We start from the raw sequence: 230,686 nt of genomic DNA on the forward strand, positions 1-230,686 counted from the left end.
AAAATTAAATAATACTAAAAATCATTAAATTTGTATTAAAAAAAAGTATTTCAATTGACCATATTGATGGTTAGTGCTAATATATATTTTAGTTAGCCGACTAATAGAACAAAGGAGGATAATATGTATAATTATGAAGATGATTCTATTTACAATTTATTTTCTGAAGTAGTAAAGCTTAGATTTTCTCGTATGAGAACTTTATTTGATGAAGTAGGAATTTATCCTGGGCAGCATGCTATGCTCTTTGCTTTAAATAATAATGATGGCCAAAGTCAGAAAGAACTATCAAAAAAGTTAAACATTAAGCCTGCTACTATAACAGTTATGATAAATAGAATGGAAAGAACAAAATTAGTAGAGCGGCGACAGGATAGTAATGATCAGCGGATTTCAAGAGTATATCTTACTGACGCAGGGAAGGATACATGGAGAAAAGTCGATAAAATACTAAAAAGTATAGATGAAGTAAGTTTTTCTAATTTTACTGAAGAGCAGCAGAAGTTATTGAGTCAGTTGTTACTACAAATAAAAGAAAATCTATTATCTATGTGTACAGAGTATTCATTGAAAGATTAAATTTTTAAGAATAGGATGTACTTTTGAAATTTAAATATTTAGAAAAGGAGTAAATAGAACATGGCTAAATTGATAAAATATTTAAAGCCTTTTGTTGCTATGATAGCTATTGCCATAGTTTTGTTATTTATGCAAGCAATGCTAGACCTTGCATTACCAGACTATATGTCTAACATTGTAAATGTAGGTATTCAACAAGGTGGTGTGGAAAATGCTGTCCCAAAGGCTATTCGTGAAAGTCAAATGAATAAACTTGTATTATTTATGGATGACAAAGAAAGAGTTGATGTTACTCAAAATTATATGCTTATTGACAAAGATAGTTCAGATTTTGATAAGTATGTAGAAAAATATCCTGCTCTTGAAAGTGAATCTATCTATGTTTTGAAGGAAGTTGACGAATTAGAAATAAGTAATATGAATATTGTTATGGGTAAATCACTTCTTGCTGTAGCAAGTATTGAAAAAATGAAGGATAATGCTGAAAATGGTGTTATAAATTTTAATGGCATGGAGATCCCTGCAAATACAGATATATTTGCTTTGTTTGAAAAGTTGCCATCTGAACAAAGAATACAAACATCAGAAGAAATGAATAAGACCTTTACAGCATTAGGAGATAGTATGGTTGTTCAAGCTGCAACTTCTGCAGTTAAAAATGAATATAAACTACTAGGAATGGATGTTGATAAAATTCAAAGTAGTTATATTTTCCGTACAGGATTTTTAATGATAATAATCTCTTTGCTAAGTGCAGTTTGTATAGTTATTGTAGGTTTTTTAGCTTCTAAAGTGGCTGCAGGACTTGCACAAAATTTAAGGAAAATGGTGTTTTCAAAAGTAGAAAGTTTTTCAAATGCAGAGCTTGATAAATTTTCAACTGCTTCACTTATAACGAGAACTACAAATGATATTACTCAAATTCAGAATTTGATGGTTATGCTAATTAGAATGGTATTTTATGCACCTATTTTAGGGATTGGAGGTGTAATTAAAGCATTAGAGAAAAACTCATCTATGTCATGGATTATAGCAGTTGCAGTTATTGCTCTTTTGGTTTTAATTGCTTTCATATTTGTAATTGCAATGCCAAAGTTCAAAGCTGTTCAAAAGCTTGTGGACAGATTAAATCTAGTTACTCGTGAAAATCTTTCAGGAATGATGGTAATAAGAGCATTTAATACTCAAAAGTTCGAAGAAGAACGTTTTAATAAGGCTAATAAGGATCTTACAAGTGTTAACTTATTTGTAAATCGTGTGATGGTACTACTATTCCCAGCTATGATGCTTATAATGAATGGAATTACTCTTCTTATTGTTTGGGTAGGTGCAAATCAAATCGCAGAAATGAGCATGCAGGTAGGAGATATGATGGCATTTATGCAATATGCTATTCAAATTATATTTGCTTTTATTATGATGTCATTTATGTTCATAATGATACCAAGAGCATCCGTTTCAGCTCAACGTATTTCAGAAGTTTTAGAAACAGATGCTACAATCATTGATCCAGAGGCTCCTAAGAAATTTAATAATGAATTAGAAGGTGTAGTAGAATTTAAGAATGTATCCTTTAGATACCCAGGTGCTGAAGAAGATGTTCTTAAGAACATAAGTTTTAAAGCATCACCTGGAAAAACTACAGCACTTATTGGCTCTACAGGTTCAGGTAAAACAACTCTAGTTAATTTAATTCCTCGTTTCTATGATGTAACTGATGGGGAAGTTTTACTGAATGGAGTAGATATAAGAAAAGTTAATCAACATGACCTTCGTGACCAAATTGGATATATACCTCAAAAAGGTTTCTTATTTAGTGGTACAATCGAATCGAATCTAAAATATGCTGATAAAAATGCTACTGAAAAAGACCTAATGACCTCCTTAGATATTGCTCAAGCTTCTGAATTCGTTAATGCAGTACCTGAAGGTATAAAAATGGAAATTTCACAAGGTGGAACAAATGTATCTGGAGGACAAAAGCAGAGATTAGCTATTGCAAGAGCATTGATGAAAAAATCCCCTATATACATTTTTGATGATAGTTTTTCCGCTCTTGATTTTAAGACAGATGCTTCTTTAAGAAAAGCAATGAAAAAAGAGATAGGTTCAAGTACTGCAATAATTGTAGCACAGCGTATAGCAACTATCAAAAATGCTGAACAAATTATTGTCCTTGAGGAAGGTGAAATTGTTGGAACAGGTACACACCAAGAACTATTAAATAATTGTGAAACTTATAAAGAAATTGCATCATCACAGTTGTCAAAGGAGGAATTAGCATGAGTGAGAAAAATTTCAAAGTAAAGAACTCACGTCCTGCCATGAGACGAGGTGGTGGACATGGTCCTGGTGGAATGATGCGCGGTGGAGAAAAGGCTCGAGATTTTAAAAATACAATGAAGAAACTTATTAAACACTTAAGTATATACAAAATATCTATCTTCATTGTTTTAATATTTGCAATTGCTAGTGCTACATTCTCAATAGTAGGTCCAAAAATTCTAGGTAAAGTAACTACAGAAATATTTAATGGAGTTATCAAAAAGATTACTGGGACTGGAAGTATAAACTTTGATTATATCCAAAGAATTATTATAATCCTTTTGGCACTATATTTAATAAGTGCACTGTTCAGTTATATTCAAGGATGGATAATGTCAAGTGTAGCTATGAAAGTAAGTTATAACTTTAGAAAAGCTATTTCTGAAAAAATTAACCGTATTCCATTAAAATATTTTGATAATACAAATCAAGGTGAAGTTTTATCTCGTGTTACTAATGACGTTGATACTCTTAGCCAAACACTTAATCAAAGTTTAAGCCAAATTATTACATCTGTCACAACAGTACTTGGTGTTCTGGTTATGATGTTAACAATAAGTTGGCAGTTAACACTAATAGCAATACTTATAATACCATTATCCGGAGTTCTTATTATGGCAATTGTGAAGCGTTCTCAACGATACTTTAAAGAACAACAGGATTACTTGGGGCATTTAAATGGTCATGTTGAAGAAATGTACGGTGGCCATGTAGTAATGAAAGCCTTTAATGGTGAGAAAAAGAGTATTAAAAAATTTGATGGCTTAAATGATCAACTATACGGTGTAGCATGGAAAGCTCAGTTCCTGACTAGTATAATGATGCCACTTATGCAATTCGTAGGTAATTTAGGTTATGTTGGAGTAAGTATTTTTGGTGGATATCTAGCTGCGAAGAGAACTATAGAAGTTGGAGACATTCAAGCATTTATACAATATGTGCGCCAATTTACTCAACCTATTTCTCAAATAGCAAATATATCAAATATACTTCAACAGACAGCAGCATCTGCTGAGCGTGTGTTCGAATTTTTAGAAGTTGATGAAGAAGTAGGAGAAGTTTCTAATCCTGTGAAATTGGAGCAGGTTGAAGGAAAGGTTCAATTTGATAAAGTGCACTTTGGATATAACGATGATAAAATTATAATAAATAATTTTTCAGCTTCAATAGAACCTGGTCAAAGAATAGCAATTGTAGGGCCTACAGGAGCAGGAAAAACTACAATGGTTAAACTTTTAATGCGTTTCTATGACGTTAATGAAGGAGCTATTTTAGTTGATGGTACTGATATAAGAGAGTTTTCACGTGGTGATCTGCGCTCAATGTTTGGTATGGTTTTACAAGACACATGGCTTTATAATGACAGCATAATGGAAAATATCAGGTATGGACGTCTTACTGCTACAGATGATGAAGTTATTAACGCCGCTAAAGCAGCTCACGTTGATAGTTTTGTTCACACTTTACCAGATGGTTATAATATGATATTGAACGAAGAAGCTTCAAATGTATCACTTGGACAAAAACAATTATTAACAATAGCAAGAGCAATTCTTGCAGATCCTAAAATCCTAATTCTTGATGAGGCGACAAGTTCTGTAGATACACGAACTGAAGTACAAATACAAAGAGCTATGGATAATCTTATGAAGAATAGAACTAGTTTTATCATTGCACATCGTTTATCAACTATTCGTGATGCTGATGTAATTCTAGTTATGAATAATGGAGATATTGTAGAACAAGGGAATCATGAAGCGCTTCTTGCAAAAGATGGCTTCTATGCTAATCTTTATAATAGCCAGTTCGAAAATAGTGAAGCAAGTTAAAGTAAAAAAAGCTGAGTAAAATCAGCTTTTTTTTGTTTACAAAATTAAGGTATGATATTTTTAATTTCTTAAAAATTAGTAAAAAAGAAAGTATATATTCGAGTAAGGTAATATTAAATTCTATTAGTGAATACATATTAATGAGTACATAATTGTTATTTAGAATGGGGGAAATATATGCAGGAAGGAGAAAAAATTGATTTAATCGAATGCTTTTATATTTTTCAAAGAAGGTTAAAACTAATTGTAGCAATAACATTAAGTATAACCTTGATAACAGTTATTTTTAGCTATTTTATAATAAAACCGGTTTATGAATCAAGGATGAGTATTATTATAGGAAAGGCAACTAATAATAATGGTAACTCTTCTTATAATATTAATGACGTTACTATGTATATTAAAGCAGTTCAAACTTACGTTGAAATTGCAAAATCAGAGGATGTTGCAGAAAGAGCTCAAGAAATTCTTGAAGGAAAATTTTCAACTGAAGAATTAAAAGACATGTTAAGTGTTATACCTCAATCAGATACACAAATTATGGAAATAGTAGTTAGAACAAATAATAGAGAAGAAGCAAAAGTTATTGTTACTGCTTTTACGCAAGCTTTTAAGGAAAATGCTCAAAAATTAATTCCTAACGGGAGCATAGAAGTATTTCAAAACCCAAAAGTACCAAAAAAACCTGTAAAGCCAAATAAAGAAATGAACACTATCTTAGGATTTATTATAGGAGTAGCTATTTCATTAGCAACAACTTTAATTATGGAATTATTAGATAACACAATTAAATCTAAAGATGAAGTTGAACGATATACAGAACTTTCAGTTATGGGCATCATACCCAAATATTTAGGAATACTTAATAGGAAATCTCTTATAGTAGTTAGAAATAAACCAAATAGTATTGTAGCTGAAGCTTTTAGAACGCTAAGAACTAATATTATTTATTCATCTATAGATCAAGAAATAAATACAATACTAATCACAAGTGCAGGTCCGTCAGAAGGAAAAACTTCAGTAGTGTCTAATTTTGCATATACTATTGCTAATTCAGAAAAAAAAGTACTGGTAATTGATTGTGATTTGAGAAAGCCAAATATACATAAACAATTTAGAGTGTCTAATTCAATAGGTTTATCAGATATATTAGCTGGACAAGTTAATATTGAAGATGCTATACATGAATGTGAAAAAAACCTTTATGTACTTACGTCTGGCAAAATTCCACCTAACCCATCTGAAATTTTAAGTTCGAGAAAAATGAAAGAATTCATTGATAAAATAAAAGGGGATTTTCAATATGTAATATTTGATACCCCTCCAATAATTGCAGTAACTGACGCACAAGCATTAGCCAATAAAGTTGATGGTGTAATTATAGTAGTAGCGGCAAAAGAGACTGAAAAAGATGCACTAATTAGAGCTAACGAATTATTGGTAAAAGTAAGAGCTAATATACTAGGCATAGTTATGAATAAAATTGAATTTAATAGAGGTAAAAATTATGGCTACAAGTACCAAAGCTATTATTCATACGGAAATAAATCTAATAATAAATTTAGTGGATCCAGAAAAAAAAGAAGAATAGAGAGAATGAAAAATTCTAACAAAAGAAAAAGAAGACGAAGATCAAACTGAATAGTAAATGTTATAAAAATTACAGTATGGAATATATTATATTAAAACCTTGTTGAATAAATGTTAAGAAATCTAAGATTATTCTATTGTAAAGTGAAAGGAATTTGATATGAAAATTTATTTAATTATTAAAAGAATTGTTGATTTCATCTTTGCTTTACTTTTGTTAATTATAACTTTACCAATTATTGTAATAGCATCGATAGCCATAAAAGTGGAATCAAAAGGCCCTATTTTATTTAAACAAAAGAGACCAGGAAAGAATTCCAAAATATTTACTATTATTAAATTTAGAACGATGATAATCGAAATAGAAAAAAGCGGCAAACAACTTAGTGATATGCAAAGAATAACAAAGGTCGGCTATTTTTTAAGAAAAACTAGTTTAGATGAATTACCACAACTTTTTAACATCATTAAAGGTGAAATGAGCTTTATTGGTCCAAGACCTCTTCGTATTAGCTATCTAAATTTTTATTCAAGTGAGCAAAATAGAAGACATGAAGTAACTCCTGGCATATCAGGATGGGCACAAGTCCATGGGAGAAATAGTATTAGTTGGAAAGAAAAATTTAAAAATGATATTTGGTACGTAGATCATATTAGTTTATGGGTAGATATAAAAATAGTATTATTAACATTAAAAAATGTTCTTACTTGTAAAGATATTAACCAAAGTAGTAATGATACTATGGAAGATTTTAAGGGAAGTAACTAGATAAAGCATAAACTGTACTATAAATTTTGCTTTATTAATATGCATCCTATCGTTTATGTTAAAAGGAAAATCATTAAGAAAAAGCAAGAGAAGCTTGTCACCCCAAAAACTTTTATGATATTTGTAAATAAATATGCAATAAAAAAGAAAGGAACAAAAAATGAATGAAAACATAAATATTTTATTTACTAGTGTAGGAAGAAGAACAAAGCTACTCCAATATTTCAAAAAAGAACTAAGGGAAATTGGTTCTTTAGTAGCGATAGATTGCAGTGAATTAGCACCAGCATTATATTTTGCAGACAATCACTATATAGTACCTGGAATTAATGAACCTAATTATATAGATACTATTATGCATATATGTAAAAAAGAAAAAATCAGTGCAATTATTTCATTAATTGACCCAGAGTTGTCTTTGTTAGCAAAACACTCAAAAAAGTTTGAAGAGATTGGGGTTACTACAATAGTATCTGATTACTACCCTTGTGAACTGTGCTTAGATAAATTTGCTATGACCATGTTTTGCCAACAAAATAGCTTTAAAGTTCCTAAAACTTACAAATCTTTTTCAGTATTTAATGATGCATTAAAAAATAGTGAATTAGATTTACCAGTATTCATGAAACCACAAAAGGGAAGTGCAAGTATTGATATATATAAAGCTAATAACATTAAAGAAGTCAAAAATATATATGAAAATACTTCAAATATGATAATTCAAGAATATTTAGATGGAAAAGAACTTGGAGTAGATGTTTATGTTGATATTATTAGCAAAAAAATAATTTCAATTTTTATAAAAGAAAAACTAAAGATGAGAGCTGGAGAAACCGATAAAGCAAAATCAATAATAGCAGAAAAGTTATTTAGGATAATTGAAAATTTGGTTAATAAAATTGGTTTAATCGGTCCTATAGATATTGATATATTTAATGTTAATGGTGAATTTTATATCTCAGAAATTAATCCTAGATTTGGGGGTGGATATCCTCTTGCTTATGAATGTGGAGAGAACTACCCTAAATTAATAATAAATAATTTAAGAGGTATTAAGAATGCCCCAAAAATAGGTGATTATGATGAAAATATTTTTATGATGAAACATGATATTTTAACAATAAAGAAATAATTATCAGGTGGTGTTATATGGTAAAAAGAATATATTTATCGGCACCGCATATGGGTGGTAATGAATTAAAATATATAAAAGAAGCATTTGAAACTAATTGGATAGCACCGGTCGGTCCCAATATAGATGCATTTGAAGAAGAGTTATGTGATTATATAGGAATAAATCATGGTCTTGCAGTATCTTCAGCAACTGCTGGTATCCACTTAGCTTTAAAATACTGCGGCGTAAAAAAAGGAGATTATGTTTTTTGTAGTAGTTTTACATTCGCTGGGAGTTGTAATCCAATTATGTATGAAGGGGCTAAACCAGTTTTTATAGATTCTGAACCTGAGACATGGAACATGTCACCGCTAGCACTGCAAAATGCTTTTAATTGGGCTTTGAGACAAAATAAAATGCCTAAAGCTGTAATTATTGTAGATTTATATGGACAAAGTGCTCAGTATGACAAGCTTATTCCAGTATGTAAGAAATATAATGTTCCAGTCATCGAAGATGCTGCTGAGGCTTTAGGCTCATCATACCAAGGTGTAAAATGTGGTACCTTCGGTGATATAAATATCTTTTCGTTTAATGGAAATAAAATAATCACCACATCAGGTGGCGGAATGATAGTTTCTAATAATGAAAAAGCAATTAATAAAGTGAGATTTTGGGCTACACAAGCAAGAGATCAAGCCAGACACTATCAACATAGCGAACTTGGATATAATTATAGACTTAGCAATGTATTAGCTGGTATAGGTAGAGGACAATTAAAAGTCCTAGAAGAAAGAGTTAATCAGAAAAAGAGTATTTATGAAAAGTATGAAAAAGAATTTAATGAAATTGAGGATATAGAAATGATGCCAATTACTGATTTTGGACAATCTAATTATTGGTTATCTGTTATAACACTTAAAGCAAACTCTAGAATTAAACCAATTGACATTATTATTGCTTTAGAAAAAGAAAATATTGAATCACGACCTGCGTGGAAGCCAATGCATTTGCAGCCATTCTATGAAGAATATAAGTTCTTCTCTCACAATGTTGAGATTGGGAGTGTTTCCGAGGATATATTTAATAGAGGGGTTTGCTTGCCTAGTGATACTAAGATGAGTGATGCAGATATGAAGAGAATTCTAATGATAATTAAGCAGTTGTTTTAGCAATAGATTAACGGTAGTTCAATTCAATTGCGATTTTTATAAGGGGGTGTTTGGTGTTTAAAATACTATATGTAACGACGATATCTGATACAATGGATTTCTTTCCATCTCACATAAATATGATACTGGATCAAGGGCACACTGTAGACATGGCTTGTAATGTTATAAAACCAATCAATTTACAACTGTTGAAACGTGGTTGCAAGGTTTTTAATATAGAATTTCAACGTTCTCCATTTAAAAAGGAAAATTACTCTGCTTATAAAAAACTTAAAAAGCTTATACAGGATGAGAAGTATGATTTAGTCCATACACACACACCAGTTGCTTCAGTTTGCGTAAGACTTACATGTAGGAAAATGAAAAATATAAAGGTTTTTTATACAGCCCATGGATTTCATTTTTTTAAAGGCGCTCCCAAAAAAAATTGGTTGATATACTATCCTATAGAGAAATGGTTAGCGAGATATACTGATGTACTTATCACTATCAATAAAGAAGATTATAAAAGAGCACGAAAGTTTAAAGCAAAGAAGGTAGTCTATGTTCCCGGTGTTGGAATAGATGTTACTAATTTTAGTACCTCCTCTGTTGATAGATGGAAAAAAAGAATTGAATTAGGCATTCCAGATGAAACAATTGTACTACTCTCTATTGGGGAACTTAGTAAAAGAAAAAACCATAAATTAATTATTAAGTCATTAAGAAAAATAAATAGACCTGATATTATATACATTATATGTGGGCAAGGTGAGTTAGATGTGTATTTAAAGAAGCTAGCAGAAGAATTGAACGTTAGTGTTAAATTTCTAGGCTACAGAGAAGATATAGCAGAAATCTGTTATGCAGCTGATATATTTGTTTTTCCATCATATCAAGAAGGACTACCTGTAGCATTAATGGAAGCAATGTCCACCGGATTACCTGTTATATGTTCTAGAATAAGGGGAAATACAGATTTGATTGAAGAAAGTAAAGGTGGCTATTTAGTTGATTCTGATGATACTAATGGATTTGCTAAAGCTATTGTTAAATTAATCAATGAGAGTTCAGGGATGGGAAAACATAATATTGAAACCGTTCGTTACTATGATATTCAAAATGTAATAAAGAAAATGAAAGAACTTTACGAAGCTGAATTTAACAAAGAGGGTTAAACATGAATAATATAAGGATTGTATTTTTGCGTTCAAACCCAGTTGATCCGGATTCGAGAGTAGAAAAGGAAGTTAATGGTCTTATAAAAGTAGGATATGATGTGAAAATATTGGCGTGGGATAGAAGTTGTAAATATAAAGTTAGAGAATCCGTCTTAGAGTTAAATAGTGGAAGAGTAAGGATATATAGATTTGGTATTCCAGCATCTTTTGGTGGAGGAAGAAAAAATCTAAAAGCTTTCATCATATTTCAATTACGTATACTAATATGGTTATTTAAGAATAAAAGACAATATGAGTTAATTCATGCATGTGATTTTGATACAGCCTTTACAGCATATTATTGTTCAAAATTGTTAAGGAAAAAATTAATATTTGACATATTTGATTACTTATTCACTTATACGAATGGTAAATTTAGTGTATTCAAGAAATATATCGTATATTTACAGCATAAAATAATTAATTATGCTGATGGAACAATTATTTGTACAGAGAAAAGAAAAAATCAGATAAAGGGCTCTAAACCGAAAAGACTTGTTATTATACATAACAGTCCACCAAATCAGCGCGAAGATTTTACAGTATTAAACTTAAATAAAAATAAAATAAAAATCGTGTATGTAGGTATTCTACAAGATAATAGATTTTTGAAAGAATTAGCGGATATTATTATAAAAATCACTGAATGTGAACTTCATATTGGTGGATTTGGAAAGTACGAAAGTTATTTTGAAAAGCTAGCTTTAGATTCTGATAATATAATTTATTATGGAAAATTGACTTACAATAAAACTTTAGAATTAGAAAAAAGCTGTGATATTATGACTGCTATATATGATCCTTCAATTGGTAATCATTATTATGCTGCCCCTAATAAGTTTTATGAGGCACTAATGATTGGAAAGCCACTCATTATGGTGAAGAATACAGGAATGTCTGCTGTGGTAGAACAAAATAATATTGGTGAATTAATAGAATATGATAAGAATAGTCTTGAAGTTGCAATAAAAAATTTGATTAAACACAAAAATAATTGGCCAGAGATTTCAAAAAAGATGAAGCAACTGTATGAGAAAAATTATAGCTGGGATGAAATGGAGAGAAGATTGATAGAATTATATAGAGATTTGGAGAGTTAACATGAAAAAAATTATGCTTGTATTTGGTACACGACCTGAAGCAATCAAGATGTGTCCATTAGTAAATGAATTAAAGACACGCCCTAATGTTGAGACAGTCGTTTGCGTTACCGGGCAGCACCGACAGATGCTCTATCAAGTATTAGATGTGTTTAATGTTGTACCTGATTATGATCTGTCAATAATGAAGAATAGACAGACATTATTTGAAGTAACTGCGAATATCTTAAATAGAATAAAAGAAGTGCTAGAAAAGGAAACACCTGATGTTGTTCTCGTTCATGGTGATACTTCCTCAACATTTGCAACAGCCTTGGCCTGTTTCTATCTGCAAATACCAGTAGGTCATGTTGAGGCAGGACTTCGTACATATAATATTAAATCGCCGTATCCAGAGGAGTTCAATAGACAAGCTGTTGGTATAGTTTCCGCTTACAATTTTTCTCCCACTGAACTTTCAAAGCAAAATTTAATAAATGAAGGTAAAAAGCCGGAAACTATCTATGTAACAGGAAACACTGCAATAGACGCACTTAAAACAACGGTTAGGTATGAGTATTATCATGAGCAGTTGGAATGGGTATCTGGTAACAGACTAATTATGATAACGGCTCATCGTAGAGAAAACATTGGGGAACCTATGTACAATATGTTTAAAGCTATAAAACGTATAGTAAATGAGCATCAGGATATAAGAGTAATTTATCCAATACATATGAATCCTATTGTACGTGAAGCCGCTAACGAAATTCTTGGTGGCAACGATAGAATCCGTATCATTGAGCCTTTGGATGTAGTTGATTTCCATAATATACTATCAAAATCTTATTTAATATTAACTGATAGTGGTGGCATTCAAGAAGAAGCCCCTTCCCTTGGAAAACCTGTTCTTGTTATGCGTGATACCACAGAGCGGCCGGAAGGAATTAAAGCAGGAACGCTCAAATTAGTTGGTACGGAAGAAAAATATATATATGATACATTTAAGCTATTGTTAGAAGATAAGTCAGAATACGAGAAAATGAGTCATGCTTGCAATCCTTATGGTGATGGATTTGCATGTAAACGAATTGCAGATATTTTGGAGAATAAGCTGTGAAAGGAATAGAAAATGAAACTACTATTTGTTGCTCAAAATTTGCAAATGGGGGGCATTCAAAAAGCGCTTGTTAACACAATAAAGGAGTTGCATAAAGAAAAAAAGTATGATATTGAAGTATTTTTGTTTGGTGATGGAGTACTTTTAAAAGATATACCTGAAAACATTAGTGTTTATAGGGGCTCATTGCTGTTAAGGTTAGTTTCAACACCTTTTTCCGTTATTAAAGGTGAAAAAAATATTTTTTACTTATTCATACGAATTATTTGCATGATATTTGTCAGAATAATTGGTTCCGACAAATTTTATAGCTATCTTTTAAAAAAACAAAAGATATTTAATAAATATGATGTTGCGATTTCATATTTTAATGATGTACAAAATGGCTATTTTAATCGCGGAACTAATCAATTTGTTGATGAATGTGTTGATGCAAGAAAAAAGATTGCTTGGATACACACAGACCCAATAAAAGCAGGGTTTGATTATAGTACTTCTCTAAACTTATATAGAAATTTTGATAGCATTGTGTGTGTTTCGAATGCTTGTAGAGAAAAATTCATTAAACTTTTGCCCGAATTTAAGAACAAAACTAGTGTGGTTTACAATTTTTTTCCATTAGAAGAAATAAAGGCAAAAGCTACTGAATATAATCCTTTTCAGTACAAAGGCATAAGTCTCATTTCCGTTGGTAGAATAGATAACGCAACAAAGCGATTTCATTTGATACCGCAAATATGTAAAATGCTTAAAAATGCTTCGATAACTGGTTTTAAATGGAGAATAGTTGGTGATGGTCCGGATTTAAAATATAATAAGAAGCTTGTGAAAACTTTAGATGTATCAGAATTGGTAGAGTTTGTTGGCGAAAAAGCTAATCCATATCCATATGTTAAAAAAAGTGATCTTTTTGTTTTAACTTCAGCATATGAAGGTTTCCCAATGGTTATAGGAGAAGCATTAATTCTTGGAACACCTGTTGTAACAACTTGTTTTGCTGCCGTTAATGAACAAATAATCAAAAATTATAATGGCCTTATTACAGAAATGAGATTGGATAATATTTATTCAGCGATAAAATATCTGTTAGAAGAACCTATTAAAATCGAAAAGATGAAAGATAATATCAGAAATGATAGTTTATCTAATATGATTGCTATCAAACAGTTTAGGAGAAGGGTTGGCATCGCTTATGAACAGTAAAAAAGAGAAAAATAAAAGTGTTATACTCTGCATTATATCAAGTATTTTTGTTGTTCTAAAAATGTATACTGGTAGCAATACTTTTCTCTGGATTTTTTTGTTCACTATTTGTGTCGGAATAGTATTTGATTCCATTGAACATAAAGTAGAGTATCTACTTTTTTTTATTTCTTGGGTGTATACATTGAAATTTCAATTTACACAGTTCTCATTATTTGTATTCATGTCTGTAATGTATGTAGTTGTATGTTTGACATACATGTTGATATATAAAAGTAAGTTAGAAATAAGATTTTTGGTGAGTTATCTATTATTTGCAATATATGTTATGGCAATACCTTTGATAGGGGGAGGTCCAGTAACACCAATTATGGGATTTTTATTGAATTATACCTCCATATTTTTTGCAGTATTATTTGTAAATGATAAAAAACTATTCGAAAGATATACTCGTATTTATGCTTTGGGACTGCTATTATCTAGTATCGTTAGACTTATAAGTTTTATAATACCAAATCTGAATCAATATTTTTTAACGATGTCAGGGGTATATACTTTGATTGTAGATGGAACATTGAATATTAGATTTGCAGGAGTGGATATAGACCCAAATTATTACGCAGTTCAAATCTTAATAGCAATTTCATGTTTACTAGTATGTATTTATTATGAGAAAGAAAGAAAAAATACATCAATTATATTATGTATTTCGCTATCAATATTAGGATTTTTATCTCTATCGAAAATGTATTTACTTGTTTTTTTGTTTCTAGTTATCATAACCTTAGTATGTTTTTTCAAAAACAATATAAAAGTAGGGATGAAGTTTTTGTTTAGTATATTTGTTTGCGGTGGAGTGTTAGCTCATCACTATTTCGATTATTTTTACAATTCTTACATACTAAGGTTTGGTGGCGTAGATGCTGGTATTTCTGATTTAACAACAGGTCGAAGCAAAATATGGTTGATGTTTTTATCAAAAATTACTAATAATAAAAAAAATTTATTATTGGGAGCTGATTACGAAATAGGCTACTTGAAAGATACTGTTGCTCACAATATGTATTTGACTGCTCTTAACTATATGGGTATTTTTGGGGTAATTATAACTTTAATATACTTTTATAATATACGAAATATGCTTGTGATTAAAATTAAAGATAAAAAATATTTCAAATTAATATCGGTGAATAGTATACCTCTTTATGTATTACTGATAGCAAATTTAGCATTAGATTCTTTTGTTATGGACTATTTTACAATACATTTATTTTTGGTTTTTTTTGCTTTAAGTTGTAATTCTAAATCTAAATTCCCAATGACGAAGAATGCTTAAAAGTAAAGGGGCTAGTTTATAGTGTATTTATTCTATCAAGTGTATTAGTGAGTATAAATTGTAGTACATATAATCATGAAAAATATATAAATTCAGTTAGAAAAAATATTACTTATAATGAGTGTAATATCTCTTGAATACTACAAAACAAAAGAGTGAAAGCAATTACAAAGCATTAAAATAATCAAATAAAAAGGAATGACTTTATGAATATAAGGAACAGTAAATTATCTCTCCCACTTAAAAAAGCTAAACGATATGCCTTGATGAATTGGCATAATTCTAAAGGCTGGTCTACTGAAAAAAAATACATCATCTTTGAATCTGACGACTGGGGCAGTATACGTACTGCATCACCGGAAACGTATCAGGCACTACTGAATTCAGGTGATAACATAAATAAGGATCCTTTTACCAGATACGATGCTTTAGCTAGTGAAGATGATTTGGAACTGCTTTTTAGTGTCCTATACAGATTTAAAGATAAGAATAGAAAACATCCTATTATTACTGCAAATTGTGCAGTTGCCAACCCAGATTTTGATAAAATAAGAGAATCGAATTTTGAAAATTACTATTTTGAACCCTTTACAAAAACTCTAAAGAGGTATAAAAATCACGGAAATAGCTTTGAATTGTGGAAAACTGGAATGGAAAATGGTATATTTTTTCCACAATTGCATTGTAGGGAACATCTTAATATTACCAAATGGCTAGAGGACTTGCAAAAGGGTGATGAAAATCTTCATTTGGCATTTAAACATAATATGATTAGTGGAGGAAGTTCATTTTCTGATAGTAATCTATTTGCATATATGGATGCGTTCAATTATATCGGAACGAGATATGATGAATTATTGCAAAATATTATATCTGATGCTGTATCCCTATTTTTCGATATTTTTGGATATGAATCAAAGTCATTTGTTTCCGCTTGCTATGTATGGCACAAGTCACTTGAATCAATACTTAAAAAACATAATATAGAGTATATTCAAGGTAGTCATTATCAGCTAATACCGACAGTAGAGGGATATGAATGTTTTGACAAGAAGAAACACACAATTGGTGAAAAAAATAAATATAACCAGTTGTACTTAGTTAGAAATTGTAGTTTTGAGCCTTCATTTGGAAACCAAGTAAATGCAGTTGATTTCTGTTTAGCACAAATAAATAATTCATTCAAATGGAAGAAACCAGCTACAATAAGCACTCATCGATTGAATTATGTAGGATATATTGATGAGTTAAACCGTGATACAAATTTACGATTGTTACAACAGTTACTTACAGAAATTCTAAAAAGATGGCCTGATGTAGAATTTCTTACATCTGAGGAGTTTGGAAATAGGATATTAAGTTCTAAGAATAAAGTATGATGAAAGGAAATTTATTATGATTATAAATAAAAATCCCAAAATACTAATAAAATTCAAGTGTAACGAGGTAAGCTGATGAAAAAAACTGCAATACTTATCATGCTAATCACCATGTTATCGAAATTATTTGGTTTGGTGAGAGAGATAACACTAGCATATTTTTATGGAGCTTCAAATGTTAGTGATGCTTACTTAATTTCTATTACTATACCCAGTATGATATTTGGATTTATTGCAATAGGTTTAGTTGTAGAATATATTCCTATGTATAGTAAAATAAATCAGAATGATGGAGAACTTGAAGCTAATAGATATACAAATAACTTGATTAATATATTAATGGTATTATGTACGATTATAATTATAATTAGCTTTTTTTTCACAAATCAAATAATAAAAGCATTTGCTCCAGGTTTTGAAAAGGATACTTTATCTTTCTCAGCTCAACTTACTAAAATCAATTTGTTAGCTATCTATTTTATCGGAATAGTATCAGTATTTAGTGGTTATCTCCAGCTAAAAGGCAATTATTTTATTGTAAGTTTAATGGGGTTACCATTTAATATTTTTGTTATTATATCGATAATTTTAAGTACTATGACAAATATTTTAATATTATCTATAGGGTATGTAATAGCAGTTGCATTTAAAGTAGTTTTAATGGTCCCGTTTATTCATAAAAAAGGATATAGACATAAGTTAGTATTAAATATTAAAGATAAGTATATAATTAAAATGACATATATTAGCTTACCTGTTATACTAGGAATTTCAGTTGATAATATAAATTTATTAATTGATAGAACTTTAGCTTCAAAAATAGCTATAGGAGGAATTTCAGCTCTAAATTACGCTAATATGATTAATGGATTTGTGCAGGGAATATGTGTATTATCTATAGCTACGGTTTTATATCCATTGATGTCAAAGATGGCTGCTGAAAATAATATGATTGGATTAAAGAATTATTTATCTGAAGCAATTATTGGAATTAATCTTTTAGTAATTCCTGCAACAGTTGTAGCTATGGTGTTTTCGGCTCCAATCGTTATGATTTTATTTGGGAGAGGTGCATTTGATTCAGATTCAATATATATGACTTCTCACGCAACATTTTACTACTCCTTAGGAATGGTTGGAGTGGGACTAAGAGAAATATTTGCAAGAGTTTTTTATTCCATGCAAGACACAAAAACTCCTATGATAAATGCATCAATAGGTATGCTTTTAAATATAATCCTAAATATTATTCTATCAAAATATTTTGGAATTGCTGGTTTAGCGTTAGCAACAAGTATTGCAGCAATAATCACGGCGGTACTTATGTTTATAAGTTTAAAGAAGAAAATAGGGCCATTTGGTATGAAACAAATATCCATTTCATTCCTTAAAATCTTATTTGCATCATTAGTTATGGGTGCTATTTCCAAACTCAGCTTTGACTACTTAACTGACAATGTATTATCACAAAATCTATCTTTTATCGTATCTATTATTGTTGGTGCAATCACTTATTTTATAATGATCTGCTATATGAAGATAGGGGATGTGGATGTTATCGTAGATGCAATAAAAAGAAAGATGAAGAAAAGTACAGAGTGAGAGTATAAGTAAATAATCCAATAAAATTTTTATGAAATTTCCAATTGATGTAGTTTTATTGAAGCAAGAAGAATAATTTGACTTATAAAAGGATCGATAAGTAATTGATTTTTAGAGAAAACAAATAAAACTATAGATATTAGCACATAATAATACTACTTGAGTTTGAAAGGAGTATATTTATGGAAAATGAAAATGTAATGACAGTAGTAAATGACCTAGGACAGCCAATGAAAATTAAAATTATTGATGCAATAAAAATAGGTAGTTCAAAATATGTAATAGTATCTGGTGAAGATTCTGATGAAGCTCATGCTTATAAAGAAGTTACTACTCATGGAGAGAGTCAGTACCAATCAATAGGAAGCGGCGCCGAATTCAAAAGGGTTTTAGAAGCTTATAATTCAAAACATGCAAATGAATAAAGAATACTCCATAAGTGAATAACTTGTGGAGTATTAATTTTTTTGTAATAGTATGTAAAATTATAATCTATTTAATAGAATCTTATGATATAATTAACACAGGTTTTCATAAAAATGTAGAAAAAAATGTAGAATTTATATATGAAAAGTCGAGGTGGGTAATATTGTATTGTGTTAATTGTGGAATAGAAAATAGTGATGATAGTCGATTTTGTAGAAGTTGTGGAAATGAACTTAGAAAACTACTGATAAGTGAAATTTCTGAAACAGAACAAGCTTTAAGTATTGATGATACACAGCCTATTCCAAAAATAAATCCTATAAGTTATGAAAATGCTGATTTTGCTGATGAGAAAGATAAGAACAAACCTAAAAAAATATCTAAGATTTATCAGAATTTTAAAGAAAAGTTTCATCTTAAGCATAAACCAAAATTTCATTTCAACTTTAAATCTAAAAAAAAGATGGTTATAGTGGTTTCAGTTTCATTAATAGTTTTAGCTTCAATTACGATATTTTCATTTAGTGATACGGGGATAAAATATAGATTAAAGTATTATGGAGACCATAAAAATGAAGAAAAACTCGTTAGCTTTATTGAAAGAAATAAGACCAATAATGATAAAATTGATTTAGTTCTATTTGGTGTTCATCAAATTGTTGCTAATGATATTGATAAAGGCATCTCATATTTAGATAAAGAAATCTACAGTAAAGAGAATAACTTTAGTATAAATTCGTATATTATTTCGGAAATGAATAAATACAAAATATTGCCTAAAGATCCTGATAAATTTTGTAGTTTTTATATTACTGAATATATTCTTAATCAAAATACAGAAACAGCTCCAGTTATAAACAATGGTAGTTCTAGTGTTGTAGATTCTAGTACGTATTGGGATGGTGTACTAAGTTTAATTAAAATGTATAAAAAAGAGGACGTAGAAAATTCCTTTTATACTAATATTTTAAGCTTATATAGTGATAAAAAACATAATGAAGCAGTTGCAATAATAATGGCATGTAATACATTGAATATTGGAAATAATGAGAATAACCTAATTCTTAAAGGGCTAATAGAAACTTTAATAGAAAATGAACAAAAAATTGAAAACAATACTAATAATATTAATAGCATCAATACTATTATTGAAGAAACAAGATCGGAAATTGAAAATGAAAATACACTTTTAACTGATTCAAATAATAAAATTGTGGAAGTAAACGATGCTATCAAAAAACTTAACAGCGATTTAGCTGTCAAAAAAAATTACGTCAATTTAAGATTTTATTGTTTGATGGAACATGATAAAAATATGTATGAGATAATATTACCTAAAAAGAGTAAGCTTTTTGGAGAAATTCTTTCTAGTACACATGCAATACTTTATGCTACAAATTCAAAGTTATCGGCTAAGACATGGAATAACATTAATGTTTATAAACAAGGCAATAAAGCAGTTGTTTTAAAAGGATATGGGAACATTAAACAGGAAATTACTACTTACAAAGAAGTTTCGAAAAGTGATTATTCAGAAATTGATAAACTTGAGACAGAACTAAAAGATAAAAATACTCTTTTAGATGAATTAAATAAAACAGCAGAAAATCAAAAAGCTACTATTAATGAAATGCAAAGTATAATAAGTGAGAAAGAAATTGAAAGTTCAGAACTTTTAGCAGAAATTGAAACTTTAAAAACAACTAACAATACTAATGATGCAGATATTAAAAAACATTTATCAAATGATTAATAAGTATTTAATATTGATTAGTAATATAAAGACAAAAAGTGCTTAATGAATAATTAAGTACTTTTTTATTATAAAATATTATAATTTTAATTTAAAATTTAATATTTATAAATTTTTGACTAAATATACTGAAAATTAAGATAAAAAATGATATAATATACTTAATTGATGAACTTAGGGAGTGATTTTATGCATAAGAAATTAACGGCCACAGTATTAACAGCAATTATTTTAGTTTCTAGCATTTCTTCTGTCACAGTTTTTGCTGATAAATTGAATCAAACACTCGACCAACAAAAGAATTCATTGAATTCTAATCAAATAAAACTAAGTGACGCAAAAAAAATTGTTGAAGAATTAAATTCTAAAATTGAATTATTAGACTGTGAAATTGAAAATACATTATTTGAAATAGAAGATTTAAATAATCAAATAATAAAAATACAAGATAATATTGATTTAGCTATTAAAGAAATAGGACAAGCAGAAGCGGATATGGAAACAGAAAAGGATTTATATAATAAACGTATGGTTGCTATGTACATAAGCGGTAATACTGGTTTTTTAGAAGTTATTGTTGGTTCTGAAAGCTTAAGCGATTTGTATTCAAAAATTCAAATAGTTAAAAGCATAACTGAGCTAGATGACAAAATCATTTCGACTTTGCTAGAGAAGAAACTAAAAGTTGAAAATTCAAAACAAGTTTTGGAACAAGAAAAATTGAATTTAGCTACCACAATGGAAATTCATGAAACGAAAAAAGCTAAGTTAGAAAATGATAAGGCAGCACAACAGAAATTAATAAATGAAGCAAAAAAACAAGTAACAGCATTTTCAAATGCTATTAAAGAAGATAAAAAGCAAATTTCAAAAACAGAATCATTGATAAAAGAAGCAAAAGCAAAAGCAGCTGCTGAAGCAGCGGCTAAAGCGGCTGCAGAGGCTGCTGCTAGAGAGGCTGCAGAAAATGAAGGGAAACCAACTCCACCATCAAGAGGAGATACAGTTTCATCAAATGCAATTATAGCTTATGCATCAAACTTTTTAGGAGTACCATATCAGTGGGGTGCTACAGGTCCTAAAACTTTTGATTGTTCTGGTTATACTCAATATGTTTTTGCACATTTTGGCATTAAAATACCAAGAGTTTCTAGAGATCAAGCAAGAGCAGGTGTTTATGTGGCAAGAGAAAATTTAAAGCCAGGTGATTTAGTGTTCTTTGCAAAACCTGGAAAACCTGTTCATCATGTCGGAATGTATGTTGGGAATAATTCCTTTATGCATGCACCACAAACAGGAGACGTTATAAAGATATCATCACTTTCTAGTAGATCGGATTATTATACAGGAAGAAGATTCAATTAAAAAATACAAAAGGTTTACATAGTTTTTTCAACCAGTAAACCTTTTGTATTTTTTTTAATTAATATTTTGATACTAAAACTCTGGTAAGTTTTCTAATTTTTCTTCAGCAGGGCATTTTTCAGTTCCTTTAATAATTTCTGTACCATTTCTATTTTTAGTTACTGTTACACATTCCACTTCACCATCTTTTGCTAATGCAACTGCTTTTGTAAGTGAAAGAATCTCGCCAGTATCAGTCATTACATTTGTAAAATCACCTTCATTATTTTTTCTAACTTTGATTATCTTCATAATATAATCACCTTCCTATCTATAATTTTTAGTATTCCCATTTTAATTAAGGTTATTATTTTCTGTTTAATATTTTCTATTTTATTTAATTGTTTATATTATTTGATTATTTTTTATAATAAAGTGTATAATTTAACTATATACCAAATTAATACCAATATATAATAGAAAAGAGGTGAATTATGAAAGAGAAAACATTAGTCTTAATAAAACCTGATGGTGTAAAGAGAAAATTAGTAGGAAAGATTATTTCAATATATGAAGAAAATAATCTAGAAATAATTGAATTAAAAATGGTTATGCCTACTGAAGATATTATAAGGAATCACTATATTGAACATATAGAAAAAGCATTTTTTCCTGAATTGAGAGAATATTTTTTAGAAGGAAGCATATGTTGCTTAATTTTAGGAGGCGAGAATGCAATCCAAAAAGTAAGAAATATTAATGGCAATACAGACCCTAAAGAAGCAGTTGATGGCTCAATTAGAAAACTATACGGAAAGAATAAAACTAGAAATTTAGTCCATTCATCAGATTGTATTGAAAGTGCTAAAAGAGAGATAAATATCTGGTTTAAGTAACATCCACTCATTAAATTGCTATAATATAAATAGCTCTTTCATACTATTTTTACTTATTTATATGAAAGAGCTTAATTTTGTAACTAGAAAGTTTTTCTAACTAAATAGTTAAAAAGAAAATTATAGTTTTTTACTTGGTTTTGGACCGATATACTGATAGTAATAACATCGTATTCTTCCATTGTATAACTTCCTATTTTTTGTAGCCTGTTTACCAAATTTCTTTTCGAAATTTTCATTTGAAGTAATGATGTGATATGACCATGTTTCTAAATTTTTAAAAACTTTACCCATAACTTTATATAAATACTCAACATCTTCTTTTTCGCTTAATCTCTCACCGTAAGGAGGATTTGTTACTATAGTTCCGTATTTATATTGAGTACCAAATTCTTGAACGGGTCTTTCTTGGAAATGAATTATATCATCAACACCAGCCATTTCAGCATTTTCTCTTGCTATCTTTATAGATCTATCATCTATATCATAACCAAATATATTAAAATCTTTATCATAATATATTTTTTCGTAAGCATCTTTTCTTACTTTTTTCCAAACTTCAGGGGAAGTAATCTGTTCCCATTTTTCACAAGCAAATTTCCTGTTTAATCCAGGTGCTATATTTCTTGCAATTAATGCTGCTTCAATAGGTATAGTACCAGATCCACAACACGGATCTATAAATGCAGTAGAATATCTCCAATTACTTAAAATTACAAGAGCAGCCGCTAAAGTTTCTTTTAATGGAGCTTCGTTTCCTCTTTCTCTATATCCACGTTTATGTAATGCTACTCCAGATGTATCTAATAAGACTGTAACAGTATCTTTGAATATTGAAATTAAAATAGGAAACTTACTACCTGATTCCTCGAATAATTCTCGTTTATATGAAAGTTTTAGTTTTTCAATTATTGCTTTTTTACTTATTGATTGAATATCAGATAATGAAAATAATTGAGATTTTACTGATTTTGCATTAACAATAATCTGACCATCTTCTTCTAATATTCCTTGCCAATCAATACCTTTAACTCCTTGAAACAATTCTTCAAAGCTAAATGCTTTAAATTCACCAAGCTTTATAAAAACTCTATCAGCACAACGTAACCATAGATTAGATTTACAAATACCTTCCTCATCAGACCTATATGTTACCTTACCATTTTCAACATTCAAGTTTTCAAAACCTAATCTTTTTAATTCTTTTGATACTAATGATTCAAGTCCAAAAGCTGATGTAGCAATAAGTTCATAATTAGACATAATTAATCTCCTTTATATAAATTTCCTATAATAATATAACACTAGTGATTAAATAATACAACGAGTAATTAATAAATAAATTAATTTTGATATTTTACATTAATATATTATAATATCATTAGAATGAAAGAAGGAGACAATTATGGAAGAAAGATTACAAAAATATATGGCACACTGTGGTGTTGCGTCAAGAAGGAGTTCAGAAATACTAATACTAGACGGTAGAGTAAAAGTGAATTCTCATGTTATAAAAGAATTAGGTTTTAAAGTTAATCCTGAACAAGATATTGTAGAAGTAGATAATAAAAGAATTGCATTAGAGGAAAATAAGTTGTATATAGCCCTCAATAAACCAATAGGGTATGTATCTACAGTAAAAGATGAAAGAGGTAGGAGTACCATTTTAGACTTAGTTAAAGTTAATGAAAGAATTTATCCTATAGGTAGACTGGATTATAATTCTTCCGGACTTCTGCTTATGACTAACGATGGTGAGATATACAATAAAATTATACATCCTAGAAAGAAAATAGGTAAAATATATATCGCTGTTATTCGAGGAATTCCGTCTATGGAAGCAATAGAAAAATTCAAGAACGGTATAGATATTGGTGGATATATTACTCAAAAAGCTAAATTTGAAATATTAAAAAAATTTAGAAATGGTAATACTCAAGTAAAAGTTGAAATAACCGAAGGAAAGAACAGACAAATCAGAAAAATGTGTAAAGAAATTGGTCATCCAGTTATGGAACTCAAAAGAATTTCTATTGGTGATATTAAACTAAACGATTTAAAGGAAGGCAACTATAGAAATCTATCTTCTAATGAAATCAATTATTTAAAGCACTTGTAAATAACGAATAATATAAAAACTAAACTTGCATTTTATTTTAATATTTTCTCTAATTTTAATTGTTTTATAAGACTTTTAATAAATAATTTTTCAAAAAATGAATCTTCTATTGATAAATTATTCAAAAAATGATAAAATGAAATAAAAATTTCATTTAAATTTTACTAATGAGGGGATCATATTTATGAGTGATGATAAAGATTTAATGCGAACCATACAAGTTAAATTTCCTAGGTTAAGCAAAGGGCAGAAGAGGATTGCAGAATATATATTAAAAAATTATGACAAAGCTGCATTTATGACAGCTGCTAAGCTTGGTTCTAGTGTTAAAGTCAGCGAATCCACAGTTGTACGATTTGCTAACGAACTTGGTTTTAGTGGTTATCCAAAACTTCAAAAGGCTTTACAAGAATTAATTAAGACGAAGTTAACAACTGTTCAAAGGATTGAATTAACCAATAATCTTATCAATCAGGAAAATGCTTTAAAAGGTGTTTTAAAAGCAGATATGGATAATATAAGAGCAACACTTGAAAAAATCAATCCAAAAACTTTTGAGAATGTTATAAATTGTATTTTTAACTCTAGAAAGATTTATATAATTGGACTTAGAAGTTCTACTGCATTAGCTGAATTTTTGGGCTTTTATTTAAATCTTATACTAGATAATGTTCAGGTAATCCAACTTGGCATAAGTGATATTTTTGAGCAAATGATTAATATTACTGATAAAGATTTAGTAATAGGTATTGGGTTCCCGAGATATGCTGTAAGAACAATAGAAGCATTATCATATGCAAAAAGTAAAGGAACTCAAATAGTTGCAATTACAGACAGCCTATTATCTCCACTTGCTTCAACTGCAGACTATACTTTAATAGCTCAAAGCAACATGGCATCTTTTGTAGATTCTTTAGTTGCACCATTAAGTATAATAAATGCGTTAATTGTAACAGTTGGTTTAAGAGAAAAAGACAAGATTTCAGCTTCTTTTAAAGAACTTGAAAATATTTGGGAAGTTTATAATATTTATGCTTATAAAAAGGATGAATAGTATATAATAAGTAAGGAGCATATGTTTCTTACTTATTATTTGCGTAAAAACATAGGAATCGTTAAAAAATAACTTCCACTATATTGCCATCAAAAATTGCAGAACCATCAATATTTTGATGACAAGAGTGGGGAATAATTTTTTAGCCGACCCATAATTGAGGTGGATAAATGAGTAAAGTTGTAATTATTGGTGGTGGTCCTGCTGGTATGATTTCAGCAATAAAGGCTGCAGAAAACAACGCTAATAGCGTTTTATTAATTGAAAGTAATGAAAAACTAGGAAAAAAATTATTTATAACTGGTAAGGGACGATGTAATCTTACTAATGATAAAGATATAAGTGAATTTTTTGATTATATACCTGGAAATCCTTCTTTTCTATACAGTAGTCTATATTCTTTTGACAATAAGAGTTTAATTGAATTCTTTGAAAGTAGAGGAGTTCCATTAAAGACAGAAAGAGGAGGAAGAATTTTTCCAGAAAGCAATAAGTCTTCTGATATTATAAGAGCTTTAGAAATCGAGTTAAGAAAAAATAATATTGAAGTGAAATTAAATTCTAAGGTTGAAAAGATTATATGTAATAAAAATAAAATCACAAAAGTTTTACTCAATAGTGGCGAAGAAATTAGAGGAGATAAATTTATCTTAGCCACTGGAGGAAAATCTTATTCCCAAACAGGTTCTACAGGATCAGGGTATAAATGGGCACTTGAATTAGGACATAAAGTGAAGCAAATTGCTCCATCTTTAGTTCCTATAGAAATTAAAGATAAATGGATAAAAGAACTTCAAGGGTTATCATTGAAAAATGTTGAGTTTTCAATAATCAATGCAAAAACAAATAAAAGAATTTTTTCAGAGTTTGGAGAAATGATATTTACTCATTATGGAGTTTCTGGCCCTATAGTGTTAAAAGGTAGCAGATACATAGATTCAAACTCATCTTATAGAGCTATAATTAACTTAAAACCGTACTACACTGTTAAGGAACTAAATGATAAAATACTTCATATATTCGATTCTTATCTTAATAAAAATTTTAAGAACTCATTAAAAGATTTATTACCTAATAAGATTATCAATACTATTATTGAATTATCAAATATTGATCCTGAAAAAAAAGTTAATTCAATAACTAAGAAAGAAAGAGCTTTTTTGGTGAATCTTTTGCAAAATTTAGAGTTGAATGTAAAAGGTCTTAGACCCATTGAAGAAGCTATTATCACTAAAGGTGGTATTTCAACAAATGAAATTGATCCCTCTACAATGAAATCTAAAATTGTTGAAAATTTATACTTTGCTGGAGAACTAATTGATGTTGATGCATTTACAGGAGGCTATAACTTGCAAATAGCATTTTCAACAGGGTATATAGCTGGAACAAATGTATAAATTCAAGAAATAAATATCACTAAATTAGAGGATTTTGTAATTTTATATAGAATATTAGATAATTAGAGAGTTAGATTTTAGAGAGGCGGATACATTTTGAGAATTACTGTAGCAATAGATGGACCTGCAGGGGCAGGGAAAAGTACAATAGCTAAATTAGTAGCAAACAACTTAAATCTTATGTACATAAATACAGGATCAATGTATAGAGCAGTGACTTTAATAGCACTTGAAAATAATATTAAACCAGATGATATTATTTCATTACAAAATTTACTCGATTCCATTGAAATGTATTTCAAAAATGATAGACTTATTTTAAACAATGTTGATGTTAATGATCAATTAACATTGCCAAGGATTAGTAATAATGTTTCTAATTATGCAGCTATCAAGGAAGTTAGAGAGAAGCTAGTGAAATTACAACAAAATATGGCTGCTAAATTTGATGTTATTATGGATGGTCGCGATATAGGTACAGTTGTACTTAAAGATTCAAAATTTAAATATTTCTTAAGTGCTACTCCTGAAGAGAGAGCTTCTAGACGATTTAATGAGTTGAAGTCAAAAGGCATTGATGTTATCTACAATGAGCTTTTAAAAGAAATAAAAAGTAGGGATTATATTGATTCTACAAGAGATTTAAACCCTTTAACAAAAGCAGAAGATGCTGTTGAAATTGATTCAACAAATATGACAATAACAGAAGTTGTTAATTTTATCATTGATGATATAAAGAATTACGATAATATTTAAAAGGTGTTTTGCAAAATGAAGAAAATTGTATTAGCAAAAAATGCTGGGTTTTGTTTTGGTGTAAAAAGAGCAGTTGATAAGGCATTAGATACACAAAACTACTATAATAAAAAAATCTATACTTTAGGACCATTGATACACAATAAAGATGTAGTGGGGTATTTAGAGAAGAATAATATTTTTCCTATAGAACTAAAAGAAATTAACAAATTACTTCCAAATGATGTTATTGTTATTCGATCTCATGGAATAACCCCAGATATATTGAATACATTAAAAGAAAAAAAAATCATCATTGAGGATGCTACATGTCCTCATGTGTCAAAAATTCATAAAAAAGTTAATGAATATAAAGAATTAGGATATAAAATAATTATTGTTGGAGATAAGTTGCATCCAGAAGTAGTTGGAATAAACGGATGGGCTGGAAATAATGCTTTAGTAACAAAAACAGGTGATGAATTATATAAATTAAGTAAGGAAGATAAATTCTGTGTTGTATCTCAAACTACTGAAAGAAAAGAAAATTGGGAAAGAGTACTTAAAACACTTAATGAATTGAAACTTGAGTTTATATCATTCAATACCATTTGTAGTGCTACATCTGTGAGACAAAATTCGGTATCAGAATTAGCTAAAAATGTTGATTTAATGGTTGTTATTGGAGCACGTCACAGTTCAAATACTACTAAACTATATGAAATATGTAAAGTAAATTGTAAGAATACAATTCATGTAGAAAATGCAGGTGAAATCCCTGATAAAATATTAAATTCTAAAAATATCATCAATATAGGTGTTACAGCTGGTGCATCAACACCTGATTGGATTATAAAGGAGGCTATTAATAAAATGAGCGATAATAAAGCACAAGATGTAAATGAACAGTTAAACTTTATGAACCAAAATGATATTAATATTGCTATAGGGGATATTATTTCTGGTGAAATAATATCTATGAGTGGTAAAGAAGCATTTATTAATATCGGTTATAAAAAAGACGGAAAACTTCCAATCAAAGAGGTTACAAGAGATGAAGAAGTAAAAATGACCGAATTATTTAACCTAAATGAAGAGATTACAGCTAAAGTAATTAGTTTGGGTGATTCTGATGGGTATGTTGTTTTATCAAGGATTGAAATAGAAAGAGATAGCGCCTACATTGAATTAGAAGAAGCTTTTAGAAACAAAGATATAGTTAATATTGAGCTTGTTGAAGCAGTTAAAGGTGGAATTATATCTAGATTTAAAGGTATTAGAATTTTCTTACCAGCATCACATGTAGAATTGTTCCATGTTGAAGATCTTGGTGAGTACATTGGAAAGTCTTTTGATGTAAATATAATTGAATATAAGAAAGAAAGAAAAGGAACAAAAATAGTAGCATCTAGAAGAGATATTTTAACTAGAGCAAAAGTAAAAAAAGCAGAAGATTCTTGGAATTCTTTTGAAGTTGGCCAAATACACCAAGGTATTATTAAAAGGATAACAAAATTTGGTGCATTTATAGAAGTAAATGGAGTTGATGGATTATTACACGTTTCAGAGATTTCATGGGGAAGAGTTGAAAATCCATCAGATGTTTTGAAAGTAAATGAAAAGATTAATGTTTATCTATTAAATGTAGATAAAGATGCAAAAAAATTATCTCTTAGTATAAAAAAAATTATGCCAAATCCATGGGATACAGTAGTAGAAAAATATCCAGTAGGAACTATTGCTTTGGGGAAAATAGTAAGATTTTCTAACTTTGGTGCGTTTGTCGAGTTAGAACCAGGGGTAGATGGTTTAGTTCATATTTCTGAAATCAGCCATAAAAGAATCGAAAAACCTTCAGATGAGTTACAAATAGGAGAAGCAGTTAAAGTTAAAATTTTAAATGTGAATAGTGATTCTAAAAAGATCGGTTTAAGTATAAAAGAAGCAGAAGAAATATAAAAGAAGAGAGTAGATAAATTCTACTCTCTTCTTTTATTGTATATTTTAAGTTTAGCATTTCAAACTAATGGGTAATAAGACCTTAATTGATATGTTGAACATAATAGATATATGTTAATAAAAATAAATGAAAATCGTTAAAGAGTTAATATAGTTGTAATAATTTCTCCATTTAACTATATAATTTAGTAGTAAAGTAATTAAGGGGGCAATTTCGTGGCCTTGAATAGATCTATTAAATTAAATGATAATATATCTAAAGACGAGGAAGTTATTTTAAGAAATATATTAGCTCGTTATCCTTATAGTATATTAGATATAAAAAGAGTAAGAAGTGCCTATAAAATACGAACAAATAAAGGTAATTTATGTTTGAAGAAATTTCAACATGGCAAGTTCAAAGCTAAAAATGGTTGGATTTTAGTAAATGAACTTTACAAAAACAAATTCTATAATACCGCAAAATTTTTAAAAACTAAAAATAACAATATATTAATCAAATACAAAAAATATTTTTTCTATGTCACTGAATGGATTGATGGAAATGAGTGTGACTTAAGAGATTTGGAAGAAGCTAAAAATGTAATAAAATTATTAGCTAATTTTCATTTAACAACTAATAAAATAAATACTAAAGGTATGAAAATACCATACAATGTAGAAAAGTGGCCAGAAATATATAATCAAAAACTAAATGATTTTTTAAATTATAAAACTTTAATACAAGGTAAGCGAATCAAAAACGAGTTTGATAAAAAATACTATGATTCAATAGATATTTACTATAATCGAGGAATAAAAACTCTTTCTTTATTAGGGGATTCGAATTATACTAATTATGTAAAGGAAGTTAATGTTGCTAACTCTATATGCCATAATAGTTATTACTATCAAAATATCATCAAGAAAGATGATGTTTATTATATAATTGATTTGGATAGAATTGTAATTGACCTTCAATTGGTAGACTTATGCAAATTTATTTCTAGATTGATGAGTAAAAGTGAATACAATTGGGATTTTCAAAAAGCAAAAGAAATTCTTGAGAGCTATATGAAAATCAAACCCATGTCCAAAGATGAATTAGATATCATGCTAGCAATGATGATTTTCCCACATAAATTTTGGAAATTAGGTAGAAAAAGGTATTATAAACATAAAAATTGGAGTGAAAGAAAATACAACAAAAAATTCAAGAAACTTTTGACTCGATTTGATAAAGAAGATGAATTTATTAAAGAATTTGATAAATATGTAAATGATTCATCTTTATAATAGGAGTAGCTTTATGTATAATTTAAAAAGGTTGAACAATAGAAATATAAAATATTTTAGAGAAATCTATAATAGCTCTCATAATCTAATTAGTGATTTTTTCGCAATTTATGATGATGAATCATTGATAAAAAAATATTTAATAAGAAAAAATGTATTTTTATTATGTTCGAATGGAAAATATGTTGGTTATATTTGGATAGATGAGAATAATGGTTATTATAGCATTATAGATTTGTATATATTAGAAAAATATAATAATGTATATACACTGACAGTTTTGTTAAAAAGTATTCTTAACTATAAAAATATTAGATTTAAAAGCGAAGAAAATAATTTACTTTTGCAAATTATAACAGAATATGGTTTTCAAATTAAAAGTCAAGTAAGAGAAATGGAATACACTATGCAATCCAAAATAAGCTTACCTCTCATAGATGGCTTATACGTTGAGAATTTCAAAAAAGGTGTAGATGAGCCTATTAGATGCAGATTGCAGAACGAAATATTTAATAAAAAAGATAGACTACCAATGCAAATTAAAGATATTTATTATGATGAAATGCAAAAGTATTATTATGACAAAGGAGTATTTTTATTGACCTTTAAAGGTGTTTATATTGGAATAGGACAAATTATCTACGAAGGAAGTACTCCTATATTAGTTAATTTCGGTGTAATCAAAGAGTATAGAAAAAAAGGTTTTGGAGAATATTTTCTAAAATATATATTGAATTTTATGAAAGCGCAAAAAGAAGATATAGTTTTACTAAAGGTATCCAATGAAAATAATGCAGCTAAGATTCTATATAAAAAAGTTGGTTTCATAGAAAAAAAAGTGATTTATACTTTGATAAGACAGGATGATTAAACCTGTCTTTTTTTATTTGTAAATTCCATCATTTGATACATAATTACTTTTTATATTACTTATAACGTTAGAATTAACTCGTGAATAAAAAGATCTATCTAAAACAAATTTACACTTGTTACAGTTTTCATTTTTATCCAAAGTTTTCTCATTATTTTTTGCATCATACATTAAAATCCCTCCTTTAAATTAATTTTTCCAAAAGGATAAGGAATTATGTCATATAAATTCTTTTAAGTACTTTGAAAATATTCAATAATTATATATAATAGATAGAAGGATGAAATTTATCAACGAAGGAGAAGGAAAATGGAAAGAAACGTAATGAAATACTATATTGAAACTTGGGGATGTCAGATGAATGAAGAAGATTCTGAAAAAATATCTGGTATCTTAAAGATAAATAATTACCAAAGGACAGATGATGAAAAAGATGCAGATATAATTATTTTTAATACATGTTGTGTTAGAGAAAATGCTGAACAAAAGGTTCATGGTCACTTAGGCTATTTAAAGGCTCAAAAAAAGAATAATCCAGACTTAATTATTGCGGTTACAGGATGCATGACTCAACAAAAAGGTACAGCTGAAAAACTTTTGAAAAAATTTCCTCATGTTGATATAATAACTGGAAGTTTTAATTCATATAAGCTTCCTGAGTATATTGAGAGAGTTAAGCAATCAGGAAATACAATAGTTGAAGTATGGGATAAAGAAAATAAAATCGTAGAAGGGTTGCCTATAGATAGAAAAAGCGATGTGAAAGCATTTGTAACAATAATGTATGGGTGCAATAATTTTTGTTCTTATTGCATAGTTCCTTATGTTAGAGGTAGAGAAAGAAGTAGAACGCCTGAAGATATCCTAAAAGAAGTTAAAGATTTAGTATCTAGAGGATACAAAGAGATAACTTTATTAGGCCAAAATGTTAATTCATATGGTATAGGGTTAACTCCTTCAATTAATTTTTCTGGTTTGTTAAAAAAAGTTAATGAGGTAGAAGGACTTGAAAGAATAAGATTTATGACTTCACATCCTAAAGATATTCATGAAGAATTAATACAAACAATGCTTGAATGCGATAAAGTATGTGAACATATTCATATGGCACTTCAGTCTGGTTCAAATAGAATGTTGGAGAAAATGAATAGAAAATATACAAAAGAGCATTATTTAGGATTTGCTAATAAAGCTAAAGAAGCTATCCCTGATATTGCAATTACAACAGATATTATTGTTGGATACCCAGGAGAAACTGAAGAAGACTTTGAAGAAACATTAAAATTAGCTGAAGAACTTCAATTTGATTCTGCTTTTACATTCCTTTATTCACCAAGAGAAGGAACTCCTGCTGCAAAATTAAAAGATGAATTTATAGATGAAAAAACAAAGCATGAAAGATTTAATAGATTACTTAAAGTTATAAATAAATCAGTAGAGAGCAGAAATAAATTTTATGAAAATAAAACTGTAGAAGTACTAGTTGAAGGTGAAAGCAAGACTAATGATTCTATATTAATGGGTAGGACTAGAAATTTTAAACTTGTAAATTTTGAAGGATCTAAAGAGTTAATCGGCCAGTTAGTAGATGTTAAAATTGTCCGCGCAAAACCATTTTCACTAGTAGGTGAAATAATAGATTCTAGTATAGTATAGAAGAGGAGTGTTTTTATGTCATTAACTCCTATGATGCAGCAATATATGCAGATAAAAGAAAACTACAAAGATTGTATCCTTTTCTTTAGACTTGGTGATTTTTATGAAATGTTTTTTGACGATGCAAAGGTTGCTGCTAGGGAATTGGAATTAGTTTTAACAGGTAAAAATTGTGGATTATCAGAACGAGCTCCTATGTGTGGTTTACCTTATCACGCTGCTCAATCGTATATAACTAGATTAGTAAATAAAGGTTATAAAATAGCAATATGTGAACAATTAGAAGATGCATCCGCAAAGAAGGGAATTGTAAAGAGGGATGTTATCAAAGTTATAACACCCGGAACATATACTGATTCTTCTTTTTTGGATGAAAAAAGAAATAATTTCATTATGTCTTTATATTTAGACGACAATGATATAGCCATGTGCTTCACAGATATATCAACAGGTGAATTTTATGGAACTGTTTCAAAAAAGAATACCGCTATTATATGGGACGAAATATCAAAATTTTCACCTAATGAAATTATTATTTCTGAAAATATTGAAGATAGTATTCTAGCAGCTATTAGAGAAAGATTTGACACGTTATTGACTAAATTAAGTGCTGAAAAATTTTCTAATACATCACTAGAAAACATAAAAGTTCAATTCAAAAATTTTAAAGATGAAGAATTTAATGAAAGTCTTATAATAAGTACAAATACTATGCTTTCTTATATTGAGGACACTCAAAAGAGTGTTCTTGGACACATAGATTATTTTTCTCATTACGATATAGTAGATTATCTAGGTATAGATATTAATTCTAGGAGAAATTTAGAACTTACTGAATCTTTTAAAGATAAAAGAAAAAAAGGATCTTTACTTTGGGTTTTAGATAAAACTAAAACTGCTATGGGGGCTAGGGCCCTTAGAAAATGGGTAGAACAGCCTCTTATATCTAAAAACATCATAAATGATAGATTAGATGCTATAGACGAATTAACTCAAAATATGCCCTTATTAGATAGTATAAGAGACGAGTTAAATAAAATATACGATATTGAAAGATTAATAGGTAAAATATCAAATAAAAATGTAAATGCAAAAGAATTGGTTTCACTAAAGAATTCAATAGAAAATTTACCTAATATGAAAACTTTACTGTCTAATTGTTATTGTAATATGATTTCTAAGACCTATAACAATTTTGATACCTTAGAAGATGTTTTTTCTATACTGAATTCATCCATACTAGAAAACCCATCTCTTTCTGTAAAAGAGGGCGGTATAATAAAAAATGGATATAGTATAGAGGTAGATGAATTAAGAGAAGCTAAAGCCAATGGCAAAGAGTGGATAGCATCACTTGAAACACAAGAAAGAGAAGTTACTGGAATTAAATCTTTAAAAGTTAGATATAATAAAGTTTTCGGGTATTACATTGAAGTAACTAAAACTAATTTTGATTTGGTGCCTAAAGACAGATATATAAGGAAACAAACACTTGCTAATTCTGAGAGATATATAACTCCTGAATTGAAAGAAATGGAAGAAAAAATATTAGGAGCTGAGGAGAAGTTAGTTTCCCTTGAGTATGAAATATTTGTGGATATTCGAAACAAAATAGAATTTAGTATAGACAGAATGAAGAAAACATCAACACATTTATCAACCTTAGATTGTTTATGCTCACTTTCTTTATGTGCCATTGAAAATAATTATATCAAGCCTGTAATAAAGAATGACAATAAAATTGCTATAAAAGAAGGTAGACACCCAGTAGTTGAAAAGATGATTCAACGCGAATCCTTTATTGCTAATGATTCGAATATTGATACTGATGAAAATAACCTTATTTTAATAACTGGGCCTAATATGGCTGGTAAATCCACGTATATGAGGCAAGTGGCACTAATTACTATAATGGCTCAAATAGGAAGCTTTGTACCCGCAAAAGAAGCAGAAATTGCTATTTGTGATAAAGTATTCACCAGAATAGGTGCATCTGATGATTTAGCAGGTGGTAAGAGTACTTTTATGGTAGAAATGTGGGAAGTTGCAAATATACTAAAAAATTCATCTAATAAGAGTTTGATTTTACTAGATGAGGTCGGAAGAGGAACAAGTACTTACGACGGGCTGAGTATAGCTTGGTCGGTAATTGAACACTTATGCGAAAATGCAAATTTGAAACCAAAAACTTTATTTGCAACGCATTATCACGAATTAACTTCACTTGAAGGTAAAGTTCATGGAGTAAAAAATTATTCTATTGCAGTAAAAAAATTAAAAGATGATATTGTATTTCTTAGAAAAATTATAAGAGGTAGTGCTGACGATTCCTATGGAATAGAAGTAGCAAAATTAGCCGGAATTCCTGAAAAAGTAACTAATAGAGCTAAGGAAATATTAACTGCTTTAGAAAATGAAAATTCTCAAAATAGCGAAGTTTGTGTTTGCGAATCAGCAAAAAGTACAAATGATGCTTCTATAACGGAAGAGACTTTTAAAGAAGCACCAAAGGAAGAACTAAAGCAATTAGGTTTTTCAGACTTTGAAAAAGAAAATTTATTAACTGAAATATCCAATATTGATGTTCTAAATTTAACTCCTATGGATGGTCTGAATAAATTATATGACTTGATAAAAAAAGTTAAAAAACTTTATTAACAAGTGTCATTTACGAATTGTAGATTAAATAATGCGGTTAAACCACGAAAAGTAAGTTCAACTAAATTACTTTTCGTGGAATAACCATCATGTTAGGCATTTAAAATAGAAGGTGTTAATATGACAAAAAGAATAAGTATTTTAAATTTTGAAACCACTAATAAAATAGCTGCTGGGGAAGTTGTTGAAAGGCCTTCTTCGGTAGTTAAAGAGTTAATAGAAAATAGTATTGATGCAAAAGCAAAAAATATTACTATAGAAATTTTAAGCGGTGGAATTGAACAAATAAAAATTATGGATGATGGAGTAGGGATACATAACGAAGATATTCAAAAGGCATTCTTGCCTCATGCTACTAGTAAAATACTTTCAATTGAAGATGTTTATTCTTTATCTACTTTTGGGTTTAGAGGTGAAGCCCTTGCTAGTATCGCTTCTGTCTCAAAAATCATTTTAAAATCAAAAACAAACGAAATAGAGTTTGGAAAAGAATTAAAAAGTGAAGGTGGAAATATTAGTTATATCGAGGATGTAGGCTGTAATAAAGGAACTTCAATAGAAGTAAGAGATTTATTTTTTAACGTTCCTGCAAGAAAAAAATTTTTGAAGTCTTCCAGCAGAGAAAGCGCTATAATTTCAAGTTTGATAGGTAAACTAGCACTAGCAAATCACAAAATATCCTTCAAATATTTTAATAATAACAAAAAGTCTTTAATAACATTTGCAGCGGATGATGTAAAAGAAACTATTAAGTATATTTACGGAAAGAACATATACAATAATCTTATTAAATTCGAAAATCATACCGATGTAATATCTGTTCATGGATATGTTGGAAATCCAGATATAAGTAGAGGAAGTAGGAATAATCAGAGTATTTTCGTCAATAAAAGATTAATCAAAAGCCCACTTATAACAACTGCAGTTGAGAACGCTTTTAAATCTTTTACTACAGTAAACAAACATCCATTTTTTGTACTGTTTATTGATATATATCCGGAATACATTGATGTCAACGTACATCCTACAAAAGCAGAAATAAAATTCAATAATGATAAAGAAATATTTTCTGCAGTTTTCAACACTATACATAATGCTATTAGAAAAAGTGTGGAAGATAATTTTGAAATCAAACCTCATGAAAAAGAATTTAAAATTAATGAAAGTAAAGTATTATATTCTAACGATGAAAAAATTAATGAATTAAAGGATTTAAAAGATAAAATTCAGATTCCAATAGATTTAAAAGCAAATATTATCAAAGAAAAAGAATATATCGATGCTATCGATATTGGAACGTCTGCCAAAGAATTATCTAATAAAAACATGGAATCTAACGTTAACTTAGATAAGGAGATACATATTAAAAAGACTGAAGAAAAACCCAACCAGAATGGTTTTGCTAAGCCTGAAATACCAAATGAACAACAGGAAAAACAAAATGAATCAACAGCAAAATTTCCTAAGTTAAAAATCATTGGACAGTTTAATAAAACGTATATTTTAGCAGAAGCTGATAATGAGTTTTATATGATAGATCAGCATGCTGCTCATGAAATAATTTTAATTGAAAAATTTTCAAAAGAAATGATAAATAGAACGTTGGTATCACAACCATTAATGGTACCTGTAATTTTAGAATTAAGCGCAGATGATTTTTATTATTACTCTGATAATAGAAATGTCTTTGAAGATACGGGATTTAAAATTGGGTTATTTGGAGATAATACTATAAGTATACGGGAAGTTCCTATACTTTTAGGGAAATTAGAAATAAAAGATTTATTCTATGGCATTCTAGATAATTTGAAAAATTACGGCCAAGGAAATTTATTAAAAGTAAGAGCATATATTTTAAACCAAATTTCATGCAAAAAAGCAATCAAAGCTAACCATGCTTTAAATAACCTTGAAATGGAAAGTCTTATTGAAAAATTACGATATATAGAACAACCGTTCCACTGTCCTCACGGCAGGCCAGTGATAATAAAAACCTCATTATATGAGATTGAAAAAAAATTTAAGAGAGTGACATAAAGAAGGTAAAAAAAATGAAAGATTTATTTATTTTAACTGGTCCAACTGCTGTTGGAAAAACAGATATATCAATAAAGTTAGCTGAAAAACTTAATGGCGAAATAATTTCAGCAGATTCAATGCAAATATATAAATATATGGATATTGGTTCTGCCAAAGTTACCAAAGAAGAGATGAAGAGCATTCCACATCATTTAATTGACGTAAAATACCCCTCAGAAGAATTTAGCGTTGCAGAGTATAAGAGTCTAGCAACCAATGCGATAGAATCTATTTATAACTCTAATAAGCTACCTATTCTTACTGGCGGTACAGGTTTTTACATAAATTCCTTGATATTCAATTACGAATTCGCAAATGCCTTTAAATGTGAAAGTTATAGAAATGAACTAAGCGCTTTAGCTGAAGAAAAAGGGAATATCTTCGTTCACTCTATGCTCAAGGATATTGATTCTGAGTCATATAACAAACTCTATCCAAATGATTTAAAAAGAGTAATACGCGCTCTTGAAGTATATAAGCTCACTGGGAAATCGATGAGTGAATTTAAAGCACAACAAAATATTTATGATATTCCATATAATGTTTTTTACTTTGTACTTAATATGGATAGAGCTAAGCTTTACGATAGAATAAACAGAAGAGTAGACATTATGATGGAGAGAGGATTACTTGATGAAGTACAAAAACTGAAAAATATGGGCTATTCTAGCGATTTGCAATCCATGCAAGGTATAGGGTACAAAGAGCTACTCTTTTATTTAAAAGGTGAAATTTCTCTGCAAAAAGCTGTAGACATGATAAAACAAGGTAGTAGAAATTATGCTAAAAGACAGCTCACTTGGTTTAGAAAAGATAAAAGAGCTATTTGGATTGATAAAGATTTATATTCATGTGATAATGAAATAGTTGAAGAAATATCTAACAAATATTATAATTATAGATAAAGAAGTAAATATTATTGTTAGATAATATTTATCTAATTAAGGAGTGGTTTTATGAATAATACTAAGCAAACAGCAAATTTACAAGATATGTTTTTAAATAATGCTAGAAAAAGTTCAATTCCTGTAACAGTATATCTAACAAATGGTTTTCAATTAAAAGGTCTTGTAAAAGGGTTTGACAATTTTATTGTAATGTTGGTTTCAGAAGGTAAAGAGATGATGGTATATAAGCATGCTATATCAACGATAACACCGTTAAAACCAGTTCTTTATGCTAAATAAATGGAATCCAATAAAAATAGGCAATTATTTGCCTATTTTTTATTTTTGTGATAATATAATTTTGGTTTATACGGCTCGATGTAAATATTGGAGGAGATAATAATGATAGAATCTACAAAACAATTTTTGATAAAAAACTATAATATTAATGAAGAAGTAATAGATTTATACGATAGAGCAATGAGTGATTTAGAAGAACAATTCAACAAGATTGATGAAGTTACAGAATTCAACCAATTAAAAGTTTTAAATGCAATGCAAGAAGAAAGAATTAGCGAATCTCACTTTACAAACTCTACAGGTTACGGATACGACGACTTAGGAAGAGACTCTTTGGACAGGGTATACGCTAGGATTTTTAATACAGAAAGTGCTTTAGTAAGACCTCATTTCGTAAACGGAACACACGCTTTAACTTCAGCACTTTTTGGTAATCTGCGTCCTGGCGATACAATGGTTTCCGTTTGTGGAAGTCCTTATGATACATTACATAAAGCTATAGGAATTGATGGCAGTTCTAACACTGGCTCTTTAAAAGATTTTGGAATAAAATATACTCAAGTTGAATTATTAGAAAACGGTAAGCCTGATTTAAATGCAATAAATAGTCTTCTAAAGGATGATAAAAGCATTAAATTAGTACACATACAGCGTTCCACAGGATACGCGTGGAGAAATGCATTAAATCTTGATGATATTAAAAACATTGTTGAAGTTGTAAAAAGCAATAATAAAAATATTATCTGTTTTGTTGATAATTGCTATGGAGAATTCATGGAAACAAAAGAACCTACTGAGTTAGGGGTCGATCTACTTGCTGGTTCACTAATCAAAAATATAGGTGGTGGAATAGCTCCAGCAGGGGGTTATATCGCAGGTAAAGAAGAATATGTAACAAAGGCATCATATAGATTAACTGTTCCAGGAATAGGAGGGGAGTGTGGTGCTACTTTCGGTTTAATGAGAGCAATGTACCAAGGTTTATTTTTAGCACCTCATATCTCTGGAGAAGCACTCAAAGGCGCAGTATTCTGTTCTAGAATTATGGAACTTGCAGGTTTTGAAGTACAACCAAAATATAACGATAAAAGAAGTGACATAATTCAATGCATCAAGTTTAATGATAAAGATAAAGTAATAGAATTTTGCAAAGGCATTCAAGAAGGTTCTCCTGTGGATTCTTTTGTTTCATGTGAACCTTGGGCTATGCCGGGTTATTCTGATGATGTAATTATGGCAGCTGGAGCTTTTATACAAGGTTCATCAATAGAGTTATCTGCTGATGCCCCAATTCGTGAACCTTTTATTGCTTATATGCAAGGTGGTTTAACTTTTGATCATTCCAAAATAGGAATCTTAATTGCGTTATCTAGGATTCTAAAAAATTAAAGTAGAAAGTAATAATAAAAACTACTATTAAAAAAGAAATTAAAAATCAACAGTTTAACTTTAACTGTTGATTTTTAGTTTAATATTTTCTGTATAAACCCACTAATTTTCCGAGAATAGAACAATTTTTCACTATTATTGGTTCCATATTATCATTTTCTGGTTGTAGTCTAATATGATCCTCTTCTTTAAAAAATCTTTTTATAGTTGCTTCATTGTCTATCATAGCCACAACGATATCGCCATTTTGAGCACTATTTACTTTTTCGATTATTGCCATATCTCCGTTGTTAATTCCTGCATTTATCATGCTTTCACCGCGAATATTTAACCCGAATAATGGGTTAGAATTTTTAATATAAGATATTGGAAGAGAAAAAGTATCTTCGATATTTTCCACAGCTAAAATAGGCTCTCCTGCGGTTACTTTCCCTACAATAGGAATATCAATCATCTCAGTTTTGGATCTAGAAGCCCCAACTAACACAATCGCCCTTGGCTTAGATGGATCTCTTTTGATTAATCCTTTTTTCTCAAGTCTAGAGAGGTGTCCATGAACAGTTGATGTTGATTTCAAACCTACATGAGCACCGATTTCTCTTACTGTAGGCGGATAACCTTTGTCAATTAATTGACTCTTAATGAATTCAAAAATTTCTTCTTGTTTATTTGATTTTCCCTTGTGCATTGTAATCCTCCTTCTTTAATTGGATTATACCACAAAAAAAATACAATATCAAACTTATGTTCTAGTATGAATTAATTTAATCAATAATTTGAAAATAATATTATTATCTGTTATAATACCTTATGGTTAAATTGGTTAAAGGAAAGAGGGTAGTATTATGGATGGAAATAAAGATAATCTTAATATTGAAGAAACCGAAGAGAATAGTGATCTAATTAAAGATATTGAAGAAAGAATACAAAAGGGTGAATTTTCAACAAATTCTATTTTTATTGATAGTGTAGTAGATGAAGAAGAACTAAAGGCAAATGAAGAATGTTTGGAAGAAAATTCTTTTAATGAAGAGCATAATTTTGATTTTAAAGATGAATTTGATTTCCAAAACGATATTATAGAAGGTTTTGATATGAAGAAATTCAATGAAGACTTTGATAAGAACTCTAAACAAAGCGAAGTGGAGCTCATTGAAGATATCGAAGGATTGCAGTCAATTATAGATAATATTGAAAAATATAACGACAAAATCCAAGAAACATCTCCTGGGTTATTTGTTTTTAAAAAAAAGTAAACTGATACCTCACAAAGTTATTTATTGCAACTTTGTGAGGTGTTTTAATATCCTTGCGAGGTATTTTATTCTCCTAATGGATTTGAATTTACAGCTTTTCTTAAAGTTTCATCATCTACATGAGTGTATATCTGAGTTGTAGATATATTTTCGTGACCTAGTATCTTTTGCAAACTTCTTATGTCTACCTGACCGTATTTAAACATTAATGTAGCTGCAGTATGCCTTAGTTTGTGTGGAGTATATTTATCATAATCCAATCCTGCTTTTTTTATGTATTTTTTAACTAGTATTTCAACCGTTCTTTTATTTATCCTTGTATTCCGATTACTCAAAAACAAAGCATCTTTATCTTTGATTTTATGGATAAGTTCATTTCTTTTTTTTGCGTGAATTTCAATAGATCTCAAACAAGCGTTATTTAAATAAACAGTACGTTCTTTATTTCCTTTGCCGATGATTGTTAATGTATCGTTTCTGATATTCGAAATATTGATACTACAAAGCTCTGATAAACGCAATCCGCAGTTAAGAAATAGGGTGATTATACAATAATCTCTTTCTTTATTTTGGCCATCAATAGCTGCTAATAAAGATTTGCTTTCATCTAGTGTTAAGTAAATAGGGTTTCTTTTATCTAGTTTAGGTGTTTCTAAATCTGAAGCAGGGTTTTCGTTGATGATTTTTGCTTTACTATGCAAAAATTTAAAAAATGATTTAAGCGAAGAAACTTTTCTTGCTTTTGCATGATTACCATTATTTCTTAGATTTTCAGCAAAGGAGATAAAAGCATATAAATCCATTAATTTAATTTTTTTAATAAAACCAGATTCAATATCATTGATTTGTATAGTATCAAATTCTGAATCTTTAGGAACTAAACCTTTATATAATTTCATAAATTTAAAAAACATAGAAAGATCCCATTTATAAGCATTAATTGTATTGATGGATTTACCTTTGATAGTGCTTAAATAATTCAGAAAACTATTCAAATCTTCGGGTAATTGATCATCTGATAAGTCATACATATTGAAATTCATAGTACTCCCCCTAAAAATAAGTTACTTTTTCGCTAAATATACATTTAGCGAAATAAATTATAGTAATATTATACACTATTTTCACTTAAATTAGAAGATTTTTTAAAAAATTTTTAGAACTTTAGATATATTAATTAATTCAGTTTTAATAAAGATTTCTATTATTTTTACCGTTTTTCTCTTTCGTGATAACAAATGCATTTGTAGAAGAATCTTGATTTCAAAATAATCTTATACTTGATTAGACTCATTGAACAATTTTTGAAATTTAAATTCTCATACAAATCGACATGAGTTTTAATTACATTAATTGAAAATATTTACTATGTTTATTTTTCATATTATAGGATAATTTAACATTGTATATAATTATATATTTTGTTTAATTTTACATATACATTCTTTTGTATTATTGTATATTTAATACATATCAATAATTTTGTATTTATTGATGTTTTTTTATAATGCAATAAGGATTTACAGAACAAAAAGAGGGAGCAATTATTATTTTCATTTTTTTCTTAATAATAGGCCAAATAAAACAAAAACCATTTTAACTGATCAGTTAAAATGGTTTTTGTTTTATAATTTTATATTTAGATATTATTAAACATTCAATTTTACATCTACATTCAATAAATGAGCATTTTCTTCTAAAACAGGTCTTACATATTCATCAACAAACTCTTCAACCTGTTCCGAAGATCTACCAATAAAGTTTTTAGCATTCATTATAGATAAGATTTCTTCTTTAGTAAACTCAAAAGAATCATCATTAATTATTCTTTCTATCAGATCATTCGATTTGCCATATTCCTTGACACCTCTAGCAGCTTCCATAGAATGTTCTCTAATTTTCTCGTGAAGCTCCTGTCTGTCCCCTCCCCTTTTTACAGCCTCCATTAAAATATTTTCTGTAGCCATAAAAGGCAATTCATTTTGAACATGAGAAGCAATAACATTTTTATACACTACCATACTCTCAGTTACATTAATATATAGATTTAAAATACCGTCCAAAGCAAGGAAACCTTCAGAAACAGCAATTCTCTTATTTGCCGAATCATCAAGAGTTCTTTCGAACCATTGAGTAGCTGCAGTCATTGCAGGATTTAATGCATCTATAATAACATAACGACTTAAAGCTCCTATTCTTTCACTTCTCATCGGATTTCTTTTATATGCCATTGCAGAAGAACCAACTTGTTTTTTACCGAAAGGTTCTTCCATTTCTTTCATATTTTGCAGTATTCTTAAATCATTACTGAATTTATAAGCACTCTGAGCTAACTCAGACAATGTATTCAATACTATTGAATCAATCTTCCTAGAATATGTTTGACCTGTAACACTATAAGTTTTATTAAACCCCATTTTGGAAGCCACAATACTATCTAACTCTTTTACTTTACCGTGATTGCCATCAAACAATTCAAGGAAGCTAGCTTGTGTTCCTGTAGTACCTTTAACTCCCCTCATCTTAAGATTACTAATTACGAAATCTAAATTTTCTAAATCTAAAAATAAATCTTGTAACCACAACGTCGCCCTCTTTCCAACTGTAGTCAATTGAGCAGGTTGTAAATGCGTAAATCCTAAAGTAGGTAAATCTTTATATTCTACTGCGAAAGATGCTAAATTATTTATTACATTGAGTATTTTTTTCTTTACTAGCAATAAAGCTTCTTTCATAACTATCAAATCCGTATTGTCACCCACATAACAACTAGTAGCACCTAAATGAATAATACCCTTCGCTGATGGACATTGAACCCCATATGCATATACATGACTCATAACATCATGTCTAATCTCTTTTTCTTTCTCTTCAGCCACTTCATAGTTTATATCATCAATAAATTTTTGCAATTCATTTATTTGCTCATCTTCTATCTTCAAACCAAGTTGTTTTTCCCCTTCAGCAAGAGCTACCCACAATTTTCTCCAAGTTTTAAATTTCATATCAGGAGAAAATAAATAAGACATTTCTTTAGATGCATATCTACTTGTCAAAGGTGTTTCATATGTATTTCTTTCCATTATGTAAAATCATCCTCCAAATCCAAATGTATTTTAGTATTTTGAAATCAACATTCATATTATAACATATATTATCTAAAAATACAGTATATTTATTCGTACTTTATAGAAAAGCCTACTTGAAATTTTATTAAAACCAAACATATTTCTCTCCAAAGCAACTGTTAAATAGTAATAGATGTAGTTCTATTATTATTTAATTTTTATATACTTTATTAAGAAGTATTTTAAGGAGGAATGTTATGTATAAATTAAGTATGTTGGACAAGGTATCAATTATATTAATTATAGTAGGAGCTATCAACTGGGGTTTAGTTGGTTTATTTGGGATCAATGTTGTTTATCTACTCTTTGGATCAGTAGCAATAATCGAAAGACTAATTTACATTCTTATAGGTGCTGCGGGATTAAACGCTATATTATTAATAAATAAAAGTAAATTTAAAAAATGAAAGACTCTCTTTTGAGAGACTTTCATTTTTATTATATATAATTATAACTTTCGAGGCTGAACAATAAGCTTTATCGCAGTTCTTTGTTCTCCTCCAATATTAATTTCCAAAAAAGCAGGCATAAAAACTAATTCTACTCCACCAGGTGCTAAGAAACCTCTTGCAATAGCTATTGATTTTACTGCTTGATTTATTGATGCAGCTCCTACTACTTGAATTTCAGCTCTACCGTGTTCTTTAATTACGCCAGCAATAGCACCAGCAACTGAGTTACAATTTGATTTACTCGATACTTTTAATATATTCATTTCAACCTCCTGTAATTTAACTATATTTAATATTTTATTTTTTTAGTATAATATTACATATTCTATAAAAAAAGAAAAAAACCTCTATTTTTGCTAAAATAGAGGTTTTTTTTATTTTGCATAATCTATATGCCTTGTTTCTCTGATAATATTTACTTTTATTTGCCCAGGATATTCCAATTCTTTTTCAATTATCTTTACAATATTTCTGGTCATTTCTATACAACCTTCATCACTAACTTCATCTGGTTTAACCATTATTCTGATTTCTCTACCCGCTTGTATTGCATAGGATTTTTCAACACCTTCATAAGTGTTGGCAATTTCTTCGAGTTTCTCTAATCTTTTGATGTATGTTTCCAGTGTTTCTCTTCTCGCCCCCGGTCTTGCCGCAGAAATAGCATCAGCAGCCTGAACAAGAATCGCTTCTATTGAATCCATTTCTACATCACCATGATGAGCTTCAACTGAATTAACAATCTTTGCTGATTCATGATATTTTTTAGTAACTTCAGCACCGATAAGCGCATGAGGACCTTCTACTTCGTGATCTACTGCTTTACCAATATCATGTAATAAACCAGCCCTTTTAGCGATAGTAGGATCAATCCCCAATTCTGAGGCCATTAAACCAGCAAGGTAAGAAACTTCAATTGAATGCTTGAGTACATTTTGCCCATAACTTGTTCTATACTTAAGTCTTCCTAAAAGTCTAATTAACTCTTGATGTAGACCATGTACAGAAGTTTCAAAGGTTGCTTGCTCACCTTCATCTTTGATGTCATTTTCAACTTCTTTTTTAGCCTTTTCGACCATTTCTTCAATTCTTGCCGGATGAATTCTTCCGTCAATAATCAATTTTTCTAAAGCTATTCTAGCGACTTCTCTTCTTATTGGGTCAAAACTTGATAATATAACCGCTTCTGGAGTATCATCGATAATCAAATCAACACCTGTAAGCGTCTCAATAGCTCTAATATTTCTACCTTCTCTTCCAATGATTCTACCTTTCATTTCGTCATTAGGGAGAGAAACTACATGAACTGTACTCTCCGCAACGTGATCTGCGGCACATCGTTGAATTGCATATGAAATTATTTCTCTTGCTTTTTTATCTGCCTCTTCTTTGGCTCTCGTTTCAATTTCTTTAATCATTATAGCTGCATCATGTTTTACTTCTTTTCTGACTTCATCAAGCAAAATTTCTTTAGCTTGTTCTGAAGATAATCCAGATACTTTTTCTAGTTCTTTCATCTTTTGACTGTATATACCATCTACTAAAACTTCTTTTTCTTTTAATTCTTGAAGCTTTTTGCTTAAAGATTCATCTCTTTTTTCAACGGCATCAGTTTTTTTGTCAAGAACCTCTTCTCTTTGAATCAATCTTCTTTCAAGTCTTTGAATTTCATTTCGTCTTTCTCTTTGATCTTTCTCTAAATCATTCCTTAATCTGTGTACTTCTTCTTTTGCTTCTAAAACTGCTTCTTTCTTTTTTGATTTTGCAGTCTTTTTAGCATCTTCTAAAATCGATTCAGCTTTTTTCTCAGCTTCTGCTATTTTAGAGAGAGCTATATTCTTTCTAATATATACAATAATTAGAATACACCCTAACACTACAAGTAGAATTAAACCTACAAATAATATTGGGTTAAGTTTATCACTCAAAACAACACCTCCTTGCTTACTTTGGTAAGTGCAAAAATAGGCCTAGAAGCTAAAAAGGTGTTTTTTTAAACAAATTTACCTATGTGAAACCAGAATTTAATAATATTTTACTTTACTTTTAATTTAATGTCAAGTTTATATAAAAAACGTAGGGATTTCCTACGTTTTTCTTTAATTACTTTCATTCTTAACATTCTTAGTATTCTTTGGTTTTGTATCCTTCTTCTCTTTTGGAACCTCATTAACTGGCAAATTATACTTTTCTCTAATTTGTTTATCAATTGTATGTAATAAATCAGGATTTTCAGACAAAAACCTTTTGACATTTTCTCTACCTTGACCAAGTCTGGTTTCATTATAAGAAAACCACGAACCACTTTTTTGAATTATCTCTTCATTAACACCTACATCTAATACATTTCCTTCATAAGATATACCAGTTCCATACATAATATCAAATTCAGCAATTTTAAAAGGTGGAGCTACCTTATTTTTTATAACTCTTACTTTTGTTCTATTCCCTAAGAACTGATCACCTTGTTTAATAGTTTCACTTCTTCTAACATCTAACCTAACAGATGAATAGAATTTCAAAGCTCTTCCACCTGGAGTTGTTTCAGGATTACCAAACATAACTCCTACTTTTTCTCTTAATTGATTTATAAATATGATAGAACAATTTGATTTATTAATAGATCCAGTAAGTTTCCTTAATGCTTGAGACATAAGCCTAGCTTGAAGACCCACGTGAGAATCACCCATTTCGCCCTCTATCTCCGCTTTTGGAACTAATGCAGCTACTGAGTCTACTACTATAATATCAATAGCTCCTGAACGAACTAAGGCCTCACATATTTCCAATGCTTGCTCTCCAGTATCAGGTTGTGAAACAATTAAATTATCAATATCTACACCTAGTGCACTTGCATATATAGGGTCTAATGCATGTTCTGCATCAATAAATGCAGCAGTACCTCCAGATTTTTGTGCTTCAGCTACCATATGTAAGGCTACAGTAGTTTTACCAGAAGATTCCGGACCATATACCTCTACTATTCTACCTCTAGGAACACCACCTATTCCTAATGCTATATCAAGTGATAAACATCCTGACGATATAGCTTCAATATTCATCACGTTGTGTTCCCCTAATTTCATAACTGACCCTTTACCGAATTGTTTTTCGATTTGGCTCATAGCTTTTTGCAAAGCTTGTAATTTATCATTATTTGCAGTTCCCAAATTTGACACCATCCTTCCTCTCGAACAAGTGTTCTTCATTCATTATACAATAAATTTCCCATTAAGTCAACTATTCAAAACACGAAAATAATAGACTTACTCAGTACAGAAACTGTATTTATTCTCAATTATTGACTTTAAAGATTTTTTTAATCATTTATCAACAGAAATTGTCCCTTTATTTTTAAGAAAATAATCTACTCCTGATATTATTGTAATTATTAAAGCTGCAAAAAAAGCGAAATACGTGAAGTTGTGAACAAATGTATTTACTATTATCAAATCTATTAGTGCAGAAATAATAGCAACCATTTGAATAACTGTTTTTGCCTTTCCCCATTGGCTTGCAGCTATTACAATCCCTTCAGAAGCTGCTACAGTTCGTAAGCCTGTTACAGCAAATTCTCTTGATATTATTACCATCGCAAACCAAGCAGGTATAGTTTGTAATTCTACTAGTGATACTAATGCAGAGCAAACTAATAATTTATCTGCTAATGGGTCTAAAAACTTACCAAAACTTGTGACTTGATTTCTACTTCTTGCTATATATCCATCTAGTTTATCCGTTATTGAAGCTACAAGAAATATAACAGTAGCTATTAGTATACCAGTAGTTCCAAGAGAATTTATCGAAATAAATATTAAAAAAAGTGGAACTAAGAAAATTCTTAAAACAGTTAATTTATTAGCAAGATTCATTTTCAACAACTCCTATTAAATCATATTCCTTAGATTCTAAAATATCTATATTAATATAATCTCCTTCTTTGATATTTTTATCAGTTTTGAAGTATACAACACCATCTATTTCAGGTGCCATTTCATAACTTCTTCCATACCAATATTCTTCATTTTTTCCTTCAACTAAAACTTTATAAGACTTACCTTCTTTATTTTTATTATTATTTTGTGCTATCTGTTGTTGCTCTTCCATTATAATACCAAATCTAATTTCTTTCATTTCTTCAGAGATTTGTTCTTTTAATTTAGCAGCAGGAGTGTCTTCCTCTTGAGAATATTTAAAAACACCTAAATTATCAAATTTCACATCTTTAACAAACTGAAGAAGTTCATTGAATTCCTGCTCAGTTTCACCAGGAAATCCTACGATTAAAGAAGTTCTAAGTGTAATACCATTAACTTCTTTTCTCAATTTGTTAATCTTCTCTAATATTTGTTCTTTTGAGGTTCTTCTATTCATTCTTTTCAGAACGTTATTGTTAATATGTTGTATAGGCATATCGATATAGTTACATACTTTATCATTATTTTTTATTTCATATACTAATTCATCATAAATCTCTTCAGGGTAACAATAAAGAATTCTTATCCAATCAATTCCATCAATTGAAGATAACTCATTCAATAACTCATGGAGTACTTTTTTATTATAAATATCTATTCCATAAACAGTTGTATCTTGAGCTACTAAAATTAATTCCTTTACACCTTTTTTAGCTAACTTTGCAGCTTCATCCAAAATATCTTCCTTATGTCTGCTTCTATACTTTCCTCTTATTTTTGGAATAATACAATATGTACAGTTATTATTACAACCTTCAGATATTCTAAGATACGCGTAATAATTAGGGGTAGTCAATATTCTATCACCTGCGTTAATTTTTTCATCACTATATGTACAATTGATATGATGTCCTTTCTCTGCCATAGTAGTGTTAATATACTCATTTATTTTTTCATAATCATTTACACCTAACATTAAATCAATTTCAGGAATAAGTTTACCTAGTTCATCCCCATACCTTTGTGTTAAACACCCTGTTGCAATTAATAATTTACAATTACCTTCTTTATATTTTGCCATTTCTAAAATAGTATCAATAGATTCTTGTTTAGAACTTTCTATAAAGCCACATGTATTAACAATCAAAATATCCGCTATATTCGAATCATTTGTAAACTCATAGTTCTTTGATAGGTTTCCTAAAACAATCTCAGAATCAATTCTATTTTTATCGCAGCCTAGGCTAATAAGCCCTACTTTAAGTTTTGTCACGAAATTTCCTCCTCTTAATTATAATCCATACTATATTCTAATACAAAATGCACAGTAAGACAAATAGTTTAATTTTCTAAATCTTTTGCATCAATTAAAACTTGTCGAGGCTTGCTTCCATTTTTACCAGATATTATACCTCTTTCTTCTAACTGATCAATTATTCTAGCTGCTCTATTGTAGCCTATTCTGAATTTTCTCTGAAGATAAGAAGTAGATGCTTGTCCAGCTTCAACAACTACACTTATGGCTTCTTCTAGCAATTCGTCTTCATCTGATTTATTATTATTAGTTTTTTGATTAATCTGATCTATTATCTTCTCTTCATATTTAATATTTTCATCTTTTACTTTTATATGTTGTACAATTTTCTCTACTTCTTCTTCTGATATAAATGCTCCTTGAATCCTCAACGGTTTTGATGCTCCCACAGGTAAAAATAGCATATCTCCTTTTCCAAGTAGTTTTTCAGCACCTGAAGAATCCAGTATTGTTCTAGAATCTACTTGACTTGATACAGCAAACGATATTCTAGAAGGTATATTAGCTTTTATTACACCTGTAATTACATCTACAGACGGTCTTTGGGTAGCAATTACCAAATGCATGCCTGCAGCCCTAGCCATTTGTGCTAGTCTACCGATATATTCTTCCACCTCTCCAGGGCACACCATCATTAAATCTGCAAGCTCATCTATTACTATAACAATCCAAGGTAATTTTTCTGCTACTTTTTTACGGTTAAATAATTCATTATATCCTTCTACATTTCTAACATTGTTATCTGCAAAAAGTTGATATCGTCTAGTCATTTCTGTTACAGCCCAATGTAAAGCCCCAGCTGCTTTTTTAGGTTGAGTAACAACTGGAATAAGAAGATGAGGAATACCATTGTATACATTTAGTTCTACCATTTTTGGATCAACTAATAACAGTTTTACTTCATCTGGCGAATACTTATATAGTAAACTTATCAGTAAAGTATTTATACATACACTTTTTCCAGAGCCTGTTGCTCCAGCTATAAGCATGTGTGGCATCTTGTTTAAGTCTGAAACCACACAATTCCCTCCAATATCTTTTCCTAATGCAAAAGTGATATTGTTTGATGAATTTTTAAATTCTTCGCTATCTAATACTTCTCTTAAATAAACAGGTGAATTATTAGCATTTGGTATTTCTATACCAATAGCACTTTTACCAGGTATAGGTGCCTCGATTCTAACTGATGCTGCTGCTAAAGATAATGATATATCATCAGAAAGATTTACTATTTTACTAACTTTAACCCCAGAATTTGGTTGTAATTCATATCGTGTTACAGATGGTCCCTTTGTTACTTGAATTACTTTTGCAATTACTCCAAAACTTAGTAAAGTTTCTTCTAATTTTTTTGCACTTTTTAAAAGATCTCTCTTATCATTTTTATTTGATTTTGAAAAAGGATTAAATTTCAATAACTCTAATGGCGGAAAACTATATTCTTCTTCTGGATTATTATAGTTTTCTTTTATTTCATTAGTAACAATTACTTTAATATCTTCATCTAATTTTGCTTTCTTTTTAGATTTAGAAACAGGTTCTCTTGTCAATGGTTGAACAACTTCAATTTCCTTATTCAAATCAACTTCATCATCTATTTCTCTATCATTTACTTTTGGAGTAACAATGTTTTTTTTCATAAAATCAAGAATTTTTATTTTTTTCTTAACCTCTCCAATAAATTCTTCTCCATCATTACTATTTATTAAAATTCTTTCATCTTTTAATTTGATATCTTTTTTATTATCAATATTTTTTCTAGCACTCTTATAAACTGAATTAAATATTTTATGTAAGGAAATTTCAAATATTAAAATTCCTGAGATTACAAATATTGAAGTGAAGATAATATATGATCCTACTTTACCAAATAGACTATAAAGTGGTACATCTATTAAATAACTTATAATTCCTCCATGGAAAATAGATTGAGATTCATAAAGTTTTACTATCCCATTAAACGTATTTTTTTCAACATAAAATTCTAAAAGAGATACCATTTGAACCAATAATAAAGAATTAATTATAAACAATATAATTCCGTAGAACTTTTTATGAAATTTTAATTTACCTTTAGTTAATATAATTGCAAATCCAACAATAATCAGAATAATAGGTACCACATATGCTCCAATTCCAAATAGTGCAAATAATAGTTTGTATGATGTTTCCCCTATCATTCCAGAGGAAGTAGAGAAAAAAATACTCATAATCATTAAGACACCCATAGTTATGAAGATGACTCCTTTAATATCACTATTCCCTTTATTAGTACTGTCATTTTTGCTGTTTTTTTTACTTTTAGTTCTGCTCTTCATTTTTTTTGCCATACAAATCACCTCACTACATTTATTCTACAAAAACATTTTTTTTCCTTTAAATATTAGAAATCCAACTAATACCCTCCATTGGATTCTTTTAAAAAATTAAATAGAATACATAGAATTATTATCTATATATTCTATTTATATAATTCAATTTAAAAAAGCTGGAAAAACATAGCAAGTTAGATTTATTACTGTTTTTAAGATATAAGCTATTTTTCTGTGTTATTATTCACATCTTCTATCATTGAATTTAGCTTAACTATTGCTTGACTTATACCTCCTACTTCGTTAATAAGACCATATTCAACCGCTTGATTTCCAATCAATATAGTACCTGTATCATTTAAGAGTTCATCTGGTTGCATCATTAATTTCATTAAAGTATTCTTATCTATATTTGATGTCCTTTCAATGAAATCAGTTATCCTGTCTTGCATTTTGGTAAAATATTCAAAAGTTTGAGGAACTCCAATTACTAAACCATTCATTCTTATTGGATGAATAATCATGGTAGCCGAAGGCGATATAAAAGAATAATCAGCACACGTAGCTAATGGAACACCTATAGAATGGCCGCCTCCTATTACTAATGAAACCGTTGGTTTACTAAGGCTCCTTATCATTTCTGAAATCGCAAGACCAGCTTCTACATCACCTCCAACAGTATTAAGTATTATTAGCACACCTTTTACACTCTCATTTGTTTCAATTGCTACAAGTTGAGGTATTACATGTTCGTATTTTGTAGCTTTTGATTGAGGCGGTAATACAGAATGTCCTTCAATTTGTCCAATAATTGGCAATACTTGAAAATCAGACTTATCTTTTGGAATTTCATTGACACCAAAATCTTTTACATTTTCACTTTGAATATTTTCCGGATTTTCTTTTTCATTTTTTGAAATCATAAAAAAACCTCCCTTATCGTTAATAGTGTTATCTAAGGAAGGTTCACTTATTCATTTGTAATATTTCCATTGTACTGATTTCAAAGAATTTATTTATATTGATGCAATGAGAATTCATTATGAAGAGCATTTATTGCCTTTTGAGTACTTTCTTCATTCACTAGACACCAAATAGTTGTATGAGAATCTGCAGTTTGTAGGACTTCGATTTTACTCATGGTTAATGCTTTCAATATTCTAGCCATTACACCTGGTATTCCTCTCATTCTTGATCCAATAATAGCAATTTTACTACAATTTAATAAAGCTTTATATTTCAAACCTAATTGTTTCATAATTATTTCGAATTTTTTTATATCAGCTTTATCGATAGTAAATATTTTTTCATTAGGAAAAACATTTATCAAGTCTATACTTATTCCATTATTAGCTAATGTAGGCAAAATCATATGATAATTTTCATTATCCAAATTATCGTTTAATCTAACTTTAACTTGAGTTCTTTTATCCATATGAGTAATTCCAGTAATAATATTCTCACTATTACAATCTCCTGAATTATCTATAGTAGTACCAGAACTGTTTGTAGTAGTATTTTTAATAAGCAACGGAACGTTACCTTTCATTGCTATTTCAACTGCTTTAGGATGTATTACTTTGGCACCTTGATCTGCAAATTGAAAGACTTCATTATAACTGATTTGCTTAATCAATGCTGCAGAATCAACTAATCTTGGATCCGCTGTCATTATACCATCAACATCAGTATATATTTCAATACCTTCTGCCTTTACTGCTGTACCTATCAATGCAGCAGTTACATCGCTTCCTCCTCTTCCTAAAGTAGTAAAGTATCCATCTTCGCTTATACCTTGAAATCCTGCTACAACTGGAACTTTTCCTTCATTGATAATATTTAATAGATTTTCTTTTTTAACATCTAATACAGTAGCATTTGTATATTGAGTATCTGTAATTATACCTGCCTGTCCACCAGTTAACGGTTGGACTTCTATATTGTACTTATTTAATTCATTACACATGACAACAGTGCTAATAATTTCACCACAACACATTAATAAATCTGTTGCTTTTGCATTCTTCTTTTTAAAGTCACTATCTATTAAAGACAGTAAAGTATCCGTTGCATAAGGTTTTCCCTTTCTCCCCATAGCTGAGACTACTACAATAGGGGAAAAACCACTTTCTAAAGCTTCTTGAATTTTTTTTACTACGCAAGAACGAGTGTAATCATCACTAACTGATGTCCCTCCAAATTTTTGTACGATGATTTTCATTATCTTCCTCCAAATAAGTCTTTGAATTATTATATGTTTATTACGCCTATCTTGATATTCTTCGCATTTCATTTTCTTCAACATCTACAATAATGGTACTAGAACCTATTTTTTTTACAAATTCCCAAGGTAATTCAAAAAAATCATTTCCACTAAAGAATCTAAATTTAGATGAATTATTATCTATTATTAATAATCTTAAGTACCCATCATCATCGATGATAATATCATTATTCATTAAATAGTTGTATTTTTCACCATCATTTATATTTATTATTTCGAATCTTTCCATCTCACTATAGTATTTTGTGTTTTCATCCATAATATCTCCTCCTCACTAGATAATTATTAATATGTTTGAAAGAAGGATTTTATCACAAACTATAAAAATACTATTACTAGTTTATTTTATCAATATAAAATAAACTATTCAATAGCATAATAACAATAAACCGTATCAATATATTTTTTATATACTCATTAAATTTTCCCAAAAATAAAAAGGCATCTCTGCCCTTCTAAGCTTTCTTATTATCTTCATCATTTTTAGTCGATTCAGTATCTTGTATAGCGTCTTTCCTTGAAAGATTTATTCTTCCTGTTTTATCTATTTCAACTACTTTTACAAGGATTTCATCACCCACTGAAACTATATCTTCTACTTTGTTAACTCTTTTCTTATCTAGCTTAGATATATGAACTAATCCTTCTTTACCAGGTAATATTTGAACAAAACATCCAAAGTTCGCAATTTTTACAACTTTACCAAGATAAACTTCTCCAATAGCAACTTCTTTAGTGTAGCTCTCAATTAACTCTAAAGCCCTATTACCACCAACATAATCTTCAGCAGTTATGAAAATAGTTCCATCTTCTTGGATATCTATTTTAACACCAGTCTCATCAATAATTTTATTAATTGTTTTTCCACCTGCTCCAATTACATCCTTGATTTTATCAGGATTAATAGAAATTGTGAATACTTTTGGTGCATATTCAGATAATTCACTTCTATGTGATGGAATACAGTCTGTCATTACTTTTAAAATTTGCATTCTTGCATCTTTTGCTTTTACTATTGATGTTTTTATACAATCATCAGAAATTCCAGCAATTTTTGTATCAATTTGAATAGCTGTTATTCCTTTTTCAGTTCCAGCTACTTTAAAGTCCATATCTCCAAAGAAATCTTCTAAACCTTGAATATCAGTAAGAACTTCTTCTTCAGATAAATCATCACTTGTAACTAATCCCATAGCGATTCCTGCTGCAGGTCTTTTTAGAGGTACACCAGCATCTAATAATGCTAACGTACTAGCACATACACTTGCTTGTGAAGTAGAACCATTTGAACTTAGAACTTCTGACACAACTCTTATTGCATAAGGGAAATCTTCTTCACTTGGAATTAATGGTTCTATCGCTTTTTCAGCTAAAGCACCATGACCGATTTCTCTTCTGTTTGGACCTCTCATTGGTCTTGTTTCCCCAACACTGTAAGAAGGGAAATTGTAGTGATGCATATATCGTTTTGATGTTTGTTCATCAAGACCATCAATTATTTGAATTTCACTCATCGCACCTAATGTAGCTACACTCATAACTTGAGTCAATCCTCTTGTAAACATTCCACTACCATGTGTTCTAGATAATAAAGATACGTCAGAACTCAATGGTCTTACCTGGTCAAAATTTCTGCCATCTGGTCTTCTCTTATTCTTTAAAATCATTTCACGAACAGTTTTCTTTTGAAGCTTATAAATTGTTTCATTAATGTCTGCAATATCATCTGGATACTTTTCATAAAATTCATCAGCGACTCTAGCCTTTATTTCTCCTAGAACCTCTTTTCTTTTATCTTTATCTGTAATATACATTGCATCGTAAATATCATCTTTAGCAAATTTCATGATTTCATTCACAACTTCTTCATTTACTTCTGCTATTTCAGGAATTGTTTTCTCTTTTCCGTACTTAGCCATGATTTCTTCTTGGAACAAAGCAAGTTTCTTAGCTTCTTCAGATCCAAACATTATGGCATTATACATAACATCTTCTGATATTTCTTCTCCACCAGCTTCAATCATCATAACTCTTTCTTTAGTAGCACACACAGTCAAGTCAAGAATACTTTCTTCTCTTTGTTTTGAAGTAGGGTTTAAAATAAATTCCCCATCAATATATCCTACTGAAACTGTTCCAACTGGTGTAGTAAACGGAATACTAGACAAACAAAGTGCTAAAGACGCCCCATTCATTGCTAAAATATTTGCTGGGTTATCATGCTCCACAGATAAAACAGTACACACTATTTGAACATCATTTCTATATCCTTTTGGAAATAATGGTCTTAGCGGTCTATCTATAGCTCTAGCATTTAAGATTGACTTATCAGATGGTCTTCCTTCTCTTTTAATAAATCCTCCTGGGATTTTACCTACAGCATAAAGTCTTTCTTGATACTCTATACTTAATGGGAAGAAATCAATGCCATCTCTAGGCTTTTCTGAAGAATTGGCATTAATCATTACTTCAGTCTCGCCATATTTAATTAGCAAGGCACAATCTGAAAGCATTCCGTACTTACCAAATTCGCCTTTCATCTTTCTGCCTGCAATTTCAATTTCAAAAATATTATTCATTTGTGTTCCTCCTTTCAATAATGTTCATATTTAATTATTTCCTAAATATATAAGTTTAATTACAAAACTACTAAAACAATAGAGCGGTTCAAGCCCGCTCCTTTAGATTATTTTCTTAAACCTAATTTTTTAATCAATGTACGATATCTCTCAATATCTTGTTTCTTAACATAGTTTAATAAACCTCTTCTTTTACCAACCATCATTAACAAACCTCTTCTTGAGTGATGATCTTTCTTGTGCATTTTTAAATGCTCATTTAATTGATTGATTCTTGTTGTTAATAATGCAACCTGTACTTCAGCAGAACCAGTATCTCCTTCATGTGTTGCATATTCCTTAATAATTTGATCTTTTAAAACTTTATCCATATTTACACCTCCGTAAAATATCACCTATGCTCCAAGAGATCCGTTGGACCTTCGGATTTCATAGAACATGGCTCATGACTTACATTATAACAAAAGCTTATCTAATTGTAAATTATTTTTGCCATATTTTTGTTGAATTTAATAAAAAACATCGTAATTTAGAGTTTTTTCTCTAGCATAAGACTTATCTTGCCCTAATTGATAGGCTAGTTTTTTTAACGAACCGAATTTTTTCTCATCTCTAATACGTTCTAAAAAGAATATCTTAACTTCTTCACCGTAAATATATTCATTAAAATCTAATAAATGAGTTTCTATACTAAGCTTATTGTTTAAGACAGTTGGATTGTATCCTATATTTGTAATGGCTTTATATATTTTATTTCCATAATTTACAGCAGTAAGGTAAACTCCACCTCTAGGTATTAAAAGATTCTTGTTATAATCCAAGTTAATAGTAGGAAATTCTAACTTTCTACCAAGTTGTTTTCCTTTAATAATATTACCTTCTAATAAAAAAGGTCTTGTCAACATATTATTAGCTTTTTCAACTTTGCCATCGCTTATCAAGCGTCTGATTCTTGAACTACTAACAGCATCATTGTCTACTAAAACTGGTTTAATAATATGAAGGTCTATGTTTTTTTTAGAACATAAATCTTGTAATAATTCGGTATCACCTAAATTTTTATATCCAAATCTATAATTGAATCCAACAATTATTCCTTTTGGATTAAAAAATTCATATATGTTCTCTATAAATTTTTCAGGAGTCATATTCATAAATTCATCATTAAACTCCGCAAAATTTAAAATATCTACACCTAATAAAGAAAGAATGTTACTTTTATTTTTATTACTAGATAATAGCTTTGGTGAGATATCTTTATTAATTATACTTAAAGGATGATTTTTAAATGTGAATACTACACTTTTTGCATTCGCCTCTTTTGCTAATGCTATTGTTTTATTTATCAATCCTAAATGACCTAAGTGAATACCATCAAAACTTCCCAATGTAATATATGTACTTTCTTCAATTTTTTCAATAAAACTATTCTCAATTATAATCATACCAAACCCCTACTGAAATAGTATTTCCATCTTTAATCCTTTATCATTTCTTATTGCTAATCCTAAAAAATCATTATCTAAGTTATATATCATATATCTTTTATGATTTTCAAATTGTTTCAGTAAATAAGCATTTGTAATCCTAACGCCATTTGATAATAAATGTTCAATTTTTTGTGTAACGTTAACTTTCTCATATCCTTCCATAGAAAGAATTTCATCTATAGGAATTAAATTATCAGTAATATATTCGCCATTAATTTCCTCTAAAGATATACTATCTTCAATTTTGAAATGTCCGCTAGCTAACCTTTTTAGATTCCACATTGTACCTCCAACGTTTAGCATTCTTCCAATATCATAACACAAACTTCTTATGTATGTACCTTTTGAACATTCAACATCAAAAGTAACATATGGCAGATTAATATTTATAATATCAATATTACTAATAGATATTTTTCTTCCTTTTCTTTCGATTTCAATACCTTCTCTAGCAAGCTCATATAGTTTTTTGCCGTTTACTTTTAGAGCTGAGTACATTGGAGGTATTTGAATACTATCACCTATAAAAGACTTGATGACTTGTATTACTTCTTCTTCTTTTAAAAAATTGTTACATTCACTAATAATCTTGCCTTCTCTGTCATATGTATCAGTAATAATTCCTAATTTAAGTTCTGCTCTATATTTCTTTTTTTCACTCATTAAATAGTTGGAAAGCTTTGTCGCTTTTCCTATACAAACAGGAAGCACCCCAGATGCCAAAGGATCAAGTGTGCCTGTATGCCCTATTTTTTTTATATTAGTTAGTTTTCGCATGTTTCGTATAACATCAAAAGATGTTATACCTACAGGTTTATCAATTATAATTACTCCGTTCATTTTACCAACTCTTTTTCAATTAATCTTAATAATTCTGGTTTTATTTCATTTATAGAAAGTTCACTTTTGAACCCTGATGCTTTTACGTGTCCGCCACCATCATAAATTTCGGCAATTTTTCTAACATCAACATAAGATTTTGATCTAAGACTAACTTTAGTTCCATTTTCAAATTCTTTAAGTAAAATTGTAACTTCTACAGAACTAATTTTTGTACCTATTGAAATAATATCCGATGTATCTCCACTATCAAGTCCATGCTTCTTTAAATTATCTAGTGTTAAAGTCATTGAACATACTTTTCCATTGAATTGCAAATCGATATTATTAATGATATCACCTTGAAGTTTTAATCTGTTAATTGAGATATTTTCAAAAAGAGTTCTATGAATTTCCGAAAAATCAAAACCAGTTTGGATTAATTCTCCAGCGATATAATGAGTATTCTTTGTAGTGTTGGAATATTTAAAAGATCCAGTATCAGTAAGTAAAGCAGTATATAGACAAGTAGCAATATCTTTATCGATTTCAATACTCATGGTTTTTAATAATTCAAAGACTATTTCTCCAACGGCTGCACATTTTGTGTCAATATAGTTAATATCACCATATCTATCATTTGATATATGGTGGTCCAAATTAATTAATGTGAATTTTTTATTTTCAATACTCAAATCACCATTTAATCTATCTACATTTCCACAATCTAAAGCAATAACTAGGTCAGTTTCTTCATTTGGAAAGTTATTTTTTGTATTCACTTCTTTTGAATACGGTAAAAATTCAAAATCTTTAGGTAACTCTTCTTTTGAAATAATATAAGCCTTTTTTCCAACTTTAAGAAGTCCTTGCAATAATGCAAGGCTACTTCCTAAAGAGTCACCATCTGGACTTTGATGAAAAGTTATACCGATATTTTTAGCTTTTAATATAATATCAATAACTTTTTTCAACATTTATTTTTTCCCCTTCAAATCAGCAAGGATACTATTGATATGCATACCTTGCTTAATGCTCTCATCTAATTCTATTAATATTTCTGGTGTTACTCTAAGTTTTACTCTATGCCCTACTTCTCTTCTGATTAAACCCGAAGCTCTTTTTAATGCTTCAAGAGATTCTTTCATTGATTTATCGTTACCAAAAATACTTACGTAAACTTTAGCATATTTCAAATCATTAGTAACACTTACCTTTGTTACACTAACCATAGCAGTTAGTCTAGGATCATTTATATCATCTCTAATAATGACTGATATTTCCTTTTTAAGTTCTTCATTGATCCTTCCAAGTCTATACTTAGGCATATTATGCTCCTTTCTTATAGCTCTTTAGGTTTGATTTCAACAATTTTAAATGCTTCGAATATATCTCCTTCTTTAACATCATTGAATTTTTCTAAAGTTATTCCACATTCGAATCCTTGAGCTACTTCTTTTGCATCATCTTTAAATCTTTTTAATGATGCCATTTCAGTTTCAAAAATTACAATACCTTCTCTTACAACTCTGATTTTACTTTTTCTAGTTATTTTACCATTAGTAACATAGCATCCGGCAACAGTTCCAATGCTAGAAATCTTATATGTTAATCTAACTTCAGCAGTACCTTCAACTTCTTCTTTAAACTCTGGTTCTAACATACCTATCATAGCAGATTTTATATCTTCAAGAGCATCATATATTACTCTATAAGTTCTAATATCCACATCTTCAGTTTCAGCAAGACTTACTGCATTATTATCAGGTCTTACATTAAATCCAATAATAATAGCATTTGAAGCAGTTGCTAATGTAACATCAGTCTCAGTAATAGCTCCAACAGCGCCATGAATAACTCTTACTTTTACTGAATCAGTTGATAATTTCTCTAAAGAAGCATTGATAGCTTCCACAGACCCTTGCACATCTGCTTTTACAATTACATCTAACTCTTTTACTTTACCTTCTTTAATTTGATTATATAATTCTTCTAAAGATACTCTATTAGTAGAATTTAATCTTTGTTCTCTAATTTTGTCTTTTCTCTTTTCAGCCATGTTTCTTGCCGTTTTTTCATCTTTTACAACGTTAAATCTATCACCAGCAGCAGGTACTTCAGATAATCCTAATATTTCAACTGGAATTGAAGGTCCAGCACTATTTATCTTTTTACCTTTATCGTCGAACATAGCTCTGATTCTTCCATATGTTGATCCTACAAGTATAGAATCTCCAACATTTAAAGTTCCGTTTTGGACAAGCAAAGATGCTACAGAACCTCTACCTTTATCCAATTTTGCTTCTATTACTGTTCCTTTAGCTTTTCGTTTAGAATCTGCTGTCAATTCTTCCATTTCAGCTGTTAAAAGAACCATTTCTAATAAAGTATCAAGACCTTCTTCAGTATGTGCAGATACAGGAACACAAATAACATCTCCACCCCAATCTTCTGGTATAAGATTGTGTTCTGTTAATTCTTGTTTTACTCTATCAGGGTTTGCTCCCTCTTTATCCATTTTGTTTATAGCAACCACCATAGGAACATTAGCCGCTTTACAATGGTTTATTGCTTCTTTAGTTTGAGGCATAATACCATCATCTGCAGCTACAACTAATATAACAATATCAGTAATTTGCGCTCCTCTAGCTCTCATTGTAGTAAACGCAGCATGACCTGGAGTATCTAAAAAGCTGATTTTTTCACCATTTAACTTAACTGTGTAAGCCCCGATATGTTGAGTGATTCCGCCTGCCTCAGATTCCGTAACTTTAGCTTTTCTAATTGCATCAAGTATAGAAGTTTTACCGTGATCAACGTGACCCATAACAGTTACAACAGGAGGTCTCTTTTCTGTTCCGTCTTCTTCAACTTCTTCCTGTTCTTCTACTGCATTTATAACTTCTTCTTTCATTACTATTTCAACATTTAACTTTTCAGCTACTTTCTCAGCTGTAGCGAAGTCTATTTCTTGATTTATCGCAGCCATTACACCACAAAACATTAACTGTTTAATAACTTCAGTTATAGGTTTATGAACTTTTTCAGAAAATTCTTTTACAGTAATAGTTTCTCCGATTTCAATAACATCTTCTATTCCATCGTTGTCTTTTGACATTTCATTTTTTTTGTTTCTACCTTTTTTTGTCTTGTTTCTAAGTTTTTTTTCAGTGATTTTTATTTTTTCATTTACTTCTTCTTCATATTCTTCAACGACACTTGTAACACTTTCATCTTCTGCTGTAACAACTGTTTCAGAAGCGTCAGTTCCATTTTCAGAATATATTTCTTTTATCAATTCCGCGTCTTCGTCATCAAGAGCACTCATGTGATTCTTAACAATAATATTAAACTCTTCTTCAAGGACAGTTATCAATTCTTTACTACTTATATTTAACTCTTTAGCTAACTCGTAAACTCTTATTTTAGCCAAATTATGCACCCCCATATGAGATAATTAATTATCTACTTACTAGAAATAAACAGAATTTCTTTATATGAACTTAAGTTATATATTTTCGAAAGTGAACTTATACACAGTTGAAAAACATTAAAACATTAGGCTCAATTTGAAAAACTATACTATTTTTTCTTTTAATTTTTCTAACACTTCATTATCAATCTTAATTTGTAAATTCTTCTCTAGTCTTCTTGATTTAATAGCCTTTTCAAGACAATCTATACTATTGCAAATATAAGCACCTCTACCCGGCTTTTTACCTGTTAAATCAACAGAAACTTCACCTTCTTTATTTTTAACTATGCGAATCAATTCTTTTTTTGGCTTCATTTCTGTACAACCAGTACACATTCTCATAGGTATTTTACGATTCTTCATACTTAATTTACCACCTTTTCTAAAGAATTATTCTTAGAATAGATTTTATGAAATTTGTGATTCACTAACAATATCAATTTTCCAGCCAGTTAATTTTGCAGCTAATCTTACATTTTGGCCTTCTTTTCCTATTGCCAAGGAAAGTTGATTGTCAGCAACAACAACTTTTGCAGATTTATTTTCTTCATCTATTGTTGTTTTCACTACTTTTGCTGGACTTAGAGAATTTGCAATATATACTTCAGGTAATTTATCATATTTGATGATATCAATTTTTTCATTCTTCAATTCATTAACAATGTTTTGCACTCTAACTCCTTTTGGACCAACACAAGCTCCAGTAGCATCAACATTCTCATCATTTGAATGAACAGAAATCTTTGTTCTAGAGCCGGCTTCTCTAGCTATGCTTTTAATCTCAACAACCCCTGAATATATTTCTGGTACTTCTAATTCAAATAGTCTTTTCACAAGTCCTGGATGAGTTCTTGAAACTACAATTTGAGGTCCTTTTGTTGTCTTTTTCACTTCAACTATATAAAGTTTTAGTTTTTCATTAAAATTATAACTTTCGCCTTTAATTTGCTCATTTGGCCCTAAAATAGCTTCTATTCTTCCTAAATCTACAAATACATTATTTTTTTCTTTTCTAATAATTATACCTGTAATAATGTCATATTCTTTTGCAATAAATTCGTCATAAATTACTTTTCTTTCCGCTTCTTTAATTCTTTGTATTACAACTTGCTTTGCAGTTTGAGCGGCTACTCTACCAAATTTTTTAGGGGTTACTTCAATATCAACTATATCCCCTATCTCAAATCTTGGATTAATATCTTTTGCTGCATCTAAAGCTATTGTATTTAAAGGATCTTCTACTTCTTCAACAACAGTTTTTGAAGTATACACATGTAACTCTCCGTTTTCTCTATCAATAGTTACCTTAACAGATTGAAGATTCCCTCCAGTTTTAGCATAATTCTTTTTATATGCTGAAACTAAAGCGTCCTCAACGGTTTCAAATAACATATCTTCGCTGATTCCTTTTTCAACAACAATATCTTTAAGAGCCTCAATAAATTCAGCGTTCATTTTTATTTACCCTCCTTAAAATTCAACTTTTAATACTATTTTTTTTATCCTTTCCCTAGGAATTGAAACTTTTGATCCTTTACTTTTTATTGATATACTCTCTTCATCAAAAGAAAGTAATTCTCCCTCAAAAGTTTTCTTTCCATTAAATATTTTAGACAATTTAATAGTTACATCATTTCCAGTATACATTTCTAGATGTTTATTATTAAAGAGTACTCTTTCTATTCCTGGTGATGAAACCTCCAGATAATAGCTCTCATTTATAGGATCTAATTCATCTAAAAGTATACTAACTTGTTTGCTAACTTTAGTACAATCATCTAAAGCTATACCATTTTCGTTGTCGATATATACTCTTAGGTAATTATCATTTTGTTCTTTTACATATTCTACGTAATAAAAAAGATAACCTAAATTTAGAACTAAATTTTCAATCTTATCAAATAATTCTTTAGAAATTTTATATCCACTCATAATATCCCTCCATATTCAATTTTTTTATTAATTAAAAACGCAACATTATGTTGCGTATACTTAAATAGAAAGAGCGGGCAAATGCCCACTCTTACGCTAGTAGTTATAAGTAACAAACAAATTTATTGTAACATATAAACAATTTTATTACAAGTTTTTAGTTATTCACCCTAGTTAAAACAAACAAAGTTGATTTGTTTCCGGCATTCCTTTTAAGCATCCATGGATAGATAGCGTCTCAATAACAGATTTTGTTACTTTGGATCTTAACCTTAAATCTTCTTTTGAAATAAATTCTCCTGCTTTTCTTGCTTCTGCAATTGATTTAGCTGCATTTACTCCAACTCCAGCTAGTGCACAAAGAGGTGGCAATATACCATCTTCCATAATTAGAAATTTACTTGCATCTGATTTATACAGATCAACTTTCAAGAAATTAATACCTCTAATATACATTTCATGAGAAAGCTCTAATATTGTTAATAATCCTTTTTCTTTCTGAGATACAGCATTGCCCATGTCTTCAATTTCTTTAATCTTTAGCTTAACTGAATCTATTCCCTTACATATTAAATCAGCATCAAAATCATCTATACCTCTTACTGTAAAATATGCTGAATAATATGCTTCAGGATAATATACTTTATAATAAGCAATCCTCATTGCCATCATTACATATGCCACAGCATGGCCTTTAGGGAACATATATTTTATTCTTTTACATGATTCTATATACCAATCTGGAACTGCATGCTCTCGCATTAACACTTCTTGTTCAGCTGTAAGTCCTTTTCCTTTTCTTACCTTTTCCATAATAGTAAAAGCATCGTGAGGGGGAACATCTTTATAAATAAGATATACCATTATATCATCTCTAGTAGATATACAATCTTTTAGAGTAGTGTACCCTTCCTTTATAAAGTATTGCGCATTGTTCAACCATACATCTGTTCCATGTGAAAGACCAGAAATACGAGCTAAATCAGAAAAAGTTTTAGGTTTTGTGTCAAGTAACATTTGTCTTACAAATTTTGTACCGAACTCAGGCACTCCATATGTACCTACAGGACATCCAAGTTCCTCTTCAGTAACTCCAAGGCCTTCTGTAGATGTAAATAGACTTAGTACTTTTTCATCTGCAATTGGTACTGTTGTTGGATCAATGCCTGTTATGTCTTTTAGCATTCTTAAAACTGTAGGGTCGTCATGACCAAGAATATCAAGTTTTAACAATCTACCACTTATAGAATGATAATCAAAATGGGTTGTGATTATATCTGAATTTGGATCATCTGCTGGGTGTTGTACTGGGCAAAAATTATATATTTCATTATCACTTGGTACAACCATAATTCCGCCTGGATGCTGTCCGGATGTTCTTTTAACTCCAGTACAACCATCAGTAAGTCTATCAATTTCTGCAGATGGAACTTTTATATCATTTTCATCTAAATATTTCCTTACGTAACCATAAGCTGTCTTTTGTGCAATTGTACCAATTGTGCCTGCTTTAAAAGTATGCCCTTTTCCAAATAGTACTTCTGTATATTTGTGAATATCCCCTTGGTTATCTCCAGAAAAGTTTAAATCAATATCAGGCTCTTTATCTCCTTTAAATCCCAAGAATGTTTCAAATGGAATATCAAATCCTTCTTTTTTAAATATAGTCCCACATTTAGGACATTCTTTATCTGGCAAATCAACTCCAGATGATACGGAACCATCAGTAATAAATTCACTGTATTTGCACTCTGGACAAACATAATGAGCTGGTAATCCATTTACTTCTGTTATATCTGTCATAGTAGCAACTAATGAAGAACCAACGGACCCCCTGGATCCTACTAAATATCCGTCACTTAAAGATTTTGCTACTAGTTTATGAGCAATTAAATACAATACAGCATATCCATTACTTATAATAGAATTTAATTCCTTATCCAATCTTTTTTGAACAATCTCTGGTAAAGGATCACCATAAATAGATTTAGCTTTATTCATTGTCATATTTCTTATATCATCATCAGCACCTTCAATTTTAGGTGGAAAAGTTTCTTTAGGTATAGGCAGAACATCCTCTATTAAATTTGCAATTTTATTTGTATTTGTAATAACTACCTCTTTTGCTTTATCTTTTCCTAAATACTCAAACTCCTTTAACATTTCATTTGTAGTTCTAAAATATAGTGGAGGTTGATTTTTTGCATCACTAAAACCTTTCCCAGACATTAATATTTCTCTAAAAATAGCATTTTCCGCATCAATAAAATGAACATCTCCTGTTGCTACGACAGGCAAATTATTTTTTTCTCCTAAATCACATATAGTTTTATTAAGCTCTTGAATTTGTTCATTACTCTTTACAATACCTTTTCGAATCATGAATTCATTGTTTCCTGTAGGTTGAATTTCTAGAAAATCATAAAATTTAATCATTTCTTGCAATTCTTCATCAGTTTTACCTTGTAATACAGCTGTAAATATTTGACCAGCTTCGCATGCAGAGCCAATTATTAAGTCTTCTTTATATTTACTTATCAAGCTTTTTGGCATCCTAGGCCTTCTAAAAAAATACTCAAGATTTGATTGTGAAACTAACTTATATAAGCTTTTGATACCCTTTTGATTTTTTGCAAAAATGATTAAATGATAAGTATTCATTTTTTTTATATCTAAAGTTTGTAAATATTTATTATTCAATTCTTCAATTGTCTCAATTTCCATTTCTTTTAACCGTTTTATGCCCTCTAATAGAATTTCTGAAGTTGCAAAAGCATCGTCAACAGCTCTGTGATGATTTTCTAAAGAAATGCCTAAATATTTGCAAATTGTATTCAATTTAAACCTTTTAAGTTCTGGATATAAAAACTTTGATAATGGAATTGTGTCTAAAACGGGCATATCAAATTCAATATCAAGGTCATTGCAATTTTTTCTTATAAAAGACACATCAAAATTAGCATTATGTGCAACTAAAATAGAATCTTGAACAAAATCAATAAATCCAGGTAAAACATTATCGATAGTATTAGCATTTTTCACAGTTTCATTTGTGATGCCTGTAAGTTTAACTATTTCCATTGGAATATTTGTTTCAGGATTTATAAACTCACTAAATCTATCTATTATCGAACCATTTTTGATTTTTACTGCCCCTATCTCAATAATTTTGTCGTATTTACTAGAAAAACCAGTTGTTTCTATATCAAAAACAACAAAAACATCATTTATAGTTTTTTTATCACATTTTATTGCAATAGGCTCACCATCGTCAACAAGATATGCTTCAACACCATATAATATCTTTATATTATGTTTCTCACCTGCATCCATTGCTTCTGGAAATGCCTGAACAACTCCATGATCTGTGATACCTATAGCCTTATGTCCCCACTTAGCAGCACGCTCTACCAATTTTGAAGTTGGTGTAATAGCATCCATAGAACTCATTTGTGTATGCAAATGGAGTTCAACTCTTTTCTCTTCACATATATCCATCTTCTCTATTTTGGTAGTTTTAATTATATCTCTTCCCATTATTACAACTTCTCTTGAGTATGTGTCAAAAGTTGCTTCCCCTCTTAGCCTGATAGTCATTCCTTTTCGTAATTCCTCTACTAATCTTTCTGTATCTTTGGGCCTAGGAAAACATTTTATTGTTATTGAACTACTATAATCAGTAACATTAAACACAAAAATCTTTCTACCCGCTTTTGTTTCAATAATCTCTAATTTAATAATATCACCACAGATACTAACTACGCCTGATGTTTGATTGATTGTATTTATTTCTACTGAATCGCCACTGAAATCTCTTCCAAAAATAACATTGGGATTATCTGATTTTTTAGCATCTTTCCCTTTATAGAATTTATTGTCACCTTTTGAATTGCCTTTGGATGAAGCCGATTTTTTATTATCTGTTGCCTTTTTATCTGAGTTACCTCTATTCTTAATAATATTTTTAATAATATTTATTTCTTCAGTTTCCCTTTTTCTAAAGAATTCCTCAGAATTATCTTCAGCACCCTCTTTGTACTTAAAAATAATCTTAACCTTCATAGCAAACATTTCCATAATAGTATTTTCAATATGTTTTTCTATTTTTTTTTGATTCAAAAATGTATATAAAAATTCTTCTCCAGTAAATAGTGTTAGAATATTATTTTCAAGTTTTTTTTCTGCATTATACAAACATTCTTTGCATAAAGGTATACTTTGCGCAACTTTAGATATTATATCAATCCAATATTTATTTATAATGTCTTTTACGTTAATTTTAGATATATCTTTAGAAATAATTAAGTCAATATTGCAAAATCCATTAAGATTATTAGAAATTATCTTTTTAATTAAGGTTTCCTTATTAGTATCAATATCGTTCTTGGATTTTAGAAACAATCTAACTTTGCCACTTTTTGATAAAAATTGAACCTTTTGAATTTTTAAATTATCACTCGTTAAATTTTCATTACTATTAAATTCTTCTTTTAGTTTACATACAAGACTTTGATTCATCCTGTACCTCCTCGAATATAGATAATATTAAACAAAAAATTATGTAGGCCTAAGCCTACATTTTTTCAATTTCACTTATTAATTCATTAATCAAATCTGATTCTTTAACTTTTTTAATTATTTTGCCTTGTTTAAAAATAAGTCCTTCGCCTTTTCCACCAGCAATGCCTATATCAGCTTCCTTTGCTTCTCCAGGACCATTTACTATACATCCCATAATAGCCACTTTAATATTTTTTTGACAACTAGACAATCTTTCTTCAGCTTCTTTTGCAAGTTTAATTAAATCTATTTGAGTTCTACCACAAGTAGGACAGGAAATAAATTCTACTCCACTTTTCTGATAACCAATAGATTTAAGTATTTGTTTTCCAACTTTAATTTCCTCTATAGGATCTCCTGTTAAAGAAACTCTAATCGTATCGCCAATTCCTTCACATAAAAGAGTACCTATCCCTATACTTGCTTTAATAGTACCTCTCCATGGAGTTCCAGCCTCAGTAACACCTAAGTGAAGTGGATAATCAACTCTTTCAGAAAGCAACCTGTTACTTTCAACCATCTGAACTGTATTAGATGATTTAATCGATATAATTATATCATGAAAATTAACAGATTCCAAAATATTTACGTGCTCAAGAGCACTTTCCACAAGAGCTTCAGGACATATTTTACCATACTTTTCTATTATTTTTTTATCTACAGAACCAGAATTGACACCAATCCTAATAGGTATATTACGCGCTTTAGCTTCTCTTGCAACCATCTTCACTCTTTCATTAGATCCTATATTTCCTGGATTTAACCTTAATCCATGTACTCCACTTTTTATAGACTCTAACGCTAACTTGTAATCAAAATGGATATCAGCTACAACAGGAATTTTAGTATTATTAACAATAGATTTTAATGCCTTTGCTGCCTCTATATCAAGAACTGCACATCTTGTTATATCACATCCAGCAATCTCTAAATCTTTTATTTGTTTAATCGTAGCTTCAACATTTCTTGTATCAGTATTATTCATGCTCTGTACAGAAACCGGAGAATCCCCCCCTATTAGTACATCGCCCATTTTTATAACTTTCGTTATTCTTCTTTCCAAAAAATCATCTCCTAACATTTAAAACTGTACAGGGAATAAAATATCTTTGATTGTCACTAGAACCATCAAAAATAATAAAAAGGAAAATCCTATAGTATTTATTATTGCCACGTATTTTTGATCTACATCTTTTCTTGTAATTAATTGAATCAAAAATAATGCTATCCATCCACCATCTAAGGCAGGAATAGGAAGAATATTAAAGATAGCAAATGACATTGATATAAAAGCTCCTAGATATAGCAAACTTATAATGCCCGCTTCAGCTGCCTTCCCTGTTACTCTTATTATTGTTACAGGTCCTCCTACTTCATCTTTAGAAGCTTCCCCTTTGAAGATTCTTCCAAGTGAAGAGAATGTTTGGTTTGTAATAGAAACCGCCTGTTTAACACCATATGTAACTGAGCTAAAGAAATTTGGATTTTCTTCATAAACAGGTGTTATACCTATCAAATATCTACCAGCTTCATTTGAAAAGAGAGGAGTTAACTTAAGTGATAATTCTTCATCATCTCTTAATAACATTACTTCCATCTGTTCTCCTTCATTTAATGTTATCGCTGCTGAAATGTCATCCCAAGAAGTAACTTTATTATCATTAATTTTAATAATTTTATCATCATTTTGAATTCCAGCTTCATATGCTGGACTTGATTGTTGTACTTCATTAATTACTGTAGTAGGAAATCCCACTGAGAAACCTATAATTGCAAATAGTATAATTGCAATTACTAAATTCATAAAAGGACCAGCAGCTACTATGCTTAACTTTCTTAATGGACTTTTTGAAGAAAACGATCCTTCTTCAATGGATTGTTCTTCTTCTCCAAGCATTCTTACATATCCACCTATAGGTAGAATTCTAACTGAGTACATAGTTTCTTTACCTTTTATTGAAGCTATTTGTGGTCCCATTCCTACAGCAAATTCCTCAACCTTTACTCCATTAAATTTTGCCATTATAAAATGAGCAAATTCATGTAAAATAACCAATACTCCTAAAAGTAAAATTCCTATTAGTATGTAAATAATATCCACACGCTAGACCTCCTTACTACTTCAAATTATTTAAAATATAATTTGTTACCATTTTTTCTGTTTCTAATATTGTTTCCAAATTAATTGAATTTATATTCTCAAATTTATTCAAACAGTCTTTTATAATATCTGTTATTTGCAAATATGAAATTTTCTTATCTAAAAATAACTGTACCGCTACTTCATTAGACGCATTCAATACTGTTGGAATAATACCACCAACTCTACCAGCTTCATATGCTAAAGCTAAGCATTCAAATGTATTGATATCAGGTTTTTCAAATGTAAGTTTTCCTAATTCATAAAAATTCAAAGTATCAATAACTTTTGATTTTCTCTTAGGGTAATTCATTGCATATTGTATCGGTAATTCCATATTAGGAGTTGAAAGTTGAGCAATAACGCTTCCATCTATATATTGAACCATGGAATGAATAATACTTTGCGGATGTACTAAAACTTGTATTTGATCATAAGACACGTCAAATAACCATTTTGCTTCTATGACTTCTAATCCTTTATTCATTAATGTAGATGAATCAATAGAAATCTTCTTACCCATATTCCACTTAGGATGTTTTATAGCTTTTTCTGGAGTTATATCAATCAACTCTTCTTTTTTCATTCCTCTAAATGGACCTCCAGAAGCAGTAACTATTATCTTATCAACTTCAGAATAAGAATTTCCTTTTAGGCACTGCAATATTGCTGAATGCTCAGAGTCTACAGGTAAAATATTAACATTATTCTTTTTAGCAGCTTCCATTACTATACTTCCACCAGTAACTAATGTTTCCTTATTAGCTAAAGCAATATCCTTTCCTGCTTCAATAGCTTTTAGCGTTGGTTCAAGACCTATCATTCCAACAATTGAAGTAATTACTAAATCAACGTCTTGTAGTTGAACCAAGTGATTTATTCCTTCCATACCCTTAAGAATTGTAGTCTTCTTGAAATTAAGACTACAGTAGTTTTTAACTTTATCATACGTAATTGAATCAGCAATAGCACAGTAATCAGGAGTAAAATCTTCAATAATCTTAATTATTTTATCATAACTTTTATTAGCAGAGAAAGCTAAAAGTTTAAATGATTCATCTTCTTTTTTTATTACATTTAGTGCTTGCGTTCCAACTGAACCAGTAGCACCAATAATACAAATATTTTTCATATAATCACCTAATCCGTAAATATTAATTCTTTTGTAAGAATCACATATAATGGTGCCATAAAAACCCCTATGACACCAAATATTTTCACCCCTAAGTAGACGCTAACTAAAATTATCAATGGATGAATATTAAGTTTGTCACTCATAAATCTATTCTCCATTATTTGTCTTATAACTTGTAATAGTACATAAAGTGTTACTAGTGCTATAGTTGCAAAGTATTCTTTAGCATAAATTTTTAGTAGTATTAAAGGAATAAATATCAGTATTGTTCCAATATAAGGTACTATATCAAATATTCCACAAAGTATACCAAGAAATAATGGGTTACTTACTCCTAAAAATAAAAAGCCTATAATTGTTACTAAAGTTGTAATTAAAACTAAAATTAGTTCTATTTTAATCATATGTTCGAAAATACTAAGTTTATCTTTTAACATCTTTAACTCAATGCTTGGAAAGATCTTCGATAAAATAATTATAATAATTTTTTTATCGATCAATAAAAAATATGTAATAAAATTACTTATCATATAAGCTGAAATACTATCTGTTGTAAAAATTGCTCCTTTTTTCAAAAAATCATTATTAATAAAATTGTTTATTAATGTAGTCATTTCAAAATTTAGCATAAATAGTTTTGTTCTAAAAGTATTTATGTAACTAAAAAGTATTTCTCTAATATTGGAATTAACCTCCGGAAAATTTTTCACTACAATAACATCCAAGTTATTTATTAATACTTTTCCTCCATTAATCAAAAATATGACTGCCAAAAAATTTACAATTATTAAACTCAAAGCTGAATTTATATTCCTGTTAAATAAGCCAACCCTCGTAAAAAAATTATAAATAGGCTTTGTTATAGAGAATAAAATAATTATTATAAAAAAGGGTTCAAAATAGTATTTAATTATTAAAGTAATACAAATAAAAAAACCTAGTAATATCAAACTATATTCAAATTTCTTATTAATTTTAATAGATTTATACAAAAATTACATCCCCAAAATTATTGTTACATAATAGTATACTAAAACAGATGTAAAAAGTATGCTATCAAATCTATCTAAAATTCCTCCGTGCCCTGGAATTATGTTGCTGTAATCTTTTACTCCTACGTACCTTTTAATTGATGAAGCTGCTAAATCTCCAATTTGACAAATTACTCCTCCAAAAAAGCCTAACAGGATAAAATTAAATGTAGCAATATTTATTCCTCTACTCTGCATAAATAAGCCAAAGGCAGTGACTGTAATTATACTTCCCAACAAACCACCTATAGCTCCTTCAACAGTCTTTTTAGGACTTACTCTCGGGCAAAGCTTAGTTTTCCCAAAATATTTCCCTGAATAATATGCCATTGAATCACACATCCAACATGAAATGAAAATTATCCATACGAAATAATTTCCATTATTTTTTTCACTAATTAAAGCTATTAAACTAAAAGGTATCGTTACATACAAACAACCTATTATAGTAAGTGATATATCTACTATATTATATTCTTCTGATAACACCATTATACTCATAGCAATTAATAGTCCCCATATAAATATTGACGAAATCCATATGAGTTCCATCTTATCAATAAAAATTAATAGATAATAGAATATACAAATTGAATATCCTAAATATTTTACTGGATTTATTTTTTTATTATTAAGTATGCTGTAAAATTCATACATTCCCATTAATGCAAATAATGCTGTTAATATTTTTAGATATATTCCTCCTAAGAATAAAACTATTACTAGAGGAGACAAAATAAGTACACCAATATATCTTTTATTCATATTCTCACCTCTATTTTAATCCACCGTAACGTCTATCTCTATTTTGAAAATCGTATATAGCTTTATGTAGTTCAGCTTCATCAAAATCAGGCCATTTTTTGTCTGTATACCAAAATTCTGAGTAAGCGCACTGCCATAATAAAAAATTACTTATCCTTTGTTCTCCACCAGTTCTAATAATAATTTCTGGATCAACTATTCCTCTAGTATATAAATGATCTGATATTATCATTTCATTAACTTCCCAAGAATTTATTTTTGTGGTTTCAGCATGTTCCATTATTCTTTTAACAGCATTTACTATTTCACTTCTGCCTCCATAATTGAGTGCTAAATTCAAAGTTAAACCAGTATTATTTTTTGTCTTTTGGTAACTATTATTTAATTCTCTAACACATTCTTCGGGCAATTCATTTATATCGCCTATACTTTTTATAACTACATTATTTTCATGGAGCTCTTGGAATTCATTTTTTAAGTAATCTACCAATAATTTCATCAAGGCATTTACTTCATCTTTTGGTCGCTTCCAGTTTTCTGTAGAAAAAGTGTAAAGTGTTAAAAACTCAATTCCTAATTTGTTACATTCTTTTACAATTCTTCTGACATTTTCAGCACCAGCTTTATGTCCAGCAACTCTTGGCATCCCTTTTGCTTTTGCCCATCTTCCATTACCATCCATAATGATTGCAATATGTTTAGGTATAGCTTCACGATTGATATTTATTAATGAATTATCTTTTGTTTTTCTTCTTTTTCTAAATAATACCATATGCTCACCTTTTCAACTTATTAAAATTTTAAATACCTGCGTAAACACAGGTATTTAAATCATATAGCCATTACTTCATTTTCTTTTTTCGCTACAATAGAATCTATTTCTTTTATAAATTTATCTGTAACCTTTTGGACTTCTTTTTCGCCCTCTTTTTCATCATCTTCAGTAATTTCTCCATCTTTTCTTAGATGCTTAATTTTATCATTAGCATCTCTTCTTAAAGATCTTATTGCAACTTTTGTTTCTTCACCGTATTTTTTCACTTTTTTTACAATAATCTTTCTTGTTTCTTCTGTAAGTTCAGGAATTATTAATCTTATTGCAGTTCCATCATTTGAAGGATTTATTCCCAAATCAGACATTAGTATAGCTTTTTCAATATCTTTTAAAGCAGTTTTATCCCACGGCTGAATCATAAGGATTCGAGGTTCAGGAACTGATATACCACCAATTTGAGCTATAGGTGTTTCAACTCCGTAATAGTCAATAGATAGTTTGTCAAGCATTGAAGGATTTGCTTTACCTGCTTTAAGGGAAGCTAACTCAGATTTTAAAACTACTACTGATTTCCCCATTTTATCTTCTGCCTTTTTTATTATCTCTTTAATCATAAAAACCTCCTTGTATTACCAATTATTTTGATACTATAGTACCAATATTTTCTCCTTGCATTACTTTTCTAATATTATTGGGAGTATCTAAACCAAATACAATAATAGGTATTCCGTTGTCCATACACAAAGATGTTGCAGTAGAATCCATAACCTGAAGCCCTTTCTCAAGAACTTCAATATAAGTTAATTTGTCAAATTTCTTTGCATCTGAATATTTATGTGGATCTTTATCATAAACCCCATCTACTTTTTTAGCTAAAAGAATTGCATCAGCCTCTATCTCAGCTGCTCTTAATGCTGCTGTTGTATCAGTTGAGAAATATGGGTTTCCCGTTCCTGCTGCAAAAATTACAACTCTGTTTTTTTCTAAATGTCTCATCGCTCTTCTTCTTATAAACGGTTCTGCAACTTCTTTCATTCCAATTGCAGTTTGTACTCTTGTCATGACTCCAATATTTTCAAGAGAATCTTGAAGTGCTAAGGCATTAATACATGTTGCCAGCATCCCCATATAGTCTGCAGTAGTTCTATCCATTTCTTTTCCATTTCTACCACGCCATATGTTTCCACCACCTACGACTGCACCAACTTCTACGCCTAAATCTACTAATTCTTTGATTTCATATGCAATTTTTTTAGCTACATCAAAATCGATGCCATAACCACCTTCTCCAGCTAAAGCTTCTCCAGATAGTTTTAACATAATCCTCTTATATTTTATTGTATCCATATAAATATTATACCTCCAAATTAATTGTTATTACAATCAAAATTTATTTTAAAAAAAGAGAACACTAAGTGTTCTCTATTAACTTTTACAAATACTATTTCAATTGTTTTTGAACTTCTTCTGCAAAGTTTTCTTCTTTCTTTTCTATACCTTCGCCTCTTTCAAATCTAGCATATCTAGTGATTTTGATTTCAGCGCCTGCTTCTTTAGATTTTGCTTCTAATAATTTTTTAATAGTGAAGTCAGAATCTTTTACGAAAATTTGATCAACTAAGCAAACTTCTTTAAGGTATTTTCTTATTCTACCTTCAACCATTTTTTCAACGATTTTTTCAGGCTTACCTTCATTTAAAGCTTGAGCTCTATAAATTTCTCTTTCTTTATTTAATGCTTCGTGATCTACTGAAGACTCATCTAAAAACATTGGGTTAGCAGCAGCTATTTGCATAGCTAAATCTTTACCTAATACCGGTAAAATTTCACTATCATTATCACAAGCTAATTCTACTAAAACACCAATCTTACCGCCACCATGAACGTAGCTAGATACGTTTCCATTTTCTATATTGAATTTTTCGAATCTTCTAACATTCATATTCTCGCCTAATTTAGCGATAAGTGCAGTTAAAGTATCTTTAACTGAAATACCTTCATCTGTTTTAGCTTCTAATAATTCTTCAACAGAAGCATATTCTGATTCTGAAATTTGTTTAGCTACTTTATTAGCAAATCCAACAAAGTCTTCGTTTATTCCAACAAAATCTGTTTCGCAGTTTACTTCTAAAACTACTCCAGTTTTTTTATCTTCAGAAATATAAGTAGTTATAACTCCCTCTGCAGCAACTCTTCCAGCTTTTTTAGCAGCAGCAGCTAATCCTTTTTCTCTTAAAAACTCTACAGCTTTTTCGATATCTCCTTCTGTAGAAGTTAGCGCTTTTTTACAATCCATCATACCTGCGCCTGTCATATCTCTTAATTCTTTAACCATTTTTGCAGTAATTGCCATGAGTATTCCTCCTAACATGATAATTTTTATTCAGCTAATTGTTCACCTTGTTTTCCTTCTAATACTGCATCTGCAATTTTAGAAGCGATTAATTTTACGGCTCTTATAGCATCATCGTTTCCTGGGATAACGTAATCAACATCATCAGGATCACAGTTTGTATCAACTATAGCTACAACTGGAATTCCAAGAATTTTAGCTTCATTTATAGCATTCTTTTCTTTTCTAGGATCTACTACAAACATAGCACCAATATTTTTTGCATTCATATTCTTAATTCCACCAAGATTTCTTTCAAGCTTTTCTCTTTGGTTTCTTAATTGGAAAACTTCTTTCTTTGGAAGTACATCAAAAGTTCCATCGTCTTCCATAGCTTCTAAAGCTTCAAGTCTGTTAATTCTCTTTTTTATTGTATTAAAGTTTGTTAGCATACCACCTAACCATCTATGGTTAACAAAATGCATATTAACTCTTAAACTTTCTTCTTTAATAGCTTCTTGTGCTTGCTTTTTAGTACCTACGAAAATAACTTCTTTGCCCTCAGCAACTACATCTTTAACGAAGTTATATGCTGCATCAACCTTTTTTACAGTTTTTTGTAAGTCAATGATGTAAATACCATTTCTCTCTGTGAAAATATAAGGAGCCATCTTCGGGTTCCATCTTCTTGTTTGATGTCCAAAATGAACACCAGCTTCTAATAATTGTTTCATTGATATTACTGCCATTAATATTCCTCCTTTTGGTTTTACCTCCACTATTCTTTCCATAGACAACCTATCCTTTTAGGCACCAATCTATATACAAATAGTGTGTGTATTTTTTTCTTCCTAGAGTAGTATAGCATAAGGAAAGTGCTGATTCAACAAAATATTAAAAAAAAATGTTAAAATTCCACAGCAAAACAAAAAAAATAGGATGTAATCATCCTATTTTACTTATTTAATCTTTTTTAACTCATCTAATAATTTATCGTTTAAAATTTTAATATGTGTACCTTTCATACCTAATGATCGTGATTCAATTACCCCTGCACTTTCAAATTTTCTTAATGCATTCACTATCACAGATCTTGTAATACCTACTTTGTCCGCAATCTTTGATGCTACTAAAAGTCCTTCAGTCCCATTTAATTCATTAAATACATGTTCTACCGCTTCAAGTTCTGAATAAGATAAAGTACCAAGAGCTAGTTGAACAACAGCCTTTTTACGTGCTTCATCTTCAAGTTGATCATTTTTTGACCTTAAAATTTCAAGCCCTACTATTGTCGCACTATACTCTGCTAAAATTAAATCAGAGTCATCAAATCTCTTTTCAAATCGTGTTAAGTACAAAGTTCCAAGTCTTTCTCTATTGCCTATAATTGGTACAATAGTTGAAAGCTTCCCTTCAATTTCAGCTTCTTTTGTTTCATCAAAAGAAGATTTTCCATGATTTTCAACGTTCACCAAAGTTTCATTAATGGATAATAGTTTATTATTGAAATATTCTGGAAATTTCTTGTCTTGTAACACCTTTTCTTTAATGCTTTCACATTCTACTCCTTTATGGAATGTATGGCCTAATATTTTAGCTCTCTTGCTAATAATATAAACATTACTTTCTAATACATCACTTAAGGTATCACATATATCTTCAAATACTACTGGCTCGGCGCCTTTTTTTTGTAGTATTTTATTCAACAGTCTCATCTTCGTTAATAATTCTGAAGCCATCGTATCTCTCCTTCTCATTAAAATTAATATTTATTTTGAACAGAAAGGAAAATAAATTGTGAAAATTTAAAAAATTCTATCTATTCCTATTTATAATAACATATGATTTTTTTTTATTCAACAAAAATACAAAAATTTCGACTTTATACAAAATTTTTGTATTCTCTTAGTCACTTAATTACTTTTCAGGTTCGACTTTCTTTTCAACTTCAATAATATTTTTGCATTCTTTATTAGAACATTGGTAAAAATCCCCTCTTTTTTTACTATTCTTAATTACCATAAAAGAATCGCAAATAGGACATTTCTTATCAGTAGGTTCATCCCAACTTACAAAATCGCATTGTGGATATTCATTGCACCCATAAAAAGTCCTTCCTTTTTTACTTCGTCTTTGAACTATTTTCCCGCCACATTTTGGACAAGGTACCTCTAATTCTTTAAGAATCGGCTTAGTGTTTTTGCAGTCTGGATATCCAGGACATGCAAGAAAATCGCCAAATCTGCCTTGCTTTATGACCATAAATCTGCCACATTTATCACATTCAATATCAGTAACTTTATCTTCAATAGTTATTTTAGCAAGTTCTTTTTCAGCTACTTCTAACAGATGGCTTAGAGGATCATAGAATTCACCAACTACAGTTTTCCATTCTACACTGCCTATTTCAACTTCATCCAATTTATTTTCCATCTCTGCTGTAAAATCAACATCAACAATTTGTTTGAAATATTGGCTTAGTATATCATCAACAATAATTCCTAATTCAGTAGGTAAAAGTGTTTTTTTCTCTCTTTCGACGTATCTTCGTCCTAATAAAGTAGAAACTATAGGTGCATAAGTACTAGGCCTTCCAATACCATTTTCCTCTAGAGTCTTAATTAACGAAGCTTCTGAATATCTACTTGGTGGCTGTGTGAAATGTTGCTTACCTTTTATACTTGAAGATATCAGTTTCTCTAACTCTTTTAATTCTGGAAGAGCTATGCTATTTGCTTCATCCTCAGTTGTATATTCATACACCTTCATAAACCCTTGAAATTTTGTACTAGATCCACTTGCTTTAAACTTGTAGTCACCATTGTTTACAGTAATTGATATAGTATCAAGTATACAAGTTGCCATTTGGCTCGCCACGTATCTTTTCCAAATCAAATTGTAAATTTTATATTGTTCTGGCTTCAAACTATTTTTAATTTCTTCAGGAGTAAGTTCGATATAAGTTGGTCTAATAGCTTCATGAGCATCTTGGATATTTTTTTTACCTTTATATTGTCTAGGAACTTCTGGATAGTATTCTTTCCCATACTTGTCTCTTATAAATTCTTCAGCACTTGTCTGAGCCTCTTTTGAAATTCTAACTGAATCAGTTCTCATATAAGTTATAAGACCTACAGTCCCTTTTCCTTTAATGTCAACACCTTCATATAATTGTTGTGCAACTGACATAGTCTTTTTAGTTGTGAAATTTAGTTTTCTATATGCATCTTGCTGAAAAGTACTGGTTGTGAACGGTGGTAATGGATTTTTATTTTTAGAAGATTTTTTAACTTTTTGTACTATAAATTCTCCATTATCAAGTTCTTCTATAATATTTTCACTTTCTTCTTCATTATTAATTAAAAGCTTTTTATTATTTTTAGTGGTCAATTTAATTGTAAATGTACTTTTGCTGTTTTCTTTTTTAACCTCAGATTCTATTGACCAGTATTCTTTCGGAATAAATTTTTGAATCTCCATCTCTCTAGTACATATCATATTTAGTGTAACAGATTGTACTCTACCTGCACTTAAACCCCATTTTACCTTTCTCCAAAGTATTGGGCTAATCTTATAACCTACCAATCTATCTAATACTCTTCTAGCTTGTTGAGCATCGACAACATTTTGATTTATCTTTCTTGGTTCCTTTATTGCATTTTTAATTGCGTTTTTTGTTATCTCATTAAAAACTATTCTACATTGATCATCTTCGTTGATTTTCAAAGCTTTTAAAAGGTGCCAAGAAATGGCTTCTCCTTCTCTATCAGGGTCAGTAGCAAGAAATACTTTATCTGATTTCTTAGCTTCTTTTCTCAATTCAGCAAGAAGAGTTCCTTTTCCTCTAATAGTTATATATTTAGGAGTATAATTATTATCAACATCCACTCCTAATTGACTTTTGGGAAGATCTCGAACATGACCCATTGATGCTTTAACTTTATAATTTTTACCTAAGTATTTACCTATTGTTTTTGCTTTAGCTGGTGATTCAACTATTACTAACTTTTGTCCCATTTTATCCCCCTCCGATATACTAGGGCTAAATATATATATATAGCTCATTAACTTTAAAATATGCAAATATTGACTGTAATTAGAATGATACATTATTAATTTAATATATGTCAACAGTAAATTTCAAAATCTTTTACTAAAATATATAATTTTTAGCCAAAATTCTAACATGACTAATGGTATATAATTATAATTTATAATAAAATGTTTCCTAAAGGTATTATATGGTATATAGTGTAGAATAGATTTTCTTTCTAATATTATTATTATCAAATAGAATAAATTTTATAAATTTATTCTATTTGATACAATTGTAGTTTCTAATATAAAAATCACCTGCTAAATGCTTTATTCTTTTTTTTAATTCAAGATCAAATAAGATTTCATAAAGTTTACTTATATTAAAGTTAACTTTTTTTAATAAATCGTCTACATGTATAGGTTTATTTAGAATAGACGAATATACTTTTTTTTCTTCCTCATCTAAATTCATATTTTTAATATCATCTTTTTGAAAGATATCAATTGATAACAATTCATAAATATCTTCTAAAGAAGTAAATACAAAAGCTCCATCTTTTATTAATTTATTGCATCCTTTACTTTGGTTGGAAAAAATATTTCCAGGAACTGCAATGACATCTTTCCCTTGATCCAATGCAGAACCAGCTGTAATTAATGATCCGCTTTTATTAGAAGCTTCAACTACTATTACTAAATCGCTTAATGCACTGATGATTTTGTTTCTAATAGGAAAATTGTACGAATATGGAGGAGTTCCTGGTATAAACTGTGAAATAACGCAACCTTCAGAAATAATATTGTTATATAATTCCTGGTTTTCTTTTGGATAAACAACATTAATCCCAGAGCCCAGAATTGCACATGTTTTACCATGTGAGTTTAATATTTCTTTATGAGCACAGGAGTCAATACCTCTAGCCATGCCGCTTACAACCAAAATGTTATTATTGGACAACGACTTTGCTAAAATTCTAGTTATATTCTCTCCATAATGGGTGCATTTTCTTGAACCAATAATTGCTACTGATTTCATTTTTAAATAATTGATATTTCCTTTATAAAAAAGCATATACGGACAATCATTGTAAATCTTTAATTTATTAGGATATTTACTATCACTAACAATAAGTGTTTTTATATTTTCTTTATCTATGAAATATTTTATATTATCAAATTTTTTAACATTCCATGCTGATTTCAATTTTTCAATTATTAATGACGAATTATTAAATTTTATATCTTCATTAATAAATGCATACCAAATGTTTTCGGCACTTCCGTAAATATTTATTAATTGGTTTTTAACTTTATACGGTAGGATTGCACTAGCAAACCAAAGTTGATAGTCATTCATCTAATCACCTATATTACCTTATTATTTATATATTTTCTATACTGAACTGCTTCAATAACATTATCTTTCGTTATATTCTTCTTATTTTGCAAATCAGCAAGAGTTCTAGAAACTTTTAAGATTCTACTATAAGCTCGCAAACTTAATTTATGCTCTTTGTATATTTTTTTTATCATTTTTCTTGCATCATTGTCTAATACACAGTACTTTCTAATTTGATTTTCATTCATTTCTGCGTTTGAAAATATTTTTTCATTTTTGAATCTATTAATTTGCACTTTTCTGGCTGATATAACCCTTTTTCTAATATCTAAAGATGTCTCACTATTATTTTTCTTATTCAACTCATTATAGGGAACTAGGTTTACCGAAGAATAAATATCTATTCTATCAAGTAATGGACCAGAGATTCTATTTAAATATTTTTTTACTTCATATTCAGTACAGGTACAAATTTTATTAGGAGATTGATAATTACCACATTTACATAAATTACTTGACCCTACTAGCATTATATTCGCTGGATATTCTACTTTCCCACTTGAGCGAGTTATTATAATTTTTCTATCTTCTAGAGGTTGGCGCAATACTTCAAGAGTAGAGTTCTTAAATTCAAGTATTTCATCCAAATATAGTACACCACAATGAGCTAATGAAATCTCGCCAGGGTGCATTCTAGAACCTCCTCCTGCTAATGCAATTTTAGTGGTTGTGTGGTGTGGACTTCTAAATGGTCTTTTATAAATTAGTCCGTTTAAATTTTTATATTCTCTAGAAACGCTGTATAATTTAGTTACTTCTATAGCTTCATCATATGTTAATGGAGGAAGTATAGTTGGTATCCTCCGCGCGAGTAAGCTTTTTCCACTACCTGGTGATCCATAAAGTAAAATATTATGTCCACCAGCTGCAGCAACTTCTATAGCCCGTTTTGCAGCTCTTTGTCCTATTACATCTTTATAATCTATGGAATATGTTTCTTCTTTTAGCTCATTTTTTTTAATGTATGGAAGTAAGTCTTTATATTTCAAAAATCCAATGATTTCTTTTAAGTTTTTAAAAGCATAAACGTTTATATCATTTATAATTGACGATTCCTCTCTATTTTCATAAGGCAAGATAAAGTCTTTAATATTGTTACTTTTTCCCTGAAGTACAGTTGGGAGCACCCCACTGACTTTTTTCAACTCACCAAGTAAAGATAGTTCCCCTACAAATAAATAATTATTTATCTCTTCCGTAGAAATTTGACCAGTAGCAACTAAAATACCAATTGCAATTGGTAAATCAAAAGAAGAGCCTACTTTTCGTACATCTGCTGGAGATAGATTTATAGTTATCCTTCTCATTGGAAATTCAAATCCTGAATTTCTTATTGCTGCTCTAACTCTTTCTTTAGATTCTTTTATTGATGTATCTGCTAACCCTACAATATTAAAACTCGGCAGACCGTTTGAAATATCTACTTCTACATTTATGCTGATACCATCTACTCCATTAAAAGTTGCTGTATTAATTTTAACTGCCATTATTTCACCTCCTTTAAAAATTGTTGACAATAATAAAATTTATAAACACTATCATTGCATATAAATTTTATTTCTTGTAAATAATTAAGAAAATAAATAATGAAAAAGGAGAAAAAATGAAAAAATTAAATAAAGAAATTGGTGATTTAGGCGAAAGATTTGTTTCTGAACTCTTAATAAATAGGAATTATTACATATTTGAAAATAATTTTATTTGTAATATTGGTGAAATTGATATAATTGCAAGAAAAGATGACTATTTATGTTTTATTGAAGTTAAATCAAGGTACAGTTTGAAATATGGAACCCCTTGCGAAGCTATAGATTATTATAAACAAAGAAAAATAAAGAAAATCGCTCAATTTTTCATCATGAAAAATAATCTTCATAATTACATCTATAGATTTGATATAGCAGAAGTGATTTTTAGCGGAAATGGAGATTATATTATAAATTATATTGAAAATGCTTTTTGAAGATATTTTTTTTCAACAAAAAAAGACTGTAACTTTTAAGATTCAACAGTCTTCATAATATCTACTTAACAATGTTTTTTAAAAAACTTTTTCTATGGATTTCTGTTACTCCATATTTTATTATTGAGTCTATATGCTCTTTTGTACCATATCCCACATTTTTTGAGAAAGCATATTCTGGATAGCTCCCATGATACTTTTTCATAAGTCTATCACGATAGACCTTTGCGATAATTGACGCACATGCAATACTAGCACTCTTGCTATCCCCTTTTATTACATGCTCGTTATTTATTGGACAATTTTTAATTTTATATCCATCAGAAAGAACTAAATCAATATTTGTCTTTATACCTGTAACAGCTCTAAGAAGCACTTCATTATTACACCAAGCAATACCCATATGATCAATATCTTTATTATCTAAAGCTACAATATTATAATATAATGCTTTTTCTTTAATAATAGAGTCCAGTTCTTCTCTTGTCTTTTCATTAATTTTTTTAGAATCATTAATCTTCAAAATCAAATCTTTATTTTCTTTAATATCTAAATCTAAAATAACCGCAGCTGATACTATCGGTCCGGCTAAAGGACCTCTACCAACTTCATCCACTCCTGCAATTACCATGTTTTTATCTTGTAAGAAAGCTGTATCAAACTCATACATACTCTTTACTCTAGCAATTTCAGAATTTAAATCATATATGTATTTTTCTACTTTAAAACCTAATTTCTGAACAGCTTTTCTTGAATCACTCTTAAGAGGATTAATTAATTCTTCTATTATAGTAGATTGGTTTTGAATTTCTTTATTAACAATTTCTTTTACTTCATTAACTTTAAGTTTTGAAAACTCATATATCACGAAAATCACGGCCTTTCTAAAGAGATTTTACCTAGTTTTCCTCCTCTAAATTCGTCTAATAGGATTAATGCTATCCTATTATAATCTATATTTTTTCCCGGAAGAATTGCTCCTCTTTTTAATGCCATATTCTCCATATTTGTAAGGGGGTTCTCATCTAATGAATCCAATTTATATCTCTCTTTTAGTCTTTCAGGATAATACTCTTGTAATACTTCAATTAATCTCAAGGCAAGAGTTTCTATATCCATGATTTCATCTTTTATTGCTCCAGTGAATGCTAAATTTAATCCAACAGATTCATCCTCAAATTTTGGCCATAATACTCCAGGGGTATCTAGTAAATCAATTCCTAACTTTGTTTTAATCCATTGATTACTCCTTGTAACCCCAGGTCTATCACCTACCTTTGCCCTAGAATTTTTAGCAATTCTATTAATAAACGATGATTTTCCAACATTAGGTATACCTACAACCATTACACGAATTGTGTAATTGATTAAACCCTTTTTTTTCATCTTATCTAATTTTTCTTTTAATAATTCATTTAATAATGGTTTTATTGAATTCAGTCCCTTACCATTTAAACTATTTCCTGTGGTTACCTTAACATTAGAATTAGATAGTTTTTCAACCCAAAGAGAAGTAACTCTTTCTTCACTAAGGTCAGATTTATTCAAAAGAATAATCCTTGGTTTATCTTTACAAAGATTATCTATATCAGGATTAGCACTAGACTTGGCATTCCTAGCATCTCTAATCTCAATTACTGCATCAACCATTTTTAAACTTTCTTTTATTTTCCTTTTGGTTTTAGCCATATGTCCTGGATACCAATTTATAGACATATAAAACACCCCTCTTTTTTTGTTGTAAGTTATAACTACAAAGCCCTTTGCTCTTTGTACATATTTGTATAAAAAAAAGGACTATTAAGTCCCTTTTTATCTTAATTCTTTAACTTTAGCTGCTTTACCCACTCTATCTCTTAAGTAGAATAATTTAGCTCTTCTTACTTTACCTCTTCTTACAACTTTAACGCCTTCTACTAAAGGTGAGTTGATTGGGAAAGTTCTTTCAACACCTGTACCATAAGCAACTCTTCTTACAGTAAATGTTTCTCTAACTCCACCATTTTGTTTTTTGATAACAGTTCCTTCAAATACTTGAATTCTCTCTTTGTTACCTTCTTTAATTCTTACATCAACTTTAACAGTATCTCCAACATTAAATTGAGGTAATTCTTGCTTTACGTGTTTCTTTTCAATCTCTTTTATTATATCTAACATAGTGCATTCCTCCTTTTAAATATTAACGTTCATTCTCTTCTAAAGGAAGATAGCGGACCGTTCGTACTAGCACAAAGCCTATTATAACACAGTAATCTCGTCTATTCAAGACAATATTTGCTATATATTATTCTTCTTTTAGTAATTTTTTATCTTCTTTAGATAAATGAACTTTTTTGAAAAGATCTATTCTTTTTTCTTTAGTATTTATTAGAGATTTCTTTCTTCTCCACTTTCTAATATTTTCATGATGACCCGATAATAAAACATCCGGCACTCTTTCATTTTCAAATATTTCAGGTCTTGTATATTGAGGATACTCTAGAAGTCCATCATAAAAAGACTCTTCCGTATAACAGTTTTCGTTTTTAAGTACCCCTGGTACAAAACGAAGTATACTGTCTATAACCGGAATACAAGCCATTTCTCCTCCTGTTAATATAAAATCTCCTATAGAAATTTCTAAATCAATATACTTATAAATTCTCTCATCTATACCCTCATAATGACCACATAAAAATACTAATTCTTTTTCATCCGAAAGTTCTTTTGATAAATTTGAATCAAAAGTTTTTCCACGAGGACCCAAAAAAATTATTTTACCCTTATTCCTGGACTTGATGTCTTTAATTGCATCAACTATGGGCTGAGGAGTCAATATCATTCCTGATCCGCCTCCATAAGGATAGTCATCTACTTTGTTATGTTTATTTTTCGAGTAATCTCTTATATTATGCGCATCAATATGTACAAGATTATTTTCCTGAGCTCTTCCGATGATGCTTTTATTAAATATATCAAACATTTCTGGAAACAACGTTAATATATCTATTTTCATTGCCATTTCTCCAAATTTTTAATAATAATTTTCTTTTCTTCAATATTAATATCTAACACAACATCCTTAATTGCTGGTACCATTACTTCTTTTTCGCCTTTTACCCAATACACTTCATTACTTCCAGTGAAAATTACATCAAAAACTTTTCCTAACTGATTTTCATCTTCATCAAATACTTCACACCCAATCAAGTCCGCAACATAAAATGAACCTTCTGGCAATTCTACCGCTTCATCTCTAGAAACTTCAATCATTCGATTTTTGTATTTTTCTGCTTCTTCAATAGAACTTATTCCTTCTATTTTAAGAACAACTCTTCCTGGTTGAATTTTGCAACTTACTACACTCATCATTTTTCCATTAATACGAATTTCTTTAAGCTTTTTGAATCTAGTACTATCATCTGTAAATGGTATTACCTTTACTTCACCTTTCAAACCATGAGTGTTAACAATTTTCCCTATAGTAATGAATTCTTCCATGGCTTATTCTCCTTTTTTAAATGTAATAAAAGAGTTAGGTATCCCTAACTCTTCTTTTAAGTAGTTAAATTATTTCAACAATAACTCTTTTGTTTTCTTTTATTGCTGCCGCTCTAACTACAGTTCTTATAGCTTTCGCAATTCTTCCTTGCTTACCTATAACTTTTCCCATATCATCGGGATCTACTTTTAATTCTAAAATAATGGACTGTTCGCCAACTATTTCATTGACAGCTACCATTTCAGGGTTATCTACTAAAGCTTTAGCAATTACTTCTAGTAAGTCTTTCATTTACTACACCCCCGTAATTTACTTTGCTGTTATTATTCGATTCCTGCTTTTTTGAAAAGCTTTTTAACAACATCAGTTGGTTGTGCACCATTTTTCATCCACTTTGTAGCTTTCTCTTCATCTATTTTAACCTCTTTAGGGTTTGATACTGGATTATAGTACCCAATCTCCTCGATAAATCTACCATCTCTTGGAGATCTTGAATCAGCAACTACTACTCTGTAAAAAGGAGCTTTTTTAGCACCCATTCTTCTTAATCTGATTTTTACTGCCATTTATTTCACCTCCTTCTAAATTAAATATCTATTTACATGAATGGAAGTTTTCCAAACATACCTTTACCAAAACCTTTTTTACTACCACCTTTAAACTGTTTCATCATTTTTTTCATCATTTGATAGTCTTTTAAAAGTTTATTAACATTTTGTACTTTTGTACCAGATCCTTTTGCTATTCTTCTTTTTCTTGAAGCAGAGCTACTAACAATATTCGGATTTCTTCTTTCGGAAATTGTCATTGAATGAATAATCGCTTCAATTTTTTTCATTTCCTTTTCACTTTGACTCAAATCAATACCTTTTAATTGACTCGTATTCATTCCAGGCATCATTTCCAAAAGTTTGTTCATAGGTCCAAGCTTTTTCATTTGAGACATAGAATCAAGAAAATCTTCTAAATCAAACTCAGCTTTCATCATTTTATTACTAAGATTTTTTGCTTTTTCTTCATCAATAGATTCTTGAGCTTTTTCAATAAGGGATAATACATCTCCCATGCCAAGGATTCTTGAAGCCATTCTATCTGGATAGAAAATTTCTAAATCATTCATTTTCTCTCCAATACCTATATATTTTATTGGCTTACCAGTAACAGCTTTAATAGATAGAGCTGCACCACCTCTTGTATCACCATCTAGTTTTGTTAAAACAACACCCGATATATCTAGCAAATTATTAAAACTATCTGAAACATTTACTGCATCTTGCCCTGTCATAGAATCCACAACTAACAGTATTTCATTAGGATTAACCTCACCCTTAATGTTTTTCAATTCATCCATTAAATTTTCATCTATGTGTAATCTACCAGCAGTATCAATAATAACAACATTCAAATTGTTATCTTTAGCATATTGTATAGAAGCCTTTGCAATATTCACAGGATTTTCTTTATCACCCATAGAAAACACAGGAACATCAATTTGCTTACCAACCACTTGCAATTGTTTAATAGCAGCAGGTCTGTATATATCACATGCAACTAGCAATGGATTTTTATTTTGTTTTCTTAGACTTAAAGCAAGTTTACCAGACATTGTTGTCTTTCCAGCCCCTTGAAGTCCCGCCATCATAAAAACAGTAATACCATTATGATTAAATTCAATTTTGCTTTCTGTACTTCCCATCAATTCAGTAAGCTCTTCATTTACAATTTTAACAACTTGCTGTCCAGGCGTTAAGCTTCTCAGAACTTCTTGGCCCATACTCTTTTCGCTTACCTTCTTTATGAAATTTCTTACAATATTATAATTAACATCGGCTTCTAATAATGCCAACTTAACTTCACGCATTGCAGCTTTAATATCTTTTTCAGAAAGCTTTCCTTTTCCTCTTAATTTCTTAAATGTATCTTGAAGTTTCGTAGATAATCCTTCAAATGCCATTTCATGCCTCCTAAAAAAATTCTTTTACAAAATTTTCAATTTCATAGAAAATTTCTTCTCTTTTTATATGAGAATCTATTTTTTTTGCTTTGCAAATTTTATTTAATAAAATTTTCTTATTTTCATTTATACAATTATGTTTCTGCATAAGCTGTAGTTTCTCTTCATAGACATTCAATTGTTTAGTACATCTTTTTATTATATCATATATTGCTTGACGACTAGTTTTTGTTATTTCAGAAATTTCTTTCAAAGAAAGATCTTTATTTATGTACAAGTCCATAACATCATTTTGTTTTTCTGTCAGTAATGTATTGTAGAAATCTAATAAAATTGATATTTCTATTCTTTCATCCATATAATCACCAACCCACGAAGAATATAATACCAAAAACTCAACAGGCTGTCAAGTAAAATTACTTAACACTTATTTTTTTTTCTGATTTAATGAAAATCAACATAAGTTTTTCGAATCTTCATTGTTATTTTTATAATACGCTGTATTAAAATAAAGCTTCCACAAAATCTTTTGCACTAAACTCTTGTAAATCATCAATACTCTCACCTACACCAATCATTTTAACTGGTATATCAAGCAAATGTTTTATTGCTATTACAACTCCACCTTTTGCAGTACCATCAAGTTTTGTAAGTATTATTCCATCAATTAAGCAAACCTCTTTAAACTGTTTCGCCTGCATTAAAGCATTCTGACCAGTTGTACCATCTAAAACAAGATAAGTTTTTTTGTTTGCTTCAGAATACTCTCTCTCAATAATTCTATTAATTTTACCAAGTTCATTCATCAAATTTTTCTTATTATGAAGTCTACCTGCTGTATCACATATCAGAATATCCGCTTTTCTAGCTTTTGCTGATTGAATAGCATCAAATACTACAGCTCCTGGATCTGCTCCCTCGGAATGTTTTATCAGATCAACATTTGCTCTATCTGCCCATACCTGTAATTGATCTATTGCCGCTGCTCTAAATGTATCTGCTGCAGCCAATAGTACTTTGTAGTCTTTCCTCTTCAATTTAGCTGAAATCTTTCCGATAGAAGTTGTTTTTCCAGCACCATTTACGCCTATTATAAATAAAACTTCTGGAGTAGTTTCTGGGTCAATAGAATTTTCCTCTTCTCCAAAAATTTCGACTATAACTTCTTTCAAACAATTATTGATTTGCAAAGGATCTTTTATTCTCTTCTCCCTAACTTTGTTCCTAAGTTTTTCAATTATAAATATTGAAGTATCTACCCCTATATCAGCTGTAATTAAAATTTCTTCCAATTCTTCGTATAAATCTTCGTCTATTGTTACTGCTGAGCTTAGTGCATCAACAACTTTGTTTGTTAGATTATCCTTTGTCTTAGATAACCCACTTTTTAATTTTTCAAAAAACTTACCTATCATCATTTATTCCTCCTTTTAATACTTGTTTAAATCGACTGAAACAATTTTTGATACACCTTTTTCTTCCATAGTAACTCCATAAAGCGCATCACAGGACTCCATGGTCCCTTTTCTATGAGTTATAATTATAAATTGAGTATTATCAGAAAATTTACGTAGAAATTCAGAAAATCTAGCAACATTAGCATCATCTAGTGCAGCTTCTATCTCATCAAGTATACAGAATGGAGATGGTTTCATTTTTTGAATAGCAAATAATAAAGCTATTGCAGAAAGGCCTTTTTCTCCCCCTGACATTAGATTAATATTCTGAAGTTTCTTTCCTGGTGGTTGAACATTAATATCAATATTAGCAGTTAATTCATCACCTTCTCCTAATATCAAGTCTGCATGCCCACCTTTAAACAATTCAACAAAGGTTTCATTAAAGTTATCCCTAAGTTTTCTAAAGTTTTCTCTAAAAACATTTTTCATTTTTTTTGTCATTTCCTCGATAAGTGATTCAATTTCAATTTTTGCATTTAATAAATCTTCCTTTTGATCTTTTAAAAAATTATATTTTTCTAAAAGTTCTTTATATTCTTCAATAGCACCTACATTAACAACACCTAATGCTTTGATTTTAGATTTAAACTCTTTTATCTCTACTCTAAATGATTCTACATTAATATTATCTATTTTATAATCTAATGCTTCAGCAAAAGTCAATCCAATTTCATCATTTAGTTTGCAATATTTTTGCTCTAATTCTATTTCTAATTTTGCACTGTCAACCTTAAGTTTTTGCTCATACTTTATCTTTTGGTTAAGTAAAAGTTGCTTTTCTTCTTTTGCACTTATTAAGGTATTTATTGTGTCTTTTAATTTAATTTTTATAATTTCATTCTTTTTAAATTTATCCTCAAACGTAATTAATTGTTTGTCAATTTCATTAATTTTTATTTGATTTTCAGTAATATCTTTATCGAATACCGTTTTATTATTCATAGAATCATCTATTTCAGTTTTCTTTTTATTCCAATTAGCTGAAATTTCTCTTAAGTCAAATTTAATTCTTGATAATTCATTATTTTTACTTGAAATTATTTCATTGTTTTGCGCTAATTCTATTTTAGAATCCATTAAAAACTCTTTATTTATATCTAATTCAGCTTTCATATTCTTAATTTTTGCTTCAAATTCATTTACTAAAACTTTATCACTGTCAACTTTTAATGAAAGTTCCTCTGCTTTTTCTTCAAAAATCTTAGCATCATCATAGGTTTTTGAAATATTTAAATTGATTGTTGTCATTTCTTTTTTAGCAATAGATAAATCCTTCTTCAATTTATCATTTTCATTTAAGACCGCAATCTTTTTTCCATTAATTTTTGTTATATCAATATTTTTATAATGAATTTTATCTCTTAAATCTAAGCATGAATCATCTAATTCTTTAATAGTATTAATTAATGCCTCTATTTCTTCGTTGAGCTTTGAAACTTTTTCTTTCATTTTATTTTTATTTTCTTTAGTCTCGTCAATTTTTCTTTTTCTTGATATTACATTAAAAGATTTTTTATAAATGCTTCCTCCTGTAAAAGAACCTCCAGCATTAACCACATCACCTTTTAACGTAACAATTTTAAAGGAATACTTATTAATTTTAGCAATACGAGATGCATTTTCTAAGTCATCAACTATAAGAATCCTACCCAATAAATAATCAATTGGAATAGTATATTTTTCATTAAAATTCACAATATCAGATGCAATACCAATAAAGCCTTGGGATTTTTTTGTTTCATTATTTACTATTAATTTTCTTGGTTTAATAGTATTCATAGGTAAAAAAGTTGCTCTTCCAAGTTTCTTACTTTTTAAATATTTAATTAATTCTTTTGCCACATAGTCATTATCAGTAATAATATTAGAAATAGAACTGCCTAAAGCAATTTCAATTGCCGTTTCATATTTTTCATCAGCATCAATAACTTCACCAACTATTTTGCACTTACCAAATGCATCAGGTATTTCATTATTGTCAATAAATTTCATTAATTCTTTAGTTGCTTTATTGTAACCTTCATGATTTTTCTCAAGATCCAACAACATTCTGTAATGAGCTTCCATTTTGTTAAGTTCTTGAGTATATTTTTTGAACTCATTTTGTATATTTGTTAATTCTCTTTTTTTAGAGACAATGTTTTTTTTGTTTTTAGTAATTTCTTCTTCTAATTCTTGTATGGATAAGTTACATTTTTCAACTTCTTTATCTAAAAGTTCTACAGTCTGTATATTAATACTATAGGTGTTTTTATAAGTATCATATGCTTCTTTCATCTCTTCTAACTTAGTTTGATAGTTTGATATATTATTTTTTATTAAATTAATATTATTTTTATATGTAGATATATTTCTTAAATGTTCAATTATTAGATTCTTTTTTTCTTCATATTTTTTTTCACTAGAAGTTATTTCTTCTTCCATACTATATATACTTGAATCATAATTTTTTATAGTATCTTGCATTTTATGTTTTTTGAAGTTTAAATCGTCTATGCTTTTTTCTAATTCAGATTTTGCCTTTGTGCATCTATCTTTTCTATTGATAATTTCTTCAATTTCTACTTTAGTTTTGTTAATAAAACCTTCTAAATTATTTATTTTTTCAGTTTTTAATTTATTATCGTGTACTAATTCTTGTTTTATTTCCTTAATTCTAAAAAAATCTTCTTTATCTGAAACATTTGTATTTTCTATTTCATCTAATTCTTTATTTTTTTCTTTAATTTTTTCCTGTAATTTTTCATTTTCTTTATCAATAATCTCTATTTCATTTTCTTTTTCTGATAATTGATTTTTAGTCTTAATATTCTTTTGTTGGATTTCGTCAATAGTATACACAAGGATATTTATTTCTTTAACCTTAAGTTCTTCAGCTAATTCAAGAAATTTTTGAGCTTTTTCACTTTCTATCTTAAGAGGATCTATTCTTTCCTCATATGTAGTAAAAATATCATCTACTCTTTGCAAATTTTCCATAGTTTTAGTTAATTTCTTTTCAGCATCATTTTTTCTAGTTTTATATTTAACTATACCTGCAGCTTCTTCTACCAGACTTCTTCTCTCTTCAGGTCGTCCGCTTAGAATTGCCTCTATTTTACCTTGTCCTATTATTGAATATCCTTCTTTTCCTACACCTGTATCCATAAACAATTCTTGAATGTCTTTTAATCTACACTTTGTATTATTTATAGAGTACTCACTGTCACCTGATCTATATAGTCTTCTAGAAATTCTTACTTCATTATAGTCAAGTGGTAAACCTTCATCAGCATTATCTAACACTAATGAAACCTGTGCCAATCCTAAAGGCTTTCTAAATTGAGTTCCTGCAAATATAACATCTTCCATTTTCCCACCACGAAGATTTTTTACACTTTGTTCTCCAAGAACCCATTTTACTGAATCTGAAATGTTGCTTTTACCAGAACCGTTTGGTCCTACCACAGCAGTTATTCCTGATTTAAATTCTATATTTGTCTTGTCAGCAAAAGATTTAAAGCCTCTTACTTCAAGTGACTTCAAAAACATATTTCACTCTCCTAAATGCTAATTTAATAAATCAAAAAACTAAATATTGATAATATAAATATTGATAAAATAAATATCAAAGTAAATTGTACAATATTTTTCTTTATTTTACGGTTCATATATATCACCTCATTTTCGTTACTTAATAAGTTTATATTAAAAATAAAAAAATATCAACAAAATAAAAACCGTGCTAAGCACGGTTTTTTTTATCTTGGTTCAACAATAAATTTTATAGCTGTTCTTTCATCACCATTTATATTTATTTGAGAGAATGCCGGAATTGCTATTAAATCTATTCCGTTAGGAGCTACAAATCCTCTTGTGATAGCCAATGCTTTAACTGCTTGATTAACTGCACCTGCACCTACTGCTTGTATTTCAACACTTCCACTTTCTCGTAAAACTGCTGCTAATGCACCTGCTACGGATTTTGGTTGAGATTTTGCTGATACTTTTAATATTTCCATTTTTGTTACCTCCCTACATATTTTACCTTATTTAAAAGAAAATTCTCCATAGGGAATATATTCTATAAATTATGGAAATATCCTTCTTTATATAATTTTTTTATATAATTAATTATCGATATTTTTCTACATATTTTTTCATATTCAAATTTAATATGCCATCTATCTATACAAGTATCTTGTTTTACTATAATTATCTTCTCACTTAGTTTGTTAATAGTATCATAAAAATATTTTTTCTTATTTGAGTATAACTTAGAAATATCTTTATTGTTAACAGTTATAATAACTTCTTCAGCAGCTATTTTATTCACTATATCAATAATAATTCCGTTATATATTTTACTTTCTATAAGTTCACGAATAGATGGATGAAAAGGTCCTGCTATAACTTCCGCATTTTCATTTATTTCTTCCGTTGGTTGTAAACCTATTCTTATGACGTTAATATCATTTGCAATAAGCATTGAATAAACAGTTTTTGTTATTTCTAATGCTTCTTCTAAAGTATATGGAATATACTCTTTTCTTTTAAACATATCTTCCATTGGAGTATTTTTTATTGTAAGAGCCGGATATATTCTACATATATCCGGATTAAGAGAAATAACTTTTTCAGCTGTAGCAATATCCTTAGAATAAGTATCTTTAGGCAACCCTATCATTATTTGAATTCCCAAAGTAAATCCATATTCCTTAATTAATTTAGAAGCATTAGTTACATCACTAACAGAATGTCCTCTCCCAGACTTAAGTAAAACCTCTTCATCCAATGATTGAACTCCAAGTTCAATTACATCTACAGAATAACTTTTCAAGTTGTCTAATATTTCTTTATTTATATAATCTGGTCGTGTAGATAAATGAATTTTGTCTATCATACCCTTTTGCTTATATTTGAATGCTACTTCTAACAACTCGTTTTGTAAATCAAACTCTATCCCAGTAAATGTTCCTCCATAAAAGGAAACTTCAACAATTGCATTTGCTCTTTTTATCGTTTTAAGGTGTTCAATAATAATATTTTCTGCAATGTGAGCATTTATTTTATTTTCTTCTCCAGTTATAGTATCTTGATTACAAAAAACACAATTATGTGGACAACCTTCATGAGCTACAAAAATTGGGATAATATAATGTCTCTTACTCATTTATTTCCTCCAACTTCATTAAAGCTTCTTTAGCTGCATTTTGTTCTGATTCTTTTTTTGAGTATCCTTTTCCTTTACCATAAACAAGTGAATCAACTAAAACTTCAGTAAAAAATATCCTTCTGTGGGGAGGTCCATCATGCTTTACTAAATTATAATTGATGGAAAAATCACCCTTCTTCTGGATAATTTCTTGTAATTTCGTTTTATAATCTGATATGTACTTATCATTATGAACCAAATCGATTATAGTTTGAAAATTTTCTAAAATAAAAGTTCTTGCTTTAGAATATCCTTTATCTATATATACTGCAGCGATTATTGCTTCAACACAATCTGCTAAAATTGAAATTCTAGTTCGTCCACCTGTCATTTCTTCACCTTTAGACATTTGTATATATGATCCTATTCCCCATTCCTTTGAAACATAAAATAATGAATCTCCACAAACAATTAATGCTCTTTTTTTTGTTAAAAATCCTTCTGGCTTATCTTCATACTTTTTAAATAAATATTCTGAAATACATAATTGTAAAACTGAATCACCTAAAAATTCTAATCTTTCATTAAATTGTGTTCCTTTTTTTTCATTTGCATAAGAACTATGTGTTAAAGCAGTGTTTAATAACTCAATGTTCTCAAATTTTAAATTAAGTTTTTTTTCAAGTGCTCTTAAGTGACTTTTTCTCTTTTCATTCATGAACTCACTCCTTATATCATAAATTAAAGTCCCAATAGATATCTCAGCTCAATAATTAATTTATGCATGTACCTTAACTCGTTGGTACATCGAGATTTTGGTACATGCATAAATTAAATTTCGCGGTAGAATCTCTATATATCGGGACTTTAATTATTCTTCTGAATGGTTTGTAATATATTCAACAACATCCTTAATAGTAGACATTTTTTCTGCATTTTCATCAGGGATTTCTACCCCAAACTCATCTTCACAAGCCATTATCAATTCAACGACATCTAAAGAATCTGCTCCCAAGTCTTCTATCAAAGACGTATTCTCTCCTATTGAATCAACACTAATTCCAAGTTGCTCTGCAATCATTTCTGCTACTTTTTCAAATATCATATTTTCACCTCCAATACTAAAAATACTACAATATGATACTATTATATTCCTTTAATTAAGTCAATAATCTTTTAAAAATTATTCCATATTATTTTCTATACTTTTTTTTATTTTATGGACCACATTATTTTCATAGGATATAATTGCTTGCCTTATTGCATTCTTGATAGCTCTAGCATCGGAACTTCCATGAGCCTTTATACATATTCCATCAACACCTAAAAAAGCTGCTCCTCCATATTCTTTATAATCGAAATCTTTTTTAAATTTTTTAAATACTGGTTTTAATAATAGCCCACCAATTTTACCTCTTGTTGTTTTTACAATTTCCTCTTTTAATACGTCAAAAATGTTAAATGCAACACCTTCATAAAGCTTCAAAATTGTATTCCCTGTAAAACCATCACAAACCAAAACGTTAGTCTCTCCTTTAGGGATTTCTCTTGGTTCTACATTTCCTATAAAATTCATTTCACTATTTTTTAATAATTGGTATGTAGCTTTAGTTAATTCATTTCCTTTTTCTTCTTCGGAACCAATATTAACCAAACCTACAGTTGGTTTTTCAATATTTAATACATTTTTAAAATATATTTCTCCCATTCGACCAAATTGCACCAAATTAACTGGTTTGCAATCTGCATTTGCTCCAACATCAATTACCATGAAAGGTGCTTTTTTTGCCGGCATAACTGGCGCTAAAGCCGGTCTTTTTATTCCTTTTATTCTTCCTATTACTAAAGTTGCTCCTGCTAAGAACGCTCCAGTACTACCAGCAGATATTACTGCATCAGCCTCTTTGTTTTTAACCATTGATAATGCTTTATGTATAGAAGACTCTTTTTTTCTTCTAATTGCCATTACAGGGTGTTCATTATTTGTAATAACATCTTTTGCATGGACAATATTTATTCTATCTCTATTATATTCATATTTTGATAATTCTTCTTTCAAAATATCCTCTGGACCAGTAATAGTTATTTCGATATCATTTTCCTTAATTGCTTCAATGCAACCCGCTACTATCTGAACAGGAGCATTATCGCCACCCATTCCATCTACAACAATTTTCATATGCTTACCTCACTTTTTTATTAACTAAATTTTAAATAGTTTTAATAATTACATTAATTACTAATATTAATACATTATCATTAAAAACATAATTTACATATTTATCTTTTTAATGATATTTATATTATAAAATAAAAAATCAAAAATTTAAATAAAAAAAAAGAAAGCCTTCAAGACTTTCCTTTTATTCTTCTACTTTAACAACTTCTTTTCCATTGTAAAAACCACAACTTTTACAGATTCTATGAGCAAGTTTCATTTCATGGCATTGTGGACATTCAACTAATCCAGGAGCACTTAATTTGAAGTTTGAAGCTCTTCTCTGATCTCTTCTAGCTTTTGATGTTTTTCTTTTTGGATGTGCCATCTATTTTCACCTCCTTAGTTATTAGAGAAAAAATCTTTTAATTTTAAAAATCTCGGATCAATGTCATCTTTGATGCAGTTGCATGATGATTTATTAAGATTTTCGCCACATGTTGGGCATAAGCCTAAACAATCAACTTTACATAATTTCTTTATAGGTAAATTGAGAACAATATTATTTTCAACTATACTTGAAAAATCAATTTCATTGTCTTCTAGAATAATAATTTCTTCATTGTCATTTTCTTCGTTTTTAGAAAATTCCTCATGAAAATTAAATTGTAGAAAATAATTAAACTTTTCCAAACATCTTGAACATGTTAATTTTAAATGAGCTTCGATAACTCCTTCAAAAGCAATAATATCGCCAATAACTCTAAATTTCCCAACAAGATTAACTGGCTGTTCATAATCTATAAATTCTTCATCATATGTAAATGCAGTGCAATTAAATGATTTATTGATTGTTTTCTCCATTACTTTCTTAGAAGTCAAATCGGAAATATCAATTATCATATCTACACCTCTATCCGTATAAATGGGCTAATAAATTCCAAGAAAAGAATTCATTAGCCACAACTTATTATAATCAAGATTGGTATGAAAAGTCAAGAATTATTTCAATTATAATTTAGAAACTATTTCTTTTGTGTCTCTAGCAATCATAAGTTCTTCGTTTGTAGGTACAACTAAAACCTTAACTTTTGATTCAGAAGTGGATATTTGAGCCAATTTACCTCTTAAGCCATCGTTTGCTTCTGAATCGAATTCTACTCCTAAGAAAGAAAGTTCGTTAGAGATTGCTTCTCTAGTATCGCAACCATTTTCACCTATACCACCTGTGAATACGATGCAATCTACTCCACCCATAGCAGCAGCATATGATCCTATGTATTTTTTAACTCTATAGTGGAACATATCTAAAGCTAATTGAGCTCTTTCATTTCCATCTGATGCAGCTCCTTCAAGATCTCTAAAGTCAGAACTAATACCAGAAACTCCTAAAACACCAGATTTTTTATTTAAAACAGTATTTGCTTCTTCAGCAGACATACCTAAATCATTTATTAAGAAAGTTACTACAGCTGGGTCAATATCCCCACATCTAGTACCCATAATTAAACCTGCTAATGGAGTGAATCCCATACTCGTATCAACACATTGGCCATTTTTAACTGCAGCTACAGAAGCTCCGTTACCTAAATGACATGTTATGATTTTTAAATCATTAATATCTTTACCTAAAAAGTCTGCAGCTTCTTTTGATACAAACTTGTGAGATGTACCGTGGAATCCATATCCTCTAATCTTATGCTTTTCATACAACTCGTAAGGAATTGCATACATAAATGATTCTTGTGGAATAGTTTGATGGAATGCAGTATCAAAAACACCTACCATTGGTGTTTCTGGCATTAATTCTTTACAAGAATTTATTCCAATTATGTTTGGTGGGTTATGTAATGGAGCTAATTTTACACATTCTTCTAATACATCCATAACATCATTATCAATCAATACAGAACTAGCATATTTTTCGCCGCCATGAACTACTCTATGACCAACTGAAGATATTTCAGACATATCTTTAATTACACCATTATCTGGATCAATTAAAGCTTTCAAAACTAATTCTATAGCTTTTTTATGGTCTTCCATAGGCTCTTGAATTATAAATTTTTCACCGTTTACTTTTTGAGTTAAAATTGATCCCTCAATTCCTATTCTTTCAACAAGACCTACAGCTAATGCTGTTTCATTTGACATATCAATTAACTGATATTTTAAAGATGAACTTCCGCAGTTAATAACTAATACTTTCATAATTTTCCTCCTTAAGGTATTTTATTTTTCTATTTAGCTTGAATAGCAGTAATTGCTACAACATTTACAATATCATCTACACTACAACCTCTAGATAAATCATTTAAAGGTTTTGCAAATCCTTGAGAAACTGGTCCTATTGCTTCAGCATTAGCAAATCTTTGAACAAGCTTATATCCAATATTTCCTGCTTGTAAGTCTGGGAATATTAAAACATTAGCACTTCCTGCAACTTTACTATCAGGAGCTTTTAGAGCTGCCACTTTATTAACTATTGCTGCATCTAATTGTAATTCACCATCTAAATCTAAATCTGGTCTTTGCTCTTTAGCAATTTTTGTAGCTTCCTTAACTTTATCAACTAATTCGTGCTTAGCACTACCCATTGTTGAGAAAGATAACATAGCCACTTTAGGGTCTATTCCACATAAAACTTTTGCTGAATCAGCAGTAGAAGTTGCAATAGAAGCTAATTGCTCAGCATTTGGATTTGGATTAACTGCACAATCACCAAATAGTAATAAACCATTTTCTCCATATTCACAGTTTGGAACTTCCATAACAAAGAAACTAGAAACAATAGATGCTCCAGGAGCTGTTTTTATTATTTGTAATCCTGGTCTTAATAAATCTCCAGTTGAGTGGATTGCTCCAGAAACTAATCCATCTACGTCTCCTACTTTCAACATCATAGTACCGAAGTAAACTGGATCTTTAACAGTACTTAAAGCTTTTTCTTCAGTAACACCTTTGTTTTTTCTCAAGTCATAAAAAAGATTTGCATATTCTTTTGTTTTTTCAGATGTTTCAGGATCAATAATCTTGATTCCATCTAAAACAACATCAAATGCAGCTGCCTTCTCTCTTATTACATTTTCGCTACCTACTAAAACAACATTAGCAATTTTTTCTTCTGTAATAATTCCTGCTGCTTTTAAATTTCTTTCTTCTTCACCTTCAGGTAAAACAATTGTTCTTAAATTTTCTTTTGCTTTTGCTCTAACTAAATCAATAAAACCCATATATATATCTCCTTTCGAAAAACAGTATCATTTATTAAACATAATATAGTATAATTAGTTTGTTACACTATATTATATTTAATACTATATTTAATACTACATAATATAATATACACCGTTTTCATTTATAATTTCAATACATATTTCAATATTTATTCATGAATTAATAATATTTTGAAAATTTAAAATGATCTAGATAATAATTACCAACAGGAGGAACAAAATCATGAAAATTTCTGGTATTATAACAGAATATAACCCAATGCATAATGGTCATCTATATCACATAGAAAAAACAAAAGAAATTACAAATAGCGATGGTATAATTTGCGTTATGAGCGGAAACTTTGTTCAAAGAGGCATACCCGCTATAATGGATAAATGGACTCGAACTAAAATCGCCTTAAACAATGGTGTAGACCTAGTTTTAGAACTACCTGTAATCTACAGTACATCCTCTGCAGAATTTTTCGCATATGGTTCTATTAGTCTTTTAAACAGCTTAAATAATGTTGATAATATAGTTTTCGGAAGTGAATTAGGCTCCGTAGAAACGATTCAAAATATTTCAAATTTATTGACAAATGAGTCTAAGTTATTTAAAGAAAAATTATCAAATTATCTAGTTCAAGGTATTAGTTACCCAAAAGCAAGATCATTAGCTTTTACGGAACTGTACAAAAATCAATTTAAAGAAGATTTATCAAATATAATGAATTCATCAAACAATATTTTAGGAATTGAGTATTGTAAAAGTCTTAATAAATTAAATTCAAAAATTATCCCTCGCACAATAACACGTCAAGGCTCTTCATATAATGAAAAAAGTATAACAGGTTATTATTCAAGTGCAACTTCAATAAGAAATCACCTCTATAATAAAGGTGAAATAGATGATATATCAAACTTTCTTCCTGCCGATACTGTAAAAGAGATGAAAGAATTCCAATTAGAGGGCTGTGATTTTCCATTTGTAGATGATTTTTATAAATATATAAAATATAAATTCCTTTCTTCAAGTGGACGTATTCAAAATTTACCAGATGTATCAGAAGGAATAAATAATAGAATTACAAAAGCACTACATTCAAGCTCTAACTATGAAAATTTAGTAAATAATATAAAATCAAAGCGTTACACACGTACAAGGATCAATAGAATATTATGCCAATATCTTATAGGTTTTGATACCTTTAACACCTCAAAACTTAGAAAAGAAGCTTGTCCTTACGCAAGAATCTTAGGCTTTAATAAAGTAGGAAGAAAAATTCTGAAAAATTTAAAAAATAGTAGTGACATTCCTTTAATAACAAAAGTACCTAGAAAAATTGATAACAATATTTTATCTTTAGATATTCAAGCTACAGGTGTTTATAGCTTGTTTAATAAAAGTATTAAACCTAACTCTGATTATATTAAAAGTCCTATTATTATTGAATAAATCCATACATAATTAAGTCTCCTTCCAATATATTTATATTATTAGACCAAAATAATTATATGTAAAGGAGACTTTCGTGATATATTTATTTATAGTATTAATTTTGCTTATTATATTTTTTCTATTTTGCTTTTTACACTCTTTAGGAATAAAAGTGAATGAAAACATAGTGGTGACATTTATTTGTTCTTTTATAATTCTTTCAATAATAACCAACCCTTCACTTACTTTAACAGCAACATTAGATGGTGCAATACTATTTGTAAAATCAGTTTTTGTGTCAATTTTTCCTTTTTTAGTGATTATCAATATAATGTTTCAGTATGGTGGAATTAATATTTATTCAAAAATTTTCGGTAATTTATTATGCACACCACTAAAGTTTCCTAAAAATTGTTCAGTTGTTTTGATTGTTAGTGCTTTATGTGGTTATCCTCTTGGAGCTAAGTATGCTATAGACTTATATAGTAATAGAAAGATTGATTTTGATACATGTAATAGATTAATTTCTGTAGCGTCAAATCCAAGCCCTTTATTTGTAATAGGTGTTGTGGGTGTAAAAATACTAAACAACAAATTTATAGGCTATATATTGCTAATTTCAATGTATCTTTCTTGTATCTTTATGGCATTAATAATAAGACCACATAACTCCAATTATAGAACCAAAACTTCTACTAAAGTGCCTTTATCACAAAACATTCAAACTAAAAATTTGGGAACTATTCTTAAAAATAGTATAAGTGATGGATTGGTTACAAGTTTAAATATCGGAGGTTTTGTTATCCTTTTTTCAGTAATAATTAACATAATAAAAAACAATACCGTATTCGATATTGTTTTCCATCAACTATCATTAATTTTACATATTTCGGAGAAAATTTCACGTTCTTTTATTTTAGGCTTGATTGAATTAACAAATGGCTGCAATGAAGTAAATTTAATCTCCATAAGTCAAAATAATAAAATTATCATAATAAGTTTTCTATTAGGTTTTAGTGGCTTTTCTATAATTGCTCAAGTAAGCTCTTTTATATCTAAAGAAAATTTTTCTGTTAAAAAGTATACCATCTACAAATTTATTCAAGGAATAATTTGTAGCGTTATTACATTTGCATTATTAAAAATAGATATCTTTTCTTTAAATAAAAAGGTTTTTTTTAATACTAATTCAATTCCTAATGCAAATATAGAAATGAGTATTCTTTCGCTATTTGTTATAATATTATTAATAATACCCTTATTTATCCAAAAGCTATTTGATAGTATCTCTTAATTCTTTAATATTGGTTCGAATAACAGATGAAACAGATGAAAAATCCTTGTTTATTTCCCTAAAATAGACTTCACTCTTAGCTTGAAATTCAGTCATCATTTTTTCACCGTTTTCAGTGATTTCTCTTTCTAAATCACACAAGATTTCATCTGCATAATCTTTTGCGTTTAATCTCATATTTTTCGCTTCTCTTCTAGCTGAAGAAATTATCTCTTCAGCTTTCACTGAAGCCTCTTTTATAATGTCATGACTTTCTATCTCTCTACGAAGAATTTCATATGCTTCCTCTTTGTAATTGTCAACTTCATCTTGTGCTTCTTTTAAAATTCTCTCTTTTTCCGCACATATCCATTGTGCTTTTTTGAATTCATCTGGTAGATGGTTTATTATTTCTTCAATAACCTCAATTAATTCTCTTTTATCAACCATAGCTTTACCCATAATTGGCACATTCTGCGAAGTTTCAATAAGTTCGTGTAAGTATTTTAATAATTTTACAACTTCCATCTAATCACCTTATTTGCTTAAAATTTTATTTCTTACATCATCAATAATTTCTGTTGGAACCAAATCGTTTAAATCTCCTCCAAACATAGCAACTTGTTTAACAGCGCTAGAACTTAAATAAGAATATTTTGCATTAGTCATCATAAAAACTGTTTCAATTGTGGGACTTAGTTTTCTATTCATCAAAGCCATCTGAAACTCATATTCAAAGTCTGTAACAGCCCTTAACCCCTTTGTAATTATGTTCAAGTTTCTTTCTTTCATGTAGTTAACAAGTAATCCATGAAAAGCCTCAACTTTTACGTTGCCAAAACTAGAAGTAACCCTTTCTATTAATTCTTTTCTTTCATCAATATTAAATAATCCTTTTTTTTCAGGATTAACTAAAACCAACACTATTAATTCATCAAAAACTTTAGATGATCTTCTAATTATATCCAAATGACCTTCAGTTATAGGGTCAAAACTCCCTGGATACACTGCTTTGTTCATTTTAATCCTCCTCATATCTGTAAAAACATACTGTTGTATTGCCATATTTTCTATGATTCACAAGTTTTATCCATTCACTTCCTTCATAAAGATTTTCACTTGTATCAATCTTCGTTACTATAAGCCCATCTTTCTTTAATATTTTTCCATCGTGAATTAAATCTATTGCTAACGGAATCATATCTTTTGCATAAGGTGGGTCAATAAATATTAAATCAAAAATAATTTGCTTGTTTCCAAAACTTTTTAGCGCCATATAAGAATCCATATTTAAAGCTGTGCATTCCTTTTCAAACCCTAGATTCTTTATATTTTCAGTTAAAAATTTAAATGTTGTAGGATGTTTATCGACTAAATAACATTGTTTAGCTCCTCTACTTACAGATTCGAGTCCTAAACTTCCTGTACCAGCAAAAACATCAACTGCCACTGCATCTACAACTTCATTTTGAATTATATTAAAAATATTTTCTTTAACTCTATCTAAAGTTGGACGAGTTTGCATACCATCTGGCGGTATTAATTTTTTTCCTTTTGCTCTTCCAGCTATAACTCTCATTTCAAGGTCCTCCTTAATAGCTATGTAATACTTTTTTTTATTTTAACACATATTTCTAACTTATACAAAGGTTATACAGTAAAGATTTTGGAGTGCTTCTTTTATAATTATTAATTGAAACAAATTAGTTTTTTGTCTTCATCAATCCTTTTTACAATGCTTTCTAGAATATAATCATATTTTTTATCTTTATTATTAAAAATATTTCTTGCTTCGTAATTTGCACATTTTAAAATATTTATATCTTCTATAGGATTCGATAGTGTAAAACTTTCATCACCATGTTGTCGAAATCCAAAGACTTCTCCACTTCCTCTTATTTTTAAATCCTGTTCTGAAATGTAAAAACCATCATTACTCTCTACCATTGTTTCCATTCTTTTCTTTGTAACATCACTTTTACTTTCTGCTATTAAATAGCATGAAGATTTATCTACACCTCTACCCACTCTGCCTCTTAATTGATGAAGTTGCGATAAACCAAATCGCTCAGCATCTTCAATAATCATTATTGTTGCATTTGGAACATTCACTCCAACTTCGATAACTGTTGTAGCAACTAAAACATCAATTCTATTATTTTTAAACTCATTCATTATTTCATCTTTATCTTTTTGTTTCATTTTGCCATATAAACTTTTTACTTTAAAGCCTTTCAAATAATCATTTTGCAAATCCTCTGTTAGCTTTTGAACTGAATTTAATTGCATTGAATCATTTTCTTCTACTAAAGGACATACTACATACGCTTGTTTTTTATTTTCTAACTCTTTTCTTAGATAATTATAAACTCGCTTTCTTTGATTTTTACCAAACCAATAAGTATCAATCTTTTTTCTACCTGGTGGTAATTGGTCTATAATTGAAATATCCAAGTCCCCATATAAGCATAAGGATAACGTTCTTGGTATAGGAGTAGCACTCATTACCAACACATCTGAGTTAATACTTTTATTGTATAATTTAGCTCTTTGGTTAACACCAAATCTGTGTTGTTCATCTGTTACAATCATCCCTAATTTTTCAAATTCCACATCATCTTCTATTAGAGAATGTGTGCCAATAACTAAATCGATTTTTCCTGATTTTAAATTATCTTTAATTCTTTGTTTTTCTTTTAATGGTGTACTTCCAACTAAAAATTCTATATTTATTTTAAAATCTTTTAATAATTTATCAAATTCTAGAAAATGTTGTTTTGCTAATATCTCTGTTGGCGCCATTAATGCTGCTTGATATCCATTATATATAACATTAAAAATAGCAATTAATGCTACAATTGTTTTACCTGAACCTACGTCCCCTTGAAGCAACCTGTTCATACATAAAGGCTTTTTTTCATCTATTAAAATTTGTCTAACTGCTTTCTTTTGAGCATCAGTTAATTCAAATGGTAATTTCTCTTTTAATAATGTTAACTCTTTAGCTATTTTCAACGGTATTCCTTTACTACTAGTTTTTCTTTTATCTTTAATTAATAATAATTTAACTGAATACGTAAATAACTCTTGAAATTTTAACCTATCTAATGCTTTATTAAGGCTATTTGAGTCATTAGGATTATGTATATTTTTTATAGCAAAATCTAATGTGCATAGTCTATATTTATCAACTATTTCTTTAGGTAAATTTTCTGCAATTTTTATATTATTAAGTATATTAGAAATATATTTAATAAAAAAACTATTACTAAGACCTTTAGTTAAACTATATTTAGGAATTATACTACCATTGTTTATTTGTTCTTTTACAACTTTAGGACTCATTAAAACTTTCTTTCCATTTTTCTGAATTTGAACTTTTCCAACGAACTTATATTCTTCACCAATTCTAAAGGTCTTCTTTATAAAAGGCTGATTAAACCACTTAGCTGTAAAATCCGAATCTCCATCATTCAATATAATAGACGAAATAACCATGTTTTTTCTAACATATATATCTTTACTAATTTTTAAAACAGAACATTGAATACAAATCTTTTCGCCCTCTTGAGCATCAGAAATTAACTTTCCAGGAAAAAACATTTCATAATCACAAGGGAAATATAAAAGTAAATCCAAAATTGTATCAATATTCAATTTCTCAAGAAGTTCTGTATATTTTTTACCAATCCCTTTTAATGTCGAAATATTATCATTCACGTTCATAATATCACCTCTATTCTGTTGTATAGGTTAAATTCCATAATTTAAAGTTCACAATTGACGGTGTATATTGAAATACATCTGAACAAAAAAAAGCCCATAGGCTTTTTTATTCAGCTGATATTATAAAATAGTATAATGGCTGCTCACCGTTGAAACTTTGAACATCAATGTCTTCATATTTTTCTTCAAATATTTCAATCATTTTGTTTACTCTATCTTCATCACAATCTTCACCATAGAAAATCGTCAACAACTCCGTATCTTCATCAACTATAGATTCAATCAAATCAGAAGCAACTTCGTAAGGTTCTTCTCCTATTTCAGAAATCTTACCTTCAACTAGTCCTAGAATATTACCTTCACTTATTTTTCTTCCATCCATTTCAGTATCTCTAACTGCATATGTTACAGAAGCTGTTTTTACTGTTGAAATTATTTCTTTCATGTTTTCTAGGTTTTCTTCAGCTGTAGCTTCTCCATTAAATGCTGTAATGGCAGTAATTCCTTGTGGTATTGTTTTAGATGGTATAACATATACATTTTTATCTGTTAATTTCGTAGCTTGTTCAGCTGCCATTATTATATTTTTATTATTAGGAAGAATAAAAATATTTCTTGCATTAAGTGATTGAATTCTATCTAAGATATCTTGGGTACTAGGATTCATTGTTTGGCCACCCTCTATTACTGAATCCACTCCAATATCGTTAAATATTGTCTTTAGTCCAGTTCCCATAACAACACTGATAAATCCAAATTCTTTTTCTTCAACTACTTCTTCAATCACTTCTCCAGCAGCGTATTCAGATTCTAGTATTTCTCTATGCTCTTCTCTCATATTATCAATTTTTATTTTAGAAATTTCTCCTATTTTAACTGCCTCAGACAATACAAACCCAGGATCATTTGTATGTATATGTGTTTTTATTACATCATCCATTGCTATTACAATGATAGAGTCTCCCATTGGAGTAATTGTTTTCTTGAAAGATTCCTGATAATTAGTTGCGTCCTTAGCTTTAATAAAGAATTCAGTACAATATCCAAACTTAATTGAGTTAGGATCAATGGTGCTTTGAACTGAAACAAATTGTCCATTGCTTTGTTTCACATCATCTTCAATATCAACATCTAAATCATGAAGCAATGCTTCATACATTCCTTTGAAAATTATTAAAAGACCCATTCCACCAGCATCAACTACTTTTGCTTCTTTTAAAGCTGGTAACATTTCAGGTGTTTGATTCAAAACACGTTCGCTATACTCACAAACTTCTTCTAGAAGCTTTGTAATATCAGCTTCTTCACTTTCTACGGCTTTTTCGCCTGCTGAACGAATAATTGTAAGTATAGTACCTTCTGTAGGTCTCATAACTGCCTTATACGCGTATTTTGAACCCTGCATTATAGCTTCAGCAAATTGAATAGAATCCACTTCATTGTATCCTTCTAATCCTTTTGCAATCCCTCTAAAAATTTGAGAAAGAATAACTCCAGAGTTTCCTCTTGCACCCATCAAAGCACCACGAGATATCAATCTGCTGATTTCTCCTATTGAATTACTTTCACAATCTTTTATTTCTTCTACGGCACTTTTGAATGTCATTGACATATTTGTACCAGTATCACCATCAGGAACAGGAAATACATTTAAAGAATTACAAAATTCCTTTTGTTTTTCTAAGTTATTTGATGCATTTATTACCATGTTTTTAAGTTTAATTCCATCTATTTTGAAATATTCCAATTTACAGTACCTCCTTAAACCCTTACACCTTGAACATTTACTGTGATACTTGAAACCTTTAAGCCAGTATAATTTTCTAAATTATACTTAATTTTTTGAATAATATTATTAGCTATAACAGATATCTTTGTTCCATATTCAACAATTACATACAATTCGATATTCATAACATTATTTTTATTGTGAATCTTAACACCTTTGCTATAATTTTCTCCTTTTATCAACTCCCATAGGCCATCAGTTGCATTTTTAGATGCCATACCAACAACACCATAACATTCCATAGTTGATAATCCTACTATATCTGCTAAAACTTCTTCCGAATAATGAATTGCACCAAAATTATTGGAAAGTTCCGTCATATTATATTCCTCCTTAATAACCATAGATAGTATTTATTGTATATTATAATAAAGATTTTATCAAGAACACACCAAAAAATATAAGTTAAAATTAAAAATTTAATTATTTCTAAAATTTAGTTTGCATTTTTATCCTTGTCTGTGGTAAAATATTAAACGGTACGTGGGTAGGTATTATCTTTATGACAGGAGGTGTCTTTAATGTCTAAAAGTTGTGATATATGCGGAAAAGGTGTTATTTCTGGTGTTCAATATAGCCACTCTCATCGTCAATCAAAGAGGAGATGGGCTCCAAACGTTAGAAAAGTAAAGGCGGTAGTTAACGGAACACCTAAAACTTTAAAAGTTTGTACTAGATGTTTACGTTCTGGAAAAGTCCAAAGAGCTGTTTAGTACTCTAAATAAAAAATGCAATTGAAGTCAATTGCATTTTTTGTTTTTCACAAAGATTTTAAGTACTGCTGAAATGAATTTGGGCAATTTTATTGCAACTATTTTCATATAACCCTCCCAAAAATTCTCATAGGCTTTTTAGTTAGACTATCAATATATACCATTCTAAAAATTGTTAAAATTCCAACTATAAAAAAAATATACGAATCAAGTTTTACTATTATAAACCTATATGTGATTATAAAACTGCACTTATATAGTATGCATCTAGTAGTATATGTGTTACTGTTTTTTAATCTTGAGAATAAAAAACTATTAAAATACCCGAACTAAATGAAATTGTCACAGTATTATCAATAAATTCATTTGAAACAGTAAGTGCATCACCTTTTTTTAAATCATAATCAACCAATTCATATTTAGCTCCAAGTATTGATAGATTGCCAACCATCTCTGAAAATGGCATTACAGAAAAATACTCTCCATAGTTTCCTGATAAACTAACATTCTTGCAAGTTAAAAATATTTTATTGTTATCATCCTTTATTGATGCCTTAATAGAATTTTTCATACACTTATATAGCAATGCAAGGTTGCCAAAAAAATGATCCATTCTAGACCCTGTACATCCTAAAAAAACAATTTCTTTAGCTCCTAACTCTATTGCCTTGCTTAATGCTAATTCAGTGTCTGTAAAATCTTTTTCTGGAGGGAATTTCTCCACAATACATTTTTCATTTTTAAAAAAATCCAAAATGTTCTTTTCAATAGAATCAAAATCTCCTAATAAATAATTTGGAGTTAGTTTATATTCAAAAAAACAATTAGCTCCACTGTCAGCACATATAACAACATCGCTCTTCTTAATCTGATCTTTCAAAAGAAAGCGGGAGGGTTTAAAACCTCCCGATACAATAGTAACTCTCATTATATACCCACTCTTAAATCTTTAATATTCTTTTCTATTTCACCATCTTTAAAAACTGCAGATCCTGCAACAATTAGATTTGCTCCACATGAAACGGCTTCTTTAATATTATGTGCTTTTATCCCACCATCTACTTGAATTAATAAATCTTTATTATACTGTTCTGCTAATTCTTTTACTTCTCTAATTTTGTCTGAACAATAATTTATATACTTTTGACCTCCAAAGCCTGGATTAACACTCATGATTAATACTAAATCAACTTTTTCTATTAAATGTTTAATAAAAGACACAGGCGTTGCTGGATTTAATGAAATTCCTGCTTTAATGCCAAAACTTTTAATGTAGTCAATAGTCCTATCAAGATGTTTTTCAGCTTCATAATGTACAGTTATCAAATCAGCACCTGCGTTAACAAATTCTTCTATAAAACGCGATGGAGTTTCAATCATTAAATGTACATCAAACATCATATTTGTAATAGGTCTTAAAGCTGAAATAACTGGAAAACCAAATGAAATATTAGGCACAAAACTACCATCCATAACATCTATATGGAGCACCTCTATACCATTACGTTCTAATTCCCTAACATCTTTTTCTAAACATTTAAAATCTGCTGATAAAATTGATGGAGCTATTCTTACCATCTTTTGTTTCCCCCTTTTTCATATTCTTCTAATAATTTGACATAAAAATTATATCTCAACTCATTAATTTTTCCTTCTTCTAACGCATTTTTTATACTACATTTTGGCTCTTTATAATGCATACATCTAGAAAATTTACATCCACTTCGATAATCCCAAAATTCTGGAAAATATTCTTGGATTTCACCTTTATCTTGGAATTGAATATCTAAAGTCGAGAATCCAGGAGTATCCACAAGCAATCCCCCTTCAATGGGTACAAGTTCACTGTGCCTAGTAGTATGCTTCCCTCTGCGTAATCTATCACTAATTTTTCCAGTTTCCATCACTTCAGAACCTACAATTTTATTCAAAATTGTAGATTTTCCTACTCCTGAAGGTCCACAAAACACAGAAATATTGCCATTTAAATTTTCTTTTATTTCATCAATTCCAACACCCTCTTTAGCATGTAATAAAATAGTTTTATAACCTGCGTCTTTCACCATTTTTATTGCAACATTATTCAAATACATATTATCTAAATCTACTTTATTAAAACAAACTATTACATGTATCTCATTCATTTCACATTGAATTAAAAATCTATTTAATAAGTCTAAATTTATATCTGGATGTTTTACTGCAAAAACAACAAATGCTTGTGTAATATTAGAAACTAGAGGTCTTTTAAGTATATTCTTCCTTTTAAGTATTTTTTCAACGGATCCTTTATCATTTTTCATAATGGAAATTTCTACTCTATCTCCTACAACGGGCGATTCCCCATTATTTCTAAATTTACCTCTTGCTTTACACTCAATGATTTTATCATCAACTTTTACATAATAAAATCCTGCTATTCCTTTGATTATAATTCCTTCCATAAGTCCTCCTCATTAGGGGTTGCTTGTTTCACCAGTTTCTTGATTATTTGGTTCAGTAGGTCCAGTAGGTCCATTAACTTCAGTAGCATTACCATTATCTATATTATCACCAGGTTGATTAGGTCCATCTGGATTTTCTGGATTATCCGTATTGTCGTCTGGTTCAGAAGAACTAGGTTCAGATTGAATATTGATACTGCTACCTTTTTCAATTTCAGTGCCAGCATTAATATTTTGAGAAACAATTATAAAGTCATCTTCACCATCTACTAAAAGAACTAAATCTAATTTTCCCATAATTTCTTTGGCCTGAAGTATAGTTTTTCCAACTAATTTAGGAGCTTTAACTAATTCAGGCTTGTAAACATAATAAGTTAAACTTATCTTAGTGTTTACCTCAACCTGAAGATCCTGTTCTAAACTCTGAATTATTACTTGAGAATCTAGAGCTTTATCTCCAGTAGTAACTTGATTTACCTCTCCTAATATCAACTTTGCTTTTTCTATTAACAAAACAGCGTCGTTATATTTTTTTTGCACTAATAAAGGTACATATGTTGTTTCAACAGCTTTTCCTTCGCTTATTTTTAAATCTATAACGGAAGTTTCTTTAACTTCTGAACCAGCTTTTAAGCTCTGCCATACAACGTTATTCTTTGCTATATTTTCATGATTTATATATTCTACTTTCCCAAAACTGATGTTAGATTTTAGAATTATTTCCTTCGCTTTTTCAAAACTTATGTTTTGTAAATCAGGAACAGTAACTGTATCCACCCCTGAACTTACAAGAACTTTTATTTCACTAATTTCATTTTTATCAATTTCAGATCCTTCATAGGGATAGCATTGCACTATAGTCCCTTTTTCTTCAGTACTTTTAACAACTGTAGGAATTAATTTTAAATTAAATTTATTCAATAGTATCTCTGCCTCTTCCTTTTGAAGTCCTACAATAGCAGGTACATTGATGTAATCTGGAGATTTTTCTGTATTGTCTTTGCTATTAAACTTGTTTCCAGCTAAAACATAAGAACTGAAAAATATTGCTACTGCTGCAACAATAGTAAATAATGCTATTAAAATACTTTTTTTCTTAGTCTTTTTGTTTTTAGCATTATCATTATCATCCTCATCTTTATTATTAGCTAATTCATTAAGTTCATTTTCTAGATTAATAGGAGTAATAATCCTTGTAACTTCATTATCGTTTATAGAATCTATATTCGAAGATGGATTATTTTTGATTTTTAATAAGTCTTTTAAAACATCCCCAGCATTTTTATATCTTTTGAATTTTTCTTTTTCCAAGCACTTTAATATTATGCTATTTAGTCCAATAGGTATATTGGGATTAACTTCAATTGGCGGCTTTACATTTTCTTGAATATGCTTCAATGCTACAGCTACAGGGCTTACAGCATCAAAAGGCACTTCACCTGTCACAAGTTCATACAAAACTACTCCGAATGAGTATATATCTGTCTGACTATCAACTACATTCCCCTTTGCTTGTTCTGGGGATATATAGTGAGCAGAACCTACTATTCGCTCTGAATTTGTAATTGTTGCTGAAGATGTAGCTTTAGCAATTCCAAAATCTGTTATCTTAATATTGCCTTCACCATTTAATAAAATATTATGTGGTTTTATATCTCTATGAACTATATTTTTATTGTGTGCACATTTCAAAGCACTACCAATTTGGATTGCATAATTAAGAACCCTGTCGTTGTCCATAACTTTCTCTTCTTTAATTAATTGCTTTAAATTTTTCCCATCCATATACTCCATTATGATATATATTAATCCTTTATCATTCCCTATATCATAAATACCAACAATATTATCATGAGACAAAACAGCAATTGCTAAAGCTTCTGCTCTAAATTTATTAACAAACTCATCATTTTCATAATACTGTTTTTTTAATATTTTAATTGCAACAAATCTATGAAGTAAATTACATTTTGCTTTGAATACTTCTGCCATACCACCTTCGCCTATTTTTTCTAATATTTCATACCTATTATCTAAAATAGTACCAATCATTTTAGCACTCGCCTCCACAAATAACAGAAATATTATCTCTGCTTCCTTTTTCAATACTCATCATCACAAGTTTTTTACACACTTTATCTAAAGTGATTTTTTTTATAACTTTAAGAATTTCTTCATTAGTCACTACATTTGAAAGTCCATCAGTACATAAGAGTATATGTGATATTTTATTATTTTCTAAATGATAAAAATCCACCTCTACGTCTAAATTAGTTCCAAGAGCTCTCGTTATAATATTCTTACTTGGGTGATTTCTTGCTTCTTCTTCTGTTATTGAACCAATATCAACTAATTCTTGAACTAAAGAATGGTCTTTAGTTATACGTGAAATACTTCCGTTTTTAACTATGTAGCATCGGCTGTCCCCTACATTTATTACGTATATGTCATTTTTATTTATCAAACAAGCTGTTATAGTTGTTCCCATACCATTGTACTCGTTGTTTAAATTTGCTAAACTATTAATTTTTTCATTAGCAGTTTTAACCGCATTAATTAATTGCTCTTTTGCATTAGATATTTTTGCATTATTAAAAAAGTCAACAAGTGTCTTTACCGCAACCTCGCTTGCAACTTCACCAGCATTATGACCTCCCATACCATCCGCTACTACTAATAAATCAAAACTTTCATTAGAATAATGACCTATACAGTCCTCGTTTAATTCTCTATATTTCCCTTTATCAGTCATTTTGAATATTTCCCATTTTTTCCTCTGGATATTCATTTATAGTCTACCCCTTACATTAATATTTATGAAAAGTTTTCCATATGACTTCTTCTAAGTTGGCCACAAGCACCTTCTATATCTTCCCCCATTTTTCTTCTAATGGTAGTTTCTATACCTTTTTCAAGGAGTCTATCCTTAAATTTTTCAATTGACAATGAATCTGATTTTTTATAAGAATTTTCTTTTATTTCATTTATGGGTATCAAATTAACATGGCTTGGAAATACTTTTAGCAAATTAGCTAACAAAGATGCATCTTCCTCACTATCATTAACGCCTTTAATAAGCGCATACTCAAATGAAATTCTTCGTTTAGTTTTGTTATAGTAATATTCACAACTATCTATGATTTCATTTATTGAATATTTTCTTGTTATAGGCATCATTTCAAGACGACTATCATTTCTTGGTGAATGCAACGAAATGGCTAATGTTATTTGATATTTTCTATCAGCTAAATCTTTTATTCTAGGTACAATCCCGCAAGTTGACAACGTTATATGTCTTGCCCCAATATTCAGACTTTCTTGAGATTTAATAAGATCAATAAATTTCACAACATTTTCATAATTATCGAGAGGTTCACCACTTCCCATTAAAACTACATTGGATATTCTTTCAGCTAAGTAAAGTTGCGCAGTTATAATTTGACCTATTATCTCTCCAGAAGTTAGATTTCTAACCATACCATCTATTGTTGATGCACAAAATGAACACCCCATTCTACATCCAACTTGCGTAGAAACACAAATAGAATATCCATGTTTATATTTCATTATTACAGACTCTATAAGGTTATTATCCTCTAGTTTCAAAAGTAATTTTATGGTTCCATCCGTTTTTGAAACTTGTTCTTTTATAATTTCAGGTATATAAATAGTAAAAGAAGTAGATAATTTCGCCCTAGTTGTTTTTGATAGATTTAGCATTTCGGTAAAATTATAAACATTTTTTTTGTAAATCCAATCAAAAATCTGTTTTGCTCTAAATTTGCTTTCTTTATTTTCTAACATCCATTGTTGAAGATCATCTAAATTTAAATTAAGGATATTCTCCATTTTTAACCTACTTTCTCTTAAGCTTAGCTATGTAAAATCCATCCATATAATCATTAGGTAATACTGTTAGCGAGCCAAGACTATCATACTGAAAATTTTCTGAATTACCTAAGAAAATTTTCTCTACGTAAAATCTAGAATCTTTATTCAAAAACCATTCAATATTGTCTATATTTTCACTCTTATTTAGTGTACAAGTTGAATAAACCAAAGTCCCACCTGGCTTTAAATAATCTGCAGCATTCATCAAAATATCTCTTTGAATTTTAATCAAAGAACTAAGTTCCTGAGGATTTTTATTCCATTTAATTTCTGGTTTTTTTCTAATAATACCAAGACCAGAACAAGGAACATCTAATAGAATTCTATCTGCTATATTTACAAAATTATGATTATACATAGTAGCATCCATAATTTTAAGCTCTACATTATTTATTCCTAATCTTTTTACATTTTCTTTTATTAATCCTAATTTATGTTCATGGATATCAAATGCAAGAATCTTACCTGTATTATTCATTAATTCAGCAATATGTGTTGTTTTTCCTCCTGGTGCACTACATAGATCTAAAACTTTGAGATTATCCTCTATATCCATAACTTCTGCAACCAACATAGCACTTTCGTCTTGAATCGTTACTAATCCATTTGTAAAAAGAGGGTTTTGTTCTACGTTACTCCCTTTTTTCACATAAATAGCTTCAGGACTTATTCTTCCTTCTTCAATTTCATATCCAATACTCTCTAATTTTTCAAATGCAGTATCATAATCTGTCTTTAATGAATTAACCCTCATAGTTATCTGAGGCCTTTTATTTAAGCCGCTTAATATTTTCTCAGCTACATCTTTTCCATATTGTCTCACAAATAACTCCACCATCCATGTATCAAATGAATAGTTTAAAGTTAACTTTTGGATAAAATTATTACCCTTGAAATTATCAAATTTAGTTTTATTTCTCAAATAATTCCTTAGAACACCATTAACAAATTTTGATTTGTACATATCACATCTTTTCTTACTAATATTCACAGCTTCATTAACAGCCGCAAAATCAGGAACTTTATCAAGATATTTAATCTGATATATAGCCACTCTTAATATATTCAAAAGATATGGGTCATCTTTTTTGAGTTTTTTAATTCCATTTTTCATAAAACTATTGAGTATATAATCAATAGTGCTTTTATATCTAATAGTACCATAAATTATTTCTGTAAATAGGCCTTTATCTTTTTCAGATATATTACTGTCATTAAGTACCTTACTTAAATAAATATTTGAATACAATTTATTTTTAAATATTTCAGTAATAGTATCAACTGCTAATTCTCGGGTGTTTATCATTTTTTTCTCCAATCTATCTTCTATCTCTGCTCAAAACTAATAATCTTACCAGTTGTAAAATTGACATTAATGCTGCTGCTAAATATGTTAAAGCTGCTGCAGACAATACTGATTTTGCACCTTCTACTTCATTTCCATATAATATCCCTTTATTCTCTAATATTGCAATTGCCCTATTAGATGCATTAAACTCTACTGGCAGAGTTACTATTTGAAAAAGTACTACTGTTGTAAATAATAGAATACCAATATCTATCAGTGTTGGGTAACTAAACAAGAACCCTAAAATAAAAATTATCCAAGAAACTTTAGAGCTAAAGTTAACTACAGGGAAAATAGCTCCCCTAATTTTTAGTGGGATATAGCTGTTCTTGTGCTGAATTGCATGCCCTGTTTCATGCGCTGCAACTCCGATAGCTGCTATAGAAGTACTATTATAAACTGAATCAGATAGCCTCATTACTCTATGAACAGGATCATAATGATCTGACAAATTTCCTCTTATATGTTGTACAGGAACATCAAATAAACCTTCATCATCTAAAAGTCTCCTTGCTACATCTGCACCAGTCATACCATTCATACTTCTAATTTTTGAATATTTTTGAAAAGTAGATTTAACTTTAAATTGAGCCCATGCAGACATTATTAATGCAGGAATCAATATAATGAATGTGGGATCAAAACCTCTAAAGTACATAATATGCCTCCTCTTTTTTATTCAAATCTATAATATTGTTCTATTGAATTTCCTCTTAAATAATCTTTTACATCTAAAGATTTTTTACCAGGAAATTGTATTGTTTTAATTAATAAGACCCCTTTACCGCATACCACTTCTATACCGTTATCAGAAACATTTAAAATTGTACCAGGTTCTTTGTCAGAAGCTATATCTTTTACTTCTGATACAAAAATTTTCATGTTCTTATCTTTATATGTTGTATATGCAATAGGCCAAGGATTTAAACCTCTTATTAAATTTTTTATTTCTAAATTAGATTTATTCCAATCTATTTTTGCAATCTTTTTATCTAACATAGATGCATAACAACTTAAACCATCATCCTGTTTAACTGGAGTTATTTCATTATTTGCATATCCATTTATCGTTTTAACAAGTAAATCTCCACCAATTTCTTTAAGACTATCGTGCAATTCGCCAGCTGTCATCTCATCAGTAATATCTACTTCTTGAGTCAAAAGCATATCTCCAGTATCTAATCCTACATCCATAAGCATAGATGTATTACCACTTTTTCTTTCTCCATTTATAATAGCCCAATTTAAAGGTGCAGCGCCTCTATATTTTGGCAATAATGATGCATGAAGATTGATACATGCATACTTTGGAATATCTAAAACTTCTTTTGATAAAATTTGTCCATAAGCGACAACTATAATAAAATCAGGCTTTATATTTTTTAGTTCATTTATAATTTCAATCTCTTTTCTTAACTTCACTGGCTGATATACTTTTATATCATGTTCAAGTGCAACTTCTTTAATAGGAGAAATAGCCACTTTCTTTCCTCTTCCTTTTGGTCTATCGGGTTGAGTAAATACTGCTTTTACATCGAAATTTTTAATTAAAGTTCTTAATGAAGGTACAGCAAATTCTGGAGTACCCATAAATACTATTTTCATTCAGTCACCTTCCATCTATTCTTTTTCTATAGTTTTGTCGATAAATAACACACCATTCAAGTGGTCCACTTCATGGCAAATTGCTCTAGCTAATAATTCTTGTCCTTCTAGAATAAATTCCTCACCTTTTTCATTTAACGCTTTTGCAGTAACTTTCATAGGTCTATCTACTTTCCCCTGAACTCCTGGAATACTTAAACATCCTTCTTCGTCTATTTGAGACCCTTCCTGAGAAATTATTTCAGGATTAATTAAAACTATTGGGCCTTCACCAACATCAATTACAACTACTTTTCTCAAAATGCCTATTTGAGGTGCTGCTAATCCAACTCCATTCTCATGATACATAGTTTCCTTCATATCTTCTATTAATGTTAATATTCTTTCATTAATTTCCTTTACTTCTCTACTCTTTTTTCTTAAAACTTCATCACCATTCACTCTAATATTTCTTAATGCCATTTAAAATCCTCCTTTTACTATTTAAACCTTTAAAGTAAACTACTTGGGTTAATATCAATACTTATTCTAATTTCAGTATATATATTTTTTAAACACTCATATATATAACTTTTAACATTTTCAGAAAAATCATTATCAAAGTCACCTTTTATTAATATTTGCCACCTATAATATTCTTTTACTCTAGACAAAGAACTTGCCGTAGGGCCTAATATTATAATTTTATCATTATCCGAATAATTTTTCTTTAACAAATACCCAATTTTTTGTATATTTTTTATTAATAAATTTTCATTTTTACTACTTAAATTTATCAATAATATTTTACCAAATGGGGGGTAATTCATTATTTCTCTCATAGCTATTTCTTTTTTATAAAATTCCTTATAATTATTTTCAGCAGCATAGATTATCGAAGAATTATCTGGCTGATATGTCTGAATAACCACTTTACCACTATATCTACCTCTACCAGCTCTACCACTTACTTGAGTAATAAGCTGATAAGTTCTTTCTTCCGCTCTATAATCTGGAAGATTTAATGATATATCAGCAGCGATAATACCTACTAGAGTAACATTCTCAAAATCCAGACCTTTCGCAATCATTTGTGTTCCTATTAGTATATCTGCCTCACCATTTTTAAACTGATTGTATATATATTCGTGAGAATTTTTTTTTCTTGTAGTATCAAAATCCATTCTAAGTGTTCTTGCCTCAGGAAAAGTTTCATTGATAATACTTTGAATTTTTTCAGTACCAACCCCAAAATACTTGACATATTTACTTCCACATTTTGGACAAAGCTTTTTCACGGGATATTTCATACCACAATAATGGCAACTGAGATAATTTCCTCTATTATGATAAGTAAGAGAGATATCACACTTATCACACTTGAATACATAGCCACACATTCTGCAAGAAACAAAAGTAGAAAACCCTCTCCTATTTAAGAAAATAATTATCTGTTCACCTTTTGTTAATTTTTGTTTTATTTCACTATATAGTTCTTCACTTAAAATAGATTTATTATTTTTAAGTAATTCTTCTCTCATATCAACAATGGATATTTCTGGTAGATTGACATTCCCAACTCTTTTATTAATAACAAATAAATTATAATAACCACATTCTGCTTTATAGTAACTTTCAACAGATGGAGTTGCAGAACCTAAAACTAATTTGCAATTATTTATATTGCATTTCAATTCTCCAATTTCTCTAGTATCATACTTAGGATTAGAATCTGATTTATAACTAAGTTCATGTTCTTCATCTATAATAATAAGTCCTAAATTTTTAAATGGCAAAAATATCGCTGATCTGGCACCTATAGCCACTTTCACTTCTCCACTTTTAACTCTTATCCATTCATCATATCTTTCTCCGTCCGAAAGTCTGCTATGGAACACTGCAATATCTTTACCAAATCTCCCTTTAAATCTTTCCACCATTTGAGGTGTTAATGAAATTTCAGGCACCAAAATAATTGAGTCTTTATCCTCTTCCATCATTTTACTCACCAAAGTCATGTAGATTTCAGTTTTTCCACTTCCAGTTACTCCGTGAATTAAAAACATATTTTCTTTGGCTTCATATATCTTATCTACAATATTTTTCTGTTGACTATTTAACTCAACCTTTTTATATGTTTCATACTCTCTAACATTAAATCTATTTACAACTTCTTCCTTGGCTATTAGAAAATTATGTTTAATCAAAGTATTAACAGAAGATAATGATAAGTTAAATTTTTTACTTATAGTATTTTTGTTATACAAACCATTATTTTTTTTAACTACTTCATAAATTTTTATATATGAATCCTTAATAAATTTTCCAGATAAATCTTCACCTAAGTAAATTAATGATTGAACTTTTGCTTTAGCTCCTTTGGTTATACCTTTTGGAATCATTACTTTAATACATTCTAAATATGTACAAAGATATTTTTCTTTCATTATTTTTACTAATTCAATATTCTTTTCTGATAGAAGTGGAGTTCTTTCACAAATTGAATCAATATGTTTTAAATTATCACAATTAAGACAAACTTCATAGAACTCAATAACAAAAGCATTTATTTTTTTGTTTCCCCTTCCAAAAGGAACTTTTACCATAATACCTAATTTTACTTCATTTTGTAGTTTTTCAGGTACTTTATAGGTAAATATTTTATTGACTGCTTTAGCCTCGTTATTTACAATAACCCCTACATATTTATGCAATATTTTCACCTTTCTTAATAACCCTAAATATAAAATAAGATAAAACAGACTAATATTCCTCTAACACAATTTTATTGCATGAAATAAATACATTATACTTTCCTATGCAATAAAAAAGCGCAATTAGCGCTTTTTTTTCATAATTATATTAAATAATTCTCTTGCTACAAGTTTCTTATCCATTTTTCCTAAAGAAAACTTGTTACCATCATTGCATAAAATAGTAACAATGTTATTATCAGATGCAAAACCAGTATCAGATGATTTAATATTATTTGCAACAATATAATCTAAATTTTTAGCGTTTAATTTCAAAGAAGCATTAGTTATCAAATTTTCACTCTCAGCTGCAAAACCGATTAAAATTTGCTCTTTTTTTAACTTCCCAAGTGTAGCTAAAATATCAGTATCCTTCACCAAATCTAGCGAAAATTCATTATTTTTCTTTTTTATTTTATTTGATGAATAACATAGAGGTTTATAATCTGCTACTGCTGCAGCTTTTATTACAATATCAATTCCATCAAATAATTTTATAATTTCTTCTTTCATCTCACTATTAGTATTAATTTTTATACAGTGAACTCCAAAAGGAATTTTTTCGTTCGATGGCCCTGTAATTAGTATAACTTCTGCACCTCTATTTATTGCTTCTCTAGCAATAGCATAACCCATTTTACCACTAGATCTATTTGTAATGAACCTAACAGGGTCAATTGGAGCAATAGTTGGTCCTGCTGTCACTAAAACTCTTTTCCCTTTTAAATCTTTAATGTCATACAATTCACTTTTAACTATTTCAGTAATAGTTTCAGTATCTGCTAATTTACCAGATCCTTCATCTCCACATGCAAGCCTACCACTATCTGGATCAATAAATTTATAACCATACTCTTTTAATTTTTTTATGTTATCTTGAACTATTGGATTTAGAAACATATTTGAATTAGCAGCAGGCGCAAATATCACCGGAGCCTTCGTTGCCATGATAGTTGTTGATAACATATCATCAGCTATCCCATTTGCAACTTTACCCAATATGTTCACTGTTGCAGGACAAATTAACATAAGATCAGCTTTTTTTGCTAAAGAAATATGTTTAATGTCCCATGTTTTAGGCTCATCAAACATGTCACAAATCACAAAATTTTGACTTAACGACTGAAATGAAAGTGGATTAACAAATTCTGTTGCACTTTTAGTCATAATAACGTGTACATCAAAACCATCCTTTTTCAATCTACTTATTACATCCAAAGCTTTATAAGCTGCAATTCCCCCTGTTACTCCAATAACAACTGTCTTACTTCCTGCCATGGTACTAATCCCTTTCTATTATGTTTTCATAGAATACTCTTCCTTCATTCACTTCATTAATTGCAACAGTAAGAGGCTTGTTGCTTTTAACTTCTTCTAATAAAGGTTCATCTCCTATAATTATTTGTCTAGCTCTTTTAGATGTTACAGTTACTAAAGTATATCTATTCTCAACTTTCTTTAATAATTCTACTAATGATGGTTCAATCATAGATTTGCTCATGTATTAATCCCTCCTTTGATAATATATTGTCTTTCATCCTATCTACACTACATTTTTCAGCAGTAATGATGCTTTCAATTTTTTTCACTGCAGATTGGACTTCATCGTTTATTACAGCATAATTATATTTTGAAACATAATTTACTTCTTTGTATGCAGATTTAAATCTAGTCACTAAAGATTCGTCTGTTTCGCTGCCTCTATTAATAATTCTTCTTTTTAGTTCTTCCATAGATGGTGGTAATATAAAAATAAAGACACCTTCTGGATAGGTTTCTTTAACTTTTAAAGCTCCCTGAATATCAATTTCTAATATAACATCTTTTCCAGCCTCTATTTTTGATAAAACACTTTCTTTAGGAGTTCCATAGTAATTACCATAAACTTCAGCATTTTCCAAGAATTGATTTTTGTCAATTTTTTCTATGAAATTCTCTTTAGATAAAAAATAATAATTGACCCCATCGACTTCACCTTTTCTAGGGGCTCTTGTTGTAGCTGAAACTGATAACCAATAATTATCATCGTAGTTTAATAGTTCTTTACAAATAGTTCCTTTACCTGCTCCTGAAGGGCCCGATATAACTAAAAGCAACCCTTTTTTCACAATATTCTTATTATCAAACATTATTCATCAACCTCATTCATAGGAACTTCCTCTTTAGATGATAGTCTATGCGCTACAGTTTCTGGTTGAACAGCTGATAAAATTACATGATCGCTATCAGTTATTATTACTGCTCTAGTTCTTCTACCATATGTAGCATCTATAAGCATTCCTCTTTCTCTAGCTTCTTGAATAATTCTCTTTATCGGTGCTGATTCAGGACTTACAATTGCAACAAGTCTATTAGCAGATACAATATTCCCAAAACCAATGTTTATCAATTTTATTCCCATTCTCTTCCTCCTGTTATTCTAAATTTTGAACTTGTTCTCTCATCTTTTCAATTAAATTTTTTAAATTTATTGATGAATTTACTATATCTAAATCGGAGGATTTAGATGCTATAGTATTCGCTTCTCTATTCATTTCTTGAATAATAAAATCAAGTTTTCTTCCTATAGGTTCATTCTCTATGGCAAGAGTTTTATTTATTTGAAGTATATGACTTTTTAATCTAACAACCTCTTCATCAATTGCAGCTTTATCAGCAAATAGTGCAACCTCGTTAGCAATTCTATATTCATCAACTTCACTCTGTTCCATAAGTTCATTAATTCTATGAACAAGCTTTTTTTTGTATTCAATTATGACCATTGGAGCTTTTTCTTCAATGAAAGAAATTAAAGTCAAAATATCATCACATTTTTGTGATATGTCTTCTTTTAGTTTTTCTCCTTCAGATTTTCTCATCTGTAGTAACTTATCTAGTGCATTATTAATCATTTCTTTAAGTTCATCCCATATTTCTGCAATATCAGCTTCTTTTTTTTCTATCAAAATTACATCTGGAAATTTTGATAAGAGTGATACAGAAATGTTATCAATCACATCATACTCATTTTTTATTTCATTTAAACAAGCCATATAATTATCAGCTAGATTTTTATTGAAAGAAATATCATAATCATCTTTCCCAAAAGAATTTTGAGAAATAAAAATATCAACTTTTCCTCTTTTTAATTTATTTTTCACTAGCTCTCTAATTTTATTTTCAATTTGCATATAATTTCTTGGCATTCTTATATTTATATCCAAATATCTATGATTTACGCTTTTGATTTCTACTGTGAATCCTTTAGTACTTTTCTCAGGAGAAATTGCTCTCCCAAATCCAGTCATACTTTTTGACATTATGATCATCCTTCCAATTTAACTATACAATAATTAGATATCTTTTATATGATACCATATTTTTATATATATTTAAACTGAATATTAAATAATTCCTTTTTTCTTATTTATACTCTTGAATTCTTTCCATAGCTCCTACTATTAATTCTTTTTTACAAGCTAAAGCTATACGGAAAAAGTGGTTATATTTCTCACCAAATGCACTTCCAGGAGTAACTATAATTCCATTTTCATTAATAAACTCTTCACATATCTGTTTATCTGTATATCCTTCAGGTGTTGAACACCAAATATAAAATGTTCCCTTACTATTAAAATAGTGAATACCTTTTTTAGATAATATTTCTTTAACAGCGACCTTTCTATTGTAATATATTAATCTATTTTTTTCAATATATGATTTAGGTAATTTTAATGCCTCTATAGCAGCATATTGAATTGGTACAAATTGTCCTGAATCAAAACTTGATTTTACTTTCAATAACCCATTAATAATTTTCCTGTTTCCTACAATATAACCTATTCTAAATCCTGTCATATTAAATGTTTTTGAAAATGTGCCAATCTCAATACACGTTTTACTATTATCATAACTTAAAATACTTTGTGGAATAGTATTTATATCAACAATTTCGTTATATGCCCCATCATTACATAAGAGTATATTATTTTTTTTGCAATATTTAATTACTTCCTTATAAAAATATTCATTAGCCACTGCACCAGTAGGATTATTAGGGTAGTTTAAAATCATTAGTTTACTTTTATCCTTCACTTCTTTACTTATTGAATTCAAGTTTAATAAATAATTATTTTTTTCTAATAATCTAATTTTATTACATTTGATATTCCATAATTTTGAGCACCTCTCGTATGGAGGATATTTAGGTTCTGTAATTATAAGCTCATCGCCATAGTCACATACTACTGGCAATAAATGTCCAATACCTTCTTTTGACCCTATTAGCACTAAAACTTCATCCATTTGTAAGTTCACATTAAAAACTTCATTATAATATTTAATAATTTCCTTTTTTAATTCTTTTATTCCCTCATAGGGAGGATATTTATTAAATCCTTGGAACTTCAAAGCATTTATCAACTTATTGATAATATTCTCATGAACTGGTAAATCAGGGTCACCTATACCTAAATCCAATATTTCTTCGCCTTTAATCAACTTTTCTTTTTTTATTTTATTAATAGATTCGAAACAATACTCTTCAATTTTCAATGTTCTATTGCTTATCAAAGTTGGTCCTCCCCAATAATATGTTATAAATTATTTTATTCAAGTGTTTTTTCTTAAGTTACACATTATTTATAAATTGGGAAGAAAAGAGTTTAGCAATTTATAGTTGACGGTTGACAGTCTACAGTAAAGGTTGATTTTCTTCCAGAAAATCTTTAACTAAGCCTTTATCTGCTTCGCAGATAAGAATAACTAGTTCGTAATCTATTTCAAAGAAGAAAAAAGTAGGAAATCCTACTTTTTTTTAATGACCTCCCGTAACAATCAATTTAACAATAAATAAAAATGCTAAAACGTACATTATTGGAGAAATTCTTTTTTTATTATCCGTTTCTTTTGTCACAATATTATTAACCGTATTTATTATAACATAAGATAAAATTCCTAATGTTAGTCCGTCTCCTATACTATAAGTTAGTGGCATAAGCGCTATTGTAATAAAAGCAGGGACACCCTCTGTTATATCCATAAAATTAACTTTAACAATGTTCTCCATCATATAAAATCCCACTACAATTAATGCAGGTGCTGTAGCACAACCAGGAATAGCCATAAATATTGGAGCAAAAAACATTGCTAGTAAAAACAGTATCCCAGTAACTACGGATGTTAATCCAGTTCTTCCACCTTCTGCTACACCAGCAGAACTTTCTACGTATGTAGTTACTGTAGATGTACCCATTAAAGCTCCAAAAGTTGTCCCAACAGAATCTACTAACAAAGCTTTTCCTGCATTTTTAACTTTTCCGTTTTCGTCTACCATACCTACCTTTGATGCAACACCAACAAGAGTTCCAACAGTATCAAAAAAATCAACAAATAAAAAAGTAAATATTACTGTTGCGAACATCCACAATTTTTGTGGATCAAATATATATCCTTTATCAATAGATAATGCTTTAAAAACTATAGGTTTTATTGATTCGTATTTAAAAATTCCATTTGGAAGAAAAATTTGATAACTTTCAGATGCGGTAATTGGATTTATTAAAGCATACACCCATGCAATAGCTGTACTTGCTAGTATTCCCCATAATATTGAACCTTTTACTTTTCTTTTAGATAAAACTACAATAACAATAATACCAATTACAGTAACGATTGTTTTTGGAGAAGTAAAATCTCCTATTCCAACCAATGTCGCATCATTTTTAATAACAATTCCTGCATTTACAAATCCTATAAAAGCAATAAATAAACCAATACCTGCTGTCACTGCTAATTTCAAAGTATGTGGTATAGCATTCACCACTGCTTCTCTTACTTTAGTTAAGGATAAAATTATAAAAATAACACCTTCTACTAGAACTGCTGCAAGCGCTACCTCCCACGGTATTTGTTTATCTAACACTACCGTATATGCAAAAAAAGCATTTAGTCCCATTCCTGAAGCTAGTGCAAAGGGTAAATTTGCATATATCCCCATAAGTATCGTAGTGAAGCCTGCTGTTAAACAAGTTGCTGTAAGGACAGCTCCTTTAGGCATCCCAGTTACTTCTAAAAAATTAGGATTTACAGCAATTATGTATGCCATAGCCAAAAAAGTTGTAATTCCTGCAATTACTTCCTTTCTTACGTTTGTTCCATTTTCGTGTAATTTAAAAAATCTGTCCATATGTTTCCCCCTAAATAATTTTACCACTAAAACTTACCTACAAAGTAAGTCATAGTGGTATAGGAAACATCTACAACTTACTCGTAGTCAGATATTTTTGGTATCTGGTAGATACTTCTGAACCATATTATCAGAATTATACGAGTTAGTGATTTTCAACTATGCTATAGTATCAAAATTATAATTCTATGTCAAATTTTATTAAATTATATACTATACATACCCTTTTCAAATATTTTTTTAATCTCTTTATATGCATTTGTTATGCCTAATGCTAGCATTAATTTAATCCTTGCCTTTTGTCCAGGTAAGTTATTACCAAAAATCACTCCAATATTTCTCAAATCGCTTCCGCCACCACTATAGCCATAACTATCAAGAACCCTGCCCATAAAACATCTAGTAACCAGAATCAATACAACCCCTTTTTCTATAGCCCTTTTTATACCTGGAATCATATCAGGAGGAACGTTACCTCTCCCTAATCCCTCTATGACAATCCCCTTAGTTCCTTTTTCTACCATAAAATCAATTATACTTGAATCCATTCCTGCTACACATTTTATTAGTTCTACATTTTTTTCAATATTCTCAGTTAAAATATGTTCATTCTGAAGAATAGTTCGATAAAAAATGACTTTATTATTATCAACAATTCCAATAGGGCCAAATTCTGGACTTTGAAAAGTATTTAAATGCATTGAATGGACTTTCGTAACTTCTTGTGCCGCATTCAACTCATCATTCATACAGACAATAACTCCTTTTCCCCTTGCCTCATCAGATATAGCTGTACAAATTGATGCTGCTAAATTTGCCGGACCATCATACCCTAATTCAGAACTATTTCTCATAGCACCAGTAACTATAATTGGTTTGGTAGTCTTTACATTTAGGTCTAGAAAATATGCAGTCTCCTCTAAAGTATCAGTACCATGAGTTATAACAATACCATCTATATCATCTTTTTGTATTATTTTTTTTACAAAACAGGAAAGCTCAAGCATTTTTTTAGGAGTAACATGTGGTCCAGGAAGATTGGAAAAATTATAATTTTTTATCTTTGCATATTTTTCAATTCCTATAACCATATTCATTATCTCTTCCCCTGTTAAAGAAGGAACAGCCGCTTGAAGTCTCGGATCTATTTTCATAGATATTGTGCCTCCATTAAATACAACACCTATTTTTTTCAAATTAATTCCCCTCTCTTTATAATTAAGTATAAATTTACTTTGATAATAATTTATGTATTTAAATAACTTTAGTAGTGATTACTTTTTTACGTAATTTAAATAAAAGACAAAATAAATCAGTGACAAGTTTATGATGATTTTCTTGCAGAAAATCTTTAACTAAGCCTTTATCATCTTCGATGATTGAATAATGTGATCTTGCTACGCAAAAGGATTTTTTTTATTTTTTATTTAATTAAGAGCTTTCGTTTACGAAAGGTATCCATAACTTGTCACTTATAACTTGTAACTTGTCACTATAAATTGCGAAGCGCTTTTCTTCGCAATTTATAAGTATTGTATCCGTACAATTTAATCAATACTCACTTAAAACATGATCTAATAATAAATAGTATATGTATAACATTCTCATCATATTTCAATTTTCCAGTTTCTTAGTTGAATTATATGATTATACAAAAAAACTGTCAATGAAAGCAAGAATAATTAAATTTAGATAAATTATAAATATAGAATATATATTCAATATTTTTTGCGAAATATATAAATTATAAGAATAATTTAAAATATATTTTGCTTATATATTATTTTTGTGTTTAGAATTAACAAATTCACTTCACATACAAACAAAAGATGGAGATTTCTAATCTCCATCAAGTTCTTATATTATCTAGCCATCTTTTTCAGTAAAATTTTCTTTTTCAGTGTTCTTTTCATTCAAGTAACCTTTACCATTTTGTGGATTATTAATAATACCTGCTAATACTAAAATCCCTAATAGAGAGTTAATAATCTCGTTATAGTTTCCTGGCATTATTTTAAAACCAAATGCTTCTAGAATTAATGGTATAAAAGCAGCAATTGATACCCACAACCCGTAGTTTTTAAACCTGTCCATAACGTCGCCCCTTATTAATATATATCATATAAGGAGTCATTGTTACAAAAATCCGTCATTCTATCTATGAATGACGGATAAGAATTTTAATATTTATTATTATAGTATAATACAAATTAATCCACCATTGCCTTCATTGATTATTTTTTCTAATGTTTTCTGGATTTTTGATTGAACGTCATCTGGCATTTTATATAATTTATTTTGCAAACCATCTTTTACCAATACCTCTAATGATTTGCCAAACATATTACTTTCCCAAATTTTTGATGGATTATTTTCAAATTGATCTAATAATGATCTAACCAATTCTTCACTTTCTGTCTCCGTACCCATAATAGGTGAAATTTCAGTTTCAATATTAGCTCTAATAAAGTGTAGACTAGGTGCACTTGCTTTCAATTTTACACCATATCTTGTACCTTGTTTAACTATTTCTGGTTCCTCTAATCTCATTTCTTTTAACTGTGGTGCTACTAGACCATATCCTCTTTCTTTTACATCTACCAAAGCTGATGATACCTTATCATATTCAATTTTAGCACTATTTAAGGTTCTAATGATATTGAGAAGTTCACTCTCACTTTTTATTTCTTCATCACAAACCTCACTTAAAATTTTATAGAACAAATCTTTTTTTGGATTCAAATTTAAGCATGCAGTACCTTCACCCATATTTATCTCATCCAAAGAAGAATTATCTAAAAAATCAATGGCAGAAAATTTATTTACAAAATCCGTAACATCCCTAACTTTATAAACATTTTTGCACATGTCTTTTATTAAATCCATGAAATCAGCTTTTAACCAATGCTTTACATCAAGTTTTTCAATCCATTCAGGCATGTTTATGTTTATTTCCCTTACAGGAAATTCTTTCAAAATTCTTTGGAATACATTTGTGATATCATTTTGACGCATATTAGCTACATTGATGATTTGTACTGGCACATTATATTTCTCTTCCATATTATTCTTTAATTCTAAAGTTGATTCACTCTCTGGATTTGATGAATTTAATACCATAATAAATGGTTTATCAATTGACTTTAGTTCATTTACAACTCTTTCTTCAGCCTCGATATATTCCTGTCTTGTAATATCAGTTATTGACCCATCTGTTGTAACTAATAAGCCTATAGTAGAATGCTCATTAATTACTTTTTTTGTCCCTATTTCAGCAGCCTCTTCAAAAGGAATTTCATAGTCATACCAAGGAGTAGTAACCATTTTAGCTTGATCTCCTTCAGTATAACCTAAAGCCCCTTTTACAATATAACCTACGCAATCAACCATCCTTACCTTAAATTTAGTTTTATCGCTTATATCTATTTCAACTGCTTCATTAGGTACAAATTTTGGTTCTGTTGTATGAATGGATTTTCCAGAAGCGCTTTGTGGTAACTCATCCTTTGCCCTTTCTTGCTTATAAGTATTATCAATATTTGGAATAACCATCAATTCCATAAACCTTTTGATAAAGGTTGATTTACCAGTTCTAACCGGACCTACCACCCCAACATATATATCCCCTTGAGTTCTTTCCGCAATATCTTCATATATATCATAGTTTTCCAATATTGTACCCTCCCAGTACTTATTATTAACAATATATATATACTACTAAATAAGAAAAATATACCTAAAAGATATTTTTAATTTGTTAAATAGATATTCATTAGAATGATAAAAGGGTAATATTTATAAATTGCGAAGAAAAGAGCTTCGCAATTTATAGTGACAAGTTACAAGTGATAAGTGATAAGTTATGGATACCTTTCGTAAACGAAAGCTCTTAATTAAATAAAAAATAAAAAAGCTTTCCGCATTGCGAAAAGCTTTTTTTATTCATTTATTTCATGTTTCTTTTCTCTAGTCATTAGCTCATAAACTGCATATTTAGGTTCTTTTTCATTAAACAGAACATTGTATAATGCATCTGTAATAGGCATAGATACCTCTAACTCTTCTTTTAACTTATAAAAGGCTCTGCATGCTTTTATTCCTTCTACAACCATACCAACCTCTTCTATCGCCTTTTCATAAGAAGCTCCTTTTCCAATAAGTATACCGGCTCTTCTATTCCTACTATGCATACTAGTACATGTAACAATCAAATCCCCAATTCCTGTTAAACCTGAAAAAGTTTCTTTTTTACCGCCTAGTTTTTCGCCAATTCTTTTAATTTCACTTATACCCCGTGTCATTAAGGCAGCTTTAGTATTATCTCCAAAACCTATTCCGTCAGAGACACCAGCAGCTAAAGCAATAATATTTTTTACTGCTGCACCAATCTCAACACCGATTATATCATCATTTGTATATACTCTTAATTTACTTGTAGTAAAAATTTCTTGAATATACATAGCATATGCATTATTCTTAGATGCAGCAACAAGCGTAGTCGGCAAGTCCTGGGCTACCTCTTCAGCATGGCTAGGACCCGATAAAACTACAACTGGATTTGCAGGCAATTCGTCTTCTACAATTTCAGATAATCTTTTATGAGTACCTTCTTCTATACCTTTTGCTATATTCACTATTATCTGGTAATCATGAGTAAAAGGTTTCAATTTACAGCAAACTTCTCTTATCGCATGAGAAGGAATAGCCAATACTATAATTTTACTATCTTCAATAGCTTCGTGGATATCACATGTAGCATAAATATTTGAAGGTAAAATAACATTAGGCAAATATTTAATATTTTCTTTTTTAATATTAATATCATCTATAGTATGTGGGCTTCTGTCCCACATTTTTATATCATATCCCTTTTTTGATAATGTCACTGCTAAAGCTGTTCCAAAACTACCCGCCCCAATAAAAGTGATTTTTTCCATTCTATTCTTTCCTTTCTCTAAAGAGTAACTTGATGCCGGTTCCTTCAAAATCAAAACTTTCTCTTAGCCTATTTTCAAGATATCTTTCATATGAATAATGTAATAAAACTGGATCATTAACAAAAAATATAAATGTTGGTGGCTTCGTTGATACTTGTGTAGCATAATATATTTTTAATCTTCTTACTCCTCTAATAGGAGGTTCTTGCATCATTAACGCTTGACTTATGACGTCATTTAATATACCAGTTTTAATACGCTTTGAATAATTTTCATAACACTCTTTAGCCATTGATAAAACTTTATTAACCCTTTGTCCTGTAAGCGCTGATATAAATACCATTGGAGCATATGTTAAGAAATTTAATTTAGTTGAAATTTCTTTTTTATATTTTAACATCGTTTTATCGTCTTTTTCAATTAAGTCCCATTTGTTTACTATAACTAATATAGCTTTATTTATTTCATGAGCATAACCAATGATTCTTTCATCTTGTTCAGCAACCCCTTGTTCTGCATCTACCATTAAAATACAAACATCAGCTCTTTCAATAGCCGCCAAAGTCCTTATTGCGCTATATCTCTCTACTTGTTCTTTAACCTTGCTTTTTCTTCTAAGTCCAGCAGTATCAATCAAAGTAAACTTGCCAATATCATTTTCAATAGAACTATCAACAGCATCACGAGTTGTTCCTGGGATGTCACTAACTATATGTTTTTCTTCACCTAGAATTTTATTAATTAAAGATGATTTACCAACATTAGGTCTCCCAATCATTGCGATTTTTATATACTCATCCTCTTCATCGTCATAATTCAAACTTTCAAAAGGTTTTACCACCTCATCTAACATATCACCTAATCCTAAAGCCTGCGTAGATGATACAGGTATAGGTTCCCCAATACCTAAATTATAAAATTCATAAATATTCTCTTCAAGCTGATTTCTATCAATTTTATTTACTACAAGTACAATAGGCTTTTTAGATTTTCTTAACATTTGAGCAACTTCATTATCTGTATCCGTTAACCCTTGTTTTCCATCAACCATAAAAACTATTACATCTGCCATTTCAATAGCAATTTGTGCTTGCCTTCTCATTTGTGTTAATATTATGTCTTGATTATGAGGTTCTATACCACCTGTATCAATCATTGTAAATTTATAATTTAACCATTCAGCCTCAGCATAGATTCTATCTCTTGTTACTCCAGGCTGATCATCAACTATAGCAATTCTTTTTCCTGCTAACTTATTAAACAAAGTTGATTTTCCTACATTAGGTCTCCCAACTATTGCAACTATAGGCTTTGCCATTATATTTCCTCCTCATCAATTCTATTTAAAATATCTATTAAATTTTCACCAGTATACTCACATATCAATACTTTTTTCTTTAACTGCTTCTCAATGTCATTAATTGTAATATCATCAAGTAGAACCATTTCTTCGTTGTTGCTTAATTCATATCCTTTTCTTAAAACATTATCAGGTAAAATTATATAATCAAATTCTTTGTATTTTTGGCCAATCTGTTCTATTATATCTACACCCGTAAGCAAACCTGATACAGTAATAGTGTCTCCAAAATAATTATTGATTATTTTTATTACTTTAATATTTAAATGGGGATTTTTAGAGTTTATTTTTTTTGCAATACTATGAATTTCATTGAAAGCTAAGGTACCAGTCACAAACAGAACATTTGCTTTTATGTCGCCTCTCAAGTCATTTATATTATTAGCTATATTGTTGCGAAGTTTCCTTACAGTTCCTATTCCATCTTCTAATTGATGATATCCATTGTAAAATTCCTCATCTGGAATATCCTCTTCTGCTAATATATAAAATTCATCAGACAACCGTACAAAAACATTACCACTATCTTCAAAATATTTCTTTTGATAAATACGCACCTTATCTAATAATTCTTTAGAAGATTCTTTATTAAATGTTTCTATATTGGGCAACTTTTCCATTCCCCTAAATTTTGTAATACCTATTGGCACAGCTGCTACATTTTCTATACTAGAATGTAGTTTATACAAATCTTCAATCGTTTTAAAAAATTCCTCTCCATCATTATATCCTGGGCATAGGACAATCTGGCAGTTAAGTTTGATCCCATTTTCAGATAACTTTTTTAACCTTTCATAGATATTGCCTGCAAACTTATTATTCATCATCTTACATCTTAAACTTGGGTTTGTAGTATGTACTGAAACATTTATAGGGCTTATTTTATATTTTATAATCCTATCAATATCCTTTTCGCTCATGTTAGTCATAGTAACAAAATTTCCTTGAAGAAAAGATAGCCGTGAGTCGTCATCTTTAAAATAAAGAGTTTCTCTCATTCCTTTAGGTAATTGGTCAATAAAGCAAAAAATACATTTATTATGGCAGCTTCTAGGATTATCTAAAATAGGTTGCTCAAATTCGATTCCTAAATCTTCATCATAATTTTTTTCAACCTCAATTTCCCATATTTCATTTTCTTTTTTCTTAAAAACTTCTAGAATCAAATACTCATCGCAACTAAGATACTTATAATCAATAATATCATCAATCTCTGTATTGTTAATTTTTAACAATGCATCACCTGATTCAACGCCAATTTCTTCTGCTATACTATTTGAAACTACTCTTCTAATTTCTGAAATCATTATTACCTCCAAGAAACAACATTCTCAACCATAAAAATTAGTCATACATTAAGATATATTAACATTAATAGTCATTTTTCGCAAGTAAAGAATTAACTAAAAAAGAACTAAACGACAGCTATCTCTACCGTACAGTTCTTTTTTTATTTTCATGTTATGATTATTCCACAAAAAGTAATTTAGTTGAACTTCGACCACAATATATAGCGTCAGAACATATCAATCTGCGGTAGATATTGTGTTGACTTTAATTCAACTTACTTTTGTGGTTTAACCTTGTTAAGAATAGAATATTCTTTAAATAATCTTCTATTTTATATCAATTGGAATCTCAATTATAAATTCAGACCCAATACCAATATTTGAATTAACTAATATTTTACCACCAAAACTTATTACTATATGTTTTACAATCGCCAGTCCTAATCCTGTTCCGCCTCTATCCCTTGATCTAGCCTTATCAACTCGATAAAATCTCTCAAACAATCTTGGTATATGCTCATTAGGAATTCCAATTCCTGTATCTTTTATTGAAATAACATATGTAAATCCCTCTATTCTGGAGTGAATATAAACAGTACCACCATTTTCTGAGTATTTTATTGCATTATCTACTAAGTTAATAACCATTTGTTTGAAACTATCCGGATTGCCATACAATAGCGGAGAACCCTCAATAGTTTTTACTAATAGGATTTTTTTATTTTTTGCCATAGGCTTTGTTAGAGTATAAACTTCATCAATTACTTTGTTTACTTCAAAGTCTATACTATTTTTCATAGTACCATATTGCTCAATATCAGATAAAGTTAAGATATCATTTATAAGCCTTGTTAATCTATCAGTTTCATCATTTATTATATTTAGAAACTTATCTTTTGTCTCTTTATCATCTACATACTTTAATGTTTCAGAAAATCCTTTTATTGACGTTAAAGGAGTTTTTAATTCATGAGATACATTTGCAACGAATTGAGATCTCATATTTTCTAATCGCCTTATATCAGTAATATCGTAAATAACTGCAACTGTACCTATTTTTAAATTTTCACTAATAATATCTGCTGTTTTTACTTTCAAATTTTTCTCAATTAAATTATCAATCTTTATTTCTTTAACATTACTATCAGGATCAAATATCTGAGACAAAATGCTCTCTTCGATTATATCCTCAATGTTAAGTCCAATAACAATATCATCTATTCCGAATATCTTTCTAGCATATGGGTTTAACATAATAATTTTTTTTTCATTATCTACTGCAATAACTCCGCCATCCATACTCTTCAATATTGCTTCTAATTTATCTCTTTTATCTATAGAATCTCTAATAGTCAATTGTAATCTATCTGCCATTTTATTGAAAGTTATAGCCAAGTGACCTATTTCATCATTAGAAAACTTACTTGCTCTATTGTCAAAATAACCAGCAGCTATTTTAGATGTAGTTGTTTCTAAGTCTTTTATGGGCTTTACTATAACATAAGATAACTTCGATGAAATAATTAAAGACAAGACAAAGACAAAAACTAATATTAATAAATAATATTTTAAATACTGACCTTCCAAGCCAGTAATAACATCCACCGCCATTGAACTTCTAATAATAATACCCTCATCATATTGAGATGTAAAGTATACCATTCTTTTTTTTAATGTTTCACTATATCTTATGGAAGAACCATAGCCTATTTTTCTAGCATCAATAATTTCTTGCCTATTATTATGGTTTTCCATATATTTAGAATTTACTTCAGAATCAACGATTACAAACCCAAACTTATCAATAATGGTTACTCTAATATTTGTCTGTTTATATAACTGACTATAGTCATTATTAAAATCATGCAAACCCAGCTTCAAGTTATTTATAATAATCTGATTATTCATTCTAAGTTCTTTTTTTATATTCTCTTCATTTTTAAAATTTATTAAAGCAACAAATAATAGTGTGACAGTAATTAAACTTATAACCATAGTACTAATTATCGAAATCATTAGTTTTCTTTTCATTCTTACTCTCCTAAGTTAAATCTATATCCTATTCCTCTTATTGTTTCAATAAATTTAGGCTTCTTATCATCTTCTTCTATTTTCTTTCTCAAATGTCTTATATGAACATCTACTGTTCTAGTTTCTCCAATATATTCATATCCCCAAATTTTTTCTAATAAATAGTCTCTAGTCAAAACTCTTCCTTTATTTTTAATAAATTCACTTAATAGTTCAAATTCTTTATGAGTAAGCTCTATTTTCTTGTTATTTTTCATAATTTCATGTTTTTCAAAATTAATGTATAAATTCCCCAAGACATATATATCATCAAATTCTTGAGTTTTTGTTCTTCTAAGAACTGCTTTAACTCTTGCTAATAACTCTTTAACAGAGAACGGTTTCGTAATGTAGTCATCTGCTCCTAACTCTAATCCATGAATTTTATCAAATTCTTCACCTTTTGCAGTAAGCATAATTATAGGAATAGAAGAGATACTATTGTTTTTTCTGATTTGACTGCAAACGTCATAACCATCTATACCTGGTAACATTAAATCTAATAATATTAAATCTGGTTTTTCAGCTTTTACTAGTTTTAAAGCTTCAATACCATCCCCTGCTACTATAACTTCATATCCTTGGTTTATTAAATTGAATTTTATTAGTTCTTGAATATTTAGTTCATCATCAACAATTAAAATTTTAGCCATATTTCTAAGCTCCTTCCAAAAAATCATCTGATTATTACAAATGAAAACATTCTACCATAATTATCACTCTGCTTTCTATATGAATGAAGGGAATACTCTTCATTACAGAAAGTGCACTTATTGATAGAAAAAATATTTTTCTTATGAACCCCAATTGATTCTAATTGAAGTATAATACATTTTTGAAGACTCAAGAATCTACCATTATTTATACTTTTATCAAAAAAGCATTGTTTATCTTTGAACTTTTCTATTAATTCTTCACTAACCTCATAGCAACAATCCATGTTATGAGGTCCTATGTAAAATAAAAGATCACTTATATTACATTGATATTTTTCAATCATATTATGTACAGTTTTAATAATTATATCTTTGTATGTGCCTTTCCAACCGCTATGTACTGCCGCAACTACTTTCTTTCTTTTATCCAATATTATTATCGGTACACAATCTGCTGTGAAAACCCCTATAGCAATATCTTTTTTATCAGTAATTAGTGCATCACCTTCAACAATCTTGTTATCAAATATTATAACATCATTACTATGAATTTGTTTACAATACCCAACATTTTTAACACAAAAATAACTTTTTAAATTATCTATGTTTTCTTGACCTTCTTTTGTGTTTCTATTATAGGAAATATTATTTTTAGCAGTTGAAAAATATACTTCTATATTTTCATGCTTAAAATCAAAAAACTCACAATCAAATTTTTCAAACATAAGGCTCCTCCATTTTTATTAATAATGCATATTACAAGAAAAAGTCCTAATAAAAGGACTTTATTTGTCTGCCATTAAAATTTTAATTTCTTGTATAAATGTATTGATATCTTTAAATTGCCTATACACAGATGCGAATCTTACATAGGAGATTTCATCAATCTCTTTTAAAGCTGCCATAACCATTTCACCAATATATTTGCTATTAACTTCATTCATCATTGAATTGCTTAGTTTTTTTTCAATATCATCGGCTATAGTATCAATTTCTATTCTGGAAACAGGCCTCTTTTGACATGCAATTAATAATCCATTAATTATTTTGTTTTTATCAAAGTATTCTCTACTAGAATCTTTTTTAACAACAAGTAATGGAATTGTATCAACCTTTTCATATGTAGTATATCTTTTATTACATATAGTGCATTCTCTACGTCTTCTTATCGCATTATCTGTTGATCTTGAATCAACAACTTTACTTTCATTATGACCGCAAAATGGACACCTCATAATTTCACGTCCTTTATTTTTATCTTCTAGGGTTTAATTATACACTTATTTATCCTTTTTTTCTAGTTTGAATTTTCAAAATCAATTTCACTTCCCTCTACTAAGATAACATCTATGCCAACTTTATAAATCTTTTCCCATGGAATTTCCAGAACAGAATTTTTATTAAACCACTTATTCCTCTGAATTGGTATAATTATAGATAAAACCTTATAGCTTTCACAATCAATTTTTAAATCACTAATACAGCCTAACCGACAACCCGAGTTAATATCAATAACTTCCATATTTTTCACACTGTTTATTGAATACATACCATCTCCTCCTCCTTATATACTATGTGGAACCTCCTTGTTTTATTAAGATTATATTTTATTTCAATAAAACAGTATGATGTAATGTTTTTCGGTATTGAAATAGATTACGAAATCTTAAAATATAACATAAAAAAAAGAGCCTTTCGGCTCTAAACATATTTACGCATATGTTTTAATGCAGTTTTTTCTAATCTTGAAACTTGAGCTTGAGATATTCCTATTTCATCGGCTACTTCCATTTGAGTTCTGCCTTTGAAAAATCTCATATTAAGTATAAGTTTTTCTCTACTATTTAATTTTTTCATTGCTTCTTTTACAGATATGTTCTTTACCCAACTTTCATCAAGATTTTTTCCGTCACTTATTTGATCCATAACATAGATAGCATCTCCACCATCATGGTAGATTGGTTCAAATAATGATACTGGGTCTTGAATTGCATCTAAAGCAAATACTACATCTTCTCTTGGAATTTCCAACTCCTTTGCAATTTGACTAACTGTTGGCTCCTTATTATTTTTTGATATTAACCTATCTCTTACCTGTAGAGCCCTGTATGCAATGTCTCTCAATGATCTACTTACTCTTATAGAATTATTATCTCTAAGATACCTTCTTATCTCACCAATGATCATTGGAACTGCATAAGTAGAAAATTTAACGTTCTGACTCAAGTCAAAATTGTCTATAGCTTTAATTAAGCCTATACAACCAACTTGAAATAAATCATCAATATTTTCTCCTCGATTATTGAATCTTTGTATTACACTTAAAACTAATCTTAAATTACCTCTAATAAATTTTTCTCTAGCACCTATTTCACCGCTTCTCATCCTGATCATTAAATCTTTCATTTCTTTTTCTTTTAAAACGGGTAACTTAGATGTATTAACTCCACAAATTTCAACTTTGTTAATCATCATACTAAAATCAGCTCCCTTTAAGTAGTACATTTTAAATTATTTCCCGAAAGCTAATTTTTATACCATTTGATTAAATCATTTTACTAATCTCTTTTTTTAATCGTTTAATTATTCTCTTTTCAAGCCTTGATATATATGACTGTGATATACCCAAAATATCTGCTACTTGTTTTTGAGTTTTTTCATCTTTACCATTAAGTCCAAACCTTAACCGTACTATTTCTTTTTCTCGATCACTGAGTTTTTTCATTGCTATTAAAAGCAATTGTTTATCAACTTCATCTTCAATAAGATTATAGACCATATCGTTTTCAGTCCCTAGAATATCAGAAAGTAATAATTCATTACCATCCCAATCAGTATTTAAAGGTTCATAAAATGAAATTTCTGCTTTAATTTTATTATTTCTTCTTAAGTACATTAAAATTTCATTTTCTATACATCTTGATGCATATGTTGCTAATTTAATGTTTTTGCTAGGATCAAATGTATTAACAGCTTTTATAAGCCCAATTGTTCCTACAGAAATTAAATCTTCAACTACTATTCCTGAATTTTCAAACTTTTTCGCAATATAAACTACTAATCTTAAATTTCTTTCAATAAGTATAGTTCTAACGCTCTCGTCACCATCCATTAATCTTTTTACTACATCAATTTCTTCATCTTTTGTTAAAGGTGGCGGCAATGCATCGTTACCACCAATAAAATAAATTTTCCTTTTAAATAGCTTAAATTTTGTTAATATCTTATTTAAAACAATATTTATAACATTCATACCGTCACCTCACCACTATATTAGAGCCCTAGATAACAACGCATTATAATCATCTAAGTCACTTAATTTCGAATCACAAAAAGCTATAATTGCCTTTTTCTTTTCTATCTTCTCATCATAATGAATATTTATATATTCAGGTTGAAAACCTTTCAAACAACCAAATCCTCCATCAACCATTTGATAAGGAATATTAAATGTAAGATTCATACTTTCTAATACATCTTCAAAAACTGCTTTCTCCACAATTATCACAGGTAAGTTTGTAGCAGGCTCTCTTAATTCATTTCCAGTATCAAGAAATGCATTTATACTTTTTTTATTCTTCTTATAAATTATTTCAACATTGTATATTAAGTTTTTAATACTTTTTCTATCATGCAAATAACTTAAAATTCTTTTAAAAACCAAATAAATTATCATTACTGAAAGCAACAGTTTTTTATATGAATAATTTATTAGATATTCACAAAATTCAATATTATCATTGTACTCAACAAACAAACAAAAACCTGCAAGCATCATAGATAAAGCAATATACACAATTGTAGTTTTTATATAAAATAAAAGGTTTCTTTTTCTATAAACAATTAGAATCATTATTATAGCTATAATAATTTTAAAAGGTAAATTATACAAAAACGAAAATTTATTTATCAGGCCGAGCACAGCCGTTAACACACCAAATAAAGAAGCTAGTACTGCATTAAACACTTTATACTTTATTCTTACTACCTGTGATGTTAAATTTAACAAAAATAAATTAACAATGAAATTTTCAAATATCAAAATGTCTAAGAAAACAACCAACTTCCTTCCCCCTTTAAAGATATTATATACCGACCAATTACAAAATTTTGTCATTTCTTATAGAAGGAAAATATTTTTTTTGCTTTAAAAAATCACAATATACATCATACTTTTACTTTCTATAACATTATCTTCAATACCTAGACGGCAACTTATACAGAGATATACTAATTCAACTTCAAGGCTTTGTAATTGACTAGAGCACTGAAATAGATTTAAAAATAAAAAAAAAGTGCTAATTGATAGCACTTTTATTTCCTATACTTTCTAAGAAATGTAGGTATTTCCAAGTCACTTTGATCATACTCTTTATCTACAGCAACTTCTTTTTTACTAGAATTAAATTCTTCATTTTTCTGAGAAATTTTGTTTTTCGATTCAGAAATTATTTCTTTATTCTCAACAAACTTCTCCACATTAGGTAACTTATCTTTATTTTCAAAACCAGTAGCTATAACAGTTATTCTTAGCTCATCCTTAAGGTTTTCATTAACGACAGCACCAAAAATAATATTTGCATCTGGGTCTGCAGCTTCTTGAACAATTGCAGCTGCCTCATTTATTTCAAATAATCCAATGTCATTGCCACCTGTTACGTTCAATAGAACACCAGTAGCACCCACTATTGAAGTTTCTAAAAGAGGGCTTGAAATAGCAGCTTTTGCAGCTTCAGCAGCTCTATTATCCCCTGTTCCAACACCAACACCCATATGTGCTAAACCTCTATTTAGCATTATTGTTCTAACATCAGCAAAGTCCAAATTTACCAAACCAGGAATTGTAATCAAATCTGAGATACCTTGAACACCTTGCCTTAAAACATCATCTGCTAATTTAAACGCCTGTAATAAAGGTGTTTTTTTATCTACCATAGTAAGCAATCTTTCATTAGGTATAGTTACTAAGGTATCAACAACTTCTTTAAGTTGCTGGATTCCAGATTCAGCATTTAACATTCTTTTTCTACCCTCAAATGGAAAAGGTTTCGTTACAACACCAACCGTTAAAATACCCATTGATTTTGCAATTTCAGCAACAACTGGAGCAGCACCAGTACCAGTTCCTCCACCCATACCAGCGGTGATAAATACCATATCAGCACCTTTGATAGCTTGTGATATTTCATCCTTATTCTCTTCAGCAGATTTTTTTCCCATCTCTGGATTACCACCAGCACCTAATCCTTTTGTTAATTTGTCACCTATTTGGATTTTTTGAGAAGCATGTGATATAGTTAAAGCTTGTTTATCAGTATTTATACCAATAAACTCTACGTTTTTTAAACCTTCTTTTATCATTCTATTTACTGCATTATTACCTCCGCCCCCACAACCTATTACTTTTATTTGGGCAAATTGTTGCATATCCACATCAAAATCTAACACAAAATAACCTCCTTGCTAAAAAAAATCAGAAATAAAGTCTTTCAATCTGTCAAGAATATTTTCACTTTTTTCTTCAACAGTTGAATTGATTTTTTTTGTACTATCATTTTTTGAATTTTCCTTACTATTTGATTGCTTAGTCATTTTCAACGTTTCATAAATATCTTTTATAGTTCCAACAACACAAGAATACTTTGGATTAGTTGCTCCAAAATCTGAAGGGTATCCTACCTCTACAGATTTTCCTAAAATATTAGATGCATATTGTGCAATATCTCTAAACAAAGAAACTCCACCACCAATAATAATGATATTAGAAATTTCCTCATAAAAGTTATTTTTGACCATTTTGTCTTTTGTCAAATACAATATTTCTTCTACTCTTGATTCAATAATACTATTCAATATCTCTTTTTTAATATCGCTCCTATTATTGTAACCATCATTAATTGTAATTGTATTTCCATCTTTTTCAGGGCTTAATTTAAGTTGTCCATATTTAATTTTCACTTGTTCTGATGTAGAATGAGGTATTTTTAAACAAATCGAGATATCTTTAGTAATATTATTACCCCCTAATGGAATTACAGATGTAAATATTAGGTTACGTTTCCTATACAAAGATAAATCAGTTGTTTCACCACCAACATCAATCACTAATGTAGATAAATTTTTATCAATATTATCTAATGCAATATTTGACACTGCTTGTGAAGAGAATACTTCTGCAATAATAGAAATATTTGCTCTCTCTAAACTCTTTCTTAAATTATTAAGAACCATAGACTTTGCCACAATAACCTGTGCATCTAGCTCTAAACGTAATCCACTCATACCAACAGGTTCGCTAATATTTTCATATCCATCAACAATATACTGTTGAGGGATAACTCCAACAATTTCTTTATCTTGTTGAAGTGAAATTATTTTAGCGGCATCCAAAACCCTAAAAACATCTTTTTCACGGATTTCCCTATCTTCAGAGGATATAGCTATAACAGCCCTATTAGAAATCAATTCACAAATTACTCCTGGCAACGATAGAAAAACAGCGGGAATTTTTATATCGACTATTCTTTCTAAATTATCTATACATTCTCGAATAGATTTAGCAGTAGTCTCAATATCTACAACTATCCCCTTTTTTACTCCCAAACAATCTACAGCATTTGTTCCTACTATATGTAAGTTACCTTGATTTTCGATTTTACCAACTGCACCATAAACATTAGAAGAACCTATATCAAGGGCTACAATATATTCATGCATTTGGTATACCTCCCTAAACTACTAAATACCAGCTAATACTAATATATTCAACGTAAATATCATTTTTCCTTTTTTATTCTAAAAAAAAATAGGAAAATTGTATAATGATAATTATATTATTATTAACATGAATTAATATCATTGTATCACAAAAAAAGTATTATTACTATATAGAAAATTTAATATTATTCAAATTTACAATAAAAAAAATGTCTATTCAACATGAATATAGGCATTTTTTCTGTTCAAACTATTTTTTTGTTATATAGCTGAAAGACGTTTAAACATTTCAACGTCAACTGCATATGTTAAAGCTTGCTCATATGCTATTACATTGTTCTTATATAATTCAACAATACTAGAATCCATTGTCTTCATACCATATTTTGCTCCTGTTTGAATTGAAGATTGAATTTGATGAGTTTTACCTTCTCTTATCAAATTTTGAATAGCAGTTGTTGAAACCATAGTCTCTATAGCAGCAACTCTTCCTTCACCGTTGCTTTTAGCAATCAATTGTTGAGATACAATTCCTTGAAGAACTGCTGAAAGTTGAACTTTTATTTGCTGTTGTTGGTAAGGTGGAAAAACATCAATAATTCTATCTATTGTTTTTGCTGCCCCAATAGTATGCAATGTAGAAAGAACTAAATGACCAGTCTCAGCTGCAGTAATAGCTATAGAAATTGTTTCAAGGTCTCTCATTTCCCCTACTAGAATAACGTCTGGATCTTCTCTAAGAACAGCTTTTAAAGCATTCTGATAACTTTTTGAATCTCTTCCTATTTCTCTTTGATTTATTATTGACTTATTATGTTTGTGCAAATATTCTATTGGGTCTTCTAAAGTTAATATATGAGCAGCTCGATTTGTATTAATTTCATTAATCATAGCTGCAAGAGTAGTACTTTTACCACTTCCAGTAGGTCCAGTTACTATTATTAGCCCTCTTCTTTTCTCAGTTAAATCTTTAATAACATTTGGCATGTTTAATTTCTCTAGACTAGGAATCTTAAGTCCAACTACTCTTATAGCTATAGCCGCACTATCCCTTTGTTTATATATATTTACTCTGAATCTTCCAATTTTGGGTATAGAATAAGAAGTATCTATTTCTCCTTTTTCTTTATATCTATCGTAATGAATTCCGAGTAATTCTTTTGAAAAAGTTTCAGTATCCTTTGGTGTTAACTTTTTTTCATCTAATTTAACCAATTCACCATTTATTCTGATAATTGGAACTGTACCTACTGTTAAGTGTAAATCTGATGCACCTTTATTTACTGTCAATTCTAAAAGTTCATTTAAAGAAATCAATATATCTCCTCCTAGTTTATTATAATATCATCTGATGTTAGACATATTTTATTGTCATTTTTAACCTATAGTTCATTTTATCAAATATTAACATGCAAGAAAAGAGTTATTAACAAAATTCAATGAAATTTTTAATAAAACTAAAATTATTTTTTATTATTAAACTTTACATTATTAAATTCTTTTAAAAGTTTCTTCAAAGCTTTTTTTTCAATTCTTGACACATAAGATCTTGAAATGCCTAAAAGTTTAGCAATTTCTCTCTGAGTTTTTGGATCCCCATCACAAAGTCCATACCTCATTTGAATGATTATCTTTTCTCTTTCCGCTAAGCAGTTTTTAATGTTTTTGTATAATTTTTTTACTTGAATTCTATTTTCTACCTTTTCTAATACTGAATCTTCATTTGTACTTAAAATATCCATAAGTGATATTTCATTGCCCTCTTTATCTATTCCAATAGGATCTTGAAGAGACATCTCATTTTTAATTTTTTTATTATTTCTTATTAGCATTAAAATCTCGTTTTCAATGCATCTTGCAGCATAAGTAGCTAATCTCGTTCCTTTCGAAGTATCAAACGAATCAATGGCTTTTATTAGTCCTACCGTGCCTATTGATATTAGATCTTCAACATCCTTATATGGGTACGAATACTTTTTAACGATATGAGCTACTAGCCTTAAATTTCTTTCGATTAAAATTGTTTTTGCTTCCGTATCACCATCTTTTAATTTTTTTAAATAATATTTTTCTTCTTCCTCATCAAGTGGTTTCGGAAACGAGTTTCCATTACTTACATAAGCTGTAAAAAATACTATACTACTCAATATTTCAACTAAACCATTAATACTTAACAACTAAGTCTCCTCCAGAGAGTGCTTATTATTATAATATTCAGTTGATTAAAAAATGTTTCCTAATTATATAGTGTTTTTTTCTTATCCTTATGTTTATAGTAATTTAATATTTTATTTGTAATGAAAATTTCTTTTGAATTTAAGTTTTTATAGTAAATTTTGACGAATTCTTGATAAATAAGATAAATATTCATTATTAAATTATATTATAGAATATTATCATATTATGCTAAGAATAAATATTTTCACATATTTCTTTAAAAATCGGCGCACACGTATCTCCACCTGATTTGTCACCAATGTCTTCAATAAATACTATCATGGAATATTTTTTTTCACCCATAGAATAAAACCCAGCAAACCAACCATCATAAATTTCGTTGTTTTTATCTATTCTAGTTGCAGTTCCAGTTTTGCCACCAATATCAATAAATTCGCTGTAAGCTTTACTTCCTGTCCCTAAACTATTTGTTACAACTTGTATCATTTGATTTTTTAAGATTCTAGCTGTATCTTTACTTATCACTCTTTTAGATTCAGCAGGGTATTCTTCTATTTTATTGTTATCGTTATCTACAAAAGCATCTAATATATATGGTTTCACATATATGCCATCATTTATAATAGTATTGGGAATAGCTAATGCTTCTAACATAGTTATTCTATGTTTTTGTCCAAAAGATGCAAGCTGAGTATCTCCAACATCATTAATATCACCCTCATATTTTCCAGATTGCTCCAAATCCATATTCAAGACCTTTTCAAACATTCCATACTCTTCTAGCAAACCATTAATCTCATTAATTCCTACTTCAACACCTATATCTGCAAAAATATTATTAGAAGATGCAATAAAAGCTGTTTCCACATTCATATAATCGTAGTTTATATGATCATTAAACAAATGTTTATTTTTATATATATTATTCAATGAAATTTTATTGCTTTCTAATCCTGCTTCTTCTATTACTGCTTTCATAATCGAACCTGGATAATACCCATTATTAGTGCTTATTCCCAATATAATATTAGGTAATGAATCATCTTTCTGAACTAATGCTTTAATTTTACCAGTATCAGCTTCCATCATTACTACACCTATCTGTTTATAGTCATTATATTTTTCTGAATTAAGTATATCCTTTATTGCTTTTTGTATTTCACTATCGATAGTTAACCTTACATTTTTATTATTTTCCGGAATATAGTAACCTTCATCCTCGAAAGTACCTTCTGTGTTTTTTTTAAATACTTTTTTGATAGGTTCATTTTTTTTTGTTTTGCTATGAATAAAACCTTCTAAACTATCTTTATTCTTCTCAATAATTTCACCATCTGAACTATATTTATTATAATTAGATATTAAATTTTCAATACTGTAAAAATGATTTTCTCTGTCAACTACTTGTTTTCTAGTTACATAATATCCTTTTACTCCATTTATACTTTGGATTTTATTATAGGTAGCTTTATCTATTTTCCATTTTAATATTTGACTTTGAGTTCCAGTATTAATAGTCCTTAGATCATATTTTGTATTATAATTTCTTAGTATAATGTCTAAAGCGTATAAATCATCGATTTTTGTATTATGATTATTCATAGCAAAAGAATAAGGATCAATAACAATATAAAACTCTTCGTTATAGTTTAATAAATTTTTCCCATTACAATCAGCCAGGTTATAATTGAGATCACTTGTCGTCTCCTCAAATGTAAATTGTGAATCTGCAATGGATACTAACTTATCAGCTTCTATATATTGTAATTTAACCATCTTATATACTAAATAAGTAAATAAAAATATTAGTATTGAAAAAAGTATTACTATTCTCTTCTTTATACTAAGTTTATTTTCATAAAACATAAAAACACTCCTTCTTAAGTAAAATACTTACCCAAAAGGAGTTTTTTATTCAATAATTATATTAATTATTTAAAATTTGCTTTATTTTAGCAACAATAATATCTATAGCGACCTTATTATGTCCACCTTCCGGTACTATTATGTCTGCATATCTTTTAGTTGGTTCTCCAAATTGCAGGTGCATAGGCCTAACTACATCTATATATTGATTTATAACTGACTCTAATGTTCTTCCTCTTTCATTAATATCTCTCACTATTCTTCTCAATATCCTGATATCTGCATCCGTATCAACATAAATTTTTATATCAAGTAAATCACGAATTTTTTTTTCTTGCAAAATCAAAATACCTTCAAGAATAATTATATTCCTTGACTTAACTAAAACTTTTTCATTTCCTCTATTGTGTAAAGAAAAATCATAAATAGGCTTTTCTATTGAATTACCTTTAATTAATTCATTTAATTGATGAACTAATAAAGGAGTATCAAATGCATTAGGATGGTCATAATTGGTCTTTGTTCTTTCTTCAAAAGTTAAATCACTTTGATCTTTATAATAAGAATCCTGCTCCAACATAGCAATGCAACTCTCATCAAATGTCCTGTAAATTTCTTTTGCAACTGTGCTCTTACCCGATCCTGTCCCACCGGCAATTCCTATTACAACTGGCCTTTTCATATTATTTTCTCCTCTCAATAAAGAGTAAATCATTTTTCTTTAATGGCAAGTCGACTTTAGCTTTAAAAATCATTTTTGCATTTCTTGCAGCGTCAATTTTCTTCCCTTCTTCATTGGTTAATTCATTAAGTGTTACACTCAATGAATCTCCTTCAGGTCTAAGAATTCCAACTGTTTCTCCGTCAAAAACTCTATTTCTTTGTTCTATTATAACAATAGAATTTTCTTTATCGAATTCCTTAACAATTCCAATGACGTCATAATCTCTTACATAGGATGATGAACCATAAAATTGTTTATTTTCTTCATCAAAGTAGAACCCTGTTGTGTAATTTCTATGACTAGGTTTTAATAAATAATCAAACCATTTCTCATCAAATTTATAATTGTTAGGATCAGAAAAATATGTATCTATCGCTTGCCTATATGCTTTTATAACAGTAGCTACATAAAAAACACTTTTCATTCTTCCTTCAACTTTAAATGAATCTATTCCAGATTGAACTAATTCAGGTATGTGTCTTATCATACATAAATCTTTAGAGTTCATTATATATGTACCTCTTTCATCTTCAAAAACTGGAAAATACTCACCTGGTCTTTTTTCTTCCATTAAATAATATTCATATCTACAAGGTTGAGCACACATTCCTCTATTTGCATCTCTTCCTGTCATATAATTTGATAGAAGACATCTTCCTGAATAAGACATACACATAGAACCATGAATAAATGCTTCTAACCCACATGTTGGAGAAGTCTTTTTTCTTATTGTTTTAATCTCTTCTAAGCTCAACTCTCTAGCTAAAACAATTCTTTTAACTCCTAAATCATGCCAAAAATTTGCAGATTTCCAATTTACATTGTTTGCTTGAGTGCTTAAATGAATTTCCAAGTTAGGTGTAACCTCTTTTGCAGTCATGATAATTCCTGGATCTGAAACAATAATTGCATCTACTCCTAAATTATACAATTCAATTAGGTAATCATCTATTCCTTCCAAGTCTTCATTATGTGGGAATACATTAACTGTTACATATACTTTCTTTCCTCTTTCATGAGCATATTTCAGTCCTAACTCTAAATCATTTACCGAAAAATTGTTAGCAAATGCTCTTAAATTCAACCTATTTCCACCAACATAAACTGCATCAGCACCAAAATCTATTGCTGTTATAAGCTTTTCTAAATTACCAGCCGGTGCTAATAATTCAGGTTTATTCATACTAATTCCTCCTTATGGTAATGGCTACCCCATCCCCGATAGGCAATACAGTGGTAACTAAATCTTCTCTTTTACTTATATCCATTAAATACTTTCTCATTCTTTTGACAATAGTAATTTTTCTTCTGATAACCAAATCATTATTTGCTACCATTCCTCTAAAAAGAACATTATCAGAAATGATAACGCCCTCTTTGTTCAATAAATCTAAACAATAAGGAAAAAATTCATTATAATGACCTTTGCCAGCATCAATAAAAATCATATCAAACTTTTCATTTAGAGTTTTTAAAATTTCCAAACAATCTCCTTCAATTATTTGAATTTTTTTATCTAATTGAGCATCTTGTATGTTTTTCTGTGCTATTTTAACCATATTTTCATTTCTTTCTATAGTTACAATATCTTCGACTGACTCTGACGCATTATTCATTAGAATCGATGAGTACCCAATTGCTGTTCCTAATTCCAATATCCTCTTAGGTTTTTTCATTGCAACCATAAATTTCAAAAGGTTTGCTACTTCTCTTTGAACTATAGGAACATTGTTAACATTAGCATACTCTTCTAGTTTCAATAAATTACTATCTTTTTCTTCAATGAGAGTATTTAAATATTCTGTTATAAAATTTAATGCAACTCCATCCATTTCATTTATTCACTCCTAATTAATTGTTAGCTTTATACCTTTTTTTTGCTGCTAAGAAATCATTGTAATTATTTGTGAAATAATGTTTTCCATCAGCATCATAAACATAGTATAAGAAATCTGTTTCATCAGGGGTTAATGCAGCTTCTATAGAAGCTCTGCCTGGATTGGAAATTGGCCCTGGTGTTAACCCTTTATTTTGATATGTATTATACACCGACTCAATTTTCAAATCAGTATTATACAATCGCTCTTTGTGTTCACCAATAGCATATAGTACTGTAGCATCAATTTGAAGAGGCATTCCTTTTTTAAGTCTATTGTTTATAACTGACGCAACTATACTTCTTTCTTCAGATACTTTTGTTTCCTTTTCTACTATTGAAGCAATTGTAATAGTTTCATTTAAATCTTTAATTTCTATATTTTTTTCGCTTTTAATATCTTTAATTACTGTTTCAAATTTCTTAATCATTTTATCAATAATGTCCTTAGATGATGCTCCTGTTTCAAACTCATAAGTATCAGGGAACAGATACCCTTCTAAATTATATTTTGTATCACTATTTGCATTTATATAATCCGGAAGAGTATAGTTAGAACAAGCCTCAATAAATTCTTCTTTTGTCACAAGTTCTTTTTCCTGAAGTAAAGTACCAATAGATTCAATATCATATCCTTCAGGAATAGTGACTTTATTTAAACCATACATTGATACTCCACTATCTAAAATTGCTAAAAGCTCAGTTAATGAAACGTTATTGTCTACTTCATAATGTCCTACTTTAATATTAGTAGCAATTTTCTTATATTTAACAGCCAATTTTAAGAAATCAGAATTTTCAATAATGCTATCATTTTCTAATTTATTAACCAAACTAAAGAAAGTATCACCTTTTACCACTTCTATTTTGACTTTTTCATTTGATGCACTAATTGGATGCTTAACTATGCTTTCAATTTTAAAATACATAAATGAAAAACCAAAAATTAATATTATTATAACAAACAGAGCGAAGATCTTAACACGTTTCATTATAACACCTCATTGCAATTATTTTTTTCTTGAGTTGACTCTTTTTCTCTCAACGCTATTTAAAAGTCTTTTTCTCATTCTAATATTTTCTGGAGTAATTTCAACTAACTCATCATCTGAAATAAATTCTAAACACTGTTCTAAACTTAATTCAAGTGCTGGTACAAGTTTTAATGCATCATCAGCTCCAGAAGATCTTGTATTAGTTAATTGTTTCTTTTTACATATATTAACCTCAATGTCTTCCGCTCTAGAACATTCTCCAGCAATCATACCTTCGTATACTTTTGTACCAGGTTTTATAAATAATCTTCCTCTATCTTGAGCATTAAATAAACCATAAGGCACAGCTTCTCCTTGTTCAAAAACGACAATCGATCCTCTATTTCTTCCTGGTATTTCACCTTTAAATGGCTCATAAGAATCAAACACATGATTTATAATACCATTTCCTTTAGTATCAGTTAAAAATTCATTTCTATATCCAATTAAGCCTCTAGCAGGTATTTTAAATTCTAATCTAGAATATCCATTAACCGCAGATGTCATATTTAACATCTCAGCTTTTCTTGGTCCTAATTTTTCGATTACTACTCCCATAAATTCTTCAGGCACATCAATAGTTAATAGTTCAATAGGTTCATACTTTTTATTATCAATATTATGGAATATTACATTTGGCTTAGATACTTGAAATTCGTATCCTTCTCTTCTCATTGTTTCAATTAAAATTGATAAATGTAATTCACCTCTACCACTTACTTTGAAACTATCTGCTGATTCAGTTTCTTCTACTTTCAAACTAACATTAGTTTCTAATTCTTTAAATAATCTATCTCTTAAATGTCTTGAAGTTACATAGTCTCCTTCAGTTCCAGCAAATGGAGAATTATTTACAATGAAATTCATATTTAAAGTCGGTTCATCAATTTTCACAAAATCTAAAGCTTCTGGTTCAGCGTTATCTGCAACTGTATCTCCTATATTAATATTTGGGATACCAGTTACAGCTACTATATCACCAAGTTTAGCTTCATTTACTTCAGTTCTTTTTAATCCTTCATACACATATAGATTAGAAACCTTCATATTTGTATCTTTTTTATCTAAATTTAAAACTGTTACCATTTGATTCTTTTTAATAACGCCTCTTTCTATTTTACCAATAGCTATTCTACCAACATACTCATTATAATCTATAGTAGTTACCAACATTTGTAAAGGCATATCAATATGTCCTACTGGAGGAGCAACTTTTTCTACTATAGTCTTAAATATTGGATCCATATCAACTGATTCATCTTCTAATTCTAATTTAGCAAAGCCATTTTTTGCTGAACAATAAACAACACTGAAATCAAGTTGGTCATCATCAGCTCCTAACTCAACAAATAAGTCAAAGATTTCATCAACAACTTCTTCTGCCCTCGCACTAGGTTTGTCTATTTTGTTAACACAAACTATTGGTTTTAATTTTAATTCTAATGCTTTTTTTAATACAAATTTAGTCTGTGGCATAGCTCCTTCATTTGCATCAACTAACAATAATACACTATCAACCATTCTTAATACACGTTCTACTTCACCACCAAAATCTGCATGCCCAGGTGTATCGACTATATTGATTTTTATCCCATTATAATCTATAGAAGTGTTCTTTGAAAGAATTGTTATTCCTCTCTCTTTTTCAAGAGCATTTGAATCCATTACTCTTTCTTCAACAACCTCATTTTCTCTAAATGTATGACTTTGTTTTAATAGTGCATCCACTAATGTAGTCTTCCCGTGGTCTACATGAGCTATAATAGCTATATTCCTTATGTCATTTCTTGTTATATTTTCCATACTAGTCCTCCAATTGATTTTAAAATCATTTTATATAGTTATTCCATAAAAAGTATTTATAGAGTTACTTTCGCAGTTTAACTTTTAACACAAATAAAAATTGGATACATTCTAGCATCCAATTTTATCATTGCCATATTTTATTGTAATGTTTTCGATATAAAAAGTCAAATTATTTATTCTTATTCATATAATCTCTGCTAAACTTCAACAATAATTGGTAATATCATTGGTTTTCGCATTGTTTGTTCAAATAAGAAAACGCGCAGAGATTCTTTTATTTTCGATTTAATAACTGCCCATTCTGTTATATGCTTACTTTCGCAGTCATCTAGCGCTTTTCGTACTATTTTCCTTGCTTCTCCCATTAATTCTTCAGATTCACGTACATAAACAAATCCTCTTGAAATTATGTCAGGTCCTGCTATAACTTTTCCTGAACTTTTTTCTAATGTAACTACAACAGTCAATATACCATCTTGAGATAAGTGTTTTCTATCACGTAACACTATATTACCTACATCTCCTACACCTAAACCATCAACAAATACTTGACCTGAAGGAACGTACCCATTCTTTCTAATAGTTTCTTTAGTAACTTCAATTACATCACCATTACTGGGTATTATAACATTTTTTTCAGGTAAACCTAATTTGATCGCTAAGTCAGCATGCTGTTTTAACATTCTATACTCACCATGAACTGGAATAAAGAATTTCGGCTTCACTAAAGTATGTATAAGCTTTAGTTCTTCTTGTTTTGCGTGTCCAGAAACATGAATATCTTCTAAAGCTTCATAAATAACATCAGCACCTTTTTTAAACAACTGATTAATTACTCTAGAAACAAGTTTCTCATTTCCTGGAATTGGTGTCGCAGAGATAATAACAGTGTCACCTTTCTCTATAAATAATTTTCTGTGATCTGACATTGCCATTCTAGACAAAGCTGCCATCGGCTCCCCTTGGCTTCCTGTAGTTAAAATTACAACTTTATCATTTGGATATTTTTTCATTTCATCTAGTGTTATTAAAACTTTTTTTGCAATTTCTAGATATCCTAATTCTGTTGCAACGCGAACAATATTCTCCATGCTTCTCCCGGAAACAGTCACTTTTCTTTCATGTTTATCTGCCGCTTCCATTATTTGGAGCACTCTATGAACATTTGAAGCAAAAGTAGCTACTATAATTCTTCCTTTTGCCTTCGAGAACAACCTTTCGAAAGCCTCACCAACTACGCTTTCTGACATTGTATAACCGGGTCTCTCAACATTAGTACTATCCGCTAACATCGCAATAACCCCTTTCTGGCCTAGTTCAACAAATCTCCCTAAGTCAGCCACTTGTCCGTCAATTGGAGTATAATCTATTTTGAAATCACCTGTATGCAATATCACACCTACTGGTGTATGAATAGCAATAGCAACCGCATCCGCTATACTATGGCATGTTCTAATAAATTCTATTGACATATTTTCTAATTTAATTACATCTCTTGGTTTCACTCTTATAAGTTCCGTTGTACTAAGTAAACCGTGCTCTTTTAATTTAGTTTCTAGTATACCCAATGTTAATTTTGTACCATAAACAGGAACATTTATTTCTTTTAAAACAAAGGATAGAGCCCCTATATGGTCCTCATGACCATGCGTTAAAAATACTCCTTTTATCTTAGCTTTGTTCTTTATAAGATATGTAATATCCGGTATAACTAAATCTATACCAAACATATCATCATCTGGAAATGCTATTCCACAGTCTATAATAACAATTTCATTTTGGTATTCAAATACCGTTAAGTTCTTTCCAACTTCATTTAATCCACCTAACGGAATAATTTTAATTTTATCTCTTTTTTTTCTCAAATTCTGCCCTCCTTTTACATTGTTGTCACAAATTTTCTAGGAACAATCTTTACATAACCCAAAAAATTTCACTTTGTGATTTTCGATTTTAAACTCATACTCATCTTCAATCGTAGCTTCAATAGAATCAAGCAAATCGCCTTTAACTTCTATCACTTTTCCACAGTTCTTACAAATTAAATGATGATGCTGATGTACCTCGTCTTCATTATTTAATTCATATCTGTTACAACCATCATCTAGCATTAACCTATTTATAATATTTATCTCTTCAAGCATTTGAATTGTTCTATAAACAGTTGCTAATCCTATTTCCGGACATTCAATTTTTACTATGTCATAAATCTCCTCAGCTGTTAAATGTTTACCTTGACTTTTATATATAATTTCAATTATGGCTGTTCTTTGAGGTGTTAGTTTATACCCTTTATCTTTAAGTTTTTTCTTTATTTCAATTGAATCAACAGGCAATTTATCAGACATTATATCTCTCCCATTTTATTATACTAATTATTTTCCAGACAAAGAGTTTCATACGCTTCTGATACTAATTTGAATTCATCATCATCATCAATAGTAACAAGTAACTCTTCACCTTCATCATCTTTAACAATTTTTAATGCTACTGCTTCATCATTATCTATTTCATTTAAAATTACATACTCACCATCTTCAATATCAAATTTCATAATTAATTCAAATTGTTGTTCTACACCATTATCATCTTTTAAAGTAAATATTTCATTTTCCATTTTTATTCCTCCATTTATAAGCTATCTAAGTAACTCTGTAATATAAAAGTAGATGCTACTTTATCAATTACTTTTTTTCTTTTCTTTCTAGACATATTTGCTTCAAGCATAGCTTTTTTTGCTGCTACAGTGGTTAGCCTCTCATCCCACATAATAATTTCCAAGTTAAATTTCTCTTCTAAAATTTCTGAAAACTCTAATGCTTTTTCTCCTTGACTTCCAATAGTTCCGTTCATATTTTTAGGTAAACCACAAACTATTTTCTGAGCTCCGTAGTCTCTAATTATAAACTCTAATTCTTCTAAATCTTTTTCAATCTTTGTTCTTCGGATAGTTTTGATACCTTGAGCAGTTAATCCTAAAGGGTCACTGATAGACACTCCTATAGTTTGATTACCAATATCTAATCCTAATATTCTTGTTATTTCCATAAGTTTCTCTCCTGAACTTTTAATATGGTCAAAATAAAAATGCCCATGGGGCATTTTTATTCTATTAACAAATAAGCTTTAATTACTTCTTCTAAAATATCATCTCTTTCAAGCTTTCTTATTAATGCACGAGCACCATTGTAATTAGTAATATAAGTTGGATCTCCTGAAATCAAATACCCAACAAGTTGATTTATTGGATTATAGCCTTTTTCTTTTAAAGATTCATTTACTTGCATCAAAATTGCTTTTGTTAAATCTTTTTTATTCTTTTCCATATCAAACTGCATTGTATTTTGGTCCATGCAACTCACCCCTTCATATAAGAAGCTTACAATATTAAGATTATAAAATTTATATTGTTAACTTAATTATAAACTAATTTAAAATAATTGTACACTATTTAACTAAATTTTCCATGATATTTTTAACACTATTTAATGCTTCATCCAATTTTTCAGGTTTCTTTCCACCAGCTTGAGCCATATCAGGTCTTCCACCACCGCCACCACCAGCGATTTTAGCTACTTCTTTTATTATTTTACCACAATGCACGCCTTTACTCAAAACATCTTTAGTAGCCATTGCTATAAACATAACTTTATTTTCGTTTTTACCGCCTAAAACAACTACTCCGCTTTTAATTTTATCACGAATTTTATCAGCAAGATTTCTTAATGAATCTCCATCAATGTCATTAAGTGCTTTAACCGCTACCTTAACTCCATTTATTTCTACAACCTCTTTAAGAATTTCATCCTCAGCGCCACCTGCTAATTTAGCTTTTAATTGATTTATTTCTTTATCTTTATCTTTAGTTTCATTTTGTATGCTTTTAATTTTAACCAATATTTCTTTTTCAGAGGATTTTAGAGCAGTGGAAATATTTTTTAACAGAAGTTCCTTGTTAGTGATATACTCTAATGCTTTTTCTGATGTAACAGCTTCAATTCTTCTAATACCAGCAGCAATTCCACTTTCAGAAATTATCTTAAATAAACCAATTTTCCCACAATTGTCAATATGAGTTCCACCGCATAACTCATTACTGAAGTCTCCCATTGAAACAACTCTAACTGTATCTCCATATTTTTCATCAAATAGTGAAGTAGCACCAGATTGTTTTGCTTCTTCAATACTCATGATTTGCGTTTCAATTGAGTGAACATTCATTATTTCCTTATTAACAATATTTTCAACCAATTTGAGTTCTTCATCACTTACCGAAGTAAAATGAGTAAAGTCAAATCTTAATCTGTCTGCGTTCACATAAGATCCTGACTGATGAACATGGTCTCCAAGAACTTTTCTAAGAGCAGCATGTAGCATATGAGTTGCACTATGGTTTTTCTCAGTACTATGTCTAGCCTCTTTATCGACTTCCATAAACACATCTTCACCTATACGTGCTGTACCTTCCTTTATTTCAACAAAATGTATTATTTGACCCCCAATATTTTTCTTGGTGTCAGTTACATCAGCTTTGAAGTTATCGCTATATATAACTCCTTTATCTCCTACTTGACCACCCATTTCTGGATAAAATGGAGTGTTTTCAACAACTATAGCTCCTCTATTACCTTCTTCAAGTGTATCAACTAAGTCATTTTCACCTGCAATCAACTTGATAGAAGATTTTAATCTTAGGTTAGTATACCCGTCAAAGTTTGTTTTTATTTCTTTCGAAATTTTATCAACTACATTTACTTCTGCACCCATGTATGTGCTTTCAGCTCTAGCTGACCTAGCTCTTTCTCTTTGAATTTTCATTTCACTATTAAATCCATCTATATCTATTTTCATATTATTTTCACATAATATTTCTTTAGTTAGTTCTACAGGAAAACCATATGTATCATATAATTTAAATACTTTACTTCCTGACAATGTATCTAATTTATTTTTCATTATTTCATCAATATATTCTTTTAAAATATCCATTCCTGCATCTATAGTTTCACTAAATCTTTTTTCTTCAATTCCTATAATTTTCTTAATATAATCTTTTTTATCAGATAACTCTGGATATGCAATATGAGAGTTTTCAATTACAACATCTACAATTTCACCTAAAAATGTAGACTTAATACCAAGTAATTTCCCATGTCTAGATGCTCTTCTTAATAATCTTCTAAGCACATATCCTCTTCCTTCATTTGAAGGAAGTATTCCATCACTAATCATGAAAGTAACACTTCTAATATGATCTGTTATAATCCTTAAAGAAACATCGTTATCAGCATTATCACCATATTTAGTGTTTGAAATTTCACTAACTTTTCCTAGTATATTTTTCATTGTATCAATTTCAAAAATTGAATTGGCTCCTTGCATAATTGTAGCCATTCTTTCTAGTCCCATTCCTGTATCAATATTCGGAAAATCAAGTTTTGTATAGTTACCTTCTTCATCTTTATCAAATTGTGTGAAAACAAGATTCCAGAATTCAACAGCAATATCATTTTCTGAAGCTTCAATGAATTCATCTGTAGAACTTAATTCTCCTTCACCTTTATAATAATGAATTTCCGAACAAGGTCCGCAAGGTCCTACTCCATGCTCCCAAAAATTATCTTCTTTACCTAATCTAAATATATGATTTGGATTAACATCTGTTTTGTTTTTCCAAATTTCTTCTGCTTCGTCATCATCCAAATAAACAGTAACATATAGTCTATCCTTAGGAATATCCAAAACTTCAGTTACGTATTCCCATGACCATGGAATGATTTCTTCTTTAAAATAATCTCCAAAAGAAAAGTTCCCAAGCATTTCGAAGTATGTAGCATGTCTTGAAGTTACCCCTACATTTTCAATATCGCCTGTTCTAATGCATTTCTGACATGTTGCTATTCTATTACGGGGTGGCTTTTGCAACCCTGTAAAATACGGCTTTAATGGAGCCATTCCAGCATTGATTAATAATAAACTTTTATCATTTTTAGGTACAAGAGAAAAACTATCCATTATTAAATGTTCTTTTTCTTTAAAAAAGTCCAAATATGATTTTCTAATATCATTTAATCCCATGTTTTTCATAATAAAACCTCCTTTGATTATATAAATATATTTATCGTAAAACAAAAAACTTCCAGCCCTTAAAAGGGACGAAAGTTAGATTCCGCGTTACCACCCTAATTATATATAGATATCTATATATCACTCGATAACTCATGACTCCAAGGCAGCTTCAATAAAACTGAAAAAAAGTTTTCACCAACCACTTTCTCTCTAACTAACAGATTTTATTTACTCATCCTTATCAACATCTTATATTTATATTTCATAATTTTGATTATATGAAAAAATACGATTTATGTCAATATTTTAGCAATAAATAGTATCTTTACCTCGATATTTGATTAATAATTTATTATTTTGTTTAACTATTAATATAAATAATAATTTAAATCTTCATAAATCACTTTTATTATTACAGTTAAAGGAATAGCCATTATCATACCTATAAATCCTGCTATTTTCCCACTTATAACCAAAACTAGAATAACTACTATTGGATGTAAATCTACTGAATCACCTGTTATCTTAGGTGCAATAATATTCCCTTCAATAAATTGTATCAAGTACATTGCTATTGTAACATACAAAGCGATTTGAGGAGAGTAAATAAATGTAACCAAGATTACTGGAATAGCACCAAAAATCGGCCCAAAATAAGGAATAATATTGAAAATGCCATTTATAAAAGACAGTAAAATTGGGTATTTTATATCAAACACTATAAGTAATATAAACGTAAAAAATGTAACTATACCACATAAAATAAATTGACTTAAAATATATCTACTCAAAATTTTATCTATATCATAACAGATCTTTCTTATAATTTTTCTTAGTTTTATTGGAAATACATATAAAATCTTATTATTTATATATTTTGAATCACATAAAAGGTAATAAGTTATAACGGGAATAACTAATAATGCTAATAAATTATCACCCATCTCAATAGCATTATCTAAAATATTATTTACTATAATTATTAAAGCATTATACCCTCTTTTATATATATTATTTAATAAGGATAAAAGTATTTTGTTATTATTTAGCACTTTTAAATTAATTGGTAATTGCGCAAAATACTCTTCAATTTCATCTATTGCTCTAGTTAAACTTAAACTTTCTCTAAATGCTAATGGGATAAAATAAATCAATATGAAAAAAATACTAATAAATAAACATAGAATCAAAATAAAAGATGAAAGCTTTCTATTAAACCCTTTATTCAATAACTTTTTCTGTAGAGGTTTAATAACATAATACAGAGAAAAAGAATAAAGAATAATACAAAAAATTTCTCTTAAAAATTCAAATTTGAATACACTAACTAAAATCACTAAAATAATTGTTAAGTATATTAAGTTTTTTTTATTTACATTACTTATGATTCTTATTTTCTTCATCTCCTAAAGTTGTAAAATGAGGCTTTGTATAAAAGTTAAACTCTTTATTAGAATTAAACAAAAATATACTATTATCACCAAGGATTATATCATCTAATAGAAGAATCCTCTTTCCTTCAATAAAATTTTCAATTAATCCTGTAGAAACAAGTATCCCTTTTATTGTTAGTCCTTCTTCCCCAACAAGAATATCTTCTAAAATCCCAATAATATTTCCCTCAATATCAATAACCTCAAACCCTTTTATATTAGATAATTTTAAATATTTTCCTTTATTGAATCCATTAAAAATCAATTTATCTCCAAATGATATTATGTTTTCTTTTAAGATGTATACATCTTTTGAAAACAACTTTTTTGATATCACTGAGAACCCTATAATTTCTCGATTATTTATATTTAATAATACATCATTTATAAAACCTATTCTTTTTCCTGTAATTCCCTCAACATTTTTTAAAATGAAATCTTTACTTTTTAACATAATAACCTTCCTATTTATGTGGATAAATCTATTTTTTCCAATATATTTCATAATATTCTAGTATTACCGAATTAATTTATTAAATATTTTTCAGTGTTATTTGCAATAACTATAAATTGCGAAGCTTGCTTCGTCTTTTATTTCAATTAAGAAATACTTATCAAATATTAACATTGTTTTAAAAAAGTATATAAAAAAATATGCTAAGTTCAACAAGAACTTAGCATATTTCCTCTATAACTCCACCACCAACAAGCATATCACCAGAATAAAATACTACTGATTGCCCTTTAGTAATGGCTCTCTGTTTTTCTTTAAAAGTAATCTTTATTCTATCTTCACCATATGGCTCAACATCAGCAAGTGCTTTTTTAGCAGAATATCTAACTTTTGCTTCTAATGTGATTTTATAGTCAAGATAATCAAATGGGATAAAATTAATATCTTTAGCAATCAATGAATTTTTTAAGATAAACTTTTCTTCTCCTAAAACCACTTGATTTGTTTCTGGTAAAATATCTATAACAAACATAGGTTTTCCAAAAGAAATCCCTAAACCTTTTCTCTGGCCAATAGTGTAATTGATTATCCCTTTATGTTCGCCTAATTTATTACCTGATTTATCAATAAAATCACCGATTTTAACTATATCCACTCTATCTTTAATATATTTACCATGGTTATTATCAGCAATAAAACAAATTTCCATGCTATCTTTTTTGTCATGAACTTTTAGACCGATTTTCTTTGCAATGCTTCTTATTTTTTCTTTTGAATATTTACCACATGGCATTAAAATATGTTTCAAAGCTTCTTGCTTAAGACCATAAAGCATATATGTTTGATCTTTTCTTGAGTCTTCTGCATTTATTATTAAATATCTTCCTTTTTCTTCAATAATACTTGCATAATGACCTGTTGCTAGAAAATCTGCACCCAAAGCCTTAGCTTCTTGGAACAATTTTCCGAACTTAATATACTTATTACATTCTACACAAGGGTTTGGTGTTCTCCCACTGCAATATTCATGTATAAAATTACCAACAACTTTTTCATTAAAAGAATGGGATAAATCAACTTTATAAAATGGAATATCTAGCATATCAGCAACTTCTTTTGCTTCTTTTGAAACATCAACATCTTCACAAACAACCATAGTAATTCCAATAACATTATATCCTTGTTCTTTTAATAAATAAGCCGCTACAGAACTGTCAACTCCACCACTTAAAGCAACAGCAACTGTCTTTTTTTCTCTCAAATCTTATTCATCCTCTCCATGAACAATGTCATGCAAATCATCAGAATGTTCTTCAAAGTCCCAAAGTTCTAAACCTTTGCTTAATCTATAGTCATTTATAGCTTTATGGATTGCTTCTTCTGCAAGAACTGAACAGTGCATCTTAACAGGTGGAAGACCATCTAATGCTTCAGCTACAGCTTTATTTGACAAATCCCAAGCTTCCTTAATTGTTTTTCCTTTTATCATTTCAGTTGCTATACTTGAAGAGGCAATTGCAGAACCACAACCAAATGTTTTAAATTTAACATCTTTTATTATATCGTCTTCTACTTCTAAATATATTTTCATGATATCACCACATTTTGCATTTCCTACTTCTCCAACTCCATTAGCACTTTTTAATTCACCAACATTTCTTGGATTTCGGAAATGATCCATTACTTTTTCGCTATACATTATAGTTCTCCTCTCTCTTTTAAAAATTCTTCCCAAAATGGTGACATTTCTCGTCTTCTTTTAATTATTTTAGGTAATTCGTTTATGACAAATTCTATATCTTTATCCGTAGTTAATTCCCCAAGACTTAATCTTAACGAACCATGAGCAACTCCATGAGATAAGCCTATAGCTAATAAAACATGAGAAGCAGATAAATCCCCAGACGCACATGCACTCCCAGTTGAAGCATTTAATCCTATATCATCTAAGTCTAATAATAATGTTTCACCTTCAACACCTACAAAACTAATATTTACATTACCAGGTAATCTATTTTCACCTGTAGCACCATTTAATTTTGAATAAGGTATTCTATAACTTAACTCGTTAATTAATTTTTCTCTTAAAACAGTTAATCTTTCTTTTTCATTTTCCATGTCATCGTGTGCTAATTGAATAGCCTTACCTAATCCAACAATTCCAGGAACATTTTCTGTGCTTGCTCTTTTTCCTTTTTCTTGTCCACCACCATGAATTAGATTTTCAAGTTTTATGCCTTTTTTAACATAAAGTACTCCAACACCTTTTGGTCCATAAAATTTATGTGCTGCAAGAGATAACATATCTATGTTCATTTCATTTACATCGATTGGAACATGTGTAACTGCTTGAACTGCATCAGTATGGAATAAAACATTTCTTTCTTTACATATAGCTCCTATTTCTTTTATTGGTTGAATTGTTCCTATTTCATTATTTGCAAACATAATACTAACTAAAATAGTTTCTTCTGTTATACTTTCCTTCAACTGTTGCAAATTTATCATACCTATTTCATCTACATCTAAGTAAGTAACTTTAAATCCATTCTTTTCCAAAAATTTGCATGTATTTGTTATAGCATGATGTTCAATTTTTGTTGTAATTATATGATTACCTTTATATTTATTTGAAAATGCTACACCTTTAATAGCCCAGTTATCAGCTTCTGATCCACCACTTGTAAAATAAATTTCTTTTTTATCAGCATTCAAAACATTTGCTACATTTTCACGAGCTTTTTCTATAGCAATTTTGTTTTCATATGCAAAACTATAAAAAGACGATGGATTTCCATAACTTTGCGTAAAATATGGTACCATTTCATCTAAAACTTCTTTTTTTGTATAAGTTGTGGCTGAATAGTCCATGTATATCCTGTTTTTCATAATATCACTCCTTATTTTGTTGCATTGAAAATGCATCATCAAGCATATCTTGAAGAGTAATAGATTTTGTAACATCATCAATACTTTGCTTTATTTTAGACCAAAGTAGTCTTGTAGCACAATAATCAATGTTATTACACTCATCACTATCAAGGCAGTTGGAAATTTCAATAGGGCCTTCAAGTATATTCATGATTTCCCATACAGTGATTTCATTTGGCAGTTTAGCTAATATGTATCCGCCTTGAGCTCCTCTTATGCTTTTAATTAATTTAGCCTTACGTAAACTAGAAAATAATTGTTCTAAATACGATTCTGAAATTTTTTGTCTTTCTGCAATACTTTTAATAGATATCGGGCTGTCATTGGAATTTGAAGCCAAATCCAACATCGCCTTAACACCATATCTTGTCTTTGTAGAAAGTTTCATCACATCACTCCTCAATTCCGAGTGTTTCACTCTACTTTCAATGATATTCTAACAAATCACAGTAATCTTGTCAACTTTATTTTTATATATTTTCAATTAATTATTTCAATATATTTTTGATTCAGGTTTTGTTTTAAGTAGTCGTTGATTTTGTGGGCAATACTTATAAATTGCAAAGAAAAGCGCTTTGCAATTTTAGTGACAAGTTACAAGTGATAAGTGACAAGTTCATGATACCTTTCGTAAACGAAAGCTTTTAATTAAATGAAAGACAAAAAAATTATTTTTGCGTGGCAAAAGTTAATTGTTCCATCATCGAAGATGATAAAGGCTTAGTTAATGATTTTCTGCAAGAGAATTATCCTAAGAGTCGGCTTAAGGATTAGTTCTACTTTTCTTTCAAAAATATGCAGTCTTCAAGAAAGAATTTTTATTACGAAACTTTATTTATACATGTACAAAATCTCAGGTACTTATGAGTTTTGGACTTGTATAAATAATTAGTTGAATTAAAAACTCTATATGTTTTTTAAAAGAATTTAGTAGAGGTTATACTTCAACGATCTCTTTCATTAACTTGTAGCTTATCACTTGTCACTAACTTACTTCGTATTTTATTTCAATTATAAGTCTTTTAATTAATATCAACACTATTTAAAATATAGCCTAAATTTATAATACTTCCATCAGGTATTTCTATTCTTTAGATAATCCATATACTTTTTTATTGATCTTTCATACTTATTATTTCCATGCTTATAATACTCTTTATCCTTCAAGTTATCCGGTAAATATTGCTGTTCAATATAATTATTTTGATAATTGTGTGGATATTTATAACCTATTCCTCGATTAAGTTTCGCTGCTCCACTATAATGTCCATCTTTTAAATAAGAAGGAATTTCTCCAATTTTTTCGTTTTCTAAATCTTTCAAAGCAGCATCTATAGCAACTATAGCAGAATTAGATTTTGGAAGTGTTGCAAGTAACAATGTAGCTTCTGCCAAAGGAATCCTTGCTTCTGGAAAACCTAGTTGAAATGCTGTATCTACACAACTTTTAACAATAGTAATAGCATTAGGATAAGCAAGACCAATATCCTCTGACGCAATCACAAGAAGTCTTCTACAAATAGATTGTAGATCTCCACTTTTTATAAGTCTAGCTAAATAATGAACTGAAGCGTCTGGGTCACTACCTCTTATAGATTTTTGAAAAGCACTTAAGTTATCATAGTGATTATCACCATCTCTATCGTAATTTAAAATTTTCATTTGAGTACATTCTTTAGCAATATCAAGATTTACTATTATTTTCTTGTTTTCATTCACCGGAGTAGAGTAAATACACAATTCCAAAAAATTTAATGCTTTTCTCAAGTCACCATTACTCATATCAGCCAAATATGATAGAGCACTATCTTTTATTTCCAAGAAAATATTTTCATATTCATCAGATACTTTAAGTAATGCCCTTTTCATTGCCTCGATTAAATCTTCTTTCTCCAACATTTTAAATTCAAATACTGAAGACCTGCTAAGTATTGCATTATAGATATAAAAGTATGGGTTTTCCGTTGTACTTGCAATTAATGTTATAGATCCGTTTTCTATAAACTCTAATAAAGATTGCTGCTGTTTTTTATTAAAATTTTGTATTTCGTCTAAATATAGTAAAACTCCATTAACACTCATTATTGTATTTAATTCGTCGATGATTGATTTTACATCTTTAATAGATGCATTTGTAGCATTTAATTTATAAAATCTTTTATTTGTTTTTTTAGCAATTAAATTTGCAACAGTTGTCTTCCCCGTTCCTGGTGGTCCAAAAAATATCATATTGGGTGCTATAGGTGACTCAATTATTCGCCTCAATATTTTACCTTTACCTAATAAATGCTTTTGTCCCACAACTTCATCAAATGAATTAGGTCTCATTCTATCTGCTAGTGGTTTTCTCATTTTATCAATCCTTCTCTTGCTCATTTTTTGAATATTTTATTTCATATCTACACATAAAAACAGCAGCAAAATCGCTGCTGTCTAATATCACATAATATTTATGTCGTTTGGATTAAAATCAATGCATAATATATATTTGTTTCCATCTACACTCTCAAATACTTCCGATATGGTAACACATAAATTACCAGTTGCAAGTGAAATATATGCATCAGTAATGTATTTCTCTAAAGCCATATTTTTTAAATAATAATAATATTTTTTTAAAGAATGATTAGTCATCCTAACAGCTGGTTGGAATATCAAAGCCTTTTGAGATATCATAGATTTATATTGTGTAAATGTATCAGTAACTTGTATTCCATCATAATTCAGAACATATATACATTCAAACTCATCATATTCTGCAGATACTTTTTCAAGAATATCATTGAAATCATCTTCAGAAATACCTGATAGTTTCCCTAGTATCTTCTTTATAATTTTTTCGTATTTTTTATGATTGAGTTTTTCAAAATTTATTTTATCTTCCATGTACATCATATATTTAGAGGCTATATTATCCAAATTTTCTTTAACCTTATTTACTAAATCATTATCTAATCTATCATGATGTCCAAAGTATTCTCCAGTAATCATATCAGCACCTAAATCTATTGTTGTTAATGCTTGTTCGTCTGAAACTATACCATCTGCAATAACTAAGGCACCTATGTTTTTACTTAAATTAACTAAAGATTTAAAGACTTCTTGTTTATAATAATCCTCTTCAATAAACTCAGTTATGTTTTTACTTATTTTAATAATATCAGGTTCAAAGAAAGATATCTTATCAAGATTTGCAAACCCAGATCCAACTTCACTTAAACAAATTAAGAACCCTTTACTTCTATAGGTTACAATAAATTCTTTTAAACATTCAGCGCTTTTAAATTTATCATCTGTAATATTCAAAACAATATTTTGTGGCTTTAACTCATATTTTTGGATTAAATCAAGTATTATTCCTGAACCTATAAATTTATATATAATAGATAAATTTATATCTATAAATAATAATCCTTCTGAACTATTCAAAACTGAAGATGCATATCTTGCCACAGTATCTTCTCTATAAGTTCTATCTATTGAAATAATCTTTTCTTCATCATCAACTGTCTTTGCTATTTCCCTCATAGATATAATTGAATCATTCTGAGATACTCCTAAATTCTTAGATTCAACACCAACAATTTTTCTATTAATAATAGAAACTATTGGTTTATATTTAATCTGTAAATCACTATCTATTTCAACATTATCAATTTCAAACTGCTTTTCTCTCAAAATAGGCACCTACCTTATTTATTAATTCTTCTTATTTTATTTCGTACTATTTTTTATTTTACATATAATAAATAGACTTTTCAAGTAAATTAGCATAAAAGTAGAAATATTCTTTACAAAATATCCTAATATCCTAGTATTAATATTCATTAAAAATATCATATTAAATTCATGAAAATACATGTAATTAAAATTTTCAAGATATATAATTGGAATTTTAATTGTTGACAATAAGTAGTTTTAATCATATACTTTGATTATCAAATATTTTGAAACTCAAAATGATTCAAGTGAAGAAGGAGTAGATTATATGAATTTACCAAAACTAAAAATTGGTGATTTTGTAGCTAAAGTACCAATTATTCAAGGTGGTATGGGAGTAGGTGTATCTAAATCTAAACTTGCAGCTGCAGTAGCCAACACAGGTTGCATTGGAGTTATTTCTGCAGTTCAATTAGGCTATAATGAACCAGATTTTGAAAATAATTTTAAAGATGCAAACCTAAGAAGTTTAAAAAGCGAAATTCAAAAAGCAAGAAAATTAAGTCCAAATGGCATTTTAGGAATAAATGTACTAAATGCTGCAAAAAACTATGAAGAGATAGTAAAAACTGCAGTTGAAGAAAAAATAGATTTGATAATTTCTGGTGCAGGTCTACCTGTAGATTTGCCAAAATTTATAAAAAATACAAAAACAAAAATCATCCCTATAGTATCATCAGGAAAAGCAGCTAAGATTATAACCAAAATGTGGGTTAAAAAATATGATTATATTCCAGATGCAATAATTGTTGAAGGAAAAGAAGCTGGAGGACATTTAGGTTTTGCTCTTAAGGACCTTTTATCAACTTCAACTAATACTTTACAAGGAATTGTAAAGGAAGTATTAGATGTCATTAAAGGCTTCGAGGAGAAATACAAAAAAAACATCCCTGTTATAGCAGCAGGTGGAATATTTACTGGTAAAGATATAGCTGAATATATAAAAATGGGAGCAGCTGGAGTTCAAATGGCAACATCTTTTGTTGCTACAGATGAATGTGACGCACATATTAATTTCAAAAATGCGTACATAAACTCTAAAAAAGAAGATATTAAATTAATAAAATCTCCTGTTGGCATGCCTGGAAGAGCCATCAATAATAATTTTGTAAAAGCTCTTGAAAATGGTAGAATTCCAATAAAAAAATGTTACACTTGTCTAAAGACATGTGATCCCAAAACAACTCCATTTTGCATATCAAAAGCACTTATAAATGCAGTAAACGGTGACGTGGATAATGGCCTTGTTTTTGCCGGAAGTAATGCTTATAGATTAACTGAAATTAAACCTGTTAAAACTCTTGTAGATGAATTAGTTAATGAAGCCGAAAGTTATTTATAGTTTTAAAGCACAGAATATCTGTGCTTTTTTTATTTACATTAATTTCAATCTATAATTTCAAATTTTTCGCTAATAATATTATTGTAAAAGATTAAAAATGGAGGTATCCACGTGATGAATACAGGCGCAAAAGAAATAACTAGTAACAATTTAAAAGTTATAAAAGACCAAATTGGCTATGAAGCATTAATGACAAAAAAATTTGACCAATGCAGCAATACATGCACTGATCAAGAATTAAAAGATTTATGTTGTCAAGCAAGCCAAAAGCATAAAGATAATTTTACATCCTTAAAAAATTATTTAGAATCTCACCAATAATTATTAAATTTTATTAGGAGGATTAAACATGGCAAATATACAATTAAGTGAAAAAGAAATGATGCAAGATTTATTAACTAGTGAAAAACAAATAATTACAGCTTATAGTACAGGAATAACTGAGACTTCATGTAAAAATCTTAGAGACACATTAGTAAGAAATTTCGAATGTGTTCAAGATGTTCAATATCAAGTATTTGATGCCATGAGCAAAAAAGGTTGGTATCCTACAAAAGATGCACCTGAGCAAGAAGTTCAAGAAGCTAAACAACAAGCTGCACAAATGTGGCAAGAACTATAACAGTTATTTAAAGAGAAGCACTTGCTTCTCTTTTTTATTTGAAAATTTTAGTTTTATAAAGTACAATATAAATGCTTAATGAAGAAGTTACATAAAGAACATAAAACACATTTTACAATCATTTTCAAATCATAATTTAAATATATACTATTTAAATTATGACAAAAAAATAAAGTAGGTGCTTAAATGAAAAATATTAAACTAACATTAGAATATGACGGTTCAAGATATAGAGGCTGGCAGAAACTAGGAGATTCCAACAATACTATTCAATACAAATTAGAAAAAACTTTATCTGATATTCTTAAACAAGATATTTCAATTATTGGTTCCGGAAGAACGGATGCAGGTACCCATGCTTTGAAGCAAGTAGCTAATTTTAACTTTCCTAAAAAAATTTCATTATCAAATTTGCAAAATGAATTAAATACACAATTACCATCAGATATTTCTGTAAAAAACATAGAATATGTTCCTAATTCTTTTCATTCAAGACATAGTGCAAAGAAAAAAATCTATACATATCAAATTGATAACTCTATATACCCTTGTGTATTTTCAAAATCATATGCACATCATATTCCCGAAAAATTAGATATTGAAGAAATTGAAAAGGCAACAAGATTTCTCATAGGTAAAAGAGATTTTCAAAGCTTTACAGCTTTAAAAGATGGAAAAAAATCAACAGTTAGAGAATTGAATTCTATAGAAATAAAAACTTCAAATAATCTAATTCAATTCGTTTTCACTGGAAATTCTTTCCTGTATAAAATGGTAAGAATATTGTCAGGAACATTAATAGAAATCGGACTTCATACTATGAAAAAAGAAGATTTGATTTCAATTATGAATTCAAAAAATAGATCATTAGCTGGTCCAACTGCGCCTTCCAAAGGCTTATTTTTAACAGATGTTTTTTACTAATGATTTATTTTTCCAAAACAAATTGTCTGTACACACTTTGGAAAGTAATTTACTATAGTTTATATTAAATTACTTTCCCTGAATCCCTTACATTAACTAAACTTTCTGGAAATGGTGAGAATATTGATTGATTAATAATATACTCGTCATTAAACCTAATTGATAGTTCCTTTAATACTCCTAAAGGACTACTAAAAGGTAAATGACCCATCTTATATTTATTAATACAGTTTTCAATAAATTGATATTCCTCATTTTTAACTCTTTCTTTATACCTGTCATTGAGAAAGGATAAAACATTAAATTTATTATCTTTTCTAGCAGCTCTGTTAAAAACTCTATAAGTATTTTTCAAATACTCTTTTACCAATTCCTCTTTATCCTCAGGATCTTCTTTTAATTTATGTAATAAACTATCCAAAATTTGAAATCTTGATTTATTATACATAGTAAATAGCAAGGTATTTTTATCATGAAATTTTAATAAACTATCATAAGAATAGTTTTCTAAAACATTTTTTAGTTCAAAAGAAACAAATAGTTTTGTTAAAAATAATTCTCTCAATTTATAATCCTTCAGTCTACCATTATCTTCAATAGGATAATATTCATATTTGTCAATAACTTCTCTTGCAAAGAACCCTACCCCTTTTTTGAATGAACATCCTTTTGTATTATCTGCATATACTTTTACATCTTTTACTCCACATGAAGGTGAGCGACTTTTAAGAATCACTCCATCTAATCTAATGGATTCTAACTTTTCTAAAAAGCTTTTATTAAATGAATTCATTTTTTCACTAAAATCATAATTATTCTTGCTTTGAATTACTTTCACTTCACCCTTTACTTCTACTAGTCTAATAGTTTCTCTAGGAATTCCTAATCCTATCTCCACTTCTGGACAGACTGTTATGTATTCTATATAATCTTTTAATAATTCTATAAAATCGTCTTTTGAACCTTGACCATTATATCTACAGTTTGAAAACCCTAAACACTTACTAACTAAAATTATTGGTTTGTCACTCATTATATTCCTCACAGTTTTAATATATTTTACTTAAATATTATTTGTAAAATAAAAAAAACTATACAAATATTGCTATACTTAAACTCATCATACTAGGGCATCCTATAACTGTTATAGTTAAAGAAAATTGAAAGGAGATTCTAATGTCTGAAAAAATGAAAGACACAAAAAATAACAGAAAGAAAGATAAAAAATTCAAAAAAGTTAATATTAAGCACGGTCAATCTGAAAGTGCCCGAGATGTTTTTAAATCCCGTGAAAATCCTGATTACGAAACATAAAGAACAAATGCATATATAGCTACAAAGCCACTCCACTTCACTAAGAAATTCTAATTCATTTTCTTAAATATATACTAAAATGAATAAGAATCTCTAAAGCTTGTTACGATGCCTTTTACGCTATATATGCTTCTTCTACTCACTGAAGGATGGAATTTATAAATTCCTATATAATAAAAAAAGTTAGCATTTAACGAAAGTTAATGCTAACTTTTTTTATTTTACCATCCTATAAACATTTGAGTCCAGTATATTGTTCCGTTTTTATCCTTTGCTGCTCCTACTCCAATTTGAGAGTATTTTGAACTAAGAATATTACTTCTATGTCCTGAAGAGTTCATCCAACTGTTCATAACTGAAGATGCACTGTTTTGCCCATAGGCAATATTTTCTCCTGCAGTTCTATAATTAATTCCAAAATCTTTAATCATTTTAAATGGAGACCCAAAAGTTGGTGATGTGTGTGAGAAATAATTTTTGTTTATCATATCTTGTGACTTATATCTAGCGACTCTAGAAAGCTGCCAATTCGCTTTTAATGGTGCTAAACCTTGTTTACTTCTTTCAACATTAACTAATCTTATAACTTCATTTTCAAGTGCTTTTATAGCAGAATAATCTGGTACTTTGATTAATTGTCCAGGATATATCAAATCCGGATTAGATATCTGTGGATTTATGCTGAGCAATTCTGAACACCCTATTTGGTATTTAACACAAATTTTCCAAAGTGAATCCCCTGATTTAACAGAATAATTAAAACTATCTACAGCAAATACGCTTGGTGCATAAAAGATAATCATAGCCATAAGTATAAAAATAATTTTTGAAAAACCTTTTTTCATTATGTCCTACCTCTTTTCTTATATTTTATTAAATTACATTGTGATCAAATCACATAAGTAACTCTTTCTATAGTAGTATTTCACATATTATAAATTTTATTTTTATTTTTTTTGGGTAAAATAAATATATTGCATGGTTAAACCATGGCAAATTATTTCAAATTTTGGAGGTATTTCTATGAAAGATTTAAAAGGTACAAAAACGGCTGACAACATTGCAGCAGCATTTGCAGGTGAGTCACAAGCGCGAATGAGATATACTTATTATGAAAAAGTTGCAGAAAAAGAAAACCATAAGCACATAGCATCTATTTTTAGAGAAACTGCTGAAAATGAAAGAGCTCATGCAAAAGTTTTCTTTAATTACTTAGTAAATGGATTAGATGATCCACATATTAAGGTTAATGCCGAATACCCTATTGGTTTTGGCACAACAGAAGAAAATCTACAATATGCTGCAGCTGGAGAGAAAGAAGAATGGGGCTCTTTATATCCTAATTTTGCTAAAATTGCTAAAGAAGAAGGTTTCCCAGAAATAGAAGCTTCATTAAATAGCATAATAACCATTGAGCAGGGACATGAAAAAAGATATTTAGATTTATTAGACGAGTTAAAAAATGGCACTTTATATAAAAAACAATCTCAACAATATTGGAAGTGTCGTAACTGTGGTTATATTCACTTTGGAACAGATGCACCTGAAGTTTGTCCAGCTTGTAAACATCCTCAAGGATTCTTTGAAATTATGTATACTGCTCCAATAAAATAAGAACCCTTCATAGGGTTCTCTATTTACTAATCATCTTCTTTTATAGGCTTGATTACTTTATCTATTTCCTTCAATAATGTTTCTTTATTCATTTTTTCAATATTATTTATTGAATTCAATAATTTAATTATTCTATATTTAACATTTTCATCATTAAGGTGAATATTCTCATTTATATAATAACTTTCAGCAACATCCATTATCCTAGCTTTGTACCCCTTATCATCCAACAAATCCTTAAAAGTATTCATAGATGAATCAGATCCATGAACAAGGAAAATCTCTTTTGGTTTTTCCATTAAATGGTCTACCCAATTCAATAAACCCTTCTGATCAGCATGTCCTGATAAACCTTCTAAATTATAAATTTGAGCATTAACTGCTACAAGCTCACCAAAAATCTTTACTTTTTTATTTTTATTAGAAATAGCTCTTCCCAGAGTTCCTTCAGCTTGATAACCTACAAAAACAATTGAACACTCTTTTCTCCATAAATTATGTTTTAAGTGATGCTTCACCCTACCTGCTTCGCACATACCACTTGCAGATATTATAACGGCACCTTTTTGAATCTTATTTATTTTAGCAGAATCTTGAGGTGAATTTGTAAAAGCCAATCCTTTAAATTTCAAAGGATTATCCCCAGTTTTTATCAATTTTTTTGCTTCATCATCAAAATAATCACTCATCTTTTCATAAATAGATGTAGCATTAGATGCTAATGGACTATCAACATATACTGTTAAATCTTCCAATTCATTATTCTCAACATATTTGTTAAGTGCATATAATACTTCTTGAGTTCTACCAACAGAAAAAGAAGGTATTACAACATTACCACCTCGTGCAAAAGTATCTTTAATAATATTAACAAGTTCTTTTAAAGACCAGTCAATATCACCATGAAGCCTGTCTCCATATGTAGTTTCCATAATTAAGTAATCAGCATAATTTATAAACTGTGGGTCTTTAATAATAGGCTTGTTAACATTACCTAAATCTCCTGTATAAACTACTTTAACTTCTTCTTCATAATTCTCTTGAATATACATTTCTATAATAGCTGACCCTAATAAATGTCCCGCATCTCTAAATTTTATTTTGAAACCATCAAAAACTTCTATCATTTCATCATATCTGAAATCTCGAAATAAATATAAAGAAAGTTCTGCAATTTTTGCAGTATATAAAGGCTCGATAGTATCTAACCCTTGTCTAACTCTTTTTCTATTTTTCCACTCTACTTCACTTTCTTGAATGAATCCACTGTCAGGGAGCATTATCTTACATAGCTCTTTTGTAGCTTCAGTACATAAAACCTCTCCCTTGAAACCTTTCTTATACAAAAATGGTATTCTTCCACTATGATCAATATGAGCGTGACTTAATATTACATAATCAATTTTTTTAGGGTCAAAATTGAACTCATTATTTCCTCTATCTTTTTCATCTTTACCTTGATAAAGGCCACAATCTAAAAGAATATTTTTATTATTTATTGTTAATAAATGACAAGAACCTGTGACGCATTTTGCAGCTCCATAAAACTCTAATTTCATAAACCATCACCTATCTTTCATTGTTATAATAAGTATATTTTTTAATATTTAATACATCTAATACATCAATTTTAAACAGGAAAATAAGTTTTATAATAACTCTAAAGTTAACTATTAGTTTCTGGTTTTCTTTTATTCATTTTATTAATCTTTTTTAATTCCAATTCTTCTTGTTTTAATTTCTCATTTACAACACTATTCCAATCAACATAAATTCTAAATAAGCTTACTACATCTTGTTCATTATACAACAAAATTCTATCCTTCTTTTCTTGAGGCATTCTGTTCATATAATCGCTATCCTTCATAACCTTACAAAATGTTTTTGCTAAATTAGAACCACTAATAACATTATCCTCTCTCTCAATATTAAATTTCTTTTCTAAATTTTTCAACCCTATGTTTACACCTATTACCTTTTCATACTCTCGTTGCAAATCTATTTTTTTATAATAACTGTCAATATCATAACCAATATTATTCTTTTCAAATAGATAGTTAATAACGGTAAAATCATTATTACCTGAAAAAGTAACAATATATTTCTTTTTGTTTTTTTCTTGCATTTCTTTAAAATATTCTCTTGCCATTTCCAATATTTCAATAGATTCATTTCGATTTTCAAGCATGTATTGAGTTACTTTTATAACATTATTTTCCTTATCATAATAGGAGCATCCAAAAACTCCAATACAAATAGGTTTTTTATATACATAATGCTCCAAATCAAAAAATACAGAATCTTCAAATAAATCCTTTTTTCCAAATACACTTAATGCATTTTCTAAATCATACTTGCTAACTTCAACTTCATTTTTTCTTATTATCATTTTTCCACTCTTTCTAGATATAAACCAATACATAGATTAATTTAGAATTTAATCTCATACACTTAATATTATCAGTTTTTTATCAGATTTACAAATAATAATAATAATTTATAGATAAATTTTACAATAAAACATTATTTTTAATTAAATTTCACTAACTTCAATAATGTTTTTTCTTAATATTTATTGACAAAATTCAAGTTTGAGAATATAATTTAATTGAGAATGATTTTCATATTTGTTAGTAGAAAGGAGTATCCATATGTGCGTAGTTGATTTGAAACCTGGTCAAAATGGCATTATAAAAGATGTTTTTTGTGATAGTAGACTATCCAGAAGATTACAAGCTTTAGGGTGCATAGAAGGTACCGAAATCGTAGTAAAAAATAAAGCTCCATTCGGGGATCCAATAGTTATAAATATAAGAGGTTTTGATTTAGCAATAAGAAAAAAAGATGCTAAAAATATTTCACTTCAGGAGGAATCTAATGATAACAGCTGCATTAGTGGGTAACCCTAATGTTGGAAAAACAACATTATTTAATTATTTAACAGATTCAAAACAATATGTTGGAAATTGGGCTGGAGTTACTGTTGAAAAAAAAGAAGGTTACATAGACAAAAACATTAAAATAGTAGATTTACCTGGAATTTATGCTATGGATACCTTTTCTAACGAAGAAAAAGTGTCCAAGCATTTTTTAGAAGATAGTGAAACTGATGTAATCATTAACATTATCGATGCTTCAAATTTAGATAGAAATTTATATTTAACTACTCAATTGAAACAATTTAATAAACCAATAATTTTAATATTAAACATGCTTGATATCGCTGAATCAAAAGGTTTAAAAATCGATATTGAACAGCTTTCTATTAAACTTGGTGTAACAATAATTGCAATGTCTAAGGATAAAGAAAAACAAATAGATGAATTAAAAAAAATTCTTTTAAATAAAACTTTTAACCAAACAATAGATGACAGGAATTATAGCTTCAAAAATGAAAAGTCTGCTTATGAATTTATTGAAAATTTAATAAAAGATTCTATTAAAAACACTACTGAACCTCAGAAAAGTTTAACACATTCAATAGATGGTTTAATTCTAAACAGGTTCTTGGCCTATCCAATTTTTTTGATGATAATGTATTTGATTTTCACATTTACATTTTCATGGGTCGGACAGCCTTTAGCTGATGGACTTGGTTATTTAATTGATGATGTATTTACTAACTTTTTAAGTAATTTATTATCCGATAGTAGTTTTTGGTTTAAATCTCTAATTATCGATGGTATAGTAGGCGGTGTTGGTTCAGTAATTTCATTACTACCTTATATTTTAACTTTATTTCTAGGTATCTCAATACTAGAAGACAGTGGATATATGGCACGGGCTGCTTTTATTATGGATAAAATTATGAGAAAAATTGGACTCTCTGGAAAAGCATTTATACCTTTAATAGTTGGTTTTGGATGCTCTGTTCCAGGTATAATGTCAGCAAGAACATTAGAAAGTGAAAAAGATAGAAAACTTACTGCTTTATTAGTTCCTTTAATGTCTTGTAATGCAAGAATACCAGTTTATGCTTTGTTTGCTACAATATTTTTTAAAGGTAAAGAATCCTTTGTAATTTTTTCTTTATATATATTAGGTATTTTAATAGCATTTATAGTTGGTTTCATTTTCAAGAATACTATATTCAAAAAAGATGAAGAACCTTTTATTATTGAATTACCCTCTTATAAATTACCAGAGCCAAAAAATCTATTGCTTCATACATGGGAAAAAGGCAAAGGCTTCCTACAAAAGGCAGGAACAATTATATTCTCTGTTTCAGTTATAGTTTGGTTTTTATCCAACTTTAATTTCACGGGGATGGTTCCAATCGAAGAAAGCCTATTATCACTTTTAGGTAAATATTTATCTGTATTATTTGAACCATTAGGTTTTGCTAATTGGCAGAATTCAGTTGCATTATTAACAGGTTTAATGGCTAAAGAAGTTGTTGTAGCAACTCTTGGCGTTCTTTATGGTAACAATCTCACAGAGATTCTACCTACTATTTTTTCAACTGCATCAGCTTATAGTTATCTAGTATTTATACTTTTATATACACCTTGTGTATCCACTGTTGCTGTAATGAAGAAAGAATACGGAACTAAAATGGCAATCTTTTCAGTCATTTATCAAATAGTACTTGCATGGTTAGGTTCATTTATTATCTATAATATTATTAAAATAATTATATAACGTAATGTTTTAAAATATATAAAAAAGCAAAATAACGGAACTAATTATTCCGTTATTTTGCTTTTTTCAAAATTATATTTACAATATTCTCTACACCATCTTTTGAATCACTTTTGTTCATTGCTTTTACATATGTTGATTTATTGTCATATACATCCTTGACTTTGTTCAAAAGATCTTTTCCATTCAATTCTTCTTCTTGAATTACTACACTATATCCACTTTTTTCAAATGATTTAGCATTTAATATCTGATCTCCCCTACTTGCTTTTGCCGAAAGAGGAATTAAAATATTAGGCTTTTTCAAAGCTAAAATTTCAAATATTACGTTAGCACCAGCTCGTGAAATAAATACATCTGCTGCTTGCATAAAGTGAGAAAGTTCTTCTGAAACATAATCAAATTGCCTATACCCATCCATTTTAGATAAGTTATCATCTATATTCCCTTTGCCACAAATATGAATAATGTTAAAGTGTACTAAAAACTCAAGTAAATTATCTCTCACTGCAGAATTAATGACTTTTGAACCTAAACTTCCGCCAATAATTAAAAGGATTGGCTTTTCTTCCTTGAAGTCGCAAATTTTTTTACCAATCAACTTACTTCCTTCAAATATTTGCTCCCTAATAGGCGTTCCGGTTAATACTGCTTTTTCGTTATCTAAAAATTTTAAGGACTCTGGAAAAGTAACACATACTTTAGTACAGAATGGAGCCGCCAGCTTGTTGGCAAGTCCAGGAGTCATATCTGATTCATGAGCTATCACAGGTATTTTATTTAAATATGCTCCAATAACAACAGGTACTGATACAAAACCTCCCTTGGAGAATACTACGCTTGGATTAACTTTTTTGATAATTTTTTTAGCTTGAAATATTCCTTGTAATACTTTGAATGGATCAGAAAAATTTTTTAAATCAAAATATCTTCTTAGTTTTCCACTAGAAATTTCATGATATTTTATCTTTTCTCCTTCTATTATTCTTTTTTCAATTCCGTCAGATGTTCCAATATACTCTATTGAATAGCCGTGTTCAATCAACTTGGGAATTAAAGCAAGATTAGGTGTAACATGTCCTGCCGAACCTCCACCAGTCATAATTATTTTTCGCTCGTTCAAAAAATCATCTCCTATTTAATATACAAAAGATTAATTATACTAAGGTAATTCCACAAAAAACAATTTAGTTGAACTTCTCCCACAATATATAGCGTCAGAACGCATCAATCTGCGGTAGATATTGAGGTGGGGTTTAGTTCAACTTACTTTTTATGGTTTAACCATACTATACAATTTTCTAATAATTACTTCATTCTGTCAATTGATTTTTAAATTAAAATTAGTTTACTTTGAATTTATTTCAAATATATGTACTTACTACTATAAATATTTGAATTTTCTATACTTTGTACAAACTAGTTTCTATTCCTGTAAGATACTATCATATTAATGGACAATAGAGAAATACTACTAATGAAACAAAATAAAAAGGAGGTAACATAATGGCTCAAAAATTAGTACCAGAAGCAAAACAAGGATTAAATAAATTTAAAAATGAAATAGCTTCAGAAATGGGCGTACCATTTACAGAGTATAATGGAAACCTTACTTCTGCTCAATGCGGTAGTGTTGGTGGAGAAATGGTTAAAAGAATGGTAAATCAATATGAGCAAGGATTAAAATAAAATGTAAAAATAAGTGGTGGATAAAAAATTCACCGCTTTTAATTTTGTTTGAATTTTTTTTTGATTTTAGGGAATTATATAAATGTTATTATTTTATATAAATATTAGTTATAATAATCATATTTACAATATAATATATCATTATCCTTGTTTACCATAAATTTTCACTTATATATATTCTCATTTTGGATAAGCTATTATTAAGAAAGAAACAAGGAGGTGAAAAAAGAATGGCTAAAACATTAATACCAGAAGCTAAACAAGGTTTATATAACTTCAGAACTGAAGTAGCTAATGAATTAGGAGTACCTTTTACAGAATATAATGGTAACCTTACTTCTGCTCAATGTGGTAGTGTTGGTGGAGAAATGGTTAAAAGAATGGTAGCTCAATATGAACAAAATTTAAAATAATATAGTAGAAAGAGTTTAGGGATATGATTTGATCATATCCCTTTTGATTGCTTATTAGGCTGAAAGTCTAAAATCTATAATTTTCAATTGTTTTTTAGTATTTCCTTTAAATTCATTTACGCCTACTGCAAAAACTAAATCTAATTTCAAATTTGTTGGATTGAATAATTGATTACCATAATTTTCTCCATATTTCTTTTCTAATAAATCTTTAAACTCATCTACTCTATTAAAAGAAATGGCATCAATTAAATTCTTTTCATCTACCTTTAGCGTAAGCTTCATAGTATTCTGTTTCTTGCCTAATATCCTTATTGCAGTAACAATTACATTCTTCTCTGCAAAAACAGGATTAGGATTTGCTTTACCATGTGGCTCTAAAATTTCTAGGTTTTTAATTAAGTCAAAGGATACTTCCCTTAAATGAATTCTTTTATCAATTTTAACTTTGTACATTAAATCTTTTTCAGTAAGTGTACAATTTTCTAATAATTTTTTTCTAAGTATATCAATATTTTTTTCTTCTAAAGATAGTCCTGCCGCCATAGGATGACCACCAAATTTAACTAACAAATCTTTACATTTTAACAATTCTTCAAACATATTGTACTCTTCTATAGATCTACCAGAACCCTTTGGCATCTCTTTGCCACCTGTTAATATTATTGTAGGTATATTATATTTTTCTCTTACTTTACCTGCAACAATACCAGCTATACTCTCATGTACATCCTTTTTATAAACCACCAAAACTTTATCATTACTCATTTTATTTTCTTCGATTTGTTCAATAATAGCTTCTACATTTGTTTGAGTCATTTCTTGTCTCTTTTTATTTAAATCAAATAATTTTTTTGCCAGTTCATATGCTTTATCATGGTTGTTAGCCAGTAGAAGTTCTACAGATAAATTTGCCGTATCTAACCTTCCTGTAGCATTGATGCATGGTCCAATCATAAATCCAATATGGTATGATTTAATCCTCTTCTCTTTTAAGCCTAAAACATCGATTAAAGCTAATAGTCCAATATTACTTGTTTTGTTGATATATTCAATACCATTTTTTGCAATAATTCTATTCTCACCTATTAAATCAACAACATCACATATAGTACCAATTCCAGCTATTTCGATAAATTCCTTTAACTCTTGTTCTTCTAACCCAAGTTTATCAAATAATACTTGTACAAATTTCAGAGCAATTCCTGCACCACATAAATAACTAAATGGATAATTGCAATCGTATTGCTTAGGATTAATAATAGCATCTGCTACTGGCTTTATATATTCCCTAGTTCCATCCTCATTTTCTATAAATCTTTGTTCATGATGGTCTGTAACAACAATTGAAATATCAAGTGATTTTGCCAGCTCGATTTCCTCAATAGCACTTATCCCATTGTCACAAGTTAAGATAACTTCAGTGCCATTTTCTTTCAAAGTTTTAATTCTATTACTGCTCATTCCATAACCTTCACTTTCACGATCAGGAATATAATAATCTACGTTAGCATCTAATTTTTTCAAAGCTTTGTAAAGTATTGTAGTACTCGTAATACCATCAGCATCATAATCTCCATAGACAATAATTTTCTTTCCTTCATCTATAGCGTCTAAAATAATATCAGTGCCTAAATCCATATCTTTCATTAAATAGGGGTCATGCATATCATTTAGATTTGCTCTTAAAAATTTCTTAGCTTCATCTACACTAGTAATGCCTCTTGTTGCTAATATTTTAGAAAGAATTTTACTAATGTCTGCACCATCAGCTAATGATTCTACATCTGTACTAGTTACTTTCATTCTCCATTCTCTATTCAATTTATCACCTTCTTCGAATTGATTATAACACATAAATATAACGTTTTGTGTTATAATCCTTTATGGAGGTGCTAAAATTGGATAAATTATTATTTGGAATTTCCGGATTACCAATAGGCAACGAAGGAGATAAATTTAAATATAAAACAGGAATAAGCCATTTAAACGAAATAGGACTTGATGCTATGGAACTTCCTTTTGTTCGTTCAGTAAATGTAACTGATAAGAATTATAAAGAAATTTTAGAAATGAAAAAAAAGAATGATTTTTACATCTCTGCTCATGGTTCCTATTACATAAATCTTAATTCTGATGAATTAGAAAAAATTGAAAAGTCAAAAGAACGTATTATAAAAGGCGCACTTGGGCTTCAAAAAGTAGAAGGCACAAGTTTAGTATTTCATCCCGGTTTTTATTTAAAAGATTCAAAAGAAGAAACTTATGAAACGATAAAAGAAGGTCTTATAGAATTACCTGATTTAGGTATTACATATAGGTTAGAAACAACAGGGAAGCCTTCTCAATTTGGATCTTTGGAAGAAATTGTGCAATTAAGTAAAGAAGTCACTACCTGTGAACCTTGCATCGATTTTTCACATTTACATGCAAGAGAAAACGGAAGTCTAAAGAACTATGATGATTATTCACGGATTTTAGATTACATAGGTTCAGAACTTGGAGAAAATGCATTATACAACATGCATATACATATGTCTGGTATTCACTATACTCCCAAAGGAGAAAGAAATCATCTTCCCTTTGATGAGAGTGATTTTAATTATAAGGCTTGTATAAAAGCTCTATATGATTATAATGTAAAGGGATGTGTTATTTGCGAAAGCCCTATCCTGGAAAATGATTCTTTAAAATTAAAGCAATACTATAATAGTCTGTAGGAGAAAATAAATGAGTAAAAAAATTTTTAAAGGAAGCGTTATGCTAAACCCTGTTCCTGCTGTTTTGATAACATCCTCAAATTCAAAAGGTAAAACTAATGTTTTTACTGTAGCTTGGACAGGAATAGTGTGCACAAAACCTCCGGTTTTATCTATAAGTATAAGACCAGAGAGATTATCATATGAATACATAAAAAGCAACGGTGAGTTTGTAGTTAATCTACCATCAAGCAAAATGGTTAAAATACTAGATTACTGTGGAGTTAGATCTGGTAAAAAAGAAGATAAAATAAAAAAATTTGGCTTAACTTTAAAAGATAGTTCTTGTGTAAAAGTGCCTTATATTGATGAATGTCCAATATCCTTGGAATGCAAAGTTCGCGATATAATTCCACTAGGCACTCATGATATGTTTTTAGCAGATATAGTTTCTTGTAATGTTGAAGAATCTTTAATGGATCAAAAGGGGAAAATTCATTTTGAAAAAGCCAATTTAATAAGTTATTCACATGGAGAGTACTTCAAATTAAATGATAAACCACTAGGATCATTTGGCTATTCCGTTAGAAAGAAGAAAAAATAAGGCATTTAAGTGCCTTATTTTTATATCATTTCACTTCTCTTTCAAATATCAGCTCAAAGAAAGACGCTACCCCATTTCCTAAAATAGGTGGTGCAAAAATTTGTAATAACCTCCATCCTTCTCTTAAGTTTTCTTCAACTATCTTATGATAATCTTCACTTGTCTTAAATTCTGACATTCCGGATATCCCTATCTGAACATCGACTTTTACAAATTTACATTCATGCATAGTTTTTCCTCCTTGGTTTAAAAATTTAACAATAATATTTTACTAATATTGCAATTTTTATGCCAAGTTATGTACACAAAAAACTACTTTATTATCTCCACAATTTTCTTTTATGAGTTAATTATGAATCATATTTAACTCATAAAAGAAAAAAATGAGTCTTTTTAGACTCATTTTCATTGTTACGCATTATCTCTTTTAACTTTCTTATCTTTAAATATTATTGATATTTGCATTTTTGTGTTCTGGTCTAATTTTCCATTAAGCATTAAAGAATTATCTTCAATTACATAATCAGATATTTTATCAATGCTAATATGTACATAGTCTAATGTAGCCATACCATTTGTTGGGTTATATCTGTTCATCATAATAAACGGATCTGAAAAATAAATATCAAAATACTCATAATGAGTTTGTATCAAAACTTCATCATTATTGTTTAATATATTGATTTCACCTTTACATTGATATTCTGTTGTTTTCTCGATAGTTCTTTTTAATTCCTTAAGTTTTTTTAGATCAATTTCATTTATTGCTTTTATATATTCTTTAAAAGATATACTCATATTGTCAACCCCCTATAAATGATAATATATATTATATAGGGATTCCTTTGAAATGTCTATAATTGATTTAAGCTTCTATAGTTGAACTTATACTTTCTAACACATCTAAATATTCCTCTTTTGTTAAAGTAGGAAGATGCGTTGCTAAAATATCCTTTGCTTTTTTAGCATTATCAAACAATAAATCTACAACTGTTGTAGCCATAGCCTTTGCAGGAACAATATAAGCCAGTTCTTTATCACTTACTTTAAAATCCCTAGTATGCAAATCTCCGCTAATTCCACCAATCATAGGATGGAGTGTTGGCATAATATGAGATACATCTCCAAAATCAAAAGAACCTGTAAAGTCACCACCTTCTGAAATAGTTTCTTCTGGAATTATTGATTGCAAATTATTTTTGAACAAGTAATCCAAATCAGTATTTTTAAGTAAAGGCAAGTATCCTGGTATTTCATCTATCTTTACACTTGCACCTATTGCCATAGCACCTGCTAAAAGAGAACGATTTACCTTTTTATTTGCATCTATCATTCCATCTATAGTTCTTGCACGGACATAGGATTCCATACGTACATCAGCAGGAACCACATTTACTATATCCCCACCCTTTGTTATTATTGGATGAACTCTGACTTTGTCAGCTTCAGCAAAAGTTTCTCGTTGTGCATGAATGTTGTTAATAGCTAGCATTGCTGCATTCAGAGCATTTATCCCTTTTTCTGGAGCTCCACCAGCATGGGATTCTTTTCCTATAAACTGAACTTTTTTTCCTATGAATCCGTTTCCTACTGGACCTATTAATGCTTGTTTACCTTCTCTTGATAAATCTAAAGAGTGAATCATCATTGACATATTAACGTCATCAAATTCTCCATTTGCTATCAACTCTTGTTTTCCACCAAAGAACTTTATTTTACCAGCTTCTTTAAGTTTTGAACGATATTCTAGCTCTACGAATTCTTCTGCTGGTACTGCCATAAAATCAATTTTACCATTCAATTGTTCAAATGCTTTAGAACGAATAAGTCCAATAGCAACACCAATCATTGCTGCTGTTTGTATATGATGACCACAAGCATGAACTGCACCTGTTTCTTTGTCAGCATCTTTATGCTCACTGCACATAATAGCATCTATTTCACCTAAAATTGCAATTCTAGGACCGCATTTTTCTTCGTTAATACTGCCACGACATCCAGTAACAGCAATATTACTTTTAACAGACAAACCTAATTCTTTGAATTTATCACATACAACGTTAGTAGCGTAGAATTCTTTATAACCAAGTTCAGGGTGAGAATATATATCTTCCCCTATGGATATAATTTCTTCTCTATGCTGGTCAATAGCTTCACAAATTTTTATTTTTAATTCTGCTTTATTCACAATGCTCGCCTCCGACGATTATATAATTCCTTGTATCTTTAATACGATTTGAGAAATAATAGCTGATCCAAAGAATGTACTTGTAAATACCACTAGAGATATTAATACAATCTTCCAACTCATTGATTTTAATTCCTTAACTTTATTTCCTACAGAAATACCCGCAAATGCTAGAATTGGAGTAGTTGTTGATAGGAAATTTATTTTATTAGTATATTCTAAAAATAATTTTGCTGTAGGCATAAATGGCATACTTAAAACTAAAGCTATCATAGTAGCCCATGCAAATGCAGGGAATTTCAGATTTGGAAGTAATCCTTTTATAATTAATGAAAGCATACAAATTAACACTATAAGTATAATCCCTGGTATTGCTTCAACTACTGAAAATTCTTTATCTAATATCGTAAAACCAATCTTTTGAGCCACTAAAACTAATACACCTACTACTATAAGTAATTTTAATTGATCTAAACTTTTCTTAAGCATCTATATTAGCCCCCTTTTTTGAAAATTTTGGTGCTACTTTATCGTAATACCAATTGGTAAAAGGAAGTGCTAAAAATACTACAGAATACATTCCAGTAACCCCCGTCAACATATTACTAGTAGCTGCATAAGCAAGTATTGTATCTTTCATTTCTGGTGATGATGCAGCAGCTAAAGATGATGATGCAGCTGTCATCATACTACCGCTTCCCATTCCACTAGCCATAGCCAATGCATAAGGATGTAATCCTGAAGCCACAGAAAAAGAACCTAAAAGTCCAAAGAAAATAGTACCGAATACAGTACCTATCATATATGTACCTAATACTCCTGTACCTTCTGGAGAGTTCATTCCATATCTTTCACCAATGATTCCTAAGGTAGGTTCTCTGCATATACTGACAGTTCCTCCAACAGCTTCTCTTTTTAATCCTAAAAGTAAAGCTAACGGTAATGCAATTACTGGAGTAAATAAATTTCCAAGTTCTTGTAATAAAAATGCTGGTCCAGCTTGTACCACTTTTACAATATTAGGTCCAACAAGTGTGCCGTATTTTACTCCAAGAGGTAATAACGCTAACATAACCATTGAACCTGCTAATTCTATTTCATCTTTTGATATTAACTTTCTTAATCCTTTAATAGGTTTTCCTAAAATATCTGGAGTAATTATCAACCCTATAATAACGGCGTATAACATTGGTAATAATACAACGGAACCTGGTCCTAATGAATATTTTTTAATTCCTATTAACTCAGAAATAATTATAATACCTAATACTGTTAAAAAAAGCTTTAAAAAAATACTAGTTCTACCCTTTGTACTTATTATTTGATTTTCAGTTAGTGCTTTCTTTGACATAATTAATTTTGCTCCCTTCTAATTTGGGTTTTTATTTATAATATATGAAAAATTATATATAATCCTCCTTTCATTTTCCAATATTATATATACATTATATTATCTTCTATTATTAATGTAAATTACCAAATATGATTTAAGTGCTAAATATTTTATTTTACTAGAAAATTAGATTGTTTACATTTGATTCAGTTTACATAATTTTTATTATGTTTTATTTGAAGTTCAGTTTTAATTAATTCCTCTGAAGCAATTTATCTACAGTTATTTCGCATTATGCCACCAACATTACCTAAACTTAACAGTATATCAATTTTTTCATAGATTTTAAAATGTGCACTAGCTTTCTTTGATGTTATGGCTGCTACACATTCTGTCCATAGTTGGTACTCTTTTTTATATGAAATTTAACTAAGTTACAAAATTAAAATTTAGACAGGTTAAATAATTAGAAATTTTAAAGATTAAATTATAAAAATCTCTATCAATTATATGTACCTCCCTAAGCCTCTTGCTTATTTTATACATGAATAATCTTTACGGATTGAGAACTAAACTTCTAGTTATAAAAACAAATTATTGCTTTTGTAAAACATGTTCAAATAGGATAAATATGTTATAATTATTAAATTAAGTGAAGAGGTGAAGTATGAAGAAAATAATAGGTATTGTAGTAGTTTTATATTGGTATTTTTTTATGGGGGGTATAACTTCAATATGTATAAGTTCATTAGGATTTTTTCCAGGGATGATACTAAGTATTATAATAGGTATACCAGGCTGTCTAGTACTTAAAAAGATATTTAAACCAAAATAAATATTACTAAATTGCCATAAAACATATACAAAAATTTAATGTTAATATATAATAAAAAACTTGTTAACTTAAAAACCCATTAAAAACTTATAAAAAGTATTCAATGGGTTTTTATTACTTATTTTATTTGAAGAAATCCTCATATTTAAAATATAAGACGTTCCATTGAAGAAGACCAAATTTTCTTACACTGTTTATTCTACTAATCAAAATGAAAAAAATTTTTCATAAAATCTATCAAACCATCAGTCAATGGAACAATAAAAAATAAGATTACAAGTAAAAAAATAGTGCTTGCTGTAAATAAAGACATATACCTAATGAAACAATTCAAATCAATGTATAAATAATCATTGTTCAAAAAGGACTGGGAATTATTAAACCATTTATTACAGATATAAAAGTTTTAATAGAGGAGACTGTAAGTCTTACACAGTAGGTTCTAAGTATATTTTAGACGTACTTTTCTTATATTGTGTAGTAATGTGTATCTGAATAATTCAGCTTAATGTATAATGCAAAGGCAATATATTGGAAGACATAAAGATATTGATGAAGCAAACATTTGTATATATACTATAAATAGCAATATGATAATCGTGATTATTTCATAACATTCATTGGAAGGAGAGGGTAGAAAAATGGTTTATGCTGATGTAGTAAAAAGCTGTGATGAAACTAACGCGCAAAATGAATGTACTAAAGAAAAGCAGGAAGCATTGGCTCAGGCTCTTTGTAAGTATTGGGATGAGCTTTCTGTAGATGCAACGGAGGGTAATGAATGCTTAGCGGAACTTACAGAGCGAATATCGTGGGCAAAGAGCGTGATTCGCAGAGGAATCCCTTTCTTTTCTACAGAAAAATGTAATAGTTGGAGTCTAATTTTCTTCAATTCACATTTTACCAATAACATCACTTCCTTAAAATTAGTATATTTACTTATTCTATATAATGTCATAAATTTCCTTTTAATAAATAAAAGACTACTCATTTTTAAGTAGTCTTTCTAAGTAATATACTAATTTTATTTTGATGATACTAATTGATTAGATGCATTATAAAGTTGTGCTGCATCTCCATCGTTGTTCCAAATATAAGAGCCGGTCCATTTTAAACTTCCTGTAGATTTTCCGCTAGCTATAGTTATAGTAGCTCCAGCTTTTAATACATAGTTACTAGGAAAATTATAAGTTTGATTTCCTTCTACACTAACAAGTTTCCATCCAGACATATTTACATCTGAGGCACTGTCATTTTTAATAGTAACTATCTCTTGACTTAAATCAACACTAGCTATTTTAACATTTGCGTTGTTTGTAGCAGTTGCCATTGCTCCATCTGTGCCTAGGTAATATTTGCCTATCCATGTATTGCATAACATTAAACCATTTGCATCAAAGTAATACCATTTTTTACTTGCAGAATCTTGAGCCCATCCATTCGCTACCATAGCTCCGTTAGAACCTAAGTAATACCATGTTGAACCACTTTGAACCCATTTATTTGACTCCATAACTCCATCAGTGGTAAATAAGTACCAAGCTGAGCCTGATTTAGCCCATCCAGTAGTCATAGTACCATCATTACCCATGAAGTAGCATCTTCCAGCTGAATCTTTAACCCAATTGTTTTTAACTATTTGATTATTAGTGTAATAGTTCCATGACTGTCCATTAGATACCCAACCATTTGCTGCTAGTGCCTGTGTTGTAGGTAATAGTGTACCAAACATAACAACTAGCATTATTATTGCACTAATAAATAGTTTTTTAGTTTTTTTCATTATTTTCATCCTCTCTATAATTCACTTTTACAGAACTGTTTTATTATACTATATTTTATATTTTTAGTGTTGTATGTAATTATTTTTACCAATTATATTTTTTTAGGATGAATTGATTTTTTATTGTATTTTTATAGCATGTTTAGGAGTTAAATAGTTTGACTTTATAGGTAGTTACACAGGATTATTGACAGATATATAACAGAAAAACCTTCATTAATAATAGAAAAAATAAATTCAAAAGCCTATTATCCTGTTTTAAGGTCATCTAATACTAAAAGCCCTTAAGTGCATCTTCTACATTCAAGGGCTTAAAATTTGAAAAAACATTATAATATTTTTTCACCGCATTTATTGCAAAATCCTGAATCATCAGGTAATTTATTACCACATTTCCTACAATAGATAAATTCTCCTACTGTATTATAGTCTTCTACCGGTTTCGTATTGTTAGCATTTTCTTTCATAATCGCCAATGTTGACAAGATTTCTTGAGTTTCCTTATATATTGATTTATAAATAAAAGAGCTTGTCTTCATTTTAGTTTTTACCATATCAAAATATATAGTAGGCTTACTAATATTATTAACAGTAATTTTGATTTTCAAACTATTTACTACTTTCTTTTGTTTTCTTTTTCCGGTAATTCCTCCTAAAATAGCACCTACTCCACCACAAAGAAAAGCTCCAACAGCCGCTCCACCTAAGCCACCTTTAATAATACTTTCACCATCTTCAATTAATTCAAAAGAAATTATATCCTCATAATTAAAGATTATAGGATTTTTCATTCTACCGCTTATTACCTCATAAATTAACCATTGTTTATTATCTTCATCAATTTCTATATAAGTACCTATTTTTTTAGTTGCATTAAAACTAAGCAATTTTTCCTTCTGAATCTTTTCAATTTCCATACGCTTTCTAACATCAGATAGTGATAGCTTTTTCAATTCTAATACTATCCTTGGATTACACATTTTCAAACAATCTGAACATATCCATCCATCTATAATCTTATATTTTTTTGAAGAAATTTCTTTTTCGCAATGCGAGCATACCACTTTGTTTCCAAATAATCCCATAATAATCCTCCTTAATTATTTTAACATCAAAATTTACTCTAATCTTTTAACAAATTAGTCTAAACTTTCTTTATAAACTTCCATTTTTTCTAGCATTTATTCATCAAAATAATGATGTCTAAAAAAATCTGATGCAAGGTTACCTAAATTAGACGTCGAGAAATTTTCCCAATTAATCTTCTTTAATTCATCTGTAGAAAACGATACCCATTGTGCAATACCATCACTTTTATTACCATATACATCGACGAATGTTGTTTCATGTGCAATTTTAAACTCAGATAGTTCATAGAATTTATCAATTTTGCATAATTCCTCAATCATTTGTTCTATATCATACCCCATCTGTTTCTTAATCATTCCCTTAGTTAAACTATCTAACATTTTTATATTTAATTGTAATTTTGTTTTAGCTTCGTCTTCATAAGTTAAATCCATAAATCTATCTTCAAAAAGCTCTTTTGAAATATCAGAAACTCGCTCTTCTATAGTAGCATTTTCTAGTAATTCTTGTTCAGCTTCCTTTTCTTTAATTTTTCCCTGATTTTTTGCATCCATTTTATCGGGCAATTCATTAATTTTAGCATTAATAGCTACTTCAGGCTTTCCTGAAAGTTGTGCCCCAAATGACTGGAACATCATTAAAGACATTCCTCCAAATATAACTGTCAAAATAATTCTCGGTACTAATTTGCATCGTTTATTCTTCCACATTAAGAATAGTCCTATTGGTGGAATAGTAAATAATGTTAGCCACATAAACCAAGTGTGATTGTAAAATTTCTGTTTGTTTTTCATGTAAATTCTTCCTTACGTATAATGCTCCACAAAGAGGATTATACCATTATTGATATTTATTTCAATATTTTCAACAATAATATATATAATATTACATTGTTTTCAATTCTTCCAAAATAACATAAATTAAATTTAAAGTATATAAGAATTTTTTTAGTCTATACTTTAAATAACTTCACATTATACTTTAGCAAAGAGTGCCGGCTTTATGCTGGTGCTTTTTCTATCTATGTAAACATAAATTTGAGGAGGTTATTATTTTGTACTATATATTAAAGAATTTAAGTATATGAGAAATAAAGTGTTACGATGAAAACTTTGAAACGTTTGGTATTACTAGCTTTGCAAAGTGATGGCTTTCTATTGTTAATGATGTAGGTCACTCTAATTAACACTTTAAAAGCATCAGTCTTGATACGTATATATCATGTATTCATGTAGCCTTATTTTTTTAATTCACATTTTACCAAAAACATCACCTCACTACATTAGTATATATATTTAATTTTACAAATATTATTATTTTCCTTTTTGAAAGCAAAAGACTTCTTTTTCTTATGAAAAATTTATATAGTTCTATTAACGTTATTATTTATCTTATTAATTTACATATTATTCATTCATATACAATTTAAATTACATATACCATTTCATTTCAATATATGTTACAATTAACGAGATTTGTATTTATATCAACTAAAATTACAGAAAAAGTAATCTTATAGGAGGAAAACGAAATGAGTAAATTATTGCAATGTAAAGCATGTGGTAAAGAAGTTGCAAAAGGAGCAAGATGTCCTAGCTGTGGAAAGGATAGTAGAAGTTTCTTTGCTAAACACAAAATACTAACTGGAATAATTGTACTAGCAGTTATTGGTGCATTTGCTAGTATGGGCCAAAATAGCGATAAATCAAATATGGCAAATAGTAATAATACAAATGCTACATCAGATAAATCTGAATCTAAAGATACAACTGTGAAATATAAAACTGGTAAATATTTAGTTGGTGAAGATATTGAAAGTGGATTATATAGAGCAACTATAACTGACCCTATTATGAAAATGGGTTATATAGAAAGAGCAAAAGATGTTAGCATGGGAATAGATAGTATTATTGCTAATATCGTTATTACTGGTAATGGATATGTAGAAATATTAGATACTGACGTTGCTGTTAAACTTCAAGGTGTAGAAATTGAACCTATAAATCTTGAAAAATTATCTCCAAATTTAAAAGAAGAATTAACAGATGGAATATATTTAGTAGGATACGATTTAACACCAGGAACATATAAAGTCGAAGTAACTGATACAACTACAGGTATAGGGTATGTTGAAAGAAGTAAAAGTGTTGCTATGGGAGTGAACGATATTATTGCTAATGAAGCACTTCAAGGACCAGGATATGTTGAAATTAAAGAGGGTGACTTTGCAGTAAGATTACAAGGTGTAAAACTAACTCTAAAAAAATAATTAATTTAATGTATACTCACAAAGTAAACTATCAAGAATCTAAATAACTTCACATATACTTTAGCAAAGAGTGCCGGCATTATGCTGGTGCTTTTTCTATCTATTTAAAAATAAATTAAATTGAAGGAAGTATATTGTTATAAGTTGTATATAAAAATACTTTTCTATACTTTTAATTTCAATGCTATTAGTATCTTCAGTTTTTACCTTTTGGGGAACTAAAATATTTGGAACTGCTGGAGGATATATAGGATCATTGATAGGAATATTGCTAGTTTCTATTTGTGCTTTAAAAGTTTTATTTAGAAGAGATAATTGAATAAAAAATACATACCTTTGCTGCTAAGTATAGGGAATTTTTGTTGTTAACTTAAAATCTCTGAAAGGATTGATATTGCTTGTATTCGACTTGATAAATAGAGTAAAAAACTCGTTAATGGTATATATCACCCAGATTAACAGCTTTTTTATTGCTCGAAATGATTAAAACTGCTTATACACATATTTATACCCATATTTATACCCATATTTATAGGGGTTATATGCACATATATATACGCATATTTTACGAATCGTTAATTAACTCTAAAAGCCAAATATTATAATATATACTATTTATAGAAATATTATCATGATGAAATATGAGATATGTGTTATAATTTCCATATGAGTTAAGTCGAAATAGTACAATAAAATTTATTTCTTAAATTGTGAATGGAAGCAATGAAACGTAACTTATAAATAATGTTGAAGTAATGATAATAAACTATTTATGTTACTTAGCGGAGGGGATACTAATAAAAAATCGAATGAACGTTATAAAAATTTGGTTATTATTTGCAGTATTTATTTTGCTTTTTCTTGTTAATTTCAAGTTGAAAACAACTATCGGATTAACTGCATTAATGTGGCTAATATCAGATATATGTGTACTTATAATGTCACTGTTAATGCTTATAAAAAATAAACTCCCAAATAAAAAACAAATATTAATTTCATTACTATTTGGGGTTTTAATTTTTATTGCATATAAAGGAATAACAATTTCATCAGTTAAAGTATTTTTAGTTATGTTTTTATCTTCATTAGCTTGCTTTAGTATATTTAATAGATATAAAAATAACGCATTAATATTTTTAAAAAAGGATAATTTAAAATCGGTATTATTGAGTATCATTATTGGACTTATTACTGGTATTGTATTAGGAATAGTTAATCTTTTTCTAAACAATGGTACACCTAATTTAAGAATTACTCTTACATGTTTTTTAACAGCGTTGAGTCCAGCAATATATGAAGAAATTGCATTTAGAACATTTATGTTCGCTTTATGCATTTACTTTTTAAAAGGTGATTTAAATACAAAAATTGAAAAATTCACTTGTTATTTTATGATGATAATCCCACATGTTATGATTCATACACCAGAGCAATTCGTTAAATACGGTTTGATTTCAGGTATTATAAGTATATTTATATTAGCATTATTATTTGGATTACCGTTTGCTTTCTTGCAAAAAAAGCATGATATAACTTCAGCTATGATTGCTCATGGAGTAGTTGATATAATTCGATTCTGCTTTTTGGGATTGCCATTTTAATGATCTAATAAAACAAATCCTATAGGCAGAGAAATACGTGATTTTATTATATTGTATAGTAATGTGTATCTGAATAATTCAGCTTAATGTATAATGCAAAGGCAATATATTGAAGACATAAAGATATTGATGAAGCAAACATTTGTATATATACTATAAATAGCAATATGATAATCGTGATTATTTCATAACATTCATTGGAAGGAGAGGATAAAAAAATGGTTTATGCTGATGTAGTAAAAAGCTGTGATGAAACTAACGTGCAAAATGGAAGCGAGGTTCAGAGCCTTGGCAGATTAGAAAGTCTGGAGAATACTTCATACATACTCCTAACCATCCACATGCAATGGAAACCATGGACGAGCCTTTATTCGCCTTATGGGCATGGACCGGTGATTTGGAGAAGTGGGCGCAGTGGGTAGACAGTAAAGACGACAATTAATTAAACTCGCTCACAAAGAACCCTGGGTGGAATTTTTTTTCTACCCAGGGTTCTTTGGCTATCAAATTAGTTTTTCTGCCAAAACTCCATTTAAATTTACTTTACTAACCCTCTTCTCTATTTCATCTTTATCAATGGTATATAAATTCTTTTCTTTCATTCTCTTAAAATATTCAGCTCCTGCAAATGTATATCTATTTCTTCTTCCTTCTGGAGACATCAATCTGTAATTTGCATAGGCAATAATATCTCCAATAGCAATGGTCTTAGGTAATATAAGCATTGGAATTCCCATTCCGTATCTCACAGCATTATGTCCTGCTAAGGATCCTGTACATATAGCTTCTGTGTGCCCTACGAATAATCCTGCTTTTTCACCTGCACAGAATAGATTTTCAACTCCTTTGACCCTCATATCATTTGTTCTTGGTGCTACTGATAAATATCTTATAGAGTTTCCTTTTCCACCTGCGTAAGGATCAATGTATTTAGCCCTCTCAAATCCTTTAATTTTTCTCAATTTTGCTAAAGGATAATAAGTTGTCATTAATTTTACATGGCCTGTATCTAATAAAACTAAATTCTCTGCAAATTCTTTAAGAGCATACTGTTGACATACCTTTACTTTTAATTTATCTAAATTTATATCTTCTGCTGGAACTTTTGCAATATAAACTCCTTTTTCTTCAATCTCTTTTATTATTTCAGGATCTAGACTATCTTTTGATAATTTACAACTTCCACTCATTGCTCCGAATACATCAACATCTCTTTCAGCCTGGAGATCTTCCACTCCAGCTCTTGCACTTAAGCTTACTCTTGGTCCAAATGCAGGACATCTTAGTACACACATTGAGCATCCGTTCCCATATCTCAAACAATTTCCCATAGGCCCTGTTGAACCTGTTGTTTCAATAAAGACATCACCTTCTACATATTCTCCATTAGCAAAAAATATACCTTTTATTTTTCCATCTTCTACTTTTACATCAATGGCTCTTTTAATTAAATTGATCTCTATTCCCATAGATTTTATATAATTTTGAACTTCAGCTTCAATTATATTAACATCGTATAACCATGCGTTTTTATGTCCAGGGAAAGATATATCTTTGTGTCTGGAATTTGTATCTGTAATGTTTATTAAATCCCCTCCACCAAGCTCAATTAATTCCTCTGAGGCCGTAAATCTACCGTTGTTTCTCATTATGCCACCAACATTACCCAAACCTAACAGCATATCGGTTTTTTCATAGATTTCAACATCTGCACCAGCTTTTTTTGCAGTTATGGCTGCTGCACAACCAGCCCAACCTCCACCAATTATAATAACCTTCATATAAATCTTCTCCCTTCAAATATAAATTCAGGATCAGTTTGAAGCTTACAGAGTCTTTTTACTCTATGTCCTTTAAATCTTGCTGTACAAGCTCCACATATTCCTTCACCACAACACATCTTTGCATTATTACAACAGCTAATTGCAACTTTGCCTTTTACAAACTCTATTACTTTATAAATCAATATATCTGCCGCTGAGACATGAATTAAATTTACATCCTCATTTTCTAATTTATCTGTAATTATAGTTTTCAAATCAGTTGTAATTTCTCCATTTTCAAAGGTATTGCACAATATTACTTCCGCATTACATAACTGAAGATAATCATCAATAAAATTATTATTAAAGTTAGCTTTGTCTAGAACAACTATTATTTTATTCCCATGAGCATAAAGCTTCTTCATTACTGGTACCATAGGCGCTTGCCCTATTCCTCTTGCGATAATTATAGAAGTAGCGTCTTTCGAATCATGAACATGCTTTAGTCCAAAAACTCCATTCCAAAATGGCGCTTTAACTAAAATATCTTCACCAATATCTATTTCATCAATTCTTTTAGTCTTTATTCCTTTTATCTCAATTGCTACTGTTATCAAATTTTTTATAGCATCTGCTTCCATTATAGATATAGGTGAATTATACATTTCATCACAATTTGGATTTCTAAGAAAAACAAAACTTCCTGGTCCCAACAAGCTCTGTACTATATTATGAGGTAACAATATTTTTAATAAAATAACGTCTTTGAATAAATATTTTTTATCAATGATTTTACATCTATATGTCTTTCTTCCCTCCTTAGCTTTATTACCATTCCAAACATATTCTTGATATATACATGTTCCTTTCCAATTAACACAATCGCAAAAACATTTGCCTGATAGCTGTGAACATAGGAGACAATCTCCTGTTTCTGCTAAATGACAAGGGCAATCTTGTGTTATGAAAGTGCGATAAAATTAAGATAGCTAGCTTGATATACTTTATAAAGGTTATCTTATTAATTAATATTTTAGTTAAAGTACATCATAAAAATACCGTAAAATTGCGCTACGGTATTTTTAATCGTTTCTTTCTGACTTCTGCAACAATAAAAATCATAATTGGAAAAACTACTTGAAATAAAATAGCATAAGATTCCCAAATCTTATCAGAATATTCCCAATAATCAATGACTCCTACGAATAAAAAGAGGGATAAAGTTAGCATGAATAATGCAGTGGGAATTACTAAGAATTTATAATCCTCAAAGTTAAATGTCTTAGCAATTCCTTTAGAAATAGCTAACAAATATACGCTTACTTTAATAAACGCACCTAATACATAGACAATAGATATAATGAGTTCTATTCTCTCTATACTAGCACTAATGCCTATTCTTGCCATAGTAGAATATGTAGGGTAACCATATATTGAAGCCATGTTTATACCTAATACTAAAACGTTAGTAATCGAAATGCCTAATAGTATTATTCCTCCTAGGAAACCCAACCTATAAATTTTATAAGGAGATTTTTTACTTTTAAAATTAGAAAAAGCCGCATAAATGGTTACTATCTCTCCAAAAGGAAAAACAAAAGTAGCAAAAGTACCTTTAATAATTGGATTGATACCGTTATTAAAAATAGGTCGTAAATTATTTAAATCCATATTAGGAATGGACAATAATATTGAAATAGCAATAAAAGCAATAAACCCTAAAGACATATATTCGGCCCATCTTCCTATTAATTGAATTCCAAGTTTTACTGCCCAAGCACATAAAATCATAATAATTATCTTTATTACTATTAGAGGAGTCTTATCTAAACTGCTTAAACTAATAAAATAGCTAACATTCATTAAAACCATTGTTCCTGACTCTAAAAAATAGTACGTATAAAATATCACCATTATCTTACCTATAAACTTTCCGAAACAGATTTCAAGAATATCAAATAGATCTTTATTCGGTAAGATATAGCACAGCCTACTATACATAATCGCAATAGGCATTATGAGAATTAGTGCTAAAATCATAGATATCCAGAAATCTTGTTCTGCTTCAATCCCCCGTACATCTAGAGCTGCAGTTCCAACTAAAAACATTATTATTATAACTATTCCTTGTTTATCAGAAATAACTTCTGTATTCATAAAAATTTATTCCTTCCAAGTTAGAATAAAATGACTTTTATATTTTATATTTATCTTTCCCTAATTAAACTAACTTATGAAGAAGAGTTAACTACCTATATTATATTTTTCCAATTTAGAACCTCATACAACTTAGGAATAGATAGGGCTGCTCCTGCACTTCTAACAGCAATGTCACTTACCTTAGTAGCTAATTCCAGTGCTCTCTCTAACAATAAGTTCAGGAGTTAACATGATTTCTTTCAAATTATTTTCATCACACTTCTTTTTATTAATAATCAAATCAGCAGCTATTGTTCCAACTTTGTAAATTGGCTGTTTGACTGTTGTTAAAGGAACATCCAACAACTCTGAGAAAAAAATATCGTCATATCCTACTAGCGAAATATCCTCTGGTATTGAATAATTATATTTTTTTAGTTGAGTATATACACCATAAGCTGACATATCATTAAAAGCAAACACCGCGGAAATACATTTTTCTGAAAGTACGTCAATTGCCTCTTTCCCACTATCAAAGGTATAGTCACCTTCATATATTATCGAACTATCATAAGAAATACCTTCCTCATTTAAAGCCTTTTTATATCCCTCTAAACGGTATTCAGAGTCATTAAGATATAAAGGTCCAGTGACACATGCAATTCTTTTGTGTCCTAGTTCTATTAAATGCTTCGTTGCTAAATATCCACCTTTAAAATGATCTGTTGCAACGAAATTACAACTTTTTTCTTTTACTGTTCTGTCAATCATTATATATGGTATTTTTATGCTATCCATCAATGATAAGCTTTCAGATGCATTTTCAAAATTACTATCCGCTGACATTGCATATAGTATACCATCTACTCCTTTATCAGCTAGTACCTTTATATATTCCATATCTCTTTCATGAAGGTCATTAGTATTGCATAATATTAAATTCCAGCCGTTCTTTCTACATTCATCTTCTACTCCTTTTGCCAAATTCGAGAAAAAAACATTTCGAATATCCGATATTACAAGACCAATAGTTTTAGTTCGTTTTTTTACTAATCCAACGGCTAACTGGTTAGGTCTATAGTCTAGTTCCTTTACCGCCTTAAAGATTACTTTCTTTGTTTTATCCGATATTCTTTTTCCCTTACCATTTAAAACAAGAGAAACTGTTGTAGCAGAAAATCCAGTATGCTTGGCAATATCTTTAATCGTAACTCTCATTATTTTTGCCTCTTTCTATCTCCTTATTTTGAACTTGTAAAGAAATATCATCTTTAGCATACAAATTCTTCATAACCTCAATAGCCATTTTATATTTACTTATTTCTACATATTCATTCGGTTTATGTGCCATACTTGGGCAACCGGGACCAAATAAGATTACCGGAGAATCTTTATTTTTCTCAGTAAAAATTGATGCATCAGTAAAATAATTTATTCCCATCATCTTTGCATTAAATCCCTGATTATTGACTAAATCTTTTAATTGTCTTACCCATTGATTACATTCATTAGTATAAACAGAGGATCTATGATTTAATACTTCATAACGAATTTCAAGTAATTGTCTATTCATCTTTGCATATTTTTCACAAATTTCGTCTAACTTATTAAGTACTTTAGCTAAATTAAGTTCTGGAGTCATTCTGATATCCATGATAATTTCACAAGAATCTGGAATCATGTTAGGTGAAATTCCTCCATTGATAGATGTAATTTCAGCTGTAGCTTCTTTTAACACGGGATGAAAAAATTGTTGAATAAAGCTTCTCAACTCACTGCATATCTCAAAACCATATTGCACAGCATTTATCCCCTCTTGAGGGTAAGCACCATGACTTGTTTTTCCCTCAATAAATATCTTCAGCCATAAGCAACCTTTTTGAGCAATGCCTATGTTACAATCAGTGGGCTCTGCAATAATCATGACTGACGGTAATCCTAGAAGCTCATGTTCAATAATTTTCCTTGCTCCAGTTCCTCCACTTTCTTCATCGCAGGTAGCTATAAATCTAATATTACAATAAGGTACTATTCCTGATTCTTTCATAAAACAAAGTGAATGCACCATAGCAGCAAGTCCACTTTTCATATCACTTGCTCCCCTAGCATAAACTTTATTATCTATAATAACTGGTTTTGCAGGGTCACTTTCCCACCCATCAAGATTTCCATAGGGAACAGTATCAAGATGTCCATTCCAAAGCATCAATACATCAGAATTTAATCCAGATATATCTACAATTAAATTACTACGATTTTCATCAACAGTCTGTACTTTCGAATCAATACCATAACTTCGAAAATATTCTTGTAAAGACTTAGCTAATAAAGCTTCATTTGATACCCCATTGACTGTTGGAATTTCTAAAATGTTTTTAAGTAACTTAATTGCTTCCTTCTGTTCTTTTTCTGTCATAGATTTCACCACCTATTTATTTCTTTACAACCCAGTTAACAATTCCTTGCCACATTTTATTATAGTATGTCCAATTAACAAACTCTGGAGGTGCCCAATGTGGTGCACAATCAGATGTAAATACTGCACTTTTCCCCTTTCCAAAAGTTCCAAATGCAATTAATGGGTCTTCCTCTATCATTACAGGTACAATTGCATTATCCTTTGGTATAGTTTTATTGTAACCTAGTATATTTGGCCATTCTTTAGGAATTCCCTCTAATGCTTCATGAGCACTCTCAACTCTTGGCAATACTCCTTCACAATGTTCCATCCTATCATCTACATTAAGCACTTCTACAGGTAATACATCCTGAACAGCCGTATCATGCCATTTACCTTTAGCATCCACACCTGAAAATGTCAAGTATCCACCAACCATAATCAGTGCTCCACCATCCAAAACATATTCTTTTATAAGATTACAACGATTTGGTTTTTTTATACTTTGTGTAAAAGTTTCAACTGGTAGCAATAAGGTATTTGCACCAATATCAGATAGTATAATGCAATCATACTTTTTTAATTCTTCTAAAGTATATGGAAACTGCTCATTAGCTAAATGGTTTGGAAGAAAGTCAACAGTATATCCATCTTCCTCTAAAGCAGCCTTTAGCCATTTTTCACCAGTTTCATAAACTGATGTGTAAAAACTGTCAAATCCTTTTACATGAGTTGTATAACTCATCCATGATTCTCCTGCTAATAAAATCTTCTTACTCATTGTCATTATCTCCCATCCATAATATTTAAATTATTTTAATAACTCATTACTCTTTGCCCCATTTTAAAATTAAATAAGCGTAAACAAGTATTGCTTCCAAATAAGCATCTATAGACAAATACTCATCTACTGCATGACATTGCTCTAAGTTCCCTGGTCCAAACTGCAAAGTAGGACATTCAGCAATATTATTCCATATTCTGGAATCGCTTCCTGCAGGAGATCCACCTATTTTTACTTTCTTGCCTAATGCATTTTCATATGAATCAATAAAGGTACATACAAAGGAGTGCTCTTTATCCATCTCAAATGCTCCTCCTGCTTGGTATATTGTAATTTTTGGAGGATGCTCATTTAACCATTCGTCCCCATTACTCCTACGTTGAATAGTTTCTGTAAACTCTTTTTCTATAATACTTTTATTCATTAATTTGGGAAGATAATGGACACATACTTTAAAAGAACATTTTCCTGCTACTGTGGAACCTGCAGTACCACCATTAATAGTACCTACATTTAGACTAGGGGAAGGTAACAAGGGATGCTTATAAGTCATCAACCATTTATGTTCTAACTCACTTAATGCATCAACCAATTTAAAAGCCTTTTCAATTGCACTAACACCAAGTCGTTTTAACCCTGATTGAATTGCTTTACCTTCCACTTCGACTTTAAAGAAAACAAATCCCATATGTGCTAATATCAATTCATCTCCTGTTGGCTCACAAACTACAACACCATCAGATTTCTGTCCATTAATAGCAGCTAAAATTGAACCATTTCCACCACCTTCTTCATCAACAACCGAAGTAATCTTTACATCGCCAGGAAGATCAATGCCAGTATCTTGTAAAAGTTTAATAGCCATTGTTGCAGCCATCAAACCACCTTTCATATCACACACTCCTAGCCCATACATTTTTTTATCATGAATAGTAGATTTATGTGGATGTACGCTCCACAGTTCCTCATTTCCTGCAGGCATAGTATCTATATGTCCGTTGAACATAAGACTCTTTCCACCTTTGCCTTTGAATGTTGCATACACATTATATCTGTTATCATAATTGTGTCCTGGATTTCCTTCGTCATGATGTTCAATACTTTTTTGAATAACCTCTTCTTTCATTGAATCTATCAATATCTCATCTGCATCCATTTCTTTAAATAATGATTGCATATATTTCTGACCATTTATTTCAAAGCCACCATCTATCCCATGCCCCAAATCATGTGTATCTATTGCAACTAAATTAGATAAATGTTGAATATAAATGTTCTTATTTTTTTCTAAGGTTTCTCTTAAGTTGATCATCTACATTCACCTCCTTCAGATATCATGTTTAACTATATTTACAAATTTGCTTCTCTACTATATTCCAGAATTTTTCTACATCTATTTCTACTGCAATTTCTGCATTGGGTTCTTTTTCACAAAAACCAAAGAAATCACAATTTGTTCTACCATAGCTTTGCGTACTGCGAATATCAACTTCTGTATACATAGATTTAGTAACTAATACAGATTGATCTATTAAGTATGCAATAGTAACTGGATCGTGAAGAGGTCCTCCATCCCATCCAAATACTTTCCTCTGAGTTTTATTGAAAAACATCATTAAATCTTCAAATAATTTTGAAGCATTATTTTCTATTTTCTTCATCCGTTCTATAATATTGGGATAGCATAGTACTTTTCTTGTTACATCTAGTCCAACCATTACTACTTTCCTTCCACAAGAAAATATCACGTGTGCTGCTTCTCCATCTGCTAATATATTAAATTCTGCTGCAGGAGTAACATTTCCTAATTGAAATGAACCTCCCATAATAACAATTTGTTTTATCTTTTCAATAATTTTAGGATTCATCCTCATAGCCATAGCAAGATTTGTAAGAGGGCCTGTTGCAACTAATGTTATATCACCATCGGATGCCATTAATGTATCTATAATAAATTGTACTCCGTGTTTTTCCTCTACTCTCCTTTTTAAAATGCCAAAGTTTGGACCATCAAGGCCGGTCTCTCCATGAATTTCTGGCGAAACAACTTGTTTATCACGTACCATAGGTTGACCACATCCTGAATAAACAGGAACATCTAAATCAAGATATTCACAAACTCTTAGCGCGTTTTTTGATGTTTTATCCAATGTTTGATTCCCTGCAACAACTGTTACTCCTAATAAATCAATCTCATCTGCTTTTCCAGCCAACATTATAGCAATTGCATCATCATGTCCTGGATCACAATCTAATATAATTTTAAACTTATCCATTTTAAACACCACCTTCTTCAATTGTAGACAATGAACTCTTGTTCTTATTATCTCTAGCCATTTTTGTAGCCATTGAAATTGCTAATACAGTTACTGTTACAATGTACGGCATCATCAATACAAATTGAGAAGGAACACCATAAGCTTGTAATCTAGAACCAATTGAATCAGTGAATCCAAACACCAAACATCCAATAGCTGTCAACACTGGATGTGCACCACCGAAGAACATTGCAGCCACACCCATAAAGCCCCGTCCATTTGTCATATTTTCTGTGAACATTCTACTGTACCCAAGTGACAAATGTGCACCTGCAAGACCTCCAATAATGCCAGAAATTGCAATTGCTTGATATTTCATTTTATTCACATTAATACCTGCAGTTTTTGCTGCTAAAGGAAATTTACCAACTGCTCTTAAACGAAGGCCCCAAACTGTCTTATATAAAAAGAAGGTCATAGCAACAATTAAAACTATAACAAACCATTCTGTAACCGACCAATCATTAAAAATATCTTTGATCAAAGGAATATTTTCTATAAAAGGAATGTGAATTTTTGGGATTCCGACAATCTCAGGTTCTGAGAAGGAACCTGTTTTTCCTAACAAGCTATTTAACAAATACTTAGTTATTGCTAATGCAAACATATTTATTCCAATACCAATTGCAGTAATTTCAGCTTTATACTTAATATGGCCGATAGCTATAATCATAGCCATAATTAGTCCTGCAAGCATTGCCACTACTATACCTAATATCCAACTTCCAGTAAAATAACTAACTGTAACAGCTGCAAATGCTCCTGTAAGCATAATGCCCTCAGTTCCAATATTTAAAATATCAGCTTGTTGTGTAATTGAAGCACATAAAGCTGCATATATAATTGGTGTTGCAGAACGAATGGTAGCATAAACGAGAGATATACTAAATATTTTTTCAAAATCCATCTGTACTTCTCCTATCCTGTCCTACATCTAAGGACTTTTTATTATTATTTTTCTTCTTAACAAATCGGAATAGACTTTCCATTGTTGCAACAATAATAAAAGTTGCTGTTATAGTATCAACTATAGATTTTGGTACACCAGTAGTTTGCTGTAAACCTAACGCTCCTGACTTTAATGCACCAAAGAAAAATGACATAAATGGCGCCAATATAACGTTATTCTTAACAATTAATGATGTAAGCATCCCATTGAAACCAAGTCCATATGCAAAATTATTTAGAAAATACCCATGCACACCCAGAATTTCAATACAACCTGCAATCCCACCTAATGCACCACTAAGCATCATAATCTTAATAAAAGTTACTTTAGGATTAATACCTACATACTCTGCATGGTCAGGATTTGTCCCTACTGTACGAATCTCATAACCAAATGTAGACTTTCGAAGCATCCATATTACAGCTATTGTTACGATAAAAGCTATAATTATTCCCGTGTTAGCACTGCTGGGCTTCATAAATTGAAATAATCTAACCTGATCTTCAACTGGAGGTGATTGAGCATTAGCTACTCCAGCACTCATTGGTCCACTTACCAGATAAGATGTAATATAAAATGCAACATAATTTAATAAAATAGTGCTACAAACTTCACTGACTCCATAATACGCTTTCAAAACTCCAGGTATAAGTGCCCATAAAGCTGCTACAATAATAGCTCCTGCAAAGCAAGCTAAAAGATGAATTGGCATTGGTAAAAATCCCCAATGTATACCAATATACGCTGCAACTATTCCACCTAAAAAAACTTCTCCTTCTACACCTACATTAAAAGCTCCACCCTTTGCACCTACCGCAAAAGCTATTGATGTTAAGAGTAAAGGAGTGAAATTAGCTATAGTTTTTCCTAAATTTAATTTACCAACAAATGCGCCTTTTAGAAGTGCAATGTATGCGACAATCGGATTCTCTCCTATAATAATAATAAAAATTGCGCCAATCGTTAAAGAAAGTAACGTAATTAATAAGAATCTTCTAATCCCTTTTAATGCTGCAATCAACCGCCTACACCTCCAATTCTTTAATAGTTCCACCCATCATAAGCATTCCTAACTTACCCTCATCAGCGTCATCTATGCTAATTTCCCCAGTAATCTTGCCCTCATACATAACAATAATCCTGTCTGATAAAGATAAAATTTCTTCCAAATCTGCAGACACCAATAAAACACCGGTACCTTCCTTCTTAACATCATCTAAAATATTACGAATTGATTCTATAGCTCCTATATCTACACCCCTAGTGGGCTGTGCAGCAATTAGAAGTTTTTCTCCAATCGATACTTCTCTAGCAACAACAACCTTTTGAGCATTTCCACCTGACAAAGATTGTGTAATCATACTCGGATCTCGAGGCCGAATATCAAATTTCTCAGATTGTTCCTCAGCATATTTCATTGAAGCTTTCTTGTCTATTATATGATGGTGAGAGAACCCTTCATTATCAAATTGAACTGCTATTATATTTTCCATAATAGATAAGTCACGGTTCAATCCTCGTTTATTTCGATCTTCAGGAATATGTGATATACCAGCTCTTCTAATTTTCTTTACACCTATATTGGTAATATTTTTGCCATCAAGTAGAACCTTTCCTTTTTCTACTTTTCTAAGACCAGTAATTGCTTCAATTAATTCACTTTGTCCGTTACCATCAACTCCTGCAATTCCAACTATTTCCCCAGACTTTACTTCAAAAGAAATACCTCTAATTTTTGAGATTTCTTTTTCGCCAGATGTCCATAAATTTTCTACCTTTAATATATCTTCTCCTGAATTGGATTCTGATTTTTCTACATTCATTAGTATTTCCCTACCTATCATCATTTTTGCTAATTCAGTAGGATTTGTGTCTTCCTTATTTACTATCCCAATATATTCTCCCTGTCTCATAACAGTTATACGATCAGAAATTTCCATAACCTCATTAAGTTTATGTGAAATGAAAATAATTGATTTTCCATCTCTTTTTAGATTCTCTAATATTTTAAATAAACGTGTTGTTTCCTGCGGCGTTAAAACTGCAGTAGGCTCATCTAAAATAATTGTATCTGCCCCTCGTGTGAGTATTTTTATAATCTCTACTCTTTGAGCTTCTCCAACAGAAATCTGATTAATTCTTTTACTAATTTGAATGTTCATACCATATTGATCTATAAAATGCTGAACTTCTTCTTTAGCTTTATTAAAATCAATAACTAATCCTTTCCTTGGTTCAAACCCTAATATAATATTTTCTAATACAGTTAGTTCATTAACAAGCATAAATTCCTGATGAACCATACCAATTCCTTTTTCAATTGCTTGTTTAGGAGTAATATGGGATATAAATTCATCTTTTACTTTAACCTCACCTTCATCAAAATCATACATTCCATAGAGCAGCTTCATCATTGTAGATTTTCCTGCACCATTCTCGCCAATTAATGAATGAATTTCACCAGATTTTAGATCAAAGTTTCCATTTTTAATAGCTTGTACAGAACCAAATGTTTTTACCATATTTTTCATTTCAACAACATATTCGCTCATCTCAATTCCACCCTTACTATATTTGGAATAGTCCGCACATTATTGTAAATCTATTTTTCTGATTACTTATAGATATCTCAGCTCAATAATTAAGTGCTATATATTATTAATTAAACAGGTAGGATTAATAATAATCTTACCTGTTTAGTTACTATGTTATGATTATTATTTCTCTGGTCCAAAACCTTCATAGTTTTCAACAACAATCTCACCAGAAATAATTTTTTCTTGAAGCTCATTAACTTTTGTCAAAATATCTTCTGGGAACTTATCACCAAGTGCTTCTTTTATAACGCTCATATCAGTTAAACTTACACCTTTATCAGCAACTGTTAAATACTGTTTAGTGCCTCCCTCAAATGTATCTTCTACAACAGCTTTAATTAACAAATAACATGCTGAATCTACTCTTTTTAACATTGAAGTCAACACTGACCCTGGTTTGTCATTATCTTGATTCAAATCAACACCTATTGCATATTTACCAGCTTCACCTGCTGCTTCAAGGATACCAGTACCAGTACCAGATGCAACGTTCATTACGATATCAGCACCTTGTTGATATTGAGCAAGAGTTAACTCTTTACCTTTCAAAGGATCATTCCATGTGCCTGCAAAAGATTGAAGGATTGTTATTTCAGGATCTATATACTTAGCACCTTGTTCGTACCCAATATAGAAATCATGTAAAACAGGTATATCCATACCTCCTACCCACCCGATAACGTTTTCATCATTAACTCCTTCTATATCTGATTTCATTGTAAACATTGCTGCTGCTGCACCTGCAAGAAAAGAACCTTGATTTTGAGCAAAACTTACAGAAACTATATTGTCACCTTCAACAGTAGTGTCTATAATTGCAAACTTTGTTTCTGGATAACTTGAACAATACTCTTTCATATATTCTTGGAAGTTTGATGAAGAACAAATGATTAGGTCATACCCTTCTTCTGCAACAGCTAAGAAATTAGCTTTCCATTCAGAAGCCTCTGTACCTTCAAGAGTCTTCAATTCAACATCAAATTCATCTACAGCCTTCATAGCACCTGCATAACAAGAATCATTGTATGATTTATCTCCTAAATTACCAGAAAAAACAAGTGCAATTCTTGATTTAGAGTCATCTGATTTACTATCTTCTGTAGAATCTGTTTTGTTAGTTTCCTTTGAATTTGGTTGTCCAGAAGTTTCTTTTGAGTTGCCACATGCAGTAAAACTTAAAATCATAGCTAGTACTAAAACAACACTTAATAATTTTTTAATCACAATGGAATCCCCCTTTAGATTTTATTCATCTGGTAAATCGTTTTACCAAAATAAGAAAATATCATAACCAGAAACATTTTACTATTTAGCTAGTTATGATTTAATATTAATTCCATTTTTTTCCATTGTCAATTATTTTCGTTCGTTGATTTTCTACGATATCAATCTATTTAAGACAAGTAAACTTCTTTTGTCTCATTTTAATCTATATAATTCATTAATTCTATAAACATTCTGAATCAGTAAATTTTTTACTACCTGCTCATAATTCCTATTTATCATCATCAACAAATTCAAATAATTTAATTCCGCCTAATAAAATTAAATAAAAAAATCGTATAAGCAAAAAAAATCACTTAAGTAGCATGTTTCTATCTACTCAAGTGATTTTCAGTAATAGGGAACTTCTTATGAATAGAGCTATTTCTCCATTAATTCCCTACTAAATGAATCAATTTTCTTTTGGCTTATACCTAACGCTTTTAAAAATGCTACATGTTTTTCAGGCTAATTTAAGAGGAAGGGTTTTTGGTATTGTATCAATGTTAGCTAATATATCAATACCAATAGCTTATGCCTGAATAGGTCTATTGACCACTAAACAAACCTGCTCCTTCTACTATTTCCTGATCTATAAATAATCTTGAAACAGCTGCTTCGTAATCTCTTAATTTTTGCGACTTCTTTATTTTTTTAAGATATTTTTTGTTATTGGAAAATATGTGACTCATATATCCCCATAATTCTTTCATTTTAAATAATGCATTTCTGTCTTCATTAAACAATTCTCTATAGTTATGAAGAATTTCATCATGAAAATCCTTCAATACTTCTTTGTCTATATTAATATTGTTCTTAATCTCATTTATCAACGATGGATTAGCTACTATACCTCTTCCTAGCATTACTTTATCTATTTCAGGAAAGGCTTGTACTATTTTATTATAATCATCAACAGTAAAAATATCACCATTATAACATATTGGATTAGTACTTAAAGATAATGCATCTTTGAATACCTCCAGATTAGGTTTATTTCCATAAAAATCTTTTTGTGTTCTAGGATGGATAATTAATTCTTCTAAGGGATATTTATTATAAATTTTTATTAGCTCATAAAATTCTTCTGAACTTTCTTTTCCAATTCTAGTTTTTATAGAAATTTTAACATCATCTATTTTAAATATCTCATCTAAAAAACAGTCTAATTCATCTCTTTTAGCTAGAAATCCTGAGCCTTTACCTTTTGCAACAACCGTTCCAAATGGACAGCCTAAATTTAAATTAACCTCATCATAACCTAAGCTTTGTAATTTTCTAGAAAGAATAATAAACCCTTCTGAATCATTAGTAAGTATTTGTGGCACAATATTCAAACCTTTATTATTCTGGGGGAAAACATCCCTTAACTCTTTAGTTTTTAGTTTTCTACTTTTATTTGTAACAATAAAAGGTGTAAAATATTTATCAATATTACTGTAATATTTATCAAATGAATTTCTATATATATACCCTGTAATTCCTTCCATTGGTGCTAGATAATATTTCATTTAACGACTCCTTATAATGTAATTACTACTATTATATCTAAAAATCCTCTATTGTTAAACCGATTAAATGTAAATTATCTATTTGTTTCGACTCGCATTAAAGATAAACATCTATATCTTTATATATGTCCTTTAGCTTATCTGCATTAGATTTTTTTCTACACTTCTCACATATAGCCTCTGAACTAACCCCGCCAGCATATTCGTATTCCTCTTTTGATGAAAAGTAACTTCCACAAACTGAGCATTGAAGTAAATCAAATGATTTTCCCCAAATCTTTCTTACCCCATCTTTCTCTATTAATTCAATAGCTCCTGTTGGACAAACTCTCGCACATGAACCACAACCTATACAATCTACTGAAGCTTTATCATATGGAGTTGATACTTTCTTTTCAATTCCTCGATTTACAGTTGAAATAGCCCCTGTGCCTAGCTTGTCACATGCTTTAACGCATAAACCGCATAATATGCATTTATCTTCTAAATCGTCATCGCTACCTACATTGTTTTCAACTTTAGGAATTCCGTATTCTTCTCTTAGTTTATTAATTTCTTCGCTGGTTGGAGTTCTTTCATATAATAACTTTATAATATTGCTCCTAAGTCTTTTAATCTTTTCGCTATGCGTTAGTATTTCTATTTCCCGAGTTATTGGGAACACACATGAAGTAACAACTTTAGACCAGTTGTTTTGAATAACTTCTACTATACACAATCTACAACTTCCTAATCCCTGCAAAGCATCGCTATGACATAATGTGGGGATGTTTATTCTATTTCTTTTGCATAATTGTAAAATAGTTTCACCCTTCTCAGCTTCATAGTCTTTACCATTTATATTAACTCTGATTCTCAAAATATCACCCCCTATTTCACCTTAACAGCACCAAATTTACAGATATTTATGCAATTGCCGCACTTAGTACACTTATCTTCATCAATCATATGAACTTTTTTAGTTTCACCTGATATAGCACTGGTTGGACAATTTCTCTTACATAGTCCACACCCTATACACTTATCTTCATCAATATAAAACTGGGTTAATTCCTTACAAACTCCCGCTTTACACCTTTTATTTTCAATATGCTCAATAAACTCATCCTTAAAATATCTAATAGTTGAGATTACAGGATTAGGAGCACTTTTGCCCAAACCACAAAGAGAAGCTAATGCAACAGTTTCTGAAATTTCAAGAAGCTCATCTATGTCATCAAGTTTACCCTTTCCTTCACAAATTCCATCTATAATACTGAGCATTTTTTTTATTCCTTCTCTACATGGAACACATTTACCACAAGATTCTTGAGATAAAAAGTTTAAATAATACCTGGTTACATCAACCATACAAGTTCTTTCATCCATAACTATTAAACCACCAGAACCCATCATTGAATCGGCTTCACTAAGTGTCTCATAATCTACTGGTAAATCTAGAAGTTGTTCTGGAAGGCACCCTCCTGAAGGACCGCCAATTTGAACAGCTTTAAACTTTTTGTTATCTATTATCCCGCCACCAATATCGTAAATAATTTCTCTTAAAGTTGTTCCCATTGGAACTTCCACTAAACCTGTATTTTTCACTTTACCAACTAATGAAAATACTTTTGTTCCTTTACTATTCTCTGTACCAAAAGAACTATACCATTCTCCACCTTTGTTAATAATAATAGGGATATTTGACCATGTTTCTACATTATTTAGAACAGTAGGTTGTCCCCATAAACCTTTTTCAACAGAGTGAATATATTTAGGTCTTGGCTCCCCAACTTTTCCTTCAATTGACTCCATCAATGCAGTTGACTCACCACAAACAAATGCTCCTCCACCTCTAACAACTTCCAAATCAAAATCAAAGCCACTGTTTAGAATATTTTTTCCTAAATACCCTCTTTCCTTTGCTTGTTCTATTGCATTTTTCATATTTTCTACTGCCAAAGCGTACTCATCTCTTATATAACAAAAACCATTATGTGCACCAATTGCATAAGCGCAAATTATCATACCCTCTATTACACTGTTTGGATCACCTTCCATTATACTTCTATCCATAAAGGCACCTGGGTCACCTTCATCTCCGTTGCACAACACATACTTAGGAAAGCTTTCAAACCCTGCACATGTGTTCCATTTTCGTCCAGTAGAAAATCCTGCGCCCCCTCTACCTCTTAGCTTAGATTTCGAAATTTCGGGAATTATGTCTTCTTTGTTCATATGAAATAGTACTTTTTCAACTGCTTTATATCCGTCTCTTTCAATATAATCATCTATACTAGAGGGATCTACTTCTCCTATATTTCTAAGTGAAATTTTATATTGTCTCTTGTAAAACTCACTATCTTTATGAGACTTTAGTCTCTTTTTAGTAGAAGCTTCAAAATACAATAGTTTATCAATTACTTTTCCTTCTATTAAAGTCTTTTGAACTATATCCTCAATATCTGAAACTTTAACTTTGAAATAAGAAATATCATCAGGTTCTATTTTTATAACTGGTCCCTTTTCACAGATTCCATTACATCCAGTTGGTTTGATAGTTGTTTCAACGTGAATATCAAGGCTCTTATCGTCAACACACTTTTTTAATTCCTCATATACTTCCATACTTCCATTTGCAAGACATCCTGTACCACAACACACGTATATAATTCTTTTGCCGTCAACATTATTTTCCACCTTTATCACCTCTGTATTCTTCAATAATTTCCTTTATCTTTTTAGGTGTCATTTTGCCATAGTATTTACCATTAATCATCATTACAGGTGCTAGTGCGCAGGCACCCAAACAACCAACTGTTTCAAGAGTAAACATTCCATCCTCAGTTGTTTCTTCTACTTTTATTTTCAAAACTTTTTCTAATTCACAAATTATTGAAAAAGACCCTCTAACATGACATGCCGTTCCATCACAAACAGTAATAATATTTTTACCTTTTGGATTTAAACTTAAAGCCTTATAAAAAGTAGCCATCCCATAAAGCTTACTTAAAGGCATGTCCAGGTATTCCGAAATAAGATTTAAAGCCTCTTCTGGAATATAGTTATACTCTTTTTGAAAATCCTGAAGAATTGCTAATGAATGTCTCTTCTCATTCGGGTATCTTTCAACAATTTTTTTCATATTAGCTAAAGTCATATTTTTATCACATTCAGACATTTTGAATTCACCCCTTATTTTGCAGTTTACAGTTGACAGGTTTAAAAAAGAAATCATCTCAGTGTAGGCTTAAGAATTAGCTCTACTTTTCTTTCAAAGAATGATTCCTTATTCTTTAAAAAAATTAGTAGAGCTAATTTTTGATTATTTCTTTAACTCACACCTTATACCTTCAACTTTTATAGGAAATCCATAGTGAAACTTAGTTTAATTTAGTAATTTATTGATAATTCTTCTAACTTCTCTTTAGTTGGGATACTATCTTCTCCCCAGCCTCTTCCTTTATAATATTCTGAAAGCATTATATCTAATTGATTAACCATGCCTTTTGCTGGTCCTTCTGGTAATGGTTCATTTAATAATCTAGGAGGTAATGTATCATCAGCTTTTGTAAATCCTGCTTTTAGATTCCACATTTTTTCTAGATTCCATATTCTCTCACCAATTTTCAAAATCTCTTCATCACTGCAATCCCAACCTAAACCTGCTTTTATCTGTGCTGCCACTTCTGGCAAACCAAGAGCAAAAGTTGTAAATAAACACATTCCTGAAGAATCTACAACAGCAGTTAAATCTTGGAATATTTTCAACCATGTAGCCTTATCATCAGTAACATGAGGATCTAACTTTTGAGGTAGACCAAGTATTTCAGGTGAAATTAAGTATCCTCTAACATGACATCCACCACGGTTAGATGTAGCATAGTTTAAACCTATACCTTGAATTGCTCTTGCATCATAAGCAGGCATCTCTTGTTTTTTAACAGTCATTGATAAGTCAGCACGTCCATATAACTCTCCCAATCTATAAGAACCTAGAGCAATTTTATCTCCAAAACCTTCTCTAAGTGCAGTCATCTTAGTAATCTCTGCTAAAACATCTGCATTACCAAACTTTAAGTCTACGCCTGCCTCTTCTTTAGTTATAATTCCTTTATCAAATAATTCCATAGCACAGGCAATAGTAGATCCTAAAGTAATTGGGTCCATACCATATTCATTACACATAAAATTGGCATTACAAACTGCATCTATTTTTCCAATACCACAATCAGCACCTAATGACCACGCTGCTTCATACTCAGGCCCTTCACCCATACCTTTATATTTTCCATCAGGTATTTTTGTAATTCTTCCGCAACCTATAGAGCAAGCAAAACATCCTTTTGGCTTAACTTCTAGCTGTTCATTCATGCCCTCTCCGCTAATAGCCTCAGCTTCTTCAAATATTCCTCCATCTCTCCAGTTTCTTGTTGGTAGAGCACCATTTTCATTTAATATATTAACAAGTATTTGAGTTCCATAAGTTCTTAGTCCTTGTCCTGTAACAGGATGTGCTTTTAACTTAGCTCTAGCATCTTCAAATTTATCCATAAATGCCTTTGGATTTGATACTTTTATAGAGCCTGAACCTTTTACAACAAATGCTTTAAGATTTTTGCTTCCCATTACAGCACCTAGTCCAGATCTACCAGCTGCTCTATGTTTATCATTCATAACAGTTGCATATAATACCAATTTTTCACCAGCTGGTCCAATACAAGCAACTTTTGCATTCATATCAGTCTCTTCTAATAATTCATCTGTTGTTTCATAAACAGTTTTTCCCCATAAATGCTCAGCACTCCTAATCTCTATCTCGGAATCCTTTACATACAGATATACAGGTTTTTCAGCTTTTCCTTCAAATATTACTCCATCATATCCTGCAAACTTTAATTCTGGTCCAAAATATCCACCAGAGTTTGAAGCACCAATAGTTCCTGTTAAAGGTGCTTTGGTAATAACTTCATATCTTCCTCCAGAAGAAGCCAAAGTTCCAGTCAATGGGCCTGTCAAGAAAATAAGTTTATTTTCTGCTGAGAAAGCATCTACTTTCGGATCTACCTCATCACACATCATCTTAGTACCTAATCCTCTAGCTCCAAGATAAAGGTTGGCATCTTCCATGTTCAATGGTTCAGTTGTTATATTTCCATTACTTAAATTAACGCGAATAAGTTTTCCAATCCATCCATACATTATTTTCCCGCCTCCTCAAATAAAGCTTTAAATTTATCGGCCACAATTTTTTTCTTATCAAGCTCTGAAGGAGTTGGTTCTTTAAATTCTAATGCTCCGGCAGGACATAATTTAACACAATAAGGATTTCCTCCGCAAAGATCACATTTTACAACTTTTTGTTGTTCAAAATTATAACTCATATTTCCAAAAGGACAAGCGCTTATACACATCTTACATCCGATACATTTTTTCTCATCAACAAGAACAATTCCATCTTCATTTTTGTAAATTGCACCTGTAGTACATACTTTCATACATGCTGGGTCGTCGCATTGCAAACAAGTAATAGGTACTGAAACTGCTGCTTTTTCATACTGGAATACAGTAATTGCTGCATTTTGAGGATTAAATGCTTCTGTTTTAGAAAAAGAACAAGCTATTTCACAAGTTCTACAACTAATACATTTTTCTGGTGAAATCATTAATACTTTAGCCATTTTCCGCTAATCACCTTTATATAGAGATTCCTGTTCAACTAGCTATTTCTACATGTACAGAATTCCTTGATACGTGAGAATTTTGGCCATGTACGAACAAAGTTTCACAACATATTCTCTTTAAGGTGTCAGCTAACACCTCCCTTTATTTGGTTTTCGAACAACTCCTTTGCACAATGGCAGGCATAAAAATTACTCTTTATACCCTAACGTCTCTTGAGCCTTTTTAAGGTTCTAAGAGATCGGAGTTATTTGGCTAAAATATTTTTCCGATTATATTCTATTACCATTATAACATATTTTATCCATTTTTACTTATTGATTGGTTATACCATAAAAAGTAATTTAGTTGAACTTCAATCGCAATATGAATTGTCAGAATTTTTCAATCTGCAATATATAGCATCAGAACGAATCAATTTACATAGTATTATCTATATGATTTTTAATAGATAATTATTAATTTTTTATTCTAATTATATATCTCTTATTCAAATAAAAACTACACACCCTGTATGTAGTTTTTAACCGCCCCCAACTGGTGGGAACATAGATATAACGTCTCCATCCTCGAGTTTCCTTTCAACACTTCCATCTCGTCCATTAATTAATAGAATAGCTACTTCATCTTTTCCAATATCTAATTTTTTCAAAACATCCTCAACGGTAGTATTCTCTTCAAAGTCTAAGAATTGCTTTTTCTCTCGTCCCTGTCTAAATGTTGCAAACAACCTTATTTCGATTTTCAATATTTCACCCCCTATTCTAATTAATAGGAATTAAGAATTCACGATTATGGAAACCTTTCGCAAGGAAATCCGACTTAATTTTGAATTATTCATTATCGATAATTCTCTTATTTTTTATAGATTATTTTAAATCAATAATTTGCTGCTCCATATCTAAAAAATCTATCACTAGAAGCTTATTTCTAAGAGTAACACCTTTATTTAAAATTACCTTTACTGCTTCTGACGCTTCTATAGATGCAATATTTGCTGCAACAAAAGATAAGTTCCCTAATGTCACCTCCATACCTTTATCTATTCCTTCTTTATAAATCTTACGTAATGTTCCATCTCCAGGGTATATTGTTGCTACTTGACCATACCAGCCACCAATACTTCCATGTACAAGAGGAATATTGGCTTTTTCACATAATTTATCTAAAAGCAACCTAGTTTTAATACTGTCTAATGCATCAATTACAACATCATGATTATTTATTATATCCATACCATTGGTTTCAGTTAGCATTTCTGGAATAGCAATAACTTTTATCTCTGAATTAACCTTACTCATTCTATTTTTCGCTATTAAAGCTTTGTTAAATCCTATAGATTCTTCATCTGATAAAAGTTGCCTGTTTAAATTCGATATATCAAATGTATCACCATCAACAACAGTAATTAGACCAATGCCTATCCTAGCCAAAGTTTCAATAATGTAACCACCTAAACCTCCACAACCTATGATACAAACACTACTGTTTTTTAATACAATATTCTCTTCTCTTGTAATAGAATTCTGATTTCTTGAATATCTCTCTATAGCAACCACCACTTCTTTCTTTTACTTCTTCTCTCTTGGATTTTCTCCAACTCATCTTTTATATTTTGATTTAATTCTTTATGTTTTAACTTTTTTTCTTTCGTTAAATACTGAATCACTTTTTCTATCACAGAGTTTTTGAAATTGGTAAAACAAGGGTCATATGTTAGATAGAAAGCAATAATCTCAGCTATATCCTCTCTTTTTCTGTCTTTTGTTATGTCTTCAAAATCAATTCCATAAATCTCTCCATCTTTAATTATAAAATTTCTAAAATTAATATCATTTAAATAGAATTTCTCTTTTTTCACAAAATCCAATTTATAAAAATCCTCAATCCATTTATATAAAGCTATAATTAAGTTAGCTGAGTCCATTTCAGCTTTTTTATTATTTTTTTCTTCTAATAATTCTAATTCTTCCAATAAAGTTGTTCCCTCAACATATTGAAGAAATATAGTTTTACTACCATCTTTATAAGATATTAAACGTGGTACATTTATAAAGTTATTTTTATTTTCTTGTAATTTAAGATAAAAATTCTTTTCTAGATTAAAAGAATTTTCTTTAGAGTGAACTTTATAAATATACTTCTCCTTCTTAATTTTAACTAAACTAACCTTGTTTCTTTTAGAGTGAAAATCTTTAATTTTCACCATAACCTAGCTCAATCTCTATCTTAGAATTTTCCTTATAACCTTCTAACTCGCCTACAACAGCTAAAACGGAGTTTCTTACAAGTTTTTCCACAAAAGGAACCATAGTGATTTCTTTGCCGTCTATTTTTACGGAAACTCTGTCATTGCTTAGTTTGCAGTCAGTTCTGTGCTTTTCTCCTTTAATAATCATTTCGCACATCTTTCTGCAATTATATCCACATTCATTGCAACACTTTTCATCAAAATCAGGCAATAACTCAAAAGTATTCTCTTCAATGAAATCCACTAATTTTTCTATATCATCCATAGCACTTAGAGCTTTTATCTCTTTATATTCCTGAATTCTGTCAGCAATTTTACCGGATATAAGAAAAGTACTGTAATCTAGCCTATCTTCAATATCTTGCTCTTTTACAGCAGTTATGATTTTTGGAGCATTTATATCTCTAACACCCTCTAATACTACATAATCATAATCATAGTATTTTAATATATCATAGATATTTAATTTTTCTTGAAATAAAATATCTGTCTCGTAAAACCCTCTTGCTGTTACTAGCTGAGAACCTGCCACCTTATGTCTATGTGTATTTGAAGCATCAGTATCAATTTCAAACTTTTCATAATGAATATCCTTTACACTTCCTACAGTGTAATTTCTCTTTCTCAGTTCTTTTATTATTTTTTCAATGGTAGTAGTTTTTCCTGATTGTGTATACCCTATAACTGAAAAAACCTTCATAATAACATCACCAACCTTCTTCTAAATCACGATTTATAGTGTTAGCACTACCGCGCAGTGTCTCATATATCTATCATCTATAAAAACTAACTGCTATTCCTAAACTTATTAAAATACTAATAAACATAAATATATAATCTTTATTTTTTAATTTCAATGTTAATATGCTAGTTCTTGTATTATAAGCTCTAAATGCTCTTGCCTCTATAGACATTGAAAGTTTTTGTGCTTTTGTAAAAGTACCAACCACCACTGGGGTAAATATATAAGAATATAGCTGCACTTTTTCTCTCAATTTTAAAGCTTTTATATCTATACCCCTTAGATTTATTGCAGTCATGGCATCCTTCATTTCTTCTATAAAAATAGGCAAAAATTTTATACCAATGGATACCATAAAAGCTAAATCATAAGGAAGCTTCCATTGAACTAGTCCTTGTATGATTTCTCTAGAGTTTGATGTGGCAAGTATACTTCCAGAAAGAATTATTATAAAAATTCTCATAAAAAACTCTATACCTTTTATAAGCCCTACATCAGTTATTATTTTAAAATTATATATACCAATAAGAACATTACCATCATTGATAAAAAGGCTTTGCATAATAACAATACCTACTAGTATATAAATCATCTTTCTGAGTTTCTTAATCACAAAAAAAATATTACTTTTGAAAATTTGACCAGCCAAAATCGAAAGTAAGAGAATTGCAGTTAAATAGTACATATCTTGTATCAAAACGGCTAATGTTGAAATACAGATAACAATTACAATCTTTGTTCTAGGATCCACATCTCTCATCTTTAAAAATTCTCCCATCTCTTAATTCAATAATTCTTTTTGAATGTTTATCTACAAAATCAATATCGTGACTTATCATTAAAACTCCTATGCCTTTGGCATTTATATCTTGTAGAGTTTGGCTGAGTTGCTCTTTTCTTTTTTTATCTAATCCAGTTGTAGGTTCGTCCAAGATCAAATATTTAGGATCATTTAGAAAAATCGTTCCTAATGCTAGTCTCTGCCTTTCCCCTTGACTTAAAGTATGACACTTAGATTCTTTTAAGTGTTCCAAATCAAACTCTTTTAAGATTTTTTCAGTTTTTCTCTGTATAGTGTCTTTATCCACTTTGTTAAATCTCATTGCAAATTGAAGTTCATCATAAACATTGGCTGCGAATATTTGCATAGATGGATTTTGAAACAAGTAACCGATTTTCTTTCCTATATAGGCTAATGTCAATTCTTTAATATTTCTATCATCTACAAAAATTTTACCCTTGTTAAATTCTAAAATACCTGTTATAAGCTTTCCTAAAGTTGTTTTCCCGCTTCCGTTAGGCCCAATCAAAGAAACAAATTCCTCTTTTTTTAGCCCTAAGGTTATATCCTCTATTACATTTTTTTTTCTGTATTTAAAGTGGAGATTCTCTACTCTTATAAACTCTTTTTCTGGATTTTTCCCATAATTATGCACTAAATATCCCCTTTAACTCTAGATAGAACTCCTCTTTCTAGTTTATAAACCTTATCTACTATATCTAAGTTTTCTTCCTCATGTTCTACCATTATTATAGTTTTACCTTGTTCTTTTAACTTTGAAATTGCTCTCTTCATGAGTTTTTTACCCTTTTCATCAACTTGAGACATGCATTCATCTAAAATCAGAATATTTATACCCAAAATCAATACAGAGGCCGCTACTATTAATTGCTTTTCTCCACCAGATAAATCTCTGGGATTTCTCCCTCTAAGGCGTTGTATATCTAATAGCTCAGTTATATCATCCATTCTTTTTAATATTTCACTTTTTTCCACACACAAATTCTCAGAACTAAAGGCTATCTCATCCTCTACATTTGAAAAAACTATTTGTGTATCAGGATCTTGAAAAACCGTTCCTATCATAGTAGCAACCTGTTCAACCTCTAATTCACTAATATTTTTTCCATCTATCAAAACTTCTCCAGAAAAATCTCCATTGTATCTTTTGGGAATTATTCCGTTTATACAATACATAAGGCTAGTTTTACCACAACCACTTAACCCTGTAATTGCGATAACCTCACCTTTACCTATCTTAAGATTGATTCCATTTAATATGTAATCTTTGCTGCTTTTATATTTAAATTTCAAATTATTAATTTTCACTGGATAGTTTTCATTCATAGAAATCTCCTATTTAGCGTCAGCAGATAATGCATACTTACACCAATACTGACTAAATTGATCTTTGCTGATTATTATTTGGTAAGGACCTTTTCCACCTTCTTCTTTAGTACCAATTGCTTCTCCTTCTTTCATGAATGCTACATACACATTATCATCTTCAAGGACCTTTTTTATCTCAACTGATGTAGCATAACCATCAGCCGCTGTCATAACAACTGCCTCTTTTCCATCTAAAGAAACACCTGCATCTTGGAATAAATTCTTTAGCAATACACCAGTGTATTCATATTCAATTGGATCCTTACCATTTTTCTTTAGATTTGCTTTAAATTTTGTCTCACCTAACCCTCTTACCTCTTCCATATTATATTTTTTAATCTCTTCTCCATTATTCATGACTATAAATATTGAATCATTATTTAATGTCTTTTTTTCTTCAACAGCATCCTTATTTAGAAAGGCAAACACTGCAATTATAACTACCAATGCACCTACAATTGAAGCTAAAATAGTCTTATTCTTACTCATCTTCATTTACTTCCCCTCCATCCATTATTAAATAAGGTATATACATATCTTCAGTTCTAAACTCTCCATGGCTCCCTCCATCATCCGTTGAATGCATTCCATGGTCTGCGGTAATAATAACTTTTCCCTTCCACTTGCTAACCAAATCTCCAATATACGTATCAATAATCTTATATCTTTCAATGGTTTTCTCTCCATTAGGACCATAGTCATGTCCAGCATCATCCAACCCATGAAAATGTACAAGTAAAAAGTTATTTTCTTTTTCAATTTCTTCTAAAGCTGTTTTATAAACTTCATCATCAGTGTATTCATTCTTATTGGAATCCAAATTAAGCATTGGCTCAATTTCTGTATTTAATATTTTTATGTCTCCTTCAATTAGAGCACCCTTTTTATTTAAATTCTCAACTTCATGAAAAATAGTATCTACAGCTAATTCTCTAAAGTCTCTATTTAAAACTCCATTTTCCTTAGGAGATTTTCCAGAAATCATAGCCGCAAAACCTGAGTTTGTGACTGGTTTATAAATTGTATTTGCTTTCATGGCATCTTTATAATTGGTGATATTTAATTCACCATATTCAGATTTATATTTTTCATATTGATAATAAGAAAAACCATCTATAAAAAGTACCATTACATCTGTATCCTTTTCTAAATAATATAATGAGTCATAATAGGTATCCATAACGCTAACAGCTGGAGGATTCACCAAAATCCCCTTTATATCTGTAAATACAGTATGTTCTTCAGGAATTATATAATTTAAAGTATTTTCTCTTAGCTCTATATATCCTTTGGGACTTGAAAAATACTCATATTTTCCACTGCTATCCATAATTATAAAGCTTTCAAGCTGCTCCTCTACTAACTCTTCAAGATTAAAAACCTTTTTTTCCTTTAAGACTTCAACGGTATATTCTTCACCATTGTAATCTTTATTTGATACCCCATCAGAAAAAGGAATTATTGAATAGTTTTTATTATAAAGTTCTCCAATGGTATAGTTGTATGTTTTATCACCAGCTATAATATTTAAACCAAAATCATAATTTTTTTCTCTGCTATTTCCAATAATTCTTATTTCATCTATGTTCTTGATACCACTATTTACCGGATGCTTTTTTGAAACATATACCCAACCATCATCATTTGAATAAGCCAAATATGTTTCTTCCAAGCCCTTCTTATCCATATTAATCAAAAAGCCATCATCAGCTCTTAAGTTTACAGAATAGTTATCATATACTGGCTCAAAGCCTGAAATGAACTTAGCAAAATCTACACCTTCGATTTTTCCATCCTTATATTCAATAGTAGTTTTTTCTGATTTTTCCCACACTTCACTAAAAGTGTCAACAGCATATGCATCTCCCATTACTCTTAAATTTGATAAACTCTGTTTTTCTGCAGAGCAAGCTACCATTATAAATAATATTAAAATCAACCACAGTATTTTTATCTTTTTATTCAATTCCTTCAATTCCTTCAATCCCCATATTTTTTATTCTTTTTGCTAGTACGTATGCAATAATTCCTCCAAGACCTCCTGATAGCGTTCCGGTAGCCAAGCTTAACACCAAAGGAATAAGCGGTAATTTGAAGAAAACTAAATTTGATAAATAGGTTCCACTCAAATTGGCAATAACACCTGCTAAAAAGAAATCTATGGATGAAGTAATTCTCCTTCTTATCAAAACAAAAATAACATCAACCATTAATCCAGGCAATGTGTAGGTAATAATGCTTATAATACCGTGAGTACCAAATGTACCAGTGACTGCAACGATAATAGCTTGAGTAAGGGCAATCAATGTAACTGTCCCTCTTTTTGGAATTAATCCTGCCCCTAAAACTATCCAGAGCATATAAAAACCACCTGCTACAGCTCCACCAGGTATAAAAAGGGGACCTGTAATCACATGTACCAAAGGTACAATTATTGGTTTAGTGGCTAATCCTACAGCTGCCATTAATGCTATAACAATAATTTCAAATATACTAAATTTTGATAATAAACTCTTTTTTCTTTTCATAAAAACCCCTTTATCAGTTGACAGTTTACAGATTACAGTTGACAATTTTAGGTGTTTCACTGTCAACTGAGCACTGTAAACTGTCAATTGTAACTTATTGTACTACTATAATTTTACTAACTCCTTTTACCCATTTGTTACTAGGTAAGCCTTTAGAAACAAATTGTACTAAATTTGTATCATCGCTTAACTTTTCTCCGTCAACAGAAACTCCTAAAATTGAATCATCATCTATTTCATCTTTAGTTAATTCCATTTCATATCCATCAGAAGCAACCACTTTTAAAGCTTTAAAATCTTCAACATGTAAAAATTTCAATACATCTAAAACTTTATATCCATCCCAAGCTTGTACAAATTCTTCACCACTTTTAGATTTTTTAGTAGCTTTAATAGAAACTAAAGTAAGTTTACTTTCAGCTTTTTCATTTCCTAGAACAAACGAGCCATCACTTAACCCTTCAAATGTTATTTCCCATGTTTTTGATGCTGTTTCATTATTCTTATCGCCTTCAACTGCTTTTTCTCCTTTAGATACTTCAATACTAATTATATCCTTAATATTAGTTGACTTTGGTAAATCCTCTGAAAACTTAACAGCATATAATCCATCATTATTTTTATATAATATACCTTTAGATAAATCTTCACTAGTTATTTCAACATTATATCCATCAGCAGCAGTAATTAAATATGAATCAGCTTTTAAATTCCCAACTTTAGCAACTTCTTCTAAAGCTGCTCCTTTAGCTCCTTGTACTTCTTTGGAAGTTAAAGTTTCAATTGAATGTGCAGCTGAAACAAAACTTGTGTCTGCACAACTCAATGCAAGAATGTTTTTAACTTGCATTCCTTTTGGAAGGTCTGGTGATAAAAATAGAGGAACATCTTCCCCTGAATTTTTTATGTAACCTTGTAATAATACATCTATTTTTTCACTTTTTTCAAATCCATCTGCAGCAACGAAATTCACATCTGAAGATGCAGTTGGGATATATGCTTTAAATAAATCATCAACTTTTACAGCTTTATCTGTCTTTTCATAATAAGTATAATCATGCTCTTCTAAACTTTTCATCGCAGTTTCTAAGAAAATAACCTTATTACTTCCACTACTAGCTTCTGCTCCTGAATTTCCTTTCTTAGAGAAATTAATTTCCTTTAAATTTGAAACCCAATACATTGTACGAACATCGTTAATTGCAGCCCTCATAGGTTTAGCTTTATCTTCTAAGGGTTTTCCATCAAATTCAAAAGCTAAAACAATATCCTTTTGGGATATAATGTCTGCTGGTACATCAATAGAGTATCCATCCCCAGCTATTAATCTAATAACTTCAAAATCCTTTTGACTAATATTCTTTGAGGCTAAAATATCATCCAGCTTAACACCTGTAACATCAACTTCCTTTAACTCTCCAGCTGAAGTTAAGTTTTTCATATGCTCTGTTACAGTTTCCATAGCATAAATATCATTATAGGCAACTTCAAATTCCTCATCCAATCCTGTGAGTTTCAAACTTCCTTCGTAGGTATACTCACTACCACTACTAACGCTAGAAGTACTTTTGCTATTTTTACCACATGCTGATAGCATAAAAACAGATAAAACAACCATTACCATTGCTAATACTTTCAATTTATTTTTTCTCATTTTTTATCCCCCTATAATTTTCTATACATAGGTTTAAACCTTTAACAGCTGCTCTAGTTGTTATAGTAGCACCTGTTATAGCCACAACCTGGTTTTCTTTTTCTTTAGCCATCTTCACTACTTGTACCTTTTCTTTTATTGGTACATATAATCTTTTCAAGAACCACTCTTCCCTTACATATCCTCCGTAATTCTCTGTTTCATTTTCATTTAATAAAATCACGTTGTTTACTTCTTCTCCATTGATTTCAAAAATCAATTCCATACTTTCCTCATAACCTTGAATTCTAACTAGTTGAATAATCTTGCCATCTTCTACTTCATATACCCTGAAAATGTTTTCAGTTTCATATTCTTTAAGTCTATTAAATTCATCATAATTATTACTAGTCATTACATCTGAGTAACTATCTCTCGCACAACCATTGAACAAAAACAAAAGTAATGCAGTAATAAACAATAAAATAAATAAAGATTTCCCCTTCATCATACCTCCATATAAGGATTTCATTGTGAAACTTATTTTATACTTGTACTGAAATCCCCCATAAAAAAAACTTTCCTAAAATTAAAAGGAAAGACCCAAAATTAAGCTTCTCCTTTCCAAAACGGGAGGCATTCTAATTTCTCAAAATACCCATCGGCTGTTAACTCATAGACTTATCCTTAGACCAAAACAGCTCAGAGATTGCAAATTATTTTATGTATTTTTATCTATTTAATATCACCACTCCCTAATATGTAAATATATACAATATTATACGCCCTATTTTTTGTTAAATCAATAAATTTTTTGTAGGATTCCCATGTATTAAGTTGTTTTTTTGAGATATTGTGCAAGCTATAGCAAGTATATAGCAGATTCGTCACCTTCACTTTCTAATAACGTCTCCTAGATATAAATTTCTTTTATTGATAATTTGTTAATATATATTCATGGCCCTCTGGGTATTTATGATCCCTTTAGATTGAGCTTGCTAATAGCAAAAATATTTTTTTCATGTAGAGTAACGGACTGGTAATTCTATTGCTGTAAAACCTTTGTACTTGTTATCATACATCTTTGAAAGAAATAGATTACATGGTAGTCTGTGTTAATGAATTTGCAGATAGATTTTTTTAAAATTATAAAGATGCTTTCAATTATTTACACAAAT

General features: G+C 29.4%; 219 protein-coding genes, 1 pseudogene, 3 riboswitches and 1 other annotated feature (1 of these 224 cut by a window edge). Of the genes and pseudogenes, 54 read left to right on the forward strand and 166 right to left on the reverse strand.

Features of this window, described 5'->3' with window-relative positions; genetic code table 11:
* The first annotated feature begins 123 nt into the window (after positions 1 to 123).
* From ACQ3F0_RS00780 to ACQ3F0_RS00860, 17 genes are all read left to right on the forward strand, one after another.
* Positions 124 to 579 carry a MarR family winged helix-turn-helix transcriptional regulator gene (locus ACQ3F0_RS00780; RefSeq protein WP_428863113.1) on the forward strand — a complete coding sequence of 152 codons (456 nt, stop codon included), beginning with the start codon at positions 124 to 126 and terminating at the stop codon, positions 577 to 579.
* Positions 580 to 639: 60 nt separating this feature from the next.
* Entirely contained in the window at positions 640 to 2,865 is a 2,226-nt protein-coding gene (locus tag ACQ3F0_RS00785) for an ABC transporter ATP-binding protein (protein ID WP_428863115.1), read from the forward strand.
* Positions 2,862 to 4,733, forward strand: a complete 1,872-nt coding sequence (locus tag ACQ3F0_RS00790) for an ABC transporter ATP-binding protein (protein WP_428863117.1) — start codon at positions 2,862 to 2,864, stop codon at positions 4,731 to 4,733. Before ACQ3F0_RS00785 ends, ACQ3F0_RS00790 begins: the two co-directional genes overlap by 4 nt.
* A gap of 177 nt (positions 4,734 to 4,910) precedes the next feature.
* Positions 4,911 to 6,374, forward strand: coding sequence for a tyrosine-protein kinase domain-containing protein (locus ACQ3F0_RS00795; protein ID WP_428863119.1), 1,464 nt, complete (start codon positions 4,911 to 4,913; stop codon positions 6,372 to 6,374).
* Between the two features lie 109 nt (positions 6,375 to 6,483).
* Entirely contained in the window at positions 6,484 to 7,092 is a 609-nt protein-coding gene (locus ACQ3F0_RS00800) for a sugar transferase (protein WP_428863121.1), read from the forward strand.
* A gap of 160 nt (positions 7,093 to 7,252) precedes the next feature.
* Positions 7,253 to 8,224 (forward strand): ATP-grasp domain-containing protein, encoded by a 972-nt coding sequence (locus tag ACQ3F0_RS00805; protein ID WP_428863123.1) that lies wholly within the window; start codon positions 7,253 to 7,255, stop codon positions 8,222 to 8,224.
* 17 nt (positions 8,225 to 8,241) lie between these two features.
* Positions 8,242 to 9,378 (forward strand): DegT/DnrJ/EryC1/StrS family aminotransferase, encoded by a 1,137-nt coding sequence (locus ACQ3F0_RS00810; protein WP_428863124.1) that lies wholly within the window; start codon positions 8,242 to 8,244, stop codon positions 9,376 to 9,378.
* A gap of 53 nt (positions 9,379 to 9,431) precedes the next feature.
* Positions 9,432 to 10,535, forward strand: coding sequence for a glycosyltransferase family 4 protein (locus ACQ3F0_RS00815; protein WP_428863125.1), 1,104 nt, complete (start codon positions 9,432 to 9,434; stop codon positions 10,533 to 10,535).
* A 2-nt stretch (positions 10,536 to 10,537) separates the two neighbouring features.
* Positions 10,538 to 11,677, forward strand: a complete 1,140-nt coding sequence (locus ACQ3F0_RS00820) for a glycosyltransferase family 4 protein (protein WP_428863126.1) — start codon at positions 10,538 to 10,540, stop codon at positions 11,675 to 11,677.
* A gap of 1 nt (position 11,678) precedes the next feature.
* The gene (gene wecB / locus ACQ3F0_RS00825; protein WP_428863127.1) at positions 11,679 to 12,776 is read left to right on the forward strand and encodes a non-hydrolyzing UDP-N-acetylglucosamine 2-epimerase; all 1,098 of its coding nucleotides are present in this window, start codon (positions 11,679 to 11,681) and stop codon (positions 12,774 to 12,776) included.
* A gap of 12 nt (positions 12,777 to 12,788) precedes the next feature.
* Positions 12,789 to 13,979: a glycosyltransferase gene (locus tag ACQ3F0_RS00830; RefSeq protein WP_428863128.1), complete on the forward strand. Its 1,191-nt coding sequence runs from the start codon at positions 12,789 to 12,791 to the stop codon at positions 13,977 to 13,979.
* A gap of 184 nt (positions 13,980 to 14,163) precedes the next feature.
* Entirely contained in the window at positions 14,164 to 15,315 is a 1,152-nt protein-coding gene (locus ACQ3F0_RS00835; RefSeq protein WP_428863129.1) for a hypothetical protein, read from the forward strand.
* A 206-nt stretch (positions 15,316 to 15,521) separates the two neighbouring features.
* A complete protein-coding gene (locus tag ACQ3F0_RS00840; RefSeq protein ID WP_428863130.1) occupies positions 15,522 to 16,694 on the forward strand; it encodes a hypothetical protein in 1,173 nt (390 codons plus the stop codon).
* Positions 16,695 to 16,769: 75 nt separating this feature from the next.
* The gene (gene murJ / locus ACQ3F0_RS00845) at positions 16,770 to 18,296 is read left to right on the forward strand and encodes a murein biosynthesis integral membrane protein MurJ (protein WP_428863131.1); all 1,527 of its coding nucleotides are present in this window, start codon (positions 16,770 to 16,772) and stop codon (positions 18,294 to 18,296) included.
* A gap of 182 nt (positions 18,297 to 18,478) precedes the next feature.
* Positions 18,479 to 18,721 carry a DUF1292 domain-containing protein gene (locus ACQ3F0_RS00850; protein ID WP_428863132.1) on the forward strand — a complete coding sequence of 81 codons (243 nt, stop codon included), beginning with the start codon at positions 18,479 to 18,481 and terminating at the stop codon, positions 18,719 to 18,721.
* A gap of 164 nt (positions 18,722 to 18,885) precedes the next feature.
* A complete protein-coding gene (locus ACQ3F0_RS00855; RefSeq protein ID WP_428863133.1) occupies positions 18,886 to 20,475 on the forward strand; it encodes a zinc ribbon domain-containing protein in 1,590 nt (529 codons plus the stop codon).
* 189 nt (positions 20,476 to 20,664) lie between these two features.
* Positions 20,665 to 21,840, forward strand: coding sequence for a C40 family peptidase (locus ACQ3F0_RS00860; RefSeq protein ID WP_428863134.1), 1,176 nt, complete (start codon positions 20,665 to 20,667; stop codon positions 21,838 to 21,840).
* A 72-nt stretch (positions 21,841 to 21,912) separates the two neighbouring features.
* Here ACQ3F0_RS00860 and ACQ3F0_RS00865 read toward each other — a convergent pair whose 3' ends face one another.
* Positions 21,913 to 22,131, reverse strand: coding sequence for a DUF3892 domain-containing protein (locus tag ACQ3F0_RS00865; protein WP_428863135.1), 219 nt, complete (start codon positions 22,129 to 22,131; stop codon positions 21,913 to 21,915).
* A gap of 182 nt (positions 22,132 to 22,313) precedes the next feature.
* Between ACQ3F0_RS00865 and ndk the strand changes: the two genes are divergently transcribed.
* On the forward strand, positions 22,314 to 22,715 hold the full coding sequence (gene ndk / locus ACQ3F0_RS00870) for a nucleoside-diphosphate kinase (RefSeq protein WP_428863136.1): 402 nt from the start codon (positions 22,314 to 22,316) through the stop codon (positions 22,713 to 22,715).
* A 120-nt stretch (positions 22,716 to 22,835) separates the two neighbouring features.
* Here ndk and ACQ3F0_RS00875 read toward each other — a convergent pair whose 3' ends face one another.
* On the reverse strand, positions 22,836 to 23,978 hold the full coding sequence (locus ACQ3F0_RS00875; protein WP_428863137.1) for a THUMP domain-containing class I SAM-dependent RNA methyltransferase: 1,143 nt from the start codon (positions 23,976 to 23,978) through the stop codon (positions 22,836 to 22,838).
* Positions 23,979 to 24,120: 142 nt separating this feature from the next.
* On the opposite strand from ACQ3F0_RS00875, the gene ACQ3F0_RS00880 reads away from it, so the two are divergent.
* From ACQ3F0_RS00880 to ACQ3F0_RS00910, 7 genes are all read left to right on the forward strand, one after another.
* Entirely contained in the window at positions 24,121 to 24,834 is a 714-nt protein-coding gene (locus ACQ3F0_RS00880) for a pseudouridine synthase (protein WP_428863138.1), read from the forward strand.
* A 184-nt stretch (positions 24,835 to 25,018) separates the two neighbouring features.
* The gene (locus ACQ3F0_RS00885; RefSeq protein ID WP_428863139.1) at positions 25,019 to 25,888 is read left to right on the forward strand and encodes a MurR/RpiR family transcriptional regulator; all 870 of its coding nucleotides are present in this window, start codon (positions 25,019 to 25,021) and stop codon (positions 25,886 to 25,888) included.
* Between the two features lie 170 nt (positions 25,889 to 26,058).
* Positions 26,059 to 27,285: a BaiN/RdsA family NAD(P)/FAD-dependent oxidoreductase gene (locus ACQ3F0_RS00890; RefSeq protein ID WP_428863140.1), complete on the forward strand. Its 1,227-nt coding sequence runs from the start codon at positions 26,059 to 26,061 to the stop codon at positions 27,283 to 27,285.
* 96 nt (positions 27,286 to 27,381) lie between these two features.
* A complete protein-coding gene (gene cmk, locus ACQ3F0_RS00895) occupies positions 27,382 to 28,041 on the forward strand; it encodes a (d)CMP kinase (RefSeq protein ID WP_428863141.1) in 660 nt (219 codons plus the stop codon).
* A 15-nt stretch (positions 28,042 to 28,056) separates the two neighbouring features.
* A complete protein-coding gene (locus ACQ3F0_RS00900; protein WP_428863142.1) occupies positions 28,057 to 29,979 on the forward strand; it encodes a bifunctional 4-hydroxy-3-methylbut-2-enyl diphosphate reductase/30S ribosomal protein S1 in 1,923 nt (640 codons plus the stop codon).
* A 216-nt stretch (positions 29,980 to 30,195) separates the two neighbouring features.
* Positions 30,196 to 31,254: a CotS family spore coat protein gene (locus ACQ3F0_RS00905; RefSeq protein WP_428863143.1), complete on the forward strand. Its 1,059-nt coding sequence runs from the start codon at positions 30,196 to 30,198 to the stop codon at positions 31,252 to 31,254.
* 13 nt (positions 31,255 to 31,267) lie between these two features.
* A complete protein-coding gene (locus ACQ3F0_RS00910) occupies positions 31,268 to 32,125 on the forward strand; it encodes a GNAT family N-acetyltransferase (RefSeq protein ID WP_428863144.1) in 858 nt (285 codons plus the stop codon).
* Between the two features lie 12 nt (positions 32,126 to 32,137).
* On the opposite strand, the gene ACQ3F0_RS00915 is transcribed toward ACQ3F0_RS00910, so the two are convergent.
* Positions 32,138 to 32,296, reverse strand: coding sequence for a hypothetical protein (locus ACQ3F0_RS00915; RefSeq protein ID WP_428863145.1), 159 nt, complete (start codon positions 32,294 to 32,296; stop codon positions 32,138 to 32,140).
* Between the two features lie 138 nt (positions 32,297 to 32,434).
* On the opposite strand from ACQ3F0_RS00915, the gene miaB reads away from it, so the two are divergent.
* The 6 genes from miaB to ACQ3F0_RS00945 all read left to right on the forward strand — a co-directional run bounded on the left by miaB (position 32,435) and on the right by ACQ3F0_RS00945 (position 41,094).
* Positions 32,435 to 33,781, forward strand: coding sequence for a tRNA (N6-isopentenyl adenosine(37)-C2)-methylthiotransferase MiaB (miaB, locus tag ACQ3F0_RS00920; protein ID WP_428863146.1), 1,347 nt, complete (start codon positions 32,435 to 32,437; stop codon positions 33,779 to 33,781).
* A gap of 15 nt (positions 33,782 to 33,796) precedes the next feature.
* Complete coding sequence (gene mutS, locus ACQ3F0_RS00925) at positions 33,797 to 36,439, forward strand: DNA mismatch repair protein MutS (RefSeq protein WP_428863147.1); 2,643 nt, start codon at positions 33,797 to 33,799, stop codon at positions 36,437 to 36,439.
* Positions 36,440 to 36,559: 120 nt separating this feature from the next.
* Complete coding sequence (mutL, locus tag ACQ3F0_RS00930; protein WP_428863148.1) at positions 36,560 to 38,476, forward strand: DNA mismatch repair endonuclease MutL; 1,917 nt, start codon at positions 36,560 to 36,562, stop codon at positions 38,474 to 38,476.
* Between the two features lie 14 nt (positions 38,477 to 38,490).
* A complete protein-coding gene (gene miaA / locus ACQ3F0_RS00935) occupies positions 38,491 to 39,423 on the forward strand; it encodes a tRNA (adenosine(37)-N6)-dimethylallyltransferase MiaA (RefSeq protein ID WP_428863149.1) in 933 nt (310 codons plus the stop codon).
* Positions 39,424 to 39,474: 51 nt separating this feature from the next.
* Positions 39,475 to 39,705: an RNA chaperone Hfq gene (hfq, locus tag ACQ3F0_RS00940; protein WP_428863150.1), complete on the forward strand. Its 231-nt coding sequence runs from the start codon at positions 39,475 to 39,477 to the stop codon at positions 39,703 to 39,705.
* A gap of 102 nt (positions 39,706 to 39,807) precedes the next feature.
* Positions 39,808 to 41,094 (forward strand): methionine gamma-lyase family protein, encoded by a 1,287-nt coding sequence (locus ACQ3F0_RS00945; RefSeq protein ID WP_428863151.1) that lies wholly within the window; start codon positions 39,808 to 39,810, stop codon positions 41,092 to 41,094.
* A 79-nt stretch (positions 41,095 to 41,173) separates the two neighbouring features.
* Here ACQ3F0_RS00945 and lexA read toward each other — a convergent pair whose 3' ends face one another.
* Positions 41,174 to 41,782, reverse strand: a complete 609-nt coding sequence (gene lexA, locus ACQ3F0_RS00950; protein WP_428863152.1) for a transcriptional repressor LexA — start codon at positions 41,780 to 41,782, stop codon at positions 41,174 to 41,176.
* A gap of 157 nt (positions 41,783 to 41,939) precedes the next feature.
* On the opposite strand from lexA, the gene ACQ3F0_RS00955 reads away from it, so the two are divergent.
* Positions 41,940 to 42,350 carry a hypothetical protein gene (locus ACQ3F0_RS00955; protein WP_428863153.1) on the forward strand — a complete coding sequence of 137 codons (411 nt, stop codon included), beginning with the start codon at positions 41,940 to 41,942 and terminating at the stop codon, positions 42,348 to 42,350.
* Between the two features lie 65 nt (positions 42,351 to 42,415).
* On the opposite strand, the gene ACQ3F0_RS00960 is transcribed toward ACQ3F0_RS00955, so the two are convergent.
* Both ACQ3F0_RS00960 and purB read right to left on the reverse strand, forming a co-directional pair.
* Positions 42,416 to 43,393: a tyrosine recombinase XerC gene (locus ACQ3F0_RS00960; RefSeq protein ID WP_428863154.1), complete on the reverse strand. Its 978-nt coding sequence runs from the start codon at positions 43,391 to 43,393 to the stop codon at positions 42,416 to 42,418.
* 606 nt (positions 43,394 to 43,999) lie between these two features.
* Entirely contained in the window at positions 44,000 to 45,433 is a 1,434-nt protein-coding gene (gene purB / locus ACQ3F0_RS00965) for an adenylosuccinate lyase (RefSeq protein WP_428863155.1), read from the reverse strand.
* Positions 45,434 to 45,675: 242 nt separating this feature from the next.
* Between purB and ACQ3F0_RS00970 the strand changes: the two genes are divergently transcribed.
* Entirely contained in the window at positions 45,676 to 45,885 is a 210-nt protein-coding gene (locus ACQ3F0_RS00970; RefSeq protein ID WP_428863156.1) for a DUF378 domain-containing protein, read from the forward strand.
* 41 nt (positions 45,886 to 45,926) lie between these two features.
* Here the strand turns inward: ACQ3F0_RS00970 and ACQ3F0_RS00975 are convergent, their stop codons facing one another.
* The 34 genes from ACQ3F0_RS00975 to ACQ3F0_RS01140 all read right to left on the reverse strand — a co-directional run bounded on the left by ACQ3F0_RS00975 (position 45,927) and on the right by ACQ3F0_RS01140 (position 85,715).
* Complete coding sequence (locus ACQ3F0_RS00975) at positions 45,927 to 46,193, reverse strand: stage V sporulation protein S (RefSeq protein WP_428863157.1); 267 nt, start codon at positions 46,191 to 46,193, stop codon at positions 45,927 to 45,929.
* A 111-nt stretch (positions 46,194 to 46,304) separates the two neighbouring features.
* Entirely contained in the window at positions 46,305 to 47,837 is a 1,533-nt protein-coding gene (rny, locus tag ACQ3F0_RS00980) for a ribonuclease Y (RefSeq protein ID WP_428863704.1), read from the reverse strand.
* A gap of 192 nt (positions 47,838 to 48,029) precedes the next feature.
* The gene (recA, locus tag ACQ3F0_RS00985; protein WP_428863705.1) at positions 48,030 to 49,100 is read right to left on the reverse strand and encodes a recombinase RecA; all 1,071 of its coding nucleotides are present in this window, start codon (positions 49,098 to 49,100) and stop codon (positions 48,030 to 48,032) included.
* 153 nt (positions 49,101 to 49,253) lie between these two features.
* A complete protein-coding gene (gene pgsA / locus ACQ3F0_RS00990; RefSeq protein WP_428863158.1) occupies positions 49,254 to 49,802 on the reverse strand; it encodes a CDP-diacylglycerol--glycerol-3-phosphate 3-phosphatidyltransferase in 549 nt (182 codons plus the stop codon).
* On the reverse strand, positions 49,789 to 51,120 hold the full coding sequence (gene rimO / locus ACQ3F0_RS00995; protein ID WP_428863159.1) for a 30S ribosomal protein S12 methylthiotransferase RimO: 1,332 nt from the start codon (positions 51,118 to 51,120) through the stop codon (positions 49,789 to 49,791). The genes pgsA and rimO overlap by 14 nt, the downstream gene beginning before the upstream one ends.
* Before the next feature lie 68 nt (positions 51,121 to 51,188).
* A complete protein-coding gene (locus ACQ3F0_RS01000) occupies positions 51,189 to 53,492 on the reverse strand; it encodes an FtsK/SpoIIIE family DNA translocase (protein WP_428863160.1) in 2,304 nt (767 codons plus the stop codon).
* A 206-nt stretch (positions 53,493 to 53,698) separates the two neighbouring features.
* The gene (locus ACQ3F0_RS01005) at positions 53,699 to 54,397 is read right to left on the reverse strand and encodes a ClpP family protease (RefSeq protein WP_428863161.1); all 699 of its coding nucleotides are present in this window, start codon (positions 54,395 to 54,397) and stop codon (positions 53,699 to 53,701) included.
* An 89-nt stretch (positions 54,398 to 54,486) separates the two neighbouring features.
* Positions 54,487 to 55,695, reverse strand: coding sequence for an aspartate kinase (gene dapG, locus ACQ3F0_RS01010; protein WP_428863162.1), 1,209 nt, complete (start codon positions 55,693 to 55,695; stop codon positions 54,487 to 54,489).
* Between the two features lie 46 nt (positions 55,696 to 55,741).
* Positions 55,742 to 56,017, reverse strand: a complete 276-nt coding sequence (locus tag ACQ3F0_RS01015) for a YlmC/YmxH family sporulation protein (RefSeq protein ID WP_428863163.1) — start codon at positions 56,015 to 56,017, stop codon at positions 55,742 to 55,744.
* A gap of 196 nt (positions 56,018 to 56,213) precedes the next feature.
* Entirely contained in the window at positions 56,214 to 58,337 is a 2,124-nt protein-coding gene (locus ACQ3F0_RS01020; RefSeq protein WP_428863164.1) for a polyribonucleotide nucleotidyltransferase, read from the reverse strand.
* Positions 58,338 to 58,444: 107 nt separating this feature from the next.
* Entirely contained in the window at positions 58,445 to 58,708 is a 264-nt protein-coding gene (gene rpsO / locus ACQ3F0_RS01025) for a 30S ribosomal protein S15 (RefSeq protein WP_428863165.1), read from the reverse strand.
* A gap of 138 nt (positions 58,709 to 58,846) precedes the next feature.
* Entirely contained in the window at positions 58,847 to 59,782 is a 936-nt protein-coding gene (locus tag ACQ3F0_RS01030) for a bifunctional riboflavin kinase/FAD synthetase (protein ID WP_428863166.1), read from the reverse strand.
* Positions 59,783 to 59,791: 9 nt separating this feature from the next.
* Positions 59,792 to 60,667: a tRNA pseudouridine(55) synthase TruB gene (gene truB / locus ACQ3F0_RS01035; RefSeq protein ID WP_428863167.1), complete on the reverse strand. Its 876-nt coding sequence runs from the start codon at positions 60,665 to 60,667 to the stop codon at positions 59,792 to 59,794.
* Complete coding sequence (locus ACQ3F0_RS01040) at positions 60,664 to 61,623, reverse strand: DHH family phosphoesterase (RefSeq protein WP_428863168.1); 960 nt, start codon at positions 61,621 to 61,623, stop codon at positions 60,664 to 60,666. Before ACQ3F0_RS01040 ends, truB begins: the two co-directional genes overlap by 4 nt.
* Positions 61,624 to 61,974, reverse strand: a complete 351-nt coding sequence (gene rbfA, locus ACQ3F0_RS01045) for a 30S ribosome-binding factor RbfA (protein ID WP_428863169.1) — start codon at positions 61,972 to 61,974, stop codon at positions 61,624 to 61,626.
* 14 nt (positions 61,975 to 61,988) lie between these two features.
* Positions 61,989 to 64,079, reverse strand: coding sequence for a translation initiation factor IF-2 (gene infB / locus ACQ3F0_RS01050; protein WP_428863170.1), 2,091 nt, complete (start codon positions 64,077 to 64,079; stop codon positions 61,989 to 61,991).
* 144 nt (positions 64,080 to 64,223) lie between these two features.
* Positions 64,224 to 64,484 carry an RNase P modulator RnpM gene (gene rnpM / locus ACQ3F0_RS01055; protein WP_428863171.1) on the reverse strand — a complete coding sequence of 87 codons (261 nt, stop codon included), beginning with the start codon at positions 64,482 to 64,484 and terminating at the stop codon, positions 64,224 to 64,226.
* A 45-nt stretch (positions 64,485 to 64,529) separates the two neighbouring features.
* Positions 64,530 to 65,576, reverse strand: coding sequence for a transcription termination factor NusA (gene nusA / locus ACQ3F0_RS01060; RefSeq protein WP_428863172.1), 1,047 nt, complete (start codon positions 65,574 to 65,576; stop codon positions 64,530 to 64,532).
* 15 nt (positions 65,577 to 65,591) lie between these two features.
* On the reverse strand, positions 65,592 to 66,053 hold the full coding sequence (gene rimP / locus ACQ3F0_RS01065) for a ribosome maturation factor RimP (protein WP_428863173.1): 462 nt from the start codon (positions 66,051 to 66,053) through the stop codon (positions 65,592 to 65,594).
* Positions 66,054 to 66,227: 174 nt separating this feature from the next.
* Positions 66,228 to 70,571 (reverse strand): PolC-type DNA polymerase III, encoded by a 4,344-nt coding sequence (locus ACQ3F0_RS01070; RefSeq protein WP_428863174.1) that lies wholly within the window; start codon positions 70,569 to 70,571, stop codon positions 66,228 to 66,230.
* Positions 70,572 to 70,626: 55 nt separating this feature from the next.
* The gene (ispG, locus tag ACQ3F0_RS01075; RefSeq protein ID WP_428863175.1) at positions 70,627 to 71,676 is read right to left on the reverse strand and encodes a flavodoxin-dependent (E)-4-hydroxy-3-methylbut-2-enyl-diphosphate synthase; all 1,050 of its coding nucleotides are present in this window, start codon (positions 71,674 to 71,676) and stop codon (positions 70,627 to 70,629) included.
* Between the two features lie 18 nt (positions 71,677 to 71,694).
* Positions 71,695 to 72,714, reverse strand: a complete 1,020-nt coding sequence (rseP, locus tag ACQ3F0_RS01080) for an RIP metalloprotease RseP (protein ID WP_428863176.1) — start codon at positions 72,712 to 72,714, stop codon at positions 71,695 to 71,697.
* Between the two features lie 16 nt (positions 72,715 to 72,730).
* Positions 72,731 to 73,885, reverse strand: coding sequence for a 1-deoxy-D-xylulose-5-phosphate reductoisomerase (locus ACQ3F0_RS01085; RefSeq protein ID WP_428863177.1), 1,155 nt, complete (start codon positions 73,883 to 73,885; stop codon positions 72,731 to 72,733).
* Between the two features lie 8 nt (positions 73,886 to 73,893).
* Complete coding sequence (locus ACQ3F0_RS01090) at positions 73,894 to 74,880, reverse strand: AI-2E family transporter (protein ID WP_428863178.1); 987 nt, start codon at positions 74,878 to 74,880, stop codon at positions 73,894 to 73,896.
* Positions 74,881 to 74,883: 3 nt separating this feature from the next.
* Positions 74,884 to 75,684 (reverse strand): phosphatidate cytidylyltransferase, encoded by an 801-nt coding sequence (locus ACQ3F0_RS01095; protein WP_428863179.1) that lies wholly within the window; start codon positions 75,682 to 75,684, stop codon positions 74,884 to 74,886.
* Positions 75,685 to 75,694: 10 nt separating this feature from the next.
* Positions 75,695 to 76,456, reverse strand: a complete 762-nt coding sequence (uppS, locus tag ACQ3F0_RS01100; RefSeq protein WP_428863180.1) for an undecaprenyl pyrophosphate synthase — start codon at positions 76,454 to 76,456, stop codon at positions 75,695 to 75,697.
* A gap of 59 nt (positions 76,457 to 76,515) precedes the next feature.
* Entirely contained in the window at positions 76,516 to 77,073 is a 558-nt protein-coding gene (gene frr, locus ACQ3F0_RS01105; RefSeq protein WP_428863181.1) for a ribosome recycling factor, read from the reverse strand.
* Between the two features lie 22 nt (positions 77,074 to 77,095).
* Entirely contained in the window at positions 77,096 to 77,806 is a 711-nt protein-coding gene (gene pyrH / locus ACQ3F0_RS01110; RefSeq protein ID WP_428863182.1) for a UMP kinase, read from the reverse strand.
* Positions 77,807 to 77,900: 94 nt separating this feature from the next.
* On the reverse strand, positions 77,901 to 78,812 hold the full coding sequence (gene tsf / locus ACQ3F0_RS01115) for a translation elongation factor Ts (RefSeq protein WP_428863183.1): 912 nt from the start codon (positions 78,810 to 78,812) through the stop codon (positions 77,901 to 77,903).
* A gap of 26 nt (positions 78,813 to 78,838) precedes the next feature.
* Positions 78,839 to 79,540 (reverse strand): 30S ribosomal protein S2, encoded by a 702-nt coding sequence (gene rpsB / locus ACQ3F0_RS01120; protein WP_428863184.1) that lies wholly within the window; start codon positions 79,538 to 79,540, stop codon positions 78,839 to 78,841.
* A gap of 210 nt (positions 79,541 to 79,750) precedes the next feature.
* Positions 79,751 to 80,530, reverse strand: a complete 780-nt coding sequence (gene codY, locus ACQ3F0_RS01125) for a GTP-sensing pleiotropic transcriptional regulator CodY (RefSeq protein WP_428863185.1) — start codon at positions 80,528 to 80,530, stop codon at positions 79,751 to 79,753.
* Positions 80,531 to 80,708: 178 nt separating this feature from the next.
* On the reverse strand, positions 80,709 to 82,808 hold the full coding sequence (gene topA / locus ACQ3F0_RS01130; protein WP_428863186.1) for a type I DNA topoisomerase: 2,100 nt from the start codon (positions 82,806 to 82,808) through the stop codon (positions 80,709 to 80,711).
* Between the two features lie 298 nt (positions 82,809 to 83,106).
* Positions 83,107 to 84,186 carry a DNA-processing protein DprA gene (gene dprA / locus ACQ3F0_RS01135; protein ID WP_428863187.1) on the reverse strand — a complete coding sequence of 360 codons (1,080 nt, stop codon included), beginning with the start codon at positions 84,184 to 84,186 and terminating at the stop codon, positions 83,107 to 83,109.
* Between the two features lie 8 nt (positions 84,187 to 84,194).
* The gene (locus tag ACQ3F0_RS01140) at positions 84,195 to 85,715 is read right to left on the reverse strand and encodes a YifB family Mg chelatase-like AAA ATPase (protein ID WP_428863188.1); all 1,521 of its coding nucleotides are present in this window, start codon (positions 85,713 to 85,715) and stop codon (positions 84,195 to 84,197) included.
* Positions 85,716 to 85,831: 116 nt separating this feature from the next.
* On the opposite strand from ACQ3F0_RS01140, the gene ACQ3F0_RS01145 reads away from it, so the two are divergent.
* On the forward strand, positions 85,832 to 86,191 hold the full coding sequence (locus ACQ3F0_RS01145) for a YraN family protein (protein WP_428863189.1): 360 nt from the start codon (positions 85,832 to 85,834) through the stop codon (positions 86,189 to 86,191).
* Between the two features lie 61 nt (positions 86,192 to 86,252).
* On the opposite strand, the gene rnhB is transcribed toward ACQ3F0_RS01145, so the two are convergent.
* The 20 genes from rnhB to pta form a co-directional block, all read right to left on the reverse strand.
* On the reverse strand, positions 86,253 to 87,059 hold the full coding sequence (gene rnhB, locus ACQ3F0_RS01150; protein WP_428863190.1) for a ribonuclease HII: 807 nt from the start codon (positions 87,057 to 87,059) through the stop codon (positions 86,253 to 86,255).
* Positions 87,060 to 87,064: 5 nt separating this feature from the next.
* Positions 87,065 to 87,907: a ribosome biogenesis GTPase YlqF gene (gene ylqF, locus ACQ3F0_RS01155; RefSeq protein WP_428863191.1), complete on the reverse strand. Its 843-nt coding sequence runs from the start codon at positions 87,905 to 87,907 to the stop codon at positions 87,065 to 87,067.
* A 96-nt stretch (positions 87,908 to 88,003) separates the two neighbouring features.
* Positions 88,004 to 88,348, reverse strand: coding sequence for a 50S ribosomal protein L19 (gene rplS / locus ACQ3F0_RS01160; RefSeq protein ID WP_428863192.1), 345 nt, complete (start codon positions 88,346 to 88,348; stop codon positions 88,004 to 88,006).
* Positions 88,349 to 88,475: 127 nt separating this feature from the next.
* A complete protein-coding gene (trmD, locus tag ACQ3F0_RS01165) occupies positions 88,476 to 89,192 on the reverse strand; it encodes a tRNA (guanosine(37)-N1)-methyltransferase TrmD (protein WP_428863193.1) in 717 nt (238 codons plus the stop codon).
* The gene (gene rimM, locus ACQ3F0_RS01170; RefSeq protein WP_428863194.1) at positions 89,183 to 89,671 is read right to left on the reverse strand and encodes a ribosome maturation factor RimM; all 489 of its coding nucleotides are present in this window, start codon (positions 89,669 to 89,671) and stop codon (positions 89,183 to 89,185) included. Before rimM ends, trmD begins: the two co-directional genes overlap by 10 nt.
* A 64-nt stretch (positions 89,672 to 89,735) precedes the next feature.
* Positions 89,736 to 89,963: a KH domain-containing protein gene (locus ACQ3F0_RS01175; protein WP_428863195.1), complete on the reverse strand. Its 228-nt coding sequence runs from the start codon at positions 89,961 to 89,963 to the stop codon at positions 89,736 to 89,738.
* A gap of 32 nt (positions 89,964 to 89,995) precedes the next feature.
* Positions 89,996 to 90,238: a 30S ribosomal protein S16 gene (rpsP, locus tag ACQ3F0_RS01180; RefSeq protein ID WP_428863196.1), complete on the reverse strand. Its 243-nt coding sequence runs from the start codon at positions 90,236 to 90,238 to the stop codon at positions 89,996 to 89,998.
* Between the two features lie 32 nt (positions 90,239 to 90,270).
* Entirely contained in the window at positions 90,271 to 91,626 is a 1,356-nt protein-coding gene (gene ffh / locus ACQ3F0_RS01185; protein WP_428863197.1) for a signal recognition particle protein, read from the reverse strand.
* 10 nt (positions 91,627 to 91,636) lie between these two features.
* A complete protein-coding gene (locus ACQ3F0_RS01190) occupies positions 91,637 to 91,984 on the reverse strand; it encodes a putative DNA-binding protein (protein ID WP_428863198.1) in 348 nt (115 codons plus the stop codon).
* Between the two features lie 145 nt (positions 91,985 to 92,129).
* On the reverse strand, positions 92,130 to 93,041 hold the full coding sequence (ftsY, locus tag ACQ3F0_RS01195; RefSeq protein WP_428863706.1) for a signal recognition particle-docking protein FtsY: 912 nt from the start codon (positions 93,039 to 93,041) through the stop codon (positions 92,130 to 92,132).
* Positions 93,042 to 93,056: 15 nt separating this feature from the next.
* On the reverse strand, positions 93,057 to 96,617 hold the full coding sequence (smc, locus tag ACQ3F0_RS01200) for a chromosome segregation protein SMC (protein ID WP_428863199.1): 3,561 nt from the start codon (positions 96,615 to 96,617) through the stop codon (positions 93,057 to 93,059).
* Between the two features lie 209 nt (positions 96,618 to 96,826).
* Positions 96,827 to 97,087, reverse strand: coding sequence for a stage V sporulation protein S (locus ACQ3F0_RS01205; protein WP_428863200.1), 261 nt, complete (start codon positions 97,085 to 97,087; stop codon positions 96,827 to 96,829).
* A 62-nt stretch (positions 97,088 to 97,149) separates the two neighbouring features.
* Positions 97,150 to 98,238 (reverse strand): elongator complex protein 3, encoded by a 1,089-nt coding sequence (locus ACQ3F0_RS01210; RefSeq protein WP_428863201.1) that lies wholly within the window; start codon positions 98,236 to 98,238, stop codon positions 97,150 to 97,152.
* Positions 98,231 to 98,938, reverse strand: coding sequence for a ribonuclease III (gene rnc / locus ACQ3F0_RS01215; RefSeq protein WP_428863202.1), 708 nt, complete (start codon positions 98,936 to 98,938; stop codon positions 98,231 to 98,233). Before rnc ends, ACQ3F0_RS01210 begins: the two co-directional genes overlap by 8 nt.
* A 153-nt stretch (positions 98,939 to 99,091) precedes the next feature.
* A complete protein-coding gene (gene acpP / locus ACQ3F0_RS01220) occupies positions 99,092 to 99,325 on the reverse strand; it encodes an acyl carrier protein (RefSeq protein WP_428863203.1) in 234 nt (77 codons plus the stop codon).
* A 78-nt stretch (positions 99,326 to 99,403) separates the two neighbouring features.
* Positions 99,404 to 100,399 carry a phosphate acyltransferase PlsX gene (plsX, locus tag ACQ3F0_RS01225; RefSeq protein WP_428863204.1) on the reverse strand — a complete coding sequence of 332 codons (996 nt, stop codon included), beginning with the start codon at positions 100,397 to 100,399 and terminating at the stop codon, positions 99,404 to 99,406.
* Positions 100,400 to 100,583: 184 nt separating this feature from the next.
* Positions 100,584 to 100,766 carry a 50S ribosomal protein L32 gene (gene rpmF / locus ACQ3F0_RS01230; protein ID WP_428863205.1) on the reverse strand — a complete coding sequence of 61 codons (183 nt, stop codon included), beginning with the start codon at positions 100,764 to 100,766 and terminating at the stop codon, positions 100,584 to 100,586.
* A gap of 14 nt (positions 100,767 to 100,780) precedes the next feature.
* Positions 100,781 to 101,281 (reverse strand): YceD family protein, encoded by a 501-nt coding sequence (locus ACQ3F0_RS01235; protein WP_428863206.1) that lies wholly within the window; start codon positions 101,279 to 101,281, stop codon positions 100,781 to 100,783.
* A gap of 108 nt (positions 101,282 to 101,389) precedes the next feature.
* The gene (locus ACQ3F0_RS01240) at positions 101,390 to 102,589 is read right to left on the reverse strand and encodes an acetate kinase (protein WP_428863207.1); all 1,200 of its coding nucleotides are present in this window, start codon (positions 102,587 to 102,589) and stop codon (positions 101,390 to 101,392) included.
* Positions 102,590 to 102,618: 29 nt separating this feature from the next.
* Positions 102,619 to 103,611, reverse strand: coding sequence for a phosphate acetyltransferase (gene pta / locus ACQ3F0_RS01245; protein ID WP_428863208.1), 993 nt, complete (start codon positions 103,609 to 103,611; stop codon positions 102,619 to 102,621).
* Between the two features lie 226 nt (positions 103,612 to 103,837).
* On the opposite strand from pta, the gene ACQ3F0_RS01250 reads away from it, so the two are divergent.
* Together ACQ3F0_RS01250 and ylbJ are read left to right on the forward strand one after the other, a co-directional pair.
* Positions 103,838 to 105,052: a nucleotidyltransferase gene (locus ACQ3F0_RS01250; protein ID WP_428863209.1), complete on the forward strand. Its 1,215-nt coding sequence runs from the start codon at positions 103,838 to 103,840 to the stop codon at positions 105,050 to 105,052.
* 154 nt (positions 105,053 to 105,206) lie between these two features.
* Complete coding sequence (gene ylbJ, locus ACQ3F0_RS01255) at positions 105,207 to 106,328, forward strand: sporulation integral membrane protein YlbJ (protein WP_428863210.1); 1,122 nt, start codon at positions 105,207 to 105,209, stop codon at positions 106,326 to 106,328.
* Here ylbJ and ACQ3F0_RS01260 read toward each other — a convergent pair.
* From ACQ3F0_RS01260 to ACQ3F0_RS01285, 6 genes are all read right to left on the reverse strand, one after another.
* Complete coding sequence (locus ACQ3F0_RS01260) at positions 106,308 to 106,835, reverse strand: ATPase (protein ID WP_428863211.1); 528 nt, start codon at positions 106,833 to 106,835, stop codon at positions 106,308 to 106,310. The genes ylbJ and ACQ3F0_RS01260 overlap by 21 nt on opposite strands.
* A 9-nt stretch (positions 106,836 to 106,844) precedes the next feature.
* Positions 106,845 to 107,327, reverse strand: a complete 483-nt coding sequence (gene coaD / locus ACQ3F0_RS01265) for a pantetheine-phosphate adenylyltransferase (RefSeq protein ID WP_428863212.1) — start codon at positions 107,325 to 107,327, stop codon at positions 106,845 to 106,847.
* Between the two features lies 1 nt (position 107,328).
* Positions 107,329 to 107,886, reverse strand: coding sequence for a 16S rRNA (guanine(966)-N(2))-methyltransferase RsmD (gene rsmD, locus ACQ3F0_RS01270; RefSeq protein WP_428863213.1), 558 nt, complete (start codon positions 107,884 to 107,886; stop codon positions 107,329 to 107,331).
* A gap of 110 nt (positions 107,887 to 107,996) precedes the next feature.
* Positions 107,997 to 110,033, reverse strand: a complete 2,037-nt coding sequence (gene recG / locus ACQ3F0_RS01275) for an ATP-dependent DNA helicase RecG (RefSeq protein WP_428863214.1) — start codon at positions 110,031 to 110,033, stop codon at positions 107,997 to 107,999.
* Positions 110,034 to 110,139: 106 nt separating this feature from the next.
* Entirely contained in the window at positions 110,140 to 111,780 is a 1,641-nt protein-coding gene (locus ACQ3F0_RS01280) for a DAK2 domain-containing protein (protein WP_428863215.1), read from the reverse strand.
* Between the two features lie 14 nt (positions 111,781 to 111,794).
* Complete coding sequence (locus ACQ3F0_RS01285; protein ID WP_428863216.1) at positions 111,795 to 112,142, reverse strand: Asp23/Gls24 family envelope stress response protein; 348 nt, start codon at positions 112,140 to 112,142, stop codon at positions 111,795 to 111,797.
* Between the two features lie 201 nt (positions 112,143 to 112,343).
* On the opposite strand from ACQ3F0_RS01285, the gene rpmB reads away from it, so the two are divergent.
* Positions 112,344 to 112,535: a 50S ribosomal protein L28 gene (gene rpmB / locus ACQ3F0_RS01290; protein ID WP_428863217.1), complete on the forward strand. Its 192-nt coding sequence runs from the start codon at positions 112,344 to 112,346 to the stop codon at positions 112,533 to 112,535.
* A gap of 292 nt (positions 112,536 to 112,827) precedes the next feature.
* On the opposite strand, the gene ACQ3F0_RS01295 is transcribed toward rpmB, so the two are convergent.
* The 56 genes from ACQ3F0_RS01295 to ACQ3F0_RS01570 all read right to left on the reverse strand — a co-directional run bounded on the left by ACQ3F0_RS01295 (position 112,828) and on the right by ACQ3F0_RS01570 (position 171,799).
* The gene (locus tag ACQ3F0_RS01295; protein WP_428863218.1) at positions 112,828 to 113,463 is read right to left on the reverse strand and encodes a thiamine diphosphokinase; all 636 of its coding nucleotides are present in this window, start codon (positions 113,461 to 113,463) and stop codon (positions 112,828 to 112,830) included.
* The gene (gene rpe / locus ACQ3F0_RS01300) at positions 113,463 to 114,113 is read right to left on the reverse strand and encodes a ribulose-phosphate 3-epimerase (RefSeq protein WP_428863219.1); all 651 of its coding nucleotides are present in this window, start codon (positions 114,111 to 114,113) and stop codon (positions 113,463 to 113,465) included. The genes ACQ3F0_RS01295 and rpe overlap by 1 nt, the downstream gene beginning before the upstream one ends.
* Positions 114,107 to 114,979 carry a ribosome small subunit-dependent GTPase A gene (gene rsgA / locus ACQ3F0_RS01305; protein WP_428863220.1) on the reverse strand — a complete coding sequence of 291 codons (873 nt, stop codon included), beginning with the start codon at positions 114,977 to 114,979 and terminating at the stop codon, positions 114,107 to 114,109. The genes rpe and rsgA overlap by 7 nt, the downstream gene beginning before the upstream one ends.
* 12 nt (positions 114,980 to 114,991) lie before the next feature.
* Positions 114,992 to 117,031, reverse strand: coding sequence for a Stk1 family PASTA domain-containing Ser/Thr kinase (pknB, locus tag ACQ3F0_RS01310; RefSeq protein WP_428863221.1), 2,040 nt, complete (start codon positions 117,029 to 117,031; stop codon positions 114,992 to 114,994).
* A gap of 1 nt (position 117,032) precedes the next feature.
* On the reverse strand, positions 117,033 to 117,767 hold the full coding sequence (locus tag ACQ3F0_RS01315; protein ID WP_428863222.1) for a Stp1/IreP family PP2C-type Ser/Thr phosphatase: 735 nt from the start codon (positions 117,765 to 117,767) through the stop codon (positions 117,033 to 117,035).
* Positions 117,768 to 117,793: 26 nt separating this feature from the next.
* Positions 117,794 to 118,828: a dual-specificity RNA methyltransferase RlmN gene (rlmN, locus tag ACQ3F0_RS01320; RefSeq protein WP_428863223.1), complete on the reverse strand. Its 1,035-nt coding sequence runs from the start codon at positions 118,826 to 118,828 to the stop codon at positions 117,794 to 117,796.
* A gap of 7 nt (positions 118,829 to 118,835) precedes the next feature.
* On the reverse strand, positions 118,836 to 120,176 hold the full coding sequence (gene rsmB, locus ACQ3F0_RS01325) for a 16S rRNA (cytosine(967)-C(5))-methyltransferase RsmB (protein ID WP_428863224.1): 1,341 nt from the start codon (positions 120,174 to 120,176) through the stop codon (positions 118,836 to 118,838).
* Positions 120,177 to 120,189: 13 nt separating this feature from the next.
* A complete protein-coding gene (locus ACQ3F0_RS01330; protein WP_428863225.1) occupies positions 120,190 to 120,876 on the reverse strand; it encodes a zinc metallopeptidase in 687 nt (228 codons plus the stop codon).
* Positions 120,877 to 120,893: 17 nt separating this feature from the next.
* The gene (gene fmt, locus ACQ3F0_RS01335) at positions 120,894 to 121,823 is read right to left on the reverse strand and encodes a methionyl-tRNA formyltransferase (protein ID WP_428863226.1); all 930 of its coding nucleotides are present in this window, start codon (positions 121,821 to 121,823) and stop codon (positions 120,894 to 120,896) included.
* Between the two features lie 15 nt (positions 121,824 to 121,838).
* Positions 121,839 to 122,285: a peptide deformylase gene (def, locus tag ACQ3F0_RS01340; RefSeq protein ID WP_428863227.1), complete on the reverse strand. Its 447-nt coding sequence runs from the start codon at positions 122,283 to 122,285 to the stop codon at positions 121,839 to 121,841.
* A gap of 29 nt (positions 122,286 to 122,314) precedes the next feature.
* The gene (priA, locus tag ACQ3F0_RS01345; protein WP_428863228.1) at positions 122,315 to 124,516 is read right to left on the reverse strand and encodes a primosomal protein N'; all 2,202 of its coding nucleotides are present in this window, start codon (positions 124,514 to 124,516) and stop codon (positions 122,315 to 122,317) included.
* Positions 124,517 to 124,639: 123 nt separating this feature from the next.
* Complete coding sequence (gene coaBC / locus ACQ3F0_RS01350) at positions 124,640 to 125,833, reverse strand: bifunctional phosphopantothenoylcysteine decarboxylase/phosphopantothenate--cysteine ligase CoaBC (protein ID WP_428863229.1); 1,194 nt, start codon at positions 125,831 to 125,833, stop codon at positions 124,640 to 124,642.
* A 4-nt stretch (positions 125,834 to 125,837) separates the two neighbouring features.
* The gene (rpoZ, locus tag ACQ3F0_RS01355) at positions 125,838 to 126,056 is read right to left on the reverse strand and encodes a DNA-directed RNA polymerase subunit omega (RefSeq protein ID WP_428863230.1); all 219 of its coding nucleotides are present in this window, start codon (positions 126,054 to 126,056) and stop codon (positions 125,838 to 125,840) included.
* The gene (gmk, locus tag ACQ3F0_RS01360; protein WP_428863707.1) at positions 126,037 to 126,666 is read right to left on the reverse strand and encodes a guanylate kinase; all 630 of its coding nucleotides are present in this window, start codon (positions 126,664 to 126,666) and stop codon (positions 126,037 to 126,039) included. The genes rpoZ and gmk overlap by 20 nt, the downstream gene beginning before the upstream one ends.
* Positions 126,667 to 126,683: 17 nt before the next feature.
* On the reverse strand, positions 126,684 to 126,956 hold the full coding sequence (remA, locus tag ACQ3F0_RS01365; RefSeq protein ID WP_428863231.1) for an extracellular matrix/biofilm regulator RemA: 273 nt from the start codon (positions 126,954 to 126,956) through the stop codon (positions 126,684 to 126,686).
* A gap of 13 nt (positions 126,957 to 126,969) precedes the next feature.
* Positions 126,970 to 127,854, reverse strand: a complete 885-nt coding sequence (locus ACQ3F0_RS01370) for a YicC/YloC family endoribonuclease (protein WP_428863232.1) — start codon at positions 127,852 to 127,854, stop codon at positions 126,970 to 126,972.
* Between the two features lie 103 nt (positions 127,855 to 127,957).
* Positions 127,958 to 129,106, reverse strand: coding sequence for an aminotransferase class I/II-fold pyridoxal phosphate-dependent enzyme (locus tag ACQ3F0_RS01375; RefSeq protein WP_428863233.1), 1,149 nt, complete (start codon positions 129,104 to 129,106; stop codon positions 127,958 to 127,960).
* A gap of 244 nt (positions 129,107 to 129,350) precedes the next feature.
* Positions 129,351 to 130,721, reverse strand: a complete 1,371-nt coding sequence (locus ACQ3F0_RS01380) for an NCS2 family permease (RefSeq protein ID WP_428863234.1) — start codon at positions 130,719 to 130,721, stop codon at positions 129,351 to 129,353.
* A gap of 64 nt (positions 130,722 to 130,785) precedes the next feature.
* Positions 130,786 to 130,885, reverse strand: a riboswitch (purine riboswitch).
* A 42-nt stretch (positions 130,886 to 130,927) separates the two neighbouring features.
* Entirely contained in the window at positions 130,928 to 131,917 is a 990-nt protein-coding gene (locus ACQ3F0_RS01385) for an asparaginase (RefSeq protein WP_428863235.1), read from the reverse strand.
* A 670-nt stretch (positions 131,918 to 132,587) separates the two neighbouring features.
* Positions 132,588 to 132,815 (reverse strand): holin, encoded by a 228-nt coding sequence (locus ACQ3F0_RS01390; RefSeq protein ID WP_428863236.1) that lies wholly within the window; start codon positions 132,813 to 132,815, stop codon positions 132,588 to 132,590.
* Between the two features lie 99 nt (positions 132,816 to 132,914).
* Positions 132,915 to 134,393 (reverse strand): stage IV sporulation protein A, encoded by a 1,479-nt coding sequence (gene spoIVA / locus ACQ3F0_RS01395; RefSeq protein WP_428863237.1) that lies wholly within the window; start codon positions 134,391 to 134,393, stop codon positions 132,915 to 132,917.
* A 266-nt stretch (positions 134,394 to 134,659) separates the two neighbouring features.
* Complete coding sequence (locus ACQ3F0_RS01400) at positions 134,660 to 135,658, reverse strand: NAD(P)H-dependent glycerol-3-phosphate dehydrogenase (protein WP_428863238.1); 999 nt, start codon at positions 135,656 to 135,658, stop codon at positions 134,660 to 134,662.
* Between the two features lies 1 nt (position 135,659).
* Positions 135,660 to 136,976, reverse strand: a complete 1,317-nt coding sequence (gene der, locus ACQ3F0_RS01405) for a ribosome biogenesis GTPase Der (protein ID WP_428863239.1) — start codon at positions 136,974 to 136,976, stop codon at positions 135,660 to 135,662.
* Positions 136,976 to 138,325 (reverse strand): DUF512 domain-containing protein, encoded by a 1,350-nt coding sequence (locus ACQ3F0_RS01410; RefSeq protein ID WP_428863240.1) that lies wholly within the window; start codon positions 138,323 to 138,325, stop codon positions 136,976 to 136,978. The genes der and ACQ3F0_RS01410 overlap by 1 nt, the downstream gene beginning before the upstream one ends.
* A gap of 309 nt (positions 138,326 to 138,634) precedes the next feature.
* On the reverse strand, positions 138,635 to 140,338 hold the full coding sequence (locus tag ACQ3F0_RS01415; protein WP_428863241.1) for a HAMP domain-containing sensor histidine kinase: 1,704 nt from the start codon (positions 140,336 to 140,338) through the stop codon (positions 138,635 to 138,637).
* A 2-nt stretch (positions 140,339 to 140,340) separates the two neighbouring features.
* A complete protein-coding gene (locus ACQ3F0_RS01420; protein WP_428863242.1) occupies positions 140,341 to 141,030 on the reverse strand; it encodes a response regulator transcription factor in 690 nt (229 codons plus the stop codon).
* 23 nt (positions 141,031 to 141,053) lie between these two features.
* Positions 141,054 to 141,758, reverse strand: coding sequence for a peptidoglycan editing factor PgeF (gene pgeF, locus ACQ3F0_RS01425; RefSeq protein ID WP_428863243.1), 705 nt, complete (start codon positions 141,756 to 141,758; stop codon positions 141,054 to 141,056).
* A 60-nt stretch (positions 141,759 to 141,818) separates the two neighbouring features.
* On the reverse strand, positions 141,819 to 142,268 hold the full coding sequence (nrdR, locus tag ACQ3F0_RS01430) for a transcriptional regulator NrdR (RefSeq protein ID WP_428863244.1): 450 nt from the start codon (positions 142,266 to 142,268) through the stop codon (positions 141,819 to 141,821).
* Between the two features lie 62 nt (positions 142,269 to 142,330).
* Positions 142,331 to 142,582, reverse strand: a complete 252-nt coding sequence (locus ACQ3F0_RS01435; protein WP_428863245.1) for a YlmC/YmxH family sporulation protein — start codon at positions 142,580 to 142,582, stop codon at positions 142,331 to 142,333.
* A 152-nt stretch (positions 142,583 to 142,734) separates the two neighbouring features.
* Positions 142,735 to 143,508: an RNA polymerase sporulation sigma factor SigG gene (gene sigG, locus ACQ3F0_RS01440; RefSeq protein WP_428863246.1), complete on the reverse strand. Its 774-nt coding sequence runs from the start codon at positions 143,506 to 143,508 to the stop codon at positions 142,735 to 142,737.
* 70 nt (positions 143,509 to 143,578) lie between these two features.
* Positions 143,579 to 144,286, reverse strand: coding sequence for an RNA polymerase sporulation sigma factor SigE (gene sigE / locus ACQ3F0_RS01445; protein ID WP_428863247.1), 708 nt, complete (start codon positions 144,284 to 144,286; stop codon positions 143,579 to 143,581).
* Positions 144,287 to 144,301: 15 nt separating this feature from the next.
* Positions 144,302 to 145,096 carry a sigma-E processing peptidase SpoIIGA gene (spoIIGA, locus tag ACQ3F0_RS01450; protein ID WP_428863248.1) on the reverse strand — a complete coding sequence of 265 codons (795 nt, stop codon included), beginning with the start codon at positions 145,094 to 145,096 and terminating at the stop codon, positions 144,302 to 144,304.
* A 251-nt stretch (positions 145,097 to 145,347) separates the two neighbouring features.
* Complete coding sequence (gene ftsZ, locus ACQ3F0_RS01455) at positions 145,348 to 146,481, reverse strand: cell division protein FtsZ (protein ID WP_428863249.1); 1,134 nt, start codon at positions 146,479 to 146,481, stop codon at positions 145,348 to 145,350.
* Between the two features lie 15 nt (positions 146,482 to 146,496).
* The gene (gene ftsA, locus ACQ3F0_RS01460; protein ID WP_428863250.1) at positions 146,497 to 147,750 is read right to left on the reverse strand and encodes a cell division protein FtsA; all 1,254 of its coding nucleotides are present in this window, start codon (positions 147,748 to 147,750) and stop codon (positions 146,497 to 146,499) included.
* Positions 147,751 to 148,011: 261 nt separating this feature from the next.
* Complete coding sequence (locus ACQ3F0_RS01465; RefSeq protein WP_428863251.1) at positions 148,012 to 149,067, reverse strand: type IV pilus twitching motility protein PilT; 1,056 nt, start codon at positions 149,065 to 149,067, stop codon at positions 148,012 to 148,014.
* A gap of 146 nt (positions 149,068 to 149,213) precedes the next feature.
* Entirely contained in the window at positions 149,214 to 149,927 is a 714-nt protein-coding gene (gene sigK, locus ACQ3F0_RS01470) for an RNA polymerase sporulation sigma factor SigK (RefSeq protein WP_428863252.1), read from the reverse strand.
* A 229-nt stretch (positions 149,928 to 150,156) separates the two neighbouring features.
* The gene (locus ACQ3F0_RS01475) at positions 150,157 to 151,794 is read right to left on the reverse strand and encodes a penicillin-binding transpeptidase domain-containing protein (RefSeq protein ID WP_428863253.1); all 1,638 of its coding nucleotides are present in this window, start codon (positions 151,792 to 151,794) and stop codon (positions 150,157 to 150,159) included.
* A gap of 61 nt (positions 151,795 to 151,855) precedes the next feature.
* A complete protein-coding gene (gene udk, locus ACQ3F0_RS01480) occupies positions 151,856 to 152,476 on the reverse strand; it encodes a uridine kinase (protein WP_428863254.1) in 621 nt (206 codons plus the stop codon).
* Position 152,477: 1 nt separating this feature from the next.
* On the reverse strand, positions 152,478 to 153,701 hold the full coding sequence (locus ACQ3F0_RS01485; RefSeq protein WP_428863255.1) for a peptidase U32 family protein: 1,224 nt from the start codon (positions 153,699 to 153,701) through the stop codon (positions 152,478 to 152,480).
* A gap of 1 nt (position 153,702) precedes the next feature.
* Positions 153,703 to 154,350: an O-methyltransferase gene (locus ACQ3F0_RS01490; protein WP_428863256.1), complete on the reverse strand. Its 648-nt coding sequence runs from the start codon at positions 154,348 to 154,350 to the stop codon at positions 153,703 to 153,705.
* Between the two features lie 19 nt (positions 154,351 to 154,369).
* Positions 154,370 to 155,386, reverse strand: a complete 1,017-nt coding sequence (mltG, locus tag ACQ3F0_RS01495) for an endolytic transglycosylase MltG (RefSeq protein WP_428863257.1) — start codon at positions 155,384 to 155,386, stop codon at positions 154,370 to 154,372.
* Positions 155,387 to 155,404: 18 nt separating this feature from the next.
* Positions 155,405 to 157,231, reverse strand: coding sequence for a translational GTPase TypA (gene typA / locus ACQ3F0_RS01500; protein WP_428863258.1), 1,827 nt, complete (start codon positions 157,229 to 157,231; stop codon positions 155,405 to 155,407).
* A gap of 200 nt (positions 157,232 to 157,431) precedes the next feature.
* Positions 157,432 to 159,099: a ribonuclease J gene (locus ACQ3F0_RS01505; protein ID WP_428863259.1), complete on the reverse strand. Its 1,668-nt coding sequence runs from the start codon at positions 159,097 to 159,099 to the stop codon at positions 157,432 to 157,434.
* Between the two features lie 36 nt (positions 159,100 to 159,135).
* Complete coding sequence (locus tag ACQ3F0_RS01510) at positions 159,136 to 159,582, reverse strand: Fur family transcriptional regulator (protein ID WP_428863260.1); 447 nt, start codon at positions 159,580 to 159,582, stop codon at positions 159,136 to 159,138.
* A gap of 23 nt (positions 159,583 to 159,605) precedes the next feature.
* Positions 159,606 to 159,851, reverse strand: coding sequence for a DUF1292 domain-containing protein (locus ACQ3F0_RS01515; RefSeq protein ID WP_428863261.1), 246 nt, complete (start codon positions 159,849 to 159,851; stop codon positions 159,606 to 159,608).
* A 14-nt stretch (positions 159,852 to 159,865) separates the two neighbouring features.
* Positions 159,866 to 160,282: a Holliday junction resolvase RuvX gene (gene ruvX / locus ACQ3F0_RS01520; protein WP_428863262.1), complete on the reverse strand. Its 417-nt coding sequence runs from the start codon at positions 160,280 to 160,282 to the stop codon at positions 159,866 to 159,868.
* A 56-nt stretch (positions 160,283 to 160,338) separates the two neighbouring features.
* Positions 160,339 to 160,587: an IreB family regulatory phosphoprotein gene (locus ACQ3F0_RS01525; protein WP_428863263.1), complete on the reverse strand. Its 249-nt coding sequence runs from the start codon at positions 160,585 to 160,587 to the stop codon at positions 160,339 to 160,341.
* 94 nt (positions 160,588 to 160,681) lie between these two features.
* Positions 160,682 to 163,321 carry an alanine--tRNA ligase gene (alaS, locus tag ACQ3F0_RS01530; RefSeq protein ID WP_428863264.1) on the reverse strand — a complete coding sequence of 880 codons (2,640 nt, stop codon included), beginning with the start codon at positions 163,319 to 163,321 and terminating at the stop codon, positions 160,682 to 160,684.
* A 61-nt stretch (positions 163,322 to 163,382) separates the two neighbouring features.
* Positions 163,383 to 163,557: a binding site (T-box leader), on the reverse strand.
* 114 nt (positions 163,558 to 163,671) lie between these two features.
* Positions 163,672 to 164,706 (reverse strand): AI-2E family transporter, encoded by a 1,035-nt coding sequence (locus tag ACQ3F0_RS01535; RefSeq protein WP_428863265.1) that lies wholly within the window; start codon positions 164,704 to 164,706, stop codon positions 163,672 to 163,674.
* Positions 164,681 to 165,190, reverse strand: a complete 510-nt coding sequence (locus ACQ3F0_RS01540; RefSeq protein WP_428863266.1) for a PRC-barrel domain-containing protein — start codon at positions 165,188 to 165,190, stop codon at positions 164,681 to 164,683. Before ACQ3F0_RS01540 ends, ACQ3F0_RS01535 begins: the two co-directional genes overlap by 26 nt.
* Before the next feature lie 220 nt (positions 165,191 to 165,410).
* Positions 165,411 to 166,451, reverse strand: coding sequence for a tRNA 2-thiouridine(34) synthase MnmA (gene mnmA / locus ACQ3F0_RS01545; RefSeq protein ID WP_428863267.1), 1,041 nt, complete (start codon positions 166,449 to 166,451; stop codon positions 165,411 to 165,413).
* Positions 166,452 to 166,454: 3 nt separating this feature from the next.
* Positions 166,455 to 166,892, reverse strand: coding sequence for a Fe-S cluster assembly scaffold protein NifU (nifU, locus tag ACQ3F0_RS01550; protein WP_428863708.1), 438 nt, complete (start codon positions 166,890 to 166,892; stop codon positions 166,455 to 166,457).
* Complete coding sequence (gene nifS, locus ACQ3F0_RS01555; protein WP_428863268.1) at positions 166,889 to 168,079, reverse strand: cysteine desulfurase NifS; 1,191 nt, start codon at positions 168,077 to 168,079, stop codon at positions 166,889 to 166,891. The genes nifU and nifS overlap by 4 nt, the downstream gene beginning before the upstream one ends.
* 4 nt (positions 168,080 to 168,083) lie before the next feature.
* The gene (locus ACQ3F0_RS01560) at positions 168,084 to 168,509 is read right to left on the reverse strand and encodes an RrF2 family transcriptional regulator (protein ID WP_428863269.1); all 426 of its coding nucleotides are present in this window, start codon (positions 168,507 to 168,509) and stop codon (positions 168,084 to 168,086) included.
* Between the two features lie 686 nt (positions 168,510 to 169,195).
* Positions 169,196 to 170,473 (reverse strand): replication-associated recombination protein A, encoded by a 1,278-nt coding sequence (locus ACQ3F0_RS01565; protein WP_428863270.1) that lies wholly within the window; start codon positions 170,471 to 170,473, stop codon positions 169,196 to 169,198.
* An 87-nt stretch (positions 170,474 to 170,560) separates the two neighbouring features.
* Positions 170,561 to 171,799, reverse strand: a complete 1,239-nt coding sequence (locus ACQ3F0_RS01570) for an EAL domain-containing protein (protein WP_428863271.1) — start codon at positions 171,797 to 171,799, stop codon at positions 170,561 to 170,563.
* A gap of 310 nt (positions 171,800 to 172,109) precedes the next feature.
* Between ACQ3F0_RS01570 and ACQ3F0_RS01575 the strand changes: the two genes are divergently transcribed.
* The 4 genes from ACQ3F0_RS01575 (at position 172,110) to truA (ending at position 174,729) form a co-directional block, all read left to right on the forward strand.
* On the forward strand, positions 172,110 to 173,183 hold the full coding sequence (locus ACQ3F0_RS01575; RefSeq protein WP_428863272.1) for an NAD(P)H-dependent flavin oxidoreductase: 1,074 nt from the start codon (positions 172,110 to 172,112) through the stop codon (positions 173,181 to 173,183).
* A 114-nt stretch (positions 173,184 to 173,297) separates the two neighbouring features.
* On the forward strand, positions 173,298 to 173,504 hold the full coding sequence (locus tag ACQ3F0_RS01580) for a hypothetical protein (protein ID WP_428863709.1): 207 nt from the start codon (positions 173,298 to 173,300) through the stop codon (positions 173,502 to 173,504).
* Positions 173,505 to 173,532: 28 nt separating this feature from the next.
* The gene (locus ACQ3F0_RS01585) at positions 173,533 to 173,805 is read left to right on the forward strand and encodes a spore coat protein (RefSeq protein ID WP_428863273.1); all 273 of its coding nucleotides are present in this window, start codon (positions 173,533 to 173,535) and stop codon (positions 173,803 to 173,805) included.
* A gap of 186 nt (positions 173,806 to 173,991) precedes the next feature.
* Positions 173,992 to 174,729 carry a tRNA pseudouridine(38-40) synthase TruA gene (gene truA, locus ACQ3F0_RS01590; RefSeq protein WP_428863274.1) on the forward strand — a complete coding sequence of 246 codons (738 nt, stop codon included), beginning with the start codon at positions 173,992 to 173,994 and terminating at the stop codon, positions 174,727 to 174,729.
* Positions 174,730 to 174,793: 64 nt separating this feature from the next.
* On the opposite strand, the gene ACQ3F0_RS01595 is transcribed toward truA, so the two are convergent.
* Positions 174,794 to 175,762, reverse strand: coding sequence for a DUF523 and DUF1722 domain-containing protein (locus tag ACQ3F0_RS01595; RefSeq protein ID WP_428863275.1), 969 nt, complete (start codon positions 175,760 to 175,762; stop codon positions 174,794 to 174,796).
* 143 nt (positions 175,763 to 175,905) lie between these two features.
* Between ACQ3F0_RS01595 and ACQ3F0_RS01600 the strand changes: the two genes are divergently transcribed.
* Positions 175,906 to 176,043, forward strand: coding sequence for a CPC_1213 family protein (locus ACQ3F0_RS01600; protein ID WP_428863276.1), 138 nt, complete (start codon positions 175,906 to 175,908; stop codon positions 176,041 to 176,043).
* 221 nt (positions 176,044 to 176,264) lie between these two features.
* Here the strand turns inward: ACQ3F0_RS01600 and safA are convergent, their stop codons facing one another.
* Positions 176,265 to 176,888 (reverse strand): SafA/ExsA family spore coat assembly protein, encoded by a 624-nt coding sequence (gene safA, locus ACQ3F0_RS01605; protein ID WP_428863277.1) that lies wholly within the window; start codon positions 176,886 to 176,888, stop codon positions 176,265 to 176,267.
* Positions 176,889 to 177,066: 178 nt separating this feature from the next.
* Between safA and rbr the strand changes: the two genes are divergently transcribed.
* Positions 177,067 to 177,657, forward strand: coding sequence for a rubrerythrin (gene rbr, locus ACQ3F0_RS01610; protein WP_428863278.1), 591 nt, complete (start codon positions 177,067 to 177,069; stop codon positions 177,655 to 177,657).
* Between the two features lie 26 nt (positions 177,658 to 177,683).
* Here the strand turns inward: rbr and ACQ3F0_RS01615 are convergent, their stop codons facing one another.
* Complete coding sequence (locus ACQ3F0_RS01615; RefSeq protein ID WP_428863279.1) at positions 177,684 to 179,216, reverse strand: MBL fold metallo-hydrolase RNA specificity domain-containing protein; 1,533 nt, start codon at positions 179,214 to 179,216, stop codon at positions 177,684 to 177,686.
* A gap of 107 nt (positions 179,217 to 179,323) precedes the next feature.
* A complete protein-coding gene (locus ACQ3F0_RS01620) occupies positions 179,324 to 180,046 on the reverse strand; it encodes a ribonuclease H-like domain-containing protein (protein WP_428863280.1) in 723 nt (240 codons plus the stop codon).
* A gap of 262 nt (positions 180,047 to 180,308) precedes the next feature.
* Between ACQ3F0_RS01620 and ACQ3F0_RS01625 the strand changes: the two genes are divergently transcribed.
* Both ACQ3F0_RS01625 and feoB read left to right on the forward strand, forming a co-directional pair.
* Positions 180,309 to 180,560, forward strand: a complete 252-nt coding sequence (locus tag ACQ3F0_RS01625; RefSeq protein WP_428863281.1) for a FeoA family protein — start codon at positions 180,309 to 180,311, stop codon at positions 180,558 to 180,560.
* The gene (gene feoB / locus ACQ3F0_RS01630) at positions 180,535 to 182,298 is read left to right on the forward strand and encodes a ferrous iron transport protein B (RefSeq protein ID WP_428863282.1); all 1,764 of its coding nucleotides are present in this window, start codon (positions 180,535 to 180,537) and stop codon (positions 182,296 to 182,298) included. The genes ACQ3F0_RS01625 and feoB overlap by 26 nt, the downstream gene beginning before the upstream one ends.
* A gap of 52 nt (positions 182,299 to 182,350) precedes the next feature.
* On the opposite strand, the gene murG is transcribed toward feoB, so the two are convergent.
* Positions 182,351 to 183,421 (reverse strand): undecaprenyldiphospho-muramoylpentapeptide beta-N-acetylglucosaminyltransferase, encoded by a 1,071-nt coding sequence (gene murG / locus ACQ3F0_RS01635; protein ID WP_428863283.1) that lies wholly within the window; start codon positions 183,419 to 183,421, stop codon positions 182,351 to 182,353.
* A 383-nt stretch (positions 183,422 to 183,804) separates the two neighbouring features.
* On the opposite strand from murG, the gene ACQ3F0_RS01640 reads away from it, so the two are divergent.
* A complete protein-coding gene (locus ACQ3F0_RS01640; protein WP_428863284.1) occupies positions 183,805 to 183,987 on the forward strand; it encodes an alpha/beta-type small acid-soluble spore protein in 183 nt (60 codons plus the stop codon).
* Between the two features lie 230 nt (positions 183,988 to 184,217).
* Positions 184,218 to 184,400, forward strand: a complete 183-nt coding sequence (locus ACQ3F0_RS01645; RefSeq protein WP_428863285.1) for an alpha/beta-type small acid-soluble spore protein — start codon at positions 184,218 to 184,220, stop codon at positions 184,398 to 184,400.
* 54 nt (positions 184,401 to 184,454) lie between these two features.
* On the opposite strand, the gene recJ is transcribed toward ACQ3F0_RS01645, so the two are convergent.
* Positions 184,455 to 186,224 carry a single-stranded-DNA-specific exonuclease RecJ gene (gene recJ, locus ACQ3F0_RS01650; protein ID WP_428863286.1) on the reverse strand — a complete coding sequence of 590 codons (1,770 nt, stop codon included), beginning with the start codon at positions 186,222 to 186,224 and terminating at the stop codon, positions 184,455 to 184,457.
* Positions 186,225 to 186,301: 77 nt separating this feature from the next.
* Between recJ and ACQ3F0_RS01655 the strand changes: the two genes are divergently transcribed.
* Both ACQ3F0_RS01655 and ACQ3F0_RS01660 read left to right on the forward strand, forming a co-directional pair.
* The gene (locus ACQ3F0_RS01655) at positions 186,302 to 187,120 is read left to right on the forward strand and encodes a TIM barrel protein (RefSeq protein ID WP_428863287.1); all 819 of its coding nucleotides are present in this window, start codon (positions 186,302 to 186,304) and stop codon (positions 187,118 to 187,120) included.
* A gap of 10 nt (positions 187,121 to 187,130) precedes the next feature.
* A complete protein-coding gene (locus ACQ3F0_RS01660) occupies positions 187,131 to 187,703 on the forward strand; it encodes a flavin reductase family protein (RefSeq protein WP_428863288.1) in 573 nt (190 codons plus the stop codon).
* 25 nt (positions 187,704 to 187,728) lie between these two features.
* Here ACQ3F0_RS01660 and ACQ3F0_RS01665 read toward each other — a convergent pair whose 3' ends face one another.
* The 5 genes from ACQ3F0_RS01665 to ACQ3F0_RS01685 form a co-directional block, all read right to left on the reverse strand.
* The gene (locus ACQ3F0_RS01665) at positions 187,729 to 187,932 is read right to left on the reverse strand and encodes a DUF4177 domain-containing protein (protein ID WP_428863289.1); all 204 of its coding nucleotides are present in this window, start codon (positions 187,930 to 187,932) and stop codon (positions 187,729 to 187,731) included.
* A 182-nt stretch (positions 187,933 to 188,114) separates the two neighbouring features.
* The gene (locus ACQ3F0_RS01670) at positions 188,115 to 188,501 is read right to left on the reverse strand and encodes a hypothetical protein (protein WP_428863290.1); all 387 of its coding nucleotides are present in this window, start codon (positions 188,499 to 188,501) and stop codon (positions 188,115 to 188,117) included.
* Between the two features lie 67 nt (positions 188,502 to 188,568).
* Positions 188,569 to 189,891 (reverse strand): amidohydrolase, encoded by a 1,323-nt coding sequence (locus ACQ3F0_RS01675; RefSeq protein ID WP_428863291.1) that lies wholly within the window; start codon positions 189,889 to 189,891, stop codon positions 188,569 to 188,571.
* Between the two features lie 18 nt (positions 189,892 to 189,909).
* Entirely contained in the window at positions 189,910 to 190,380 is a 471-nt protein-coding gene (locus ACQ3F0_RS01680) for a hypothetical protein (RefSeq protein WP_428863292.1), read from the reverse strand.
* On the reverse strand, positions 190,373 to 191,242 hold the full coding sequence (locus tag ACQ3F0_RS01685) for a DUF3100 domain-containing protein (RefSeq protein WP_428863293.1): 870 nt from the start codon (positions 191,240 to 191,242) through the stop codon (positions 190,373 to 190,375). The genes ACQ3F0_RS01680 and ACQ3F0_RS01685 overlap by 8 nt, the downstream gene beginning before the upstream one ends.
* 649 nt (positions 191,243 to 191,891) lie before the next feature.
* On the opposite strand from ACQ3F0_RS01685, the gene ACQ3F0_RS01690 reads away from it, so the two are divergent.
* The gene (locus ACQ3F0_RS01690; RefSeq protein ID WP_428863294.1) at positions 191,892 to 192,059 is read left to right on the forward strand and encodes a hypothetical protein; all 168 of its coding nucleotides are present in this window, start codon (positions 191,892 to 191,894) and stop codon (positions 192,057 to 192,059) included.
* Between the two features lie 641 nt (positions 192,060 to 192,700).
* Positions 192,701 to 193,060, forward strand: a complete 360-nt coding sequence (locus ACQ3F0_RS01695) for a hypothetical protein (RefSeq protein ID WP_428863295.1) — start codon at positions 192,701 to 192,703, stop codon at positions 193,058 to 193,060.
* Between the two features lie 23 nt (positions 193,061 to 193,083).
* Here the strand turns inward: ACQ3F0_RS01695 and ACQ3F0_RS01700 are convergent, their stop codons facing one another.
* The 3 genes from ACQ3F0_RS01700 to ACQ3F0_RS01710 form a co-directional block, all read right to left on the reverse strand.
* On the reverse strand, positions 193,084 to 193,842 hold the full coding sequence (locus ACQ3F0_RS01700; RefSeq protein WP_428863296.1) for a lamin tail domain-containing protein: 759 nt from the start codon (positions 193,840 to 193,842) through the stop codon (positions 193,084 to 193,086).
* A gap of 329 nt (positions 193,843 to 194,171) precedes the next feature.
* Positions 194,172 to 194,927 (reverse strand): zinc ribbon domain-containing protein, encoded by a 756-nt coding sequence (locus ACQ3F0_RS01705; RefSeq protein ID WP_428863297.1) that lies wholly within the window; start codon positions 194,925 to 194,927, stop codon positions 194,172 to 194,174.
* A 96-nt stretch (positions 194,928 to 195,023) separates the two neighbouring features.
* Complete coding sequence (locus ACQ3F0_RS01710; protein WP_428863298.1) at positions 195,024 to 195,725, reverse strand: hypothetical protein; 702 nt, start codon at positions 195,723 to 195,725, stop codon at positions 195,024 to 195,026.
* 737 nt (positions 195,726 to 196,462) lie between these two features.
* Between ACQ3F0_RS01710 and ACQ3F0_RS01715 the strand changes: the two genes are divergently transcribed.
* Both ACQ3F0_RS01715 and ACQ3F0_RS01720 read left to right on the forward strand, forming a co-directional pair.
* Positions 196,463 to 197,200, forward strand: coding sequence for an Rv1352/Rv1906c domain-containing protein (locus ACQ3F0_RS01715; RefSeq protein WP_428863299.1), 738 nt, complete (start codon positions 196,463 to 196,465; stop codon positions 197,198 to 197,200).
* Between the two features lie 851 nt (positions 197,201 to 198,051).
* Positions 198,052 to 198,801 carry a CPBP family glutamic-type intramembrane protease gene (locus ACQ3F0_RS01720; protein WP_428863300.1) on the forward strand — a complete coding sequence of 250 codons (750 nt, stop codon included), beginning with the start codon at positions 198,052 to 198,054 and terminating at the stop codon, positions 198,799 to 198,801.
* Between the two features lie 503 nt (positions 198,802 to 199,304).
* Here the strand turns inward: ACQ3F0_RS01720 and ACQ3F0_RS01725 are convergent.
* The 30 genes from ACQ3F0_RS01725 to ACQ3F0_RS01870 form a co-directional block, all read right to left on the reverse strand.
* Positions 199,305 to 200,582: an FAD-dependent oxidoreductase gene (locus ACQ3F0_RS01725; protein ID WP_428863301.1), complete on the reverse strand. Its 1,278-nt coding sequence runs from the start codon at positions 200,580 to 200,582 to the stop codon at positions 199,305 to 199,307.
* The gene (locus ACQ3F0_RS01730; RefSeq protein WP_428863711.1) at positions 200,579 to 201,529 is read right to left on the reverse strand and encodes a sulfide/dihydroorotate dehydrogenase-like FAD/NAD-binding protein; all 951 of its coding nucleotides are present in this window, start codon (positions 201,527 to 201,529) and stop codon (positions 200,579 to 200,581) included. The genes ACQ3F0_RS01725 and ACQ3F0_RS01730 overlap by 4 nt, the downstream gene beginning before the upstream one ends.
* 106 nt (positions 201,530 to 201,635) lie before the next feature.
* A complete protein-coding gene (locus tag ACQ3F0_RS01735; protein ID WP_428863302.1) occupies positions 201,636 to 202,721 on the reverse strand; it encodes a GerAB/ArcD/ProY family transporter in 1,086 nt (361 codons plus the stop codon).
* 183 nt (positions 202,722 to 202,904) lie between these two features.
* Positions 202,905 to 203,921, reverse strand: coding sequence for a LacI family DNA-binding transcriptional regulator (locus ACQ3F0_RS01740; protein ID WP_428863303.1), 1,017 nt, complete (start codon positions 203,919 to 203,921; stop codon positions 202,905 to 202,907).
* Positions 203,905 to 205,119, reverse strand: coding sequence for a M20 family metallopeptidase (locus ACQ3F0_RS01745; protein WP_428863304.1), 1,215 nt, complete (start codon positions 205,117 to 205,119; stop codon positions 203,905 to 203,907). Before ACQ3F0_RS01745 ends, ACQ3F0_RS01740 begins: the two co-directional genes overlap by 17 nt.
* A 16-nt stretch (positions 205,120 to 205,135) precedes the next feature.
* Positions 205,136 to 205,882 (reverse strand): glutamine amidotransferase, encoded by a 747-nt coding sequence (locus ACQ3F0_RS01750; RefSeq protein WP_428863305.1) that lies wholly within the window; start codon positions 205,880 to 205,882, stop codon positions 205,136 to 205,138.
* A gap of 46 nt (positions 205,883 to 205,928) precedes the next feature.
* Entirely contained in the window at positions 205,929 to 207,197 is a 1,269-nt protein-coding gene (locus tag ACQ3F0_RS01755; RefSeq protein WP_428863306.1) for a M20 family metallopeptidase, read from the reverse strand.
* Positions 207,198 to 207,225: 28 nt separating this feature from the next.
* Positions 207,226 to 208,161, reverse strand: coding sequence for a nucleoside hydrolase (locus ACQ3F0_RS01760; RefSeq protein WP_428863307.1), 936 nt, complete (start codon positions 208,159 to 208,161; stop codon positions 207,226 to 207,228).
* Between the two features lies 1 nt (position 208,162).
* Positions 208,163 to 209,110: an ABC transporter permease gene (locus ACQ3F0_RS01765; RefSeq protein ID WP_428863308.1), complete on the reverse strand. Its 948-nt coding sequence runs from the start codon at positions 209,108 to 209,110 to the stop codon at positions 208,163 to 208,165.
* Entirely contained in the window at positions 209,100 to 210,173 is a 1,074-nt protein-coding gene (locus ACQ3F0_RS01770) for an ABC transporter permease (RefSeq protein WP_428863309.1), read from the reverse strand. Before ACQ3F0_RS01770 ends, ACQ3F0_RS01765 begins: the two co-directional genes overlap by 11 nt.
* 4 nt (positions 210,174 to 210,177) lie before the next feature.
* Complete coding sequence (locus tag ACQ3F0_RS01775; RefSeq protein ID WP_428863310.1) at positions 210,178 to 211,704, reverse strand: ABC transporter ATP-binding protein; 1,527 nt, start codon at positions 211,702 to 211,704, stop codon at positions 210,178 to 210,180.
* A gap of 165 nt (positions 211,705 to 211,869) precedes the next feature.
* Complete coding sequence (locus ACQ3F0_RS01780) at positions 211,870 to 212,973, reverse strand: BMP family lipoprotein (RefSeq protein ID WP_428863311.1); 1,104 nt, start codon at positions 212,971 to 212,973, stop codon at positions 211,870 to 211,872.
* Between the two features lie 587 nt (positions 212,974 to 213,560).
* Positions 213,561 to 214,523, reverse strand: coding sequence for a tRNA dihydrouridine synthase (locus tag ACQ3F0_RS01785; protein ID WP_428863312.1), 963 nt, complete (start codon positions 214,521 to 214,523; stop codon positions 213,561 to 213,563).
* 97 nt (positions 214,524 to 214,620) lie between these two features.
* Complete coding sequence (locus ACQ3F0_RS01790) at positions 214,621 to 215,382, reverse strand: 2Fe-2S iron-sulfur cluster-binding protein (RefSeq protein ID WP_428863313.1); 762 nt, start codon at positions 215,380 to 215,382, stop codon at positions 214,621 to 214,623.
* Positions 215,383 to 215,393: 11 nt separating this feature from the next.
* Complete coding sequence (locus tag ACQ3F0_RS01795) at positions 215,394 to 217,202, reverse strand: NADH-ubiquinone oxidoreductase-F iron-sulfur binding region domain-containing protein (protein WP_428863314.1); 1,809 nt, start codon at positions 217,200 to 217,202, stop codon at positions 215,394 to 215,396.
* A complete protein-coding gene (gene nuoE / locus ACQ3F0_RS01800) occupies positions 217,192 to 217,683 on the reverse strand; it encodes an NADH-quinone oxidoreductase subunit NuoE (protein ID WP_428863315.1) in 492 nt (163 codons plus the stop codon). Before nuoE ends, ACQ3F0_RS01795 begins: the two co-directional genes overlap by 11 nt.
* A gap of 212 nt (positions 217,684 to 217,895) precedes the next feature.
* Positions 217,896 to 219,704: an aldehyde ferredoxin oxidoreductase family protein gene (locus ACQ3F0_RS01805; protein ID WP_428863316.1), complete on the reverse strand. Its 1,809-nt coding sequence runs from the start codon at positions 219,702 to 219,704 to the stop codon at positions 217,896 to 217,898.
* Complete coding sequence (locus ACQ3F0_RS01810; protein WP_428863317.1) at positions 219,704 to 220,183, reverse strand: 4Fe-4S dicluster domain-containing protein; 480 nt, start codon at positions 220,181 to 220,183, stop codon at positions 219,704 to 219,706. Before ACQ3F0_RS01810 ends, ACQ3F0_RS01805 begins: the two co-directional genes overlap by 1 nt.
* A 148-nt stretch (positions 220,184 to 220,331) precedes the next feature.
* A riboswitch (molybdenum cofactor riboswitch) is annotated at positions 220,332 to 220,443 on the reverse strand.
* Positions 220,444 to 220,707: 264 nt separating this feature from the next.
* A complete protein-coding gene (locus ACQ3F0_RS01815; RefSeq protein ID WP_428863318.1) occupies positions 220,708 to 220,932 on the reverse strand; it encodes a MoaD/ThiS family protein in 225 nt (74 codons plus the stop codon).
* Positions 220,933 to 221,053: 121 nt separating this feature from the next.
* Entirely contained in the window at positions 221,054 to 221,734 is a 681-nt protein-coding gene (locus tag ACQ3F0_RS01820) for a HesA/MoeB/ThiF family protein (RefSeq protein ID WP_428863713.1), read from the reverse strand.
* The gene (locus ACQ3F0_RS01825) at positions 221,731 to 222,393 is read right to left on the reverse strand and encodes a BUD32 family EKC/KEOPS complex subunit (RefSeq protein WP_428863319.1); all 663 of its coding nucleotides are present in this window, start codon (positions 222,391 to 222,393) and stop codon (positions 221,731 to 221,733) included. Before ACQ3F0_RS01825 ends, ACQ3F0_RS01820 begins: the two co-directional genes overlap by 4 nt.
* Positions 222,380 to 223,135: a molybdopterin-guanine dinucleotide biosynthesis protein B gene (gene mobB / locus ACQ3F0_RS01830; protein WP_428863320.1), complete on the reverse strand. Its 756-nt coding sequence runs from the start codon at positions 223,133 to 223,135 to the stop codon at positions 222,380 to 222,382. The genes ACQ3F0_RS01825 and mobB overlap by 14 nt, the downstream gene beginning before the upstream one ends.
* Before the next feature lie 73 nt (positions 223,136 to 223,208).
* Positions 223,209 to 223,937, reverse strand: a complete 729-nt coding sequence (locus tag ACQ3F0_RS01835; protein WP_428863321.1) for an energy-coupling factor transporter transmembrane component T family protein — start codon at positions 223,935 to 223,937, stop codon at positions 223,209 to 223,211.
* A complete protein-coding gene (locus tag ACQ3F0_RS01840; protein ID WP_428863322.1) occupies positions 223,918 to 224,613 on the reverse strand; it encodes an energy-coupling factor ABC transporter ATP-binding protein in 696 nt (231 codons plus the stop codon). The genes ACQ3F0_RS01835 and ACQ3F0_RS01840 overlap by 20 nt, the downstream gene beginning before the upstream one ends.
* On the reverse strand, positions 224,613 to 225,305 hold the full coding sequence (locus ACQ3F0_RS01845) for an ABC transporter ATP-binding protein (RefSeq protein WP_428863323.1): 693 nt from the start codon (positions 225,303 to 225,305) through the stop codon (positions 224,613 to 224,615). The genes ACQ3F0_RS01840 and ACQ3F0_RS01845 overlap by 1 nt, the downstream gene beginning before the upstream one ends.
* Positions 225,306 to 225,314: 9 nt before the next feature.
* Positions 225,315 to 225,842 (reverse strand): molybdopterin-dependent oxidoreductase, encoded by a 528-nt coding sequence (locus tag ACQ3F0_RS01850; protein WP_428863324.1) that lies wholly within the window; start codon positions 225,840 to 225,842, stop codon positions 225,315 to 225,317.
* Positions 225,829 to 227,322 (reverse strand): alkaline phosphatase family protein, encoded by a 1,494-nt coding sequence (locus ACQ3F0_RS01855; RefSeq protein ID WP_428863325.1) that lies wholly within the window; start codon positions 227,320 to 227,322, stop codon positions 225,829 to 225,831. The genes ACQ3F0_RS01850 and ACQ3F0_RS01855 overlap by 14 nt, the downstream gene beginning before the upstream one ends.
* Complete coding sequence (locus ACQ3F0_RS01860; RefSeq protein ID WP_428863326.1) at positions 227,306 to 227,875, reverse strand: ECF transporter S component; 570 nt, start codon at positions 227,873 to 227,875, stop codon at positions 227,306 to 227,308. Before ACQ3F0_RS01860 ends, ACQ3F0_RS01855 begins: the two co-directional genes overlap by 17 nt.
* A 94-nt stretch (positions 227,876 to 227,969) precedes the next feature.
* A complete protein-coding gene (locus ACQ3F0_RS01865; RefSeq protein WP_428863327.1) occupies positions 227,970 to 229,529 on the reverse strand; it encodes a molybdopterin-dependent oxidoreductase in 1,560 nt (519 codons plus the stop codon).
* Complete coding sequence (locus ACQ3F0_RS01870; RefSeq protein ID WP_428863328.1) at positions 229,516 to 230,016, reverse strand: FMN-binding protein; 501 nt, start codon at positions 230,014 to 230,016, stop codon at positions 229,516 to 229,518. Before ACQ3F0_RS01870 ends, ACQ3F0_RS01865 begins: the two co-directional genes overlap by 14 nt.
* 93 nt (positions 230,017 to 230,109) lie before the next feature.
* A riboswitch (molybdenum cofactor riboswitch) is annotated at positions 230,110 to 230,228 on the reverse strand.
* A gap of 442 nt (positions 230,229 to 230,670) precedes the next feature.
* Between ACQ3F0_RS01870 and ACQ3F0_RS01875 the strand changes: the two are divergent.
* A pseudogene (locus ACQ3F0_RS01875) lies at positions 230,671 to 230,686 on the forward strand (DUF3791 domain-containing protein) (its annotated part continues 116 nt past the right edge of the window); the annotation flags it as partial.

It is taken from the genome of Clostridium sediminicola (assembly GCF_050402865.1).
In the GTDB taxonomy this organism is placed as follows: Bacteria; Bacillota; Clostridia; order Clostridiales; family Clostridiaceae; genus Clostridium_AF; species Clostridium_AF sediminicola.

What these genes read in the sequence shown, in the direction of transcription:
- rpmB (WP_428863217.1), top strand. Translation starts at nt 112,344, where the DNA reads ATGTCTAAAAGTTGTGATATATGCGGAAAAGGTGTTATTTCTGGTGTT.
- sigE (WP_428863247.1), bottom strand. Translation starts at nt 144,286, where the DNA reads ATGAATGTTATAAATATTGTTTTAAATAAGATATTAACAAAATTTAAG.
- ruvX (WP_428863262.1), bottom strand. Translation starts at nt 160,282, where the DNA reads ATGGAAATAACAAGAATATTAGGATTAGATATTGGTAATCAAACTATA.
- dapG (WP_428863162.1), bottom strand. Translation starts at nt 55,695, where the DNA reads ATGAAAATCATCGTACAAAAATTTGGAGGGACATCAGTTAGTGATGAT.
- ACQ3F0_RS01810 (WP_428863317.1), bottom strand. Translation starts at nt 220,183, where the DNA reads ATGGCTAAAGTATTAATGATTTCACCAGAAAAATGTATTAGTTGTAGA.
- ACQ3F0_RS01285 (WP_428863216.1), bottom strand. Translation starts at nt 112,142, where the DNA reads ATGACGGAACTTTCCAATAATTTTGGTGCAATTCATTATTCGGAAGAA.
- ACQ3F0_RS01775 (WP_428863310.1), bottom strand. Translation starts at nt 211,704, where the DNA reads ATGAGCGAATATGTTGTTGAAATGAAAAATATGGTAAAAACATTTGGT.
- rsmD (WP_428863213.1), bottom strand. Translation starts at nt 107,886, where the DNA reads ATGAGAGTTATAGCTGGAAGAGCAAAAGGAAAAAAATTAATACCGCCA.
- ACQ3F0_RS01645 (WP_428863285.1), top strand. Translation starts at nt 184,218, where the DNA reads ATGGCTAAAACATTAATACCAGAAGCTAAACAAGGTTTATATAACTTC.
- ACQ3F0_RS01735 (WP_428863302.1), bottom strand. Translation starts at nt 202,721, where the DNA reads ATGAATACAGAAGTTATTTCTGATAAACAAGGAATAGTTATAATAATA.
- ACQ3F0_RS00880 (WP_428863138.1), top strand. Translation starts at nt 24,121, where the DNA reads ATGGAAGAAAGATTACAAAAATATATGGCACACTGTGGTGTTGCGTCA.
- ACQ3F0_RS01030 (WP_428863166.1), bottom strand. Translation starts at nt 59,782, where the DNA reads ATGATTATAATTGAGAATAGTTTTATTGAAAAAATTGAAGAAAGTACA.
- ACQ3F0_RS01625 (WP_428863281.1), top strand. Translation starts at nt 180,309, where the DNA reads ATGTGCGTAGTTGATTTGAAACCTGGTCAAAATGGCATTATAAAAGAT.
- rsgA (WP_428863220.1), bottom strand. Translation starts at nt 114,979, where the DNA reads ATGGAAGGAATTATAATCAAAGGAATAGCAGGATTTTATTATGTAAAA.
- rpsO (WP_428863165.1), bottom strand. Translation starts at nt 58,708, where the DNA reads ATGGATAAAGTTTTAAAAGATCAAATTATTAAGGAATATGCAACACAT.
- ACQ3F0_RS00865 (WP_428863135.1), bottom strand. Translation starts at nt 22,131, where the DNA reads ATGAAGATAATCAAAGTTAGAAAAAATAATGAAGGTGATTTTACAAAT.
- rpe (WP_428863219.1), bottom strand. Translation starts at nt 114,113, where the DNA reads ATGGTAAGAATAGCTCCATCAATTTTATCAGCAGATTTTAAATGTTTA.
- pyrH (WP_428863182.1), bottom strand. Translation starts at nt 77,806, where the DNA reads ATGGATACAATAAAATATAAGAGGATTATGTTAAAACTATCTGGAGAA.
- ACQ3F0_RS00955 (WP_428863153.1), top strand. Translation starts at nt 41,940, where the DNA reads ATGGATGGAAATAAAGATAATCTTAATATTGAAGAAACCGAAGAGAAT.
- rnc (WP_428863202.1), bottom strand. Translation starts at nt 98,938, where the DNA reads ATGAATGAAAAGAGAAAAAGTCACTTAAGAGCACTTGAAAAAAAACTT.
- ACQ3F0_RS01435 (WP_428863245.1), bottom strand. Translation starts at nt 142,582, where the DNA reads ATGTATTCAATAAACAGTGTGAAAAATATGGAAGTTATTGATATTAAC.
- safA (WP_428863277.1), bottom strand. Translation starts at nt 176,888, where the DNA reads ATGAAAAAAGGTTTTTCAAAAATTATTTTTATACTTATGGCTATGATT.
- ACQ3F0_RS00805 (WP_428863123.1), top strand. Translation starts at nt 7,253, where the DNA reads ATGAATGAAAACATAAATATTTTATTTACTAGTGTAGGAAGAAGAACA.
- ACQ3F0_RS01095 (WP_428863179.1), bottom strand. Translation starts at nt 75,684, where the DNA reads ATGAATAAAAGATATATTGGTGTACTTATTTTGTCTCCTCTAGTAATA.
- recG (WP_428863214.1), bottom strand. Translation starts at nt 110,033, where the DNA reads ATGAACGTGAATGATAATATTTCGACATTAAAAGGGATTGGTAAAAAA.
- mltG (WP_428863257.1), bottom strand. Translation starts at nt 155,386, where the DNA reads ATGAAACGTGTTAAGATCTTCGCTCTGTTTGTTATAATAATATTAATT.
- ACQ3F0_RS01860 (WP_428863326.1), bottom strand. Translation starts at nt 227,875, where the DNA reads ATGAAAAGAAAAAAGAGTTTATTATCAAAATTTAGTATATTTGAAATT.
- def (WP_428863227.1), bottom strand. Translation starts at nt 122,285, where the DNA reads ATGGCATTAAGAAATATTAGAGTGAATGGTGATGAAGTTTTAAGAAAA.
- rsmB (WP_428863224.1), bottom strand. Translation starts at nt 120,176, where the DNA reads ATGATAAACACCCGAGAATTAGCAGTTGATACTATTACTGAAATATTT.
- ACQ3F0_RS01370 (WP_428863232.1), bottom strand. Translation starts at nt 127,854, where the DNA reads ATGTCAAAAAGTATGACTGGATTTGGGAGAGCAATTTCTCCTGAGAAA.
- ACQ3F0_RS01595 (WP_428863275.1), bottom strand. Translation starts at nt 175,762, where the DNA reads ATGAGTGACAAACCAATAATTTTAGTTAGTAAGTGTTTAGGGTTTTCA.
- ACQ3F0_RS00785 (WP_428863115.1), top strand. Translation starts at nt 640, where the DNA reads ATGGCTAAATTGATAAAATATTTAAAGCCTTTTGTTGCTATGATAGCT.
- ACQ3F0_RS01250 (WP_428863209.1), top strand. Translation starts at nt 103,838, where the DNA reads ATGAAAATTTCTGGTATTATAACAGAATATAACCCAATGCATAATGGT.
- ACQ3F0_RS01870 (WP_428863328.1), bottom strand. Translation starts at nt 230,016, where the DNA reads ATGAAGGGGAAATCTTTATTTATTTTATTGTTTATTACTGCATTACTT.
- hfq (WP_428863150.1), top strand. Translation starts at nt 39,475, where the DNA reads ATGAATAATACTAAGCAAACAGCAAATTTACAAGATATGTTTTTAAAT.
- ACQ3F0_RS00860 (WP_428863134.1), top strand. Translation starts at nt 20,665, where the DNA reads ATGCATAAGAAATTAACGGCCACAGTATTAACAGCAATTATTTTAGTT.
- ACQ3F0_RS01260 (WP_428863211.1), bottom strand. Translation starts at nt 106,835, where the DNA reads ATGGAAGTTGTAAAATTATTAAAATACTTACACGAACTTATTGAAACT.
- ACQ3F0_RS01400 (WP_428863238.1), bottom strand. Translation starts at nt 135,658, where the DNA reads ATGGAAAAAATCACTTTTATTGGGGCGGGTAGTTTTGGAACAGCTTTA.
- ACQ3F0_RS01420 (WP_428863242.1), bottom strand. Translation starts at nt 141,030, where the DNA reads ATGGCTAAAATTTTAATTGTTGATGATGAACTAAATATTCAAGAACTA.
- lexA (WP_428863152.1), bottom strand. Translation starts at nt 41,782, where the DNA reads ATGCACAAGGGAAAATCAAATAAACAAGAAGAAATTTTTGAATTCATT.
- pgsA (WP_428863158.1), bottom strand. Translation starts at nt 49,802, where the DNA reads ATGAATCTTGCTAATAAATTAACTGTTTTAAGAATTTTCTTAGTTCCA.
- ACQ3F0_RS01475 (WP_428863253.1), bottom strand. Translation starts at nt 151,794, where the DNA reads ATGTTTTATGAAAATAAACTTAGTATAAAGAAGAGAATAGTAATACTT.
- rlmN (WP_428863223.1), bottom strand. Translation starts at nt 118,828, where the DNA reads ATGGAGAATATCCTTAATTTAAATTTAGATGATCTTCAACAATGGATG.
- ACQ3F0_RS01005 (WP_428863161.1), bottom strand. Translation starts at nt 54,397, where the DNA reads ATGATTTCAAAAAATGAAAAAGAAAATCCGGAAAATATTCAAAGTGAA.
- smc (WP_428863199.1), bottom strand. Translation starts at nt 96,617, where the DNA reads ATGTTTTTGAAGTCACTTGAAGTAAGAGGCTTTAAATCTTTTGCTGAC.
- codY (WP_428863185.1), bottom strand. Translation starts at nt 80,530, where the DNA reads ATGGCTTCAGAATTATTAACGAAGATGAGACTGTTGAATAAAATACTA.
- ACQ3F0_RS01235 (WP_428863206.1), bottom strand. Translation starts at nt 101,281, where the DNA reads ATGATAATTGATATTTCCGATTTGACTTCTAAGAAAGTAATGGAGAAA.
- ftsY (WP_428863706.1), bottom strand. Translation starts at nt 93,041, where the DNA reads ATGATAGGTAAGTTTTTTGAAAAATTAAAAAGTGGGTTATCTAAGACA.
- ACQ3F0_RS01560 (WP_428863269.1), bottom strand. Translation starts at nt 168,509, where the DNA reads ATGAAACTTTCTACAAAGACAAGATATGGTGTTAAGGCGATGTTGGAT.
- rbr (WP_428863278.1), top strand. Translation starts at nt 177,067, where the DNA reads ATGAAAGATTTAAAAGGTACAAAAACGGCTGACAACATTGCAGCAGCA.
- ylqF (WP_428863191.1), bottom strand. Translation starts at nt 87,907, where the DNA reads ATGTCTATAAATTGGTATCCAGGACATATGGCTAAAACCAAAAGGAAA.
- ACQ3F0_RS01715 (WP_428863299.1), top strand. Translation starts at nt 196,463, where the DNA reads ATGAGTAAATTATTGCAATGTAAAGCATGTGGTAAAGAAGTTGCAAAA.
- ACQ3F0_RS01565 (WP_428863270.1), bottom strand. Translation starts at nt 170,473, where the DNA reads ATGAGAAAACCACTAGCAGATAGAATGAGACCTAATTCATTTGATGAA.
- ndk (WP_428863136.1), top strand. Translation starts at nt 22,314, where the DNA reads ATGAAAGAGAAAACATTAGTCTTAATAAAACCTGATGGTGTAAAGAGA.
- ACQ3F0_RS01040 (WP_428863168.1), bottom strand. Translation starts at nt 61,623, where the DNA reads ATGTTGAAAAAAGTTATTGATATTATATTAAAAGCTAAAAATATCGGT.
- der (WP_428863239.1), bottom strand. Translation starts at nt 136,976, where the DNA reads ATGGCAAAGCCTATAGTTGCAATAGTTGGGAGACCTAATGTAGGAAAA.
- ACQ3F0_RS01210 (WP_428863201.1), bottom strand. Translation starts at nt 98,238, where the DNA reads ATGAGTAAGAGACATTATATTATCCCAATTTTTGTAGCTCATGAAGGT.
- ACQ3F0_RS01745 (WP_428863304.1), bottom strand. Translation starts at nt 205,119, where the DNA reads ATGACAGAAAAAGAACAGAAGGAAGCAATTAAGTTACTTAAAAACATT.
- wecB (WP_428863127.1), top strand. Translation starts at nt 11,679, where the DNA reads ATGAAAAAAATTATGCTTGTATTTGGTACACGACCTGAAGCAATCAAG.
- ACQ3F0_RS00875 (WP_428863137.1), bottom strand. Translation starts at nt 23,978, where the DNA reads ATGTCTAATTATGAACTTATTGCTACATCAGCTTTTGGACTTGAATCA.
- ACQ3F0_RS01295 (WP_428863218.1), bottom strand. Translation starts at nt 113,463, where the DNA reads ATGAGAGTTACTATTGTATCGGGAGGTTTTAAACCCTCCCGCTTTCTT.
- ACQ3F0_RS01575 (WP_428863272.1), top strand. Translation starts at nt 172,110, where the DNA reads ATGAATTTACCAAAACTAAAAATTGGTGATTTTGTAGCTAAAGTACCA.
- ACQ3F0_RS00800 (WP_428863121.1), top strand. Translation starts at nt 6,484, where the DNA reads ATGAAAATTTATTTAATTATTAAAAGAATTGTTGATTTCATCTTTGCT.
- sigG (WP_428863246.1), bottom strand. Translation starts at nt 143,508, where the DNA reads ATGATGATTAACAAAGTTGAAATTTGTGGAGTTAATACATCTAAGTTA.
- topA (WP_428863186.1), bottom strand. Translation starts at nt 82,808, where the DNA reads ATGGGACAAAAGTTAGTAATAGTTGAATCACCAGCTAAAGCAAAAACA.
- rpsB (WP_428863184.1), bottom strand. Translation starts at nt 79,540, where the DNA reads ATGGCAGTAATATCAATGAAACAATTATTAGAAGCTGGTGTTCATTTT.
- coaD (WP_428863212.1), bottom strand. Translation starts at nt 107,327, where the DNA reads ATGAACAAAGCAGTGTATCCAGGGAGTTTTGACCCTATAACTGAAGGT.
- dprA (WP_428863187.1), bottom strand. Translation starts at nt 84,186, where the DNA reads ATGAATGACTATCAACTTTGGTTTGCTAGTGCAATCCTACCGTATAAA.
- plsX (WP_428863204.1), bottom strand. Translation starts at nt 100,399, where the DNA reads ATGAAAATTGTTGTAGATGGAATGGGTGGCGATAATGCTCCTGTTCAG.
- ACQ3F0_RS01615 (WP_428863279.1), bottom strand. Translation starts at nt 179,216, where the DNA reads ATGAAATTAGAGTTTTATGGAGCTGCAAAATGCGTCACAGGTTCTTGT.
- nrdR (WP_428863244.1), bottom strand. Translation starts at nt 142,268, where the DNA reads ATGAGGTGTCCATTTTGCGGTCATAATGAAAGTAAAGTTGTTGATTCA.
- ACQ3F0_RS01175 (WP_428863195.1), bottom strand. Translation starts at nt 89,963, where the DNA reads ATGAAAGACTTACTAGAAGTAATTGCTAAAGCTTTAGTAGATAACCCT.
- ACQ3F0_RS01760 (WP_428863307.1), bottom strand. Translation starts at nt 208,161, where the DNA reads ATGGATAAGTTTAAAATTATATTAGATTGTGATCCAGGACATGATGAT.
- ACQ3F0_RS00840 (WP_428863130.1), top strand. Translation starts at nt 15,522, where the DNA reads ATGAATATAAGGAACAGTAAATTATCTCTCCCACTTAAAAAAGCTAAA.
- ACQ3F0_RS01315 (WP_428863222.1), bottom strand. Translation starts at nt 117,767, where the DNA reads ATGAATATCCAGAGGAAAAAATGGGAAATATTCAAAATGACTGATAAA.
- ACQ3F0_RS01190 (WP_428863198.1), bottom strand. Translation starts at nt 91,984, where the DNA reads ATGGATGAAAGAATAGAAATATCAATTTTATTAGATTTCTACAATACA.
- ACQ3F0_RS01680 (WP_428863292.1), bottom strand. Translation starts at nt 190,380, where the DNA reads ATGCTTAAGAAAAGTTTAGATCAATTAAAATTACTTATAGTAGTAGGT.
- ACQ3F0_RS01700 (WP_428863296.1), bottom strand. Translation starts at nt 193,842, where the DNA reads ATGAAAAAAACTAAAAAACTATTTATTAGTGCAATAATAATGCTAGTT.
- ACQ3F0_RS00810 (WP_428863124.1), top strand. Translation starts at nt 8,242, where the DNA reads ATGGTAAAAAGAATATATTTATCGGCACCGCATATGGGTGGTAATGAA.
- ACQ3F0_RS01600 (WP_428863276.1), top strand. Translation starts at nt 175,906, where the DNA reads ATGTCTGAAAAAATGAAAGACACAAAAAATAACAGAAAGAAAGATAAA.
- ACQ3F0_RS01845 (WP_428863323.1), bottom strand. Translation starts at nt 225,305, where the DNA reads ATGAATGAAAACTATCCAGTGAAAATTAATAATTTGAAATTTAAATAT.
- ACQ3F0_RS01510 (WP_428863260.1), bottom strand. Translation starts at nt 159,582, where the DNA reads ATGTCTGATAAATTGCCTGTTGATTCAATTGAAATAAAGAAAAAACTT.
- ACQ3F0_RS00910 (WP_428863144.1), top strand. Translation starts at nt 31,268, where the DNA reads ATGTATAATTTAAAAAGGTTGAACAATAGAAATATAAAATATTTTAGA.
- ftsA (WP_428863250.1), bottom strand. Translation starts at nt 147,750, where the DNA reads ATGCATGAATATATTGTAGCCCTTGATATAGGTTCTTCTAATGTTTAT.
- ACQ3F0_RS01640 (WP_428863284.1), top strand. Translation starts at nt 183,805, where the DNA reads ATGGCTCAAAAATTAGTACCAGAAGCAAAACAAGGATTAAATAAATTT.
- nifS (WP_428863268.1), bottom strand. Translation starts at nt 168,079, where the DNA reads ATGAAAAACAGGATATACATGGACTATTCAGCCACAACTTATACAAAA.
- udk (WP_428863254.1), bottom strand. Translation starts at nt 152,476, where the DNA reads ATGAAAAGGCCAGTTGTAATAGGAATTGCCGGTGGGACAGGATCGGGT.
- rplS (WP_428863192.1), bottom strand. Translation starts at nt 88,348, where the DNA reads ATGTTAGATATAATAAAAGAGATTGAAAAGAAACACGTAAAGCAAGAA.
- ACQ3F0_RS01670 (WP_428863290.1), bottom strand. Translation starts at nt 188,501, where the DNA reads ATGAGTATATCTTTTAAAGAATATATAAAAGCAATAAATGAAATTGAT.
- ACQ3F0_RS01070 (WP_428863174.1), bottom strand. Translation starts at nt 70,571, where the DNA reads ATGAATCAAAGTCTTGTATGTAAACTAAAAGAAGAATTTAATAGTAAT.
- ACQ3F0_RS01145 (WP_428863189.1), top strand. Translation starts at nt 85,832, where the DNA reads ATGAAAAAATTAAATAAAGAAATTGGTGATTTAGGCGAAAGATTTGTT.
- miaB (WP_428863146.1), top strand. Translation starts at nt 32,435, where the DNA reads ATGGAAAGAAACGTAATGAAATACTATATTGAAACTTGGGGATGTCAG.
- ACQ3F0_RS00900 (WP_428863142.1), top strand. Translation starts at nt 28,057, where the DNA reads ATGAAGAAAATTGTATTAGCAAAAAATGCTGGGTTTTGTTTTGGTGTA.
- ACQ3F0_RS00960 (WP_428863154.1), bottom strand. Translation starts at nt 43,393, where the DNA reads ATGAATTTCAATATGTATGACTTATCAGATGATCAATTACCCGAAGAT.
- alaS (WP_428863264.1), bottom strand. Translation starts at nt 163,321, where the DNA reads ATGAAAAACATGGGATTAAATGATATTAGAAAATCATATTTGGACTTT.
- ACQ3F0_RS01805 (WP_428863316.1), bottom strand. Translation starts at nt 219,704, where the DNA reads ATGTATGGATGGATTGGAAAACTTATTCGCGTTAATTTAAGTAATGGA.
- typA (WP_428863258.1), bottom strand. Translation starts at nt 157,231, where the DNA reads ATGGAAAATATAACAAGAAATGACATAAGGAATATAGCTATTATAGCT.
- ACQ3F0_RS01240 (WP_428863207.1), bottom strand. Translation starts at nt 102,589, where the DNA reads ATGAAAGTATTAGTTATTAACTGCGGAAGTTCATCTTTAAAATATCAG.
- mutS (WP_428863147.1), top strand. Translation starts at nt 33,797, where the DNA reads ATGTCATTAACTCCTATGATGCAGCAATATATGCAGATAAAAGAAAAC.
- ffh (WP_428863197.1), bottom strand. Translation starts at nt 91,626, where the DNA reads ATGGCATTTGAAGGATTATCTACGAAACTTCAAGATACATTTAAGAAA.
- ACQ3F0_RS01140 (WP_428863188.1), bottom strand. Translation starts at nt 85,715, where the DNA reads ATGGCAGTTAAAATTAATACAGCAACTTTTAATGGAGTAGATGGTATC.
- ACQ3F0_RS01705 (WP_428863297.1), bottom strand. Translation starts at nt 194,927, where the DNA reads ATGGGATTATTTGGAAACAAAGTGGTATGCTCGCATTGCGAAAAAGAA.
- rbfA (WP_428863169.1), bottom strand. Translation starts at nt 61,974, where the DNA reads ATGCCTAAGTATAGACTTGGAAGGATCAATGAAGAACTTAAAAAGGAA.
- trmD (WP_428863193.1), bottom strand. Translation starts at nt 89,192, where the DNA reads ATGGCAATGAAAATAGATATATTAACGTTGTTTCCAGAAATGTTTGAT.
- ACQ3F0_RS01330 (WP_428863225.1), bottom strand. Translation starts at nt 120,876, where the DNA reads ATGTACTTTAGAGGTTTTGATCCCACATTCATTATATTGATTCCTGCA.
- ACQ3F0_RS00820 (WP_428863126.1), top strand. Translation starts at nt 10,538, where the DNA reads ATGAATAATATAAGGATTGTATTTTTGCGTTCAAACCCAGTTGATCCG.
- rnpM (WP_428863171.1), bottom strand. Translation starts at nt 64,484, where the DNA reads ATGAAGAATCGTAAAATACCTATGAGAATGTGTACTGGTTGTACAGAA.
- nusA (WP_428863172.1), bottom strand. Translation starts at nt 65,576, where the DNA reads ATGAACGCTGAATTTATTGAGGCTCTTAAAGATATTGTTGTTGAAAAA.
- ACQ3F0_RS01765 (WP_428863308.1), bottom strand. Translation starts at nt 209,110, where the DNA reads ATGGATTTTGAAAAAATATTTAGTATATCTCTCGTTTATGCTACCATT.
- ACQ3F0_RS00795 (WP_428863119.1), top strand. Translation starts at nt 4,911, where the DNA reads ATGCAGGAAGGAGAAAAAATTGATTTAATCGAATGCTTTTATATTTTT.
- ACQ3F0_RS01390 (WP_428863236.1), bottom strand. Translation starts at nt 132,815, where the DNA reads ATGGACAGGTTTAAAAACTACGGGTTGTGGGTATCAATTGCTGCTTTT.
- ACQ3F0_RS01690 (WP_428863294.1), top strand. Translation starts at nt 191,892, where the DNA reads ATGAAGAAAATAATAGGTATTGTAGTAGTTTTATATTGGTATTTTTTT.
- ACQ3F0_RS01740 (WP_428863303.1), bottom strand. Translation starts at nt 203,921, where the DNA reads ATGAGAGTTACGATTAAAGATATTGCCAAGCATACTGGATTTTCTGCT.
- ACQ3F0_RS00790 (WP_428863117.1), top strand. Translation starts at nt 2,862, where the DNA reads ATGAGTGAGAAAAATTTCAAAGTAAAGAACTCACGTCCTGCCATGAGA.
- ACQ3F0_RS01000 (WP_428863160.1), bottom strand. Translation starts at nt 53,492, where the DNA reads ATGGCAAAAAAAATGAAGAGCAGAACTAAAAGTAAAAAAAACAGCAAA.
- pgeF (WP_428863243.1), bottom strand. Translation starts at nt 141,758, where the DNA reads ATGTTTGAAAAATTTGATTGTGAGTTTTTTGATTTTAAGCATGAAAAT.
- truB (WP_428863167.1), bottom strand. Translation starts at nt 60,667, where the DNA reads ATGAACGGAGTAATTATAATTGATAAACCTGTAGGTATAACATCTTTT.
- ACQ3F0_RS01580 (WP_428863709.1), top strand. Translation starts at nt 173,298, where the DNA reads ATGAATACAGGCGCAAAAGAAATAACTAGTAACAATTTAAAAGTTATA.
- pta (WP_428863208.1), bottom strand. Translation starts at nt 103,611, where the DNA reads ATGGGTTTTATTGATTTAGTTAGAGCAAAAGCAAAAGAAAATTTAAGA.
- ACQ3F0_RS01410 (WP_428863240.1), bottom strand. Translation starts at nt 138,325, where the DNA reads ATGATTTCAGAAATTAGAAGAGTAGTTTCAAATAGTATAGCAGAAGAA.
- ACQ3F0_RS00915 (WP_428863145.1), bottom strand. Translation starts at nt 32,296, where the DNA reads ATGTATGATGCAAAAAATAATGAGAAAACTTTGGATAAAAATGAAAAC.
- uppS (WP_428863180.1), bottom strand. Translation starts at nt 76,456, where the DNA reads ATGGTATTATTTAGAAAAAGAAGAAAAACAAAAGATAATTCATTAATA.
- ACQ3F0_RS01710 (WP_428863298.1), bottom strand. Translation starts at nt 195,725, where the DNA reads ATGAAAAACAAACAGAAATTTTACAATCACACTTGGTTTATGTGGCTA.
- ACQ3F0_RS01540 (WP_428863266.1), bottom strand. Translation starts at nt 165,190, where the DNA reads ATGTTAAAAAGTAAAGATTTCATTTTAAAAAATGTTGAGGGAATTACA.
- fmt (WP_428863226.1), bottom strand. Translation starts at nt 121,823, where the DNA reads ATGAAAATAGTATTTATGGGTACTCCAGAATTTGCTGTACCTTCATTA.
- ACQ3F0_RS01660 (WP_428863288.1), top strand. Translation starts at nt 187,131, where the DNA reads ATGAGTAAAAAAATTTTTAAAGGAAGCGTTATGCTAAACCCTGTTCCT.
- frr (WP_428863181.1), bottom strand. Translation starts at nt 77,073, where the DNA reads ATGATTAAAGAGATAATAAAAAAGGCAGAAGATAAAATGGGGAAATCA.
- ACQ3F0_RS01785 (WP_428863312.1), bottom strand. Translation starts at nt 214,523, where the DNA reads ATGAAATATTATCTAGCACCAATGGAAGGAATTACAGGGTATATATAT.
- ACQ3F0_RS01665 (WP_428863289.1), bottom strand. Translation starts at nt 187,932, where the DNA reads ATGCATGAATGTAAATTTGTAAAAGTCGATGTTCAGATAGGGATATCC.
- ACQ3F0_RS01485 (WP_428863255.1), bottom strand. Translation starts at nt 153,701, where the DNA reads ATGAATAAACCTGAATTATTAGCACCGGCTGGTAATTTAGAAAAGCTT.
- remA (WP_428863231.1), bottom strand. Translation starts at nt 126,956, where the DNA reads ATGGGAATAAAATTGATAAACATTGGTTTTGGGAATATTGTATCTGCT.
- ACQ3F0_RS00830 (WP_428863128.1), top strand. Translation starts at nt 12,789, where the DNA reads ATGAAACTACTATTTGTTGCTCAAAATTTGCAAATGGGGGGCATTCAA.
- ACQ3F0_RS01850 (WP_428863324.1), bottom strand. Translation starts at nt 225,842, where the DNA reads ATGAAGATGAGTAAGAATAAGACTATTTTAGCTTCAATTGTAGGTGCA.
- ACQ3F0_RS00975 (WP_428863157.1), bottom strand. Translation starts at nt 46,193, where the DNA reads ATGAATATATTAAAAGTATCGAGTAAATCAAATTGTAACTCAGTTGCT.
- rimP (WP_428863173.1), bottom strand. Translation starts at nt 66,053, where the DNA reads ATGAGTGGATATAAAATTTCTAAAGAATTATTTGATAAGATTGAAAAT.
- murJ (WP_428863131.1), top strand. Translation starts at nt 16,770, where the DNA reads ATGAAAAAAACTGCAATACTTATCATGCTAATCACCATGTTATCGAAA.
- ACQ3F0_RS01515 (WP_428863261.1), bottom strand. Translation starts at nt 159,851, where the DNA reads ATGGAAAATGAAATATTTACTTTAAAAGATGATAATGGTGTAGAACAA.
- ACQ3F0_RS01585 (WP_428863273.1), top strand. Translation starts at nt 173,533, where the DNA reads ATGGCAAATATACAATTAAGTGAAAAAGAAATGATGCAAGATTTATTA.
- ACQ3F0_RS00970 (WP_428863156.1), top strand. Translation starts at nt 45,676, where the DNA reads ATGTATAAATTAAGTATGTTGGACAAGGTATCAATTATATTAATTATA.
- purB (WP_428863155.1), bottom strand. Translation starts at nt 45,433, where the DNA reads ATGGAAAGAAATACATATGAAACACCTTTGACAAGTAGATATGCATCT.
- miaA (WP_428863149.1), top strand. Translation starts at nt 38,491, where the DNA reads ATGAAAGATTTATTTATTTTAACTGGTCCAACTGCTGTTGGAAAAACA.
- ACQ3F0_RS01750 (WP_428863305.1), bottom strand. Translation starts at nt 205,882, where the DNA reads ATGAGTAAGAAGATTTTATTAGCAGGAGAATCATGGATGAGTTATACA.
- ACQ3F0_RS01205 (WP_428863200.1), bottom strand. Translation starts at nt 97,087, where the DNA reads ATGGAAATATTAAAAGTATCAGCAAAATCTCAACCAAAATCCGTAGCA.
- ACQ3F0_RS01085 (WP_428863177.1), bottom strand. Translation starts at nt 73,885, where the DNA reads ATGAAAAATATTTGTATTATTGGTGCTACTGGTTCAGTTGGAACGCAA.
- mobB (WP_428863320.1), bottom strand. Translation starts at nt 223,135, where the DNA reads ATGAAGGTTTTTTCAGTTATAGGGTATACACAATCAGGAAAAACTACT.
- feoB (WP_428863282.1), top strand. Translation starts at nt 180,535, where the DNA reads ATGATAACAGCTGCATTAGTGGGTAACCCTAATGTTGGAAAAACAACA.
- ACQ3F0_RS00850 (WP_428863132.1), top strand. Translation starts at nt 18,479, where the DNA reads ATGGAAAATGAAAATGTAATGACAGTAGTAAATGACCTAGGACAGCCA.
- ACQ3F0_RS01685 (WP_428863293.1), bottom strand. Translation starts at nt 191,242, where the DNA reads ATGTCAAAGAAAGCACTAACTGAAAATCAAATAATAAGTACAAAGGGT.
- acpP (WP_428863203.1), bottom strand. Translation starts at nt 99,325, where the DNA reads ATGATATTTGAAAAAGTAGCAGAAATGATTGCAGAGCAACTTGGAATT.
- ACQ3F0_RS01415 (WP_428863241.1), bottom strand. Translation starts at nt 140,338, where the DNA reads ATGAAAAGAAAACTAATGATTTCGATAATTAGTACTATGGTTATAAGT.
- ACQ3F0_RS01620 (WP_428863280.1), bottom strand. Translation starts at nt 180,046, where the DNA reads ATGATAATAAGAAAAAATGAAGTTGAAGTTAGCAAGTATGATTTAGAA.
- ACQ3F0_RS01020 (WP_428863164.1), bottom strand. Translation starts at nt 58,337, where the DNA reads ATGAATAATATTTTTGAAATTGAAATTGCAGGCAGAAAGATGAAAGGC.
- rpoZ (WP_428863230.1), bottom strand. Translation starts at nt 126,056, where the DNA reads ATGAGCAAATCTATGATTGAACCATCATTAGTAGAATTATTAAAGAAA.
- ACQ3F0_RS00885 (WP_428863139.1), top strand. Translation starts at nt 25,019, where the DNA reads ATGAGTGATGATAAAGATTTAATGCGAACCATACAAGTTAAATTTCCT.
- tsf (WP_428863183.1), bottom strand. Translation starts at nt 78,812, where the DNA reads ATGGCAATTACTGCAAAAATGGTTAAAGAATTAAGAGATATGACAGGC.
- ACQ3F0_RS01695 (WP_428863295.1), top strand. Translation starts at nt 192,701, where the DNA reads ATGGTTTATGCTGATGTAGTAAAAAGCTGTGATGAAACTAACGCGCAA.
- ACQ3F0_RS01525 (WP_428863263.1), bottom strand. Translation starts at nt 160,587, where the DNA reads ATGGACCAAAATACAATGCAGTTTGATATGGAAAAGAATAAAAAAGAT.
- nuoE (WP_428863315.1), bottom strand. Translation starts at nt 217,683, where the DNA reads ATGTCTGAATGTGATAAAAATATGACTTTAGCTAATATGAAAAAAATT.
- ACQ3F0_RS01535 (WP_428863265.1), bottom strand. Translation starts at nt 164,706, where the DNA reads ATGAAGAAAATAAGAATCATAAGTAATGTAAATAAAAAAAACTTAATA.
- ACQ3F0_RS01490 (WP_428863256.1), bottom strand. Translation starts at nt 154,350, where the DNA reads ATGGATGGAGTTGCATTAAATTTTATAACAGAATATTTAAATACTCTC.
- ACQ3F0_RS01825 (WP_428863319.1), bottom strand. Translation starts at nt 222,393, where the DNA reads ATGGTGAAAATTAAAGATTTTCACTCTAAAAGAAACAAGGTTAGTTTA.
- ACQ3F0_RS01865 (WP_428863327.1), bottom strand. Translation starts at nt 229,529, where the DNA reads ATGAGAAAAAATAAATTGAAAGTATTAGCAATGGTAATGGTTGTTTTA.
- ACQ3F0_RS00890 (WP_428863140.1), top strand. Translation starts at nt 26,059, where the DNA reads ATGAGTAAAGTTGTAATTATTGGTGGTGGTCCTGCTGGTATGATTTCA.
- ACQ3F0_RS01380 (WP_428863234.1), bottom strand. Translation starts at nt 130,721, where the DNA reads ATGGACAGATTTTTTAAATTACACGAAAATGGAACAAACGTAAGAAAG.
- mutL (WP_428863148.1), top strand. Translation starts at nt 36,560, where the DNA reads ATGACAAAAAGAATAAGTATTTTAAATTTTGAAACCACTAATAAAATA.
- rpmF (WP_428863205.1), bottom strand. Translation starts at nt 100,766, where the DNA reads ATGGCACATCCAAAAAGAAAAACATCAAAAGCTAGAAGAGATCAGAGA.
- truA (WP_428863274.1), top strand. Translation starts at nt 173,992, where the DNA reads ATGAAAAATATTAAACTAACATTAGAATATGACGGTTCAAGATATAGA.
- ACQ3F0_RS01015 (WP_428863163.1), bottom strand. Translation starts at nt 56,017, where the DNA reads ATGGATGAAAACACAAAATACTATAGTGAGATGGAAAGATTCGAAATA.
- ACQ3F0_RS01835 (WP_428863321.1), bottom strand. Translation starts at nt 223,937, where the DNA reads ATGAGAGATGTGGATCCTAGAACAAAGATTGTAATTGTTATCTGTATT.
- pknB (WP_428863221.1), bottom strand. Translation starts at nt 117,031, where the DNA reads ATGATTGGTACTATTTTAGATAATAGGTATGAAATATTAGAAAAAATA.
- ACQ3F0_RS00780 (WP_428863113.1), top strand. Translation starts at nt 124, where the DNA reads ATGTATAATTATGAAGATGATTCTATTTACAATTTATTTTCTGAAGTA.
- rimM (WP_428863194.1), bottom strand. Translation starts at nt 89,671, where the DNA reads ATGGAAGAATTCATTACTATAGGGAAAATTGTTAACACTCATGGTTTG.
- ACQ3F0_RS00945 (WP_428863151.1), top strand. Translation starts at nt 39,808, where the DNA reads ATGATAGAATCTACAAAACAATTTTTGATAAAAAACTATAATATTAAT.
- coaBC (WP_428863229.1), bottom strand. Translation starts at nt 125,833, where the DNA reads ATGGCAGGAAGTAAGACAGTTGTTATTGGAGTAACAGGGGGAATTGCA.
- ACQ3F0_RS01725 (WP_428863301.1), bottom strand. Translation starts at nt 200,582, where the DNA reads ATGAAGGTTATTATAATTGGTGGAGGTTGGGCTGGTTGTGCAGCAGCC.
- rpsP (WP_428863196.1), bottom strand. Translation starts at nt 90,238, where the DNA reads ATGGCAGTAAAAATCAGATTAAGAAGAATGGGTGCTAAAAAAGCTCCT.
- ACQ3F0_RS01755 (WP_428863306.1), bottom strand. Translation starts at nt 207,197, where the DNA reads ATGATCAACTTAAGAGAAACCTTAGAAAAAAATAAGAACATTTATATT.